Here is a 230,686-nt window from a genome sequence, read left to right as displayed (position 1 = left end):
TACCAGCCGCTCAGTACGATCCGAAGCTGTCGCCGACGCGAGACCGGGCCCTCCGCGGGAAGCTCCAGGGGAGCCGGGACGTCACGCATCAGGATGCGGTAGCGGGCTGTCGGGCTCAGGCCACGGTGGCTCTCCGAGAGGTCGCCGCTCACCGACTGGACCACCTGGCCGGTCTCCTCCCCCTCGGTCAGCCGTCGGCGGTCCCGCATCTGAAGGGCGAGACAGAGGCGCTTGGTCAGCGCGAAGGCCAGAACCGGGGCGGCGACCAGTGCGATCCTGAGGATCCAGATCATGGACTCGATCGAAATCCTGAACGAGAGGGCGACGACGTCGTTGCCGCCGGCGATTAGGAGAACGGCGTAGAAGACGATGGCCGCCACGCCGAGCCCCGTACGGGTCGGCCGGTTGCGCGGCCGGTCGCACAGATGGTGTTCCGTGCGGTCGCCCGTCACCCACTTCTCGAAAAAGGGATAGAGGAACAGCACGGTGAAGACCACGCCTGGCAGCACGATCGTCGGAATGAACACATTCCACATGATGGTGTGGCCCGCAATGTCAGTCTCCCATGGCGGCATCAACCGGAGCGCGCCCTCCAGGAAGCCGACATACCAGTCCGGCTGCGCGTTACCGGATACCTGGCTGGCGCGGTAGGGGCCGTAGTTCCATACGGGGTTGATCTGGGCAAGCGCACCCAGCAAGGTCAGTACGCCGAACACCATGAAGAAGAAACCTGCGGTCTTCGCAGTGAAGTGAGGGAACGCCGGTGAGCCGACGGCGTTCCTATTGGTCTTCCCCTGACCCGCCCAGTGGGTGTGTTTGAGATAGACCACCAGGATCAGATGAGCGGTGATCAACGCCACGATCAGACCGGGCACGAGCAGGACATGCACGGGGTACAGACGAGGGATCACGGCATCGCCCGGGAACTGTCCTCCGAAGACGAACAGCTCCAGGTACGTTCCGACGACAGGGATCGACCCCACAATGGTGGCCGCCGTCCTCAGGCCCGTACCGGACAGCAGGTCGTCGGGCAGCGAGTAACCCGCGAATCCTTCGAGGAGCGCGAGTACGAACAGTGTCACGCCCACGATCCAGTTGGCCTCCCGCGGTTTACGGAAGGCACCGGTGAAGAAGATCCGCAGCATGTGGACGGCGATCGCGGCGACGAAGACCAGGGCCGCCCAGTGGTGGATCTGACGCATCAGCAGGCCTCCGCGCACGGCGAAGCTGATGTCGATGGTGCTGGTGTAGGCCTGCGTCATCCTCTCGCCCTGAAGGGGCACAAAGGAACCGGTGTAGACACTCTCCGTCATGCTCGGGTTGAAGAACAGGGTGAGGTACACGCCGGTGAGGAGCAGGACCACAAAGGAGTAAAGGGCGATCTCGCCGAGGAGAAAAGACCAGTGGTCGGGAAAGGCCTTGCGCAGCAACGGCCTGGCCAGCTCGCTGACGGGCAGGCGCCCATCCATCGCGCCGTATCCACTGACCGCCGCCGGCCCGGACTGGGCCTTCAGCTGCGCCTTACGTCTCCGCAGGGGCATGCACCACTCTCCCGTCGATCTTCCTGTCAGCCTGCGCCCCTTATAGTGCCGGTTCGCCCTTTATGGGTAATGCATTACTCGAAGGGGCTACACAGAATCGCGGTATCGGCACCTGATCGGCCGACTTGGCCTTGACGTGCCAGGTGGGGCCGTACTGGTGCGTCGGGCCCACCCCGCGAGCGATGTACGGGCCCTGCCGCCGCAAGGGGTGATATGCGTCGCCGAGGCTCTATTGCCTGTTTCCGGCGCACTCCGGCTGCCCTCCACGTACGGACCCGCCCACGCGCGGTCCCTCACACGTTGTGCAATCGGACGAGATTGCGTCCGGATTGGTCCGGTTCACGCGCGCCTACGCGTGGAGCGGTCCAGAAAGTCCAAAAACCCCTGCCCGCCCGTTCGGAGGGGAGCTGGAGGGAGTCGACGCTCTCCCGTGCCCCGCAAAAACGTCGACGACACGGTTCTTGCACCTGGGACAGCACGCCACTTGGGACGATCCGATGATGGAGTTCTTCGCCGAGGATGGTTGGTCCGATCAGTCAGGACCTTCCTGGCGTGGCTCTGTCGCCCAGGATCAGGACGTGGTCGAGGGCCTCGCGGCGCAGGGTGTCGATTACTCGTTCGCAATGCGCGTGCATGCACGGTGCCCGGGGCGCGCTAAGCAGCCCGCGCGTCCTCGGCGGTGAAGACGGCATCGAAGGCGTCGGTGTACTCGCTGTCGCGGTCGCCCAGCAGGAACCGTGGGCCGGCGCCCCACTCGCCGAGGCCCCGGTTCACAACATCAGCCGCCGCCTGGCACCGATCCTCGGCTTCCTGCCGTTCGTGCTCTGCCCGCTGAGATTCCTCGCGTGCCTGTCGCAGCGGCTCCTCGGCCTCGGTCGCTTGCTGACGGGCCTGGTCGTGCCGGTCGCATGCCTGTTGCAGCGATGCGTCAGCGTCTGCCTGTTCAGCGCGCGGCCTGCGAAGACGCTGATCGGCCATCGCGGCGTCCTGGCGGGCCTGGGCGTGCCGTTTCTGCCGCTGGCGGCGCCGCTCGGCAAGTTCGCCCTTCGCCCGCGTCCGCGAAGACCGCGGCGCAGCCGGCGCTAGTGCTCTGACCGCATACGTTCACCGGGTTGCTGGTCGAGGCGGTTGGATGTGTGGTGACGTCCGATCCGAACCGCTGGGGGTGTGGTGGCCGAGCCTGTCCGTGTGCGCAGGTTGACCGACCAGGAGGGGCAGAAGCTGCAGGCGTAACAAGAACGCCCGTCACCCCGACGTCCTGGCAGCTCAACGCCGCGAACGTGCGCGTGTCCGCAGTGAGAAAGACATCCGCTGGGGCGGACGACCAGTCGCTGCGGCGGCGTGAACGACGCCGGGAGTGGGGACCACCGGCTCAGTCACCGGATAGCGTGTCGGCCGGAGGACGGCCCGGGGTTGCACGGCGCCACTCCCCTGTTCACATGCGCTGGAGGAACTGTTGACGGGCTGGCGGCGATTCGAGCTCCTGCAGGGGGCTAAGCCTGAATCCACCGGCTTGGATTGAAAAGGATCTTCTAACGGTTTTCTGAGCTGGTGCCGGGTCGGTGCTCGGTTTGGGGCAGGTGGTATCTGCTGGTCTGCCCAGCTTTTCCACGGGTTCGGTTCCGGTCGGGCCTTGAGGGCGGGGTGGACAGGGGTGTCAGATCAGTCCCGGTGGGCCGTGCGTGATGGCGAACATATGCGTCCAGGCTTGCTGCCAGGGCCAGTTGTGGGGCAGGTGCAGGGTGATGCGCCGTGCGGAGCGGGCGATCCGGGCCGGGACGTGGACCAGGTGGGCCCGGAGTGTGGCGGTGGTCGCCTTGGCGTGGAAGGCCGAGGTGTGTGCTCCGACGGCCCGCAGCAGGTTGTAGGCCATCGCCCACAGCGTGAGCCAGGCCGCGTTGGCGTGGAAGTGCCCGGAGGGCAGGTGGGCCAGAGCGCCGGCTTTGCTGTCCGCGATGACCTGTTCCACCACCGCGTGGTGGCGGTGTTCTCGTTCGGCCTGGAGTGTCCCGGCGGGGTTGTCGGTGAAGAAGGGGTGGTAGCGCCAGACGGGAAACAGCTCGCCCTGTTCTCCCACGACGGCGGGTTTGGCCAGGTCACGGACCCGGCGCACGATCAGCCGGGCCGTGACGCGCTCACTCTTGTTGCGGCTGGCGAACGCGGTGTATGCGGGTATCTCGGCGACCTCGGCGTCCGAGATGAGATCACCGGTGTCTGGATCTTCCACCGCGTTCGGGTAACTGATCTTCTGCCATGCCTGGTTGGGGATGCTGAGGACGGCCCGTTTGATGGACGGGTTCATGCCGGTGGTGATGGAGAAGCGGGCTCCGGCCCGGCGGCAGGCTGCGATCACACCGGCGTTGTAGAACTGTGAGTCCGCCCGCAGGATCCGCATGCCGGTGCAGCCCGCCTCGGCGGCGGTGGCCAGGGCCTCGCTCACGAATTTCGGGGCGCCTCGGGAGTCTGCTGCCTTACCGCGTCGCATCCGGACCGCGGCAATCACCGGCCGGGAGTGCGGGGTGCAGATCGTGGCAAGCAACGGGTGCAGAGTGCGGATGCCCTTGAACCGGCCGTACTCCGCGCCCTGCTTGGCCCGCCCGTAAACCCGTTTATGAGTGGAGTCGACGTCGATGAACGCCATCACACCGGCGCCCGGCAGCAGCGGCGTGTGTGCGGCCAGCGCGCCGAGGAACCTGCGGTGCACGGCGTGGAGCTGGAGAGCATGACCGTGGGTGAACGCGCGCAGGAACGTGCCCAGCGTGGACGGGGCACGGATACCGTCGAACACGGCCGGCATCGCACCGTGCCGCAGCAGGCGAAGGTCGTCGATGCTGTCCGCGCCCGCGGCCATACCGCCCACGATGCTGGTGACCTTGGCGTCCGCCGCCGCACCCGCGCCGTTGCCCGCCCCGGGCAGCTTCACCTTCTCGGCCACCAGGCGCGAAAGACCGCACCGCTCGGCCAGCCGCATCACCGGGACCAGCCCCGCATACGCGATCAGATTCCGGTCATCGAACGCAGCGGAGACCGCCGCCGGGGTGTGAGAAACTTTCATCTACGAGGTGCCTTGCTGATAGCGCGTGATGGTGGTGTGGTAACTCCCATCTTCGCAGGTCAGCAGGCACCTCTCTTCATTTCTCTATCCACAGGACCCGGGACAGCCGGTGGATTCAGGCTAAGACCAATACCGTTCAGTTAAGGGCTTCTGGGTTATTGTGGGTGGATGCCGCGTTCTGGTTGGGTGAAGCCGTCTTCTGATGTCCGCTTGTCGGATTTGGTGTCTGTGGGGTTGCTGACGCGGGTGTTTCCCGCGGATGTGGTTGACGCGGTGATCGAGGAGGCGGGGCGTACTGAGCGGCGTCACCGGTCCTTGCCCGCGCGGGTGATGGCGTACTTCTCGATGGGGATGGCGCTGTATTCGGATGGCTCCTACGAGGATGTGTTCGCGCAGCTCACGGATGGGCTGTCGTGGGCGTCGGGGTGGTCGGAGTCGTTCACGCCGCCCTCGAAGTCGGCGATCTTCCAGGCCAGGGCTCGTCTGGGGTTCGAGCCGGTGCGGGATCTCTTCGCGCGGGTCGCGCGTCCGCTGGCGGGGCCGGACACGCCGGGGTCGTGGCTGGCCGGGCGTCGTCTGGTGGCGATCGACGGGACGTGCCTGGACGTGGCAGACACGGCAGCCAACGCAGAATTCTTCGGGCGGCCGGCTTCCAGCCGGGGGGAGCAGTCCGCGTTTCCGCAGGCCCGCCTGGTGGCATTGGCGGAATGCGGCACCCATGCCGTCTTCGACGCTGCCACCGGCCCGTGCAGCGTGTCGGAGATCGAGTTGTCCCGGCAGCTCGTCGATCGGCTGGAGCTGGGCCAACTGGTCCTGGCCGACCGGGGCTTCTACGGGTTCCGTCTGTGGCAGCAGGCCGCCGCCACGGGCGCGGATCTTCTCTGGCGAGTGAAAACGAACCTGCGGCCCCGGCATCTGGAAACACTGGCCGATGGGTCCTGGCTGGCCCGGATCGTCCCGACGTCGGGCACGAACCGGGCCACGACGGAGCCGCTCACAGTCAGAGTGATCGACTACACGGTCGATGACGGCCGGGACAACCCCGAGGAATACCGGCTGCTGACCACGATCCTCGACCCGGCCGACGTCGGCGCCGAGGACCTCGCAGCCGTCTATGCCCAACGATGGGAGATCGAGACAACCTTCGACGAACTGAAGACCCATCAACGCGGGCCCCGCGCGGTACTGCGCTCGAAAGCCCCCGACCTTGTCCAGCAAGAAATCTGGGGACACCTGTGCTGCCACTACGCCATCCGCACCCTGATGGCCGACACCGCCGCGCACACCGGCCAGGACCCCGACAGAGTCTCCTTCGTCAAAGCCCTCCGCATCGCCCGCCGTTCAGTCGCGCAGGGCGCATTTTCCCCCTCCGGGCACTGACACGGCCGACGCAGCATGGCGTCACGCCATCCGATGGCTCACCCAACACCTCAACCCACCCCGCCGAAAACGCTCACACCCGCGAGTCGTCAAACGCAAGGTCCTGAAATGGGCCGCGAAACGCTCCCACCACGCACACTGGCCCCAGCCCAAACACAGCCCCCACATCACCATCCGAAACCACTAACTGAACGGTATTGAGGCTAAGACCGAGTACCGGGAGATTCGCCAGGAAGGCATCCGATGCTTCCTCCGCTGGGGCACGATAGGCACCAGCGGCAAGGCGAGCACGTCGACGCTGGACGACGAACAGCACGCCAGCCGCCACGCTTCCCGCAAGATCAACGAATGGCTCCGCAAGGGCTTCTCCGAGGTCGAGCGGCCGGTTGACGTCGCCGAACTTGACCAGCAGACGCCCGTCCTCGACGTGACCAAGTCAAGCACCCAGCCGCATGCCCCGGTCCCCGAGTATCTGCCGATCGATGGCTTTGACGAGACGTACCACCGCAGCCATGCCCCGGATCACCCGATGGGATTTCACGAGTACTTCGTGCTGCGAGACCAGGGACGCAGCGCCGTGCGCTTCACCGTGCGCGGACAGTGCCATGACCCCGCGGCCGTGTCGTCCTTCCTGGCCGTCCTCGGCGCCGGGCGCGACCTGCCCTTCGACGGGCAATCCCACCACAAGGTGCCGCTGTCAACACCGGTGGGACCCTTCAGTCACGCCTTGTTTTGCGCGCCGGCACTCGGGCAAGCCTGCATCGCGTATCCAGCCATCGCCGCTCGCGTCGCGACAGCCTTCCCAATCTTCGACTGCGAGATCGGCGACGCGGATCCGGAAGTCCTCGTCGACGCGCGAATCCGCGGCCACGGTGCACTGCCCTACAGCGACTGGAGCCGCCAGCCACAGCCGGTCGTCGATCTCAGGTTCGATGTCCAGCCGTCCAACTACCGGCGGACGCAGACCTTCAAGGTCTTCACATCCGCAGACCTCAAGGCGCTCTTGGACGTCCTCCCGACTGCGGCATCCCAGAGTTGGCTGGAGGTCCGCTCCTTCCGAGGCGAGACCAGGCGTTTCACACCCGAGACCGCCACACCATTCTCCGAAGTCACCTCCTTCCTCCACGGCTGAGCCCGCCTGGAGCCTCGTCCGCGATCGCACACGACGCAGCTCCGGCATGCCTCATCAAAGACAGGGCCGACCCGGTGAACGTATGCGGTCAGAGCACTAGATGCGGAATTCCAGAGCCTGATAGACATGCTGGCGGTGGCTCAGGCGCACCCGATTCCCGCCGATTCCTCATTGCATGAACGGGCGTGCCCTTCCTCGGCCAAGTGCTTGCCTCCGAGGCCGGCGCCGAGGCCACGGGCGATTGCCGCCGCACCCGCGTGCTCAGGCCGTCGTTGTCGTCGGAGGGGTCTGGGCTGGAAGGTGGCCGTTCAGGAGGAGGCTGACGATCTGGTCTATCACCGCCTCGCCCGGCGGTTCGCGGCGCACCGCGGCCAGGTAGACGATGGTTCCGGAGTAGATGTCGACCATCAGTGACGTATCGGTGTCGGGCTGCAACCGGCCTTCGAGTCGGGCTCGCTCCAGTATTTCCACGACCGACGCGCGGCGGGGTTCGATGAGCTCGGCGAAGGCTCCGGTACCGGTGGGATCCTCGATCACATCGGCGAGCAGGGCCGGGAGGATCAGGCACGTGGGCATGGCGGAGACGAGCTCGATGGTCAGCTGGACTGCGGTTCGCAGGTCGGCTTCCAGGTCGCCGGTCTCATGGATGGGAGGAAGTGGGACGTCCCCGCTGAGGGCTTCGATCACCAGCGCGGCCTTGTTCGGCCACCACCGATAGATCGTCGCCTTGCTGACTCCGGCTCTCCGTGCGACGCCTTCGAAGGAAAGTCGCTGATATCCGACCTCGCTGAGCAGGGCTTTCGTGGCTCGGAGCACGGCTTCGTGAGACTCCCGACGTCTCCGCCCGGAGCGAGGCACGATGCGGTTGTGCTGGGCGGCGTACTCGGGAGCCAAAGGGTCCTGACGGCCGTTCTGCTGCCTGGGAGTAACCACCGGGTGCCTCCTTTGTGAGCCACTGGTGCGCCCTTTGATTTTGCCCTAAAAGAGACCCTATCCTAGCGATACGAGGCGTTTCGTACCGTATAATCCGTTTCATACTCAATAGTAGGATCCTGAAGCCCATCGGGGAACTGGCAATTCCGATGGGCGGATCATCGTGCACCAGACCCGCGCGCAGGATCTGGTGCGGATGGGCGTCCCCTGCGAACGCCCGAGATCCCTTTCTCGACCCCCAGAAGGGGGACATCATCATGCGCGCGAATACGACCAGGATGCGGCGAATAGCCGCCGCGGTGTGCACGGCACCAATCCTCGCTATCGCGGCCAGCGCCGGAGCTGTCAGCGCGGCCGCTTCTCCCCCGTCGTCCACCGTCGCCTCCGTCGCCTCCGTCCCGTCTCAGGAAGGCGGCTCGGGTTGGGGCCACGGTTGCCAGTTCGGTGACAACTGGGACTGGGGATTCCGCTGTCACGAGGGTTTCGACCATGGCTTCGGTTTCGACCATGGCTTCCGTTTCGACCACGGCTTCGGCGGTGACCATGGCTTCGGTTTCGACCATGGCTTCGGCGGTGACCACGGCTTCGGCGGCGGTGACCACGGCTTCGGCGGTGGTGACCATGGCTTCGGCGGCGGTGACCATGGTCGATGAGGCTCCAGCGCGGTGAGTTCGCGATCAACACGCGGCAGTTTGTGAGTGCCGCCTCCGGATGCCCGAGCTACTCGGGCATCCGGACGCGTGTGGAGCGGCATGCGTCTCATCCGTTCCGTAGTCCGGATGGATGTGCTGACAGTGAGGATCGTGTGCATCGGTGCGGGGCCTGCGGGAATGCCATTCGCGCCCAGGGCTCGACGACGCCGGGCGAAAGTGTTCCGGCGGCGGGTGAGCGCGGTGTTTCCGCCGGTGGTGCGGTCGGTGAGGCGATCACCAGTGACGGGAACCAGCAGGCATGACCCCTTGGTGGCGGCGCTCGCGGCATGCCCGTGCTCCGGGTGCGGCCGAGCCCTGAGTCCATGACGTGGCAGAGGAGCTGCCGCACGCCGGTACGGCCGGCGCGCTGGGAACCCCTGCCGCGCTTGGGCATTTGAGGGCGCCTGGCGGGATCGCCGGCGGAAGCTGGCGCGGCGGACTCCGCTCCACGGACGGCCGCGCATACCCTGGCACGCATGACCACGGGGGATGAACTGCTCCTGCTCGCGATACGCCCCGGCAGGCGGCGAATACGGATACGGGCCGAGGACCGGCTCCGGTTCGCCCTGCGGGCATCGGAGTTGGCGGATCTGGGCCTGGCCGGACGGATCACCATCGGCCCCCGACGGATCGAGGTGATGGACTCCCAGCGCGTCGAGGACCGCCGCCTGAACAACGTCCTGCACAGTCTGGGCGCAACCGCTCCCCCGCCCAGTCTTAAGGACTGGCTGCGCCGCACACCACGCTCCCTCACCACCGAATATCTCTCTCGGCTGGAGGACCAGAAGGCGGTCCGGGTCCGCCGTTGGCGCGACCCCAGCGGTCGTACCCGCCACGACATTCTCTCCGTCGACCTACCGCGCCGCCAGGCGCTGCTGGCCCGTCTCGACAGCGTGGTCCGCTCCGGCTCCGCAATCTCCATCGCCGACCGCGACCTCACCCTCGCCGCCCTCGTCCAGGCTGCGGGCCTCGCACCTGCCGCCTACCCAGGCCTGCGGGGCATCACCGGCCGCCGCCGTTTGGCCACCCTCGCCGCAAACGACCGTCTCACCCCCGCAACCGCCAAAGCGGACCCGTCAGCCGACGAGGAACTCGCTGCGGCACTGACCACCGGCGCCGACGTCCTCACCCGCCAACTCCTCGGCGAGCTCAGCGACCTCTACGCCGACTTCACCACCGGCGGCCACAGCCTCGGCCACGACCTGGACCCGGGCAGTTGGTCCGAGGGCGGCGCAGGCGGCACCGGCCACCACGGCGGCGGGCACGGGGACGGCGGCCACGGCAGCTGGTGACACCGACAGCCGGGAGTCGCAGGCCCCTTGTCCGAACCCGGGCCTTTTCTGGCCGGCCACCTGCGTGGCGTGGGAAGCGACAAGACCACTGCGGTGCTCGCCCCGCGGCCCGGCTCGTGCTGCGTCGAGCTGCGGGGCGCGGATGCGGCTGGAGGCAGCCAGGGGACGACTCCCGTCTACGAGCGTTCTCGAAACGGACTTACCAAAGCCACCCGACTCGTCCGGCGCGGCGAGCCCCTCTGCGGAGGTCAACCTGTTCAGCCCGTGACAGCAGCTTCCGGTACATGTGATTCACCGGCGCCGAACGCCTTGAGGTGGCGCTCGGCATGCAGGGCCTCTCCGTGGTGAGGGGGTCAGCCGTAGGAGAGGTCGGAGCAGATGCTGCGGTTGGCTGGGCGTGCCTGTGCGGTGACGGTTGAGGGCAGTTCGGCTGGGGCGACGGGGGTTGGGGAGGTGGTGGGGGTGTTGGCGTAGTCCTGGCCGGTGATGAGGTTGATCTGGTTGCCGGGGATGGGCTGGAGCTGGGCGTGGGGGAAGAGTGCGGTGAGGGTCTGTGCCTGTGTTTTGAGGCCGGTGCCGTACTCGATGACGGTGGTGGTGTGGTTCTGGGTGCTGGCTGTTGCGGTGCCTGAGACGGTGAACTGCTGGGCGCGCAGGAGGTCGGCGGCGCGGGCGGCGAGTCCGCGGGTGGTGGTGCCGTTGTAGACGGCGACGGTGATGCCGGCGCCGCTGACTGTGCTGGCGGTGGGGGCCGGGCCGGCTTTCTTCTGCTCGGTGTGCTGTGCGGTGGGTTTGCCGTCGAGGGTGCGGTCTTCTTTGAGGGTGGTCCAGAGGTTGTCGGCGTCGGGGTGGACGAGGGCGATGCGGGCCCCGCTGTACTGCCAGGGGACGGTGAGGAACTGGATGTTGGCGAGGTCGATGTTCTTCAGCGACATGGCGAAGGACAGGAGTTTGCCCGCGGAGTCGAGGCCGGGGTCGACGGTGAGGGACTTGGTCGCCGCGTTGGCGAGGGGGAGCAGGGTGGTGGGGCTGAATCCTTCCTTCTTGACCTGGCCGATGAGGCTGGAGATGAATGCCTGCTGGCGTTTGGTGCGCCCGATGTCGGAGCCGTCGCCGATGCCGTGGCGCAGCCGGACGTAATCGAGGGCGGCCTTTCCTGAGACTTTCTGTTCGCCCTTGTGGTAGACGAGGTTGCCCTGGGTGGGGCGGTTGGGGTTGAGGTCTTTCTGGTGGATGTCTTTGGGCAGACAGACGGGGACGCCGCCGACTGCTTCGGTCATGGCGGCGAAGCCGGCGAAGTTGACGACGACGGTGTGGTCGACGCGCAGCCCGGTGAGTGCTTCGACGGTGTTCTGGGTGCAGGCGGGGTTGCCGGCCGCGGTGCTGCCGAGGGTGAAGGCGGAGTTGAACATGGCGTTGGTGCGTGTCTGTGACCAGGTGCCGTCGGGGAGCAGGCAGGGCGGTATGTCGACCAGGGAGTCGCGGGGGATGGACACGCCGACCGCGTGGCGGTGGTCGGCGTAGACGTGCAGCAGGATCGTGGTGTCGGAGCGGCCCACCGGGTCTTTGCCGCCGCCGAGTTTCGCGTTGTCGCCGGACCTGCTGTCGGATCCGATGAGCAGGATGTTCTGCGCGTCGCCCGGGGTTTCCTGCGGGCGATGGTGGCTGAGCCCCTTGCCGTCGAAGGTGTTGATGTTGCCGGACAGCCGCAGGTAGACGGCGCCCCCTGCCGCGACGGCCAGCACGATGACCGCTGCCGTGGCGGCCAGGAACAGCTTCTTGCGGCTGCGGGGCCTGCGCCGACGGCGTGCACCGGACGGGTCGGCCGGGCGCTTGCGACGCCGGCCCCGGCCCTGCGGGGACGGTGATGTGCGGTCTGGAGCAGGTGGTCGCTGGGCGGGGGCGTTGGGTATCTGGTGCTCGGCGGTCATGATCACGCATTCGTCCGGGCGCCCAGCTTTGGGCGCGAGGGAAGCCCCCGCCGTGTGCGGGGGCGCGGGTGACGCATGGGGACGCGAAGTCCGGGAAACGCCGTGGCGGCCCTCCCGGGCAGCCACGGCACGGTGAGGGCGGGCCGTCAGGCCAGGATCGGGATGAGTCCAAGGCCGAAGACGACGTAGAAGAGGGATGCCACGGCCAGTCGCCCGGGGGTGAGCTTGTGGGCGCGCATCGTTACCAGGAGGTAGACGATCGCGGCCATGGTGATCAGCCCGGCCCAGAGCAGGGCTCCGTCGAACTTCCAGCTGGTGAACAGCAGCCCCAGGCCGCTGGGGACGGTCGCCTGGATCATCATGGCGCCGGAGATGTTCGCCAGGGCGAGCTTCGTCTTGCCCTGGCGGACCCAGATGATCGCGTTCATGATCTCGGGCAGCTCCGTCGCGATCGGCGAAAGGAGCAGCGCGGTGACCGCGGCCGAGAGACCGAGCATGGGGCCGATCGCGTCGAGCTGCTTCACGAACAGCTGGGACGCGAAGAAGATCACGGCCAGCGTGGCCAGGGTCTGGACCACGACAGCCCCAGTGGCCGGGGTGGCGGCCTTGGGCTGGAGCTTGAGCGGCTCCAGCTCCTCGTCCTCCTCGCCGTCGTCGCCGCTGCGGATCTCGCGCCAGAAGTAGACGGCGTAGGCGCCGAAGAACAGCAGGCCGAGGGCGGGCTTGAAGGCGAAGGCGACCAGGCCGAGAGCAACCTTGACGATGAAGATCGGCAGGAACCACTTCTGGTCCTTGGCCAGCCGCTTCATGTCCTTCTCATCACCCAGCGCCTGGGCTCCGTCGGGGCCACTGGCCGGCATGCCGGTGGTGGCCAGGACCAGGGTGCGTTCCTTGCGGCGCTTGAGGAGCAGCATCGCGCCGGTCACGCCGTAGGCGACCGTGGCCAGCGCCAGCGGGCCGCCCATCGCCGCGCCGACGCCGATGTTCTTGGCCTCCTCGGTGGCGCCTGTGGTGACCGCGACCAGCGTCACCACCGACTCGGGCAGTGCCGTGCCGAACGCGGCCAGGATCGTGCCGACCGCCATCTTCCCGACATTGAGGCGCTGGCCCAGCCACTCGACCGCGTTGACGAACCACTCACACGAGAGATAGATCGCCACCGCACACACGATGAGCAAAACGAAATGGATCACACTGACCGCCCGGCTTTCCCGCACCGCGGGTTCCTGGGCGATACGCGGCGGGAGTCCCGGCGTACGACCTCGGCCCCGCGACGTACGTACATCGTCGACAAAGAGCCGAAGGTCTCGCCCACCCGGCAGATTCTGCACGGGCCCGGCCACCGGGAGCCACGAGGACTCCAGCATGTCGACGACCGGTTTGCGGGGCTACTCCCCTTCGCAGCCACTCACTGTACACAGACTCAGCACGCCCCGGAAAGGCCCGGCCTCCACCCAGATTCGGCAGGTCCGGCGCCGTATCCGGAAGCTTGAAGTCCGGAAGCAGCAAGAGTTGCGTGCAGGTGAGCGGGGGCAGGCTGAGCATCCGTGGAAGATCCAGCCGAAGCGGTTTGCCGACGACGGCACAACCGGGACACCGGTCGCCGAAGCACGTGCGGCTCGTCTTTTCCTGGCAGACCGTGAGCGCAGTGGGCGCGTGACCCGGCTCCGGAAGGTCATCGGCGCTCAGGTCCCCGTGTACAGGAGAGGCCGACGATGCGGCATACGGGCCCGGCTTGCTGGGAGCGCATGGGGCGGGACGGCCACGTATGTCGCGCTCTCGATGCCTGGGCGCGGCCAGCGTGTCGGCGGGCACCTGCTACGCCCCGCCCATGTGACCGTGGCCGAATCACCCGAATCACCCGAAACACCCGTCGAACCGCACACCGAGGCCGACGCAGACCGCGACTGACCTCCCGGCCCCCGCTCCCGGTACTCGGCAGGACTGTGCGGTTGCCTCCTGCTGGGGCGCGCCGCAGCAGGAGAAACTCAGGCCGACAAGAACCGCTGGCGCTCCCGGGACGCGGGCGATCGCACCCTCGTTGGTGTCGTCCGGACCCGCTCCGGTGGCCAGGCGGCAAACATGTTGAGGGGCCCTCGGTCAGAGGCGCGCGGCCCGTGCCGTGCGCTCGAATCGCATCCGGGGCGGCGCCTGGTGCAGGGCCTGCTGGATGGCGTGGAAACGGGTGGCTTCCTGGTCGGTGCAGCCTCCGCCGCTCGACCGCCCCCTGCTTCTGGAGCAAGGCGTCGAGCTCGTCGCTATCAAGGAACTCCTCGGCCACGTCAGCGTCGGCGTCTATGCCCACGTCCGGCTCCGCCTCGAACGCCAAGCCATCAACACCCTGGGCGACGTGCTCGGTCGGCCGACGACGACCCCGACGACTCACCCGCCGCAACCGTCGTCCGCTGACGATGCCGTCAGCGCTGCCGTCAAGACGGGTGAGCAATAGTCCCCGAGTTCCGCGTTCGTCCGTAGCTCCCTGGCGCCGCTGAGAGTGCCTGGACCTGGACCTGTTACCTCTTGCGGGTGGCCGTAGGCCGTTCTGACCCAATCTCGTCCGTAGTGCGCAACCCTCATCCCTGTCGGGATTCCTTCAGTCTGGGTGAAGTCGTGGAGGCGTGGGTTGGCTCTGGCCGTAGTGCGCGATCTGCGTGAGTACCGGGCGCCGGTGAGCGAGGAGGATCTCGCCGAGTTCGAGACCGATGTGCTGGCGGGGTTCGTGCTCGCGCGGGCATCGGCCGGTCTGGTCGACAGCACCATCCGCAACGACACCAACCACCTGGAGCTGATCCGCGACTGGTTCGGCCGTCCGCTGTGGGAGATGGAACCGGCCGACGCCGACGTCTATTTCGGCAAGGTGCTCCGCGACGCCAAACCGTCGACCCGCACCGGCAGGGCTGGCGCGCTGGCGGTGTTCTTCCAGTTCCTTGAGCTGCGGCACAAGGTCGAGCTGCACAACCTCACCGGCCGTGTGGTCGAGTGCCCGCTGGACGAGATGAACCGGCCCCGGGCTGCGGTGGAACCGCAACTGCGGATCCCGCCCAGCGAAGCAGAGATCGAGGAGCTGTTCGCCGGATGGCGCGAGGAGCTGGTGACCTGCCGCAAGTTCGGCCCGGCCGCTCGCAGCTACGCGGTGGCCCGGCTGGCGGCGGACGTGGGACTGCGGATCAACGAGGCACGGATGCTCGACCTGGACGACGTCCGGTGGGAACTGGGGCGGTTCGGCAAGCTCAACGTCCGCCATGGCAAGGGATCCCGGCGACGGGGCCCGAAGCCGCGACTGGTGCCGCTGATCAATGGCGCCGACCGCAACCTGCGGTGGTTCATGGAGGACGTGTGGGGCCACTTCGACGCCGACCACACCAGGCCGGGCGCCCCGCTGTTCCCCTCCGAGCGCTAGAACCGGGACGGCTCCTGCTCGCGGGCGACCGCCGACGTCTTCCGCCGGTCGCTGGCCGATGCCGCCGTCCAGCACCTGCCCACCTGGGCTGGGAAGCTCACCCCGCACGAGCTGCGCCACTTCTGCGCCTCCCAGCTCTATCTCGCCGGCATGACCTTATTCGCGATCCAGGAGCTACTCGGACATACCTGGACCGGCACCAGGGCTGGACGACCAGATCTGATGGCGCTCTTTGATTTTGGCTCTGACCGCGCTTGCGTGAATGACCTTGATCAGACACTGGCCCCGCTGGATGCGGTTCTGACGACGCGGTGCTTCTGGTTGAATCGGCGGGTTGTCCGCTCGCACTCACCAGGAGTCATCTGTGACCCCCGCAATGCCGGCGCCCCGATCGGCGCAGATAGAGGACTTCCTCGTCGCCGGCCAGGAGGCGGCCGAAGAGGAACGCTGGGTAGCCGCTGGGCTCGCCTGGATCGAGGCTGCGAAGCTGGGGAGCCTGGAGGGTGCGAACGCCACCAGCAGGGTGGCGACACCGCGCATCAAGCCACTCGCGAATGCGGGAGATCCGGACGCCCAGGCGCTGATGGCTGGGATCCTGATGGACTACTACACCGAAGATGCCCTCCCGATAGCAGTTGGCTACGCGAAGGCATCGGCCGCCGCCGGCCATGCCGCTGGCCTGCGAACCTTCGGATTCATGCTGCTACGCGGCCTGGGGGTGGAGGAGAACCGTCTTCGTGCCCTGGAGTTGTTTCGTGCGGCTGCGGGCAAGGGAGACGGATACGGGGCCTTCAACGCCGCCGTCATCCAGCTCGAAGCCGCCGACAGTTCCGATCGCGGTGAGTGCATACGGCTGCTGACTCAGGCCGCCGACAGCGGCATCGTCGGAGCCGCCGCGAAGTTGGGCGACGAACTGGCAGTTGACGGCCGCCAAGAGGAAGCCCTGGGGTGGTATCTCTGGGCTGCGGAGCGTGGCCACGACGGCGCGGCAGACGTCGCGGCAGACTGGTACCGGGACGGCGTCGGCACCGCACCTGATTTGGTGCAGGCAATGCGCTGGCTCCTGGGGCTGACCGCAAAGCTGAACGTCGACGCGGTCCACCAAGCGCACGAGCTCGGCAAGCGCATGACGGACGAATCGATCCTCGAAGCTGGCCGCCTGGCAGGTCAGCCCGCCGAGGCAGAGCTCATGATTGCCACGCTTGCGAAGAACCCTGAGCGCGAATGACGTGGCAGAGATGCCCTTTCGGACCTCTGGCCGTGCTCACCTGACGATCACGGGCGGCTGAGGATACGGATCCGCAAGAGCCGGAACGATGCCCGCCCGTACATGGCTCTCTTGATGGTTTTCACGCGGTTGACATGGCCCTCGACGATGCCGGAGCTCCATTCGAGGGTCAGTCCGGCGGTGACCGCGTCGAGGTCCTGGCGGAGGAATGCGGCGAACTTCGCCACGGGGATGAGGCCGGAGTGTTCGGCCTGGCGGATCCAGTCGGCCAGCAGGTGGCCTCGGCGGTCGCGGGCCAGGCCCGTGAAGACTCTGGCAAGGTCGCAGGTCCGTGCGATGTCGGGGCAGGCCAAGCGGACCTGGTCGAGTTGCTCGATCTCCTCGGCACTGAGGCCGTTTCGGTTCCGCATGATCCAGGCGGTGATCCGGCGCGGGCTTGGAATCTCGCCCGGGGCCGGCGGGGCCGTACCGGCCTGCAAGGTGCGCAGGTAGGCCGTGAGGGTCGAATAGCCGCCGCGGAACCCACGCTCGCGGATCCGCTGGAACAGCGTCAGGCCGCTGGTGACGCCTGCGGCGTACTGCTGCTGCAGGTACGGCTTGAAGGCGTCCAGTTGCTCGTGGCGGCGGTCGCGGGCGCTGCTGAGGAGGTGGTCGAGGCTGGTGTCGCGGTAGCGGCGGACTGTCTTTCGGTCGAGTTGGAGGCGGCGTGCGATGTCGCTGAGCGGGTGGCCGGCGGCGACCATGCGGGTGACCTCGGTGTGGCGACATGCAGGACGCGCTGCACGATGCGCGTGGGTGGCAGTGCATCCACCAGTGGCATCTGAATCGGCTGGTCGCCTCCCCATTCCGCGTGCTTCTGCACGCAGGGCCGGTGCTGATGGCAGGTCTTCTCGACCGCGGCGAACAGGTTCTGGAGCAGATGCCAACGGTCCGCGACCTCCAGGGCGCCCGCGGCCGCCTCTTCGACGGCCTTGGTGTAGGCGCTGGCGCGGTCGCGGTCGCGGCAGATGATCTCCGCGCCGGGGTGGGCGGTCAGCCACGCGGCGAAGGTCTCCGAGGTTCGGTCGGGCAGTACGTCGACGACACGGCCGCTCTCCACATCGACCAGGATCGTCCCGTAGCGGCGTCCGCGTCGGAATGCGAACTCATCCACGCCGAGCACCCTCGGCGCGCGTTCGGGTACCTCGGGCGCTTCCAGAAGTCCCAAGAGGCGGGTCCGGCCGGCCGCGAGGCTGATCTTGCGGCACAGGCGCTCACCGGCTCGGCCTCCGAGCTCGGTCGCTATCGACCGCAGCCATGGCTTCATCCGCAGGCTGGACCGCCTGCGTCGCTCGCTGAGGCCCTCTACCTGCTCGACGAAAGTCCGCCGCTCACACCGCTCGCGGTCGCAGAAGAACCGCCGGACCCGAAGCCGTACAGAGAACTTCTGCCCAGCGAGGGGCAGTTCGGCGAGCGTTCGCCAGTAGGCGGAATGGACTCGACGTCCCCGGCCTCCGCAGTCCGTGCAGCATGGCGGGCGCCCGCATGCCGCTACCTCCAGCACCACATGCTGGGGCTCCATGGCCAACCGCTCCAACTCGACGTCGACTCCGGAGAACAGCGCATCCTTGATCACGCACAGGCCCACGAACAGGAGATGCCCCAGGGAAACGATTCCGCGTGCACGTGCTGACCTGGCTCTTCACGCAAGCGCAGTCAGAGCCTTGATTTTCGCCACCTGATGCTCATGGGATGGCCAAACCTGCTCAGTTGATCTCCCCACCCCATGCGTTCCACCCCGGGCGCTGTCGCCGTGGACGCGCCGCCTAGGAGCGTGTCCCGGTAACGGGCAATCGGCTGGTGATCGTGACGGTGAGATCGGTGGTTGCTCGCTGGGTGCCTGCTGAGGCGGGTGGCCTGGTTATGTCGGCTTGGGGATCGGCCTGAAGGGGGCCGTTGACCGGGCTGGTCAGCTGATCGCCGCGGCGAGTCCTGCGGTTCCGGCGTGTCGGAAGATCTTGCGGAGGTTGTGGCAGGCGGCCAACAGTCGCCACTCGCCGCGGGCTCCGTCCTCACCGCGCAGGAGGAGTTGGCGGCCGTTCTGGCAGGTCATGATCTGGCCGAAGACGGGTTCGACGATGGCTTTGCGGCGGCTGTAGGCGGCCTTGCCGGGCTTGGTCCGCAGTTTGCGGGCCATGCGCTCCTTGAGGGTGGCGCTGGCAGGGATGCGTCCGCGGGGCGCGGGCGGGACCTGTTCGTCGTGGCCGAGTCGGCCGGTGGCCATGAACGTGTCGGTGCCGCAGGCGAGTTGGCGCTCTTGGGCGGCTTCCAGGTTGGTTTCGGAGCAGTAGCCGGCGTCGACGAGGGCCTGCTTGGGGTGGACGCCGGTGTTCTGCGCGGACTGGTCGAGCATCGGGGTGTAGTTCAGCGCGTCCGAGGCGTTGGTAGTGATGTCGGCGGCCGTGATGACCTGGTGCTTTTCATCGACGACAGCTTGGGCGTTGTAGGCCTGGATGTAGGCGCCGTCGCTGTTCTTCATGATCCGCGAGTCGGGGTCGGTGAAGTTGGCCTGGGCCTTGGGCTTGGGCCGGACCTTCGCGGCGGCCTTCTGCCCGGCGTCGGTGACGGCCCGTTCGTCGCTGGTCCCGGCGCGCTCCTGACGGCGGCGTTCCTTGTCCTCGGCGTGGCGGCGGGCCTTGTCGGCAGCCTCGGCCTCGATCTGCGCGCGGGCGGCCTGCAGCCTGGCCAGGCGCTTCTCACGCCGGTCCAGCTCGGCAGGCAGGTCGGCCTCTTTGCCGTCCACGCCGAACCGGGCATCTTCGGTGGTATCGACTGCTTCGGCGTCGTCCAGCAGGGACCGGGCCGCGGCCTCCAGGGCGGCGATCTCGGCTTCGATCTGCTCTTCCTTGCCGATCAGGCGGCCGTAGCTCATCGCCTTGTGTTTGGAGGCGCTGGCCTCCAGCTTGGTGCCGTCCAGCGCGACGCGGCCCATCTTGACCATGTCCAGCTTCCGCGCCAGGTGCAGCGACTGCAGGAACAGGCCGGCGAGCGCGTCCAGGTGGCGGCGGCGGAACCGGGCGATCGAGCGGAAGTCCGGAGTCTGGTCGGCGGCCAGGAACCGGAACGCGACGTCATCGACACACTTACGCGTGATCGCCCGCGAGGAGCGCACCCCGGTGGTGTAGCCGTAGATCAGCAGCCGCACCATCAGCCGCGGGTCGTAGGGCGGGTAGCCGCGCTTTTCGGTGTAGTCGGCCAGGATCGGCGACAGGTCGAGCACCTCGTCGACCAGGTCGGCGACGAACCGGGCCAGGTGGTCCTCCGGCAGCCAGTCCTCCAGCGACGGCGGCAGCAGCAGGACCTGGTGCGGGTCGAACGCCCGGAACGTCTTGTCCACCGCCGCGGGACGACCCTGCGGCTGCTTCTTCTCACCCGGCTCGATCTCGAACAGCCCATCCCGATCACGCATACCGTGATCATCCCGCACGAATGATCACGAACCGCAGGCGGGGTGCGGGTTACTGGGACACGCTCCTAGGGTGCGGGCATGATCTCGTCTAGCTACCTCTCCGAACTGTTCTCGCTGGACGGCCAGGTCGCCGTGGTGACGGGCGGCAGTTCCGGCATTGGCCGAGCTGTCGTCGGGGCTCTCGCGCGAGCGGGGGCGAGCGTGGTGATCGTGGCTCGCAAGGAGTCGGAACTGGCCGCCACAGTCGACGAGCTGGCGGCGGACGGCTGCCGGGCGGCCTGGGTGAGCGCCGACCTGGGCACCCGTGACGGGGTGCGCGCGGCGGCGGAGCAGGCCGCCGAGGTGTTCGGCGAGCCCGACATTCTCGTCAACAGCGCCGGGACCAACCTGCGTCCGCCGATGGGCGAGCTGGGCGAGGACGTGTGGGACGCCACGATGGCGGTGAACTTGGAGGCACCCTATTTGTTGGGCCAGCGGTTCGGGCCCGGCATGGCCGAGCGGGGCTTCGGGCGGATCATCCACATCACCTCCCAGCAGGCGCACCGGGCGTTCGTCCAGAGCGGTGCCTATGGGGTCTCCAAGGGGGCGCTGGAGTCGCTGGCCCGCTCACAGGCTGAGGCGTGGTCGCCACACGGCGTCACCTGCAACACGCTGGTGCCCGGCTTCGTCATGACCCCGCTCAATGCGCGGTTGTCGTCCGACCCGGAGAAGGTGGCGGCGCTGGCCGCGCGCACGATGGTCGGGCGCAACGGCCTGGCCCAGGACTTCGCCGGAGCGGCGGTGTTCCTGGCCAGCCGCGCCTCCGGCTACGTCACCGGGCAGGCGATCTTCGTCGACGGCGGGTTCTCCGTTCACTGAGCCCAGCTCAGAGATCGGCATCAGATCGAGCAGACCGCCGAGAGCGAATGAGTATCCTGCCGATTCAGAGGCGACGAACCCATCCCACTTTCGAGCGTGCCTGCCGAAGACGTCGTGGGTTCTCGGTGAAAGCGCCTCAGTCACGCTGAACTCACGGCCGACGTGCCGGTAAGAATGCTGTCACCGATCCTGCTGGTTAACCCTTCAGCTGGAGATCGACTGGTCCGCTGTAGTTCGGTAAAGGTGGGGTGGTGGTCGCGCTTCGGTGCTGGTGAGGGCCTTGTTGTGGTTGCGTCGGCGGTGGCAGGCGCGGGCGAGGGCCTGGTGGCAGCGGCGCCATCTTGACCAGTGCAGTGCGTGTCGGATGCGCTGGGCCGGGGCGGGATGCGGGGTCGTGATCGCCAGCAGGCGGCGGATCTCATAGGCCGTCAGGGGAATCGGGGTGAGACTGTTGCTGCTGGTGGGGCCTGGGTGGGCCCCCTCTCTGGGCCGGCGGTTCGGCGAGTCGGGCCAGGACGGTGAGCGGATCGCCGTCGGCGCCGGGGGCGCCGTCCTGTTCGTTGGCGGCGGCTGCGGCCTGGGCGGCCAGGAACGCGGCGGCGAGCTGGGCCAGGGTGATGTGCCGGTACCAGCCGTGCCAGGAACGCACCTCGTAATCGGCCATTCCCGCCGCCGACTTGGCCAGCTTGATCCCCTCCTCCACCCGCCACCTGGCCCCGGGCACCTGGACCAGTTCCTCCACGGTGGTCTGCTCCGGCCCCCAGGCCAGGTAGTAGTCACGCTTGGAGGGATCTGCCTCACCCGGGCGGCGGCGGGCGATCACCCACCGGGCCCAGTCCTGCCCGCCGGTGCCGATGAGCGCCTCGGGGTCCGGGAGACGGCGCACCCACCACTGCCACCAGCGGGAGTCCAGTTGGCTGGGGCCGGCCGACAGCTGGACCCAGTCCTCATCGTCGGCCGCCCGCTCGACCAGACGGGCCAGGTGACGCCAGCCCGGACGCGGCAGCACCGTCTGATCGGACGGCACGTTCACCACGTACGGCAGCTGCCGCTCCTCCAGGAAGGCACGGAAGGCGCCGTCACGGCCGTAGACCTCGTCGGCGGCCACCCATACCCGCTCGGCGGGCAGGTCGGGCACGATCCGGGCGATCATCTTCTCGGCCAGGCGGGGCTTGGTGGCGAAGCCGACCTCGTCGGGAATGTGGGCGGCCCGGCAGCGCGCCCGGTCCGAAGTCCATTCCTTGGGCAGGTACAACTCCCGGTCGATCAGGGCCTGTCCGCGTGAGGTCGCCCAGGCCGCCATCACCCCGATCTGGCAGGGGAAGACCCCGCCCAGCGTGCCGGTGAACTGCCGCGCGACCCCGGCCGAGGCCCGGCCCTTCTTCGCGAAGCCGGTCTCATCGACCACCAGCACCCCGGCCCCGCCCGGGCCGGGACCTGCCCCGCCGTCGTCCAGGCCGGCCACCGTATAGCGGCGCACGAAGTCCCGCAGCTCATCCGCCTCCCAGTGGGCCCGGTCCAGCAGATGCTGCTGCCCCCACGGCTCAGAGTCACCCCCGTACTCGGCCAACTGCCAGCCGTTCTTGCGCGACAGCGGCGCCAGCAGCCCTCGCACGCACACAGCGGCCCGCCGCCGCAGATCCGCCCGCGGGAAGCACCCGCCGACCTCCAGCAACAAAAGCTCCAGCTGGTCACCGACCTCCTCGGCCCACTCCAGATCCGTGACGTCCAGCGGCACATTCAGCAACTTCGCCTGCATACCGGCCAGTTACCCGCACCGACAGATCACCGAACTACAGCGGACCAGTCGATCTCCAACTGAAGGGGTTAATACTCCAGCTGTAGATCGTGATCAGGTGTCATGTGTGACTGAGCACCTCAGTTGGCGGGTGAGCGCTTGAGTTGGCGGAGGCCGGGCGTCCGAGGCAGCGGGGAAAAGTGGGACGTGCAGGCGGTAAGCGGCACACCCGACCTGGCCGACCCGATTACGATCACCTGCGTGACTGACGGGATAGTGGGAGCGATCACCGGTCTGTTCCGGGGACGCAGGCGCAAGGATGAACTCGCCCAGGTCGATGCGGAGATCACCGCGTTCGGGGAGGCGCTCGCTGGGCATTCCTTCGAACCAGGCCACCACGAGGACGTTCCCGCTCTCCTCGCTGACTACCAACGGGCGCTTGACGCGTACGAGCAGGCCAAGCAGAACTTCGTCGGCGATCGGAACCTCCGGGACGCCGCCGATGTGCTGCGCACTCTCGACGAGGGGCGTCATGCGCTGGCCTGTGTGGACGCCGCAATCGAAGGACAGCCACGCCCGCAGCGGCGTCCGCTGTGCTTCTTCGACCCCCGCCACGGGCAGTCGACCGAGGATGTCCGCTGGGCGCCTTCCGAGGGGGCCGCCCGGATGATCGCCGTGTGTGCAGCCGACGCCGTACGCCTGGCGGAGGGGATGCCGTCGATCGAGAACGGTCTGCGGGAGCGGCGGCCCGCTCCGCACCCGCGGCCCGGACCGAGCCCGAACCCGGCCTCCGCCGCAGGCGCGAAGAGACGCCCGGAGCGTCGCCCGACCGCAGCGCTTCCGCCCCCGGCTTCCCCGCTCGCGTCTCCTGACCCCTACGAGACCTGGCCCGGGAACACGGGTGCGCGGCAGCGCTGGGAGAGCCACGGCGACACGGGAGTCCAGCTGGTCCGCACCGACCCTCGGAAGCCCGCCCTGCTCGTGGTCCACCTGAAGCGGGCCGCGGACTCCTGGGTCGAGCTGACCAGCCCGCCCGACGGCAACGGGCGGCCCAGGCAGATCCTCACGCACGGCTCCCCGCTGACGCGGGCGATTGTTCCGGTCGAGGCCGACGGTCGGGACGCGATACGCCTCCAGATGAACACCAAGGGAGGGTGGCGGATCTGGTTGCATCCGCCGGAGGAGATCCCGCTCCTGGAGGGAGAGCTGGAATCGACCGGCTCCTACGTCCTGCGGCACCCCGGCGGCCAGGTGCCCCTGCGGATCACTCAGCATGACGGGACCGCCTTCTCGCTCCACGTACTTCGATCGAACTTCACGCTCGGGGCGCTCCTGTGCCAGGGGAACGGGCAGTTCACGGCAGCGGCCATCGCGCCGAGGAAGGCCGGTCTTCTGTACGTTCAGTCGCGCAGCTCCTGGAGCATCGACCCAAGTGGAGGGGTGCACAAGGCACACGCCACACCGTGAGCCTGAGCGTGATACCTGGCGAAACTCGCCAACTGGAGCGCTGAGTCACATCATGAGACGCTGCCCTTCGTGATCGCCAAGCTGCAGTGTGTGGTGTTGGACTGTGCCGATGTCGTTGAGCTGTCCCGGTTCTACCAGTCGCTTCTTGGCGGCGTGGTGAACCAGCCAGATCCGCGGTGGTCGCTTGGCGAGGGCTGGGCGACGCTCCACATCGACGGTGGTTTGGTGCTGGCCTTCCAGCGCGTGGAAGGCCATCGGCCGCCGCGGTGGCCGGAGGCTGCTCACCCCCAGCAGTTCCACCTTGACCTGGGGGTCAAGGATCTGGAACGAGCCCAGGAAGACGTCCTCAAGCGGGGCGCCACACTGCTCGACGAGGGTGATGGAAAGCGGAGTTGGCGCATCTTTGCGGATCCGGCAGGACACCCGTTCTGTCTCGTCCGGGACTGACGGGGACACCGAAAAGGTGCGGCCACCGGTGATCATCGTGAGTGGTCGACGACCCGCCGACGCCCTTCCCCGAGTACGCAGCGAGCCTGCCGCCGCGGACGCACTGGTCGTTCTGGTGGGACTGAATTGGCGGGTCAGGTGCCGGACGAACGTTCCGGAAGCCAGCGGCTGACGCGTAAATACATGCACGTCAGGAGGGTTTCGGGCAGCTCGGTGTGCCCGGCGGCCATGTGTCGGCTGTCGAGTGCGGGGCGTCCGGGTCAGGCTGTGGTGTCGAGTGGGTCGAGGGTCACACGGTAGCCGAGCTGGTTGAGCTGGGTGATCGCGCGGCGGGTGGAACGTTCGGGGTCACGCTGGGTGAAGTAGCTCCCGCCGAGTTCGTGGTAGGGCTTGTGGTCGGTGAGCACGTGCCAGATCGCGGTGATGATCGAGTGTTCGACGGCGACCAGGGCCTTCATCATGCCTCGTCGGGCGGTGAGCCGTTTGTAGCGGGCCTGGAGGTAGGTGTCCTTGGTGCGCACGGCGCCGAGGGCGGCGATGCCCAGGGCACCCTTGAGATACGGGTTGCCGGGGCGGACCTTGATGCTCTTGGCGCGGCCGGCCGAGGAGTGGTGGCCGGGGCAGACTCCGGCCCAGGAGGCGAGGTGCTTGTCGCTGGCGAAACGGCTCATGTCGCCGCCGGTCTCCGCGACGATCACTTCGGCGACCGCCCGGCTGATTCCGGGGATGGTGTCGAGGAGGTCCAGGACGGAACGAAAGGGGGACATCGCCTCCTCGATCCGCTCGTTCAACTGCCCGATGGCCTCGGTGAGCTGGTCGTACTGGTCCAGGTGCAGGCGGGCGAGGAACCCGTGATGCTCACGGAAGCGGCCCGTCAGTGCCTCGGTCAGCTCCGGGATTTTGATCCGGAGTTTACGCCGGGCGAGCTCGGCCAGGACCTGCGGGTCCCGCTCACCGGCGATCAGCGCCTCCAGCATCGCCCGCCCGGACACCCCCATGATGTCGGCGGCCACCGCGGCGAGTTTGATGCCGGAGTCCTCCAGCATCTTCTCCACCCGCTGGACGATCTGTCCCCGTGTGCGGGTCATTTGCGTACGGGTGCGCGTCAGGTCCCGCAGCTCACGCACCGGCTGCGGCGGGACGAACGAGGCCCGCACCAGGCCGTGCGCCCCGAGTTGGGCCAGCCAGGCCGCGTCCGAGACATCCGTCTTGCGTCCGGGGAGATTCTTGACCTGCGCGGCGTTGACCAGGACCACGTTCAGGCCCTCGGTGAGCACAAAGTAGAAGGGCTTCCAGTAATCACTGGTCGCCTCCATCACCACCAGCGTGACCCGCGCCTCGATCAGGTGATCCCGCAGATCCAGGATGCTGTTGGTGGTGGCACCCCAGGTGGTCGTCTCGGAGATGAACGACCCGCGGCGCTTCGCGCTCGGCACCCGGACGCATACCTTCGCGTCCCGCTTACTGATGTCCATGCCCGCGCACCGTCCATGCAGCACGTCCATGATCCTGTTCCCTTCTCCCGGCCGACAGCGCACCCACGAGCGGCCGGCCCGTCCCGGGAGGGACAGGGCAGTACAGGAGTCTGACGCTCGTGCTCACAGCAACACTCCACGGTTCCCGTGGACGTCCCTCAGCACCAAGCTGACCTACGAGCTGCAGGCATCACAGCGGCATCGGTTTCGACCGGAACGGACAACCCTCGATCATCGTCCCGACCTCGCCACCGGTCCTAATACTGCAACCGCATGTGGGGGTCATGGCCTCGGCGTTGGTAGTGGCAGCGGCGGGCTCGGGCTTGGCTGCGGCGTCGGAAGTGTGACCAGTGCAGACGGTGCTCGTTGGAATGGCAGTGGGGCGTGATGACGACGTGCCCGATCAGTCGGCGGATCTCCGGGACGCTGAGGGGTATGAGGTCTTGCTCGTCGTTTCCGCTGCCCCTTTTGCGGCTTCTGCGGCGCGGATGGCGGTCAGGTAGGCGAGGGCGGCCATTGCCAGGGTGATGTGCCGGTACCAGGCCCGGTAGAGACGGACCTGATAGTGGTCCAGACCGCACTCTCCCTTCGCGATCTGGAAGCATTCCTCCACCTGCCAACGTGCGCCAGCGGTCCTGACCAGGTCTTTCAGCCGGGAGGTGACGGGGCCGTAGCAGACGTAGTAGGCGATCTCGGTGGGGTCGCTGATGCTGCGGCGGGCCAGGACCCAGTGCCCGAAGCCGTCCTCCCATGCCGGGCGGATTGCGATCCGGGCCCAGTCGTAGAACCGCTGGCCGTGCGCGCCCGCACCAGCGGAGATCCGTTTCCATGCCTGCCGGGGCACGGCGGTGACCAGGTCGCGGACCTCGGCGTCCGTGCCGCCGGTGGTGGGCACGGTGTCGTTGACCTTGGTGGCCAGGACGTAGGCGACGTGTCGTTCCTCCAGCCAGGCCCGCATGTGTTTGACCTGGCCGTATGCCTCATCCGCGGTGACCCAGGCGAAAGGGACGCGTGCGTCGATCGCGCGTTGCAGCATCCACTTGAAGTGCTCGATCTTCGTGGCGAAGGGCACCTCGTCACCGATCCCCGCCGCCCGGCACCGTTCCCTGTCATCCGTCCAGGAGACAGGGATATACAGCTCGCGGTCGATCAAGGCCCGGCCTGCGGCGGAGGCGTAGGCCAGGAACGTGCCGATCTGGCAGTTCTCCGTGCGCCCGGCCGTTCCGGAGTACTGCCGCTGGACCCCGGCCGACTTGACGCCCTTCTTCAGGAAGCCGGTGTCGTCCCCGATCAGTACCGCGTCCTTGCTGCCGATCGTCTCGACGATGAAGTCGCGCACATCGTCGCGGACCGCGTGCTCGTCCCAGTCGGCGAAGTTCAGCAGCCGCTGGAAACCGTCCGGGCGACGCTGGCCAGCCTGCTCAGCCAGCGTCCACCCATTCTTCCTTTCCAGCGGCGCGAGCAACGTGGACAGGTAGTCCAACGCCCGCTCACGTGGCTCCGATCGGCCAAAACGTCCCGCAAACCGGGCATGAAGCCCGGCTATCCCATCGGACCAGCCCTCGATCTGCGCGACCGTCAGCGATTCATCACACAGTCAGCCCAACGACCAAAACGACGACCCGTCACGCCACATGCGGTTGCAGTACTAACAGAGCGCATACGAAGCACTCCCGCGTGCTGGAGACATTTACCACGCCCCCGGCGCGCACCGAAGGTGCGCTGGATAGCTGACCTGTGGATTCACGGAGTCGCGGTCAGAACCAAAATCAAAGAGCGCCATCAGATCTGGTCGTCGAGTAGGTTCTGGGCGATGGTCGCGTAGCGGCTCGCGGTGGTGTGGGACAGGTTGAAGACCAGGGCGAGGTGCAGTGGGTCGGAGCCGACGGTCAGCGCCTCGTGCAGTACCCGGTCGCCCCGGATGCGTTCGAGGTGGACGCCCTGGCGCAGCAGGTGCCGCTTGAGGTATTCGGCACTGACAGGCCCGGTTCCCAGGGCGGTCTTCGCGTTGATCAATACGTGCCGGTTGGGGGTCTTCGGCCAGGTGATGCCACGCTGGGCGAGCCAGGCCAGCAGGGTCTGATGAGGCAGTTCGCCGAGCCGTTGGGCGTGTCCGGCGATGGTGATCCGGCGGTTGGGTAGGTCGAGGTCGTCCAGGGTGAGGTGTCGGATGGCCGTGGCGCGGGCGGCGTGGACGGCTGCCAGGGCGACGATCATCCGTTGCGCTGGGGTGATGGCGACCCGCTGGACGGCGAGGACCTCGGTCTCGGTCATCGGCAGCAGGTTGCGCTGGATGTCTTCGCTCTTCAGGCGGACGGTGGGGTTGGCGAAGATCAGGCCGCGCTTCTTGGCGAAGCGGAACAGTGAGCGCAGCGCGGCGATGGTGTTGCGCCGCTGCCATCCGCGCAGGGGTGACAGCGCGACCGTGACGTCGGTGGCGGTTATCTCGCGCAGGTGCCCTCGGGTGGCCGCCCAGTTCTCCAGCAGGGGGCGGACGCAGCCGAAGTGGACGTAGAGGCAGGTGTGGGACCGGGGCTTGGCACGGCTGTCGCCGTCGAGCAGGACCAGTAGCCAGGCGCGGACGTCGCTGGCGAAGCCGGCGGGCAGTGCGGCGGTGCGGTCGTCGATCCAGGAGCGGATCGCCAAGGCGCTGTCGTCTTCGAGCAGGTCCAGGTCGGTGAGAACCTCGGCGACCCGGTGGCTGGAAGCGTGCCGCGGTATTCGTGTACGGACTTCGGTGAGCTTTATGGGTTTGCCGGGCGGGCGGTCCTCCAGCACCGCCGTCAGGCCGTCCATCGCGCACCGGATGAGCGATGGTGACCATCCGTTGGTCTCGCCGAGCTGCTTGGCGTGGGCTGCGGCCGACCGCAGCGCGGGGTTGTCCGAATTCAGGGCGGGATGCTGCCAGTGCAGCGGGGGCGGGATGCCTGCCTTGCGTCGGTAGGAGGAGGCCAGGCCCCGGCATTTGTGGTCGCAGTAGGCCGGGTCCCGCCGTGATCCATCGGGCAACGGCTAGCCGCAGTGCACGCAGTTCATCGAGGGGGCAGAGACCTGCCGGTGCTGGGACGCGGGGCGACGGCGCGGGGCTGGCCCACCGCGGTGGCCTGTGAGTCGGTCGCCGGCGTCGGCTCTGGTACTTGCTCCGGCTCGGGTAGGAGCAGTTCCTCGACGCCGCAGCCGAGCACGGCGCAGATGACGTCCAGCTCGTCGAGCTTGACGGTGTTCGGTCGGCCGGACCACAGGCCCGACATCTTCCCCGCGCTGATCACCACGCCGCGCTCGGCGAGCATCCGCTGGAGTTCGCTGGCCTTCCAGATGCCGCGGTTGGCAGCCGCCAGGCGAAGGTTCCACTTCACTGTGCCAGTCCTTTCCACCGGTCGGTGGCGCGCTGCTGTCCGGCGACCCAGGCGTCTTCGACATGGGTGCCATGGACGTGTAATGGTGGGATCGGGTATTGGAACTCTCGGAATGGGTGGGCTACCCGTCGAGGTATCGGTGTCTGGTGTCGGCCGGCGAGGTGAAGAGCTGGCCATCACGGACCTGCCATTCGCTCGTTCCATCGACTTCGTGGCTGACGAGGAACAGACCTTGGACGAGGTCCCCGTCGTCGTCGGAAGCGGGGATCCGAGCGATCTCCTTGATCTGATCGATGAACCAGTCCAGGGCCGACTCACGGATGTCAGCTCCGTAGAAGATGTAGTGGGTCCAGTTTGTGTGCTGGCGCGGTGAGCCCCACCCGTTGGAGTAGTGGTTGTCTTCATGAGACGAGATGACTTGGCGGACGGCGGTGAGTTGTGTCTCGTCGCACTCCAGCCATCCTCTGATCGAGACGTAAACGCCCATGTGTCGTCCTCTCTTGTCTTCAGTTCTGATCTGACAGTCTTCTGCTGGCGGCGGCTGCGTAGGTGGCCCAGTCGCCGGCGGCGGCTCGCTGCCATTTCACGGCGACGGTGATGTCGATGCCGAGGGTGCGGGCGAGGACCGCGGCGGGTAGTTCAGTCGCGAGTTGGAACAGCGCGGTTGAGCAGGTTTCCGCGAGGCGGATGCCGAACTTGCGGAGTCGTTCGCCCATGGCCCAGACGCTGATCGGGCGGCCGGGCTGGCCTCCGGGAAAGAGCCAGGGCGAATCCGTCTGGGCGAGAACGGCATGGCTGCGGCGAACCGCGACCTGCCGAAGGGCCAGTTCAGCGATAGGTCCGGGCAGGTCGACCGGCACGTCGCCGAGGCGGATGCGGACCGCTCCGTCTGTCTCTTCGATGTGGTCGACGGTGAGCCGGGCCACTGGGCATAGAGGAGCAACAACAGGCCGGCGAGGCGATCCTCAGACTTGAGCGACTCGTCATGGAGTAGGTGGCGGGCTGTGGCCCAGCGGGCCTCGTCGTCGATCGGCTGGGAGGGGCCGGCCCGCCCGGTCCGCGTCGACGGCTTGGCGTCGCGGAGCACCTTGCCGAAGTAGACGTCGGCGTCGGCCGGTTCCATCTCCCACAGCGGACGGCCGAACCAGTCGCGGATCTGCTCCAGGTGGTTGGTGTCGTTGCGGATGGTGCTGTCGACCAGACCGGCCGATGCCCGCGCGAGCACGAACCCCGCCAGCACATCGGTCTCGAACTCGGCGAGATCCTCCTCGCTCACCGGCGCCCGGTACTCACGCAGATCGCGCACTACGGCCAGAGCCAACCCACACCTCCACGACTTCACCCAGACTGAAGGAATCCCGACAGGGATGAGGGTTGCGCACTACGGACGAAGCTGGGTCAGAACGGCCTACGGCCACCCGGAAGAGGTAACAGGCCCAGGTCCAGGCACTCTCAGTCGTGCCAGGAGCTGGGGGACGAACGCGGAACTCGCGGACTATTGCTCACCCAAGACCGTAGAAGCCCCACCAGAAAATTCCGGTGGGGCTTCTACAGTGACCGATAATTCTTACGCCGCGCGCCGGCGCCGCACCGCCTGCCGGATCACCGTGGGGACGAACCCCACTCCAACGCTGATCACAACTGCTCCTGCGGCCAGCAGAGTCGACCGCCCAGGCCAGGTCGCGCCGGTCAGCTCCAGATGGGACGAGGGGTATTCGGAGAACTTCGCCGTGACCAGGGCCGTACGGACGTCGCTGTGCTCGGCGAGGTCGCGCAGGACCGGGTCGAAACCGAACTCCCCCTCACGCCGTCCTCCGCCTGGCAACTCCACGGCCAGTCCGTTGCGGCGCGCCCACGTGCGCAGCGGGGTGTCCACGGCCGAGGTGCCTGCGACGCCGGGCACTACGAAGCGGTCCACCCCGTGGGTGCCACCGCGTGCTGTCTCGGCGATCAGGACCAGGCCGTGACGGGTGGTGATGGTGTCGCGTGCCCCGAGCACCACCGTTCGCGCGGTGAAGGACACCCCGGCGTAGGCTTCAAAGGCCGCAGCCGCGTCGATCTCGCCGACGCCGTCGACCAGGCCGATGCCCACGGTGGGCCGCAGCCAGGGGAATGCGGCGTTCAGTGCGTACGGCACGTCGCCGATGGCGAGTTGGTTGGCCGGGATCGCGGTTGGCCCGTCCAGGGTCCAGCCCGGATATGACAGTCTCTTCCCGATGCGGGCGGCCTCGTCCTTGCCTGCCAGTTCCTCCATCACCCGCAGGGCGCCGACGGTGCCGGAGGTGATGCCTGCGGTGGTGGTCACCCGCCCATCCTCGACGTACCGCTGACCGCGCTTCCAGTGCACCTGGGGGTAGTGGCGCTTCAGGGAGCTGATGCTGGACCAGAACGAGGTGGCGTCGTGGCCGTCCAGCAGGCCGGAGGCGGCCAGGAGTTCCGAGCCCGCGCACACGCCGAGGACGCGCGCACCTTTGTGGTGGCGTTCGGCGATCCACTGGCGCGTCCGGGCCTCCTTGGCGTCGGCCGGGTCGGTCACCGCGGGCACGACCACCACATCGGGCTCGGGCAGCGTGCCGCGCTTGACTTCCGTCAGCGTGTGATCGGGAAGCAGGTGCGCTCCGCCGGACAACGGGGAGACTCGGCGCTCGGCCGCCACGGTGTAGATGAAGAACTTCTCCGACTCGGCGAATACCTGATATGGCGCCAGGACGTCGGTTGCCACGGAGCCCTCGTTGCTGACCACCACTGCCACCGTGATGCGGTCCTTCGGTACCGCCAGGGCGGCCGGCCAGGACCGCGTGCCGGATGCGGCAGGAGCGGGCGCGAAGCTGTCCGCCATGGACGCACTCACCCCGGCGAACGCGATCCCGGCGAACGACGCCACCGACAGCACCATGCCCGTCAGGACCCAGCCTGCACGGCGGACCGCCTTACGGCCCTTACTTATCTCGGAACGTACCTCGGACAAGACATACCTCCATAATTCGGACGCATGGTGGCAGTGCTGCGCGCCCATGGCCCAAAGCAGGGGAAACGGAAGAGGGAGGACGGGGAAGGCCGGGGAGCAGCCTCCGTCCGAAGAACGGGATGGTCAGCCGGCCAACCGCTGTGTCCGCAGCCCGGACGGTGAGGCGCCGAAGTTTTCGGTGATCAGGCGGCGCAGCTGTCGTGCGTCGCGGAAGCCGCAGCGGGCCGCGACGGCCTCCACCGTCAGGCCGGTCCCGACCAGCAGGGTGCGGGCCCGCTCCAGGCGCAGCTGCCGCTGGTAGGTGAGCGGGGTGATGCCGGTGGCCTTGGTGAAGGCCCGGGTCAGGCCGCGCGGAGACAGGTGGGCAATGGTGGCGAGTTCATCCAGGGTGTGAGGGGCGTCCAGATTCTGGGCCAGGTAGTCCTGCACACGGTGCACTGCGGGCTGCACATGGTCGCGGTAGCGCAGGAACGGGCTGATCTGCGCGGTGTCGCCGTCCCGTCGCAGATACAGCACCAGCTCACGGGCGACCGCGGCGGCCAGCTCCGGGCCGCGGTGCTGTTCGACGAGAGACAGCGAGAGGTCGATTCCGGCCGAGATGCCCGCACTGGTGCTGACTCGTCCGTCGTGGACGTACAGCGCGGCTTCGCGCACCCGAGCCGCGGGGTACCGCTCACGCATCGCCGTGGTGAGCGACCAGTGCGTCGTGCACGCCCGGCCGTCCAGCAGTCCCGCCTCCCCGAGTACGGCGGCACCGCTGCACACCGACGCCACCCGGGCCCCGGCGTCATAGGCTTCCCGTACCCAGCTCACCGCGGTATCCGGTACCAGTCGGCCGGATCCGGTCAGCCTCGGCCCGGGAACCAGTACCAGATCGCCCGGCTCGGCCTGCGTCGCTGCCAGGTGCGACAGGCCGGTCAGCTGCAGACCTTGCGCCGAGCGCACCCCGCCGGTCTCGGCGGCGTACTCCAGCCGGTAACCGCCCCCCAAATGGGCAGCGGCATCGAAGACCTGCACCGGGCCACCGAGGTCCAGCAGATTCACCTCGGGCAGCACCAGCACGATCACACGTCCGGTGCACTCGCTCGTCACATCATTCACCCGGACACAGTAAGCAGGAACCGGCAGCGTCCACGAGGACTCTCCGGGCAGTGGAGCGGACAGATCAGGCACTACCTGGGAGGTGCCCCACGATGAAGTCAGGCGTGCTCGTCGCCTTCCTGCAAGGCGCGCCGACGGTCTTTCAGTTCCTCGATCCGAGGAACCAGATGTGCGGTCACCGCTGATTGTTCGCGGCCACCAGGCCGTCCTTCGCCATGCCGCGCAGGTGCTTGCGGATGGTGTCCGTCGCCGTCGGAGTCCGCCAGGTGTGGAGTTGGTGGGGGCATGGCCACCCGGGTGTAGGCGAGCAGCGGATCCGGAGGTCGCACCGAGCGCCGCCCCTCCGTGATCCGGGAGGGGTCTCCCGCTCCGACCGGGCCGGCTCGGGCGCCGCGTGATGGGCGGTCGTCACGATGGCCTTCTCCCGCCGGTCGGCTCCGCTCCTTCGTTACTCGCGACCGGCGGCCGGGTGCACTGGTTGGGTGGGCGGGTCTTGCGAGTGGCGATCCGGTTCAGCTTGGTGCAGGCCCACTCGGAAACCATGGACAGGAGCCGGGGCACCATTGCGCAACCAGTGGTTGCACATACCTGGAGAGGTCGGCTAGGTTGATGTGCAACCAAACGTTGCAGAAGGTGGCAGGCATGGAATTCGGAACGATCGAGCGGGAGATTCACATCGACGCCTCACCCGAGGTCGTCTTCGACGTGGTGAGCAGTCCCGAGCACCTACGCGAGTGGTGGCCGGACGAGGCGGAGTTCCCGGCCGTGCCCGGGGGAGCAGGGCGGATCGGCTTCGGGGACTTCTCACAGGGCGGCACCTGGGTGCAGTTCACGGTCGTCGATGCTGTGCCGCCGCGGCACTTCTCCTTCCGATGGACCCACGACGAGGGGGAGACGGCAGCCCCGGGCAACTCGAACCTGGTCGTCTTCGAACTCAGGCCCGCCGGGACCGGGACGCTCCTACGGATGACCGAGAGCGGCTTCCGCGAGCGCGGCTGGGACGAGGCGAAGGCCGCCGCCGAGTACGCCGAGCACGTCACCGGCTGGGACTTCTACCTCCCGCGGCTCCCGGCGTACGCCGCGAAGGTCGGAGTGGGTGCATAAGCGTGATGGTGGACGACGACCTCTGGTCGGCGGTCGGTGACCCGACCCGGCGCCGGATGCTCGACCTGCTGCTGAGAGAAGGCAGCGGGACGGCGACCAGCCTGAGCGAGCACCTGCCGGTGACCCGTCAGGCGGTGGCGAAGCACCTCGTCGTCCTCGATCGGGTCGGCCTGGTGCACGCCACCACCGCCGGCCGCGAGAAGCAGTTCCGCGTCGATCAGGCCCAGCTCGCCCGCGCCGTCGCCCAACTCGCCGACGTCGGAAGTGCCTGGAGCTCCCGTCTCCAGCGCATCAAGCGCATCGCCGAGACGATCCAGCGCGGCCAGGACACGAACAACGAGACCGAGAAGAAGCAGTAGAGAGGAACACGGAGATGGCAGACATCCTTCACCGCATCGGCGTCGAGCAGTCCTCGCCGGAGCAGGTGTACGACGCGCTCACCACCCTCGACGGCTTGTCCGGCTGGTGGACAGAGAAGGCGTCGGGGCAGACCGACCTCGGCAGCGTGATCGAGTTCCGGTTCGGGCCGGGCGGGTTCGACATGAAGGTCTCCGAGCTCGATCCGGGCCGGCTCGTCCGCTGGGACGTCGTGGACGGACCGCAGGAGTGGATCGGCACCAGCGTGCAGTGGAACCTCCGTCAGGACGGCGACTACACGATCGTGCTGTTCAAGCACGAGGGCTGGCGTGAGCCGGTCGAGTTCATGCACCACTGCAGCACCAAGTGGGGCACCTTCCTGATGAGCCTCAAGCAGCTCCTTGAGACCGGAGAAGGTGCCCCCGAGCCGCGCGACGTGAAGATCAGCGACTGGCACTGACCCGGAGACGCTCGCCGAGCCGGCCGTTCGCCGACGGCCGTGAATCGCCGCCGGTACGCCGAGTACGGCGCTCCCTCTGCCTCCTCGTCGACCGGATCCAGGGCAGCGTCACCCTGTTCTCCGAACCCGGGCGGCTCGGCTGCACCACGTCGACGGCCCGCAGCCCGTCGACGTGGTGCCGCGCCTGCCGGAGCCGTTCGGCGTGGACTTGGACACCAACGGCTTGTCGCCTGCCTGACCGACACGTCTCGCGATCCGAGGCCGGCAACCAGCCACGACTGTGTCTCGCGCCTACGCTTGCCGCCATGGATCCCGTCTCGATGCATGACGTGGACGACGACGCGCTGGTCGTGCACGACACGCTGCTGAACTTCATCACCAAGCAGACCAAAAACGCAGAGCGAGGATGCGACGAACGGTGGCCGGGCGGACCCGCTGGTCCGTCGGGGCGCGTCCCGGTCATGGATCACGTGACGGCCCCTTGCGGATTCGGCTGACGGCCCCGGCCGCCGCCCGGCCGTTCTTCTCCAGTCGTACACACGCGTGACTGAGGTTCCCCCGAGACGCGGAGGACGCTGACAGAGGGTCAGATAGTTCTCATGAGGGGAACATCGACCATGGCTGCCCTCAGGAAGTACCCGCTGGAGTTGCGTGAGCGTGCGATGCGGATGTACCGCTCCTCCGACCCGAAGCCGCAGATCCCGTCCGGCGCGTCGACGGCAGCCTCGGTGGCTGCCTGAGCTTCGGCCGGCTGCCCGGTGAGCCGGGCGAGGTCCGGCTTCGGGCGCAGCATCGCGATGACGGTCCGTTGACGGCGACGGGGTGGGTGGACCCCGCTGGAGCCTGCGCCGCGGGCGGTGGAGCCCATCTCCGTGACCGGGCGCTGGAGCTCGTAGGAGGCTGCTTCCAGGCCCTTGATGGTCCAAGTTCCGCAGGGACTCCCCTGCCGTGGTGGAGCCGCCGTTCTCAGCCAGGCCGTGCCTGCGTCTCTGGCTCCTGGCCGTCGTGCTCGGGTTCGGCGTCCGGGTACGCGAGCAGTTGCTCGGGCTTCGCCGCCTGCCGGTGCGCGAAGACGTCATACGCCCGGCCGCGCTCGGCGGCGACGGTGGTGCGCAGCTTCTCGCGGACCGCGCCGGGGAGCACGGTCCTGTCGTAGCGCAGCGGGCGCGGGGGATCTCCCAGTGAGAACGGGCAGGCCGTGACGTCGCAGGATCTGGTGAGCGGTGGGGCGGCGACGCCGGCACGGGCCGCCAGCCGTAGTGGGCCGATGCGGTGTTCGCGCCGCAGACGGATGACCTGTTCCTCGACGGCGGCAGGGGTGCGGAGGGGCTGGTGGTGCAAACGGCTGGAGCGGTCCTCCATTCCTGCCAGGCCGTGCGCTCGGTAGCGGTCGGCCCACCGGGCCGCGGTGGTGTGGCTGACCTGGAAACGTTCCGCGGCCCGCCGCAGTGGCCGGCCGTCTTCCACGACGCACCGGGCCAGAAGCAGTCCGCCGGTCGGAGTCAGCAGGGCATTACGGTGGGACACGAGGGCCTCCTGCGGGTCGGTGGAGATGTCGCAATCCACACCGAACCCAGAAGGCCCACATCCGTTCAATCACCACGAAGCGCATCTCGCCCGTCACTAACATCCCGGGACAACACACCTAGCCCTCCCGCGCCCACGGCCTCAGCTTCTCCGGGTTGCGGACCGCCCAGATCCGGGTGACGCGCCCGTCGGAGACGTCGAACGCGGCTACGGTCATGACGACGCCGGCACGCTGGGCCACCAGGCCCGGCACACCGTTGACCGACCGCTCCAGGAGTTCGAGCCCCGGAGCCTTATCGGCAATGGCGACCATGTACTGGGCGATGCGCGCGCCGCCCTCGACCGGGCGCAGGACGGTGCCGACCATGCCGCCGCCGTCGGCGGTCATCACGGCGTCCGGGTTAAGGAGACCGACGAGGGCTGCAATGTCCTTGGTCTCCCATGCCTCTTTGACGTGCCTCACCACGTCGGCCTGGCCGGTCGCCGTCACCGGAGCGCGCGCGACGCTCACCCGCCGCCGGGCGGAGGCCGCCAGCTGCTTGCAGGCCGCAGAGGTCCGGCCGAGAACGTTGGCGATCTCGGCGAACGGGTACCGGAAGACGTCATGCAGGACGAACGCCACCCGCTCGGCAGGCGTCATCGACTCCAGGACGACGAGGAAGGCCATGGCCACCGACTCGTCCAGGACGATCTGGTCGGCGGGGTCTGCAAGGCCAGTGGGGTCGGCGCCGCCCGCCTGGTCCCAATCGGTGCGGTCGGGCAGCGGCTCGGGCAGCCACACGCCGACATAACGTTCACGGCGGACCCGCGCCGAGCCGAGCAAGTCCAGGCAGACGCGGCTGGTCACCGTCGTCAGCCAGGCGCCGGGGGAAAGGATCTCCTCCTGTCGGCTTCGTGGCAGTCCGTACCAGCGTGCGTAGGCATCCTGCACGACGTCCTCAGCCTCGGTCACCGAACCGAGCAACCGGTAAGCGACATTGATCAGTTGGCGTCGCTCGCCGGCAATCTCATCTGTGCTGGTCCCGACAGTCCCCATGCTTCCAGCCGCCCCCTCGCCTTACCTTTCACAGGCCCGCGTCGTCGGGCTGGTGAGACCTTATCGATCTACTGCCCGAGGGCGGAAAAAGGGGATTGTGACATGGCCACTCAGGTGACAGCGACGGCGAACGCACAGCGCAGCTCCTCGTTCCTGCAGATCGCGATCGCCCTGCAGACCCTGACCATCTTCCTTCAGGCGATCTCCGCCGGACTGCTGCTGACCTCGTCCTACGGAGAGACACTGCACAGTGTCGGAGCCCGTGTGATGTACGGGGCGTCGATGCTGTACGTGCTCGCGGCGGTGCTGGCGTGGAAGCCGGGCGGCGGCTCACCCCGGCCTGTCTGGCACGCGTCAGGTTTCCTCGTACTCGCCTCGGTCCAGGTCGTGCTCGGCATCGCTCACGTCCCGTCGGTCCATCTCCCCCTGGGTGTCTTGATGTTCGGTCTGAGTGTGCTGGCGCTGGCCCGGCGCTGAGGTCCGATACGGGGCCTGCCGGGATCATGGTGTGCTGGCCGACGGAGGGTACGGAAATGTCGACTCGATCGGCCACCGCGGCGGTGGTGGCCGGGTGGCGTAGAGCTGCCAGGACGGCTGCGGAGGTGCGGCCAAGCAGCGGGCCGCCGCTGTCCATGCAGACGGCCGGCTCCGGCGGTCGCTGGTCGCCCTGGGCGCGACCGTCGTGCTGGTCGGCGGAGCCAGCGGGGCGCGCCGAACTGCAGGCGAAGCAGAGCCGTTCGGCAACCCGCCGGGCCAAGCGCCGGGCAAAGAAGGAAGCCCGGCACGCCGCGCACATCAACCACAGGATCAGCAAGGAGATCGTGGCCGTCGCACAACGCACCGGACGCGGGATCGCCCTCGAAGAACTGAGCGGCATCCGTGACCGGGTACGGCCTTCCCGCGACCAGCGGGCCACGCTCTCCTCCTGGCCGTTCCACCAGCTCGAAGAACACTTGCGGTACAAGGCCCGGCGGGCCGGGGTACCGGTGATCGCGGTGGACGCCCGCTACACCTCGCAGATGTGTCCGCGTTGCGGACACACAGCGAGACACAACCGTCCCACCCGGGACGCCTTCTCCTGTCGTCGGTGCGGACTCGCCGGCCCCGCGCCAATCACGTCGCCGGGGTCAACGTGCGCAACCGCGCACGCTCGGCGTGGGTTCTCGTCAACGGACCCCTACCACAACGGACTTAACACCTCCTCCACTGGTAGATGCGACCCGTGACCGCCCTGTCGTAGGGGGCAGTCGGGAGCGCGACAAGGTGTAGACGACTGAGCCAACAAGCTCGGTCGTTTACGGCCGAGAAGTTGACTCATCTCAACGCCGTATACGCCGAGTTCTTCGGCTCCTGCGCTCCGCCCGCCCGGACCACCGTCGAGGTCGCGCGCCTGCCGCGTGACGCAAAGGTCGAGACTTCCGCGATCGCCGTCCGCTGAGACATCACCGAGGGGAGCCATCACCACCACGCAGCCAGCCTCATGTGCCTGCACTTGGAGCCCGGGCCCGCATCGGCCGCGCGGGCGGGAACTCCCCCAGCACCAGCGCGGCTACGCAGAGATGGCGGTCTGCGTGACCGCGATCTGGTCAGGCGGTTTTGGCGGCGAAGGGGCCGCCATCGCCGAACGCGAGCCGCGCGAAGTTCTCGCCGATGCGGCGCTGTCCCGCAGGGTCAGGGTGGACCTCGTCGGGCAGTGGCAGTTCGGCGTAGTCCTTCGCGCCGTACAGGTCACGGCCGTCGAGGTAGTGCAGGTTCGGGTCGTCGGCCGCCCGCTGGTGGACGATCCGGGCCAGTTCGTCACGGATGACGTTGAGCGTCAGACGCCCGGCGGCGCGTTCGGCCGGATCGCCCGTCGCCTTGAACCGCAAGGTCCCACCGCCGAAGTCTGGCGCGAGAGGGCCCGGGGTGTCCTCCTGGACCGGGCACAGGACAGCGGACACGACCAGCAGCGGCGTGGTCGGATGCCCCTCGCGGATGGTGTCGAGGAAGCCGTGCACCGCAGGGGTGAAGGCGCGCAGGCGCATCACGTCGGAGTTGACGACATTGATGCCGAGCTTGACGCTGATCAGGTCCGCGGGGGTGTCCCGCATCGCACGGGCGGTGAACGGGTCGAGCAGCGCGCTGCCGCCGAACCCCAGGTTGACCAGCTCCACTTGGCCCTGGGCAGCTGCCAGCGCCGGCCAGATGGCGGTCGGATGCGTGGCGTTCGAACCGTGGCTGATGGAACTGCCGTGGTGCAGCCACACCCTGCGCCCGCTGTCCGGCGCCGGCTCGATGGGGGCGTCGGTGCGCAGGGCGATCAGCTCGGTGATCTCCGTATGTGGGAGCCAGATCTCGACATCCTTGTCACCCGTCGGCAGATCGGTGAACCGGGCGGTGCCGGCAGGCCCCTCCGACAGCTCGGAGGACTGGGTGATCATGTCGATGATCGTCCGCACGTTGCCCCCGGCCACCGTGGCCTGGGCAGCGAGACGGCCATCGACCAGCAGGTCGTACACGCCGTCCGCCGGGGCCGGGAAACCTCGGTAGACCCGCTTGGTGGGCAGCGTGTCCAGTTCGATCGTGGTGGCCCGGGTGCGGAAAACCAACCGCACACCGGAGGGCTGGGCCTCGGCCACGGCCAGTTGGTCGTCGGGGATCTGCCGGCGCGCCCAGGCGGGCAGCCGGTGCGGCAACAGACCGTGCGCGGTCGTTTCCACGTCGAGGTGACCGCGCAGAATGTCCGCGGTGACAGGTGTGGTGATCGTGTCGTGCTCAGTGTTCATTGCCTCAGCCTGTTGATCAAGGATTTCGGATTGTTCATCTGCGCCGCGGCGCGGCGCGGCGGGCCGCCTCGGGCGGTGCGGCCCTCATCTGGTCAGGGTGTGGCCCGGTTCCGTAGCAGGGCGTCGAGGGAATCCACGATCCAGGCCCAGGATTCCTGCGCGTCGGGGAGGCTGTGCTCGAAGCCTCCGGCCAGCTCCAGGCTGACGTAGCCGTGGAAGACGCTGCCCAGCATCCGGACGGCGTGTGTCTGATCCGGCTCCGTCAGGTCGTAGCCGCGCAGGATCGCCCGCGTCATCTGTGCGTGCCGAACGCCGGCACTGGCGGCCGCCGTCTCGGGGTCGAGCCTGAGCCGGGCGGCGGCGTAGCGACCGGGGTGCTCCCGGGCGTAGTCGCGGTAGGCATCCGCGAAGGCTGCCAGGGCGTCCTTGCCGGCCCGTCCGGCCAGGGCCTCGGCGGCCCGGTCGGCGAGTTCCTCCAGCGCGAACAGGGCGATCCTGGTCTTGAGGTCCTGGGAGTTCTTCAGGTGCGAGTACAGACTCGCGACCTTGACGTCGAACCGCCGGGCGAGCGCCGAGACAGTCACCTGGTCGAAGCCGACCTCGTCGGCCAGTTCCGCTCCCGCCCGGGTCAGACGCTCCGTGGTCAGTCCTGCTCGAACCATAACCTTCCTCCTATCCAACGACAACCATTATGCATTCGCCTAATGGCTTTAGGCAATTTAGCGTGTCGTTCATGAAGCCGCTGACTGAGCAAGAGATCCGTACCGCGTTCGTGAACTGCACCAAGGGCGAGGCGAAGCGTCTGTCCGTCCCCCGCGACCTGGCCGAGCAGCCCTGGAACGACCTGGACTTCCTCGGCTGGCGAGACCCCCAGGCCCCCGACCGGGCCTACCTCGTGACCGAACTGGACGGCCGCCCGGTCGGCATCCAGCTGCGCTCCTCCGACGTGGGCTCCTGGCAGATGCGGCGCAGCATGTGCTCGGTGTGTGTGACCACCCACACCGGGGGCGTCTCCCTGATGGTCGCACCGAAGTCCGGGAAGGCCGGGCAGCAGGGCAACTCGGTCGGCGTCTACATGTGCAGCGACCTCGCCTGCCCGCTGTACGTGCGAGGCAAGAAGGACGCGGGCGCCGGCGCACGCCTCCACGAGTCCCTCACCCTGGAGGAGAAGATCCAGCGGACCGTCACGAACCTCGCCGCATTCATCGCCAAGATCACCACATGAAACAACCAGCCACGCACGCCACACCCGCCCACATCGGATGTGACGCGGCACCATTGGCATCTTTCGCTTACGCGATCATCGGGTGGACAGGCAGCCACGTGATAGCGCGAGGTCCAATGTGTCGATCGTGAGTACCGACGAGCCGACGCGGGCGCCTCAGGCCCTGGCGGGGTGCCGGTGACTGTTCCCGTCCGCGCTGGTCCACGAGCTGGACCCGGACGCCCGCACATCCGGCCGGCGGCCGCGGCGCACCGCGCGACTGGGTCGTCGACTTCTCCTGCTTCCTGCTGGCCGTCGCCCTCGGCCTGACGGCCGCGCACTCCATGCCCGACGAACCAGACCTGCCACACTCCCCCGCCGTCCTCGACCAGACGCTCGGCGCGCTCGCCTGCGCGGCGGCCTGGCTGCGGCGCCTGTGGCCGGTCGGCCTCGCCATCGCGATGGTCCCGGTCGGTCTGCTCTCCAACACCTCGGGCGGGGCGGTGATGGTCGCCGTGTTTGTAAGCACTTCTTTGGGCTCCGCTGCGAGAACCCGAAGTGGCCCCAATGGCCCGTTCCATGTGAGGAAGGTAGCGGGTGGGCTGCCAAGACAGCCGGGGCCGCATGAGTTCGCGGCTGGGACTCACCTTCGGTGATCGCCCGGGGCGTCTCGGCTCCTGGTTCCACCGGCTTCGACGACCAGGTGAGTGGTGGTCTTGTCGTGGTAGCCGAGGGCCCGAGCGACGACGGGAGTGGGGACTTGGAGGACCAGTTGGCGGATCGCTGAGGTCCGGCCGCGCTGGGCGGGAACTCCGGCGGCTTGGAGCTGGTCGGGCAGGCTGGTCGGGTCCATCGGATGTCCGGGCTGTCGGCCGGGGAACAGCCAGGCCGTGCTGCGGCTGCTGGCGCGGACGAGGCGGGGCTGTTCCGCCAGGTAGGCGCGTACGAGATCGGCGACGGGTGCAGGCAGCGGCGCCGACCAGCAACCCACGACCGTGCTGGAGCCCGAAAACTGCCGACTCCTGCGCACCCGCATCCTAGGCGGCGTCATCAACGAGTACCGCTACGCGGCTTGACCTGCAGCGACAACTTTCCGAGCCCCACAGGGCGGCGGTGCGGAAGATCCGGCGGTGCCGGAGTACTGCCGCTGCACCACCGTGCGCGGCGGCCAGCACCGGAAGGAGTCGCCCGGGCTGTCGGAATCCGGCATGTCAGAAACCCGACACCATCAAGGACATGACATGCACAGGTCGACAGTGGCAGGCTCTTGATCGGCCGCACGGGGCTAGACGTTCCCCACAGGGATCTCGCACCGCTGCAGTCATGTCCTCCTCACCGCACCACCAGCTCTACTCGGGCAGTACCCCCTGCCCGGGCTGTCACCGACCGCAACCCTGGTCGCCGCAGAAGGAGTTCCGCGTGAGAAAGACCCCCCGCAAGGCTGTTGCCGCGAGCGCGCTCTTAGCAACCGCCGCGATGATCGCCGTTGCACTCCCCACGTCCGCCACCGCCGGCACCCAGGCCGAAGCGCCCAAGGCGCAGCTCCGGGCCGGCGCGCTGCAGGTCCAGCTCAGCCCGAGTGAGCGCGCCACGCTGCTCGCCGACGCGCAGGCCACCGTCGCCACCACCGCAAGGACCCTGGGCCTGGGCGGCCAGGAGCAACTGCTGGTGAAGTCCGTCCTGAAGGACGCCGACGGCACGGTGCACACCCGCTACGAGCGGACCTTCGCGGGCCTGCCGGTCCTCGGCGGCGACCTCGTCGTCCACGCGGCGGCGAACGGCACCGTCAAGGGCGTCAGCAAGGCGACCAAGGCGACGGTGAAGGTCGCCTCGACCACCGCCGTGAAGAGCGCCGACTCGGTGAAGACCTTCGCACTCGGCCGCGCCAAGGCCAAGGGCACCACCACCCCGAAGGCCGGCACCGTCCGCAAGGTCGTCTGGGCCGCCTCCGGCAAGCCCGTGCTGGCCTGGGAGTCCGTGATCGGCGGCGTGCAGCACGACGGAACCCCGTCCGAGCTGCACGTCATCACCGACGCCACCACCGGTGCCAAGCTGTTCGAGTACCAGGGCATCGAGACCGGCACCGGCACGGGCCAGTACAACGGCCAGGTCACCCTCGGCACCACGCTGTCGGGCTCGACCTACGAGATGACCGACGGCACCCGCGGCGGCCACAAGACGTACGACCTGAACGGCGGCACGTCCGGCACTGGCACGCTGTTCACCGACGCGGACGACGTCTGGGGCAACGGCCTGCCGAGCGACCGTCAGACCGCCGGTGTTGACGCCGCGTTCGGGGCCCAGGCCACGTGGGACTACTACAAGGACGTCCACGCCCGCAACGGCATCAAGAACGACGGCGTCGGCGCCTACTCCCGCGTGCACTACGGCAACGCCTACGTCAACGCGTTCTGGTCCGACTCCTGCTTCTGCATGACCTACGGCGACGGTTCGGCCAACGCCAAGCCGCTGACCGCCGTCGACGTGGCCGCCCACGAGATGACCCACGGCGTCACCTCCAACACCGCCGGCCTGATCTACAGCGGCGAGTCCGGCGGCCTCAACGAGGCGACCTCGGACATCATGGCCGCGGCGGTCGAGTTCTACGTGAACTCCGAGACCGACCCGGGTGACTACCTGGTCGGCGAGAAGATCGACATCAACAGCAACGGCACCCCGCTGCGCTACATGGACCAGCCGAGCAAGGACAGCAGGTCCAAGGACGCCTGGTACTCCGGCATCGGCAGCATCGACGTCCACTACTCCTCCGGCCCGGCCAACCACTGGTTCTACCTGGCCTCCGAGGGCAGCGGCGCCAAGGTCGTCAACGGCGTGAGCTACAACAGCCCGACCTCCGACGGCCTGCCCGTCACCGCGATCGGCCGCGACGCCGCCGCGAAGATCTGGTACCGCGCGCTGTCGACCTACATGACCTCCTCCACCAACTACGCCGCCGCCCGCACCGCCACCCTGCAGGCGGCCGCCGACCTGTATGGGCTCGGCAGCGAGACCTACAACAACACCGCCAACGCCTGGGCCGCCATCAACGTCGGCAGCCGCATCGTCGAGGGCGTGACGGTCACCGACCCCGGCCTCCAGACCACGCTGGTCAAGAAGTCCGCGAGCCTGCAGATCCAGGCCACTAGCACCAACCCGGGTGCGCTGACCTACACGGCGACAGGCCTTCCGGCCGGCCTGTCGCTCAACGCCTCCACCGGCCTGATCTCCGGCACCCCCACCAAGCTGGGCACCAGCACGGTCACGGTCACGGTCACGGACTCGACCAACGCCTCCTCGACCGCGACGTTCACCTGGAACGTCGTCAGCGTGATCAAGACCTTCGAGAACACCACCGATGTCGCCATCCCGGACGGGGGCGCCGCGGTCTTCTCGGACGTCAACGTCACCGGGATCGCCGGCAAGGCACCGAGTGCCCTCAAGGTCGACGTGGACATCAAGCACACCTGGCGCGGTGACCTGGTCATCGACCTGGTGGCCCCTGACGGCACGCTGTACCGGCTGAAGGATTCCAACATCAGCGACTCGGCCGACGACGTACTCGCCACCTACACCGTGGACGCCTCCAAGAAGACCGCCAACGGCACATGGAAGCTCAAGGTCCAGGACATGTTCCGCGGCGACAGCGGCTTCATCAACAGCTGGAAGCTGACCTTCTGACCTCAGTAGCAGCACACTGAGGCGGCGGGCCCCCTCCCGCCCGGGCCCGGCCGGCCGTGACCGGTCGGGCCCGAACGCTGCTCCGGGCTCCGGACCGCGAGACCCGGGACGAATTGCAGATCCACCTGGTCCCTGTGCTGCTGGGCGGGGGAGTGCGGCTGTTCGGAGTGCGGCGGTTCAAGGAGATGGCAACCATACCCGCGAGTTCGAGACCACCAGGGTCATCGGCCGCCCCGGGGTCGCCCACCTCCGGCTACGCCCCGTCAAGTGACGACCGGCGGCCCGATGCGGGCCGCCGGTCGCCCGACTCAGTGGGCGTCGCGGATGAGGGAACGCACCAGTCGGCACGTGGTGTTGGACGGCGGGTGGCTCCCGATCCGGGCGGCGGTGGCGCATATCCGCCGGTTACGAGTCTGCTCGGCGCGGTAGACACCCGTGTCGAGCAGCGCGATGGCCAGGCGCATGTCCTTCAGGTTGCGGTTGTGGGACTCGTACCATTCGCGCGGCTGCCCGGCAGGCAGCCGCTTCTGCTTCAGCGGCTTCGTCCTGACTGCGGCTACGGCCATCAGCGACCTCCAGCCGGCCGGTGGCCGGGAAGCCCCGGAACTCACCGCGGTGCGTACCCCGGATCGTCAGCCGCACCGCGACCCGGTCGCCCGAGCCGAAGACGTCGTCGATCGGACCTCAAAGTCGAGGAAGACGGCGCGCAGCACCTCGGCGTTCCGCCGCCACGCGTCGCATCCCGCATCGGGAAGGGCATCCCCGCGATGTTGATGGCGAAGTCTTCCGTCATCAGCCGGGTGCAGGCGTCGAGGTCATGGCGGTTCAGCGCGGCGAAGGCGGCACGGACGAGCGACGCGGGGTCCTGGTCGGGCCGGGGCGCGGGCGTGGGCGTGGGGATGTGGCTGGTCATGGCGGGTCCTTCGTCCGACGGTGGGCGGGGACCGGCGCGGGCCGGCGCGCGAAGACCCGTCGGCCGGAGGCCCGCCAGGGGGACGGCGCTGGTGCACTACCTGACTTTGCTTGATCACGACCTGTCTTGGGGCCGGTTCAGGACACCCTGATGGTCTCGTCCTCGGGGCAGCGAATGTCCGTCAAGACTTTAGAATCTGGCCTTGCTGGTCGCCGGGAACCTGGGGCATGTCAGGTGGTCCGCTCGCGCGTGGCGAGCGCGGTGCTCAGCGTCCCGAAGGCGGCGGGGTCGGCCTGGGCCAGAGCGCGTCCAAGAGGCCAGCGTCCTCACGGCCTGGGCCGCAGGCGGTCTCGCGCAGCTCCAGGCCGCGCAGGTTCGCGGCGGCGACGTCATCGGTCGTCATGCGAGCCCTCGTACCCTGTTTCCCATGCCCTCTTCCCGCCTGCGTCGCGTCGCCGTCCTCGTCCTCGAGGGTGCGAAGCCGCTTGATGTCGGCATTCCCGCGCAGGTTTTCACGACCCGGGCAAGTATGCCGTACGAGGTACGGGTGTGCGGCGCGTCACCCGGGCTTGTGACCGGAGGCGATGGACTGGCCTACCACGTCGCCGACGGTCTCGACACGCTTGCATGGGCTGACATTGTCTTCATCCCGGGCTATCGGTTCCCGGACCGCGACGACCCACCACAGGCCGTCGTCGATGCCTTGATCACCGCACACGACCGAGGTGCACGGCTGGCCGCCATCTCGACGGGTGCCTTCGCGCTCGCCGCCACAGGCTTGCTCGACGGCAAGCGCGCCACGACGCACTGGCACTACACGCGGGCGCTCGCACAGAAGCATCCGCTCGTCCGGGTCGACGAGAACGTCCTGTTCGTCGACGAGGGCAGCGTGCTGACGTCGGCCGGCGCCGCCTCGGGCATCGATCTGTGTCTGCATATCCTGCGCCGCGATCTCGGGGTAGCGGCGTCGAACCACGCGGCCCGGCGCCTGGTCGCGGCCCCCTACCGCAGTGGCGGCCAGGCGCAGTACGTGCCGCGGAGCGTGCCCGAGTCGCTCGGGGAACGGTTCGCCGCCACCCGCGAATGGGCCCTGCACCGGCTCGACGAACCTCTCAGCCTCGAATCCCTCGCCCAACACGCGGCGGTCTCACCGCGCACGTTCTCGCGGCGCTTCGTCGAAGACACCGGGTATACGCCGATGCAGTGGGTCATGCGTGCCCGCATCGACCTGGCCCGTGAGCTGCTCGAGCGTTCAAAGCGCAGCGTCGAGCAGATCGCGAACGACGTGGGTCTGGGCACCGGCGCGAATCTGCGGATGCACTTCCAGCGCATTCTCGGCACCACCCCTAGCGAGTACCGGCGCACCTTCACCCGGGGCGAGTAGCCCGACGTCCGGCGCCTGGCGCGATCCTTTCGAACCATGGCGCTCTCGCCACGGCCATGGCCGGATCCCGCACGCGAGGCTGGTGATGAACACGAAGGGACACCACACATGACTCGCATCGCCATCAACGGATTCGGCCGCATCGGACGCAACGTGCTGCGCGCCCTGCTGGAACGCGACAGCAGCCTCGAGATCGTCGCCGTCAACGACCTCACCGAGCCCGCCACCCTTGCCCGGCTCCTCGCCTACGACACCACCGCCGGACGGCTCGGCCGTCCGGTGACCGTCGACGAGGACGCCCTGGTCGTCGACGGCCGGCGCATAACCGTGGTCGCCGAGCGGGAGCCGGCGCGGCTGCCGTGGGCCGACCTCGGTGTCGAGATCGTGCTGGAGGCGACAGGCCGCTTCACATCGGCCAAGGCAGCCCGCGCCCACCTGGACGCGGGAGCGAACAAGGTTCTCGTCAGTGCGCCGTCGGACGGCGCCGACGTCACGCTCGCGTACGGGGTCAACACCGAAGCGTATGACCCGGCCGTGCACACGATCGTCTCGAACGCCTCGTGCACGACCAACGCACTGGCGCCACTGGCCGCGGTACTCGATGAGCTCGCCGGCATCGAGCACGGCTTCATGACCACGGTGCACGCCTACACACAGGAGCAGAACCTGCAGGACGGTCCGCACCGCGACGCTCGCCGCGCCCGTGCTGCTGCTGTCAACATCGTGCCGACCACGACGGGCGCGGCCAAGGCGATCGGCCTCGTGCTGCCCAACCTCGACGGCAGGCTGTCGGGCGACTCGATCCGTGTGCCGGTGCCGGTCGGCTCGATCGTCGAACTCAACACCACCGTCGCCCGCGATGTGACCCGCGACGACGTGCTGACCGCGTACCGCGCCGCCGCGCAGGGTCCGCTCGCCGGCATCCTCGAGTACTCCGACGACGCGCTCGTGTCGTCCGACATCGTCGGCAACCCCGCCTCGTCGATCTTCGATGCGGCCCTTACCCGGGTCGACGGCCGCCACGTCAAGGTGGTCGCCTGGTACGACAACGAGTGGGGCTTCTCCAACCGTGTGATCGACACGCTGGAACTCCTCGCCACACGCTGAACGGTCCCCGAGCGTGACCGTGTCTCGCGTGAGCGGTCACGCTCAACTTGGCGATGACCACACCTGTTGCATGCGCTGCGGCCGGCGCTACCGGCGCTGAGCTGTGTCAACTCGTCGCACTTCGCGTCACCCAGCACTCGGCGGTACATGGCATCCGTTCAAGCGGGCTGAGGATCCATCGTGCGCTATGCCGCAGTCACGCGTATGGCCCTGGCCGGGAAACCGGCCAGGGCCACAGACGAAGACGCGGTCGTGAAGGGCGGTCGCCTACACGGCGAAAGGCACTGCAGGGCTTCAGCCGAACGATCTTCCCTCCAGGCAATAGGTGAGGCCCGGGGACACTGTTCGCTCGACACCGAACCGCGCGACCGGGCGCCGGCCCTGGAGGCCGTCGCCCGCGTCACGGCCTCGCGCGGCGCCTGCGGCTCCCACGCGCTCATAGCCGCCAGGTCGGCGCACCACGTGGCGAAGGACCTGGCCGGGCACCTTCCCCCTTCCCCCGAACCCCGGGCATCTGGTGTCGCTCGGCCGCCGGCACATTGCGGGCTCTCGCGACCAGGTGTCAGCGCTGGACCGGATTGACGGTTACCACGACGTCCGGCTCAACGCCGATCCCACGCTGCTGTGCCAGGGCAACTTCACCGAGGAGAGCGGCGCCAGCGCGATGGCCGAACTGCTCGACCGACGGCCGGACGTCAATGGCGTGTTCGTCTCCATTCTTCGAGCTGGTGACGTAACTTCAGGATTCGTGAAGCGTTCTCACTTCGTCCGATCGATCTGTGATCGGCGTGAAGGCGAAGAGGCTCTCACCCACAGCGCCGACCCACTACACCTCGCTCTCGTTTTCGGCATCGACGAGAAGACCGCCATCCGCTACGCGGACTCAGCACGCGCGCTTCTGGGAGAGGCTGCCGAGCAGGCATCGCCGTGAAACCACTCGCCCCGCTCAACCCACTGACGAGATCATGGGCAGATGCCGTCGGCCGAACCAGCAGCCCGCCAGCTTCAGGACCGTGCCGTTCTCTGGAGCATGAGCGAGGTCCGCGCAACCGACGTCGTCACTGCTGCCTGTGATGCACTCGTTGCCGGCCTCGACAGTCCAGCCCTGCGGATCTTGGCCGCGTGCACACGCGCGGAGGCGGACTACGACGTCCCCCACCTCCTTCCCCCAGCACTCGACGAACTGGGCCTCACCTACCACCCAGCGGGCAGCGTTGCCGGACAGGAAGCCGCCGCGCGAGCGCTTGCCGCCCGGATGCTGGCCGGCGAGCTGACACCACGCGAGCTGGCCTTTCGGATCCACCATCGTTTCGGGCACGAGCTGCCTCTGGTCGAACGACTCGCCAACCTGGACGACGACTACGACGTCATCGAATACGGCAACAGAACACGGGCGCAGGTCGACGCCGATGTCACGACCGAAGCTCTTCGGCTTGCACAGCATCCTCGTGTTCCAACCGAACCCACGGATGCACCGGCCTGAAGCAGGCCGATGGACCCGTGGGTTCAGGCTGAAGGACCTTCGGTTTCCTTGAACCCACGGGGATCAAGGCCCTGTTCTCATATAGCTACGACGAACGGACATGTAGCGCTGGGTAATGCTCAAGGCTGGACCCAGCGCGACGTCAGTGGTGCAGTGGTCAGGACGCCTCATGCCGTCCGTCCCTCACCGCGGCCACGCGGGCGTCACGCGTAGTTGCGCAGCTCGGGCCAGATCGCGCCCCAGGGGCGGCGGGGGCCGGTGCAGACGTAGACGTGGCCGCCCCATTCGATGTTGTGCACGCCGCCTGGGTTGGAGAGGGTGGCGGCTACGCGGACGTGCCGGAAGTACCGGCGCAGGTGAGCGGCGTACCCGGGGGCGTAGTCGGGGCCGGGGGCGACGGCCACCACGGTCGTGGCGTGCGGGTTGCCGGGGCCCCACCACCAGTCGGTGTTCTGGGCGCCCGCGGCGGTGGGCAGTCCGGCGCTGCGGCCCAGTTCGTTGATGGCGCCGGCCTCGCCGTAGTCCGCCGCGAAGATCACCGAGTTCGCGCGCTGCCCGGCCGGAAGCCCGGTCCATACCTGCCGTACGGTGCCGACCAGTTGGGGCCAACCCAGGGTCTCCCCCGATATCGGGCTGGTGCCGTATGTCCAGGCCAAGTAAGAAGGCGGCAGCACCGGCAGCACGATCACGGCGGACAGCGCGGCCGAGACGGCGGTTCCGATCATCAGGCCGCGCAGCCGGTCCGGGCGGGAGTGCAGTACCCCGTCGAGTCCCACCGCGCCGGCCGCCAGTAGGCACACGTACAGCCCGCCCAGGTAGTAGATCTGTGCTCCGGTCGTCACGGCGAACAGTACGAACAGCACGGCGTATGCGGTCACCAGGCACCGCCACAGCGGCCGCCCGGACCGCCACAGGAACCGCAGGCCCGCCACCCACAGCACCGTCATCGCCAGACAGGACATGCCGAGCTGCCCCACGATCCAGGTGAGGATGTTCCCCGCGCCTCCGTGCTCCCCGTTCAGCGCCCGCGTCATCGCGAACATGGCCCAGCCGTGCCGCGCCTGCCACCACAGGTCGGGCAGCACGAGCAGCACGGCGATCACCGCGCCCGCAAGCAGGCGGCGATCAGCTACGGTCCGGCGGGCCGAGCAGCGCCGCGGCCAGCAGCACGGTCCCGAAGATCGCCGCGAGGTGGTTGAATTCCGCGCCGAGGCCGACCAGCGCTCCCGCGGCAAGCCACCACCGCGTGTCACCGGTGCGGCCGATCCGCACAACCACGAGCGCGATCGCCGCCCACGCCAGTACTTCGTACGACGTCGTATTGGCGACGTGCCCGCTGCCCAGCAGCACGGGCATGGTGCCCGTCGCGATCGCCGCAAGCAGCTGCGCCCGCCGCGTGCCGCCGAACTCCCGCGCGGTCAGCCCGCCCACGACCACCGTGCCCGCTGCGGCCAGCGCGGCCCACAGCCGCAGGCCCACCGCCGAGACCCCGAACAGCGACAGCGAGACCCGGGCCAGCACCGGCGCCAGCGCCGGCTGGTCCACATAACTCGCCTGGAGGTGCCGGGCGGAGTCGAGGAAGTACAGCTCGTCGCGGTGGAAGCCGTAGCGCGGGGACAGCGCCATCAGCACGGCCAGGACCACCCCCGCGACGGCGAACACCCGCCGGTCCAGCGGTGCGATCCGCCCGCCGTCCTCCCCGGCCCCGTCCGCACGCCCCACGTCCGCCATCCCCGCCACCCCCGGTCCTCGGACCCTCGGTCGCGCCGTCCGCGCGGCCGGGGCGGCCCGGCGCGCACGGCTCCCGGGCCGCTCGTACCTTACGCACCCGGTCCGCGCGCGGTGAAGCCTCCGGGTCGGCGCCTGCGGGCACGGCCGGGGAGGCCGAGCAACAGCGCGGACCGAGCGGCCCGGGCGGGTGGTGGTGAGCCTCCCCGCGCCGCGCAGGGCGGATACGGCGGCACCTGTTATTGCCTGACAGCTCGTCGGAGTGAAGCGGCAGGAAACCGCGTGTTCCCGAAGCGGTCCTGGACGCCGTCCACGAGGCGGCGGCAGCAGCGCAGGACGCGCTCCTTGTGCATTTCGCCGGACACGGGGCCTGGTCTCCCCCGATGGCCACCTGTATGTGGCTCTGCCTGGGGCGAACACCACTCAGCTCTATCGAGCCGTTGTGTACGAAGAGGTTCGCCATCAAATACGCCGCCTGCGCGACCGCAGCGGATCGTGACCCACGGCGCGTACGTGACCAGGGGTGGGACCACGCGGAGGCGGCTCGCCCCGGCTCTCCGCCGCGGCGCACCCGTGATCGCCTGAACTCGAGGCGTTCCATGCCTTTTCGGGTGTGATGTCCGTATGCCGAAGTCGTCTGCCTGTAACCCTTGACGCTGCCCTTCGGCGAAAACTACGTTTTGCTTCGCGGAAATCAACTTCTGCTTTGTGGAAACTACTGAACCTCGGTCGCCGGGGCCCACGTCGCGCGCCCTCCCTGAAGCACGGCACCGACAGGCCCCGTCGCGACCCTCTAGCGAAGACTCGAGGGCTGATCGATGACTGCAGTGGAGGACCGGCCGCCCAAGACGGCCACCGGGGCGACCAGCTCCATTCTGTACACCTACGATCTGGCCCCCACGAAGAAGGCGGGGCGCCGCTGGGGTGCCTACAACGTCTTCACGCTCTGGGCCAACGACGTGCACAGTCTCGGGAACTACGCGTTCGCCATCGGCCTCTTCGCGCTCGGACTGAACGTGTGGGGCATCCTGGCCGCGTTCCTGCTCGCATCGGTTCTGCTCTTCCTCCTGCTGACGCTTTCCGGGTTCATGGGCCACAAGACGGGCGTCCCCTTCCCGGTCATGAGCCGCATCGCCTTCGGTATCAAGGGCGCGAAGATACCGGCCGCGGTCCGCGGGATCGTCGCCATCGCCTGGTTCGGTATCCAGACCTACCTGGCCTCCGCCGTCCTCAGCGCCCTGCTCATCGCGATGTTCCCCGGACTGCGCGACATAGACGCGAACTCCGTGCTGGGCCAGTCGACGCTCGGCTGGATCACCTTCCTCGCCCTGTGGGCCCTCCAGCTGCTCATCGTGAGCTACGGGATGCAAATGATCCGGAGGTACATGGCCTTCGCGGCGCCCACGACCCTCATCACCATGTGCGCCCTCGCGGTCTGGATGTTCGTACGGGCGGACGCCTCGATCTCCCTGTCCATCGACGATCCGCTCGTCGGCGGCGAGATGTGGCTCCAGATCCTGCAGGCAGCCGCGCTGTGGGTGGTGATCTACGGGACATTCGTGCTGAACTTCTGCGACTTCACCCGGTCCGCCAAGAGCCGCGGCTCCATCGTCCGCGGCAACGTGATCGGCATCCCGCTGAACATGATCTTCTTCGCCGTGATCGTGGTGGTCCTCAGCGGAGCGCAGTTCAAGCTCGACGGGCACATCATCACGAGCCCCACGGACATCGTCCGGACCATCCCGAACATGTTCCTCCTGGCGACGGCGTCGCTCGCCCTCATCGCCCTGACGGTCGCGGTGAACCTGCTGGCCAACTTCGTGGCGCCGATCTACGCGCTCATCGACCTCTTCCCGCGCCGGCTGAACTTCCGCCGGGCCGGCGTGGTGAGCGCGGTCGTCGGTCTGGCGATCCTGCCCTGGAACCTCTACAACAGCCCGATCGTGGTGAACTACTTCCTCGGCGGACTCGGAGCCCTGCTCGGACCGCTCTTCGGCGTCATCATGGCGGACTACTGGCTGCTGCGCAGGTCCCGGGTGAACGTGCCGGACCTCTACACCGACGACCCGCAGGGCGAGTACCACTACCGCCGCGGCTTCAACCCCCGCGCCGTCGGAGCCTTCGCCCCCAGCGCGGCCATCGCGGTCGTCGTCGCCCTGGTGCCCTCCTTCCACGCCGTGGCCGGATTCTCCTGGTTCGTGGGCGCCTTCCTCGCCGCCGCGCTGTACGCGCTCATCGCGGACCGCACAACGCCGGTCCGCGACGTGGACGGCGAGGCCATCGCCGTCGCCGCCGAATGAACCACCGAGCAGAAGGCCGAAGCATGCGCATCCTCGTCGTCAACGTCAACACCACGCAGTCGATCACCGACTCGATCGGCAGGCAGGCGGCCGCTGCGGCCTCACCCGGTACCGAGACAGTCCCGCTCACCCCGCTCTTCGGGGCGGAGTCCGTCGAGGGCAACTACGAGAGCTACCTCGCCGCCATCGCCGTGATGGAGACCGTCCGCGCCTACCCGGAACCGTTCGACGCCGTCATCCAGGCCGGCTACGGCGAGCACGGCCGCGAAGGGCTCCAGGAACTGCTCGACGTCCCGGTCGTCGACATCACCGAGGCCGCCGCGAGCACCGCCCAGTTCCTCGGACGCACCTACTCCGTCGTCACCAGCCTCGACCGCACCGTCCCGCTGATCGAGGAACGTCTCCACGCCGCCGGTCTGAGTGCGCGCTGCGCCTCCGTGCGCGCCAGCGGTCTTGCCGTGCTGGATCTGGAACGGGACGAGAAGGCCGCAGTCGAAGCCATCGTCGAAGAGTCCGCCCGAGCCGTGGAGGACGACCGGGCGGAAGTGATCTGCCTGGGATGCGGCGGCATGTCCGGCCTCACCGAACGCGTCGTCGAGCGTACGGGGGTGCCCGTCGTCGACGGCGTGAGTACCGCGGTGACGATCGCCGAGTCCCTCGTACGCCTCGGCCTGACCACGTCGAAAGTGCGCACCTACGCGACACCCCGGCCCAAGAAGATCGTCAACTGGCCCCCGCAGGCGCGCTGAAGCGGGTCGCGCACGACAGGTGACCGGTGCCCGGCCCCGCCCCGCCCCGCCCCGGGGCGAACGGCCCATGAAGACACAATCAACCGCGAAAGAGGAGGGGCATCCGTTGCCCGACGTACAACTTGTACTGCGCTCGACACGCGTCATCACCCCCGAGGGGACGCGTCCCGCGTCGATCGCCGTCTCCGGCGGGACGATCGCCGCGGTGCTGCCGTACGACGCCGAGGTACCGGCCGGTGCCCGTCTGGAGGACGTCGGCGACGACGTCGTACTCCCGGGGATCGTCGACACCCACGTGCATGTGAACGACCCCGGGCGCACCGAATGGGAGGGCTTCTGGACCGCCACCCGCGCGGCCGCAGCCGGTGGCATCACGACCCTCATCGACATGCCGCTCAACTCCCTCCCGCCGACCACCACCGTGGAGCACCTGCGCGTCAAGCAGGAGACCGCCCGCACCAAAGCGCACATCGACGTCGGCTTCTGGGGCGGCGCGCTGCCCGACAACGTCACGGACCTCCGGCCCCTGCACGACGCCGGCGTCTTCGGCTTCAAGTGCTTCCTGTCGCCCTCCGGCGTGGACGAGTTCCCCGAGCTGGACCAGGAGCAGCTCGCGAACTCCCTCGCCGAGATCGCCGGCTTCGGCGGCCTGATGATCGTGCACGCCGAGGATCCGCACCACCTGGCCGCGGCCCCGCAGAAGAGCGGGGAGAAGTACGTCGACTTCCTCGCGTCCCGGCCACGCGACGCCGAGAACACCGCGATCGAGAACCTGATCACCCAGGCCCGGCAACTGAAGGCCCGTGTGCACGTGCTGCACCTGTCGTCCTCGGACGCTCTGCCGCTGATCGCCGCTGCCAAGGCCGAAGGAGTCGGGATCACGGTCGAATCCTGTCCGCACTTCCTCACCCTGACGGCTGAGGAGATCCCGGACGGCGCCACCGAGTTCAAGTGCTGCCCGCCGATTCGTGAGGCCGCCAACCAGGACGCCCTGTGGGAGGGGCTCGCCAACGGGACGATCGACTGCATCGTCTCCGACCACTCACCTTCGACCGCGGACCTCAAGAGCCCCGACTTCGCCTCCGCCTGGGGAGGTATCTCCTCCCTCCAGCTCGGCCTGCCCGCCATCTGGACCGAGGCGCGCCGCCGTGGCCGCAGCCTTGAGGACGTCGTCCGCTGGATGTCGACCGCACCCGCACGGCTCGCGGGCCTGGACAGGAAGGGCGCGATCGAGGCCGGCCGGGACGCCGACTTCGCGGTCCTCGACCCCGACGCGACCTTCACCGTCGACCCGGCCGAGCTCGAGCACCGCAACCGGGTCACTGCCTACGCCGGCAAGACGCTGCATGGCGTCATCACCTCCACCTGGCTGCGCGGAGAGCGCATCGCCGACCGCGGCACTCTCTCCGAGCCCACCGGACGCCTGCTCGACAGGCTCTGAGGCCGGGGCCGGCGTGGTCGCCAGCAGGTGAGCGGGCACTGCGGCCTCCGACGGACGCGTCGGGGGCCGCAGTGCGCATGGTGCCGAGCAGTCGTGTGTTCGTGTGTCGCAGAGCGCACGGAACCGTCGGCCCGCAGCGCTGAGACGCCGCGCCGCCGAGCGCTCCGTCCGTGCGCCGCGCGGCGCCGTGCCCTCGTACGGACCCCGGGGCCCCAGGCGTCCGATACCCGACAGGAGAGCGACACGACTTCAAGATGGTGGATCTTCACTGAGGCGACACAGCCCTGAGGCCGATGGTCGGCTCGGCAAAGCGGAGCGATGGCCTTCTCAGCCTGTACGGCGGCCAGGCCGGGTTGCTACACCGCCGTGGGCGGGTCGATCGTCTGTGACAGTTCCCGGTCGATGGTGGCTGCCGCCGCGCGCAGTACCGCGACGGCCTGGTCGAGGAACGGGTTGGGGTCTCCCGATCGGCGCACGGCGAACACCCGCCGTACGTGCGTGGGGTTGGCGAGGCGGATCAGGTGTACGTCCTCCGACTTGCTCAGGGCGAGTTCGGGCACGATGGCGACGCCGAGCCCGTTCCGTACGAGTTCGAAGGGCAGGTTGTAGTCGTTCGTACGGAAGATGACCTCGGGACGGAAGCCTCCCTCGGCGCAGATGTGGAACAGCGAGCGGGCCGCGTCGGTGTCCTCGCGGTAGCAGATCCAGCGCTCGGCCGAGAGGTCGGCGACCCGGATGCGTCTGCGGCGGGCGAGGCGGTGCTTCTTGGGGACGAGGACGTACAGCGGCTCCTCAAGGATCAGTGTGCGCTCCAGGTCGGGCGGGTCGTTGCGAGGTACTGTGCCGTACTCGAAGATCACCGCCAGGTCGAGTCGGCCCTCGGTGACGGCGGGCAGTGTGACGGGCGGGTCGCCTTCCTCGTAACGGACATCGACGTGCGGACGGTCACGCAGGAAGTCGGTGAGGACCGCGGGCATCAGGCGGAAGCCGGCCGACCAGAAGCTACCGAGGTGCAGTCGTCCGCGCTCGGCCGCCGCGAAGGACCGCATCTCGTCCTCGGCCGCCTCCAAGTCTGCAAGCAACCTGACCGCCCTGCGGGCGAGTTGGGCGCCGGCGGCGGTCGGCCTGACACTGCGCGGCGAACGCTCGAAGAGGGGCACGCCCAGGACTCGCTCGACCGAGGCGATCTGCTGCGAGATCGCGGACGGTGAGTAGCCGAGGCGGCGGGCGGCGGTGCGCAGTGAGCCTGTGGCGACCACATCTCGGATCGCCTGCAACTGCGTCGGGGTCAGCATCAGGAGAACTTAACAACCGGCCCGCAGTCGCCGCCAGAGTTCGCTCCCATGAGGTTCCCTGTGAGCAGGTGGAATCGGCCGCTCCACAGATTATCCGCAGGTGAGAACGGAGTTCGCCTCCCTTACGAGCAACAGCTCAACTGAACGACGTGTGCGGCAACGTTCATTCTGCTTCATCTTGTATTGCCGTCCCCGCTGCCGCAGATTGAGCGGCATTGACCGGCCAGGACATGGCCGGCCGACCCAGGGAAGGGCATTGCCATGGAAATACGGCTCCCGAGGCCCCGAGCCCGCCGGACGAAGCGCGCCGCGTCTGCCGGCGCCGCGCTGGCCGGACTTCTTTTGCTGCTCGCCGCGTGCGGCGGCTCACCCTCGACCGACGCGGCCGACAAGGGACCCGCGGCCAAGTCCGGCCCGGCCACGCAGCGCAAGGACGCGAAACTCGCGGCGCTGCTGCCGCAGAGGGTGCGCGATTCCGGTGAGCTCGTCGTGGCCGAGGGCGACGACTATCCGCCCCTGGTGTCCCTCGGTTCCGACAACAAGACGCTGATCGGCGTGGAACCGGAGCTGATGACGGCGGTCGGCCAAGTCCTCGGCGTCAAGGTGAAGTTCTCCAAGGCGAGCTTCGACAGCATCATCGGCGGTGTGCAGTCGCGCCGCTACGACCTCGCCATCCAGGCCATGCTGGACAAGCCTGAACGCCAGCAGCACGTCACGTTCGTCGACTACTTCAAGACCAGCAGCTCCATCCTCGTCCAGCAGAAGAACGCCGAGTCCATCGGCTCGCTCGACGACCTGTGCGGGCGGACGGCTGCCGTGGAGAACGGCACGGCCCAGGTCGACGACGTCGACGCGCAGGCCGAGAAGTGCAAGGCCGCGGGCAAGCCGGCCGCCAAGCCGCTCGTCTTCCCCGACTCCGTCGGCTGCTTCCAGGCCCTGACCACCGGTCGCGCCGACGCCTTCGTCGGCGGCACCCCGACCGTCGCCTACCAGGCCGAGCAGTCCCACGGCCAGATGAAGCAGGTCGGCAAGCCGTACCGCTTCCTGCCGTACGGAATCCTGGTCAACAAGCAGGACAAGAAGCTGGTCGAGGCCGTGCGGCAGGCCCTCCAGAAGGTGATGGACAACGGCACCTACGGAAAGATCCTCAAGCGCTGGGATGTCGAATCCGGCGCCCTGGACCGCGCCACGGTGAACGGCGGCACCACCACATGAGCGAGTCCACTCTCCGCACCACCGGCATCGCAAAGACGCCCGCGGTCCGCAAGGAGATCGATGCGGTGCCGCTGCGCCGGCCGGGCCGCTGGATCGCGTCGGCCGCCCTGGCGTTCGTCCTGGTGTTCCTCCTCCAAGGGTGGGCTGCCAACCCGCGCATGCAGTGGGCAACCGTCGGCGACCACCTTTTCGCGCCCGTCGTCCTCGAGGGCCTGGGCACCACGCTCTGGCTGACGGCGGCCGCGATGGCGATCGGCACCGTCGGCGGTGTCGTCCTGGCTGTTCTGCGCAGGTCGGCCAACCCTCTCCTGTCCCGGCTGAGCTGGCTGTACATCTGGGTCTTCCGCGGCACACCGCTCCTGGTCCAGCTGCTGTTCTGGTACTTTCTCGCCGCGGTCGTGCCCCGGGTCGGATTCGGGGTGCCATGGGGGCCGACGTTTATCGAGTTCGACACGAACGGGCTGGTGACCCAGACATCGGCGGCCCTCCTCGGACTCGGACTGCACGAGGCCGCCTACATGGCGGAGATCGTCCGCTCCGGCATCGCCTCTGTGGACGACGGGCAGTCGGAGGCGGCGAACGCGCTCGGCATGACGCACCGTCAGACCCTGCGCCGGATCGTACTGCCGCAGGCCCTGCGCATCATCATCCCGCCCACCGGCAACCAAGTGATTTCCATGCTCAAGACCACGTCGCTGGTCTCGGTTATCGCCGTGCCCGAGCTGCTCACTTCCATCCAGGCCATCTACTCCCGCAACTTCCAACAGATCCCTCTGCTGACCGTGGCCTGCGCCTGGTACCTCCTGGCCGTTTCGGTCCTGAGCATCGGCCAGTACTACCTCGAGCGCCGATACGGGCGCGGGGCGAGCCGTGACCTGCCGCCAACCCCGCTCCAGCGCATGCGCGGCACCTTCGCCCAACCTCGGCCCGCACCCTTGGAGAACCGATGAAGACGAGCACCGCGCCGGTGGTGCGTGCCGAAGGTGTGCACAAGAGCTTCGGCAGGACCGAGGTGCTCAAGGGCATCGACCTGAGCGTCGCGGCCGGCGAGGTGATGTGTCTGGTCGGCCCGTCCGGCTCCGGCAAGTCCACCTTCCTGCGCTGCATCAACCGACTGGAGACCATCGACGCGGGACGTCTGTATGTACGCGACGAACTGATCGGTTACGAGGAGCGCGACGGACGTGTGCACGAGCTGACCGACTCGGCGGTCGCCCGGCAGCGGCGCGGCATCGGCATGGTCTTCCAGCGCTTCAACCTGTTCCCGCACATGACGGCGCTGCAGAACGTGATGGAGGCGCCGGTGCAGGTCAGGAAGGAATCCAGAGCCGAGGCCACAGAGCGCGCCCGGTCGCTCCTCGCCAGAGTCGGACTCGCCGACCGCGCGCACTCCTACCCCTCACAGTTGTCGGGCGGTCAGCAGCAGCGCGTGGCGATCGCCCGGGCGCTGGCGATGCGCCCCGAACTGATGCTGTTCGACGAGCCCACCTCCGCCCTCGACCCCGAGCTCGTGGGCGAGGTCCTCGATGTGATGCGCGGGCTCGCCGACGACGGCATGACGATGATCGTCGTCACGCACGAGATGGGCTTCGCCCGGGAAGTCGGCGACTCCCTCGTCTTCATGGACGGCGGTGTCGTCGTCGAGTCCGGCACGCCGACGGACGTGCTTGGCTCCCCTCGCCACGGGCGCACCCAGGCGTTCCTCGGCAAGGTCCGCTGACCGGCCCGACGCCCCACCCACCACCCTTCATCCACGCACCGCAAAGGAAGACCCATGCCCCGTGTCCTCGTCATCGGAGCCGGTGTGGTCGGCGCCTCCGTCGCGCACCATCTGGCGGCCGGCGGCGCCCATGTCACAGTGATCGAGGCAGGCGGTCCGGCCGCCGGCACATCCAGCGCCACCTTCGCGATCGACGTCACCCACCTCAAGACACCGCACACCTACTACGCGTTGAACCGGCGCAGCGCCGAACTGCATGTGCGGCTCGGCGACGAGCTGGGCGGAACCGACTGGCGTCACCCCGTGCCGCTCGTGCAGTGGGGGCACACGGAGCAGGAACAGCTCGTCATCCGGGAGCGCGCCGAACGCCTGCGCAGCTGGGGACACGCCTGCCGGTCGGCCGATCCGTCGGAACTGGCCGAGCTGGCCCCGGGTGTGAGCCCTGACGCCTGCCGGGCCGACGAACTCGTCGTCCACGAGCACGCGTCCTGGTACGACGCTCCGCTGTTCACCCGGCGACTGCTGGACCGCGCGGCACTCAACGGCGCCGACATCCGCTACGGGCTGCGGGTCACCGGCATGCTGCGCACCGGCGACCGCATCACCGGCGTGGTGGCGGAGGGCCGCCGTTTCGAGGCGGACTGGGTGGTCAACTGCACGGGCCCACAAGCGGGGCGCATCGCCGAGCTGGCCGGCGGGTCGCTGCCGCTCAACCGTGTGCCGGGGCTCGTGGGCGAGAGCACCCGGCTGCCGGATCAGGACCGCCTCGGTGCGATCCTGGCGACTCCCGGTGTCGATCTGCGGCCCGCGCCCGACGGTCGCGTCGTGTCGATCTCCTGGCCGGTGGACGCCGTACTGCCGCCGGACGTCGAGGGTGCGTCGGACCCGGCACGGCAGGCCGACGTGGCGCTGGAACAGGCACTGCACCGCCTGGGCCGTGAGGTGTACGCCCCCTTGCGCGCTGCTGAGATGGCCGGCGTACGGCTGGGAATACGCCCCGTCCCCGCAGACGGGCTGCCGCTGGTGGGCTGCTCGGCGGCAACGCCCGGTCTTTACACGGTCGTCACGCACAGCGGAGTGACCCTGGCGCCGGCGCTCGGTCTGCTCGCCGCGAAGGAACTCATCAGCGGCGCTTCCGTCCCGGACCTGGCGGACTACAGTCCGGACCGCACCCCGGCCACGGACGTACTCGACGAGAGCGTGCAGGTCATGAGCAGCGCGGGGGCGATCACAGCGGCGTGAGACGGATCCGCCGCCCCGGCGCGCGGATGGCCCCCACCGCGGTGGGGGTCATCCGCGCGTTGCGCACGTGATCGGCCCGCCCCTACGAACGCACCTTGGCCATCCGGCGGCCGGGCATCGCCTGCGTCAACCGTGAGGGTCGGCCCACGGCGCGAAACGCTCGTCCAGTAAGGCTGCGAGTCACTTCACGGCCGTTCCCGAACCGGGTGGCGCCGCCTGTGCTGGCAGTGGCCGTGCTCTTGACCGTCTCCGGCCGCATCAGCAGGCGGATTCCTACCAAGCTCGGGGGCCCAGCAGCTGCAACACCATCCGGACCGCTCCCGAGGACGCCAACTGACCCTGGCGACCCCGCAGGTCAGCTGTTCTGGCCGTAAGCGGCTGCGATCTCCTCCGACCCCGCCCACCGGCTGTAGGTCGGCGACTGCGGCCACCCCTCCGGCGAGTCCTGCCACACCTCCTGCCGCCCGTACGGCAGCAGGTCGACCAGGCCGAACAGGTTGCTCATCTGCTCCGTGCCGCGACCGTCCGTGTGCCAGGTCCGGTACACCGTGTCGCCATCGCGCAGGAATACGTTGACCGCGAATCCGGCGTTCGGCGGGGCGCCGACATCGCTGCCGAACGAGCTGTTCGCCGTCGAGTACCAGGTCATCGTGTTCCCGACCTTGCGCCGGTAGGCGAGCGCCTCGTCGATCGAGCCCTGGGTGACGATCACGAACCGGGCATCGAACTTCTCCAGGCCCAGGAGCCGGGTGAACTGCGAGGTGAAGCCGGTGCAGCCGCTGCACTGCCACTCCGCGCCTTCGTGCCACATGTGGTTGTAGACGATCAGCTGCGGGTGCTCGCCGAAGATCTCGGCGAGACGGACCGGACCGTCCTCTCCCTCCAGTACGTAGTCGGGCATCTCGACCATCGGCAGCCGACGGCGCTGGGCGGCGATGGCATCGAGCTCCCGGGTGGCGGCCTTCTCCCGGACGCGCAGCGCTGCCAGTTCCTTGTCCCAGGTGGCGGCGTCGACGACGGGCGGCAGGGGGTTCGGGGTAGTGGACATGGTGCCTCCGGACGATCGGGTGGTTGTCTGGGATTAACGACTCCCCGCCCAGCGGGAAGTCATCGGCCCTCGCCCGGCGAATTCGCGGCGCCGACGGCGACAGGGGCATTGCGTGATTGGGATTGGTCCGGTTCGCCGGTCTCGTGAGTGACGTGGCGTCATGTCCGTTGTGGGGCAAGGGGCCCGGGAGAGCAGAGCAGGCACGGTGCTGGTGATCATGTGGTTGTCGAGACCCATGAGAACCGAGCGAGACCGTGCCTGCCCGAACATCATCGCCCATCCCTTCCGCACTGGAGCAACTGGGCTCCCCGACTGATCCCCTCACCTCAAGCGATGTCGCTGACCTGCGGCGATTCCTGATCCTGGTTACCGATCCCCGCGATGCGCGAGGACTGCGATATCCGGCCCTCGCGTTGCTGTGCGCAGCCGTCTCGGCGGTGCTGACCGGCGCTCGCTCGCTCATCGCGATCAGCGAGTGGATCACGGATGCCCCGCAACATGTGCTGGGCGTCCTCGGCTTCGCTGCCGATCCACTTACCGGTCTGCGGCCGGTGCCGCACGCCGCAACCGTGCGCCGCCTGCTGCAGCGTGTGGACGGTGACGCGCTGGACGCGGCGATCAGCGCGTATCTGCAGGCCAGAACGCCGCCCCCGGTCGAGCCGGAGGCGGAGAAACGGCCGGTGCGACGGGTGATCGCGGTCGACGGCAAGGTGGTCCGCGGATCGCGAACCGCAACGGCCGCGGCGATCCAGCTGCTGGCGGCGATGGACCACCACGGCGTGGTCCTGGCCCAGCGGCAGGTCGCTTCCAAGAGCAACGAGATCCCCTCCTTCGCGCCGTTGCTGGACGGTCTCGAGCTGGAGAACACGGTGGTGACCGCCGACGCCCTGCACACCCAGCACGACCACGGGGCCTATCTGACCAGTCGCGGCGCGCACTACGTGGCCGTCGTGAAGAAGAACCATCCGGGCCTGTACGCCCAGGTCAGGAAGCTGCCCTGGCGGGACATCCCGCTCGGGCACCGCGCTCGCGACCACGCCCACCACCGCGACGAGATCCGCCGGCTCAAGGTCGCCGCGTTCAGCCACCTCGACTACCCCGGCGCCCGCCAGGCGATCCAAGTCGTACGGTGGCGACGCGACTTGAGCACCAGGAAGCTGACCATCGAGCGCGTCTACCTGATCACCAGCCTGAGCGTCTTCGACGCCACCTGCACCGAGCTCGCCACCTGGATCAGAGGCCACTGGGGTATCGAGAACCTCCTGCACCACGTGCGGGACCGCACGTTCCGCGAGGACGACTCCAAGGTCCGCACCGGCACCCTGCCCCGCGCCATGGCCTCCCTGCGCAACCTCGCCATCAGCGTCTTCCGCCAGGACGGCCAGACCAACATCGCCGCCGCCCTCCGCCACACCGGCCGCGACTACCACCGGCCCCTACGAGCCCTCGGTCTCACGTGACGAACCCAGACAGATCTCGATCATGCAATGACCCTGCCGACGGCGACCAGCCTCTTCGACGCCCGCAGGATCCGCCTTCTCTGCACTTCGCAAAGCGGAGCGCCGAGTGATACCCAGGACGTCGTTTCTTATGACGCGATCGTTCGTTGAGCAGTGCATGACGGATTTGGTTGAGCGGTTGGTGTCGGATGAGTTGTAGGTGCTGTTCCGGCGGGTGGTGTCGCCCACGGAAGTGAGGCGCCCGCAGGGCGGCGGCCGACGCCGGGCCGGTGACCGCGGGACTCTGGCCGCGATCATCTTCGTGGTCACCTCGGGTTGTACGTAGCGGCAGCTGCCACCGGTCTTCGGCCCGGCCTGGCAGACCCCGCCGCAGGCGACCGGCCAAACTGGGTCTTCGATCTTGAGCGGTGCGCCTGCGTAGGACCTCTGACGTTCCGTCACGCTCAGTGAGGGGTGGCTGCTGCCGGGGCCGAAGGCGCGCCAGGAGCCCAGGGCACCACGCAGCGGGTTCTCTCCGCGACTACGGGTACAGCTTCTCGCCCTTCGCCATCACTACGTAGTTCTCCATCCGGCGCGCCCGGGTCTCGGCCTTCTTGGCATCCTGGATCCGGTACGGGATCGCGAAGCGGTTATGCCGATCCAGCGTCTCGAAGAACGCCGCCGCGGCCGGGTCGGCGGTCAGGGCCGCCGCGAGATCCTCCAGCACTGCTGCGGTTTTCGTGCCGTCGTAGGCCGCCTCCCAGCGGCCGTCCGCCTTGGCGCGGTCGACCTCGGCCTGCCCCGGCGGATGCATCCGGCCCTGCTCGATCAGGGCGGCCAACCTGTCCCGGTTGACCTTGGACCACTTGCTGCTCGGCTTGCGCGGGCTGAACCGCTGGAGCCGCCACTGGTCGTCGAACTTGGCCTTCTGGCCGTCGATCCAGCCGTAACAGAGTGCCGCGACCTTCCGTATGGCGAAGGCGGGCTGGAATTCCGCTGGCACAAGCGCCGCTGGTGGTGCCGAGAGCCCTGCTGCCCGCGCCGGTCATTCACCGAGCAGATCCCCCACATACCGGCCAGCGCGCGGCTCACCACCCGGCTGCGCACTGTGGCCGCGCGCCGGGTACGCGACGCGGGATCCACCGCGCTCAAGGCCGCCCGCTGCACCTGTCCTGGCCGACCGTGATGGACGCCGTCCGCGCCCAGGCCCGCGAGGTCACCGCGGAGCCGCTCCCCGAGGTGAAGGTCCTGGGCATCGATGAGACCCGGCGGGGCGAGACGACGTGGGCACAAGACCCGGAGTCGGGCAAGTGGCAGCTGGTGCGCGACCGGTGGCACCCGGGTTCGTCGACGCGCTGGGCGCCGGCGGGCTGCTCCGCCAGGTCGAGGGCCGCACCGTCGCCGACGTCCTGGCCTGGCTGTCCACCACCGGCCTGGAGTGGAGAAAGAACATCCGGTACGTCGCGATCGACATGTCCACCACCTACCGGGCTGCCGTGCGCACCGGACTCCCGGGCGCCGTCGTGGTCGTGGACCACTTCCACGTCGTCCATCTCGTCAACAAGATGCTCTCTGCGTCACCACCCGCCGAGCCCGCAGTCGTCGCGCACCTCGGCGACCATGCGCACCACACGGCGACGGAGCTCAAGCGGGTAACGGGAAGGTCGTGGCATGACCCGATCTTTTTACGAAATCGAGTCTCCATTCGAACCGGGGCGGTTCACCGAAGTCGTTGATCCCGGACGGCGCGAGCTGCTGCTGGTAACTCCTCAAAGCGCCGAAGTCAGTAGGCAGCATCCTGTCCCGCCGAGGGAGTGGACCCCGACAATGCCCATGGGCAGGTCCAGGCCACTGGCCGTTCCCGCCAGCCGGAGGACATCGTCGCCGACACCGCGAACGTCACCGCGGCTGGAGATCGGGACGCCTGGCCAGACGTGGCCAGCCAGCTGCTCGGCGCACTGCAGATCGAGGGAGCTCAGTCCGCTGAGCACGACATGCGACGGCTTCCTGCCGTTCGGCAGACCGGTGGGGACGCCGGCAAGGTCCATCGCGGCGGTGGGCTGGGACGGGACGGCTGGGCTGACCAGCGAGCATGCCTGCAGGATGGGGTGGCCGCCGTCTGGCCTACCCGGTTGCAGCATCAGAGCGCTTGCTCCCCCGCGCATGTGCGGCAGGTCGTCGCAGAGCAGCAGCCCCAGGGCCTGTGCCAGGACGCCGTGGACCAGATCGACGCCGCAGACCACGACAGAGTCGACCCGGTCCAGTGCTATGAGGTCCTGGGCCAGCCCGAGGGCGGTCATGCTGCCCCCGGAGGAACCTACGAGGACGAACAGCTCGCTGAAGCCAAGCCGGCCCGCCAGTGAGCGGATGGCGCCCTCCAAGGGCGGACCGGGGTCACGGGGAGACACCTTGGCGAGCAACGCCTCGCCCGCGTCGGCGAGCATGGAACCCACGATCAGTGCGGTACGCCGGCCGCCGACCGGGGCCAGCGTTTCGATGACCTGGCTTGCCATCTCCGCGCACGACACGCCCTCGCTTTGGTGAGTCCGCTGGACATAGGCGGTCATGGTGAGGGCTGGCGCGGTGTCGACTCGCCGGCCTCCGAGCCACAATTCCGCTGTCGCGTGCGCCGTGGCACCATCGGCCGTCGCGTCGGCAGCCACCAGCACCACCTGCTCGGCACGCCCGGCCGTCAACCACACCTCAGCCAGAGTCCGAGCTCGCTCGAGGTCGGCGGGGACACTGACGACCGGCCCCCAAGCTTGCAGCTTCTCCGCGATGCTCTTCGCCACCCGACCCACCGGAAAGTAGGCGATCGCCCGGAAGAGATCGGTCGGCGCCCGCTCCCCGAGGCTCATCCGCTGCGCGACATCGGCTGTGCGCCGGGCCACCATATGTTGGTCGCCGCGCTCGGTGGCAAGGATCAGCCCGAGGTGGCCGCCCTCGGCGAGTTCCGGTGCGCTGGCACGAAGCTTGGCCACGGCACGCCTGGCCGCGCGGGTCACGTGCAAGCCACGACCGAACTGCCGGGCCCGCAGCACCGCTGTGGCAGCGTCGGAGGAAGTCCCGTCCGGAAGCGGTCCCAGATCATCCGCACTGTCCTCGGTGAATCCACACGATGCCCGCTCGACGGCCGACAATCTCATAGCCGGATCACCCTTCCCCAGCCGGTAATGACACCTGCTGCGCATGCCAGTCCGCGAAGGCTGAGGGCGGGTAGATACCCCAATACACCTCATGCTCCTGCATGCCGTCCGGTGCCGGCGCGCCGTACACCACAACGACAACGACCTGGTCTTTCTGTTGCAAACTCATGTTCATGCTCATCGTGGCGCGCCCAGTCGGCAGCAACGTCTCCAAGCTCTGACGTCCGACCATATTCCCAGACGGCGTTAGCTTGTTGTCGACTACCGATGGCGCGCCGTGGTAGAACTCGCAGGCGACATTCTGGATCTCCTTCAAGCTGTTGTTGAAGACCTCGACTTTGACGTCAACCGTGCCGTCGTCGTTGTCCTGGAATGAAATCGATCGGCTGAACCCCTGCAACACCGAATCCGTGGAATTCGGATACAGCGACTGCAGCATGACACGGGGTCGGTAATAGCTGGCCCACAGTTTGCCGGGCATGGTAATTTTATAACTTACCATCAGGCATCCCATCGTCTGATGGTAATAAATGTAGGGTGTGATCTGGTATTCGTAGCCGATGTCTTTGACGCTTCCCGACGTGACGATGATGTTCATGGTGGTGGTGTGCGACAGCATCGTCGTCTGCACGTCCGACTCCGAGTATGTCTGTCCTTCGCTCAGGTCCAGCCCGAAATCGATCGGGATGTAGTCGAGCAGGTTGGCGCTGATGGAGAAGTGCGCGCTGTCCGTCGTGGAGTTGTGGACCATGAATGACTTGCTGATGTTTTCGCTGACCATCTGGGTCCGGTCGTAGTTCAGGGTGCTTCCGCTGGGCTCGTTGGTTACCGACATGGTGGTCAAGTTGAACAGCAGTTGGGAGTCGTCGTAACCGTCCGGTTGCAGGTTGACATAGCTCAACAGGACGCCGTTTTGCGAGGGGGGTATGTAGCCCAGGCTGGGATCGCTCGCGGGGATGGTGCTCTGGACCGGCTCCGGCGCCATCGGGAAGATCACCGCCATAGTGCCGTCCGGGGCGTCCTGGCTGGCCTTGCGGTAGACCGGGTAGGTCCAGACGTAGTAGCTCATGGCGTACAGCACGATCAGGTCGTCCACGGAGATCGTTGTGGTCGACTGCACGAGCGTGCTGGTGGAGTAGTCGTCGAGCTGGTCAAAGCTGTAGCCATAGGAGCTGTTGACGTGCTGCCCCAAGGTTTGCCCGGCAATTCCGATGGAAATGCCGGTGTCCTTGCTGAACGTCCATACCTTGTTCGACGAGACATTGCATCCCGTGACCTTGGAGACGGTCTGGCCGAAGGTGAGGGTCGGGTTGCTGATCGACACATCACCGGACTCGAACGGCGGCGCCTGAATGACGGCCAGCAATTGCCCTTTGCCCACCGACTGGCTGAGCGTCGGCGGACCGAGGATCACGCTCTGCCCAGTGACATCGCTCGACAACGCGAAGAAACCGGACTGGTAGTCGATGGTCATCACGTCCGTCAGGTGCTGTGGGAGACCGGGCGAATTGTTCAACCGTGGGAACGTCTTCTCGACCGCATCAACGGGCACCAGGCCGGCCAGAATGGAAGCCTCCCCCTTCATGAGCTGGTCGAAGGTCGCGCCACCGCCGACGACCAGCACCCCCAGCACTCCTGCGGGCGCATCGGCCGATACCGCCGTCTGGTCCGGAGGCAGTGCCTCCCCGAACAGACCCACCGCCAAGTGCAGGTCGATTGAGGCGAGAGGTTGTGAACCGGTGTTCGCCGCGGCGTACTTGCTGAGTTGCTTCAGGCTCTGAGTACCGTGGGCCCCCTCCTCCAGCTCGAACAGCAACAGCGCAGCGCAGCCCTTCACGGACTGATAGGTCGCGCTGTATCCGACCACCAGCTGGTCGACGCCATTGCCGAGCAGGTCGCCGGCGGCCACCCGGAACACCGCGCCCTCGGGCGGGGCGAAGCTGAGATCAGGGGTGGCCGTCGCGACCGAAACCAGAGTCTGCTTGGTCCAGCCGAGCACAGTAACGTTCAGGACGCCCTGGGGATCGAGATGGGTCACTACAACCTGCTGGTCCGAAGTGCCTGCCGCCAGCGAGGCTGTGGTGATGTCGACGACAGCCGCATTCTGTACCGCGCCCAGCGAAATGGTGTTGACCGATGACATCGCTGGATTCGCACCGAGCACACTCGAACCGAGATCGTTGACCATCAACTGCCCGTTGTGCACGGTGCAGACGATCGCGTGCGCATCGAGTTGATTGCGTGCCAGCAGCGCGCCCACCACCCTGCCCGTGACGGTGGTCGGCAGGCACATTGGGCTGGACAGGTGCCCGGTGGAGCAATCGAGCGATTGCAGGAAGATGCTCTGTGCATCCTGGCCGAGCAGCAGGAGGTGTGGATCCTGAATCTGCTGCGGATCGAGATCCACGATGTTGCTCAGGTTGGAGACGGCCCAGGTTCGCGAAGTGGCTTTGTCGTGGTCGCTTCCGATGATCTGCACCTTGTCGGCTGTCAGCACATAGACGTTCTGCACGGCGGCGTGCATATTGGTGGCCGCCTTGACGTCCCGGATCTGATCCTGTGCTTGCAGGTCGAGCGGCTCGACCGGGCTGCCACCGTCCGCGTTGTATGTCACCCGGTTATAGCGGGGGGCGGTCGCGCTCCGGGGAGTGCCGATGACCGTGACATCCAAAATCTCATACAGCGTTTGCCCGAGTTGTAGCGGGTTCTGCGGCTGCTGTTGTTGGCTCCCGGTCATAACGTCTCTCCACAAAGCGGATCAGTCGAACGTGAGCGGGTACCGGTGTGTCGGTGCAGTGTGGCATCAGGTTGCGGTGGGCGCCCTCAGGTACTGACACGACAAAGCTCTGTCAGCGCACCTCGAATCGCACATCGGCGGAGCCGAAGCCGGACAGCAGGATCTCCTTGGTCTGCTGGCCGGCCACCTGTTCCTGGTTGAGATGGAAGGCGAGTTTGTGCTCGGCGTCTGTCTCGGTGACCTTGCTCTCCCCGATCCGGGTACCGGCCGGCACACTAGCCATCAGCTCGACGTTCAGGCCGCCGTCCGGCATGGGCGTGCAGGTGCCTCGGTAGGTGATGCCGCGGTGATCCGTTCCCGTGACCTGACCATCGTTCAGGCTGAACTGGCCGACTGACACATCCCCAGAAGGAGTCTGCAGATGCACCTCGACGGTTGAGCTCTCCGGATTCGCAGTCATGTTCGGCCACCTGTCTGCTGGTTGATCAACGCGATCAACGTTTTGCTGAAGTCAGCAGTCAGGAAGACGTTCTGTAGCGTCGAGCGCATCGCATCCGCCTCCTTGAAAGTGGAAAAGAAGTCGCCGATCGCTACCAGCCAGGAAGGCATCCCACCTGTATCGGGGGTGACGGTGACCGCCGGAGCGCCATTGACCACGACGTTACTCAGGGTCACGGCGCCTCCCAACTTGGCGACGTAGTAGAGCGAGTTGTTGCTGATGGTCTGGACGATGGCGCCGTGGCCGCTGGCGGTTGCGGAATCCGCTTTCTTCCCCAAGTCGTAGAGCGCGCAGGGCTGGCCATAGCCGTAGTTGCCGGAGATTTCTAGCTGGGAGAACGACAACGGCAGGTGCACCGTGGTGCCGTCCATTGCGGCTGCGGTCTGGATCTTCACACCGGACATACTGACGATCTTGAGAGAGGTCAGCGTAATGGTGGCGTCACCGTCACTGCCCCAGCCCACCACACCCTCCCCGGGAGTGTTGAAAGCACTGCAGGCGCCAAGGTCGCCGGCATCGTACGTTTCCACAGGCAAACTCTGCTGCTGCGCCAGTTCAGGCAGCGTGTCCTGCACCCATGTCGTGATATCCGCCCAGGCGTCGACCACATCCTGCGGGGTGGCCATGAATGCCACCTCCTTTCTGCAACGGAGTTCGGCTACTGCACGGTGAGAATGAAGGGGCAGTTCACCTGGCGATCCTGTGTCTGTCCGGTGACGCGTTGCTGGCCGGGCTGTACGGCCGCAGGAACCGTCACGCGGACCATTTCAGAGTTCAAGTGCGTCAGGCTCAGGACATTCACGACGCCGATGCGCAGGTACTTGATCTGGTCGAGGTTCTGACCACTCAGGGTCAATGGTGTCTCACCTCGAACTACTGTGCGCGGTTGCATGCCCGTGATCTGCGCCGCCCCAGGCGCTGCATTTACGGTGAAGATGGTCGAGCTCTGCGCAGTGACGGGAACCGGCTGCTTTTGAACCGTCACTTCGAAGTCGCCGCTCTGCGAATTGGCCAGAATGGTGACGTCGATCGTGCCACCGCGTGTGTCGACAGCAGTCACATTGACCGTAGGCGATCCGCTCAGCAGCACCGTGGTGTTGCTGATACTCGCATCTGACGGCATATCCGTCAGCGACAAGGTGACCCTCGTGTCGACGGGGCCGTTCGTAGGATTGAAGCCCGTGATCTGCACTGTTCTCATTCCCCTCAGTCGTTCCCCTCGATCGCGAGGGCCGTACTTACGTCTGCCGACCCTCGAATCCGATCGAAGCAGGTGGCAGAAGGATTGATTCGCGCCTCACCCCCAGCATCAGCGAGGACCTCGGGAGCCATATAGGCAATCTGCTGGATGCTGCGATCAGTCGTGATCGATTTCGATCGCAGGTCGAGTCATCTATCGACGGTCGAGTGACCTGCTGGTGCGGTACGCTGGATGGCCTTTTCGGAACCAGCACCCTGGGGAAAACAGTCCCCCATCTCAAGCCGTAGACATCACGCCAGGTCAAGTGCGCCTTTAATGTCGATGCCCTTGCCATCAGCCTACCTCGCCCTAATCCATCGGGCGAGGCGGAACTATTCCATACGGGAGACAGGCCAGCGGAACCTTTCAAAGTACAGGCGGCGCGCGCGGTTCACCCCGCTCGGCACTCAGGCAGATCCGAGTGAAACCGCCTGCAGCCGCTTGCCGAGCCAACTCGACCACCAGGGCTCGCCCCACTGAGGCGCCCCGAAGTTCTCGGACAGCGGTCCCCATAGGATCGAAGTCCAGAACGGCGGAGAGAGCACTTGGCACAGAAGCGTAGGAAGTTCAGTCCTGAATGTCGGGACGAGGCGGTCAAGATGGTGGTCGTGGAGTCCCGCCCGATCGCCGAGGTCGCCCGGGAGATACAAGTGAACGAGGGAACGCTGGGCACCTGGGTCAGCCGGTACCGGCAAGAGCACGCCGGGGGGAGCCTCCCCTGAACATCAGCGAACGCGCCCACCTGCGTGAGCTGGAACGCGAGTACCGGGAACTCCGTATGAAGACCGAGTTCCTGGGAAAAGCGGCGGCCTTCTTCGTCCAGGAATACCGGTGACGGAGAAGTACGAGTTCATCGACGGCGAGGCCGACAACTTTCCCGTGCAGCAGATGTGCACCCGGGCGGGAGTATCCACGTCGGGCTTCTACCACTGGAGATCGAGGCCATTGTCGGCCACCGCGAAGCGCCGTGCGGAACTGAGGGCCATCATCCTCCAGGTCTTCTCTGACTCGCAGGAGACCTACGGCTACCGGCGTGTCCACGCCGCGCTTCAGCGCTTGAATGTGCAGGCCGGAGCGGAACTGGTCCGCGCGCTGATGCGCGAGCTCGGCCTGGCGCCATGCCAGCCGCGGCCCTGGCGGGCGACCACAATCGCCGATGATGCGGCGCCGGCCACGCCCGACCTGCTGGCCCGTGACTTCACCGCTGACGCTCCCGGGCGCAAACTGGTGAGCGATATTGCCTACGTTCACACCTGGGCCGGGTTCCTTTATCTCGCGACCGTCATCGACTGCCACACCAAAGCTGTGTCGGCTGGGCGATGGCTGACCACATGAAGACCTCTCTCATCTCGGATGCACTCGATATGGCGGCCCCGAACATCGACCTCGCCGAAGGCTGCATATTTCATTCCGATCGCGGCAGTCAATACACGTCTCGGGAACTTCGTTGCAAGCTTCGCTCGTTGGGCCTGAGAGCGTCGGTCGGCCGCACCGGTGTCTGTTGGGACAATGCGATCGCTGAATCATTTTACGGTGCCCTCAAGAACGAACTCGTGCACCGAACTGCATTCCCAACACGCGCGCATGCCCACCGGGCGATCGTCCGCTACATCGAGATGTTCTACAATCGACAACGCCTCCACTCCGGACTCGGCTACAAGACTCCCGCAGAAGTCCAAGCCGCGTACGAGCAGTTGCAGGCAGCGGCGTAAGAAGAACCCTCAACACCGCTGTCCGAGAAGCGCAGGGCCCCTCACACCCCGCTGCCGCACACCTCGAACAAGATCCGGTTTGCCACAACGCACTCAGAAAAGCAGCGACCGGGCTCAGTTGTCAGAGAAGGTGTGCTGGGCGGCCCGCGCGATATGGCGAAGACCGGATTGATTGAAGCCCGATCTCCAGAAGATGCACGTTCCCATCCGCCGGAAACGACAGCTGAAACCGTGCGACGGGGCAAACATTGCCGGGCGCGGCACTATCCTTCGGCGCCATCGCTGCCGCTCTGATCTGCTACCGCCGTCTTGCCAGGTGGACGGCCCACCAGTTCTTCCGCATCCCATTGCAGAGAGCCGTTCTGCGAACAATCATGGCCGTCATGGAGCGACCGAGGCATATCATCGAGTGCGGAGACTTCGTCCTGCGAGGCTGGCGGGGGCAGAGCGACTTCGCTCCGGCATTCAAGTTGATCGAGGAGTCTCTGGACCACCTGCGCCCCTGGGAGCCGTGGGTCGCCCGTCACAGCGAGGAAAGCACCCGAGACTTCCTCGCGAAGTCCGAATCGAAGTGGGCAAGCGGTGACGTGTACAACTACGCCATCGCCACAGACGGCACTCTCATTGGCATGTGCCAGACCTACCGCGGGGCCGAACCTCAGGGCCGGCGCATGGGGTACTGGCTGCACCCTGCCGCCCCCGGCCACGGCATCGCCACGAGAGCAGCAGCAACCATGGTCACCGAGATGTTTACCCTGCCGGACGTGGAGTACCTGGAAATCGCGCACGACCTGGCCAACACCTCCAGCGCCGCCATACCGCGCCGGTTGGGCTTCACCGAAGTCCGGCGTGAACAGGTAACGCCGCCCGTAGCTCCCTCTGGCAGCGGGATCGGCGTGGTCTGGCGGCTGAATCGCCCTACGCCGCCCGTTAACGGCACTCGCTGCCTCTGAATATCTGAACCCGTCGAGCTCAGCTCCTGTCCCTTCGGCACCGAACGAGACGACCTCTATAAGAGGAGTTCCTGAACCTGTACGGTCCATGCGGTCTGCCCGGTCTCGGTGAACTGCCCGGCCTCAGTTTCACTCGTCGCGTCAGTCATCAACTGTCGCTTCGCTTCCAGCCCGGGAGTTACACCGGTCACCGTACAGATCCGCTGGCGGAAGCCGGTCATGACTCTGTGTGTGACATGTGCGCGGTTGTCACGGCCGCCCCCCGATGCTTGATGTTGACGGCCGAAGCCTTGGCCAGCGCCACGGGGTTCAAGAAACGCAGCGGACCGATCAGACGGGAGGCAAACAGGTACAGGTGCCGCGCCACCGACTCATCGCGCGCTGCCGCCGAAAACATCAGCCGCTCCAAGGGATTGAACGGACGGGCCTTGGCGTAGTCAACGGCCAGATACTGGTGACCGCGCAGTCGGCGCCGGTGTCTGCGTGCATACAGCACGAGCGACCTATTGAGGTCGCCCCGACCGGTTGCGGCCGAGGCGACCGCCTCTGCCAACCATTGCGCGGACTGCAGAGCCCACCCGCATCCCACTCCCCACAGGGGATCGCCGGTCAGGGCGGCGTCGCCGATCAACGCGACGCCCGGTGCGGTCGGCTCGCGGCTGAGAAGCGGGTAGTTGACAGTGCCAGTGATCTTCGTGATGCGCTCGGCGGAGTCGATGAGTGGTGCCTCGGGCAGGGCGCGGACGAATTCGAAGAAGCTGCCCTCCAGGTCTTCCCGGAAAGCCGGCAGCCGCTTCTTGTCCGGGAGCACCGCGATCACCGTAACCCCGTCGTCGTTCGGAAACGCGTACGCCATGTCGGGCTCCAGGAACCATGCGTGACCGATCCCGCCGTGGAGCGGAAGATTACGGAAGTGCGCGAGATAGCCGAACCGCGCGTTCTCGTACTGCCGAGCAGGCACCTCGGCGAACTTCGCAACGGCCGAGTCCTTGCCATCGGCGCCGACCACCAGACGGGCCCGGATCTCCCGCTCGCCCTGTGGTGTCGATGCGCGCACCCCCACGGTTCGCCCGGCTTCCCGGACCAGTCCGGTCACATGGTGACCGAGGAGCAGATCGACGCCAGGGGTCTCCGACGCGTGAGACCTGATGAGCGGGTCGAGGGTGCTGCGCCGAATGTTGTACGCGTACGGCAGCTCGGGGCCTGCCGGCGCGGCCCTCGGCTCTATCCATCCCCAGCGGGTGTACCAGCGGGCCTTGTTGCGGACGGCTCCAGCCTTCTCGAGAGCGGGGACGAGGCCGAGTTCGTCCAGCACCGGGTAGGCGCTGGCCTGGAGGGAGTGAGTGCAAAGCACCTTGTACGCATCGGGGTCCGAGCGACGTTCCAGCAGTGCGACGCGAACCCCGCGTCGAGCGAGCAAGATCGCTGCGGCGCTGCCTGCGAGGCTAGCTCCGCTGATGACGACGTCGTAGTCGTATCCCGCGCTCTCGGGCTTGGTCATGCGCTGATCGCCCCCTTCAGGGTATTCCGTTCGTGGGAGTGGCACAGAGCCACTGCTGTCAGGAGCGTGATCATTTGTCAAGAGTTATGGAGTGCCCGCCCATACCTGGGTGTGGTGGAAGACTTTCCCCACCCGGACGCAGGCGGCTCTCACGCAGAACCTGTCGACGACGCACCCGCGCCGCCGAGCGGACCGGCTTCCACCACCTGCACGCCACCGCAGTCCACCCCCCTCACCCCAAGGATCGGACCATCGGGCGGCAACCGCACACGGCCACGCCGCGCCCGAAAACCACAGGCACACACAGAGTTCTAGAGACGCTGGGTCGGCGAAGCCGAGGGCCTCGAGGTCAGCTTGGCCGCGGCAAACGCCAAACTCGCTCAGCTCGACAACCTCATCGCACGGCGCTCGACAGCCATCGACCTGGGCATGCCGACCTTTGCCGACATCGCCATCCCTGATCTTGCGTGGAGGAGTCACGCGCACCCCTTCTGCGACAAGGGAACCGCAGTAACCTTGAATATCCGTGGCGCCCGAACGGGCGGTGAGCCCTGATCATGAGTCGACGCCTGGAGCCCAACGGTTCCCCGTCCGGCAGGCTGGATGCGGTCATGCGTTCGACTGGGCAGACCCTGCCTCGGATTTGCGGGCGAGCAGGTGAATCTCCTTGAACTGCCGCCGGTCGGTGGGCTGAGGCTCGCGAACCATCCGGGCTACCTCGGCCAAACCGGCCGTGCGCAACATCGCGGCTAGGTGATCCGGCGACCACCGATAGGCCGGCGCGACCGCGTGATCGAAGACCTGCGTCGAGTGAGACGGATCATCGCTGGCCGAAAAGCCGACCAGAAAGTGGCCGCCCGGTGCCAGCACACGGTGGAACTCCGCCAAGATGACGGGGAGTTCTCGCGGCGGAGTATGGATGATGGACCAACGTGAAAGTACGCCTCCGAGCACACCGTCAGCGATGTTCAACGCGGCCATCGAGCCCACGTCGAACCGCAGGCCCGGGTAAGTCTGTCGAGCCAACTTGATCATCGCAGGAGAGGCATCAACGCCAAATGCCGCCAGCCCCAGCTCATCCAGGTAAGCGGTGATATGGCCAGGCCCACACCCCAGATCTGCGACGTGACCGTCCCCACTCGCACTTACGACTTCGGCGAAGGCACTCAAAATCGCGCGATCCAAAGGCCTGTCACGCAGCTCGTCGCGGAACAGCTGCGCGTACATGGGGGCAGCAGCGTCGTAGGCCTCGCGGGTGACACTGAGGGTATCGTGTTCGATCACGCTCACGACCGTAGTCCCTGGCGCTGAGGCGAGCCAGAGAATCACGATCTTCCCTCCCGCCCGTTCGCCTGGGCCACTCGACTTTCGACGTTTCCGTTGATCGTCGTTGGGGTCGCTCGGGTGGGTGATGGGGGCCTGATCTGGCGGTGCGGGGCGGGACAGCAGAGAAGCATCGGCGGTGCTTGCGTCGCCTGCTGAGAGGGACCCGCCGATGCTTCCGGACACGACCGTACCCGCTTCGCTGCTGGCGGTGCTGACGTTCCTGCGGGGCTGTTTCACCACACCGACCTTCACCACCTTCGCCGCGCTGGTCACGGGCTTGATCGCGCAGACCGGCCGGGGCACGGTGACCGGCATGGTGACGGGCGCGGGATTGACGCGCACCTGGTCCCACGACCGTGCCCACGCCTTCTTCTCCCGCGCGAGCTGGAACCCCGACCTGCTGGGCATCTCCCTCTCCCATCTGGTTGTGCGCCAACTCCTGCCAGCAGATGGGTTGTTGACAGTGGCGGTGGACGACACGCTGTTCAAGCGGCGCGGGAAGAAAGTCTTCGGCGCGGCCTGGCAGCACGACGGCGCGGCCCGGGGTCCGAAGCCGGTCGGGCGCGGGACCTGCTTCGTGGTGGTCGGCATCGTGGTCCAACTGCCGTTCCTGGCAAGGCCGGTGTGCCTGCCGGTGATGGCCCGGCTGTGGCGCCCGAAGCAGGAGCAGTCCAAGGTCGGCCTCGCCGCGTCCATGATCCGCCTGCTGGCCGCCTGCCACCACGGGCGGCGCATCCACGTCGTCGCGGACGCCGCCTACCACGGCAAGGCGCTCCGCGGCCTGCCCGCGACCTGCACGTTCACCACCCGCCTGCCCGCGAGCGCGGTGCTGTACGACCTGGCCCCGCCGCCCACCGGGCGCCGCGGCCGACCCGCCCTCAAGGGCGAACGCCTTGGCACACCCAAGGACCTGGCCACCACCGCCGCCTTCACCAGGACCGAGGTCAAGCGGTATCAGCGGACCGACACCGTGCACCTGGCCGAGACCACCTGCCTGTGGTACGGCTCCTTCCACACCCGCACCGTCCGCGTGATCCTCCTGCGCGACGACACCACCGACACCGGCTACGACCTGGCGCTGGTCACCACCGACCTCACCACCCGCGCGGCCGGCCTGATCGCCCGCTACGCGTCACGCTGGTCGATCGAGGTCACCTTCGCCGAGGCCCGCGACCTGCTCGGCGTCGGTCAGGCCCAAAACCGCACCCGCTCGGCCGTCGAGCGCACCGTCCCGTTCGGTCTGTACTGCTACACGATCACCGTGGCCTGGTACGCGCTGCACGGCCACCACCCCCGCGACGTCGTCGAGCGCCGCGAGCGGGCCCCGTGGTACACCACCAAGGCCGAGCCGGCCCTGTCCGACATGGCCGCCAAGCTCCGCCGGGTGATCATCGCCGCCCGATTTACGCCCACCCGCCCAGGCCGGCCCACGGATGAGGAAATCCGCGCCGTCCAACAGGCGTGGGCCGCAGCCGGCGCAGCCTGATCACCCAAACCTGTCAGAACATCGAAAGTCGAGGGGCCATCGGTAGTTCAGAAAAAGTCCCCGAAGTCGACACGCTCGCCGAGCTCAACGCGGCGATCGACCGGTGGGACCAGGATGACGACGCCCGCCGAATCTGCTCCCGTCCCCGCACCATTGGCGAATACTTCGCGGCTGAACAGCCGCTGCCGGCTCCCCTGCCGGTGAGTGGTGTGCATCGTGAAGTTGATGGTCACGGGTCTGGCGTGCGCGGGATTCTGAATGCTCGTGCTGGTTGAGGGCGGACGACTTCGCGGTCCGTCAGGACGAACAGGGTCCTGACCAGGGCGGTCGCCCACTTCGGGTCGGTGCGTACCTTGCCGAGCACGCGCCAGTTCTTGAGGTGGCCGATTGGTCTGGTGCCGGGTGCTGAACGCACCGAGCTGTGGCATGGAGTAGCCGGACGGGCCGACCCCAGCCCGCCCCGATCAGCGCCAACAGGCGTCCACGCCGACGGAAATGCGGGCGGCCCGCACGTCCCCCAGGTAGCCGCGGGGCCACAAGGTCTCGTGTGTAGCGGGCAGCAGGTCCCTGACGGCGCTGGAGGCCGACGATGTGCCGGACGACCACCATCGCTTCGGCCAGGGCCGCGGACCTGCCATTGCGCATCAGCCAGCAGGTCGGCGTCTGGAGTAGCTGCACGTCCTCGTGCCCGGCACTGCAACCAGCGCCGGGCGTCAAGAAGGCTGATACGCCTACCGCGTGGCGAGTTCGCGCACCGTCGCCATGTCGCTGAACGGCAGCAGTTCCTCGTTGACGATCTGGTAGGGCTCGCTGCCTTTGCCCGCGATCAGGATGACGTCGCCGTGCCCTGCGGCGGACAGGGCGAAGGAGATGGCGCGGCGGCGGTCGGCGAACCGCTCGAAAGTGGTGCCGCTCGCGAGCAGGCCCGGGACGATCTGATCCATGATCGCCCGGGGGTCTTCGTTCCGGGGATTGTCCGAAGTGAGAACGCACAGATCCGAGTAGGTGCCGGCGATCTCCCCCATCCGGGCGCGCTTGGTGACGTCCCGGTCCCCGCCGCAGCCGAAGACCGTGACGACCCGGCCAGAGGCGAAGCCGCGGATGGTGGTCAGCACCTTCTCCAGTGAGTCCGGGGAGTGCGCATAGTCCACGATGACGGACGTGCCGTCCGGGGTCTCGTAGCGTTCGAACCTTCCCGGGATCGGGGGCATCCGCTCGAGTGCGGCAACCAGTCCGGCCAGATTGTGCCCGATGAGGTGGCAGGCTGCGACAGTGGCCAGTGCGTTCGAGACGGAGAACCGTCCAGGCACGGGGATCGCCGCCGGATACTTGTGGCCGGCGTGGTGCAGGGTGAAGCGGGTGCCGACGGCGTCCATGGTCAGATCGGTCGCCCGGTAGTCCGCCTCCGCGTCGATGCCGTACGTGACGACCGCGCCGGGCATCATCGCCCCGATGGAGGCTCCGACCGGGTCGTCGGCATTGACCACCGCACGTCGGCACAGCCCCTGGAACAGACGCAGTTTGGCGTCCCGGTAGTTCTCCATGGTGCCGTGGTCGTCCAGGTGATCCTGCGTCAGGTTGGTGAACACCCCTACGTCGATGAACGAGTGGTCGAGACGGTGGGTCAGCAGGCCCATCGACGTGGCTTCGAACGCCACGGTGCCGACACCGCGGTCGCGCATGCACCCGAGCAGATACTGGAAGTCCGGCGACTCCGGTGTGGTCAGTACCGACCTCGGCATCGGGATCAGTTCGTCGCCGATCCGGCTGCCGCCCGTCCCGATGACCCCCACCCTGGCGTGCCCGGCGACCCTCAGCACCGACTCCACCATGGAGGAAACCGACGTCTTCCCGTTGGTGCCCGTGACGGCCACCATCTTCATCTGCCGGCCTGGCTCCCCGTAGTAGCGGGAGGCGACGACCGCGGCCGCCTTGCGCGTGTCCTCGACGGCTACGACGCATACACCAGCTGCCGACGCCCAGGGCGCGACCGGAAGTTGTGCCGTCGCGGAGCAGATGAGTATCGCCACCGCGCCGCGTGCAAGAGCCGGTCCGACGGACTCGGGGCCGCCCTCGCGATGACCAGGTACCGCGATGAACAGGGATCCCGGAGCGGCGCGGTGGGCGTCGAAGCAGGTGCCTCCGGTGATCCTCGTCTCCGGATCGCCCTCGATGACTTCATGATCGTGCCCGGCGAGCAGCTCGCTCAACTTCACAGGGGTCCTCTCGAAGATGCGCCGGCTGCCGGTCGTCCGGCGGTCGGCGCGCAGGCGGCACCAGGGCGCCAAAGGATGACAAAGCAGGAAATTATGGGGAGGACCGTCGCCGTGCGGTTACAGAGGTGGGGAGGGGCGGCCGCGCAGAAAATGGTCCACCTGCAGGGGCGGAATGATCTGGGAAATTCCGAGAATTGCCCGGAATCGCTAGCCGTGGCCGTGCAACGCGCGACAGTAGATCGCCGGCGCGTTCACCGGGTCGACGGCCGTCGCGCACGCGGCGGACGGGCACAGGGCACGGGTGGCCTGGAACAGGCACTCCCTCACTGCGCATGTGCGACCCATGTGTGCAGTGTACGCCCAGCCGCGGGGGTAATCGCCCACCGCTCGTTCGCACATCTGCGTTACTGCTGCCACGCTGTCTCCGGCACCCGCGCCGCGAGGAACGCCGTGCGGTGGCGCAGCCGTAAGCCCAGCGACTCCTACAGCCGGATGGCGTTGGTGTTGCGCGCGGAGGTGTGCAGGAAGGGCCTCGCGTCGCGGGCACGGACGCCGGGGGCCACCGCCAGGACCAGGCGGGCGGCCAGGCCCTGCCCGCGGAAGGCCGGGTCGATGCAGATCGCATTGATCTCTGTAGCTGGAGCGGATCACGGCTCGCCGCAGTGAACTGGACGCGCTCGCCGAGGAGCTGACCAAGCAGCTGCAGGAGACGCGGGCCGAGCGGGAGGAACTGTTGATCGCCGAGCGGGTCCTGGTCCGGCTGGCCGAGCAGGACCAAGCCGCGGCGGAGGCCGCCGCGGCCGCTGCCCCGGCTCCCGCCCGGGTGGCGGGGCGGGGGTGCTGTTGGTCCCGCACCGCAGCGAGACTCCCGACGAGGCCGCCCTGTCACGACAGGCTCACGCAGAGGTTGCGGGCGGCCGGGCCCGGCGCGATCGCCGATCTGGGATTCGTCGGGCTCGACGACCGTGATCCCGGCGCCGACCCGGCAGTGATCACCGGCAACAAGGCTGCCCGGAACCGGCCTCTGACGCGTGGGCAGAAGCCGTCCAACAAGGCATTGGCGGCCGTCCGGGCACCGGTCGAGCACGGGTTCGCCCACCTGAAGAACTGGCGCGTCCTCGGCAAAGTGCGCACCGACCCGACGTGGGCGACCGCGCTGGTGAGGGCTCTGCTGATCCTGACGAACCGTGAAGTCGGTCGCTGACCGACGATCTTGACCGGAGTCATCCAACCGCGACCAGCTTGAGCACCCAGAACCCCGCACACACCAGACCCGTGACCGGCAAATTCACGATGCACACCGCTCGGTGGAGCCGTTCAAGACGGTCCGGCTCTCCACCCCGCGGGTCGACCGCTACAGCCAGATGTGTGTCCGGATGAACCGCTACTCGGTGCCGGTCAGGCTGATCGGCCGCACCGTCCGCGTCTCCCAGGGGGAGACCAGCCCCCGAGTGACCCCGAGGCCGGCATCCGCCGCAACGGGCACTCCTTGACGCGGACCGGCTTCTGGTCTTCCCCTTTGAGAGACGCTCATTCCTGGGCACCGCGTCTGTCGCGGACGGGGACAACGACAGCGAAGTCGTCGGCCGCTTGGAGGCACTCGCCGCCCTCCGAGTTGCTGTGGCTGGACTTGCGCCACTGCAGTGCGGTCAGATCAGGGGTGAGGGTGGTGCGCATCGCCCGAGGTCCTCCATCGCCAAGCGGATCAACGCCGCGTGATCCCAACGCGGTCGGGGACGTGCGGGTTGTGGAAGCCCACCGGCTAGGTGTCCAAGTGCTCAGGCAGGAGCGCGGAGTATGGGTACCGCAGGGGTTCGAGCAGGCGTGATGGCAGAACAGGCACGAGCCCTGCGGTGATCGCCGAGTGTAAAGAACTCCGTGATCACCGCGGCTCGTGCCTGCTCTTCATCCGGGGGCACCTTCTGCCCGCCGGTGCGCGCCTACTGCCAGACGCTCTTAGAAGATGAGCCTCCAGCTGTCGATGTAGCCCGAGTCGCCTCGGTAAACGTCGCGGACCTGGAGCCGCCAGGTGCCGTTGGCGACCTGGCTGGAGGCGTCCACCGTGTAGGTTTCGAGCACGTTGTCGGCCGAGTCGGACAAGTTGCTCTTCTTCAGCGGGTACAGCGTGCCGTCGGGGGCGACCAGGTCGATGACCAGGTCACCGCGCCAGGTGTGCTTGATGTCCACGCCCACCTTGAGGTCGCTCGGCGCCTGGCCCGAGATCGTGGTGACGTCGATGTCCGAGAAGGCCGCGGGGCCCGCGGCGCCCATGTCCGGGATCGGCACGTCGGTGGTGTTCTCGACGATACCCCTGGCGACGTGCCAGGTGAAGGTCGCCGTGTTGAGGCCGTGCATGGAGCCTCGGACGGTGACGGTGACGTTGCTGGTGCCCGGCGTGGTGGGGGTGCCGGAGATGACGCCGGTGGTGTGGTTGATGGTCAGGCCGGCGGGGAGGCCGCTGGCGAAGTAGGTGAGGGCGCCGGGGTTGAAGCCGGTGGCCTTGATCTGGAGGCTGGCAGCGGTGTCGACCGCGCTGGTCTGGGCGTCGGGGGTGGTCAGCAGGATGCCACCGATGACGCGGGGGCCGACGTTGATGGCGGCCCAGGCGTTGGCGGTGTTGATGTAGGTGGCGCTGCCCAGCCCGTACAGGTCGGCGGCGGCCTGGAGGGTGGCGGTGCGGGCGGCGGCGTAGTTGGTGGAGGAGGTCATGTAGGTGGTGAGGGCCTTGTACCAGATCTTGGCGGCGGCGTCCCGGCCGATCGCGGTGACCGGCAGACCGTCGGAGGTCGGGGAGTCGTAATCCACGCCGTTGACGGTCTTGACGCCGCTGCCCTCGGAGGCCAGGTAGAACCAATGGTTGGCCGGGCCGGAGGAGTAGTGGACGTCGATGGAGCCGAGACCGGAGTACCAGGCGTCGGCGGACTTTCCGTCCTTGGAGGGCTTGTCCATGTAGCGCAGCGGGGTGCCGTTGCCGCGGATGTCGATCTTCTCGCCGACGAGGTAGTCGCCGACGTCGGAAGCGTTGTCGGCCCAGAACTCCACGGCGGCGGCCATGATGTCGGAGGTGGCCTCGTTGAGGCCGCCGGACTCGCCGCTGTAGATCAGGCCGGCGGTGTTGGAGGTGACGCCGTGGGTCATCTCGTGGGCGCCGACGTCGATGGAGGTGAGCGGCTTGGTGTTGCCGGCGCCGTCGCCGTAGGTCATGCAGAAGCAGGAGTCGGACCAGAAGGCGTTGACGTAGGCGTTGCCGTAGTGGACGCGGGAGTAGGCGCCGACACCGTCGTTCTTGATGCCGTTGCGGCCGTGGACGTCCTTGTAGTAGTCCCAGGTGAGTTGGGCGCCGTAGGCGGCGTCCACGCCGGCGGTCTGCCGGTTGTTGGTGGTGCCGTCGCCCCAGATGTCGTCCGCGTCGGTGAACAGCGTGCCAGTGCCGGAGCCGCCGCCGTTGAGGTCGTAGGTCTTGTGGCCGCCGCGGGTGCCGTCGGTCATCGAGTAGCTGCCGTCGACCGGTGTGGTGCCGATGGTGACCTGGCCGGAGTACTCGCTGTTGCCGACGCCGGTCTCGATGCCCTGGAACTCGAACAGCTTCTTGCCGGTCTTGGCGTCGGTGATGACGTGCAGCTCGGAGGGGGTGCCGTCGGCCTGGGTGCCGCCGACCACCGTCTCCCAGGCCAGGGTCGGGGTGCCGGACGCGGCCCAGACGACCTTGCGGGCGCTGCCGGCCGTCGCCTTCGCGACGCCCTTGGCCTTGGCGCGGCCCAGCGCAAGGGCCTTCGCGGAGCCGGCGCTCTTGGCGGCAGTGGTGGAGGCGACGGTGATGGTCGCGTTGGTGGCCTTGGTGACGCCCTCGGCGGAGCCGTTCGCGGCAGTGTGGACGACCAGGTCGCCGCCCAGGACCGGCAGTCCGGCGAAGGTCCGCTCGTAGCGGGTGTGCAGGCTGCCGTCCGCGTCCTTCAGGACGGACTTGACGATCAGCGCCTCCTGCGACCTCAGGTGCAGCGACCTGGCGGTCACCGCCCGGGACGCGTTCGCCGCGGCCAGCAACTCGCCACGCTGCGACGGCGACAACTGCACCGGCACGGCGCCGGCGCGGGCCTGGGGCTTGGCCGGGGCTTGGCTCATGGTGTCGGCGGTGGCGACACCGGAAGGCAGCGCGGCCGCGATCATCGCGGCGCCAACTACCAACGCGCTCGCGGCGACGGCCTTTCGGGAGGATCGAGTCACACGGAACTCCTTCTGCGGCGGCCGGGTTTGTATGGCCGGAGTCAGCCGGGCAGGCGGGGGTGTTGCCGCCCGGTAGAGCTGGAGGTGCGAGTGGGTCGGACGGTGTCCGACGTGATCGCCGCATCGTGTGGTGCGCGTGCGTTTGCAGGGGTGCTCTGCGGCGACTGGACAGAAGCGTGCCAGCTTTGACGGGAACCCGTCATGCACGCGGCGCCAACTTGACCGAAATCCGCCCTTGATCGATCTGTGGTGTTCGTTGGAATTCCCTGCAGTATGCGTCACTTGAGCCTTTTGGTGGTCGGGCGCCGTCCCAGCGGTAGAGATGGGTGGCACGCCGGATGACCATACGGAGCGTCACCATCGAGGCGGACAGGTAGAAGTAGAGGTCGACGAGACCTGGCTGCGCTTCCCGGTGCAGCGTCGGAGTTCGCCGAAGCCGTCCATCCACGCGTGACTGCGCTCTGCCACCCATCTCTTGTCGGCCTGGATCGGAGCGGGCACGCCCTTGCGGGCGATCTCGCCGATGAAGCCGAGTTCGGCAGCGCGGTGCGAGTCTTGCCGCAGCCGCGGTCCAGGTTGACATCGACGTGCTCGGGCAGCAGCCCGACCTGCTCCTTCGCCTTCCAGGGTGGGCACGAGCAGCGGTGTGTCGTGCCGGTTGGCCCCGGCTGACAAGCCGTTGTTTTTCCGATCGTGTGGTCGTTCTTGATCGAACAGGATCCTGGATCGGGTGGTTTGGCTGTCGTGCGCGCATAGAGGAAGGGCCTCTTGATAGCTCCCGGCTGTTGAAGCCGGCGAGAGACAAGAGGCCCTGTGTCGCAGTTCTACGTGGTCACGTCCGTGGAGTCGACCTCGTCACCCCTGGATGTGACTGTCTCGCCCACAGGTTCGGGAACGTGGCGGATCGTCCGGGCCGGGAGCTCCCCTACGGCTCGGACATGACGGACGTGGAGTGGGCGGTGGTCCGGCAGGCGTTGCCAACGTCGGCGCGGATGGAGAGCCGGGGCGGACGACCGGAGGCCTACTGTCACCGGCAGCTGTTCGGCGCGATCCCCTACCTGGTCGACAACGGCATCAAGTGGCGGGCCATGCCCGGGGACCCGTAGGCGAGCAGGTCCTCCACCGTCACGTCCAGGACATCGAACGCGGCAGTCACCGTCCTGGACAGGAAGTCCTTGCCCCGATCCACACGCCTTCTTCGGCAGACCGCCGAACGGGCCGTAGGGGTACTCGCGCAGGACCGCGGAGCGCAGCGCGGCCAGCACCGACTCCCGCGACGGATGCCCCGACGTGACCGCGGCACCGGTGATGGCGTTCGTCGCGCAGTCGGTGAACCATGTGATCCACGACCACCGCGCGGCGCCGTCGACATCGACCAGCAGTGGGGCCTGGACATGGTCGGTCTCCCAGACACCTGGTTGCGCCAGCCCCGCGGCCGGGCCAGGAACACGTCACGCTTCCGTACCGCCCGCTCCCCTCCCGCAAGCCCGGTTCACGGGGCTCAGTCCGCGTCAGTTCGACAAACTGGTCACCGCGTTGCGGCGTGAGGGCTCTGATCCGGTTGGCAAGGGCCGCCCCTGGAGCCTGCCGCTGGATGCAGCGCGTCGCCCAGCCGTTGCTCCCGTCGGTGACCCATTCGAGGGTTGTTTGAAGGCGGCACTTCCTCCATCGACGGTCGGACTGCTGTGGCGGGCTAGCGTCGCTCTACCGCCCGGGCGCAGGTAAACCTCGCGAGCCGCGGAACGGCCGTTCGAGCGCTCTGGCAGTTTTCCAGCGAGCAAGCAGAGGAAGGGCCTGACATGTCCAACCACTTCACCGGCCTCAACCTTGGGCCGCCGCTCGGCGACCAGCGCCTCGATCTGTGCGACCTGTACGCCTTCGGGGCACCCGGCGATCCGAGCAGGACCGTTCTCATCCTCAACGCCAACCCCAACGCCGATGCCCTGCACCCCGACGCCGTGTACCGGCTGAACATCGACAACGACGGCGATTACCTGACCGACGTCGCCTTCAGCTGGGTCTTCAGCCCGCCGGCAGCCGATGGCTCACAGACCTACAGCATCTTCATGGCAACCGGGGCGGAGTCCCGCAAGGCCGAGGCAGTCGGAACCGTGATCGTTTCGGACGCCGCCGTCTCCTTCGGCCCCCAGGCCAACGTGGTCAGCAGCGGCGACTACCAGGTGGCCGCCGGCAGCCGCAGTGACGCCTTCTTCTTCGACTTCGACGGCATCCAGAAGCTTTTCGACACCAGCGGCGGCCGGAATTTCACCGCCCCCCATCTGGGCGGGCAGTCCCCGTGGACCGGCATCGACTCCAACAGCACGGCAAACGTCTTCTCCATGGCGATCGAACTGCCGACCGCGAAGCTGGCGCCCAAGCCCGAGCTGCACATCTGGGGCCGGTGCAGCGTCCTGCGCGACGGCGAACTCGTCCACGTGGACCGGGCCGGCCACCCGTCGGTGAGCAGCTTCTTCAACACCGACGACACGAAGGAGGAGTACAACGCCAGCGAGCCGGTCAACGACCGGGCCAGGTGGACGGACCAGTTCGTTCACCTGCTGGGCCACACCGGCGGCTACACGCGCGAGGAGGCGATCACCGCGCTCGACCAGCACGGCATCCTGCCGGACGTGCTGCACTTCGACCCCTCAAAGCCCGCCGCGTACCCTAATGGCCGGACGTTCACGGAGGACGTCATCGACGTCCGCGTCGCGTTCCTCACTAAGAACGAGGCGCCGCCCACCGGTCTGACGCCGCACACCGACACCTTGGACAGGTTCCCGTACCTCGGCGAACCGCACCGGGCAGCGACCTCCTGACAGCCCGGCAGGAAAACACCCGGTCCTCCAACGTCCTCACCAGCGGGCGGGTCGGTGGCCAAGGGTACCGATGACCTGTTCACCGTCGAGGATTCGGTGCAGATGCTCGCCGACGACACCAGGGTGGCCCGCTCGAGGTGGAGGACCGGGTGGACCGCCTCGTGCTGGCCGCAGGCCCAGCGCAAGGCCCGGATCTCGTTCACCGTCCACAAGACCCTGGCCTCGGTCCAGGACGAGCACGAGCGGTCGGCAGCGATCCAGGACGAACCTTTCAACATGCGGTCAAGCACACGATAGTGGGCGACTCACGGGGGAAACGCCTGATCGGGCAGAAGGTTGACCGACCGGTGGCGGTGAAGGAAAGGGTCCGGGCCGTCACTGACCTGACCCGCGACGGCGAGGTCGCCGCGAAGGTCACGGCGAGCCGGCTGTCCGCAGTAAACGAGGGTTGAACTTGCGGACCCGAGCCCCGTGGACCGGACCTTGAGGTGACGCCCGGAGGTGGAGAATGCGAGTGGGGTTGCACGCGCTCGGTATCGGTGACGGTGCCCGTCCCGAGGTGATCCGTGCGGTGGCCACAGCCGCGGAGACGCACGGCTTCGCGAGGCTCTGGTGCGGCGAGCACGTGGTGCTCGTGGACGCGCCCGCCTCACGCTACCCCTACTCAGCGGACGGCCGGATCGCCGTGCCCGCGGACGCGGACTGGCTGGACCCCCTGCTTGCCCTGACCTTCGCAGCGGCGGTCACCAGCCGGATCGAGCTCGCCTCCGGCGTACTCCTGCTGCCTGAGCACAACCCGGTCCTGGTCGCCAAACAGGCCGCCACACTCGACGTGCTCTCCGCCGGGCGGTTCAGCCTCGGGGTCGGGGTCGGCTGGTCGGCCGAGGAATTCGCAGCGCTCGGAGTCCCCTTCGCCAAGCGCGGGCGGCGCACCGAAGAGTACCTCGCCGCGATGCGTGCCCTCTGGGCCGAGGACCCGGCCTCCTTCACAGGGGAGTTCACCCGCTTCGACGCGATCCGGGTCAACCCGAAACCGCTGCGCGGCGGCCAGCTCCCGGTCCTAATCGGCGGCAACAGCGACGCCGCCTTGCACCGCGCGGCCACGCTCGCCGACGGCTGGTACGGCTTCAACGTCCCGGCGGCCGACGTCCCGACACGCATCGCCGTTCTCACCGATGCATGCGCCCGCCACGGTCGCGCTTTTGACGAGCTCACGGTCGCCGTCGCACTGAGTGACGGCATCCCGGAGCACCTCCCCGCACTCCGTGCGGCGGGCGTCACCGAACTCGTCGTCGTCGGCGCACCCCCGCCCGCTCCCGACGCGGCGGCCACCTGGGTCGCGGAACTCGCCCGGACCTGGATTCGCCCGGAGGAACAAGATGACTGACCTGGGGCCCGACGGGCGCGCCACATGGTCGTACAGCAGGGAGAAGGTCCGCAGGCTCCGCCATGACGTGTGACGCCGGACAGCGGATGTCGTGGGGTGGGCCGACCTCCCGGGCCGGCCAGTCGCGTTACTGACTTCGGCTCGTCAGGGTGATCTTTGTCGATGTGCCTGATGGGGCCGGGGTGCGGGCTGCATCTCGTGCTGTATGAGATATGCGGATGGGGGCGGGCTGACCGCTGCGGGGCGGCAGCGTCGGGAGGCCGTACGGCGGCAGGCGGCCGAGCTGTTCGAGCAGAAGATCAAGCCGCTGGAGGTCGCCCAGCGCCTCCGGGTGAGCCGGAAGTCGGCCTACCGGTGGCACCAGTTGTGGCGGAACGGCGGAATCGAGGCCCTGGTCTCGCGCGGGCCGAGCGGATCACGGTGCCGTCTGTCGCCGCGCTGCCTGGAGAAGCTCGCCGCGAATCTGGAGGAGGGGCCGAATGCGCGCGGCTGGGTGAGGACCGCTGCGCGGGTGGCCACGCTGATCGGCCGGAAGTTCCACGTTTCCTACAGCGTCTCGGGCGCCACCCGGCTGATCCACCAGCTCGGGTTCTCCCGGCTCAGCGTCTTGGTCGACAGCGGCGGCTGGTGCGAGTACGGCGGGTGAGGTAGGGACACGACACAACCCTTGTTCGGTGGACGGCTGACTACGGTCGGCGCTCCGCCGCCGCGCGCCTGTTGGTGTCGATGATCGTGAAGGGCAGAAGAGCGAGCGCGGAAGGAATCGCGACCGCCAGGAAGGCGACCTTGATGAGATGGCGTGCCTCGAATTCCAGGAGAAGGATCCAGATCAGCGCGCCGGTGCCGATCGCGAACAACGTTCTGCCCAGGGCGAAGGCCTGACGTCGCGCCGCTTCGGCGGACCAGTCGATCTTGGGGTATTTATTCAGTTGCCGGAAAGCCGCGTTGCCGAGCCCCAGGGGATTGGCCATGTACAGCAGTCCGAGGCATATGGCCAGGACGGGGCCAAGGTAGATCTCCATATGTCACGCCTCGAAGAGTCGGAGGTGGGGGCAGGCGGCGGATTTTACCTGCCCCCACTGTTGTTCAGATGGCTGGTTCACCGAACCTGGTCAGTGAACTCCGGTGCAGGTGAGAGAACCTCCGACGTCGGATCCTGGAGTCGAGGCACCGAGGGAGAACGTCCCCACGGGGTTGTCGTTACAGTAAAGGTCCGGGCCAGGCGGCGGGCGGTCAGCGCGACGATGTCGCTGCTCAGGGTGCTACCCAGCTGGCCAGGTCCCTTATCAGCACTGGTGGGCAGCGGCCGAAGGAATCAGCATCGCTGCCCCGCCCGTACCGACCGACCGGCCGGGTGGCTGTCTTGTCGTGGTAGCCGAGCGCCTTCGTGATGACGGGAGCCGGGGCCTGGAGGACGAGTTGGCGACACGTCCAGTGCCGTCGTCGAGGAGGCGGGCGACCGTGTCGGCGAGGGTGCAGTGTTCGCAGAGGCGTCCGCCAAGCAGCAGGCCCTCGAAGCCGCAGCGATCGCAGAAGAAGTCGCGGACGATGCCCGCACAGTCGCGGCAGATCGGTGCGCCGTCGGTGTCCCGTCCGGGCAGTAGCCGGTCGGTGTCGCAGCAGGGGCAGCGGCCACGGACTCGCATCGCGCGGTCGTAGCAGGTTCGGCAGATCGGACCGTCCGACCACTCGGCGGACTTCGAGGCGCGACGGCCGCAGCGTGCGCAGTCGCGGATCATCCACCGCTCGTACTCCTCGGGCGTCACCGCTCACCCCTCGGGCATCAGCCGAACCCGTGTGGGTCGGCGAGCGGCCAGGTTGATCGGCGCCTCTTCGCCGGCGGCGCGGCGGGTCGGGAGGTTCTGGGCCGAGGTGGCGATCAGGTCGGTGGGCGTGCAGTCGAGGATGTCGCAGAGGGTGGCCGGCACCGGCAGGGATAGTCGTTCCGGGGTGCCGGAGACCAGACGGTGGACCTGGGAGGCGGACAGCGTGATGTCGCGTTCGGTCAGGTGCGGCATCAGTTCGGCGACGGTGAACATGCCGCGGGCGGCCATCAGCTCGCGCAGGCGCCACCGGTAGCTGATCTGGCGTGGCATCAGGAGGTCCTTCCCGGCCGCAGAGCGGCCTCGATGGTGGCGTCCAACACACGACGCAGGGAACGGGTGCGGAAGTCGGAGGAGACGCAGGTGTAGATCGCGGTGGTGGAGGCGTGGTCGTGGCCGACCTGCTCCTGGATAATCTTGAGTCCGGTCGTGCTTCGTGTCTGTGAGCTGGGTGTTTGCGTTGAGCACGTTGTCGTCGAGTCGCGGTTGGCAATTCCTGTCGCATGACACGTCACTGACTTATCGTTACCAGGGTGAGACGCGCTGTGGCGGATCATGTTGGGATCGCTCATCTCCTCGCGGGGACATGCTGGGGTTCACGAGGTTGTCGGTCCTGACGCAGTACGGCGGGTCGCCTAACTGGCTTCCTGTTCGAATTCACGAGCTGCGGCCTGCTGCAACGTGCGGTAGCGGTGGAGTGTCTGCGGATCGCCGACCTGTTCGGCAGCCGCGACTGCGGCGTTGAGGACTCCGTCCATCCAGAGCCGAGAAATCCCTTGCAGGTGCTCGTCACTCACGGCGAGCCGACGACGAGCTGTGGTGTCGTCAGGTGTGAGCGGGGCAACGAGGAAACACTCCTTGACGAAGTGCCGCCACAGTCCCGCGCGCAACCCCTGCTTGTCGGGAGGCATGACATTCTGAATCTCTTCGAGTGTTTTCCACGCGCTCGAAGCGTCGTCGGCTCGTCGTTGCAGCCGGGCAAGCGTGAGCAGGTTGAACGCTCTTGCCCCCGGCCATGACGCATCACTGACCGCGATGACTTCTCGCTGCACCGCCACTGCTTCGGTGAGGTAGCCGAGTTGGGCCAGGTGAAACTGCAGAGTGTTGAGTGTGTCCTCGGTGCGTGGCTCGCCGACTGCCCACGCGGTCATGAACAGGCGGGATGCCTCGCGCTCGCCGAGGCTCGCGGCGTGGTGGGCCCATGATTTGAGGCTCTCGTCGGCCGGGGCTGCAGGGAATTGTGCACGTTGTTCGTTGAGCCACTCGTCAACGGCGGCGTCAGTGTGGCGGTCCGACGTGATGTCGCCCAGGATGCGGCCACGATCAGGGTGGGCACTGGCTCGCACTGCTTCGACGGCAGCTGTGATACCTCCAGTGAGCAGATGGTAGAGGTGGTAGCCGAGAGCCGTGTTAAAGCTGATGTTCTTGGCGGTCCAGTGCAGCCATAGATCCTCCACCTGCCGGTGCTCGGCAACCAGGAAGCCGGCCAGCGTCAAGTCCGAGGCCAATCCCCAGGGGACGACCTCTTGGTAGAACGTGGTCTCCTGTTGGAGGAGGAAGCGCAGGAGCTGCAGGTCCTGGGGGTGGCGGTCGTATTGAAGTGCCCACAGAACTCCCAAGCGGGCGGCCTTGTTGCGGTCGATCACGTGACCTTCGTCGGTGTGCTCCGCAAAGAAGGCCAGGTCGAGCCACGTCTCCGGGTCCCGCCGAGCTCGCTCGAGGTCCCTTCTCGGCACACGCAGAAGTCGGTCTTGCTCGTCAGCGGTATTCATCATCTTCCCTTCGCTCGATCCTCGTGATTCTGTCTGCTCGTTGCTCGCCCAGTGCGCGAGCGAGCTGATCCCGAAGACCCCGGTTCTCCTCCGCCAACTGCTGGAAGCGGGCGTTGGCCGCTTCCAGGCGCCGCAGCAAGGAGGCGTCCGACGCGCGCTGACGTACAGGGAGCGTGGACGAGGGCGCTCGGCGGTGTGCTGCCCGCAGGCGCTCGACTTCAGCCCGCAGGTCCGGCTGACCATAGAGCCAGGACCGCGAGACGCCCGCTTGTTTCGCCACGCCCTCGAAGGTGACCGGCTCACCCGCTGCATCGAGAGAGCGGAGTGCCTGGACAGCTTTGGCGCGGGTGTACTGGCTGCGGCGACGGGCAGCGTTGACGATGTGCTGGCTGTTGTCAGCTCGCATCGGCGGTCGCCTCCGGCTGTCCGGGGTCGGACTTCAGGCCGGTGATGATCTTCTCCAGGTTGCTGAGGACCTGGCGGTTCATCTCGGCCACGCGTACTTGGCTGCGGGCCTCGGCGGCGGAGACGATCTGCAGCAACTGCTGGCGTTGCTCGCGGTGCTGCGGCAGGAACTCGGGGGTCGAGGCGAACATCGGGCACGTCAGACAGGCGTTGGCATGCGGACAGGTCTTCTGCACCGGCAGACCGCAGTAGCCGTTGGGCAGAGCCTGGGTCACGCGGCCGAGCCGCTGCTTGGCCCAGGTGGCCTCCGCCAGCGGGCCATCAGGGTCGACGGTGACGCTCTCGCCCTTGATATTGACCTTGCGGGCCTTCTCCCAGTGCCGGCGGACCGTGGTGTCCTGCAGCCGGGCATAGTGGGCCGTCATCTCGCCGGAAGAGTGATCGAGAAGGACGCGTACGACTTCCTGCGGGACGTCCCTGTTGATCAGCCTGGTTCCAAAAGTGTGGCGCCATTGATAGGGCGTCAGGTGCACCCCGGCCGTGCTCGTCGCGGACATCGCAGCGCTCCAGCCAGAGATCGAGCTGCCCGCGGTAGGAGTGCGTGGTCAGCGGTCGGGTGCCGTCGGGGTTCATCCGGGGGGCCGGGAACAGCCACCGGCTGCCGCCGGGCCAGCGTTCCAGGACGCGCTGCTGCTGGGCGGTGATCTCGCCCTCGACCTCCTCGTTGATGGGGACCAGTGCCTCGCGTTTCATCTTCCGGTTGAGATAACGCAGATAGGCGGCGCCGTCGGCGTCCCGGACGATGCAGTCGAAGGCCAGGTTACAAGCGTCACCGACCCGCAGCCCGCACCGCATGAGAACCAAGGTCAGCACGCGGCCCTCGGGATTGTGCCAGCGGTCGAGGTTGGCGGATTGCTCGACCTGGGCCATGACCTGCTCGGCCAGCGCCCGGGGCAACCGCTTGTCGGGACGGGGGAAGTCGTCGGGGTAGAAGGTCGCGTTGGCCGGAAGAGTCTCGTCCCAGCCGTGGCGGCGCACGGCGTGGAAGAACGCGTTCAGCGAGCCGATGCCCCGGCCGCGCGAGTGGGTCGATCGCGGATCGACGGCGAGATCGGCCAGGTAGCGTTCGAGTACCTTCCGGTCCACCGCAACCAGACCACCCGCGGCGACCCGTGGGTCGGCCAGGAAACCGGAAAACCGGTTGAGCGCGAGGATGTCGACGACGGCCTGGTTGATGCTGCGGCCGATACTGAGCCGCCAGCGCACGAACCTTTTGGCTGGCTCCCGTAGCCACGGCTGGGCGATGCGGTCGAACCGCAACCGGGCCCGGGTGCCCTCGATCCCCAGCCGACGCAGCACCCACACATCGCGTGGGAACTCGCTCTCCCAGCCGCTGCCGCAGGCGAGATCCTCCAGATGCTCATGCGCGTAGCGCAGGAACGCAAGCTGTCCGTTCTGGTCATGGCTGGCTCCGCGCATCGCGGCGAAGTGCTCACTCCACTGCTCCATCGGCCACTCCAACAAGGATCCTGCCTCGCTGGCGGCGATCAGCCGGATCACCGGCGAGACGGCCGAGCTGTGGGACATCGGATTCCTGCCCGTCCTCGTCGGGTCAGGTGCTGAACGGCCCGGCAGCCCCGGCGCGTGACCGCGCTCCCCCGCGACGGAAACCCGGCTGCGGGTGCCGCACTGCCACCACTAGGCTGCGCTCGCGGGGCGGGCGAGGCGCCGTATCGACCGTCAATGGATCGGAGATGCACGAGGTATGACCAGTCAACTGTTCGCGATCTGCTTCAATGCGACCCGGCCGTCGGGCCTAGCGCGGTTCTGGTCCGGGGTCCTGGGCTGGGAGTTGGCCGACGGTCCGGACGACGACCTCGCGATCCTGCCCCCTGATCCCGCCGGGTTCCGCATCCGTTTCCTGCCGAGCCAGGAGCCGAAGATCGGCCAGAACCGGGCGCACTTCGACCTGACGAGCACTTCCCCGGAGGATCAGCAGCAGACGGTGGCCAGGGCGCTGGAACTCGGCGGGAAGCACATCGACGTGGGCCAACTCCCGGAAGATGGGCATGTGGTGCTCGCCGATCCGGACGGCAACGAGTTCTGCGTCATCGAGGCGGGCAACAAGTTCCTCGCCGACACCGGCTTCATCGGAGCGCTGGCCTGCGACGGTACGCAGGAGGTCGGCTATTTCTGGAGCAAGGCGCTGCGGTGGCCGCTGGTCTGGGACCAGGACCAGGAGACCGCGATTCAATCGCCAAACGGCGGTACGAAGATCACGTGGGGTGGTCCTCCGGTGGCGCCGAAGACGGGAACGAACAGGCTGTACTTCGAGCTGGTGCTCCCCGCCGACGCTGACTGGGAGGCGGAGGTCGACCGCCTGATCTCGCTCGGCGCGACGCGCACCGACACCGACGAGGGCGACGGCGGCCAGGTGCTGATGCTCGACCCCGACGGCAACGAGTTTTCCGTGCAGAGGCCCCGGTACTGAACTTGATTGGGTGATGTCGGGTGGGCAGGCTGCACGGGATCCTGAGGAATGCGCTGGCCTGCCGCTGACTGGCCTGCGATCGTGAGGACGTGCCAGAACACTTGACGATGCACTCGCCGTTGCCGGATACGAAGTGGTCGGGCGGGTCGATCCGGATCACGAGCCGAACGGTCCGCGCCGAGGAGATCTCGGTTCGCCTGGGGATCGTCCCCGACGAGCAGCTCGAGCAGGGGAGCTTGATGAGTCCCCGAAACCCGAGCAGCGCCCGGCGGGAGACCAGCGTCTGGATCCGGCGGAGTGGACTGGGAAGCGACAGCCAGCTTGAGGAGCACGTTGCGGCGCTGGTCCGACTGGTCAACGGGTGTCATCAGGAGTTGACGCGCCTGTCCGTCGATTGTGATCTGGAGCTGTATCTCGGTTTCGGCAGTGAGAACGGTCAGGGAGGCTGCGTCCTGCCGGCCCACCTGCTCGCCAAGGTCGGCAGGCTGGGGCTCGACGTCGTTCTCGACCTCTATCCGCCCACGTCAGAGGTGAGTGTCGTTGGTGGTGACCGTCGCTTCCGGCAATGCGGGCTCGGCGGCTAGTCGAGGATGAGGCCGGTGCCGGCAAGGCAGCCGTCGACCAGCTCTGGACGGTACTGGATCTTCTTGAGCCGACGCTTTACGGCTCTGGTGATCTGGCTGAGGTCGGGGGCGGCGAAGTTGCCGAGGTCGCGCTTGACCAGCGACCAGATGCCCTCCTGCGGGTTGAGGTCCGGGGCGTAGGTCGGCAGCTGGAACACGGTGAGCCACTCGGCGCTCGCTGCGATGAAATCCCGCATTCCGGCGGTCGGGTGGAGGCGGACGTTGTCCCAAACCAGCACGATCGGGCCGCCGAGCTGAGCGTGCGCGCGGACGATCAGATCGCGGAAGTCCCGCCAGCCGAAGCCCTTCGGCTCGTCCTTGCGGCCCCGGTACTCGCGTATCGCGTAAATCAGCCGGGGCCGCTCGCCCGCTTTGTAGCAGGTCATACCCGCCATCGACACGCGTCCGGAGCCACGTCCTCGCACCCGGACGACGGGGGTCTGGCCGATCCGGCCCCAGGTCCTGGCACGCGGCGGAGTCATCGACTGCCCGGCTTCGTCCTCGAAGACTACCCAGGCGTCGCGTTCCGCCGCGATGCTCTTACCCGCGGCCAGGTCTCCTTCCTCCAGGCCTCGACCGCCTCGTCGTCGCGCTCGATCGCCCTTCGGGCAGGCTGCTGCCAGGACCAACCGTGCCGCTTCAGCAACCGCCAGGTGTCCTCCACGGTGTACGAGACGTGGAACAGCTGGCCGATCAATGTCTTGATCCGGGCGAGGGTCCACTGCTGATCGGCCCAGCAATGTGCCAGCGGGCCCCGTTCCAACTCCCGTTCCAGCCTGATGATCTGGGCCTCGACGAGTCGCGGTCGACCTGGCGAGCCCTTCGACAGCACCCCGTCCTCGCCCTGCTCGCGCCAGGCCCGGCGCCACCGCTCCACCGACCGCTCGCTCACCCGTAACGCGGCAGCAATCTCCCCATTCTTCTGCCCGCCTTCGAAGCGCTCCACGGCCTGCAGCCGTAACCGCTCCCGCCTACCCCTCTCGGCGTCGGTCAGCCCACCACCCTGCGCATACCTCACGTCCCAGAGCTGCCAGCACCAGCCTGCGGGTGCCAGGCGAACGGCCCCGACATCACCCAATCAAGTTCAGTAGCACGGCTGTTGCCGGGTGGGCTGTGTTTCATAGGCGAACACTCATGAAACACACCCCCCATCATGCAGGGCTTCTCGTGTTCCATGGGTTGTTTCAACCCACTGAACGTCTGAAACACTCCCATGAAACGCTTCCGGATCATGAGTGACGACTTCAAGCGCGTGGAAGCGGACGCCTGTCCGATTCCCCGGTCCAGCCCACCGGGCGCATCGGAGTGTGCTTGGAGCCGGCGCACCAAGGCGTTCACCGAGTTGTGCAAAGCGAGTACCCGACAGTGGCGGGGGCCTTCGCTGCATTGGCCTCGTGGCTCGACGGGCGGGGCTGCAACCGAGCGCCTCTTGCACGCGAGATCTGCTACCCGAACTGGGCCGATGCGGATGCGGACGAGCACGTATTGGACATCGCCGTGCCCTTCCAAGCCCTCACGAACTCCTGAAAGTGCGATGGACATTCGGAACTGGTTCCAACAAGAATGACGATTCACCGCAGGCTACAAAAGCATGACCATTTGGTTCGAGTATGCGTGTCCTGCGAGAAACGAACCGCCAGGTCACCACAAATTCACGGTTCCAAGTACCTCGTCCCGTCGCAGGTCATGCCCGTGGTGCCGAGGGCTTGCAGCTGCCAGCCGCGTCAGCAGCACCCGCCCGCCCGCCGGATGGGGCAAAACCGTTCGTGCCAGTCAGACAGGCCAGACGGAGTAGCGCAAGCGCTCATCATGCCGCCCCCACCGACGTAGCTGTCACTGGGGTGCCCCAGGCGGACGGGGATTCCGGCAGGCGCAAAGTCGTTGAACTGCACTGGTTACTGCCGAGGAACCTCAGATGTTCCGCAAAGATCTCCAAGATCCATTGCTGATGAGGCCGACTGTTGCCAAAGTGCCAGCAATCACCCTCGCCCGAGGCCCTCGGAGGCTCGATGATCGCCCGCCGTGCCCTGGTGTCTGCCGTGTCGGCGGCAGCCCTCGCTCTCCCTCTGCTCCTCCCCACCACAGCCGCCGGCTCATCCCCGGCAGGCGCTGCCGCAGCACCCTCCGGCTCAAATCTCCAGCCGCCGCCCAAACAGGCCGTCGCCACCGGCAGCGGGGGCGCAGTCTCCAGTGTGAACCCATACGCCTCGCAGGCCGGCATCGAGGTGCTGCGGCGCGGCGGCAACGCGGTCGATGCGGCGGTGGCAACCGCGGCCGCGCTCGGAGTGGTCGAGCCGTACTCGGCAGGCATAGGAGGCGGCGGCTACTTCGTGTACTACGACGCCGCCAAGAAGAAGGTGCACACCATCGACGGCCGAGAGACGGCCCCGGCCCGGATGCGCTCCGACTCCTTCATCGACCCGTCCACGGGCAATGCCATCCCCTTCCAGGAAGCGGTCAACTCCGGCCTGTCCGTGGGAGTTCCGGGCACCCCGGCAACCTGGCAGAAGGCCCTGGACGACTGGGGCACCGTCTCGCTCGGGCGCGCACTGCACCCGGCCACCCGGATCGCCGACGACGGCTTCGTGGTCAACGACGAATTCCGCGCCCAGACGGCGATGAACGAGGCCCGCTTCCGGGACATCACCTCGACCTCCGAGCTGTTCCTGCCGAACGGTGAACTCCCCGTGGTCGGCAGCCGTTTCCGCAACCCCGACCTTGCCCGTACGTACCGGGAACTGTCCCGCGAGGGCACAGATGCGCTCTATCACGGCGACATCGGGCGTGATGTGGTGCGCACCGCGCAGAACCCGCCGGTGACCGCGGGCTCCGACCGTACGTTCCGGCCCGGACTCATGGAGCGGCGCGACCTCGCGAACTACGCAGTGGTGCGCCGGGAACCGACCCGCACCATGTACCACGGGCTGGACGTCTACTCCATGGCCCCGTCCTCCTCCGGCGGCACCACCGTCGGCGAAGCGCTCAACATCCTGGAGAACTTCCCTCTGTCGTCCGCCGACCGGGTCCAGGCGCTGCACCACTACCTGGAAGCCAGCCGGATCGCCTTCGCCGACCGCAACCGCTGGGTGGGCGACCCCGCCTTCTCGGACGTGCCCACGAAGGCACTGCTGTCCAAGAAGTTCGCGAAGGACCGGGCCTGCCTGATCCGCTCCGACGCGACGCTGACCAGCCCGTTGGCCCCGGCGGACCCGCGCGGCGCGACAACCGGCTGTGCCCGGGGGAAGGGCACTCAGGAGCCTTACGAGGGGCCCTCGACGACCCATCTGGTGACCGCCGACCGTTGGGGCAACGTGGTCTCGTACACCCTGACGATCGAGCAGACCGGAGGCTCGGCCATCACCGTGCCCGGACGTGGCTTCCTGCTCAACAATGAGCTCACCGACTTCGACTTCACCCCGCTCACCCCCGGGGTACCCGACCCGAATCTGCCCGCCCCGGGCAAGCGCCCGCGCAGCAGCATGTCACCGACGATCGTGCTGCGGGACGGGAAGCCGGTGATCGCGGCCGGTTCGCCGGGTGGCGCGACCATCATCACCACGGTGCTCCAGACTCTCGTCAACCGTCTCGACCTGGGCATGTCGCTGCCCGATGCGGTCGCCGCTCCGCGGATCTCGCAGCGGAACCGGACCACGACCGACGCCGAACCCGCCTTCCTCGACTCACCCGAGCGCACCGCGCTCGAAGGCCTCGGCCAACACTTCGTCCTGGCCCCACAGACCTTCACCCCCTCCCCGGAGATCGGAGCGGTGGCCGCACTGGAGTTCCAGCGCGACGGGAAGGTCACGGCGGTCGCCGAACCCAAGCGGCGAGGTGGCGGCTCGGCCATGGTGGTGAACGAGAGCCGTTGACACGGCGAACGTTGCAGGCTTGGCCTGACAGCCCACAATCGCAACGCCTCTTTGCCTCGCGATGAGCGCTGTAGTTGACGAAATCTGTCAACTACAGCGCTCGGTGTGCGACACGAAATCGCTACACGTACGGGGCGGCGCGACGGGACAACGCTCCTCATGGGGCAACCCTGCCGGTCACCGCACTAGGATCTTGGGACGCCCCACCTCGCTGTTCGCGCTCATCCTCCGACGATGACACGCCCCGCCCTTGGGGCGTAACTCCGGGGTCGTTGCCAGGCGTAGAAGCGCGAGACGCTCTGCAGCACCGCGGCCGGCTTCGCCTCGCCATCGATCTCGATCGTGCCGTTGACCGTGATCTGCAGGCCACCGGGCACTTCCTCGACCTTGGCGAGACGGGCGGCCAGACGGATGCGCGAGCCGACCTTCACCGGGGCGCGAGAACGCACCTTGTTGAGGCCATAGTTGGCCTTGGTGGCGACGCCCTCCGATCCGATCGGTATGCCGGCGCCAGCCCTCACCCGACGCGACTCGGTAATTGGCGTCCCGACGGCGGTCGTCGTTCGTGTTGCAAGCGCAACCGGTGTGGCACTACCGCCGGTTCAGGTGATCTGCAAGGCCGGGGGCCGTATGGATCACCAGGCTGACCCGCACTGCGCGGGTCAGGTTGTGGAGGCAGGGCCGGGTGGCAGGTGAACCGTCATGATCAGGTGGCAGGTTGCGGCGCCGGAACCACGGTAGGTATGGGGGGCATCGCCGCCGAAGGTAGCGGTCTGTCCGGCTTCGACGGAGTGCTCGGTGCCGTCGACGACCAGCGTCATCCGGCCGGAGGTGACACTGACGGTTTCCACGACTCCGGCCTGGTGGGGGTGGCTGGGGTACTCCTCGCCAGGCTCCAGTTGCCAGCGCCAGACCTCGACCGGGGCCGGGCCTGAGGTCGTCAGCATGAGCCGGGCTTCGCTGCCTTGCGCTCCGGTCCACAGAGGGGCCACGGCGTCGGCGGTCACGACACGGACGCTACCTTCGGCCGGTCCTTCCATCAGCGCGGACACCGAGATGCCGAGAGTGTCGGCCAGCCGGACCAGGGTGGCGAAGTTGGGGTTGCCCTGGGCTTTCTCCAATCCCACCAATGCACCCTTGCTGACCTGGGCACGCCGGCCGAGCTCGTCCAGGGACAGACCGGCGCGGGTGCGGGCCGCCCTGACGTTGTGCGCGAGTGTCCGCAGGGCTGCGGCCGTCTCGGCCATCTGATCACCATCCTCACAAGTGGACCACTTGAATGCACCGTGCGGTCGTTCGGTTGACACACCTCGGTCGATCCGTTGTACGGTTTAGTCGTTCCATTGAATACTAAGGGATGTACCGTGATCGCTCTGCTGCTGGCCCTGGGCAGCTCACTCGCCTATGGGTGCGCCGACTTCCTCGGTGGCCTCGGAGCCCGCAAGGCTCATGTGCTGCGTACCGTGATGATCGCGGCCCCGGCCAGCCTCGCGGTCGAGCTGCTGCTGTGGCCATTCCTCGGCGCCTCTTTCAGTACTGGCGCTCTCGGCTGGGGTGCCGCATCGGGGGTCGCCTCGGCCGCCGCGTTCGCCCTGCTCTACCGCACCCTGGCGATCGGTCCGATGAACGTGCTGTCGCCCGTGACCGCCCTGGTGTCCGCGGCGCTGCCCGTCGGTGTGGGTCTTCTGCAGGGCGAGCACCTGGCCGCCGCCGGACTGGTGGGTCTGCCGCTCGCCCTGGTGGCGGTGGTACTGGTCAGCGCCGGACACGGCGCGGGCTCGGCGCGCCCCTCACGCACCGCGCTGCTGATGGCCTTCGGCGCGGGCGCCGCCATCGCCCTCCAGCTGATCTTTCTGCACCAGGCGCCGTCCGACAGCGGAGTCGCTCCACTGATCGTGGGCCGGGCGGTCTCCTCGGCCGTCACCCTGGCCGCGGCCGGGCTGATGCACCGCAAGCTCGGCTCGGCGCGGCCCGCGTACGCGATGTCAGCAGCCGCAGGTGTGCTGGACTCGCTTGCGAACCTACTGTTCCTGCTCGCCGCCCGCAGCGGGAACCTCACCGTAGTCGCTGTGATCACCGCCCTCTACCCGGCCGGCACGGTCCTGCTCGCCCGCGGCGTGCTCGCCGAACGCATCCACCGCGGCCAGCTCATCGGACTCGGCACCGCCGCCGCCGCCGTCGGCCTCCTCGCCCTCACCTGAACCACCCCCCAACCCCTCCTCCGTCTGCGCAAGGAGAGCAGCATGTTCATCCAACCCTGGGACGCCGGCCTGGACGAAGCCGAATGGCAGACCTGGATCGCCGAAGACCACGACTTCGGACAGCTGAGCGTCAACGGCCTGCCCGGCCACCCGCCCGTCGCCGTCCCCACCCACTTCACCAGCGACGGAAACCACCTCCTGGTCCACCTCGCCCGGCCCAACCCGGTCTGGAAGGCGATCGAGCACGACCCGAACGTCCTCTTCACCGTCTTCGGCGACTACGCCTTCATCCCCGGCCCCTGGCGCGCCAAGGCCGACACCCCGCCCACCAACGGCGTTCCCACCAGCTACTACACGGCCGTCCAGTTCACCTGCCGCGCCAACATCGTCGACGACCCCGAGGCCAAGGCCGAGCTGCTGCGCCGCCAGCTCGCCCTCTTCCAGCCCGACGGCGACCACGCCCCCGTCACCGTCGACCAGCCACCCTACGGCCGGATGCTGCCCGGCATCCGCGGCCTGCGCCTGGAAATCACCGAAGTAGTCGCGAAGTTCAAATACGACGACCACAAACCCGTCGCACACCGCACCGCCGTCGCCGACCACCTCAACGCACGCGGCCAGGGCCTCGACGCCCCCACCGCACTCCAGCAGCGCCGCCGACTGGACCGCATCGGCCCCTGGAAGCCCTGACCCCGCGCCCCACCCCGGCACAGAAACGGAAACCCTCACCCATGACCGCCTTCCGCCTCACCCCCGCTGTCGCAGACGACTTCCCCGACGCCCTCGTCGCCCTGGTCACCGCCACCGGCCTGCGCGGCCGTGAACCCTGGCCCGACACCACCGCCGCCCTGGAGGACCTGGAGCAACAGCTCGCCGACGGCACCTGGCAGCCTGCCGACGAGAGCGACCCCCGCATCGAGGCGTGGCATACCGCCTACCGCTCCTTCGGCACCAACCCTCGCCGCATCCGCCCCAGCGTCGACGCGCTAGGCCGCCGCCTCGCCAAGAAGGGGACCCTGCCGCGCATCAACCCGGCCGTCGACTCCTACAACGGCGTTTCCGTGCAGCACGGCCTGCCCGTCGGCGCCTTCGACCTGGACCACGTCACCGGCGATGTCGTCATCCGCCACGCGGACGGCACCGAGTCCTTCACCCCGCTCGGCGAACCCGACACCACCGAGAACCCCAAGACCGGCGAGATCATCTACGCGGACACCACCGGCGTCCTGACCCGCCACTGGAACCACCGCGACGCCCACCGCACCCGCGTCACCGTGGATTCCACACACGTGGCCTTCGTCATCGAAACCCTCCACGCCACCCGTGACGGCCACCTCGTCAAGACCGCGGCGCGGGAGCTGCAGGGCCTGCTCATCCCGCACGCCGAACAGACCGCCGTGTATGTACTCAGCCCGGCACAATCCCAGGTCACCGTCTGAGAACTCCTCACGAAATGATCTTCGAGGTGGTTGGATCACTCCGGGACTGTCGATCCGAGGTGTGATCGGTGAGCGCTCCAGTTGGCCGGTGAGCGTTCAAGTCGGCCACTTGAGCCGTAGTCGCCTGGGACAGGCCGGCTACGGGGCTCGTCAGGCATCCGGCAGGAGGAGCCAGACCTCGGAGAAGGCGAGGCCGTGCTCGTGGGTCACGACTCCGCAAGGGCAGCCCAGCGCGATCAGACGCCAGTCGCAGGTCACCGTCCACGGCCCGGCCGTACCCCCGCATCCTGGGCAGCCAACCGTCTCGGCCGTCCACACGCCGGTGGCAGGTCTGCCGTGACGACGGAACCGGCCCGTGTACTGGACCTGCCAGGGCTCGACCGGCGGCGTGAGCGGGATGACCTCGGGCGGGCTCGTCTCGGCCAGGGTGGCGAACAGTGCGATCAGATCAGGAAGCAGGGCCTCGCCCGCTTCGGTCGGCGGCACCGCCACACCGTCCGCTGCCCTCGGCGCGTCCCCGAATCTCGGGGCCGCCGCCGCAGCCGGTGGATTCGGGTGGGCGTGCCAGGGCAGGAGGGCGCGAGCGACGGCGGCCAGGAGAGCAGCGGTGGGCGGGCTGACGGCGCCCGCGTCGAGGTGATGCAGGGTGGTGCGCAGGATGCGTTGGAGCCGTCGGTCCCGGTCCGTGGCCGGCGTCCGTGCCGCCGCAGCCCGCCGGGTCGGGAGCGGGGCGGTGAGGCGGGCCAGGACGGCCGCCGCTGCCTCGGCATCCGACGAGGCGGGACGCCACTCCCCGACGGCCAGGAGCTGCCGGGCCCGCCCGGATTCTCGGGTGAGGGCGCGCGTCAGCAGCGAATGGGCGCCGGAGGCTGCCACGTGGGTGTCGTGTCCGCTCGTCATGGCGCCCCCGTCTCCCTGTCCCGCCGTGCCCGTCGCGCTGTGTCCGCGCGCCCGCCGTGCCGGTGGAGATTCCATCACACGAGCGGATTGCGCCTCGGGGAGCCACCGCGTTCGCATCGGCGCAGATCAGACGATGTGGCCATCTGGATGCTCGGACTGGCCGACTACGGCGCTCCGTCACACGGGGGTGGAGTGGGTCGCCTGAAGCCAGGGCATGTCGAGGACGAGCCGGCGCTCCTGAAGCTCGCGTGCTCGCTGATCTGTTGGCGCCGCCTTTCACAGCTGGCCTGAGGAGCCTCCGTCTTCCCGCAGTAGCCATTCCTTGACCGTCGGAACGCGGTCCAGGAGTCGGCTCACCTGCATGCCTTCTTCGCGCGAGGTCACCCTCGGCAGCGGGGTGAAGTCGTCGGGAAGCATGTCCAGCAGGCTCATCACGCGCTCTCCGGCATGCAGCGTGAGCAGCAGCTCGCACCGCAGCTGACGCGGAACGTCCGGGCGATAGTTCCACAGGGCCGGCCACAGGTAGTGGACTCCATCGGGCGCCGCGTGCTCCAGCACCCACGCCGGATCCAACCGCTGGTTGAGATTGAGCTCGCACGCCCGCTCCTCCAGCCTGAGCAGCGAGGCCGTGTCGATGACCTTCACCTCACGAGGCAGTAGCAGATCCGAGCGCATCGTCCCATGCTGACCGACAGCACTCCACGACGAGGAGCCGACCCCATCGACAGCCATCCCGGTAGGAGTTCCAAAGACCGACACCGGCCCTCGGTGTCGCGCCCGGAAAGCTCCCGCAGATCCGGTGAACTTCTCCGGGCAGCCGTGCCACACAGGCTCACGCGCGCTGGTTCAGGGCTCTTGCCAACTCGCGGTTGGCGGCGCGGGCGGCCTCAGTTCCAATGACGTCGCCCGTGTGCACGGGGCGCCCGGTGCCGTTGAGGACGTGGAGGTCGGGCGTTGCGACGGCGGCACCGGCCAGGCCGGCCTTGCAACGTTTGAACTGGGTCACCCAGAAGATCCGACGGACCGTCACAAAACGCCGAGGCCAATCACCCACCGGCAACTCGGGACAGCACTTCAGACATTTTCATTGCCCACACACCCAAAAAGAAGTCAAGGCAAGCCCGCATGCCCTTTCACACCCCTTCCCGGCAGAATTTTTTTCCTGTCCTCACACGGCTGGATTTCCTGTCAAGGGCGATCTTCACCACAACCAAACGAGACCGAACAACGGCCGTGACCAGTGATGTTGCGGTGTTACGGTTGGCGTCGGCCAGCTCTCAAACACCTGAGGTTCAAGAAGTGAGAAATCGGCTCATCGTCAAGGGCGCCCGTCAGCACAATCTCCGTGACGTGTCCGTCGAACTTCCCCGGGATACACTGATCGTATTCACTGGCGTATCCGGATCCGGAAAGTCAAGTCTGGCGTTCGACACCATATTCTCCGAGGGACAGCGGCGTTACGTCGAATCCCTTTCGGCATATGCGCGGCAGTTTCTCGGGCAGCTCGACAAGCCCGACGTCGACGCCGTCGAGGGGCTGTCGCCGGCGATCGCGATCGACCAGAAGACGTCGAGTCGCAACCCGCGCTCCACGGTCGGCACCATCACCGAGGTCTACGACCACCTGCGGCTGCTGTACGCGCGGATCGGTCACCCGCACTGCCCCGAGTGCGGCAAGCCGGTCAGCCGGCAGACCCCACAGCACATCGTCGACCTGCTGCTGGACGAGGACGAGGGGACCCGCTTCCAGGTACTGGCTCCGATCGTCCGCGACCGCAAGGGCGAACATGCCGAGGTATTGCGGCAGTTGTCCGCCGACGGGTTCAGCCGGGCCCGGGTGGATGGAACGGTACTCGCGCTGGCCGCGCCGCTCGCGCTCGACAAGCGCAAGAAGCACTCCGTCGACGTGGTCGTGGACCGGCTCGCCGTCAAACCAGGTGTCCGGCAGCGGCTGACGGAGTCCGTGGAGACCGCGTTGGGGCGCGGCGGCGGTGTCCTCCAGGTCGAGTTCGTGGATCGTGAACCAGGTGCGACAGGCCGCGAACTGGTGTTCTCAGAGACGATGTCCTGCCCACGCTCCCACGACATCGGCCTGAAGTCGTTGGAGCCCCGACTGTTCTCCTTCAACGCGCCCTGGGGCGCCTGCCCCACATGCTCGGGCCTCGGCTCCCGCATGGAAATCGACCCCGCTCTCGTCGTGCCGGACGACACCAAGTCTCTGGCGGAGGGCGCCATCGCCCCGTGGACCAACACCAGTGGCGCCGACTACTTCACCCGCCTGCTCGAAGCCCTGGCCGCCGACGCCGGCTTCAGCACCACCACCCCGTGGCGCGAACTCCCGCTGCAATACGGGACATGGTGATGCACGGGGCGGATCGCCGGTTGCACCTGGCGTACCGGAACCGGTTCGGCCGCGATCGCTCGCACCTGGCCCGCTACGAGGGAGTCCTTCCGCACATTGAGCGCCGCTACACCGAGGACCTCGAGGGCGGGACTGCTCAGAACCGGTTCACCGGGTACATGCGCGAGGTGCCGTGCGCAGCCTGCAAGGGCGCCAGGCTCGCCCCGCATGTCCTGGCGGTCACCGTCGGCGGCCGCAGCATCGCGGAGGCGGCCGCGCTGCCGCTCGGTGAACTCGCCGAGTTTGTAAAGTCATTGGAACTGACGGGCAGTGAGAGACGAATCGCCGAGGCCGTGCTCTCGGAGATCGGCGAACGGCTGCGGTTCCTGCTCGACGTCGGCCTGGACTACCTCTCGCTCGACCGGCCCGCCGCCTCCCTCTCCGGCGGGGAGGCGCAACGAATCCGGCTGGCAACCCAGCTCGGAACGGGGCTGACCGGCGTGCTGTACGTACTGGACGAGCCGTCCATCGGGCTGCACCAGCACGACAACCAGCGGCTCATCGAGACCTTGAAGCGGCTGCGCGACCGCGGCAACACGGTGATCGTGGTCGAGCACGACGAGGAGACCCTTCGGGTCGCCGACTGGGTAGTGGACATCGGCCCCGGCGCCGGCACGCACGGCGGCCGGATCGTCTTCTCGGGCACCACGCAGGAGCTGGCCGAACACCCTGAATCCGTCACCGGCGCGTACCTCTCCGGACGCCGTACGATCCCCCTGCCCGCGCAGCGCAGGAAGCCGGCTCAGGGCCGTACCCTCACCGTGCACGCGGCGTCAGAGCACAACCTGCGCGACGTGACGGTGTCCTTCCCGCTCGGCCTGTTCACCGCGGTCACCGGAGTCTCCGGCTCCGGCAAGTCGACCCTGGTCAACGACATCCTGCACACCGCCCTGGCCCAGCACATCCACCGCGCGCACAAAGTGCCGGGAAGGCACCGCACCATCACCGGCGTCGAGCACATCGACAAGGTGGTCCAGGTCGACCAGTCCCCGATCGGCCGCAGCCCCCGCTCCAACCCGGCGACGTACACGGGCGTCTTCGACCATCTGCGCAAGCTGTTCGCCCAGACGCCGGAGGCGAAGGTCCGCGGCTACCAGCCCGGCCGGTTCTCCTTCAACGTCAAGGGTAGCCGCTGCGAACACTGTTACGGCGACGGCACCATCACGGTGGAGATGAACTTCCTGCCTGACGTGTACGTCCCCTGCGAGGTCTGCAAGGGCGCCCGGTACAACCGCGAGACCCTCGACGTGCACTACAAGGGCAGGTCCATCGCCGACGTCCTCGCCATGACCGTGGCCGAAGGGTTGGACTTCTTCGACGGCCACCAGATCATCTCCCGTCACCTACGAACTCTGGACGACGTCGGGCTCGGCTATGTGAAGCTCGGCCAGCCCGCCACCACCCTGTCCGGCGGTGAGGCTCAGCGGGTCAAGCTCGCCGCCGAGCTCCAGCGTCGTACCCGATCGGGTAGGCGGGCCGGTTTGCCCGGCCCGCCCCCCACACCACCGGACATGCGGGCCCGCATCCGGCGGTTCGTCCAGCTGATCTCAGGCGAGCTTCAGGCGGGACCACGAGCCCTTGAACGACTTGTAGCCCTGCGCATCCCAATAGGCTTTATTCATAGCGATTTCCAGTGGTTTCAGGTGGGAGGCCCGCCAGTATCGCTTGCGTTGCACTGCAACGCCTTGCTCCTGGTCTCCAAATTCGTAACCGAGCTTCTGGAGCATGGAGTTCTTGCGCTGACTGGTCTTCCACTGCACCCACTGGGCCTGCCGTAGCCTGCGGCGGGTCCAGTGATCAATCTCCTCGAAAACCCGAAGGCTGTCGGAGAGACTGAAGTAGGCCACCCAGCCGACCGAGAAACGGTTGAGTTTGTCCATCCTGTGGGCCATCGATACGCCCCACGTCCGGGAGGTGACTCGCCGAACGGTGGACTTTAGCCGTCTCACGGCCTTCCGGTCCACCCGGATCTTCACCTGCCCTTTGGCGAGGTAGTACCCGAATCCCAGGAGTGACGTCCACCAGATGGGGCACGCCTTCGACTTCTCACGATTCACCCTCAGTTTCAAGGTCTTCTCAATGAAGGCCGTGACCGAGGCGAGGGTCCGCTGCGCCGCTCGCTCGGACCGGACGAAAATCATCACATCGTCCGCGTACCTCACGAACCGGTGTCCGCGTTTGAAGAGTTCGCGGTCAAGGTCGTCCAGCATGATGTTCGACAGCAACGGGGACAAAGGGAACCCTGCGGGGTCCCTTCCTCGTTCCTCACCATCACGCCGTCGCTCATAATCCCGGCTTCCAGGTACCGCCGAATCAACTTCAGGACCTTTCTGTCCCTCACCCGGCGAGCCACCCGCGCCATAAGCGCATCGTGATTCACTCGGTCGAAGAACTTGTCGAGGTCCAGGTCCACGGCCCAACGGTTTCTGTCCTGGACGGCCCGGCGACCAACCCTTACGGCTTGGTGGGCCGAACGCCCTGGTCGGAACCCGAACGACGCCCCAGAGAAGTGGGGATCGAAGACGGGCACGGGGGCCTGCGCAATTGCCTGCTGGATCAAGCGATCCAGCACCCGTGGGACACCTAGCATCCGCTCCCCACCATTCGGCTTAGGGATGGTCACCCGACGGACAGGAGCGGGCTTATATGTCCCCGCATCGAGCTCAGCCCATACCTTGGGCCAGTTCTGGGCGATCCATGGCCGGAGTTCATCCGTCGTCATCCCATCAACGCCGGGGGCACCCCGGTTTGCTTCGACGCGCCTGAGCGCCGCGAGAAGGTTCTCCTTCGAGAACACCGTCTCCCAGAGGGAGACCTCGCGGTGATTGTTGTCCGCGTGTAGCGCCGGCTGGTCACTGCGCCCCTTGGGCTGGGCGGTCGTATGCACCGACCCCGTCACCCCAGGGTCTGCCGGGGAAGATTTACGGCGGTCATCGTGACCTGCGCGAGCAGACACCCTTCTTCCAATCCGCTAAACGTTCGGCCCTTCCCGAGTCCTTGTCGGCCTACTGCCTTCCCGTCTCGGTACTATGACCTCTGCTGACTTCTGTCCGGCAAACCAGTGCCATTGCTGGCATCGGTCGTCACAATCGCGGCCGACACACCGTTACAGGTGACACCCGGGCAGACCTCCCCGAATAAGAACAGCAACTTTCCCCGGATCGCCGCCGCATATACTCTGCGTCTTTCTTGGTGAGAACGGGCTTCGATGCAGTCAGCCACCTTGCCCAAGACGCCTAGCCTCAAATGCGGTTCTTGTACATCGGTACCCGGTTTTGCCTCCGGCTTCCTTCGGACCCCACCTCGCGATGACGCCCTTGCCGTTCGGCTAGCGAGTTAGTCTCACCTCTTCTCGTCGGGACTTTCACCCTTTAGCTGCTGCCCATGTCGGGCGTACTGACTCCTCCCCGCCCTGAAGGGACGGGGCTTCTCGCTATGCCTGGTTGGCGTTGCGACGGACCAGCCCGGCCCGGAGAATATTGAGTGCTCCCACTGTGTCGGCGTGCGCGGTGTGGCCGCAGGCGACGCAGTGGAACGTCTCCTGTGTGGGCCGGTTCTCCTTCGCGGTGTGCCCGCATTCGGGACACCGCCGGGAGGTGTTGCGGGGATCCACGGCCATCACTTCCCGCCCGGCACTCTCAGCCTTTGCGTTCAAGATCGCGAGGAACACCCCCCAACCGGCATCGTTGATCGAACGGTTCAGCCCGGCCTTGGCCGTGGCCCCGTTGGGCAGGAACGCGCCCGCCCGCTCGGGGTCGGGCTTGGGTGCGGGGGCCTTGCTCATGTTGCGGATCTTGAGGTCTTCGTGCGCGATGCCATCGTGCGCGCGGACCAGGTCGAGGGCGGTCTTGTGCGCGTGGTCGAGCCGTTGACGCCGCACCTTGCCATGCAGGGCAGCGACCTTCTCCACCGCACGTTGGTGGTTGGCCGTGCGGTTCTTCGCCTTGCAGCGTGGGAACCGGGACAGGGCCAGTTGCGCGGCCTGGAGCCCTGCGGCGGCCCGGCGGCCATGGCGCGGGCTGGGCACGAACCGGCCGCCCGAGTCGGCGAGGAAGTTGGCGATGCCGAGGTCGATGCCGACCATGCTGCCCGTTGCCTCGAGCGGCTCGGGCCGGTCGTGTTCGGCGGTCAGCACGACGAACCACTTGCGGCCCTCACGCTTGACCGACACGGTCTTGACCTTGCCGGCCACGGGCCGGTGCTGGTTGACCTTGACATGCCCGACGCCCTGGAAGCGGACGCGGGTCACCCGGTCGTGCGGGGTGGAGTCCCACCGGACCCCGTCCCCGTCCTTCGGGAACTCCACCGTGTCGAACCAGTTCACCCCACGAAAACGCGGATATCCCGGCGTCCGGCCGGCTCTGATCCGGCGGAAGAACGCGGCGAAGGCCTTGTCCAGACGGCGCAGCGTGGCCTGCTGCGAGGAGAACGACCAACGCCCCTGACGCTCCGGATCGAACGCCCGGATCTCCTTGAGCTGGGCCGACTGCATCCCGTAGCGGATGCTCGTCTTCGAGGGGTGGCGGTAGGCATCGCGGCGTTCCTGCAACGCCCCGTTGTACAGCGAGCAGTAATCGCGCAGCATCTCACCGAGCGCGACCGCCTGCCGGGCGGTGGGCCGCATCAGGAACTTGTACGCACGAATCATCCGGCCCGCCCTCCTTCGATCAGTGCGGTCAACATAGCTGGCGCCACTGACAACGCAGAGAACTCCGGCACTCCGCGCCTCCGCGTTCGGGATCGCATTCCCGCCCGGCCCGAAGGCCGGGATTCCCTGCGAAGATCAGGGATGGACGCACCCTCTACGTGCTGAACGAGCCCACCACCGGTCTCCACGTCGCCGATGTCGAGCGGCTGCTGACGGCGCTCCAACGCCTGGTCGACGGCGGCAACACGGTGGTGGTCATCGAGCACAACCTCGATGTGATCAAGAGTGCCGACTGGCTGATCGACATGGGGCCGGAGGGCGGTCACGGCGGCGGACAGGTCATCGCCGAAGGAACTCCGGAACACATCACAGGCGAACTCCGTTCGCACACCGGGCGATTCCTGCGCCCCCTGTTGGAGCCGCGGTGATGACCACGGACGTGCAGGCCCCGGAGGAACTCCTGCTCGCGGTGCACGACGAGAGCGACGCACCGGCCCCCCGGCTCTCCTCCGACGCCGGCACAGTCGATCAGGTGAAGGACTACCTGCGGCTCATCGCCCGGGTCCGGCTGCTGACCGCTGAGCAGGAGGTGGAACTGGGCAGGCGCATCGAGGTCGGTCTGTATGCCGAGCACCTCCTCGCCGAGGAACCCGGCCCGGCCGCTCGGGCAGTGCCCGGGGGTTGATACTGGCCGGCTCTCGTATTCAACTGTCGAGTGTTGGCCTGCCCGGCCCTCGATTGCTACTGATCGTGACGCCTGCCGGCGGGCTACGGATGTCAGAGGCATCCGGTTGGATGAGCACGTGACTGTCTATGACGTAGCCCGCCGGCTCCCCACCATCGCCGACCTGCGAGATCTGTGCCGCTCGCTTGCGATGCTCGATGCGATCCTGAGCCCGGACTGGGAAAACCGGTACTACTCGTTCAATGCCACTTGGGCTGAAGGCGAGGAGATGGCTTCGATGCGCAACGGGTCGGGAGACGAGTACTCCCTCGTGTTCTCGGCGGCTGGGGTCTATGTCCGCGGCTTTGGTCACGAAGCACCTATGAGCCCATATGGACACGATGGCGAGCCCTGGCCGGGAGTGATCGACGATGTTCCCGAGGTCTTCAAGCCCTTCATCGAGGAGCCGGCCTTCACCGACGAGGACAGCGTGCCCGTCGTGACCGCCTGCTTGTGGCGGGAGGCGACGGACGATCAGTGGCACCACGGCACGATCGATTTCCCCTCGGACCGTGCCGACCCTGACGGGGCCACGGGGCTGTTCGCGCTTCTGGTCGACCGCTCTCCCGAAGCGTTCCAGCGCTTCGCGGAGGACTATTACGAGGTCCCTGTGGACTTGAGAACGGTGAGTGACGTGTATGCCTTGCGGCCGCTGGACCAGGAACTCGTGTCGTCGTTGAACGAAGAGGTCACCCTGGCGGACCTGGCCCAAGACATCTCCGAAATCGGTTATCCGCAGGCCCACTGAGCTTGAGATTTAAGCCTTCTCCTTGCGTCCCTTGGTCTTCTTGGTGTTCGTTTTGACGGTCTTGGTGACGACAGGGTGTCGTTGAGCTGGGGTGTTCTTGCCGCCGCGGGGGCGGCCGGGGCCAGGAGTGCTGGTTTTCGGCAGACGGCTCGGGGTGCCCAGCCGGTCGCGCAGATGTCGATATCCGCGACGTACTCGGTGCGGGCTCAGTCCACGCCCCGTTCGGGGTGGTTTCTCCCAGGGGCGGCGCAGATCGGCGACGAGGTGGCGGGCGAGGCGGAGTTGGACGTAGGCGACGGCGACGATCCAGGTCCAGCGCAGGGCCTGCGCGGGCGTGCGCAGGCGGGCGGCGGTCCAGCCGAGTTCCGACTTCAGCAGTCGGAAGGTGTGTTCCATGTCGAATCGCCGCAGGTAGGCCCGCCACAGCACATCGATGTCCGGTGGGGTCCCGGTGGGGTCGGCGTGCCAGAGCCACATCGTGCGGTGCGGGCTGCGGCCGTCGGGCAGTCGCTCGACCCGTACCTCGATCACAGTCCCCTCGACGACAGGCAGGCGGGTGTTGAGCTGCGGGTACTGGTCGGCGAAGTAGCCGTTTCGCTGGACTTTCTGGTGCATGCGGTGCCAGGCGCGGACCTCGACGCGGCCGTAGCGCCGGGTGTCGGGGACGACGAGCATCTGGTCGGGACGGCGGAGGTTGACCGATGCGGACAGCTCGAAGCGGTGGCCGTGCACGCCGTTGCGGCCGGGCCCGGGCTTGCGCGGTCCCGGACGACCGTCGTAGTAGACGCGGTCGCCGGCGATGCGGACCAGCAGTTGCACCGGTACGTCGGCCAGGGCGTGGGTGAGGCCGGAGGCGCTGTAGCCCTGATCGAGGATGAACAGCGGCGCCGGGAGGCCGTCGGATCGGAGTCTGCCCAGGTGGTCGAGGTGGTGGGTGACGCGGCGGATCTGCTCGGCGCTCGCTGCCACGGAGCAAAACGTGGCCGGGACCCGGGCCACATCGACAGGGAGCGTCCATGAGGACGAGCCCCATTCCAGGCCGGTGATCCACTGAAACTGCCAGCCCGGGACGGTCTTGCGGTCGCCATCGCAGCGGCAGGGCGCGTAGTGGTGTCCCCGGCCCGGTGAGCACTCCGCACTCGGCCGGGGATATGTCGAGGCATCGACACCGAACATCAATGGCCCGTCAGGCAGTTGGCCCGCCAATAGAGAGCGCAGTCGCTCTTCGTCGATCGCTCCGTGGGCCAGAGCGTCATACAGAGCACCGTGCCCGCGTCGGAAGTTCGACTGCAGCGACAGCTCGACAAGTGAGGTGACCGGGCCCTCAGCACAGAGCACCGCGTCGGTGAGATCGAACAGCGTGTCGGCCCGGCTGGGCAGGCACTCGTAGAAGTCGGCGCGGAATCGCGACAACACGGACAAGGACTCGACGCGGGCAGCGTCATCAACAACACTCATTGCAGCGGCCGTTCTTGTGACACCTTCGAGCTCGACACTCCGAAGGATCACGGACGGCCGCGCTTGCTGTCAGGAGAACGGTGAACCCCGTCAAGAGACGATCTTGTCGTGCTTAAATCTCAAGCTGAGAGCCAATCTGTCTGCCCACCAGCACCTTTTTGCTGGTGGGCCTTCGTATTCAACGGTCGCCGGTTCCCCGAGGGACCCAGCCCCCTGGCGATGTTGCATGATCCCCCAGGGCGTATCGGCTCCATGTCCCGCCGGCCTCGTTGCGGAGCCGTGTGGTGGTCTTGGCCTGAGGGCCGAGAGCGTCCGCGACGACGGGCGCGGGCAGTTCGAGGAGTTGCTGCCGGATGGCGGCGCCGCGGCCCGCTGCGGACGGGACCCCGACTTCGTTGAGGAGCACGCACAGGTGGTCGGGACGGGCTGGCTGTCCTGCCCGGCGGCCGGGGAAGACCCAGCGGGATGCGGGGTTGGTGGCGGCGGTCATGTTGTCGCGGTTCGCGATGTGCTCCAGCAGCAGGGCGGCGACCGGTGCGGGAACAGGTGAGGCTGGTTCCCCGAGCCGTAGCAGCACGGTGTCGCCGCCGCGGATCACGTCGTCGACGGTGAGCCGGACGATGCAGCTCACGGGCTGTGCGTAGAGGAGCACGATGACTCCCGCGACACGGAGCCGCATCGGCATCTCTGTGTCGGTCAGCAGTCGGCCAAGGGCGTCGAGGCGTTCGTCTTCGCTGAGCGCGGTCCGCCGGGAGACCTTCATCGCGGGGATGGAGAGGGAGCGTCGGCAGTGGCGGCTCTGCATGGCCCAGTTGAGGAAGGCTCGCATGCAGGTGCGGCCGTGTTCGGTGTTCTCGGCGTACCAGGCATCAACGTCGGTCTGGCTGCAGGACGCGAGGGTGCTGTTCCGTTCACCGAGCCATTACAGGAAAGCAGTCGCGTACTTGATCTGCTCGGCGGCGAACTGTCGGACGCTGGGTGTGATGTGGCTCCGCTCGGCGCGGGCCCGTAGCCGAGGGAGGACGCGCCAAGTCGCGAAGAGCCTGATCGTCTTGACGTGCTCAGGGTCGGCGATGCCGGCCAGATGCCTGGCACACTGTCAGGACCGTCATCCCACGGCTCAAGGTCCCACTCATCGCCAAGAGTCGGCCGCATGCGCCACAACCTGGCCAGGGGCGGGCCCGTGGAGACGACGAAAGACCCCGCCTCTACGATGGACCGATGGCATCGATCAAGCAGATTCAAGTCACCTTCGACTGCGCAGAACCTGAGCGCGTCGCGCGCTTCTGGTGCGAGGTGCTGGGGTACGTCGTACCGCCGCCACCGGAGGGTTTTGCTACGTGGGACGATTTCGATCGCGCACTGCCGCCTGAGCGTCAGGGTTCAGCGTTCGCATGCATGGATCCCTCAGGTGTGGGCCCGCGACTGTTCTTCCAGCGCGTTCCCGAAGGCAAGGTCGTCAAGAATCGGCTGCATCTTGACGTGCGGGTCGGCACCGGGCTCGTGGGTGAAGAGCGCCTGGCGGCACTTGAGGCCGAATGCGCACGACTGGTCGCGCTCGGCGCGGTACGCGTGCGACTACTGCTTGCCGATGACCACAACGAGTCGTGCCTCGTGATGCAGGACATCGAGGGCAACGAGTTCTGTCTCGACTGAGTGGCCGCGAACGTGGCACCTTCGCGAGTCGACTGGTGCAGTTCGCCATCACCGCCAGGCCCAGGGCCTCGTCGTAGGCCCCCGAGACCTCGGTTACCTTGGCTTGTTCGGCGACGATGGCTGCCACGGCCTGCGAATGCACGCTCTGCGGGACCAAGCGGTGTTGTGAAGGTGCTTGCCGTGGGTGCGCGGTGCCGGGAGCGAGCGGGGCGGTGGCCTTGATCACCGCGACCGGGCTTCGTACCCTCGCTCGATGGGACATGACGACCTTCCGACTCTTGAACTCGCCTTTCCCGGTCCGGAACGTGACCGTGGTGTGGCGGCGATCCTGAGCGGTGAGAAGACCGCGCTCACGGGCCTCCTGGAGATCTTCGAGCACGCCGGCGAGGCGGTACCGCAGACCGGTCAACGCTTCTCGGTGCTTGATTCCGAGGGCCGTCCGGCCGTCACGATCGAACTCGTCGACGTACGGGTCGTTCCCATGAAGGAGATCGACGACGACTTCGCGCGAGCTGAGGGGCGCGGCTACTCCGACGTGGCACAGTGGCGGGCCGCCCACGAGGAGTTCTTCCGGAGCGACGGCGTGAGCGGGTTCCTGGGTCGCACCCCAGTCGTTGACGATGACACTCTCGTCGTTGCCGAAGGCTTCCGAGTGGTCGAGCCCGGACAACAACGGTTCAAGCCGGTCCCACTGACCGTTCGTCACATCACCACGCCCCCGGGCGAGTGATCATTTCAGGACCTTGATCCACTTTCACGGCAGACCCTAACCTCGATCTTTCGCGATGGTCCGGGCAACTCCGGGAGGTCGGGGTCGTGAGGGGCCATGTGGCCGAGGACCGCCGCGCTCCTGGCGAGCGAACTCGCGTACGGCGAGGAGTTCTCACCGCGCGGCCCAGAACTGGGACTGTAAGTAGCTGCTGTAGTTCCGATGTTGAGCGAGGTCTGTCGAACGGGAGTCTCGATTGGGTGGTCGCGGGGCGCTGGGCGCATGCGAGCAGGGCCTCCTGAACAGCTCGTTGGTGTCGAATCACCGAGCAACAGGGGGCCCTGGTGCAGCAGTCTTCCGTGTCGATGGCCGGGCAGTCCAGTTCCGTCGCCCTGAAGTGTGACTGTCTGGCTCACCGGTTCGGAAACGCCGCTGACAACGGGTTTCGGCAGTCGCGCTACCCGACGGACATGACGGACGCAGAGTGAGCGGCTATCCGGCCGTTGCTGCCGGTGCCGGGCTGGATGCGCGGCCGGGAAGGGAACCGACAGCCGCGGCTACGACGACGGCAAGCAGATCAACGGCCAGCAAGCGGCATGTCGAGGTCGACACGCTCGGCCTGCTGCTGGGCGTGATGGTCACCGCAGCGGACACCGGCGACCGCACTGCCGCCCAGGTCCCGCTGCGGCAAGCGCCGACGCGCACCACCTGCTGGCCCTGGTCTGGGGGATGGCGGCTGCACCGGCAGCCTCGTCGAGTGCTGCATGGCCACGCTCGCGCTGGTCCTGGCGATCGTCAAGTGTAGCGACGACCAGAAGGGGTTCGCGGTGCTGCCCAGGCGGTGGATCGTCGAGCGGTTCTTCGCCCACCTGATGCGCACCCGCCGCCTGGCGCGGCCACGCCCGCAGCCGGCGTGAACCGGCCCGGCGGCTGCTCGGCCGGCCAGTCGCGCGCGACCAGGCGCTTCGCCTTCGACCGCAGCGCCTCCACCCGCGCCGGCACCACGTCCATGCCGAACACTGTGGCTATCTCCTTGCAGGTCATCGGCCCTTGATGGAGCCGGGCCCGGACCGCGAGCACCTGCAGGATGCGCTGGTAGTCCACCGACAGCACCGACCGGGCCAGCCCCTCACGCCACATCGGCACCTGCGACTTCGGCTTCGCCGCGGAACTTTACGACCCCGGACCACTGCTTTCCCCGAGCAACACCACGGTGGCATCCTCGCTCAACCCGTCCACCACAGGCCCTGTAACCAGGCTGAGCGCATGTCGGCGGCGACACCTGGCTCCCGGCGACGCGCGCCCGGAACTGCCCGCCGCCGATCGGACCACCCATGCGGCGGATCCGCCGTCCCGGGCCGGTATGCCAAGGGCGTCCGCCCCTTCGGCGGGCAGAGAACATCAGCTCGCGCATCGCCAATCTCAACGCCTGGCCGACGATCCGCGGCGCTCAGCTCTGGCGCACACACGACCCCTGCATTTATTTCTCTCGCGAGCGAGATATTCTGTTCCAAGGTCGGACGGCGGCGCGCAAACGCCGCATGCCCGAGCGCATCGCACGTATGGAGGATTGCCGTGACCCTGCCCGCTCCATCACCGCCCGTCCCGCCGACAACAATTCTTCCGCGGCGGCACCGCTCTCCCGGGCGCCTTGTAGTCGAGTGGTTGACCAGCACGGATCACAAGCGGATCGGGACGCTCTATCTGGTCACCTCGTTCGCGTTCTTCTGCCTCGGCGGCCTCATGGCACTGCTGATGCGCGCCGAACTGGCCCGTCCAGGCACGCAGATCATGTCGAACGAGCAGTTCAACCAGGCATTCACGATGCACGGCACCATCATGCTGTTCATGTTCGCGACGCCGATCTTCTCCGGTTTCGCGAACTGGATCATGCCGCTGCAGATCGGCGCACCCGACGTGGCGTTCCCCCGACTGAACATGCTGGCCTACTGGCTATACCTGTTCGGATCACTGATCGCCGTCGGTGGCTTTCTCACCCCGCAAGGCGCAGCGAGCTTCGGCTGGTTCGCCTACAGCCCGCTCTCGGACGCGGTCCACTCGCCGGGCGCCGGCGGCGACATGTGGATCATGGGGCTGGCGCTCCAGGGTTTCGGTACCATCCTGGGCGCCGTCAACTTCATCACGACCATCATCTGCATGCGGTCACCCGGCATGACCATGTTCCGCATGCCCATCTTCACCTGGAACGTCTTGCTGACCAGCGTGCTGGTCCTGCTGGCGTTCCCGGTCCTGGCGGCCGCACTGTTGGCGCTGGAGTTCGACCGGAAGTTCGGCGCCCACATCTTTGACCCTGTCAACGGCGGCGCTCTGCTGTGGCAGCACCTCTTCTGGTTCTTCGGCCATCCCGAGGTGTACATCCTTACCCTGCCGTTCTTCGGCATCATCAGCGAAGTCGTCCCGGTCTTCTCCCGCAAGCCCATATTCGGCTACATGGGCCTGATCAGCGCGACCATCGCGATCGCCGGCCTCTCGGTGACGGTGTGGGCGCACCACATGTACGCCACCGGCGGGGTGCTGCTGCCGTTCTTCTCCTTCATGACGATGCTGATCGCCGTCCCGACCGGTGTGAAATTCTTCAACTGGATCGGCACCATGTGGAAGGGCTCGCTCAGCTTCGAGACTCCGATGCTGTGGGCGATGGGCTTCATGATCACCTTCCTGTTCGGCGGGCTGACCGGCGTGATCCTGGCGTCGCCGCCGCTCGACTTCCACGTAACGGACTCCTACTTCGTCGTGGCGCACTTCCACTACGTCGTGTTCGGCACCGTGGTGTTCGCAATGTTCTCCGGCTTCCACTTCTGGTGGCCGAAGTTCACCGGCAAGATGCTCGATGAACGCCTCGGCAAGATCACCTTCTGGGCCCTGTTCATCGGCTTCCACAGCACCTTCCTGGTCCAGCACTGGCTGGGCTCCGAGGGCATGCCGCGCCGGTACGCGGACTACCTCGCGGCCGACGGCTTCACCGCCTTGAACACCATCTCGACCATCGGATCATTCCTGCTCGGCCTTTCGATCCTGCCGTTCTTCTACAACATCTGGAAGACGGCCAAGTACGGCAAGCCGGTCGGCGTCAACGATCCGTGGGGCTGGGGTCGTTCGCTCGAGTGGGCAACGTCCTGCCCGCCGCCGCGGCACAACTTCCTCACGCTGCCGCGCATCCGCAGCGAGTCGCCCGCCTTCGACCTTCACCACCCCGGCATCACCGTCGGCGAGGACGCCGGGGACAACCCGATAGCCTCCCGCGGCCAGGGCTGATCCGCACCAACCGCCGCCTTCATCACGTACTCAGGAGTCGTCCATGGACGCCAGTTACGAAGCGGCCCTCGGGCTGCATCAGATCGAGGGCTTTCTCAACCAGGAAGCCAACCGCCGCGAGGCACACCGCAGGGCCCGGGACTTCGCCTGGGAGCTGCCCGGCCTCACCACCGATCAGCGACTGGTGATCGAGGAGGCCTACGCGCACAAGGACGTGGAGAACGCGCGCCGAGTCGCCCAGCACATCGCGGACCGCATCGGCCAGGTCGAGGCTCAGTACGAGGCCCGTCACCGCAGTTTTGCCCGGAACACGGCTGTCGCGATGGGTGTTGTCACGATGGGGCTGATCGGCCTCTGCATCGCGGTGATCCTGGGCACGGCAGCCGGCTCTGCCTGACGCCGCACGACTGAGGTCAGCAGGCGTCCTGCTCAAGGGAGGCGAGTATTTTGCGCAGTGCGTCCGCCATCACGGTGCGTTCTTCCGGTTCGAGAACGGACAGAATGTCACGTTCCAGGCTGAAGTGCTGTTCCACCATGCGGTCGAAAGTCGCTCGCCTCTCCTCCGTCAAGCCCACCAGCGTGCTTCTGCCGTCGACGGGAGAGGCGCCACGGGCGATCCATCCCTCCCGTTCCAGCCGGTTGAGCCGCCCGGTCAGTCCGGCCGAGGACACCACCAGCGCCTGGCGCAACTGGCCGGGCGTCAGAGCGTAGGGAGGGCCGCTGCGGCGGAGCGTCTGCAAGAGGTCGAAGTCGCCCACGTTCGCGAGGGGCACGCCGGCCGAGCGGCGCAGCCGGGTCGCGAACAGCTCCTCCAGAAGCCGAGCCGCGCGCAGCAAACGCGCCACGACCTCACTGGACGTCACGTTGAGCTCGGGCCACTCGTTCTGCCACTCGGCCAGCATCGCGTCCACGCTGTCGGCGCCGTCCGCGGCCCTGATGTCGTCATCTTCGTCCATTGCGGGACCAGGATAGCGGCACGGTGGCCGAGGGCCGCCGGTGGCGGGCTTGCGAGTCCGTGCGGCGAGCAGGCGTAGGACGTGGTCGGGGGACGCCCGGCTCGGCGGTGCTGGTGGGGTGGGCGTGGGCGTGCGGCCGTCACGCGGCCGTAGCACCGGCGCCCGCGAGCATGTCGAGGGAGATCTGCCACAGGCGGGACGCGTTCTGGGGGTCTACGGAGTGGGTGGCCACTCCCCGGCGCACACCGGGCCGGTGCGGGCCGGCCTCGTTGCAGTCCTCGAAGTACCGGCCGGATACGCCCTCGACCAGCGGGGAGGCGGCGAGCAGCACCGAGGTCGCGGCACCCTGCTCGACGTTCTTCCAGGACACGTCGGTGCTGGCGGCGTCGAACGAGGCCGGACTGTTGGAGATGTCTCCGATGTGGCGGCCGAGCCGGGTGCTGGTGATGCGCCCCGGGTTGAGGGCGTTGACGGCGATCAGGTCGGGCGCCCATCGGCGGGCCGCCTCGACCGCGAACAGGACGTTGGCGGTCTTGGACTGGCTGTAGGCCGCCCACGGGTCGTATGGGTGCTGCTCAAAGTTGATGTCGTCGAAGAGTACGTCGCCGTTGACGTGGCCGACCGAGCTGACGGCGACCACGCGCGCGCCGCGGGCTGCTGCCAGGGCGCTGTGCAGACCGGTGGCGAGGGCGAAGTGGCCGAGGTGGTTGGTGGCGAACTGCATTTCCCAGCCCTCCTTCGTCCGCTCCAGCGGCGAAGCCATCACGCCGGCGTTGAGTACCAGGATGTGCAGCGGCCCCCGCCACGCCTCCACGAAGGCGCCTACCGAGGTCTGGTCGGCGAGGTCAAGCATCTCGGCGCGCACCGTTCCCGGGCCGCTTGCTGGGGCAATCTCCTCGGCGGCCTGTGAGGCCGAGGCCAGGTCGCGGACGCCGATGGTGACTTCGGCGCCGGCAGCGGCCAGGACACGTGCGGTTTCGCGTCCGATGCCGGAGGCTCCCCCGGTGACGATGACACGCCGGCCGCTGACGTCGATACCGGCCAGCACCTCGGCCGCGGTCGTCTGCGCACCGAACGGGGTCGGGACGAGGTTGTCGGTCATGAGTTTCTCCAGCAAGACGGTGGAACGGGGTGACGAGTGCGTGGCCGGTGGCGCGCAGGCAGCGGGCCGTCTTACCCTCACATCCGGAACTGGTTCCGGTTCGGGTTCGAGAGTAAGCGGAACCAGTTCCGCTTACAAGCTGACAGGAAGGGAGTCGTGAGTGACCGGCCACGAGGGGGACACGGTGCGGCAGCGCAAGCCCCTGCGCGCGGACGCGCAACGTAACGAGGACCGGCTGCTGGAGGCAGCTGCGGCCGCCTTCGCCCGCGAGGGAGCGGGTGCCTCGGTCAAGAACATCGCCCGCACGGCCGGCGTCGGCGTCGGCACGCTCTATCGCCGGTTCCCGTCCAAGGAACTGCTGATCGAGGCGATCTACCGACAAGAAGTGCAGCGCCTGTGCGAGGCGGCACCGCGCCTCACGGCCACAGAGCCACCGGTGGACGCGCTGCGGATCTGGATGGAGCGCTTCATCGACTTCATGGCCGCCAAGCAGGGCATGGCCGACGCGCTGGCCGTGGTGCTGACCGACGACAGCGAGAAGCTGCACACCCGGGCCCTGCTCGCCGACGCCATCACCCACCTACTCGCCGCCGTGGAGGGCCAGGCACCGGCGCGGCCAGGGATCAATGCCCGGGACGTGCTCATGGCCCTCGGCGGGATCAGCCTGATGGCCGCAAGCGAGGAACGGCGCGATCTGGCGACCAGACTCATCGACCTCCTCCTGCACGGCATCGTGACGAGCTGACGCGACCAGGCGGCCTCCCCGCATCGCGAGATCGCACCGTCGGCCCCATTCACGGCCACGGCCGTTGCAGTCGTTCCGCAACCGTCCACCGGGTCCTGGTGCGCAACGGTCTGTTCGATCCGGGGGTGCGCAGGCGGCACAGGTCGGATGCGGTGGTAAGGGATCCAGCAACTGGTGAGCACGTGGTGTGGGTGCACCTGTTGGACTCGGGAAACGACCTGGGCAGCCTGCTGATCCCGTACCGGTTGGCGGCCTCGTCCACGGACCTCGGTCTGTGCATGTATTCACCGCACGCGCACCAGCTGGAATGGCTGGGTGGCGCATCCGCCCTCTCAGCGCTTTGCCCCGAGGCCTCGGCATCTCTTCCGCTCTGGGTGGTGCGGCGAGTCCACCCAGATGACCGACAGGCCCTGCGACGGCTCATTCGCTGGGCGCCCCCCAGTCCCGCTGGATCAAGTTGCGGTTCTTCACCGAGCGCAATGACCGGCACGCTCTGATGTGCCAGGCCTACCGGATCCGGCTGGGCTTCGGCGGCCCCGAGCGGATCTTCGAACTGATCCGCGACGACACCGAGCCGAAGACCCGCGCGACGGATGGGCCACCGGTGCCGGCGCCGCCCACGTGCCAGTGCTGAGCGCGCGCAAGGACGGCAGCCACAGCACCGGCGAGCGGCCGGGCGGGCCGGTTCTGGGAGTCGTGCCCGGCACGGACTACGCAGAGGAGACCTTCACCCTGGACGAGGACAGCGCGCTGGTCATGGTCACCGACGGCGTGGTCGAAGGGCCGGGCCTGACGTTGGAGGAACGACTGGAGCGAGCCGGCCCACTGGTCGGCGCGGCCCTCCGCGACGGACTGAACGCCGAGGAGACAGCTGACCGCACCCTCGACGCCACGGTCGCAATAATCCACCTGGACGACGTGGCCGTGGAGGTCATCCGACGCATCGACGAGTGAAGTCGCGCAGACCGTCGGCTAGTAGTTAGCCTGAACTCATACCGTGGCATCGATGAGGCGTCTAACGCGAAGTGCGTGGTGGACCCGCCGGGCGGTGCTGTTGCGAGCGAGCGCAGCACTGGGACGCCGGCGTCACACCTGCACACTCCCCAGGACCCCGGGCCGCTCCGACCTTCACAGGTTCCGATCGAGGTCGCATTCTCGCTGACCCTTGCGGCGATGTTCGTGGCTGCTGTCTGCGTGGTGGGCATGGCACTACAGCGTCCCCGGCACCCTTCGACCTGCCGGTGGCCGTGGCATGGAGTGTGCCCGCGTGATCATCCCGGCCAAAGCGCATACGGCATTCGCACAGAGGGAGATTCTCATGACCGAGAGCCACGCGCGGACTCCGGAAACCCCCAGCGTTCTTGTAGATCCGCTACGTAACCATGGTGTGGCCTTCACCCAGGAGGAACGGGATGCCCTCGGTCTTACCGGGCGCCTGCCTTCCGGGGTGCTCACGCTCGAGCGGCAGGCTCAGCGTGCCTACCAACAGATGCAGGTTCAGGGCAACGACCTGGCCAAGAACGTGTATCTGGAACAGCTGCATGACCGCAACGAAACCCTGTACTTCAAGGTTCTCGCCGAGCACCTCGCCGAACTGCTGCCGGTTGTGTACGACCCCACGGTGGGCGAGGCGATCGAGAAGTACTCCCACGAGTACCGGCGCCCGCGCGGCATCTTCCTGTCCATCGACCGGCCTGACGACATGGAGAAGGCCTTCGCCACGCTTCACGTCGGGCCCGAGGACGTCGACCTGATCGTGTGCACCGACGCGGAGGAGATCCTGGGCATCGGCGACTGGGGTGTGGGTGGGATCCAGATCTCGGTCGGGAAGCTGGCCGTGTACACGGCGGCCGCCGGCATCGACCCGCGGCGCGTCGTTCCCGTGTCGTTGGATGTGGGCACCGACCGCAAGTCACTGCTGGACGACCCGCTGTACCTGGGCAACCGGCACCCCCGCGTCCGCGGCACCGACTACGACGCGTTCATAGAGAAGTACCTGGAGACTACATCGTCCATGTTCCCGAACGCATTGCTGCACTTCGAGGACTTCGGTCCCAGCAATGCGCGACGGATCCTGGAGCAGTACGGCGGCCGCTACCGGATCTTCAACGACGACATGCAGGGGACCGGCGCCATCACGCTTGCTGCCGCGCTGTCGGCCGTGAAAGTGAGCGGTGTGCGGATGCGGGACCAGAAGCTGGTCGTCTTCGGCGCCGGGACCGCCGGGGTGGGCATCGCCGACCAGTTGCGCGACGCCATGATCCGCGACGGCGCGGATCCGGAGCAGGCCGCCGCACAAGTGTGGCTGATCGACAAACAGGGGCTGCTCACCCGAGACATGACCGACCTGCGCGACTTCCAGCAGCGCTACGCACGTGATCCGGCCGAGGCCGCAGACTGGGCGCGACGCGATGGCGCGATCTCACTGCTGGAAACGGTTCGCCAGGTCAAGCCGACGATCCTGCTCGGCACTTCCACCGTGCATGGCGCGTTCACGCGCGAGGTCGTCGAGGCCATGTCCGAGGGTACCGAGCGGCCGATCATCTTCCCGATCTCCAACCCCACCTCCCGGATCGAGGCCATGCCCGCCGACGTCATCGCCTGGTCCAGGGGAAAGGCGCTCGTCGCGACCGGCATCCCCGTCCCACCCGTGGAATACGACGGCGTGACCTACCAGATCGGGCAGGCCAACAACGCGCTGCTGTACCCGGGCTTGGGCCTGGGCACCATCGTCTCCGGTGCATCCCAGGTGACCGCGGGCATGCTGCTCGCGGCCGCACAGGCGGTCGCGGACCAGGTCGACCCATCGGGGCCGGGCGCGTCCCTGCTGCCGCCCGTGGACAATCTTCGGGAGTCCTCGGCGATCACTGCGACTGCGGTGGTCAAGGCGGCACTCGAGGACGGCGTGGCCACCTCCAAGCCGATCGAGACCGCAGAGGCTGTCCGGGAGGCCATGTGGCAGCCGGTCCACACCGACGGAGCCGCAGCATGAACACGCGACACCCCGCCGCCGACCGGGCCGGATCGGCCGGTCAGGGCGAAGCCCCGAAGATCCTCGACATCCCCATCGGACTGCACGCGACCGGCTTCCGGCGGGAGACCGACTCCATGGGAGCCATTGGCGTCCCCGCGGACCACTACTGGGGCGCCCAGACACAACGCTCCCTGATCCACTTCTCCATCGGGGACGACCGCATGCCCAAAGCGGTCTACCACGCCTACGGATACGTCAAGAAGGCCGCCGCCGTCGTCAATGGGCGCGCCGGACGCCTGCCGGCCTGGAAGGCCGACCTGATCCAGCGTGTGGCCGACGAAGTCATCGCGGGCAAGCTGGACGAGCATTTCCCGCTGTACGTGTGGCAGACAGGCTCCGGGACCCAGTCCAACATGAACACCAACGAGGTGATCGGCAACCGCGCCATCCAACTGGTCGGCGCAGAACTGGGCAGCAAATCCCCCATCCACCCCAACGACCACGTCAACATGGGGCAGTCCTCCAACGACACCTTCCCCACCGCCATGCACATCGCCGCGGTCAAGGAGATCCACGAGCACCTGCTGCCCAGCGTCCAGGCGCTGCAGCATGCCATCGAGACCAAGGCACACCAATGGCACGACGTGGTGAAGATCGGCCGCACCCACCTGGAGGACGCCGTCCCGCTCACCGTGGGGCAGGAATGGTCCGGCTACGCCCACCAGTTGCAACAAGCCATCGACCGGGTCACCGGGTCCGCCGAGGGCCTGTACGAGCTCGCGATGGGCGGCACCGCGGTCGGGACCGGACTCAATGCTCCACCCCGATTCGGCGAGCAGGTGGCAGCTGAGATCGCTGCCATGACCGGCTACCCATTCACCACTGCCGAGAACAAGTTCGCGGCCCAGGGCGGTTTGGACGCCGTGGCCGGCGCCTCCGCCGGGTTGAGGGCGCTGGCCGTACCGTTGATGAAGATCGCCAACGACATCCGCTGGCTGGCCTCCGGACCTCGTTGCGGCCTTGACGAACTCATCCTCCCGGCGAACGAGCCCGGCTCCTCGATCATGCCAGGCAAGGTCAACCCGACCCAGTGCGAGGCGATGGTCATGGTCTGCATCCAGGTGCTGTCCGAGGACGAGGCCATCGCCTTCGCCGGCACACAGGGCAACTTCGAGCTCAACGCCATGCGCCCCGTCATCATCAACAACTTCCTGCACGCGGCGACCATCCTCGCCGACGCCTGCACCAAGATGCGCGAATACTGCATCGAGGGCGCGCAGCTCAACCGGGACCAGATCGACAGCTACGTCGACCGGTCCCTCATGCTGGTCACCGCACTCTCGCCCGTGATCGGCTACGACAAGGCCTCCGCGATCGCACACAAGGCCAACGACGAGGACACCACCCTGCGCGCAGCAGCGCTGGCCTCTGGCTACATCAGTGCCGAGGACTTCGACCGCGTCGTCCAACCCGCCGCCATGGTCGGTCAGACTTGAAGTGCTCTCCCGGCTGAAGCCAGGAAATGCCTGCTCACCTTGCGGCAGCGGGCTTGACGCGCTTCGCGCGCCTGACGACTGCCCTCCCGGCAGCCGCGACGAGCGCGAGGCCCATCCGGTACAGGTGCAAGATGTTCCGGGCCGCATTGTGGTCGGCGTTGCCCGACCAGCCGCAGTCCGGGATCTTGCACACGAACACAGCCTGGCTCTGCCGGTTGCCGGGCGTGGTGAAGCCGCACGCTGAGCAGCGTTGGGAGGTGCCGTGCTTCTCGCAGCTCCTCTCGGTGATGAAGTCGAGGTCTTCGATGCCGATCCCGGCGACCCCGGCCCGCGCCGCCCAATTGATCAGGCGGGTCAGCGCGTGGCGGAACCGTGACCGGCGGTCCCGGACAGGTCGTAGGGGAAGCGGTGCGGGTCACCGACCGGGTTACCGTGCCGGTCGAGCCGGTAGGCGGCGAAGTGGTCGGCGTTGGTGTCGACACCGACCATGCCCCGGGCGCCGGCAGTCTCCAACGGGACAGTCCGGACGGCGGGGCGCTGCCAGGATGCGGTGAGGTACCAGCGGCTACGGTTCACGTCGAGGTGGATGCGGTAGGCGACGGCCCGATTCGCGGTGATGCGGTCGGCCCACTCCACCCCCGGTACACGAACGCCACGGTAGCCGTGAGGGTGTACCGGCCATGCCGGCCCGGGCAGCGCATTCAGCGGCGCCGAGCAGATTGCCTCCGGGAGTCTGCGCGCGGGAGGGGCCAACGATGACCAGGCTTCCTCCGGGCGACCGGTGCCGGCGGAAGCGGGTGCGAACAGCAAAGTGCCTGCTCCGTCCCCCGATGCCGGTCTCCGGGCCGGGCGTGAGGACATTCCGGACGAGTCGGAGGAGGATCTATTGCTGTGAGGCCTGTACGGCGCGCTACGCCGCCGGGGGGGCAAGAGGTGGCGCACGTCGGCTGGACGCAAGGAGGAAGGCCATGATCGTCGACTGCGCACACTACCGCGACGGGCGCCGGCAGCACGAGGGTGCGATGTCGCTGGAGCAGGCGGCCGCGCACTGCGCGCAGGGCGGATTTGTCTGGCTGGGCATCTTCGAACCCGGTCCTGAGGAACTGACCAGGGTGCGCGAGAACTTCGGACTGCACGAACTCGCCGTCGAGGACGCCCGGACATTCCACCTGCGGCCGAAGGCCGAGAAGTACGAGGACGGCACCGAGCTGATCATCCTGCGCACGGCACGCTACGACGACGAGCGCGAGGAGATCGACACCGGCGAGATCAGCATCTTCCTCGCCGAACACTTCGTGATCACCGTTCGCCAGGGCATCGCGAGCGAGCTGCACGGTGCCCGAAGCCGGCTCGAACGCCGCCCCGAATTGCTACGGACCGGCAGCACCTCAACTCTGTGGGCGATCCTCGACCAGGTCGTCGACAGCTACGCGCCAGTCGTTGCGGAACTCGAACGCGACATCGAGCAGATCGAGGCCACGGTGTTCTCCGGGGCGGTCGCCCCGACCGAACGGATCTACTCCCTGCGCCGTGAGGCCACTGACTTCTACCGTGCCGTGCACCCGCTGCTCGCCGTGCTCGCCCGGCGGCTGCAGCCCGACAAGTCACCGACCGAGCTCCTGCCGTACTTCCGCGACGTGCACGACCACCTGCTGCTGGTCAACGAGGAGGTCTCCGCCCAACGCGACCTCTTGACCACCGTCCTGGAAGCAAACATCGCGGTGATCTCCGTCGAGCAGAACAAGATCAATCTTCGGCAGAGCGCCACGATGGAGCGGCTCACGATCATCGCGACCGTATTTCTCCCGCTGTCTTTCGTGGTCGGCTTCTTCGGGCAGAACTTCGAATGGCTGGTCGGGCACATCAGCAGCTTCACAGCGTTCCTCGCCCTCAGCGTCGGCGGCCTGCTGCTGCCGTGCCTCATGCTGTACGTCTGGCTGCGCCGGCGTCGCCACCCCACACCGTCGATGCCGGAGGTGAGCAACGTCGCCCCCGCACCCTACGGCAGCCTCCACGGAGTGAGGACGCACCAGTGAGCGCCGCCACCGTGGACGACCGTCGGCGGCCGCTCGCGCCCGGGCGACGCGGCCTCGCGTAGCCCGGCTGGGACATCGACAGGCCAAATTCGCACTCGTTCGCGAACCGTGCGGCCCGGGGTCCGTATGAAACGGATACGCAGTTGCCGAGTAGGGATCGCGTGCAATCTACACTCTGCCGACTGTCCGATTCGGAACGTTCCAGACCAGTCCGCGGCGGCCAACCGCCTTGCCTTGGTGTCCGACGCGCACGATCCGCATACGCAGGTGGTACGGACCGTTACCGGTCCGTATCGCGGGCGCACGGTGTAGAGGGCACGTAAACCCTGTCAAGGTGAGGGTCGTTTTTCGGACAGACGACGGAAGGCTCGGGCATGTTCACCTTGCCGTGGCGGCGAACCAGAGACATCAGCAGCGGAACAACGGCGCGCGAAGGGTTGCCACTACCCGAGGGAGCGGGCCGGGCCGAGTGCCAGGTGGTGGACCCGGTGGGACTGCCGATGCAGGCGACGGTCACCGTGCTGGACCGGGCGGGACAACCCGTGACGGAGGGCGGCACCGACGCGTACGGTCTGTTCACCGCGGCTATACCGCCCGGCGATTACCAACTGTCGGTGGTCTGCGAAGGTTTCCAGCCGCACCGGGTACCTGTCCAGGTGTTCCCAGGTGCCAGAGCCTCGGCCGGGGTGATCGGCCTGGTCGCCGCCCCACTGCCGCCGGCCCCGGCCCGGGGCCGCTGGGACATCGATCCGCATCACAGCGCGGTCCGGTTCATCGCCCGGCATATCGGACTGGCCGAGATCCACGGCCGATTCAACCGCTTCTCCGGCAGCCTGTGGATCGCCGAGCGTATGCGGGACTCCCAGATCGAGGTCTACATCGAGTCGGACAGCATTGACACCGGCGTCCGTATGCGCGACAACCACCTGCGCTCATCGGACTTCCTCGACGTCGCTGCCTACCCGTATCTGCGCTTCAGCGGCGGCGACTTCGTGCACCGCGGCAGCTCCCGCTGGAGCGTGACGGGGGTGCTGGAACTGCACGGCGTCTCCCGCACGGTGAAGCTGGACACCACCTATCTCGGACTGGGCACCGGAATGGAGGGCGAGCCGCGCGCGGCGTGCAGGGCGGTCACGGAACTGCACCGCGAGGACTTCACCCTCACCTGGCAGAAGATGCTCGCCCACGGCATCGCCGCCATCGGCGCCACCATCCGCATCGAGCTGGACATCCAGGCCGTCCAGACAGCACAAGCAGGCAGTACGCCCCAGGCCACCTGAGGACCAAGGGTGCCGAAGCGGATCACTCCGAGATCGGGCTTCCGACGGAGACCGGGAAGGCCGAGGGCACGAAGCTGAAGCGGGTGGTGGATCGGGACTTGCGGGACGAGGCGACCCCGGACTGTTCGCCCCGGCCTCGCCGAGGCCAGAAGGTCGGCTGCGGCAGCCGGCCCCGGCTACGCGCGCCCGCCCCGAGACGACGCCCGGTCGGGTGTCGCGACAGACACCCCGAGGGGGCGGGCCAGACCGATCAACCCTTCGTCCAGGCGCTGCAGATGCCGCAAGACACGGTCCGTGACACGATCGTGCCGGGGCGTGCCGGGCGTGTCCGTCTCCAGCATGGAGGCCAGGCTCGCGCCCGTCTCCACCACGCCGTCGCTGTCGTCGTCCTCGACACGCGCGACGAGGACGTCGATGTTGTGGGCGATGCGCCGACCTGCCCCCTTCAGGAGGGGATCCGCAGCAACGCTCTTGCAGTTCGGGAGGAGTTCGGCCGTCGCCGCCAGCGAACGCGCGTGGTAGGCGCACGTCTCCAGCAGCGCCACTACGTAGCGAGCGGTCTGGCGGCGGGTCCGCAGCGGAGTGATCGGGTGGGTCAACGGCTGTGTGGAGGACCGCAGATTCTCCAGTGCCGTATCGAGCTCCCGGGCCATGTCCAGCAGATCGCGCGCGGGCCCGCCGCTCAACTGCTCCACCGCGGCATCGCTGACGACACCGAGCCGGGTCAGCACCGTGCCGAGGAGTTCGTCGGTACGGCGATCAGTGTGCACCGGCAGGATCACAGCCGCCGCGATCACGCCGCAGGCGGCGCCGAGCGCGGTCTCCTCGATGCGCAGAACAAGCACCGCGGAACTGTAGGTGTTGAGCAGGGTGTACAGCAGTCCCAGTGCCGCCGTGACGAAGAAGGACATCAGCGCGTACGACAGCGGCGCGGTGAAGAACATGGCGAAGACGAACACCAGCACGAGTACGAACGCCGTCCAGGTGTGGTGGCCCACCAGGCCCGCCAGGCCTGCACCGGCGACAACGCCAAGAACCGTGCCCAGCAGCCGACGGTAGCCTTTGACCAGGATCTCCCCGGTGGACGCCGTGTTCAGGAAGACGACCCAGCAGGTCAGCACCGCCCAGTACCAGCGCTGACTGGAGAGGAACTCCCCGCCCACGATGGCCAGCGCCGAACCCACCGACACCTGGACTGCGGCACGCGTCGTGGGACGCTCCAGTCCCTTGCGGACATCCTCGACAGGCTCGGTCTCCTCGGCCCGCGCCATGGCGACGTCCTCGGCATCCAGTTCCTCACGGGAACGCGTCGTCGCAGGCGTGTCGTCGGACTCGTCCTGGGGCCCGTCGAGAGCCAGCCGCAGGCCCATGACACCGCGCGCCGCCTCCCCGATGCCGCGGAAGACGTCCTGGACGGGGACCGAGGTGCGCGGCAGATTCTCCTCGTCCCGATAGCCGAGCAGCCGGTTGCGCAGATGGGCCACCGCGGCGCCGCGATTGTTCGAGGCCGGGCGGGCCACGAGCAGGCGCAACGCGTTGAGATCACGTCGCAACGTCGCGGTGATGTCGTCCTGTGTCCGCAGTCGGTTGCCGGGCGCCGGCGCGGGCGCGTGCGGCAGATGAAGCGTGAGCGTGTCGGCGCGTTCGGAGCTGCGCGCGGTGAGGATGAGTACGCCGAGCCGCTCGGCGGCGATCTCGGCGTCGGCGACACGGCGCTGGACGAGCAAGGCGGTGGCGCTGTCGCTGGTGCCCTCCTCCAGCCGCCCCTGGATCATCATCGCGCTCTGATGGAGGCGCGCGGTGTGCTGGCGTACGTCCTCCAGCGCCTTCTCCACGTGGTCCGGCCCGGCGACGAGCAACTCGATCTGGGCGGATACCAACTGGGCGAAGCGGGCGCGGAATGCCTCGCGCAGTCGCAGCAGAATGCGTTCGGGCGTCTCAACAACCAGGCCGAACCGCACGACCGCGCTGCAGACGAACGCGACGACCAGTGTTCCGCACAGCTCCGGCAGCGCAGAGACCGCGGCCCTGACGAACAGGGACACAAAATAGATCTGAAACCCGATGAGCCCCAGGGCCGTACCGCGATCACCGAACCGACGGCTGTAGACCGCGGCAAAGATCAAGGCGAGGAAGACGAGGTCGCCCGCGACGACCTGGGTGCTCAACAGTGCTCCCAGTGACATCGCCACGAGGGCCACGGGCAGGCCGAGCGCGAGCGTGATGGCCTGTTCGCGCCGTTGCTTCTCCTTGATGGCGAAGGTCGCGACCATGGCTGAGATGGCACCGGCCACCATGTGGCTCACATCGGCCTTGAGCAGCGCCAGGACCGCGAGCGTGAGCGCGATGGCGCCGACTGTCCGCAGGCCGGCCATCAGCCGCAACAGTCCGGGGTCGGAGGCCGAGAACCGGTCCCAGATCCTAGTCCGGCTCGCCCGTGCCACTGGCCTCACCCTGCCGCTTTCCCCGCTCGCCACCATAAACCGGAAGTTCCAGCATGGCACGCGTCAACCCCCGCCCTGGCCCCGCCGTCCCGAGGGAGTGATCAAGCGGTTGTACGTACATGCCGGACCAGAACGGCTGGAGCGCGACACACGGCCCGGTCACCCTGATCACCATCGTGGTCCTTGTGATGATCACCAACCAGGTGGGGAAGCCAGGAGTGAACCGCCCGGGATTGGTATGGACTCGGTCGTGAGGTTCGGCCCTGACCTGGGCCCGGCAGCGGCTGCGCGCCAAGCCGTTGCAGATACTGTTCGAGCGGCGCTGCGGCACGCTGGTCACGACGGCGACCTCGGGCGCGTTCGCGGTCGGGCTTCGGCTGGTCGCCTGGGACGGCGCCGCGCTGGACGTCCGCGACACCCCGGCCAATGCACGTGAGTTCGGGTTCACAGGCAAAGGCGGCGTCGATCAGAGCGGACACCCGCAGGTAACGTCTGATGGCGCTGACCGAGTGCGGGACCCATGCCCTGGTCGACGAGGCCTTCGACGCCGTGGCCACGTTCAGCGAGCAGCGGCTAGCCGTCAACTACTGGCTTCTCTGCGCCCGGAAATGCTGGTGCTGGCCGACCGTAACTTCTCCGGGTACGAACCGTGCGGCCTGGCCGGGGCTACCGGCGCCCACCTGGCCTGGCGGGTCACCGGCCGTGGTGGGCGGCACACGGCCGCAGCCGCATCCCAGCGGCAACGCACCCCAGCACGAACCATGCATACATCCGACCTATCTTCGAACTTCTTCGAATGGATGCCCATACACTCCGCTCTGGGTGCTGATACTGACACCCTTGGATCCGACTCATGAAGCCGTTTCACCGCACCACTCCCTGGGCTCCACTGCCTAATTGGCGGATCGTCGGCCCGACGGGAGGAAAGTCCAAGGGGCTCCACAGCTCTGTCCATGGTCCGATGAATCGTCACATCTCAGACTGACCCTCACGCTTGGACCGCATCCCACCCGCAGGAGGGAACCGCCCCATGGACAGGCAGGAATCCACCGACCCGGGCCCCAGCCGCCGCACCGTCCTGAGAACCACCGCGGCCGCAGGCGCCGTCACCGGAATCTGGGCATCCGGGGCACTGCCCGCATGGGCGTCCGACCGCCGCGGCGAGCTGGTCTCCGAAACCCTGACGGTGACCGTCGATCCCGACTTCCCCCGAGTTGTCGGCTACCGCTGGACGGCCACCGGGGACACCCTGGGCGGCGCAGTCGAATCGGCCCGTACCGTACGCATCAACGGCAGCAACTACACCCCGGCCGTCACCTCGCAGCTCTCCGCGGACCGGGCCGCCTACCGGATCTCCGTCCCCGAACTGGACGTATCCGTGGACGTCGAACTGACCCTCAAGGGCGACGTCCTGCGCTTCAGGGCCGTACGCATCACGGAGCGCGGCGCCACCCGCATCTCCATCTTCGGACTCCCAGGCCTGGGCCTGGTCTCCGCCTCCGCCGCCCAGCAGGCCACCCTCTCGCACTGCCCTCTGACGTACGGACTCGGCGGCCCCGAGGCCGCCGACGTGTTCGTCGCGTCCGCCGACGCGACCGCCGACGCCACCTGGCGGCGCACCTCCTACGCGATGCTCGACACCGGTCGACTGGCCGCCGCCGTCGAGTCGTTCACCTGCGCCCAGGACCGGCTGATGTACCGCACCAGCGATGTCGCCGGGGTCCACCACACGGAGATCGCAAGCGGTGAATGGGTCTACCGGGGCGCGGACGGCAAGGTGTTCGGCCTGCCCGAGGCCGCGGTCGTCGTCACCGCCGACCGCAACGGCGACGGCGTCGCCGACTGGCAGGACGCCGCCATCGCCTTCCGTACGATCATGCGCAACCCGTACGCGGACGACTGGAGCCGCACCCGCGTGGTACAGGGCATCGCGATCAACATCGCCAGCAACGCGGACCAGCCGTTCCTCACCACGCTCGACGAGATCCGCCGCACCTACCTGCACACGGACGGGCTTCCGCAGGCGATCCTCCTGAAGGGCTATCAGTCCGAGGGGCACGACAGCGGTCATATGGACTACGGGGGTCACTACAACACCCGGGCCGGCGGCCTTGCGGCGCTGCGCACGCTCACCAAGGAGTCCCGCCGCTACAACGCGGCGGTGGGCGTGCACATCAACGCCTGGGAGGAGTATCCGGAGTCGCGCAGCTTCCGCTGGGACCGCAGCAACGGCGTGGCCGACCTCGGCTGGCGGTGGATGGACCAGTCGTGGCACACCGACACGGTCAAGGACCAGGCGACCGGGGCGTTCGCGAAGCGGTTCGCCGGACTCACCGACGATCTGCCGCACCTCGGCTTCGTCTACTCCGACACCTACTGGACCGGCGGCTGGGCCCCGGCCCGTCAGGGGCAGGTGATCACCGGCGCGGGACTGCCGCTCGGCGGCGAGGCGGACGCCCAGTTCGAGCGGGACAGCGTCTTCACGTACGCGGGACAGACCGGCAGTGGCCTCAAGTCGACGATCATCCGGTTCATCCGCAACCACCAGCGGGACGCCTGGAACCGCACCCCACTGCTGCGCGGGGCGGACAACACCCATTACATGGGCTGGCAGAGCCAGCAGAACCTGAAGAACTGGCTGAAGGCCACCTTCACCGTCAATCTGCCGACGAAGTTCCTCCAGCACTTCGAGATCCAGCGGATGACCGCCCATCAGGTCGACCTGACGAGCGGGGTCTCCGTCAGCGACGCGACCGGCACGGCCAAGATCACCTGGAACGGACGGCTGATAGCGGACGGCACGACCGTCTTCCTCCCCTGGGAGCCCACCGACGAGGCCGATCCGCGAAAGATCTACCACTGGAACTCATCAGGCGGCACGACCAGTTGGCAGCTTCCGGCGAAGTGGGCGCAGTGCGAGACCGTCGGCCTCTACCGGCTCGGCGAGGACGGCCGCACCCACATCGGCGACCTTCCCGTCACCCGCGGCACCGTCACCGTGACCGCCGACGCGACCACTGCGTACGTCCTCTATCGCACCGTGCCGTCCTCGCTGCGCGACCCCGACTACGGCAGGGGCGGCCTCCTCGCCAACCCCTCCTTCACGAGCCGCACCACCGACGGCTGGACGGTGCCCGAATCCGGCCAGGTCACCGTCACCGACGACGGCAACGGTCTCCCGTATCTGCGGATCGCGGCGACCGGCGCGCGCACCGCCGCCCAGCGGCTGGCCCGCCTGACTCCCGGCACCTACTCCGCCTCAGTGTGGGTACGTATCACGGGCACCCGCAAAGCCGCCCTCACCGTCAGCGGCCACGGCGGCCCGGAGACCACCGTCTGCGCCACCACCTCACCGCTGACCCACAAGGTCAATAACGCCCGCTGGTACCGCACTTCGTTCCAACGGATGAAGGTTCTGTTCACCGTTCCCGGGGACGCCAGGGGCACGGCTCTGCTCACCCTGTCCGCCGAGGCGGGCGCCGAGGGCACCCGGGTGGATTTCGCCGACGTACGGGTGGTCGCGAACGAGGGCGCCGATCCGGAGTACGGCGGCCACTGGTTCGCCGAGGACTTCGAGCATGTGGACGAGGGCTGGGGCCCATTCGTCTACACGGGCGGGGGCGAAGGCAACCGCACCCACCTCTCCGAGACCCACGAGAACTACACCCGTGACACCGTCAGCGGCCGCTTCTCCCTCAAGACCCTCTCCGACAGCACGGGGGTCGTCTACCGCACCATGCCGCAGACCCTGCGCTTCGCCCCGGGCCGCGCCTACCGTATCCGCTTCTCGTACCAGGCGGACCCCGGATCGGACTACCGCGCCGTCGTCGCCCGGGACGGCGGCTCCGCCGTCACCGAGGACCTGCTGCCGCCCACCACCACCCGCGCCCTCGACGCCGCACCGCCCAACAACCTTCCCGTTCCCGCTGGCTGGGACGACAGCCTGCCGCCCCAGCACTCGGCCACGCACCGGGTGTACGAACAGACCGTGATCACCGGCGGGGCCGGCTGCGGCGACATGTGGCTCGGCATCAAGCACAACCGGGGCGCCGCCTTCGTCCTGGACGACCTGGTCGTCGACGACCTGGGCCCGGCCGACACGGGCGCCCTCTGCCCCACCTCACCGCCCGCCCAGGTCGCCGTCGCCCCGGCCCTCTACACGCGCGGCGCCCCGGGCACAGTGAAGGTGAGCTTCACCAACAGCACCGGCGCCCCACTCTCCGGCGTGGTCCTCACCCTGGACGCCCCCGAGGGCTGGCAGGTCACCCCGGACCGGCAGCCCCTGGACACCGTAGCCGACGGGGCCACCGCCACCGCCGAGTTCACGGTCACCCCGCCCGCCGCCGACCTCAGGGAGTCCGCGGGCTCCGGACGGGCCCGGGCCGCATACCCGCTCGCCTCGGGCACCGCCGTCACCACCGCGGCCGTCCCGGCGACCCCGCCGTTGGCGCGCCTCTCCGATGCGTACAACAGCACCATGATCGCCCGCGACGCCCATCCGGCAGAGGGCTCGTTCGACAGCGGCAACAGCTACTCCGCCGAGGCACTGACGGCGGCCGGAGCCGCACCGGGCACCCAACTGATCGTCGACGGACTGTCCTTTACGCTCCCCGACTACGGTCCGGGCCGCTGGGACAACGCCGCGGGTGGCGGCGGAGAGATCGCGCTGAGCGGCCGTGCCCGCGAGATCGGCTTCCTCGGCGCCTCGGCGGGCGGCATCACCGGCCAGGTCGCCGTCCACTACACGGACGGCACCACCGACACTGCGAACCTGTATCTGCCCAACTGGCTGACGGACGCCCCCACGGCCAACGGGGCCCGCACCGCCGTCACGACCGACCACCGGGTCACCCCGTCCGGCCCCGCCAACTACGGCCTCAACTACCGCCTCTACGTCAACACCGTGCCCGTGAACCCCGACAAGGAGCTCCACTCGCTGACCCTCCCGTCCCAGTCCACACTCCACATCCTCGCCCTGACCCCACGCCGCTGACCCGACGAACGGCCGGAGGCCGGTCCCACCCGGGACCGGCCTCCACCTGCTCACAGCAGACTCCCGAGGCCCCCCGAAATTCGTGAGCGAGGCCCTGGCCACCGCCGTCGAGGCCGGCTGCACCGGGATGCGCATTCTTCGGACCGACTCGCAGTTCTACACCGCCGGGGTGATCATCGCCTGCCACCGGGCCGGAGCCCACATCTCGATCGCCACCGGCAGGAACCTCTCCATCAAGCGAGCCGTCCACAGCATTCCCGAGGACGCCTGGCAACACATCAGTTACCCGACGCCGATACCGGTGAACTCACCTCGGACGCCGAAGTCGCCGAGATACCCCAATTCACCGCCTTCACGAGCCGAAAGAAAGCGGAGCGGGTCACCGCCCGGCTATTCGTGCGACGGGTCCGTGACCTGGCCAAACCCGCCGTCATGGGTGAACAGGGCGAGTTGTTTCCCGTCTGGCGCTACCACCCCTTCTTCACCGACCAGCCCGCCGCAACCCTGCAGGCCGAGCGGGAACACCGCCACCATGCGGTGGTCGAGCAGTTCATCGCGGACACCAAAGCCAGCGCCCTGGCCCCACCTGCCCTCCGGGCACTTCCACGCCAACGCGGCCTAGCTGACTCTGTGGGCGATGACCTACAACCTGCTGCGGGCCGCCGGTGCACGGACCTCGCCCTCCATGCCAAGGCCACCACCGCCACCCTCCGCAGCCACCTGGTCCAGATCCCGGACCGGACCACCCGATCAGTGGTTGGCGACAAGACGGGTGTCAGTAGCTGGAGGTCGGTGGCTCGTCGGACTTTCGGGCCCGCTGTTCCGCTGCCCGATCGAGGGACTGCCGAAGAGCGAGTTCCTTCGTGCACGTCTTCACCGTGTCTTCAATGAACCCATCGGGCATGGCACTTCTCCCGTCCGCGGTTCCGTGACTGCCGGCTACGAGGATGGACTCTCGTCCGAGCGCGCACAAGGTCGTTGAACCATGAATCTTGTTTCATGACACCCGCCCGCGACCCGCGCGGCTGCAAAGGATTGCACATACAAGCCGCGAGCCAACATAGCTGGTTGACGCGACATCAACTCGGTCGGCGAGGTCGCAGAGGAATTTCTGAGCGAGCCATTGACACAGCCTGCAAACGGTTTCAGAGTGCAGTGCCATCAGCTCCACCTCGATCCACATCCCCGCATCCCCGAAGAGGACCGGCATGGCAGTAACCATCCGTGACGTTGCGAAGGCAGCCGGCGTCTCAGCTTCCACAGTGTCACGAGCACTGTCGCTGCCCGACATCGTCGACCCCAGCACCCGCGAGCGGGTGCTGAGGGCCGCCGACCAGCTGGGCTACCAGCCCAACCGGGCGGCACGCGGACTGATCACCGGACGCACCGGCAACCTGGGGCTGATCGTCCCCGACCTGGCCAACCCCTTCTTCCCCATGGTTATCAAGGGGATCCAGGCGCAGGCCATGGATGCCGACTACGCGGTCTTCCTCGCCGACAGCGACGAGAAGCCCGCCCTCGAAATCGGTCTGGTGCGCGCCCTGGCCGTACAGGTCGACGGCATCATCCTGTGCTCTCCCCGGATGTCCGACGCCGAGCTTCGCGAGGCTGCTGGATGCGTACCCGTCGTCCTGGCCAACCGGCGCTCCGGACTGCTGCCCGCCAGCCTGGTGGACAACGCCGGCGGCCTGCGCGAGGCGGTCGATCACCTCGTCGCGCTCGGCCACCGCCGGATCGGTTTCATCGCCGGCCCGCGTTCCAGCTGGTCGAGCAGCGAGCGGCTGCGCGCGCTGCGGGCGGCCGTCGAGGCGGTACGGGTGGAGCTGGTGGAGATCGGCAACTTCGCCCCGCAGTTCGAGGGCGGTGTCGCGGCAACCGACGCCACACTCGCCTCCGACATCACCGCCGTCATCACGTACAACGACCTGATGGCACTGGGGCTCATCCAGACCCTGGCCTCCCGCGGCATCGAGGTGCCGCGACGGTTGAGCGTCATCGGCATCGACGACATCCCCACGTCTGCAATGGTGCACCCCTCGCTCACCACCCTCTACGTTCCCAAGGAGCAAGTCGGGCGCGTGTCCGTCGATCTCATGGTGCAGCTACTGGGCGATCCCCAGGCCGACGCCCGCCCGCAGCGGGAGCTTCCCACCAGGCTGATCGTCCGCAACACCACCACCGTTCCCCCCCTTTGACCCCCAGGCCCTCGCGCCGCACACGTTGCGCAGGCGCCGAGAAGGGACCCGTCATGCACACTTCCCGCTACACAGCCGTGCTCGGATCAGCCGCGGTGGCACTCAGCCTCCTCACCGCCTGTGGCGCCCCGGCCACCTCCGGCCAGGACCGCGGCGCGACCTCCGGAGCCGTCCCCGAGACACCGTCCAAGCCGGTCGCCCTCAACGTGCTGGACGTCGCCGGCAACCTGCAGCTCACCCAGGGCATGATCGACGAATTCGTCGAAGAGAACCCCAAGGTCATCTCCAGAGTGACCTACTCCAACGCGCCCGCCCCCGACCTGGTCGGCAAGATCAAGGCCCAGCAGGGAGCCGGCCGGGTCGACATCGGCCTGGTGCTGACCGGCGTCGACGGCATGGCGGCCGGCGTGGAGCAGGGGCTGTGGGAGCAGCTGCTGCCCGAACACGCGGACCGGCTCACCAACATGAAGGAGTACCAGGAGCCCGCCGCGAAGATGCAGGACCTCGCCGGGGACCACGGCGTGACCGTGACCTACTACCCGTCGGGCCCGCTGCTGGAGTACCTGCCGGGCAAGGTGGCGAAGGCGCCGAAGACGGCGCAGGAGCTCCTGGACTACGCCAAGGCGCACCCGGGCAAGGTCGAGTACGCCCGCCCCGCCAACTCCGGCCCCGGACGCACCTTCCTGATGGGCCTCCCGTACATCCTGGGCGACAAGGACCCCAAGGACCCGGTGAACGGCTGGGAAAAGACCTGGGCGTACCTGGGCGAGCTCAACAAGTACGTGAGCACCTACCCCTCCGGCACCACGCAGACGATGAAGGACCTTGCGAACGGCACCGCCGACATCATCGTGACCACGACCGGCTGGGACATCAACCCGAGGGTGCTCGGCACCGTGCCGAAGGAAGCGAAGGTCGGCGCCCTGGAGGGCTTCCACTGGGTCACCGACGCGCACTACGCGGTGATCCCCAAGGGCGCCTCGATCGACCAGCAGTCGGCGGTGCTGAAACTGATCCAGTTCATGCTCACCAAGGAGCAGCAGGCCAAGGCGTACGACGACGGCTACTTCTACCCCGGCCCGGCGGTGAAGGGCGTCGATCTCTCCATGGCACCGCAGAAGAGCCAGGACGCGATCAAGAAGTTCGGACGGCCGGAGTACGACGCGCTGATTGCCGACAACCCCAAGGAGGCCCCGCTGGATGCGAAGTCCGTCATCGAGGCCTTCGACCGGTGGGACCGCGAGATCGGCGGAGCGAAGAAGTGACGGCTGCTCAGAATCGTTTCGCGGAACTCCGGCTCGACGGGGTCGGCCGCCGCTTCGGCGGCCAGAACGCCCTCAGCGGGTTGGACCTCAGCATCCGGGCCGGTGAGTTCATCGCCCTGCTCGGGCCGTCGGGCTGTGGCAAGTCCACCGCACTGAACTGCCTGGCCGGGCTGCTCCCGCTGACGGCGGGCAGCATCTGGCAGGACGGCCGGCGGATCGATGTGCTGCCGCCGGAGAAGCGCGGGTTCGGGATGGTGTTCCAGAACTACGCGCTGTTCCCGCACATGTCGGTGCGCGGCAACATCGCCTTCGGTCTGAGGATGCGGCGGCTGCCCAAGCCGGAGGTTCAGCGCCGCACCGACGAGGCGATCCGCCTGGTCCAGCTCGAGGAGCACGCCGGCAAACTGCCCGGTCAGCTCTCGGGCGGCCAGCAGCAACGGGTGGCGATCGCCCGTGCCGTGGTGCTGGAACCGTCACTGGTGCTGATGGACGAACCGCTCAGCAACCTCGACGCCAAGCTGCGGCTTGAGATGCGCACCGAGATCCGGCGGCTGCACCAGAGCCTGGGACTGACGACGGTGTACGTCACGCACGACCAGGAGGAGGCGCTGTCCATGGCGGACCGCCTGGTGGTACTGCGCGGTGGCCGGGTGCAGCAGGTCGGCACCCCTGAGGAACTGCACAACCGGCCGGCGAACCGGCATGTGGCGGACTTCATGGGGTTCCGCAACCTGCTGCCTCTGACCGCCGGCACCGGGGACGCGGACGGGCTGGTGGTGGAAGGGCGCGGACTGCGGCTGCGTGTCACGCCGGTCGGCCGGATACCGGCGGGGGCGCCGGTCTTGGTGGGCGTCCGTCCGGAGGACCTCACGGTGGTGGACCCGAACGCCGCGGGCGGCGCCCCTGGCACGGGTACACCGCCGGACACCCTCCAGGCAGTGGTGGAGGTGGTGGAGTACCAGGGCCACGAGCTGGCAGTGGAGGCCCGCACGGCGGAGGGACTGCGCCTGCATCTGAAGAGCCGCGAGCGGCCGGTGCCGGGCGACGTGCTGACGCTGACGGCCGACCCTTCCCGCTTGCTGGCGTTCCCGGCGGAGAGTGACGACAAGGTGCCGCCGGCCGGGGCCACCGCACCTCCTGCGGTCGCCCCGGCCGGGGCGACCGCAGGAGGTGCGTCATGACCGGCACGATGCCGCGCCCCGTCGAGACCACCCCCCGCGCGGACAGCGGTGTGGGCGGCCCCGGCCTGCGGCACCGGCTGGCGGAGCGCGGTGTGGACAGCCGGCTGCTGCTGCTGGTGCCCGCGGTGGTATTTGTACTGGGCCTGTTCGTGTACCCGTTCCTGTACGGCCTGGGGCTGTCGTTCCAGCCGACCTCCGGCGGCAGTCCTTTCACGGAATACCAGCGGTTCTTCACCGACCCCTACCAGCGGGACACGATCGGTAGGACGCTGGGGCTGGCCGTGCCGGTCTCCCTGCTGAACGTGCTGGCCTCGGTGCCGATCGCACTGCGCATGCGCGGCAGGTTCCGTGGCAAGCGACTGGTCACGACCCTGCTGGTGGTACCGATCACGCTCGGCACGGTGCTCGCCGCCGAGGGCCTGCTGAATTTCCTCGGCCCCACCGGGTGGTTCAACCGCATCCTGCAGGGCGCCGGGCTCACCGACAATCCGGTGCAGCTGGTCAACAACTACTGGGGGGTCTTCTTCTCCCTGGTGATCACCGGATTCCCGTTCGCGTTCCTGCTGATCCTCTCCTACCTGTCCGGCATCGACCCGACCCTGGAGCGCGCTGCCGCCACCCTGGGTGCGGACCGGTGGGCGCGTTTCCGCCGGATCACCCTGCCGTTGCTGGCTCCCGGTCTGGCGACGACATTCTGCCTGACCTTCGTGCTGGCGTTCAGCGTCTTCCCGTCGGCGATCCTGGTCGGCAACCCGAGCGGGGAGACCAGAGTCATCTCCATCGCCGCCTACCAGGCGGCGTACGAGCGTTACGACTACCCGTCCGCCTCGGCGATCGCCATGATCATGGGTGTCGTCGAACTCGTGGTGATCGCGGTGGTCATGCTGTGGCGCTCGCGCCTGTACACCGGATCGACGGGAGGGAAGGGCTGATGGCAGACGTACTCGGCGTACCCGCTGCCTCGGGCCCGGCGGCACGGCCCAGGATCGTGGCCGGCCCCGGGGCGTGGCTGGTATGGGGGGCGGTTGTCCTCTTCATGCTCGGCCTGCTCGGTGTCGTCGGATCGGTACTCGTCAACTCCTTCGGGACCCGGTGGTTCGACACCTGGCTGCCGCAGGGAGCGACCACCCAGTGGTACTCCCAGGCGTGGGAGGGCTTCGGGCTGCTGCAGGTGATCACCGTGACACTCGAGGTGTGTCTCACGGTGGTGGCGCTGTCGGTGCTTGTCGGCGTGCCCGCGGCGTACGTGCTGGCCCGGCGCGACTTCCCCGGCAAGCGGATCATCCACCTGGCGTTCCTGCTGCCGATCCTGATGCCGCCGATCACTTACGGCATCCCGCTGGCGACCGTGCTCTACAAGTTCGGCCTGGCCGGCCACCTCTCCGGTGTCGTGCTCGCCAACCTGGTGCCGTCGGTGCCGTTCGTGATCCTGACGATGACGCCGTTCATCGAGCAGATCGACCCGGCGATCGAGCGGGCGGCCCGTATGTCGGGGGCCCGCCTGTGGTCGGTGTTCACGCGGATCCTGGCGCCGCTGCTGGTCCCGGGCATCCTGGCTGCGGCGATCCTGGTGCTGGTGCGAACGGTCGGCATGTTCGAGCTGACCTTCCTGACGGCCGGGCCGGACTCGCAGACCCTGGTGGTCGCGCTGTTCTACTCGATGTCGGCCTCCGGCATCCGGGCGCAGCAGTCGGTCGACGCCATGGCCGTGATCTACATGACGATGATGCTGGTCCTGCTCGTGGCGGCGCTGCGCTTCGTCAACCCCACGCAACTGGTGGCCCGGGTGAAGGAGCAGCCGGAGCCCTGACACCTGGTCGGCCGACAGGCCGGGGAGGCGCCGACGGGCGCCGCCCCGGCCCGTCGGCCGTGGGGGATGTACTGCAGTCGGCGGGAAGGACGGCCCCGGGCCGCGCCACGTCCCAGGCGGATGCGTCTTCAGCATCGCCGGTGCCGTCCACGGCGAGTGAAGCCTCGCCTCCTGCGCGCCCAGTTCTGCAACGCCCACGGGGCGCGACTGTGCGGTCCTCCCGGGCGTCGCGTTCCTTCTGTACGCGACGCCCGGGAGCGCGTGCCCGGCGCTTCGAGCGTCCGCTGGATGTACTCAACCGCTCTTTGAGTACATCCGCTCGTGATCGTGTGCCGTCCGCTTACATCACCTACGACACCGACGAAGAGCTGCGCCCCGGCGGGTCACGTCCGCTGGAGTGGTGTATCGACGGCCACTGGGTGATCTCGTCTTTCGTCCGTACTCATCGGCCCGTCAAGAGGTTCGGCTGGAAGAACAGCGGTCACCTGCCGGCCGAGCGCCCGCGCCCGTCGACGGGGCGACGCGGCGCAGTCAACTGTCTGGAAGTCGGAGACCAGAACTCAGACAGCGCCACTCCCGTGAGGCGGCAACCCAACGGCTGCCCACCACGCCCCTACAGCGCCTCCAGCGCCACCGCCGTCGCGGCCGACGCCAGCCAGACCAAGCCGACGGCGAGCCACAACTGGACGTAGTCCCAGTCCTTGACACGCGGCACTTTCAAGCCTTCACGCTTGCGCAGGGTGGCCCACTTGCTCAGGCTGGGATGGCCGGTGAGATACAACGTCGCGGCCGTGCCGAGAAAGAGGCCGCCGAGAGCTGCGAGCACATCGGGCACAGGGACGTACAGCACCGCGACAACGGCGACAGCCGCGCCCCCGAGCAGCCAGTGCCCCATCACCCACAGATACAGCTTCACTACGTCCTTGCCATCCATGATCACTCGCCCATCCCCCTGAACTCATCAGGTGCCGTCAGGCCTTTCCCACCCGTTGCCGCACCGCACAGCCGACTTCCAGCAATCTCCCCTGCCGCCACGCGGGGGACGCTCACGACTGGGCCAGGATCAGGTGGGAGCCTGTACACCACTTCTCAGGACGCAACCCCCCGGCGGGAAATCGCAGGACAGCAGCGTCTCCGCGGTCGGCTCCGCACCCCTCGTCGTCCGCGCGGGCAAGTCCCTCGACGACTACGTCTCCGAATACGACCTGACGTGACTGAACCGGCAGGACTCCGCGTCCGTCCTCATACCGCCCCTCGGAGAGGGAGAGCCGCGCACCGTGCCGGTCCGTATCAAGCCCGGCAAGAATGGAATTTCGGTCACCGTGGAGGTCGCTCCGCCGGACGCCGGCTACCGCGACACGGCGTACTTCCAGCTCACTCCGAACTGACCGTGCCTTCATCCGCCCCAGCGGGGCCCCGGCCCCCAAGGGTGCGATCCCGCGGAAGGGCAGACCACCCGAAGGTGTGGCGCCAACGATCCGCCAGGCTGCCCCGTCCGCAGCGAGTGCCTTGACCACGCCCTCGACCACCCCATCGAGCACGGCATCGAACACGGCATCTGCGGCAGCATGACCAAACGCGAGCGCCGCGCCCTGCTGAAGCGCCGGCCGACCGTCACCTCCTGGCCCCCCCTGCTGGAGACAGCACGCCAAAGAGCAAGGGAGGCAGGAGCGTGGGGCAGACACCGGCCCTGCTTCCATGAGGCGCCGCGTCGGCCGACCGGCACCGGATCCCGGGCCCGGGGCCCGTGCGCGGTGCCCCCTGGAAGGCGCGCGCCGGTTCACGACGTAGGAAGTCCTCGACGCGCATGTCGCCACTCACACTCAGGACGCGCGGACGCCGACCCTTCACGACCACGCCGCACCGGCCTCGACGCGCCCGAAGATCCCGTCAACTACTCAAGAATCACGAACAGTTACGGCCATCGGCCCGATGCAGAAACCCCGGCGCCGACCCGGCCCCGGAGCGTCGAGCGCTCGCGGTGGCGGCCGGGCCGGCGACGAAGGCGGTCACCCGTCGGGCACTATCCCTGGTGGCCCCTGGGGGTGCGGATCGTGACCGTCTCGGTGAGCGGCAGGTTCGACGAGGAGTTGCCCACCTCGATGCGGTAGGCGCCGTCGGCGGTCTTCCACCCTTCGGCCCCGTCGTCCCAAACGGAGAGCGGGTGGTTCGACGCCGCGGGATCAATGGTCAGCTCGACCCGCTGCTTCTCCCCCGGCTCGAGCTGGACCTTCTGGAACGCCACGAGGCGCCGAGGCGGCTCTCCTGTGGTGGACGGCAGGCCGAGGTAGACCTGGGCGACCTCTGCGCCGGCCACCTTCCCGGTGTTCTCCACGAAGAAGCGGACCTTGACCGGCTTGGTTCCGTCGGACGTCTTCGGGGTGACCACCAGCTTCGACATCGTGAAGTCGGTGTAGGAGAGCCCGAAACCGAACGGGAACGCGGGCTTGGCGTTGTTCGCGTCGTACCAGCGGTAGCCCATCTCAAGCCGTTCGCTGTAGGTCGCCGTGATCTTGCCGTCGCCGTCCGGGTCGACCCCGGGCCACTGCTCCGCGGTGGCGTTGGCGCCCTCCCGCTGCCCGGCAGGGAAGGTCATCGGCAGTTTGCCCGACGGGTTGGTGATGCCGAACAGCAGATCGGCGACGATGTTGCCGTCCTCCTGCGCCGGGTACCACGCCTCCAGCAGCGCGGGAACCTTGTCCTGCCAGGGCAGCAGGACCGGCCCGCCGTTCTTGAGCACCACGACCGTCTTGGGGTTGGCGGCCGCCACCGCGGAGACCAGCGCGTCCTGGTCGACCCCGTTGCTGACCGGCAGCGAGAGGTCGGACCGGTCCACGCCCTCACGGGAGACGTCGCCCACCATGACCACGGCGACGTCCGACTTGGCTGCCAGGGCAGCTGCCGAAGCCAGGTCGGTCCCGTTGTTGTACGTCACGGACGCGTCCGAGCCCAGCTTGCCCAGGGCGTCCTCCAGACCCTGCTTCGGCGTCACGGTGTACGGGGAGGTGACGACGATGTTGTCCGACGGGCCCTGGGAGTTGAACTTCGCCTGCCCCGCGAACGTCTGACCACCAATCAGCGCAATGGAATTCAGCGAGCCCGCGTCCAACGGCAGTGTCTTCTTCTCGTTCTTCAGCAGCACACTGCCCTGCTCGCCCAGGTCGCGGATCCGCTGGCCGTTGGTGGCGAAGTCGATGGGCGTCAGTGAGTTGACGGGATCGTCGAACTGGCCGAGCTTGAACATCACCTTGTAGCGGCGTTCGAGCATCTGGTCGATGTCGGCCGTCACGATGTCGCCCGTGTCCAGAGCAGCATGGATCAGTTCGGGAGTGAACCATCGCGGACTGGCGAACTCCAGGTCCAGACCGGCCTTGATGGCCGGTGCGGTGCTGTGGGTGGCGCCGCGGTCGGACATCACGTAGCCGTCGAAGCCCAGGTCACCGCGGAGCCAGTCGCTCAGCAGCTGCTTGTTCTCGCACGCGTACACGCCGTTGAGGTGCGGGTAGGAGCACATGACCGAGGCCAGACCGGCGTCCCGGCTGGTCATCTCGAACGGCAGCAGGTAGAGCTCGTGCATGGTGCGGTCGTCGACGACCGTGTCCATCTGCTGCCGCTGCGTCTCCTGCTCGTTGGCTGCGTAGTGTTTGGCGACGGACTGAACGCCGTGCGCCTGCACCGCGTTGACCTGGGCAACCGCCATCCGGCCTGCGAGGTACGGGTCCTCGCCGAAGTACTCGAAGTTACGGCCCGCGTTGGCGATGCGTCCCAGGTTGATGCCGGGCGTCAGGAGCACGTTGTGAGCGCTCGCCCGGGTCTCCTCACCGAGGATGTCGCCCCATTCGGCCGAGGCGCCCGGATCCCAAGAAGAGGCCACGGAGAGCGCGCTGGTGAGGCCGGTCGAGGTCGGGGCCACCTGGCAGTCCCCGCCCCCGAACGGGCCGTTGGTCATCCGCAGTGTCGGGATCGCCAGCGCGGAGATCCCCTCGACATGGCGTCCGGACGAGGTGAAGTCACAGCCGGGGATATCGGTGTTGGCAACCGGTTTCATGGCGATCTGCTGGATCTTCTGATCGATCGTCATCGCGCCGACAAGCAGATCGGCGCGCGCCTCCGGCGTGAGCGCGGTGTTCATCCAGGGCAACTCCGCGGCCGCCGAGGTCGGCGACGCCAGACCTGCGACGACGGCGCTGAGAGCGACGCACAGCAGGCGCAGTCTGCGCAGCGTGCGCAGTCCGGTGGATCCGGGGGGTCTTGGCACTGTGAGGCCTCCAACTTTCTTGACGGTTCGTCGAGTGAGAGGTGCGGGAGTGACGCGACACGGCGCACGGAACGGGCCGCTCGAGCGGTGTGCGGCCACCGGCTTTCGCGGTGCGTGGGTAGGAGCGCCGAGTTGCGGACGATGGTGACTGCCACCGGCACACTCTGGCAACCGATTGCCATTTGTTGTCTTCGGACCGGGCCACGCCACTGTGTCGGCAGATCCTTCGTCAGAACGGTTCGGAGGCACCGGGATTCGCCGGCCGGCGGACGGACGGGAATAGGGGGCGTCAGGCGGCGGACAACTTGCCCCCACCGGAGCCGCGGTCCGCTCCGGCCTCGCGCCGGTTCCGGCATCCACCGCGCGGGCCCGGACGGCGAGCCCCGCCGCGCCGATGTCGAACAGGACGGCGATCGGCTCGCCAGGGGCGGCGGCGTCCAACGCGCGGCAGGCCACCTCAGCGCCGCCCGTCCGCCGAAATCTCCACACTGCCGAGGCCTGCCACGGGGCCCGGACGCGGTTCCCGGGGCGCAGCGGTAAGGCCGCGGTGGCGGCCAGGATCGTGGAGCCCGGTTCCAGGGTGATGCCCGCTGCGGTCGCGAGCCGCGCCGCGGCTTCCAGGGCGCGCAGCAAACGGCCGAGGATCGCGTCGGTGGAGCCGGTCTTGGCCACCTGGCCGTCGATCTCCAGCAGCACGGCCGGGTCAGTGGAGTCGACGGGCTCGTGCCAGAAGCCGGCTGCGTAGCCGGCGGCCGAGGTGTTGTCGGCGGCGGTCGAAACGGAAGGCCTCGTAGCGGGAGCCGATGACCTCCAGCGCGGGCGCTACCGCCGCGACGGCCTCGGTCGGGTCCCCCGGCCTCCTTGTCTGACATGAAACAAGATTCATCGCCCCGCGCCTTGCCAGGGCCCTGCGAACGATTTCAGAATCGGCACACCGACGATCGACAGCCGCCACCCACCCCGCACCGACCCGTGGCGGCTCAGCCGACTCAGAACCCAGCGCTGGCGCTATTCGCCGCGGCCCAAGATCCGCTACCGAACGCTGGTTCTGCATCCCCCAGGAGCGGTCCGCCCTGCCCCGCGCCGACGCAATGCCGTGCCTCGGCCCCCGCCGCTCCCCCGGTACAGACGACGGCCTCGTACAGACGACGGCCAAGAGGAGATGCCCCATGCACTCGTTCGCACCGTACGCAAGAAAGGCCACGTTGTCCCTGCTCGTGCTCGCCCTGCCGCTGTCGGTGGGCCTCGGCACGAACGCAACGGCGGTGGCACCCGCACAGGCCCCCGGGGGCGACAGCCACGCCCCGCAGATCGGGGCACTGACGAAGAACGTGCTGACCGTCCACGGGAAGCGGTTCAAGGACTCCAACGGCAACGGCCGACTCGACCGCTACGAGGACTGGCGGCTATCGGCCGAGCAACGCGCGGCGGACCTGGTCACCCGGATGACGCTGCAGGAGAAGGCCGGCCTGATGCTCGCCGACTCGCTGAACATGGGGTCGAGCCGGTCCTGCCCTGCAGGCCCGGGCAACGGGCTGCTGTGCGAGACCGGCAACGGCAAGTCGGGTGCGGAGGCGACATTCGGGACCACCAAGCGCATCCAGGACCTGGGCGAGCGCTACTTCATCATCCGCGACAACCCGACCGCGAAGGACCTGGCCACCTGGATCAACCGGGTCCAGGAGGTGGCGGAGAACACCCGACTGGGCATCCCCGCGATGATGGTCTCCAACCCGCGCAACCACGTGAACCCCGACCAGGCCTTCGGCATCAGCGAGGCGACCGGCCAGTTCTCGACCTGGCCCGGCACACTCGGCCTGGCAGCGACGGCGGACCCCGCATTGGTGAAGGAGTTCGCACAGATCGCCGCGAAGGAGTGGGTCGCCTCCGGCATCCACAAGGGCTACATGTACCAGGCAGACGTCGCCACCGAACCGCGTTGGACCCGCGTCAGCGGCACCTTCGGTGAGAGCCCGCAGTTGGTCGCGGAGATCACGAAGTCGCTGGTCGAGGGCTTCCAGGGCAAGAAGCTCGACCCGGACGGCGTGTCGATGACCGTGAAGCACTTCCCCGGCGACGGCGCCGTGGACAAGGGCCTCGACCCGCACTTCGCACCCGGCCGGTTCGCGACCTACCCCACCCCCGGAAGTCTGACGAAGTATCAACTCCCCTCTTTCGAAGCGGCGATCAAGGCTGGTACGACCTCGATCATGAGCTACTACAACGCCCCCAGCAACGCGCTCAGCGTTCCCCAGCTGAAGGGCGGCGCACCGTTCGAGGAAGTGGGAGGCGCCTACAACAAAGCAATCATCACCGACCTGCTGCGCAAGCAGCTGGGCTTCAAGGGCTACGTCAACACCGACAGCGGCATCATGACCACCACCCCGTGGGGCGTGGAGGACCTGACGGTCCCCCAGCGGTACGCCAAGGCCCTCAACGCCGGCAGCAACCTGTTCTCGGTGACCGGCGACCCGGCCCTGCTGGTCCAGGCGGTGACTTCGGGGCTAGCGCCGGAGAGCAAGCTCACCGAGTCGGCGCAGATGCTGCTGACCGAGCTCTTCCGGACGGGCGCCTTCGAGAACCCCTACGTCGACCCCGGCCGGGCCCAGGCCATTGCCACCGACCCGGCCTCGCAGGCCAAGGCCGACGACGCGAACCGCAAGTCCGTCGTGCTGCTGCGCAACGACCGCGGGCTGCTGCCGCTGACCGATGGCAAGGCGAGGAGCGGCAAGCTGTTCGTGGAGGTCGTCACCAAGACGGGCGGCGCCGCCCAGACCGAGGCGCTGAAGGCGCTGATCCGCAGGACGGACCCGTCGGTGGTCCTCACCGACAACCTGGACGAGGCGACGCACGCCCTGGTCTGGGCGAGGCCCAACACCTTCACCGTCTCCGACGCGGAGGGCCAGTCCCTGGAGCTCAATGCCGACACCGGCATCGACGTGGCCCGGATCAAGGCCATCGAGGCCGCGGCGCCGACCGCCCTGGCCGTCAACCTCACCAACCCTTGGATCATCAAGGACATCGAGGCCGGGGCCGCAGCAGTGCTGGGCACCTTCGACGTGAAGTCCGAGGCACTACTGGACGTCGTCCGCGGTCGCTTCGCCCCCACCGGGAAACTGCCCATCACCCTGCCGGCCGACAAGCACGCGGTCGACATCAGCAAGCCCGACGTCCCCGGCTACGACGAGGGTCCCGGATACGTCTACCGCGACCACAACGGCACGGCCTACGGCCTCGGCTACGGCGCGTCGTACCGCACGGTCCGCTAGCCGACCACCGCACCGACGCCGCCCGCCCCGTCCGGACCCGATCCCTCAACGGTCCGGACGGGGCGGGCGGCGTCGCGACGACCCGGACTGGTTGATGGCCCGTCACCGCAGGAGGAGCGGGCACCCGGAGATCGCGGAGATCGGCTACCACTACCGCGGCTACTTCAGCAAGGAGTGGGACCGGTTCAAGGGCCTGCACTGGGGCGTCCTGGCCCACTCCACCCACCTGCGCGGCGCCGGCACCTGGGACGAGCAGCACGGCGAACGACTCCGAGTCACCGTCACCCTGGCCACCGGCATCCCCGAGGAGGTCGTCCGCGGCGCCAACCTGAACCACCTCGCCCCGTCCAAGGTGGACATCGAGGCATTCACCGCCGACCCTGACAACCTGGTGGTTCCCCGGGCCGGCGAGGTCCTGTTCCGGCTCGGCTGAGCAGCAAGGCCCGACCAGCGGACCTTCGTCCCGCAGGCCGCAACCCACTGGTTGGCCGCGAGCGCATGGCCCCACGGGCAGGCCCTGTCACCGCGGGCCGGGGGCGGGGCCGTCCGGGGCTGCGGGACGGGCCTGCCCCCGACCGCGCGGGGCGGTCGACCCGCGCACCACCAGCCGGGTCGGCAGTATCATCGGTCGGCCGGTGCTCGCATGGGCACCGCCCAGGACCGAGAGCAGATCGCGGACCGCCGTGTACCCCTGGGCCCGCAGCGGTGCCGCCACCGTGGTCAGGCCCGGGGTGACCAGCTCCGCGCCGAAGATGTTGTCGAAGCCGACGACGCTGACGTCCTGAGGCACTCGCCGCCCCGCCGCCTGCAGGCCGCGCATCAGACCGATCGCCAGCTGGTCGTTGTAGGCGATGACGGCCGACGCCCCGTGGCGGCCGAGCTCCTCGGCAGCCATGCTCCCTCCGACGACCGTCGGCGGGTACGGCCCGATCCGGTGCACCCGGAGCTGCAGCTCTGCTGACACTTCGCGCAGTGAGCGCCACCGCATGCCGTCCGCCCACGACGCCTCCGGCCCGGAGACGTAGGTGACGGTGCGGTGCCCCAGGTCCGCCAGGTGCTGGACAGCCAGCCGCATTCCGTGGACGTTGTCGGTGACGACGCTCGGCACGTCGGCGACGTGCCGGTTGAGCACGATCATCGGCCGCTGCTTGGCGGTCATCCGGATCGCCGAGTCCGACATCCGCGAGCTGGCGAGGACGACACCCTCCACGGTCGGCAGTGCCCGCTCCAGCGCCTCCCGCTCCAGCCGGTCCGACTCCTGGGCGTCGACCAGCAGGATGACGTACCCCGCCTCGGCTGCGGCGGACTGCGCACCGCGGATGATCTCCCCGTAGAACGGGTTGGTGATGTCCAAGATCACAAAGGCGAGCATCGAGGTGCGCCCGGTGGGCAGCGCGCGGGCCAGCGGGTTGGTGCGGTAGCCGAGGTCGGCGGCGACCTGCCGGATCCGCTCGGCGGTCTCCGCGTTCACCCGGCCAGGCCTGGAGAAGGCCCGGGAGACCGTCGAGGCGGCCACCCCCGCGGCCCGTGCGACGTCATAGATCGTCGGCGGGCGCCGCCCTACGGATGGGGTTGGTTCGGCCACGGGTTGCTCCGTCCTTTGACGCGCGCGACAACAGATGGCAACCGCTTGTCGTCCACTTGTCGCATCAGCCTAGTAGGGTCGGGGACTGGCGCGGTGGCCTGTGAGGCTCCGTTTCCAGCCCCCGCCCGTCAAACCGTGCATGCGCTTCTCGCGCACACGGCTTACCGACATCGTTCACCGGCTGGCATGCACCGCCACCCTGCGCACGTTTCCAGACAGGCGAAAGGCTCCGAGCCTGGCGAACCACGCGCCGTCGTGGCGCTTGCCCCACTTTCTGCCCGGGATGCCGCGCTTGCGATTGTCGAAGATCGCGAGACGCTCGTGGACGTAGCTGTCGATCGTGGAGAACTTCCCTGCGGAATTGCCGTTGCGGAAGTACGCCGCCCAGCCTCGCAGGACCGGGTTCAAGTCGGCGACCACGGCCGACAGCGACCGTCCCACGTGACGACGGTCGGTCGCCGCCCGGATCTTGTCCCGCAGCACCCCCATCGCCCGCTGAGACGGCCATCGTTGCAGGTAGAACCTGCCACGGCGGCGCCACGATTCCACCTTCCGGTGGTGGAAGCCGAGGAAATCGAAACCCTGCCCACCCCTGGCGAGATGGACGATGCCGGTCTTCTCCGGATGCAGCTGCAACCCGAGGCCGACCAGCACCGTCCCGGCCAGTTCCCGCGCCTGCACGGCACGTTCCCTGGTCGGGCACAGAATCACGAAGTCGTCGCAATACCTCACCAACACCCCGAGCCGGTGCCCGTCTCGCTGCCATGCCACGTCCAGGACGTGCAGAGCAATATTGGCGAGCAACGGTGAGATCGGTGAGCCCTGTGGGGTCCCTGCTCCTGGTGAGCCGGTCGCCCCGTCCTCCAGGACCCCCGCCCGGAGCCACATCCGGATCAGCTTCAGCATCGGGCCGTCCACGACGCGCCGGGCCACCTGGGCCACGAGGGCGTCATGCCGAATCGATCCGAAACAGTCGCGGATGTCGGCCTCAAGCACCCACTCCCGGCCCCGGTTCGCCTCCACGCGCACGCTCTCGCACGCGTCGATCGCGGACCGCTTGGGCCGGAACCCATAGCTGACCGGCAGGAAGTCCGCTTCGAAAACCGGTTCGAGAACCAGTTTCGCGGCGGTCATCACCACCCGGTCAGCCACAGTGGGGATCGAAAGCGGCCGGAACTCTCCCGGCCGCCCCGGCTTGGGGATCAGGACCTGCCGCAGCGGTGACGGGCGATACGTATACGCCCGCAGTTGCTGCGACAAGTCGCGGAGGAACTCCTCCACCCCGGCGGCGGCCACGGCATCGACGGTCAACCCGTCCACGCCGGGAGCGCCCCGGTTCGCACACACGCCGGACCAGGCCCGCCACAAGACGTCCCTGCGGGAGACATGGCCGTACAAGGCATGGAACCGACGTTCAGGATCTCGCTTGGCACAGCGGTAGAGCGTCCACTGCAAGGCACGGACCTTGTCCAAAGGCCGGCCATCCAGTCGTGCGACGCCTTCCTCCCGGCGGGCGGAACTAGCCAATCCGGCACTCACCCGAGCCACCTCCTCACACGCGACACGCATCGATGAAGCAGGGGTCCTTCGCTCCTGACGGGTTGTGTTGTCCCGCCGATCGGCACTACTACGGCCCCCTCCGACTGCCTCTCGGCAGCCCGCCACTTCCCGGCTCCACCGGTTATAGGCGGGCCCTGCTTCCCGGGCCGCAGACCCGGGGCCGAGTAGGCCCTCTCCAGTTCCCAGGACAACCTTCCGACCGTTCCACGCCCCTTACGCCGGGAGGTTCTTCGACGCCCGCTCCAGATTCCCAGGCGTCTTCCCTGGCCTTCGCCCTCTAAGGCACGGGCTCGGCTCCTCCTTGGCCCCGCTCACGCGGGTCGGTGCTGACGACGCTGCAGGCTTCACTTGATGTTGCGGACCGGCCGGTTGCGCACCCCCAAGGGGTGATCGTCGCTCCACTTCGACACCGGCCTCTCGACCGATGCCGGGAGCCCCGCTACCGAGGACTCTGGCGTCTCCTCGGACCGGACTTGCACCGGCTGGCTGCCCTGAACTTGTCGCCCGAATTACATCGAACCTCCTTCGCGTCCGACGTTTCGGACTGCTGGACGTACGCCTTGATCCACCGAGGTGGTTTGAGAGTGGTCTTTTGATCGGTTTCGGGTCGGGTGCCGGGTGAGGGCAGGTTGTGTCCGCTGGCCTGCCCGGCTTTTCCACGGTTCGGTTCCGGTCGGGCCCTTGCGGGCGGGGCGGGCAGGGGCTGTTCGTATCAGCCGGCGGTCCGTGGGCGGTGGAGAACAGGTGTGTCCAGGCGTGCTGCCAGGGCCAGTTGTGCGGTAGGTGCAGGGTGATGCGGCGGGCGGAGCGGGCGATCCGGGCCGGAACGTGGACCAGGTGGGTGCGGATCGTGGCGGTGGTGGCCCTGGCGTGGAAGGCGGAGGCCTGTGCGCCGGTGGCCCGCAGCAGGTTGCAGGTCATCGCCCACAGGGTGAGCCATGCGGCGTTGGCGTTGAAGTGTGCGGAGGGCAGGTGGGCCAGGGCGGAGGCTTTGCTGTCGGCGATGACCTGCTCGATGACCGCGTGGTAACGGTGTTCGCGTTCGGCCTGGAGGGTTTGTGCGGGCTGGTCGGTGAAGAACGGGTGGTAACGCCAGACGGGAAACAACTCGCCGCGCCGGGCTCGACCGCCACGCAGCCGCCCTGATTCTGCGCGACCGAGCCGTACGGGTGTCCGGTGTGCAATCGGCACGGGTCGATGTCGGCCGCCGAAAGGTCAAAGCCCGGGCACAGGCACATTTCCGCGATCTCAACGAGGTCCACGCAGATCTGGACGCCGCGCTGAGCGAAGCCGCAACGAACTTGGGGCTCGCCCAGCAACCCACGCTGGACGTGCGCGTCCGGCGCCCGAAGGAGGGGTGAAGTGTCCCATGCTCAAGGCGGTGAACCGGGTGCTGCTGGGACTACTCGGCCTTGGACTGTTCGCCCTGGGTGGCGCCGTGCTGCTGGGTGGGCTGGATCTGCAGCACCACTGGGGGTTCGACGTGCCGGGCTGGTGGCCCTTCCGAGGTCCGAACGATGTCGTGCTGGGCACCGAGGGACGCACCCGGTGGCGGGAAGATGACTGGTGGTGGCCGGCCGTCATTGCGGTGCTCGCCGTGCTTCTCGCGCTGCTGCTGTGGTGGCTTCTGGCGCAACTGCGCAGACACCGGCTGGGCCAGGTCCTCATCGAGAGTGAAGACGACTCGACGGCCCGACTCAACGGCCGCGCGCTGGAGGACGCAGTCGAGGAAGAGGCGCAGGCCCTGGACGGGATCTCGCGGGCTCATGTGCGGCTGACGGGTCGGCGTGCTGCTCCGGCCGCACGAGTACGGCTGTTGCTAAAGCCTCACGCGAAACCGGCGCGAACTCTGGGGGCCAGGCGGAAGCGCAGGATGTGCCTGCCCTCGCGGCATGGCCTTTTCCCTGGTCTGGTGGACGATCGCCTCGCGCGGTCTGCATCGCCGTGTGTATGTGTGAGGCGCATACTGAAAAGACGTGGGAGAACGGAGGACGCCATGATCATCCTCGGCGTCATTCTGCTGGTCATCGGTCTGGTGGCCGGCATATCGATCCTGTGGACCATCGGTATCGTGCTCGTCGCGATCGGCATCGTTCTTTGGATCCTGGGTGCCGTCGGGCATGCGGTGGGCGGTCGACGGCATTACTGGTAGGGCTGCTTGTTCCGGCTCCCCGTGCGGCCAATGTGATGTCCAGCGGCGGCTGTGATCTCGGTGTGCTCGGGTGCCGCATGCTCGATGGAGATGTTGATGCCGGCCTGCAGATCGCTACCAGGATCGGAAGTTCAGCGTCCCGGATGGGAGCACACATGGCTGTACGTCATCAGCTCATCGCCCGGGAACCGTCCGTACTCTGGGCGGTTCTGGAGGACGAGAGCCGTTACACGGACTGGGTGGTGGGGACCTTCGACTCCGGCCCGGGCGATGGGCGTTGGCCGGAAGTCGGATCGTCGATCAAATACACGGTGCGTGTGGGGCCGAAGCAGTTCCACGGACGCACGACGGTCCGTCGCCTCGACGCGCCGCGCGCGCTGGAACTCGAAGCGCACGCAGGGCCGTTGGGTACGGCACGGATCGCCTTCGATGTCCGGCCGTGGGGCGACAAGACTCTGGTCATTCTCGACGAGCATCCGCTGCGCGGACTGGGAGGGAGGCTCCACAACACAGTTCTCGACGCCTTTGCGCAGATCCGGCACCGCAGCATGCTGCGGCGACTTGCGGAAGTCGTCGAAGGAATGCCCCAGGACACGGGGTGAGCGACAGGACGAGAGGACCAGCCCCAACAGTTCGTCTTCCCACCGATGCCCGGTGGCCGGCGGATTCGAGAGGTCGTCGCAACACTGCTGGTCAGCTGGCTGAGTCCAGTAGCTTCAGCGAGACGCTCGGCTGGGGCTTCCCAGCCGAGCCTCTTTCGTGGTCGCTGTTGAGGTCGGCGGCCACCACCTCCACGCCCTGGTCCCAGGTCAGGGAAAGCCACAGGTGCGGCGGAAGGGATTGGACGGTCGCCGCGAGAGCGTTGCGGGTGGCCAGGGCGCTGTGGCCGCGCGGCAGATGTACGAGCATCAGATAGCGGGTGGAGCGCTCGACCGCCGGGTGGCGATGAGTTCCTGGCTGCAACGTCGCGCGCCGCAGTGACACGGAGCGTCTCGCCCTTGCCCGGCGTGGACTCGCACACGCCACGACCACAGCCGTGGAACAGCCCTTCGTGAACCCGGCCAACAGCGTGACCGCACGACCGGCACCTGGACCCCGCAGCCATGAAAGGGACGGGCTCGTGCACCGTCGTCCGCTACACCGCCAAAACATCGATCACCAAAGCAGTCGCCCACCCTGGCTGGTGCGCCCGACAGCTCCTCAAGGTGCGAGGCGCCCGATACCGATCAGACTTGGATGCATGGCAGAAGAACGTCGGCCACGCGGCGGGAAAACTTCGACGACAGCCGCGTGGCGAAGACGACGACTTCCGAAGCGCGGCGAAGCGGTTGGGAAGCGCGCACCGCGAACACGTCCAGCTGCGTCTTGCGGCCCCGCTGCCCTGTTGCAACTTCGCCGCTGCTGCAGGCACTCACGTGCAGGCCGCCGGAGTCTGACATTGGGACTGATCACGGGACTACTCACGCTCCCCCAACGCACCGGTCCGCGCAGTGATCTGGGTGGCGGAGAAGCTCAACGACGCTGCCGAGCACGAACTGCACGACCCAGGAGTGTTCCGTGCCCAGCTGGCTGTATTGAACCGGGAGCTTGAAGACGGAGATATCAGCACGGAGGAGTTCGAACCGGGAAGAGGGAAGGCTGCTCGACCGACTGCATGCTGCACAGGTCGGCGCCGCACCGAACAGTCGAAGGTGACGCACTCATGGATGACACAGTCAAGGTGACCCTCGCGGCCGCAGTAGTGGGCGGCTATGTGCTGGGCCGGACGAAGAAGGGCCGGCTGGCGCTGACAATTGCGACGTATCTGGCAGGGAGACGATTCGGCCTTGAACCCCGACAGCTTGCCGCCGAAGGGATGCGCAGACTCGGAGAGATTCCCCAGTTCGCCGAGCTGCAGGAGCAGCTGAAAGGGGAAGTCTTCGAAGCAGGCCGTAAGGCCGTGGCTGCCGCCGCCGACCGGGGCATGAGTTCGCTGGCTGACGCCATCAGCGACCGCACGGCCCGGCTCGGTGAGAAGCAGGCTGAGGAGGAGGAGGAGGAGGAGGAGGAGGAGGAGGAACAGCCGGAAGAGGGAGGCGCGGAGTACGAGGAAGAGGAGGAACCGGAAGAGGAAGAGGAAGAGCCGGAGGCCGAGTACGAAGAGGGCCAGGCTGAGGAAGAGGAGGAAGAGGAGGAGGAACAGCCGGAAGAGGGATACGAGGAAGGGGAAGAGGAAGAGCCGGAAGAGAGGCTGCCGAAGCGGCGCCGCAGTCGCGCCGAGCCCAGAGGGGGCGCGGCACGCAAGAAGGCCGCTCCTGCCCACGGAGAGGAGCCTCGGACGGCCAAGAAGTCTGCCGCCCGGAAGACGGCCCCGCCAAAGAAGACGGCTGCGAAGAAAACAGCTCCGGCCAAAAAGTCCGCCGCCCGGAAGACGGCCCCGCCAAAGAAGACGGCTGCGAAGAAAACAGCTCCGGCCAAAAAGTCCGCCGCCCGGAAGACGGCCCCGCCAAAGAAGACGGCTGCGAAGAAAACAGCTCCGGCCAAGAAGTCCGCCGCCCGGAAGACGACGTCGACGAAGCAAGCAGCGTCCAAGCGCGCCGATCGTCGGAGGTAGCCAGTCATGACCAGCACGGGAACAGACCAGCCCACGGCACAAATGTCGGGTGCGGACCGGCTTCGCGAAGAGGCGTCCAAATTCCTCAGTGCACAGGTGGAGAGGCTCGCCGAGAAGGCGGGCGACAAACTGGCCGATGTCACTGGGCAGCTCACTGATGTGGCCGAGAGTGGGTCGCTTCCCGCGATCGGCTCCCGTATTCTCCAGGGCGACTCCCCGCTGAAGGCATTCGTCGGGGAGAAAGCCAAGGGCGTCAAGGACAAAGTCGTGGGGAAGGTCAAGGAAGCGTTCGGCGGCGGAAAGGGGAAACGCAAGTCGAGCGGCGGCAAGGTCATGAACATCATCGAGGTTCTCGATGTGGGAGTGCCCCTGCGTGTCGCGTACGACCACTGGACGCTGTATGACCATTTCAGCAGCTTCGCGAAGGGCGTTCGCGACGTCTCGAAGACCGATGAGATGTCCAGCAACTGGAAGGTCAAAGTCGGCCCTTCCTCGCGCAGCTTCAAAGCGACTGTCCAGGAACAGATTCCCGACGACCGCATCGTTTGGACGTCCGAGGGAGCCAAGGGAAGTACCCGTGGTGCGGTTAGCTTCCATGAGCTGGCACCTAGCCTGACTCGAATCGTCCTGGTCGTGGAGTACTACCCGTCCGGGTTCTTCGAGAAGACGGGCAACCTGTGGCGCGCCCAAGGGCGCCGAATGCGACTCGACTTCAAGCACTTTCAGCGATACGTCTCCCTCGCCCAGGAAGAGCCCGAGGGCTGGCGCGGTGAAATCCGGGACGGTGAAGTCGTCGTGTCCCACGAAGACGCCATGGAAGAAGAAGAGGCCGCCGAACGGGAGGACGCACAAGGCGAGGAGTCCGAGGACGAGGACTACAAGGAAGAGCCCGAGGACTACGAGCCCGAGGACGAAGACTACGAGGGCGAGGACGAGGGCGAGGACGAGGACGAGGGCGAGGACGAGGACGAGGACGAGGGCGAGGGCGAGGACGAACCTGAGGGCGAAGACGAAGACGAAGACTACGAGGACGAACCTGAGGACGAGGACGAAGAAGAAGGCGAATACGAGGAAGAAGAAGGGGAAGAAGGAGAGGAAGAGGACGTAACCCCCTCCAGGGAGCAAAGGCGACAGAGGTGACGCCGTGACTGACGTCGACTTCAGGCAGGGGGTCTACCCCGATTCGGGGCCGCAGACCACCAATCTTGTCGGGTCGCAGTCTGTCCAGATGGGTCGTGATCCACCGCAGGACTTTGCGCGGCTTGCGCATCGGCCGGTGCGGCGGGGGCGGGACTGCGGACTGCCGGAGCAGACGGATGTACCGGCTGACGACACTGAGATCGGCTCGAAAACCCTGGTCGCGGACTTCACGGAAGATTTGGCTGGCCGGCGTTGTGACAGCCCTCAGCGAACCGCTTGTAGACGTACGGCTTGAAGTCGTCCAGCAGCGTCCGGCGGGAGGTGACCTTGACCAGCAGATCGTCGACATCTGGCGTTCTGGCATGGCGTCGGACCGTGTAGTAGTCGAGCTGCAAATCCCGGCTGATTCCACGCAACGGGCATCCATGGGAGAGGAGTTCGTGCACGGCCTGGCGCCGTTCGCGAATACCGGCGACGATGCGGCGCGGACAGCCGTTGACGTCCTTGGTTCCGTCCGAGGCCAAAGGTGGCTCCGCTTCGGAAGAGGCGGGCCCGTATCGGCGAACGCGGACCGAACGCATTTGCAGTGTCCTGGCACGGTCTTCTCCACAGCTACTGTCCGAGGTGTTCCACAGATGCCAGGCGTCCGCGACCTGGACGGCCTGCGGTGCCGCCGCGCGTGCGGCCACGGCGTAGGTGGAACGACGGTCGTGGGAGATGACCTCCACCTCAGGATGGTCGGCAAGCCAGCGGGCTCTGGCACGGATTCCCTGCCGGGCAGTACATCGATCGATCACCGGGCTTCGAGGCCCACAAGCAACGTCACGTACGTATGTCCGCGCAGCAATGCGAATCGATCCGACGATCAGATCGCCCCGCATCTCGCCGGTGGCCGCCGCCACCTCCGCCCTGGCCCGCTCAGCCGCACCCAGCGGCTGGTCCGCTCGAACAGCCGGGCACCCAGTTCCTTCTCCAGCCGGGCCACTTGGTGGCTGAGCGCGGACTGGACGACGTGGCACCGCTCGGCGGCGTGGGTGAAGCTCGCAGTCTCCGCTACCGCGAGGACGTAGCGCATCTGCTGGAAATCTCCATTGATCCATCGTGAAACACGATGGATCAGATGACAAACATGCGTTGGACCAATGGATGCCTGCTCGGCGATGCTGAAGTTAAGGGCAGGCCACGGCAGTCAGCGAACAGCCACCGCCCCGGACCGGCGAGGCCCGGAGCCGCCGGCCCCGTCGTACCACCACTGGTGCCCCGGCCGACCCGACCCTGCGGAGACATCCATGCACGTGATTGCCTTCGACCACCTCGTCCTGAACGTCGCCGACATCGAGCGCTCGCTCGCCTTCTACACCGGCCCGCTGGGGCTGCAACCGGTGCGGGTGAAGGAGTGGCGGGCCGGCAAGGTCTCCTTCCCGTCCGTGAGGGTGAGCCCCACCACCATCATCGACCTCGTCGAGGCGCCCACCGAGCGGCCGGAGGGCTCCAACGTCGACCACATCTGCCTGGTGGTCGAGCCGCTCGACTGGCAGCAGGTCATCGATTCCGACGTCTTCACGGTGCTGGACGGTCCTGGCGAGCGCTTCGGCGCCCAGGGCACTGCGGCCTCCCTCTATGTGCAGGACCCGGACGGCAACACCGTGGAACTGCGCTGGTACCCGCAGGACGCCTGAGGTGGAGTTCGGTGACCCGGGTCCGCTCGTAGATCCGCCCCCCTGCGGCGACGACCTTCTGAGCCAGAGACAGCAGGAACTTCCGCGGGTGGAAGTGCAACCGCCCCGCCACGCGTACTGCACCGGCCACCTCGAAGGGCAGTTCCGTGTCGGTCACGAAGGACGCGTCGAGCCCTGCCAGCCGTGCGGCCTATGCCTCGTCCCTGACCTCATCGATGTGCTGCGGATCCCGTGTGTAGGTGTAGGCGGGTGCGTACTCCAGGTCGGCGTCGATGTTCAGTTCGATACAGAGAGCGGCCGTCCGGTCGAGCGCGTCCTGTTGTGATAGCGCGTACAGCCGGGCGCTGCTGGCGCCGTGCATCGGTTCCAACTGCGCGTACACCAAGGCGTGCGCAGCCGTCAGTTTGGCGGATAGCCGGTACGCGGCGTGGTGGCGATCCAGTACGACTCGTCAACAGTCCGGCGTTCTGTAGCCATGGCTCCTCGGTTTCCGCTTTGACCGGGACATTGAGTGCCCCGTTGTGAACGTCGTGGCGGGGGACGGTCAGGTCATGAATCAGTCTGCAGCCATCACGAAGCTGAGGCAGGATGCTGGTGCTGTAGAGGTCGAAGAACCCCTGCCGATCCGGTCCGATCTGGTTGACGTACACCTCGTCGAAGTCGGCCTCCATATAGGCGCGGATCGTCCGCACATGCTCATCCACGTCGTCGTCGCCGCAGACGACGTTGTCACGGACTATGCCTTCGGTGACCAGTTCGAAGGCCTGCTCGAAGTGTTTCGGAGTCGGCAGTACCTGAAAACTGCGGCGGCCTCCAACCAAAGGTCAGAAAACACCTCTACAAGTCGCTGAGTGGCGAGACTCTGCCGGGCTACCAGTAGTGCCTTCGACCAGCGACCGCGTGCCCCAGCGACCCCAAGATCCACAAGACAACCCCGATAACCGCGAGAACAATCCCGATTGTCCACAGGATGGAGATCCCGGTCACGAACCCGACGACAAGCAAAATAATTCCGAGAATGATCACGGTGTGCTCCGATCTCGCACATGCCCTCGCTTTTTTACTGTGATCCCTGTACACCGCAAGGGCAACTGCTCAGGGAATGGACACGTGCGCCTGCCATGACCTGCTTCTCCGACGGTGGGCCGTCGGAGAAGCAGGTCAACAAGAGTGAACACCGGCGTTCCACCACTTGCGAAACGCACATGACACTGATCGCCGTTTGCGTTCGTCATCAGCGCCCAGGGCCTCAGTGGAAGCGATTCCTTCCTTGCGGGCGTGCCCACCACCCCACCACTCACAGCGTCTTTTATGCGGCAGCGATGGCGCTATACAGCCAGTGGGGAGGCTACGGCACGCAGTTAGGAGGCTGTGCCCGGCGCTGAAGCAATGTGCGAGCTCCAAGATGCGGTCAGCCCAGGCCGTATATCATGGAACGGCGTCTCGTGAAGGTGACGCGGGGCATCATGTCGTCTCCGATCCCGGAGCGGGAACATGGCCGCAGGCGAAGAGGACGAGACAGGGCGCGTCCAGCGTCCGTCCAGCAAGAAGCCCGTCAAGAAGACCGCCAGAAAAACCAGCACCGGACGGGCCAGCAGCCGCACAAGCGAAACGAAGCGTGCGGCCCGTCGGGTTTCGGCCCCGCGAGCCATGCGGTATGCGGCTGAGCAGCTCCAGGAGCTTTTGGGGCGAGCACCCGAATCCGTCTCAGCGCTGAAGCCGACGGAGGGTGGTTGGCAGGCGGACGTAGAAGTCTTGGAGCTGGAGCGTATCCCCAGTACTACCAGCGTGATGGCGAGTTACCGGGTGACGCTGGACGAGGAAGGCGAACTGCTGGCGTACGAGCGCACCCGCCGCTACACCCGAGCCCAGATCGACCCGCGTGGCTAGGGCCGGAGTACCACTGCTGCACCGCTCGCCGGACGAACGGAAACGGCCTCGTCCGGAGCCACGGGTGAGCTGCTGAAAGGAGGCACCATGACTATGGTGCCGCAGGGCGGAGGAACCATTTCCAGGGCCGGCGGGGGAAGGTCGGGGAGCCTTTACGACATCCTCGAGCTGATTCTGGACCGCGGCCTGGTGATCGATGTCTTTGTACGTGTGTCCTTGGTGGGCATCGAGATTCTCAAGATCGATATCCGCATCGTCGTGGCGAGCGTGGATACATACCTGCGCTTCGCGGAAGCGTGCAACCGCCTCGACCTGGAGGAGGGCCGCAAGGCTCCGTCTCAGCTGACCGACCTGGTCGGCGAGGTGACCGAGGGCGGGGCGCATGGCAAAGCCAAGGGTGCTCTGAGTGGGGCCGCTGACGTGCTGACCGATGCCCTGAAAGGAGGACATGACGACGACGAGGCCGAGCAGTCAGAAAAGAGGCGCAAGGAGCCCGAGGAGAGGCGGGAGCGGCCGCGGCGTCGGCCTGCCGCCCGACGCCGCGAGGAGTGAACCATGGCCGTATACGTGTATTCCATTGTCAGGGCCACCCATCCGCAGCGCTTGGAAGGCCACGGGGTGGGGGACCCGCCTGCGACCCTACGCACGGTGCGCACCGAAATGCTGTCCGCGGTCGTCAGCGACGCGCCCGAGGAGCTGCGTCCCAAACGCCGAGACCTCAGCGCGCACCAGGCCGTCCAAGAACAGCTGATGGCCGACGGCACCGTTTTGCCGCTGCAGTTCGGCTTCACCGCCACGGACGACGAAGCTGTACGAGCGGTCCTGGAGGACGGTAAGGATAATTTCAGCGAACGCCTCCGGGCGCTGGAGGGCTGCGTGGAATACCACCTGAAGGCCGCCCAGGACGAGGATGCGCTGTTGCGCCAGATCCTTCAGGAGTCCGACGAGGCGCGCGAGCTCAACGAGGAAATCAGAAGCGGCCGCAGCAGCCCGGAACTGCCGCTCGCCCTCGGAGAGTTGGTCTCCCAGGAAGTGCAAGCGCGGCAGGATCGGCTCGCCGTCGGAGTCCTCGATGCGCTGCGCGGATTCGCGCGGGAAGAACGCTCGTCGCAGCCGACCGGGAACGACTTCCTGAATGTGTCCTACCTTGTGGAGCGGGACAACGAGAAGAGCTTCCTCGGCGCGGAACAGGACATCGCCAAGGAACTGGGCGAGGACTTCGACCTGCGACTGGTCGGCCCGCTGCCCGCCTACAGCTTCGTCTAAGGGGTCCTCATGGGACTGCTGACTCAACTCGCGACTCTTCCGCTGGCGCCGGTGCGCGGCGTGGCCTGGGTCATGGAGCGGGTCGTCGAGACCGCGGAGAACGAGTACTACGACCGGGCACCCGTCGAACGGGAACTCGCCGCACTTGAGCGAGCGCTCGTGGCGGGAGACATCGACGAGGAAACCTTCGACCGGCGCGAGGACGAGTTGCTGGACCGGCTGGACGAGATCAGGGCCCATGTCCAGGGCGTCGATACCTGATCGCGGCAGACGGTGGAACGGGCGCATTACCACGCGCTCCCGTCAAAGCTCCGGGACACCAGGGAATTGAGGTGCGGCGGCCGTGACCGAACCCGTCGCCAGGGGGCTGGGCGACCTCCCGTCCAAGTCCGCCCCGTATGGCCAGGGCTCCTCGGCCAATCTCGCCGACATCCTGGAGCGCGTCCTGGACAAAGGCATCGTCATCGCAGGCGATATCCAGATCAACCTCATGGACATCGAACTACTTACCATCAAGCTGCGCCTGCTGATCGCTTCGGTGGACACAGCGAAGGAAATGGGCATTGACTGGTGGGAACACGATCCCTCACTGTCGTCACGCGCCAACGACGGCTACCGCTCACTCGCCGAGGAGAACAAACGGCTGCAGGCTGAAATCACGGCGCTGCGCGAGGACCGTGAGCTGCCACGGGTCAAGGACAAGGAGAGCCGCGCTGCGGCTCCCCGGCGCACCTCACGCACCAAACGAACAGAGCCCAGCCCCCGCAGCGAGAGGCGGGACGAGCCATGACCGCCACGGTCTCCTATGCGTACGCCGTAGCACGGGACGCCGACGGATCGCTGGAAAAAGCTCTGTCCGGGCTCCCTGGAGTGGCGGAGGCGCCGGTGCATCTAGTGCGTGTACAACACAGCGACGATGTGGTGGTCGCCGTGAGTCCGGTACCCGAGCAAGACTTCCAAGAAGCCGCGCTGCGAGCGCATCTTGAGGACTTGGACTGGCTGGAGTCAGTCGCCCGCGCCCATCACCGGGTGATCGAGGCCTTGGCCGCCCGCACCGCCGTCCTGCCACTGCGTCTGGCGACGGTATACCTCGACGACGAGCGGGTGCGACTCATGCTCCGGGCCCGCCACGAGGCGTTTGCCGGCAGACTGACCGACCTGGCAGCGCAGGTGGAGTGGGGCATCAAGATCTATGTCGAAGCGGCCGCTGAGTCCGAGAGGCCAGCAGGCCCATCCACAGATGCGGGTCTGAGCCCAGGGCGGGCCTACCTCAGCCAGCGCAGAGCACAGCGACACGCCCGCGAAGACGCCTATCGGAGCGCCGAACAGGCAGCCGAGCGGGTCGAGGCCGCCGCCCGCGCTTATGCGGTTGATCGCGTCCAGCACCGGCCTCAGCAAGGCGAACTCGCCCGCGGGCCGGGAGAGAACGTCATCAACGACGCCTACCTTGTGCCGCTGCAACAGGCCGAAGACTTCCGCGCCGATGTCATGCAGGCCGCAGAAGGACTACCCGGGGTACGCGTCGAAGTCACCGGGCCGTGGGCCCCGTACTCCTTCGCCACCCTCGCCGAAGCCGAACCGCTGAAGAGGGCCACGCAGTGAGGGCGGCGGGCAGGCCGGAGGCCCCGCTGGAGGAGCCACTGCCGCAACGGCAGATCGCACTGATCGACCTGCTGGACCGGTTGCTCAGCGGAGGCGTGGTCCTCACTGGTGACGTCGTGCTCTCCATCGCCGATATCGACCTCGTACGCATATCGCTGCGCGCGCTGATCGTCTCCATCAGCGAACAAAATCCTTCCCCGTGGCATGCCATCTCAGCACCCAAAGGAGACGACCCTAACGGGTGATGACCGTCCGCCCGGAAGCCGCCTGGACGAGATCGCCGATGCCGCCGCCCGCCCCTTCCGCATGCTGCCCGCAGTGCCGCAGGACATCCTGCCCCGAGGCGGTGCGGAGGTGCGAAGGCCCCCACCGGATCACTACCGGTCCGGACACAGTGGAACGGGACCTGATCAAACTCGTACTCACACTCGTCGAGCTGCTACGACAGCTCATGGAACGCCAGGCCCTTCAGCGGGTCGACGCAGGAGACCTCACTGAGGAACAGGAGGAGCGACTCGGAGCAACTTTGATGATTCTGCGCAGTCGTATAATTGAACTCTGCTCTTGATACGACCTTTCCATGCGAGATCTCAACTTGAATCTCGGACCTCTCGGATCTCTGCTGCCACCACCTGAATGATCCCAGGGAGAACGACATGGGTATCGGAAAGAAATCAAAGAATATTGGCAAAATCGCGGAGGGGAAAACAAAGGAAACGGTCGGGCGGACCGTGGGTAACGAAAGCCTGGAGGGAAAGGGGAGGGCCCAAAAGATGAAAGGCAAAGTGAAGCAGGCAGTGGAGAAGGGCAAGGACACCTTCAGGCACTGAAAGAAAGACATGTAGCACTGGCCCGCTGCCGCACTCCCTCGCGGCCGAGGCCGCCTCCACTGTACGACGACGGGGGGTTCCTGGTGATGGCGGACCTTGAGAGCAATAAGTTCTGCATCATCCCTGAGGGCGCCTTCGAGCTCGACGACGAGGAACGCGCGAACTACCTCGGGGGCCTCTGACCCAGCCCCATAGGTTCGCCGACTGGTCTTTCGTCGATCGGGCACCCCGGGCGCCGAGTGCGCGGCCGGGCCGCACGGGGCGCGGCAGTGCTTACCTGTCGGCTCCGGCTTGGGCGTGGCGGCCAGCGGGCTGGGGCCCGTGCCAGTCCAGGCACACGATGGTGGCGTCGTCTACCGGGTGTCCGTGGCAGGCATCGGTGACCGCTTGGGTCAGGGTCCGGACGACCTCGCGGGGGTGTTCGCCAGCGGTGTTGTGGATCACGTCGGGCAGGTCGACGGATTCCGCTAGGCGTTCTTGCATGCCGTCGGTGTAGAGCACCAGGCGGTCGCCTGGGTCAAGGTCGAGGTTCTGGACCCGGTAGCGGCCGGGTGCGTGCACGCCGAAGGGCAGGTCGGCGTCCAAGCGTACTTCGTCGACTGTGCCATCGCGCAGGCGCAGTGGCCAGGGGTGGCCCGCGTTGACGAGCTGTGCGCCGGACCCGTCCAGGGCGATGCGCAGGAGCTGGCCGGTGGCGAAGGCGCCCCGGCCGTGGTCGAAAAGGGCCTGATTGGTCTGGCGGGCTTGTTCGGCAAGGTCCGCCTCGGCGCGGCGGGCGCCGCGGGAGGCGTTGACCAGGAGGGAGGCGATGAGGGAGGCGTCGACGTCGTGGCCCATGGCGTCGGTGACGGCCAGGTGCAGGGTGGCGTGGTCGAGGCTGTAGTCGTAGGTGTCCCCTGCGATGGTGTCGGCCGGAACCAGGGCGCAGGCAAGGGCGAACTCAGCGGCCTCGCAGGAGGCGGCCGAGGGCAGGAGCTGGCGCTGGATCTCGGCGGCCAGGCTGAGCGTGGTGGTGCGCTCGCCCCAGTGATAGAGGTCGGTGAAGCGGCGGTCGGTGACGATGATGTACGCCAGCGCGTGCGCGGCCTCCTCGACCTGCTCCAGCACCTCCTGCGTGGACTGAGGAAGGAACAGTTCCAGCACGCCGATCGTGTCACCCCGGTTGGTGACCGGTGCGACCACCTGCTGCACGTCGCCGTCCGGGCCCTGCACCAGCTTCTGGGTACGCAGGACCTTGTCGTAGATGCTGCCGGCCAGGGGGATCTGGTCGGCGCGTCGACCCTGCTGCGGGGCGGCCTCCTCGCTGACCCGCACCACCTGCCGGCCGACGACGTCGACGAACAGGAAGCTCACGTACTGCGCGCCGAAACGGTCCCGCAGGTTGTCCGCGACTGTGTCCAAGGACGCTACCGGCGCCGCATCCTCGGCTGCGGCCAAAAGCTCGGCCAGCCCGATCCGATTATTGGCCATCGTCGTCTCCCAGCGTTCCTTCGCACCCCCCACCTGACCACAGGCATCATCCTCACGCGACTGCGCATCGAGCCGGCTAAGCCTTGATCCACCGATGTGGTTTGAGAGTGGTCTTTTGATCGGTTTCGGGTCGGGTGGCCGGGTGAGGGCAGGTTGTGTCCGCTGGTCTGCCCAGCTTTTCCATGGTTCGGTTCCGGTCGGGCCCTTGCGGGCGGGGCGGGCAGGGGCTGTTCGTATCAGTCGGCCGGTCCGTGGGCGGTGGAGAACAGGTGTGTCCAGGCGTGCTGCCAGGGCCAGTTGTGTGGTAGGTGCAGGGTGATGCGGCGGGCGGAGCGGGCGATCCGGGTTGCTGCAACGCGCCGTTGTAGAGCGAGCAGTGGTCACGCAGCATCTCAGCGAGCACGCCCCTGCCGGCCCACGGTGGGCCGCATCAGGAACTTGTACGCACGGATCACCCGGCCCACCCCTCCCTGGCCCGCCTCGGAGACCGCCTCCACCGCCTGCGGCGCGGACATGACCTGCCCGACGCGCTGCCGGGCCAGGACCCGGTCCACCTCCTCCCGAAGCGCTTCCACGCGCTCGCGCGCAACCAGCTCCCGCTGCTCCAGCAGGCCCAACACAGACGGCATTCCGGCACTTCCACCGACGAGACGATCCAACGGCACGACTCTGCCTCGCCGAGAGCGACTTCATGCCTGAGCTGCGGAAACTCACCGCTCAAGTTCGGTAGGACAACGGCTTCTCACCGCAACCAGGTTTTCTGAAGGACGTCTTCGGCGTCGGCAGCCGCACGGCCGCCACAGCTGCGGCCGCTTTCGCGTCCCCGCCTTTCCGCTCGCCCTTCCACGTGATCACGTGGTGCTACGCTGGCGATGTTCGGCAGGCGGACAATCACCGTAGACATGGAGTCAGCGGACGGTGCCGCACAGCGCCGCCGAATTGGGGGAAATGCTTAAAATGCGCCCACTGCAGGCTCTTGGCCTCTCCGCGACAGCGGAGGCTGCCTACCTCGTGCTCGTGGAACGGGGTCCGCAGACCCTGGCCGAGCTCGCCGATCGGTCGGCGCTGGTCGGGTCGCCCCTCGAAAGCCTCCAGCACGGGGTCACCGAGCTCAGCGACATCGGTCTGGTGTCGCGCACGGACGACAGGCTGACCGCCCAGCCGCCTCGCGCGATGCTGGAGGCCGTCGCCGAACGACGCGCACGCGAAGCCCGGATCGCCTACGAGAGCGCGACGGTCCTGTCACGGTTCTGGCTCGACCACACCTCGGGATCGAGCTATGTCGAGGTCGTCGACTCCTCCGACGGACACATGGCGGTCCAGCAACGGGTCCACGAAGAGGCCGTGGCGGAGGTGCGTGGGCTGTCGATAGGGCCGGTGGGCGGGGGCGGTCGTGTGCCGGAGGTCAGCCTCGGAATCTTGGACGCGCTGGACCGCGGGATCGCCTACCGGGTGGTGTACAGCGCCAACATCCTGCAGGACCCCAAGGCACTGGCGGTGGCGCACGAGTGCGTCGACCGCGGGGAGCATGCGCGGGTCTTCCCGGACGTCGCGCTGAACGTCCTGGTCTGCGACGACCGCTTCGCCGTGGTGGGTGTCACCGCGCCGGACCGCACAGGACACCACAGCATCGTCGTCCAACCGTCGGGGCTCCTGGACGGGCTGATCGGCGTCTTCGAGTCGTACTGGCGGATAGCCGTTCCGCTCCCTCCTGCCGGCGAGTCCGTCGAGAGCGGGACCAGTCCGATGAATGGTCACCGGCAGCTCCTGAGCTACCTCAGCGCCGGACTCACCGACGAGTCGATCGCCCGTGAGCTCGGGGTGAGTGAGCGGACCGTCACCCGACGCATCGCCCGCCTGCAGGAGATGCTCGGCGCCCAGACCCGGTTCCAGCTCGGTGTCCAGGCCAGCCGCCGTGGCTGGCTCTGAACCACGGCCCTGGTCTGGCCCGTGCGATGGGCACGCGGGCCGGGCCGGTGCGTGATCCGGCCCGCCCGCGCGGGTCTTCGGCCGCTCAGACGATGACCGACCTGCGGTGGGGGCGGCGGCTGCCGTCAGCCGGCGTCCGGCTTGACCAGGTCGGGGAGCTTGGCCTCGAACAGCTCGTCGAACTTGAGCGACGGCAGGATGTGACCCTGGTTCGACGCGTCGTTGGCCACGCTCGCCGCCCAACTGGACGAGGCAAGCCGCTGGTTCGGCGTGCCGTGGTGGCCGCGGCTGGTGAAGCTGCAGTCGCCGACCTGGTAGAACGACTTCTCGGACTCGAGGAGCCGGGTGGCGTTCAGCGACTCGCCGCGGGCGTGGGTCAGGTAGTACGTCCCGAACGCGTCGGCCATGAGCTCGGTGCGGCGGGTGGCCTCCGGACCAGTCAGGTCGCTCTCGAAGAGGTTCTTCTGGAACTGCACATGGTGACCGAACTCGTGGCTCATGATGCCTTTCGGTGCGACATCGCCCAGCCCCACCGCGGCCATGCCCTGCAGGATGCCGTCACCCATGACGATCCGGTCGGAGATGCCGAGGGGCTCCGGATCGCCCTTCTCACTGTAGGCGAAGGCGTTGAAGGTGAAGATCGGGTTTGCACCGCCCTGGAGGACCGGTTCCGAGTCGACCAGTTCGATGAACGTCTCGGCCAGGCCGACCGCCCATTCGCGTGGGGTCTCCTCGATCGGGTTGCCGTACATCACGGAGAGCACGTGGGCGAGCCGCTCGGGGCTGGAGAAGACATCCGTTCCGTGCATGGGGACCAGTTGGATACCCGCGGAGTCGATGTCCCAGAAGCGCTTGAGGTTCTTCGTCTCGGCGGTGAGCTTCTGGGTGTACTCGCCGTTGACGCCGAAGGTGTTCGACTTCGACTCCGTGCCGGAAATCAGCGCGTCGTAGGCCGCCCAGTCGAAGCCACCGTAGAACTGGAGGTTGCCGAGGACACCCGGGTGTACGCCCTTGAGGAGAGAGTTGGTGTACGTCGTGAGTTCGGTCCGCTGGCACTGGTAGTCGCCGGGGTTGATCACGCTGTCGCGGATCTCGCTCCACGGCGACTCGTTCAGGCCGTACTTCGCACGGGTTGCTCTGATGCGGGACTCCCAGTCAGCGGGCAGCTTGGCCTGGATCTTGTCGACGATGGCCTTGGTCTGCGGGTCCATTCCCGAGGTGTCGATGGACGACGGCAGCGACCGACTGGTGACGGTCGTGGTCCCGGTCGCGTCGGCGGCGTGCGCGGGAAGCGTCATGCCGAGAGCACAGGTCGTGGCGATGGCCAGGCTCGCCGCCATGGACAGGGTCTTCTTCACGGGGGGGTTCCTTTCGAGAGTGCCCGGTAGGGGGAACCCCGGGCGTCGCCAGTCTGTGAGTCCGACTGCCAATTAGTGAACGGGCGATGATTGTCCGAAACTGGTCATGTCTAGAACCCGACAACTCACCATGAGCGCTGTGCGCCACGTGGAGTACTCCCCAGTTCGAGTACGGAACGGTGGACACCGAGTGGTGCGCTGTCCTTCCCGATCACCCTCGTCGGACACCAGCCGGTCACCGGATTTCAGGTGCACGTGTCGACGCCAAATCTGGAACGCGCACGCCGGCTGCGTTTGCTGTTCTCGCCAGTGGCGTAGCTTTCCCTCTTGGTTATTGATCTTGTGCGGCCCGCTGTTGCATAGAGAGACTGAGCGGCGCGTTGGTTCAGTGGGGGCCAGGCTTCGCTGCGCCGGCGCCCACAGGATCAGCCGATAACTCCCGCGCCCTTACGCGCGCCAACCACACGGCGCAAAGAGCGGACTCTCCTCAACATCACTGCGCAGCCACAGAAGGCGAGTTCACCCCGCGTACCTTCCGCGCCAACCTACGCAGCGCCGCGCACGCCTCATTGTCTTATCGATCTTGAGCGGTGCCCGTCGAACGAGAGTCTCGATCGGGTGATTGCCGCCGACCAGGGCCACGGGAACAGGGCCTCCTGGAAAGCTCGTTGGCGTAGAAACCCTCCGAGCTACCATGATCCCGGCGCCACTTGGTGAACCAGCGGTGAGCCTCGTCGAACCGCACAGCCTGTGCGGTTCCCTTCGGGCGATCATCGTGTCACCGTGGCCTCCGCGGCGGAACCGGTGTGCGGGGGCAGGACGTCCTTTCCCTCGCCGAAGGGGCGGCACGCGCCCCGAAGCGCATGCTCGGACGCAGGGGAGGCAGGTCAGGGCTGGGAAGCGTGGGAGCACCGATGCCGGGCTCGGAGGCGTGGCCGGGGTCCGAGGACATGACCGTCGTGCTGCCCGCCACCATCGGGCCGTACGTGGTGATGCGTCCGCTCGGCGGCGGCGGGATGGGCGTGGTGTCCCTGTGTCGGACCACCTCGGGACGACTCGTCGCTGTCAAGCAGGTGCGGGAGGAGTACGCCGACGATCCCGCCTTCCGTAGCCGCTTCCGCCGGGAGGTGGCGGCAGCGCGCAGGGTCAGCGGGGTGTTCACGGTGCCCGTTATGGACGCGGACACCGAACGACACCGGCCGTGGGTGGCCTCCGCGTACATCCCGGGGCCGACGCTCGATCAGGCGGTGCGGGTCTGCGGTTCGTTCCAGGAGCCCGCGCTGCGTGCGCTCGGGACCGGGCTGACCGAGGCGCTGCAGGCCATTCACGGCGCCGGGCTGGTGCACCGTGATCTCAAACCCGGCAACGTACTGCTCGCCGCCGACGGGCCGCGCGTCATCGACTTCGGGATCAGCAAGGCCCTCGGCGAGACCCGGCTGACGGGCACCGGCACCGTGATCGGCTCACCCGCCTTCATGGCCCCCGAGCAGATAGCCTCGTCCCACGACGTCGGCCCGGAGGGAGACGTCTTCTCCCTGGCCGGGCTGCTCGTGTACGCGGCCTGCGGGGAGGGCCCCTTCGGGACGGGCGACGAAGGGGCGCTGCACCGCGTCGTGACGGCGGAGCCCGACCTGTCCGGCGTACCCCACGCCCTGCACCCGGTGCTGCAGCGCTGCCTGGACAAGACACCGTCCCGGCGGCCCACCCTCGACGAGGTCCTGTCCCAGCTGGCCCCTGCCGACCCGGCGGCCCTGCTGGTTCCGGCGCTGCGGGAGGACTTGGCGGTACGTGCCCGCAAGGACAGCGCCACCAGCGGCTACTGCATGATCCGCTCCCAGTCCGCCGACGGTGCCGAGGTGGGCCGTGCCAGCTTCCGGTTCACCGAGCACCAGGACCGCATCGACAAGGTGGTCACGCTGCGCACGACTCGACGAGGCACGACCGGGGAACTGGTCGCCTGCCGCGCCGACTGTTGACTCAGGGTGCGGCGGGCAGTGCAAGGACTTGGCATCTCGGCGCCTCCCGCCTGCTACCACTCCCCCACCCGCAAAGCGATCATCGAGCGCATGTTCCGGTCGGTGAAAACGCTGTTCAGCCAGTACGTCACCGGCTACATCGGCTCCAGCCTCGCGGAACGGGGCACGAAGGTATCCGGCGAAGGACTGTGGCGCCTGGACCAGCTCAACAGGATGCTGCATCAGTGGATCGCCGTGGGCTGGCAGCAGCGGCCGTACGGGGAGCTGCGTAATCCGTTCATGCCGTCGTTGCCGCCGCGTACTGTTCCTGCTGACGATCTCTGCGTGGCGTCGCGGAAGGTTCGGACAGACCCGCAGTTCAGGGCCCATACAGCCGCGCGACATCACGCCCGGAATCTCAGGTCGGGAACGCAGTCGGCCTCGCGCAGCCGGCGGCCGACCGCCGGGGCGTCACGACGGCCGCGCGGGGCGAGAGGCCGCTCGTGGTCGGCCACGTCGTCGGGCCAGGCGGATCTGGCGTGCCGCAGCACGACCAGGCATCGGGAGTCGCCCGAAGTCATGGTGTCACCTGGTGCTGGTGGCCGACCTCGCGCGCGAGGTCCAGCCCGAGGACGCGGTCGAAATGGGCGAACGTCTCGAACTTGGCACCGGCCGCCACGTCCGCGTCCCTCTCCACGCTGCGCAACAGGTCCAGGACGGCGGGGACGCCGAGATCGTCGGCGAGCGCGGCATGAGCCTGTCGCAGCAGGTCGACAGGGATCGGCCTGGATGGCTCCTGCGCCCAGTCGGCCACCAGTTGCCGCCAGTGCCGCAGTGTCCGCCGGGCCTCGACGAGCGCGGCACCGGTGACCATGACGGGCGTGCGGTAGGCATGGCCGAGCAACAGCATCCTGACAGCCAGCGGGTCGGTTCCCTCTGGGGCGGCTGTGTCCGGGGAGCCTGGGCCGCCCTCGTCCGGGGGTGCTGTGCCGACCCGGCCCACATCGATCCGTACCCCGCCGACGCTGTCCTGCTGGTCGGTACCGTGCGCGAGCACATGCACGTCGGCAGCAGCGCTCGACGTCCCACTCGGATCGTGAGCACGGACGGTGGCGGGCGGGTGGATGCCGAGTACGGCCATGACCCGGTCGAGCGCCTGAACTTGCTCCTGTGGAAGGTCCGGCACGGTGAGCACCGTGAGGGTCTGCAGGCTGTGCAGCTCAGCGGTGCGCGCCAGTACGTCGCCGAGCAGCAGCACACGCAGGTGCACCGCGCCGATCCCGTTGTCGGCGACCGGCAGATGGACGCAGATGCGCAGGAGGTGGCGGTGCGCGGAGGGAAGCTCCACGAGGCGACCCGTGCGGGCGTCGGCGATACGCAGCATGCTGCGGAGGCTAGTCGTGGAAACCTCCGGTACACAGGAAGCTGGCAGATAAAGCCTCGGGCCGTGACTCCTCCCCGGCCTAGGGAGTGTCTTCAAAGTCCCGTCTGCCCGGCGCTGTGTGGTGCACACGCTCCCTAGGGCATTCCGGGAGGGACGGGCTCCGCGGTACCGCGACGCGCCACGAACACGAACTCCCTGCCCGGCCGATCGGGTGCGTCGCGTACGTCCTCGACGACGAAGCCGTGCTCGTCCAAGTCCCGCTCGATCTCCGTACGTTCGCGGAAGCGAAGTGTCGATTCCGAGGTCAGTACGTCCCCGTCCGCAGCGAACACGTGCGTACCCCGGAAGCTCACCAGCGGCAGGCTCACGTCCGTCAGCTCGGCCCAGGTCTCGACGTGGCCGACGCCCGGGATGTCCGTCATGCGGTACGTGGTCCCGCGCGTCCACTCCGCCCACTCCTCCCACACGCGCTGCGCCGGATCGCGCGTCTCGAAGACAAGCCGCCCGCCGGGCCGCAGCGCCTCGTACGCACCGCGCAGCGTCGTACGCCACGCCTGCGGATCGGCGATCGCCTGGGCGACGTTCCCGGTCATCGTCACCAGGTGGATCTGCATGGGCGGCAGGTCCCCCGCGTCGCCGTCGAGCCAGCGCACCCGCTCCGCGCCCGGCTTGCCACGCGCGACGTCGACGGACGCCCGCGCGGGATCGATCCCGGTGACCGTAATCCCGCGCTCTGCGAGCATCAGCGCGAACACGCCCGTACCGCACCCGATGTCCAGCACGGACCGCGCCCCGAACTCCTCCGCCATCGCGACATACGCGTCGAGATCGCTGCGGTCCGGATCGAGTCGGTCGTAGATGGCGGCAAGGCGCGGATGCCCGAAAGTTGCGTCAACCATGGAGGCGAACATATGTGGCTCCAAGCCCGCGCGGCCACTGCTTTTTCGGGTTACGGCGCCAAGCGGGCGCGGCGAAGTGCGCCGCTGATCTCGGCGCCCCTATCGGGCACGGCCGTACCGAAACGAACCTCGGCCAGGCCGCTTAGGAGTTGTCTTCAAATGTCACGCCCACATCAGGAGCGAGGCGAGGGTGACGGCCGCTTGGTAGGACTCGGCGGCCTGTCGTAGCGGGTCGCGATGCCACGCCACTGCTTGAGCCGGTTGAAGCACCGTTCCACGACGTTGCGCTGCTTGTAGAGCTGCTCGTCGAAGCGGGGCGGGCGTCCGCCTCTGCTGCCGCGACGGGCCCGGTTGCGCTTCTGGTCGGCCCGCTCGGGAATGGTGTGGGCGATGCCGCGCCGCCGCAGCCAGGTGCGTATCGCGCGGGAGCTGTAGCCCTTGTCGCCCAGCACATGAGCGGGCCGCAGCCGGGGCCGTCCCGGCCCGAGGCGGGGCGCCCGGATCGCCTCCATCACGGCGGTGAACTGCGTGCAGTCGTTCGTGTTGCCGCCCGTCAGCACGAAGCCGAGCGGGCGCCCCAGGGCATCGCAGGCCAGGTGGATCTTGCTGGTCAGGCCGCCCCGGGAGCGTCCGAGTGCGGGGATGCGGAGCCCCCTTTTTCTGGCTCCGACGGCATGCTGGTGGGCGCGTACGACGGTGGAGTCGACCGACACCACCCAGTCGATCTTGCCCGCCGCGTCCGCCCGGGCCTGGGCGGCTCGGAGCATCCGCTCGAAGGTGCCGTCCAGGGCCCACCGGCGAAAGCGGGTGTGCAGCGTGTGCCAGGAGCCGTACCGCTCCGGCACGGCCCGCCAGGCCGTGCCCGTCCGAAACTTCCACACGATCCCGTTGAGCACGGTTCGGTCGTCCAGCCGCTTCCGTCCGCGCAAGGACTGGGGCAGCAACGGACGGAGGAACTCCCACTCCGCATCGGACAGTTCATGGCGACGTATCACCCGTCCGTGATCCACTACTCAAGATCAATTGAAGACACGCCCGAAGGGGGCGACCGCGCTGGTGCGGGCCCTGTTGGTCCTGACGAACCGAGAAGTCGCCCGCTGACCGACGATCTGCACCGAAGTCATCCGCCCACAACCAGCGTGAGCACGCCGACACCGACGCACGCCAGGCCCGTGACCCGCTACGTCACGATGCACACCACTCACTCTGCGAGCCTGACTACAAGGAGGACACCGCCTCCCCGTCCCGCCGAGCGATCCGCGTCGGCATCGGGTCCCCCACCACCGAGTCCCGCAGAAACAGCGGTGTCGAGCCGGCCATGCTCAGGTAGCCGTTCACACTCTGCGTGAGGACGAGGGCGTAGCCGTCGGGGGTGTCCGCCCAACCCGTGCTCGTACGGGCAGCCCCTCCGTCCCTCGTCGCCCAGCCCCACTCGCACCACACCCCCGTCACCAGGTCGAAATACCGGTCGCAGGTGTCCGGCGTGGTTCCCAGCACCCAGTACCGGATGTCGAAGGTCGCCCAGCCGTCATCGGGATGGTTCAGGTCCTCGGACAGGACAACCCCGCGGTGCAGGCCCGCGTGGGGCAAGTCCGGATGCCGTAGCGCCAGCGACAGTTCCGGGGGCAGCGCACGGAGCGTCTCCGTGAAGTGCCGTAGCAGCTGGGTACGGGCCTCTGCTTGTGTTCTCACCGTTCTCACCCGCATAGGATGCCTGTGATCAAGCGAGAGAGGGGGCTCCAGTGGGAGAAATACCAGGTGCGCGTGAGAAGTTGGACCGGCTCGGGCGTGCCCTGCGTGCGCAGCTCGTCGAGCTGATCGACGACCTGACCCCCGGCGCCGACCTCGGCCTCCTCTTCCTCGACGAGCCGAACGTCGCCGACTGGCACGAGCCTCTGCGCTACAGCTACTCGTCCGTGTTCCGCGGGGAACGCCCCGAAGGGGTCGGCGCTGCCGACGTCGCCTCCCGGGCGGCCGGCCTGCTCAGCCCGGCCGACTGGGACATCGCGGGGCCTCAGGAGGAGATCGACGGCACGAAACGCACGTACGTCCTCACCGCCCGCCGCCCCGACGGCACACGCATCGAAGTCCGCACGGGCGACTCCAACTCGGCCGTGCTCTACAGCGGGCAGACCCCCGCCCTAGGTGCTGTCCGGCCGATCATGACGGTCCGACCGCCTGACGGCCTGACGGCCTGACGGGCGTAGGGGGATCATGGTCGCGAACCAGCCGACGGAGACACAGGGGTAGGGGAATCATGGTCGCGTTCCACGCGTCCGCGCTGGACGGAGTCGCCCGCAACCCGGCGCTGCCGACACCGTTGCTGCTGCGCTTGCTCGCCTTCGACGGCGGCGGTGACGGCCCGCCCCGTCACGCCCTCCAGCGGGCTGGACTTCCCGAGCCAGCCATCGCGGTGATCCTGGCTCACCCGAACCCTGGCGCTCGGATCGACTTCGCCATGAGCACCAGGGCCGAGCCCGCGCAGCGGGCCCGGCTCGCGGACGACCCTTCTCCCAAGGTGCGGGCCGCTCTCGCGTACGGACCCGAGTGGCGCGACCCGCGTACGACGGTCGCGCCGCTGCCGGACGACGTGTGCGCCCGCCTGCTCGACGACCCCGACCTTTCCGTACGGATGGCCCTGCTGGACTCGCCCCATCTGGTGCCGTCGTTCGTGGCCTCGCTGGCCACGCACCGCGAACCGGCAGCGCGCCGGAGCGCGGCGCGCGCATGGGAGAAGCTGCCGCCGGGCGAGCGGTCGGCGCTGCTTGCCGACCCCGACCCCGAGGTGCGACGGACCGCCGCGCTGAGGGAGTGCCGACGGGACGCACGCGTCACCGCCGAACTCCTCCGCGATCCGAAGTCCGCCGCGGAGGTGATGCGCCGTGGGCTCCTCCACCGCGCCGACGCCGAACGGTGCGTCGCCGAGCGGACGCACCTGGCCGCCCTCGCCGAGAACCCGTCGCTGCCCATCGACCTCGTGGAGCGGCTCGCCGTCGACCCCGACGAGGCCGTACGGCTCGCGGTCTCCCTGAGGCCGGAACTGGACGAGACACGACGCATGTCGATCGACTTCACAGTGGAGGCCTTCGCCAGGGGGGACGTGGAGTGGGTACGGGACGGGCTCGCCGACCCCGAGGTGCTGCGCAGGGCCGCGTCCTCCGCCCACCCGCTGCTCCGGCGCACCGTCGCCCAGAGCCCCCACCTGTCGCCCGACCTTCTGCGCCTGCTCGTACGTACCGAGGACCCGCTGGTGGAAGACCTCTTGGGCATGTACCACCCCGACACCCCGGAGGAGGTCCTGATGCGTGTGTACGCGCGGCTCGGTGGCACGTTCTCCGCCTGGATGGCGGAGACGCACCCCCGCTTTCCCCGCGAGGGTCTCGCCGCGCGCTACGCGGACCACCCGGACGGCAACTACCGTCGGCTGGCCGTCCGGGACCCGGCCGCCACACCCACGCTGATCGAACGGCTCAGCCATGACCCTGCGGTCTGGACACGCCAGGCGGCGGTTGGCGACCCGCGCCTCCCGTTCCACCGGCTCCGCGAGGCGCTTCATGTCCCTGATCTGGCCTCCAGCGCGGGTTCCAACCCGGCGCTCCCCGAGGACGAGATCGCCGCTGTCCTAGACCGGGCCGACGTTCCCGCCTGACCGCCGAGCAGAACCGCCCGGCCCTGCGCCACTCCTCTACGGCTCGTCCGCGGGCGGTCCCCAGATACGAAGGCCATAATCGACCAAACGTCACCTAATGTCCGGTCTCGGGGCGCGGCCCGACGTCGGCGAACCGGCGGATCCGGTCCTGTTCGTTGGTCTCGTCGGAAGCGTCGAAGTGCCGCACCTGGTTCCACCAGCGATCATGGTCATAGCCCTCGCAGTGGTTGAACTCGTGGGCCGTACTGCGTAGCCGCTGCCACTCGCGCACGATCGCGGCCCGCTGCCACGCCTCTGGCCGCTCCACCACGAGCAGCGTGTGCAGGAGCCCGGCCGAGTCGCAGACCAGGATGAGCAGAGACCGCATTGCGAAGGACGTCTCACCAGTCTCGCCGACCTCCTCGTACACCCGCCCCAACTGGGCGTTGAGGAACGTCTCCAGGGCGTGAACGTCCTCGGGCCTGAGGTCTTCAGCGTAGATGAGGGTGCGCTCGGACGGCGGGGTGGTCATGCGGGAGGGTCCTCCCATTCGTGCGGTGCCAGCCGGATCAGCTCCGGTGACACTGAGCAACTCTAGGAGAGGTGGCTGACACTGTCAGCCACACACAAGACCATCTCATCACGCCTGCCAAGTGCAAGAGATCCAGATAACGGCCTGCTCGTCGGTCAAGAACTCCACTGGCATGAACCTGACGCTATGAGCGTCCGCGGCTGACCAGAGATCTTCCGCCGAACCCTGCCACCAGGCCGACCGGGTGTGCTAGGCCGTCTCTTTCGGATCTTTCCGGGTCTGTGTCGTCCGGTGCCCGCCGTGCCTTCGGAGCGGTGCCGGACGACGCGCCCGTTTGCGGGTGACGGGACCACGGGCAGCCCCGCCGTCCGGGTGTCAGTGCCCGCGCCTAGGGTGCCGGGCATGATCACGTTCACCGTCGAAGAGTCCTGGGACCGCATCGAGAGCTGGCTCGCGCGGCACGCCCCCGTCACCCACGGGCTGCTGCGACCGCCGGCTGTCCTGGCGGACATCGCGGCGGCCGAACTCCGGCTGGGGGTGGCCTTCCCGCCCGACCTGAGGGAGTCGCTGCTGCGGCACGACGGTGTGGAGCTCCAGGACGGAACGCTCCGGCTCGACTACTACGGACCACCGTCCGGAGTCGGGGAGATCGTCCGGAGCGCCGAGTTCCTGCGCGAGGTCGGGGAGGACGTTGCCGATGAGGAGGCCGAGCTCGACGAGGAGGAGCGCGACGAGTACGCGTACTGGCCGCACGAACGACTGCTGATCACCCTGGGCATCGGCTGGCAGTCCTCCGACGGACTCTTCCTGGTCACCCGCCCCGGCCCGCACCACGGGCGGGTCGGCCGGTACTTCGACGAGACGGGCTCGACCTTCACCCCCTGGCGGGGACTGCGGCACGTCCTCTCCGACTTCGCCACGGCCCTGGACAACGGCCTTCCCTTCGACGGGCGGACACCCCTGGCCCACGAGGGCCGGCTGATCTGGGACGGCGGCGGGACGGTCGTCGCCGACCCGACCTCCGCCCTGGACGTCGCCGCCGGGGCCCCCGAGCCGCAGGTCTCCGCGGCCGAGCCGGCCCCGCCCGTCCCGCAGCCCGACGGGGCATACGCCGTCATCACCTTCGGGAGCGGCGGATTCTTCGGACCCGAACCCGCACCGCCCGTGCAGCCGGACGTCGTGTTCGCGGCGGGCATCGACCCCGGGGAGCTGCTGGACCGGCTGGGCTCCGTGCCCGCGACCGCCGGGCCGCGCAGCCGGGAACAGGCGAGGCTGTCCGCCGGCGCGCCCTGGGCCGCGCACCGCCCGATGGTCCGGGTCGGGTCCTGCGGCGATGGGTGGTCGTACGCCATGCAAGAGGGCGGTGACGCCCAGTTCGGCCGTCCCGAGGTGCTGAGACGGCTCTCCCGCGGAACCCGGGTGGTGCGGCTGGCCAAGCAGGGGCCCGAGGTGCGCGTGACCGTCGTCGAGGACTGCACGGAGCGGCCGGAGGCAGGCCACCGGGTCGAATCGCCGCGCGAGGACTACGTGACCGGACCCGACGGGCAGCCCGCGCTCGGACCCGGCGGACAGCAGTGGCAGCGGATCGGCGTCGATCCCTGGCCCGGCTCGACGGCCGCCTACGCGCGGCTGCTGGCAGGCCTGACGGCGGAGCACGGCATCAGCTGGGACCCGGCGGACGACGCGGCGGCGCCACTGGCCAGCGCGCTGCTGCTGCCGGTCCTCGACGAGGTGCCGGAGGCGCGGCACCCGGTCACCGTCGTACGCGACTTCGACCTTGGCGCCCTTGTGGAGCGGACCCCGCCGGAGCGGTTGCGCTCCGCGGTGGTGGCGCAGCTCGCCCGGCTGGCGTCGGAGACCGGCATCGACAGCTACCCGGAGATCGCCCGGGCGCTGGAGCAGGCCGGCCGGGGCGAGCCGGTGGACCTGACGGCTGACGGGGCCCTCGACCTGCGGATGCGGACCATCCGGGCGGAGACCCGGGCCGTCCGCGGACTGCTCGACGCGGCCCGCCACCAACCGGACCCGGCGCCCGTCACCGCGGCCGACCTCGCGGCGTGGCACGGACGGGACGCGGCGGCCGGGGCCCTGCGCCGGTTCCTGCTGCTGCCCCTGCCCGCGGCGGCGGAGACGGTCCTGAGCCTGCGCATGTCCGTGCACTGGCGCGACGAGCTGGCGGCGGACCTGGCCGACTAGTGCCGCATCAGGCAACGTTCGCCCTGTCGACCGCGGCTCGTAGCCGTTGATCGTCAGCGTGACGGTTTCGCCAGATGATGTAGCGGCGGATCATGCTGCCCTGCTCCTTGTGGCTGGCGTGGTCGGTGCCGTCGAGGGTGAAGTAGCGCAGGGCGGTGAACTGGGCCTCGATGCGGTTCAGCCAGGAGCTGTTGGTCGGCGTGTAGGCGAACTCGACGTTGTTGGCCTCGGCCCAGTCGCCGACCCGGGTGTCCTTCTTCGTGGTCAGGTGCGGGGAGAAGTTGTCGAGCACGATCGCTATGCGGATCCTCGGCGGATAAAGGCTGCGCAGGTAGCGGCAGAACTCCAGAAACCTCGTCCGGTTCTTCCTCGGTTTGATGTGCCCGTAGAGCTTGTCTTTGCCCAGGTCGTAGGCGGCGAACAGGTGCCTGACCCCGTGCGGGCGGGTGTAGGTCGCCCGCCTGCGCGGCCTGGGCTCCCGGCCGGGATCCTTGTGCCGTCCGCCGCGCTCGGCCCACTGACGGCCGGGGTGGGGCTGGAGGTTGAGCGGCCCGAACTCGTCCAGACAGAAGACGACTTCGGGTTCCCCGTTCTCGGGTATGACCTCGCCGTCGGCGATCGCGTAGAGGTGCTCGACGCGGGCCTTCTTGGCGGCATAGTCGGGATCGCGGGAGGTCTTCCAGGTCTTTATGCGTTGAAACGACACGCCCTCCTGGCGGAGCAGGACCCGAAGGCCCTCGTGGCTGATGTCGTCGACCACCCCCTCGGCGACCAGGAAGTCGGCCAGCTTGGCCAGGCTCCAGGTCGAGAACGGCAGGCCGTGCTCAGCCGGCTTGGACTTGGCGATCTTCTTGATCTCGCGGCGTTCCGGGAGGGTGAAGGTCTTTGGCCGGCCGCCCTTGTACTTCGGGTACAGCGAGGCGAACCCGTCGGCGTTGAAGTTGTGGATCACATCCCGGACCCGGTCCGCACTGGTGAACGTCACCTCGGCGATCTTCACCACGTCCATGCCCTGCGCGGACAACAGCAGCATCTGCGCTCGCCGCCAGGTCACCACCGATCCGGTGCCTCTACGGACGATCCGCAGCAGGCGCTGCCCCTCGTCGTCATCGATCTCACGGACACGCACACGTTCAGCCACCCGAGCACCCTGACACGACGCGCCGCCCGGCTCGGAACCCGGCGGCGCGTCACCTCACAACAGGACGGCCCTACCTGATCTCGCGTCATACACCAGTGGTGCCGTCGATGCGCTCCCGGAGCAGGTCGGCGTGGCCGTTGTGGCGGGCGTACTCCTCGATCATGTGGACGTAGATCCAGCGGAGGTTGACGTCCTGCTCCATGAAGCGGCCGGTGTCGGTCAGGGCGCGGTCGGCGCAGAGCTCGCGGGCGCGGGCGATCTCCGCGTGCCAGGTGGCGAGGGCGTCGTGCAGTGTGGCGTCCTCGGCCAGTTCGAAGCCGCCGTCGGGGGCGGAGGGGTCAGCCTGCGGGTCGTAGATGGGCAGGGCCTGTTCTCCGGCGAACACCCGGCGGAACCAGTTCCGCTCCACCTCCGCCATGTGCTGAACGAGGCCGGTCAAGGTGAAACCGGACGGTGGCACGGACGCGACGGCAGCCTGCTCATCGTCTAGGCCCTCGCACTTCATGGCGAGGGTGGCGCGGTGAAACTCAAGCCAGCTTTCGAGCGTGATGCGCTCGTCGGCGTTCAGGGGCGGCAAAGGGCGTTCGATATCGCTCATCGGTCGATTATCGCCAGTGGCCGAACCCGTCGACAGGCAGGACCTCCGGCAGGGCGAACGTTGCCTGATGCGGCACTAGCTAGCCGCCCAAGATCATCGGCTTAGCGTTAACCGCTGTACCGAAGTGCCCCAAGGCCGAAACAGCTCAAGTCCCTTCCCTGGAAACAGATTCCGCTGCAGGACAGGACCCGCGCGACCGGTCACGGCCGCCACAAGATCCGCAGACTGAAGGTCTGCACGGTCAACAACCTGCTCTTCCCCGGTGCCCGCCAGGCCGTCCAGATCGTTCGCCGCCGCGTCCACCGCAAGACCGGGAAGATCAGCCTCAAGACCGTCTACGCGGTCACCAGCCTTACCGCCGAACAGGCCGGCCCGGCTCAGCTCGCCCGACTGATCCGAGGGCACTGGACCGTCGAGGCCCTGCACCACGGCAGGGACGTCACGTTCGCCGAGGACGCCTCTCAGGTGCGGACCGGGAACGCACCCAGAGCAATGGCCACCTGCAGGAACCTTGCGATCGGACCCCTTCGCCTGGCCGGCGTCCGGAACATCGCCTCCGGACTCCGACGAGCAGCCCGGGACCAAACCCGTACCCACGCCCTCCTCGGCCTCACATGATCAAAACAGACGAGGCCGGACAACGCCGAAGCTCCGCCCCCCGGAACAACCGGGGGGCACTTTGGTTTCACGACCAGACGAGTCGTCCTTCGGCGACCGAGCAGGTCGGATGGCTTCCATCGGCGATTTTCGTCAGCATTTCTGCCACGGAGTCGAAATAGTGAGCCAGTGACGCGTACTCGCCCGTGGTCGTGATCTCACCCACGAACCACCTGCCGATACGGCCGTCCCGCACGTCGATGAACTTTCCCATCCAGCCGTCCTGGTCCGACAGGAACGGGATCCACTCATTGCGCCAGAACGGATTGTCCGGCTGATCCGGAGGGTTGACCCCACCGGGCATGGAGTGGTTCGCGTAGAGCGTCTCCATCGCCCGGATGCCCAGAAAGAAACTTCCCTCGTCCGGAAACCCGGCGAAACCGCAACACGCCACATCGTCGTCCACATCTTCCTCAGGAAGATCAAGATTGTTCTGCAACAGCCACGCCCGCAGTTCCCGATGAAGCTGGATGCCCATCCGTTCCTCGGCGGCCGCAAGCATCTGTTCCGTGGCTGGCCCGGGCAGATCCGCATGATCGGCCGGGGCGTGCTCCCGAAGAAGACTCATCACGCGGGACCAGCTCTCCACCACACTCATTCCCCACTACTCTCTGCGTGGACGCCCTATACGGCTGCGTCGCTTCGGCAGGCACGGCAGTCCAAGGTTACAGAGCGTAGAGAAGGGGGCTGAGGAACATCCGTGTCAGATCGTGCGTTAGGCCTTCTCCGAGCTGATTGGCGCTTTGACCTGGGGTGATTGCGCATCGGAGTCTTCGCGGGTCGTTGTTGTCGACCTTCGGAGAGCTGTGGTGGCAGTCGAGTATCTTTCGGATGAGCAGGCCCGGTATGGGGCCTTTGACGGGTCGCCGTCTCGTACGGAGTTGGAGCGGTACTTCTTCCTGGACGACGCGGACCGGGAGGCGGTGCAGGCCAAGCGGCGTGCGCACAACCGACTGGGGTTCGCGGTCCAGCTGACGAGCGTGCGGTATCTGGGGCGGTTCATGCCGGACCCGCGGCAGGTACCGACGGAGGTCGTCGAGTACCTGGCCGAGCAGTTGGAGGTCGCGGACCCGTCGTGCCTGAAGCAGTACGGCGAGCGGGACGGGACGGCCCGTACCCACGCCGGGGAGATCCAGGAGGCCGGCGGCTGGAAGGACTTCGCCGAGGTCTCGGACCAGTTGAGCGAATGACTGGACGCGCGGGCCTGGACGACCGGCGACGGGCCGAAGGCACTGTTCGACGCGGCGGGTGCTGCTGCCCGGAGCGAGCCGTCTGGCCCGGCCGGTGGGCAGCGTGCGGGAGGCGGCGAACAACCGGTTGTGGGACACCCTCTACGGGCTGCTGAACACCGGTCAGCGGGCGGTGCTCGACTCGCTGCTGACCGTGCCGTCCGGTGCGCGGGTCTCGGAGCTGGATCGGCTGCGGCGCGGTCCGGTGCGGGTGTCGGGTCCACAGATGAAGTGGTCCCTTCAGCGGGCGTAGGAGATCGCCGACTTCGGGATGGGAGAGCTGGACGGCAAGGCGACGCTGCTGCGGCGCCACGGTGACTCGCGGCGTCTGGCGACGCTGTTGGCCACCGCGGTGTACCTGACGACGCGGGCGGTGGATGACGCGCTGGACCTGCTGGAGGTGCTGATCGCCACGAAACTGCTGGCCAAGGCTGAGCGGGAGACGGTCAAGGAGAAGATCAAGACGCTGCCGAGGGTGGAGCGCGCGTCAGCGAAGCTGGCGACCGCGTTCCAGGTGGTGTTCGACACCACCAGCGAGCAGGTCGACACCGACACCGGTGAGGTCAGCGGGCCGAAGGTGGAGTCGTTCGAGGCGATGTGGGAGCAGATCGAGGCGGTGGTGCCGCGCCAGGAGCTGGCCGCCGCGATGGCCGCGCTGTTCGAGCTGACGCCGCCGCTGGACTCGGATGCGGATGAGGCGTGGCGGGCCTCTCGCCGTTCGTGCGGCACCACATCAACATGCTGGGCCGGTACTCCTTCCAGCTCCCCGACCTGCCCGGTGGCCTGCGTCCGCTACGCGACCGGGAAGCCACCAAGGAGGAGTGACCGCAGTGGCCTGTTGTCATCACGACGACGGCCTTGACCTCGACCCCAACTGAAGTTAGTTTCTAACTATAGTTAGTGGCTAACATTTGGAGTTCGAGATGTCGGATACAACTGTCGTGGTGGCCGGGGCGGGCCCGACCGGGCTCGCCCTGGCCTGCGGGTTACGGGCGGGCGGGGTGCCGGTCCGCGTGGTGGACAAGGCGGAGGGGCCCTCGGCGACTTCCAGAGCGCTCGGGTTGCAGCCGCGGGGCTCGGAAGTCCTCGACCGCCTCGGTGCCCTGGTGGACTTGCCGCAGCGGTCGGTGCATATCGGGCAGGTGATCACCCATGTCAATGGCGAGCCCATGGCGCGGCTGAAGGTCGGTCAGCGCACCAAGCTGGTGACCAGACCCGGCCTGATCATTTCCCAGGCCGAGGTGGAAGCCCGGCTCCGGCGCCGGCTCAGCGATTTGGGTGTCGAAGTGGAATGGGGGCGCGAAGTACTTGCTGCCGACCAAAACAGCCAGGGCGTGACCGTTCGGTTTGCCGACGGGCAGGTGCGTGCCGACTGGCTGGTGGGATGCGACGGCGCGCACAGCCGGGTGCGTAAAGCGGCAGGCATCGGATTCCCCGGGGTTGCTGTCATCGAGCGCTTTCTGCTTGCGGATGTGCGAGCAGATCTGCCTCTGCCCCGCGACGCGGTCTCGGTGTGGTTGCGCGGGGACCAGATGGTTGGAGCCTTTCCGCTGCCCGGCACCGACGTGTGGCGCCTGATGGCCCCTGCACCTGCGGGTACCGCAGAGGATCTTGAGCCCGACGGGTTGCTGGCCGCGCTCGCCGGAGTGCTTCAGGATCATGCAGGTCTTCCGGCCGCCGTGGCACGCGAGGCACTGTGGACCTCCACGTTCCGTATCCACCGTCGGCTGGCGTCCAGCTACCGACGCGGCCGGATCCTGCTGGGCGGGGACGCGGCGCACATCCACAGCCCGTTCGGCGGGCAGGGCATGAACACCGGCCTGGGCGACGCCGAGAACCTGGCCTGGAAGCTCGCTCTTGTCGCCACCGGCCGGGCCGGGACTGCGTTGTTGGATACGTATCAGGCCGAGCGCCGGCCCATCGCGCAGGAGGTACTGAAGTCCACCAGCGCCATGACCCGCATGATCGTCGGCGAGACGCCACTCGCTCGGGCGGTGCGCGACCGTATTTTTGTCCCGCTGATGAACCGGCCGTTGGTGCAGCGGCTGATCTGGGAGAAGTCCTCCCAGCTGAAGGTCACCTACCGCAACGGCCCGCTGGCACCCCGCTCCCTCCCCAACTGGTCCACCCGCGGCCCGCACGCCGGCGACCGGGTGCCCGACCTCGAATGCGTCCGGGACGACGGCAGCCCGACGCGTCTGCACGCGGAACTGCGATCACACTGGGCACTCCTCCTACCCACCACAAGCGAGCACCCCTGCGCAGCCATCGCCCGCCGACACCTCGGCGAAACTGGCACAGTGACCGTGCTGACTCGCGCTGACCCTCGCAGTCAGCAGATCATGCTGGTGCGGCCCGACGCTCACCTGGCCTGGCGCGGCACATCCCCGGCCGCGCTGAGCCAGTGGCTGACACGCACGCTCGGCCACGACCACACCCGGTGACCACGCCAAGCGCCCTTGCCCGCCACCATGAACCAGCAAAAGAAGGAAATACGGCCATGAACTCGCCCCCGACCGCGCCAACGGGCCTGCGTGAACGCAAGAAAGCCCAGACCCGCCGCACCATCCAGGAACAGGCACTGCGGCTCTTCCTCAGCCAGGGATACGAGAACACCACCGTCGAAGAGATCGCGACCGCCGCCGGGGTCTCCCACATGACCTTCTTCCGTCACTTCCCCACCAAGGAAGCCGTCGTCGAAAGCGACGACTACGACCCGATGATCGTCCGTCTTATTGAACAACGCCCCAAGGAGGAAGACCCGCTCACCGCCCTGCACCAGGCTCTGGCCCACGGCCTGGCTACCGTCTATGCCACCGACAAGGAAGCACTCCTGGTCCGTACCCGCCTCGTCCTCAAGACACCGGCGCTACGCGCCCGCGTCTGGGAGAACCAGTACGCCACCGAGGAGTTGTTCGCCGAGGCCCTCGCGGCCCGTCTCCAGAAAGAAGCCACGCTGAGCACCCGCGTTCTCGCCGCGGCCTCGCTGGCCGCCCTCACCACGGCGCTCACCTGCTGGGTGGAAAGCGACGGCGCCGAAGACCTGCCTTCGCTGGTGGACCAGGCATTCCTCACCCTGCGCGGGGCAGGCGCCATCTCCGGAGACCAGATGGTGAAGTGAAGCCGCCGGCCACCGGCGCTCAGCTCCTGCTGCCGCCGGGTGCGAGCAGGCTGGTGATCTCGGCGATGGACTCCGGCGAGGGCTTGAAGTAGCGACGGAGGTTCTCCGGCTTCTTGTGCCGGGACTTGGCCATCAGCATCAGCAGCGACGCGCCCTGCTCGCCGAGGTGGGTCAACGCGGAATGCCGGTACTCGTGCAGGTCCCAGCCCGTCCCGGGCCCATGCACGGCAGTGTGCTCGTCAAGCAGCGCGCAGGCCTGCCCGTCCGACAGGCGGGCCAGCCCGGTGTCCGGACACACGTCGCGGGGGTTGACGACCTTGCCCGGCCCCGGGCGGCGGTGGGTGACGAACACGGGCCCGCGGGTGCGCCCCTTGAGTAGCCGGGGCAGCAGCCTGGCGGTACCAGCGTCCCAGTAGACGGTCTCCAGCACGTACTCCTTGCGCACCTGGCCCCGGCGGCGGGACTTCGACTTCGCGCCCTTGGCCTTGACCGGGCAGCGGCGGTCGGCGAAGTCCAGGTCTTCGACGTTAACGCCGAGAATCTCCTCCGCCCGCCCTGCGGTCTCGTAGAGCATCCGCCACAGGGTCTTCTCCCGCGGGTGCGCCTCGCGCCGCGCGATCAGCCGTCGATCGCCATCTTCGAGCGGGCCGGGGTCTGGGAGTCCGGCACCGCCAGCCGCTTCGCCCAGGCCGGGACGGCGGGGCCGTCGTAGCCGCGCTCACGGCACCAGCCGAGCCAGGACAGCACCGCTGCCCGGCGTGCGTTCCAGGTGTTCACCGCCGCGGTGCCCCAGAGCAGTTCGAGGGCCTCACCGATCTCGTCGTCCGCGACCGACGCCAGCGGCCGAGCCTCGCCGAGCCGTTCGGCGGTCTTGCCCACCCCGATCCCGTAGTTCCGGATCGTGTTCGGGTTGCCGAGAGAGTCGAGGAATACGTCGGCCGCCGTCCGGACGGTCAACGCCTTCCCGGTCGGCAGCTGCACGACGGTGGGCACCACTTCCGCCTTGCCGTAGATAACAGGGCCGCTTCACGTAGCGGCCGGAGAGCGTCACCGCAGGTGACGATTCAAGCTACCGCAGATATTGGGGCGTTATCTGTGGGAGAACTTCAGAACCCTTCTGCCGCTGGCGGCTCGTCAGCCGCCCACCAGGCGTAACGAATCCTTAGTACTGCAACGACACTCCGTGATGTCCTCTGCGTTTGTAGTGGCTGATGCGAGCTCGTGCTTGGCTCTTTCTTCGCCATACGGACCAGGCGAGTGCGTACTGGACGCCATGACGGACGGGAAAGCAGATGCGATTGAAGAGACGCCGGGCCTCGTTCATGGTCACGGGTATGAGGGATCGCTCGCTATCGGTTTCGAGATCCCCCTTTTTACCTCCGCCCGCAGGATGGCGAGGAAGGCGAGGGCGGCCATGGAGAGAGTTATGTGCCGGTACCACGCGGTACAGCCGCGGACTTGGTAGTGATCAAGCCCGGTCTCGTTCTTCGCGGCCTGGAAGCATTCCTCGACCATCCACCGGGAGCCCGCGATCCGCACGAGTTCCCCAAGAGGCGTCCCGGTCGGGAAGAAGCAGATGTAATAGGCGATGTCCGTGGGGTCGGTAAGGCTGCGGCGTGCCAGTAGCCAGTGGTCCCAGCCCTCGCGGCGCCAGGGCCGGATCGGGGCTGCCGCCCAGTCGTAAACCCTCGGCCCATGAGCACCGTTGCCGCAGTTCAGAGTCTTCCACTCATCGTCGGCAAGCTGGCTGATCAGCTCGTCGGCGCGGGCCTGACCGAAGAATTCCATGGTGATGACCATCTGCGATTTCGGAACCACCAGCACGTGAGGTATCTCGTGGTCCTCCAGCCACAGCCGGATTCGGCTTGTCTGGCCGTAGACTTCATCAGCAGTCACCCAGCCAAACGGGATCCCAGCCTCCACCGCGCGTTGCAGCATGCGCAGTCCCAGGTCCGGTTTGGTGGCGAACTCGACATCGTCTTCGATACCGGCCGCCCGGCAGCGTTCACGGTCCGACGTCCAGCCCTTCGGAAGATACAGCTCACGGTCTATCAGGGCACGCCCCTTCTCGGATCCGTAGGCCAGGAAGACTCCGATCTGAGAATTCTCAATCCGGCCGGCCGTCCCCGAGTACTGTCGGGCCACACCCGCCGACCGGACGCCCTTCTTCAGGAATCCTGTCTCATCGAGGATGAGAATTCCCTGTTCGGGATCCCCGAGGAGTTCCACGACCGCGTCGCGGACATCGTCGCGCAGAGCCTCGGCGTCCCACACGTAGTGGTTCAGCACACGCTGCATGCCCTGGCAGGGTCATTGCATGATCGAGATCTGTCTGGGTTCGTCACGTGAGACCGAGGGCTCGTAGGGGCCGGTGGTAGTCGCGGCCGGTGTGGCGGAGGGCGGCGGCGATGTTGGTCTGGCCGTCCTGGCGGAAGACGCTGATGGCGAGGTTGCGCAGGGAGGCCATGGCGCGGGGCAGGGTGCCGGTGCGGACCTTGGAGTCGTCCTCGCGGAACGTGCGGTCCCGCACGTGGTGCAGGAGGTTCTCGATACCCCAGTGGCCTCTGATCCAGGTGGCGAGCTCGGTGCAGGTGGCGTCGAAGACGCTCAGGCTGGTGATCAGGTAGACGCGCTCGATGGTCAGCTTCCTGGTGCTCAAGTCGCGTCGCCACCGTACGACTTGGATCGCCTGGCGGGCGCCGGGGTAGTCGAGGTGGCTGAACGCGGCGACCTTGAGCCGGCGGATCTCGTCGCGGTGGTGGGCGTGGTCGCGAGCGCGGTGCCCGAGCGGGATGTCCCGCCAGGGCAGGTTCCTGACCTGGGCGTACAGGCCCGGATGGTTCTTCTTCACGACGGCCACGTAGTGCGCGCCGCGACTGGTCAGATAGGCCCCGTGGTCGTGCTGGGTGTGCAGGGCGTCGGCGGTCACCACCGTGTTCTCCAGCTCGAGACCGTCCAGCAACGGCGCGAAGGAGGGGATCTCGTTGCTCTTGGAAGCGACCTGCCGCTGGGCCAGGACCACGCCGTGGTGGTCCATCGCCGCCAGCAGCTGGATCGCCGCGGCCACCCGGGTTCGCGATCCGCGGACCACCTTGCCGTCGACCGCGATCACCCGTCGCACCGGCCGTTTCTCCGCCTCCGGCTCGACCGGGGGCGGCGTTCTGGCCTGCAGATACGCGCTGATCGCCGCGTCCAGCGCGTCACCGTCCACACGCTGCAGCAGGCGGCGCACGGTTGCGGCGTGCGGCACCGGCCGCAGACCGGTAAGTGGATCGGCAGCGAAGCCGAGGACGCCCAGCACATGTTGCGGGGCATCCGTGATCCACTCGCTGATCGCGATGAGCGAGCGAGCGCCGGTCAGCACCGCCGAGACGGCTGCGCACAGCAACGCGAGGGCCGGATATCGCAGTCCTCGCGCATCGCGGGGATCGGTAACCAGGATCAGGAATCGCCGCAGGTCAGCGACATCGCTTGAGGTGAGGGGATCAGTCGGGGAGCCCAGTTGCTCCAGTGCGGAAGGGATGGGCGATGATGTTCGGGCAGGCACGGTCTCGCTCGGTTCTCATGGGTCTCGACAACCACATGATCACCAGCACCGTGCCTGCTCTGCTCTCCCGGGCCCCTTGCCCCACAACGGACATGACGCCACGTCACTCACGAGACCGGCGAACCGGACCAATCCCAATCACGCAATGCCCCTGCATGCCCTGGGGGCCGTCATCGCCGACAGTCTCCGCCAGGGTCTAGCCGTTCTTGCGTTCCGTCTCACTGAGCAGTCCCCGCAGGTAGGACACCACCCGCCGCCGCGACTCCACACGCCCGAACCGACCCGCGAATCGCGCCACGAAGTCATCGAACACATCTGACCAACCGTCAGTTATCTCTTCCTGCATGCAGCGATCAACGAGGCAGCGTCCACAACGTCACGGAGTGTCGTTGCAGTACTAGAACACACCTACAGCGCTGCCGCACTGAACCTGATCCGCCTCGACGCCTGGTGGAACGGACACCCCCTCGACCGCACCCGAACCACCCACCTCGCCCGACTCGAACTGAGCCTCACCGCTTGATCAAACCGAATGACCACCAGGGTCGGGCAGAGTTCCATTGCGGGCGATGAGCCGTTCGTGCCGGGCGACTTCCTCGCGGCCGTCGTAGACCACGAGCTCGGATGCGTGGAGCATGACGCGGACGGTGCGTCCGATCAGCCGGACCGGGACCGAGTAGCGGTTCATCCGGACACAGATCTGTTCTCTGAACTTGGCGGCGAAGGGGCCCGGTGAGCTCAGCCGTTGCTCTTGATGCCGTTGCGGCCGAAGGTGCTCTTGTAGAAGTCCCAGGTGGCCTGCGCGCCGTAGGCGGCGTCCGCGGCCGCCGTCTGGTCCGTGCTGGAGCTGGAGGCCGTTCCGGTGCCGAACACGTCGGTGGTGTTGGTGACCAGCGTGCCGGTGCCGGAGGTGCCGCGGGCGAGGTTGTACGTCTTGTGGCCGCCTCGCGTGGTGTCGTACAGCTGGTACGTCGAGCCCGACAGGTACGAGCCGACGGTGACCGTGCCGGAGTAGAGGGTCTTGCCGGTGCCGGTCTCGATGCCCTGGTACTCGTGGAGCTTCTTGCCGGTGGCGGCGTCGGGGCGACCGCACGAATGGGGGGCCGTGCGGAAGATGTGAGTTGCGGTGCGGGTGATCCGTGCGGTGGAAGCGTGGCATCAAGGTCGCGTACATGTCAGGATCCCGAGGTGATGTTGGCCGAAAGTCGTCTGCCTGATCTGTGTTTCGGCGCAATGAACGGGCGCCGTTCCGGATGCGCAATCTCCGGAACGGCGCCCTGTCCTCGAGGTTCGAGTGACCTAGCGGAGGGTTTTACGGGAAGGTCAACTTCCAGCCATCGATGTACCCGGTGTCACCGGCGTACATGTCCTGGACCTTCAGCTGCCAGGTGCCGTTGGCCGGGGCGGAGGACGCGTTGACCGAGTAGGTCTGGTGCACGTCGGCCGCCGAGTCGGAGATGCTGTTGTTCTTCAAGCGGTACGACGTCCCGTTCGGGGCGACCAGGTCGATCCGGAGGTCACCTCGCCAGGTGTGCACGATGTCGACCGTGACCTGAAGGTTCGACGGGGCGTTGCCGCTCACCCCGGAGACGGTGATCGGCGAGGTGACCGCCGGGCCGGCGTCCGGGATCGACACGTTGGACTGGTTCTCGAACACGGTGCCGCCGGGGTTGCCGCCGCCACCGGAGCGCGAGCCGACCGCGACCGCCGCCCAGGCGTCCATCACCGCGTTGTACTCGGGGCTGGAGGTGCCGTACAGCTCACCCGCCGCCGCGAGCGTGCCGGTGCGGGCCGCGGCGTAGTTGGTGGAGGCGGTCCACTTGGTGGTCAGCGCCCGGTACCAGATCTGCAGCGCCTTGGCCCGGCCGATGCCGGTGACCGGAAGCCCGTCCACCGTGGGCGAGTCGTAGCTGACGCCGTCGATGACCTTGGCGCCGCTGCCCTCGCTGAGCAGGTAGAAGAAGTGGTTGGCGATACCGGACGAGTAGTGCACGTCCTTGTTTCCGGCGGTGGAGGTCCAGTAGTCGAGGGAGGCGCCGTCCTTGCTGGGCTTGTCCATGTAGCGCAGCGGGGTGCCGTTGCCGTTGATGTTGATCTTCTCGCCGATGAGGTAGTCACCGGGGTCCGAGGCGTTGTTGGCGTAGAACTCCACGCCGGTGCCGAAGATGTCGGACGTGGCCTCGTTCAACCCGCCGGACTCGCCGCTGTAGGTGAGGTTCGCGGTGGCGGAGGTGACACCGTGGCTCATCTCGTGGCCGGCGACGTCCATCGAGGTCAGCGGGTTGTTGTTGGCCGAGCCGTCGCCGTAGGTCATGCAGAAGCAGCTGTCGTCCCAGAAGGCGTTGACGTAGTTGTTGCCGTAGTGGGTGCGGGAGTAGGCGCCCACGCCGTCATTGCGGATGCCGCTGCGACCGAAGGTGTTCTTGTAGAAGTCCCAGGTCTCGGCGGCGCCGTAGTGCGCGTCCGCGCCCGCGGTGGCGGCGTTCGTGTTGGTGCCGTCGCCCCAGGTGTCGTTCGTCTGCGAGAACAGCGTGCCGGTTCCGGACGAGCCGTGGTTGAGGTTGTACGTCTTGTGGCCGCCGCGCGCGCCGTCGGTCATCGTGTACGTCGACCCCGACTGCGTGGTGGTCAGGGGGACCTGCCCGCTGTACCGGGTGTTGCCGGTGCCGGTCTGGATGCCCTGGTAGCGGTAGAGCTCCTTGCCGGTGGAGGCGTCGGTGATGACATGCAGCTGGTTGGGGGTGCCGTCGTCCTGGAGGCCGCCGACCACCGTCTCGTACGCGAGAACCGGCGTGCCGCTCGCCGCCCAGATCACCTTGCGGGGGGCGCCGTCGGCATCGGTCCGCGTCGAACCCGCGTCCTTGGCGGCGGCCAGCGCCTGCTGTTCCGCCTTCGAGGCGGCGATCGAGGGTGCGAGCGAGGCAACCTTGATGGTGGCCTTGGAGCCCCTGATGACCTGCTTGGTCTTCCCGGCCGAAGTAGTGTCGACGATCATGTCGCCGCCGAGGACGGGGAGTCCGGCGTACGTGCGCTCGTAGCGCGTGTGGACGGTCCCGTCGCCGTCCTTGACGACGTCCCTGACGACCAGCTTCTCCTGCGCGCCGAGGCCGATGTCGCGGGCGGTGTCGGCCTTCGCCGCGTCGGCGGTGCGGATCAGTTCGGCGCGCTGCGAGGGGGAGAGCTTCACGGCCGTGTGGGCGGGGTTGATCTTCGACGGGGCGGGCCCGGCCGGGGCGGCGCTCGCGGTGCCCGCCTGGACGGCGGCGGCCAGCAGGGCGGAGACGCCGACGAGGGCGACCACCGCGGCACGACGGGAGGGGGCGTGGGCGGTGGGTCTGCGAGAGGAACTGCGTCTCAACACTGTCTCCTTCTGCGTGGCCGCGGATCGCGCGGCCAAGGGGGGCCGGACGGCGGGTGACCGTCCGGGCAGAACAAGGCGGAACGCGGAACCAGATGCACGAAGGTGATGAGCCACGACACAGCGGTGGCACAGCGGGGCTGCTGTGGAGTGACCTTGGGAAGCCTGACAGGAGAACGCGTGAACTGTCAGGTGCGCATCAAGAACTTGGCTGGAATCGGTCGTTGGTCGGATGGTCATGTTCGCTGTACGAACCGTTCACCGAAGTGGGTCGGCGCCGCCGGTCCGTCATCCGTGCCACGAGCGCCACAGCGCCGCGTCCGCCCCGTCCGCCGCCACCAGGTTGTCGCGCGGCCCGACCTCGGTCAGTCGGCCGTCCTCCATCACCGCCACACGGTCAGCGTCGTGCGCGGTGTGCAGGCGGTGCGCGATGGCGATGACGGTACGGCCCTCCAGCACGGCGGTCAGTGCGCGTTCGGTGCGGCGGGCGGTAGTCGGGTCGAGGAGGGCCGTCGCCTCGTCGAGGATCAGGGTGTGCGGATCGGCCAGAACCATCCGGGCCAGGGCCGGTTGCTGGGCCTGGGAGCCGTCCGTACGGTGGCCGCCCTCGCCCAGCGCGGTGTCCAGACCCTCGGGCAGCTCGCGCACCCAGTCGTCGGCGCCGACGGCGGTGAGGGCCGCCCACGGCTCCTCGTCCGCGGCGGACGGCTCGGCGACCCACAGATTGTCGCGTACCGCGCCCAGGAAGACATGGTGCTCCTGGGTGACCAGGACGACCTGACGGCGCGGCCGCTCCGGTGCGAGACCGGCCACCGGCACCCCGCCCACGGTCACCGAACCCGAGGTCGGCGCGTCGATGCCCGCCAGCAGCCTGCTCAGCGTCGTCTTTCCGGCGCCGGAGGGGCCCACCACCGCCAGTCGCTCCCCGGGCCGCACGGTCAGGTCCACCCCGCGCAGCACCTCGCCTCCGCGGTCGTAGGCGTAGCGCACCCCGGTCACATCGATCCGGTCGTCCGCCGGAGCGGGACCCTCGCCCTCCGGCACCGAACGGGGGAGCCGGGCGAGCCCCTCCACCCGGGCGAAGGAGGCGCCGCTGCTCTGCAGTTGCTCGACCCGCACCAGGATCTCGTCGAGCGGCTGGCTGAACTGGCGCAGATACAACGCCACCAGTGGCGCGTCACCCAGACCCGGCCGCGGTAGCGCCGCCGCGCGCTGACCACGACGGCACTTCTTGCACCAGGAGAGCGTGAATGGTCTCCGCCGCTTGTGGGTACGGCCTACCAGGTTGTGGTGGTTCCGCGTCGCGTTGGCGGGTTCATGTCATGCATTTGCCACGCACGGCCCTCTTGTCGAGGACATGCCCATGATGCATTAGTTATCTCGGTGGATGAATCCATCCACTGTCGACCGAGAACCAGCGCACGGGTCGACCCCAGCTCAGCAGCATGGGAGTCACACATTGCGCACTTCTAGGTATTCCAGACCGGCCGCGCGGAAGAACTCCGCACGGTTGGCTGCGTTGACCGCGACGGCCATCGCCGTCCTGGGTTTCCCCGTCGCCCAGGCGACCAGCGCCACGGCAGTCACTCAGGGCACCGCCGCAACCGCGGCCATCGGCTCGCACGGCGAGGTTACCGGCGCCGTCACCGACAGCTCCGGTAAGGCGCTCGCCGGCGCCTCCGTCGTGGCCGGTGACTACCGGGCGACCACCGACGCCCAGGGTCACTACACCCTGACGATCCCGCCCGGCACCTATGACATGGCGGCGTACGGCTACGGGTACAAGGCCAAGAAGGTCCGCGGCGTCGTCGTCGACGCGGACGGTACCGTCACGACCAACTTCGCGCTGGACGCGGTGCCCCACCAGACCGTCACCGGTAAGGTGACCGATGGCTCCGGCCACGGCTGGCCGCTCTACACGAAGATCACCATTAACGACGTGCCTGGCGCCCCGGTCTTCACCGACCCGTTCACCGGCGAGTACAGCGTCGACCTTCCTGAGGGTAACGACTACACCCTGAACTTCACGTCCGTGTACCCCGGCTACAAGGCCGTCACCAAGCAGGTGACCGTGGACAACGCGGCGCAGACCGTGAACGTCGCGGTCCCGGCGGACGCCCAGGAGGCCAAGGCTCCCGGTTACGAGGTCAAGCGGTCCGGCTCGACCGAGCCTTTCGACTCCACCGCCGGCGCCCCCGCGGGCTGGACCATCGTCAATGCCGACGGCACCACCGGCGGCTGGGCCTTCAACGACTTCGGTAACCGGGGTAACAAGACCGGCGGTTCCGGCGCCTTCGCCATGGTCGACAGTGACAAGATCGGCGCAAGCAAGAAGCAGGACAGCTCGCTGATCACGCCGGTCTTCGACCTGACCGGTAACAACAGCCCGCAGCTGGAGTTCGACACCGACTACAAGAGCTTCAGCAACCAGACCGGCAACATCGACGTCAGCACCGACGGCGGTGCGACCTGGACCAACGTCTGGAACCGCACCACCACCCTGACCGGCCCGGCCCACGTCGAGGTTCCGCTGACCGACTACGCCGGGAAGCCCGGCGTGCAGCTGCGGTTCCACTTCACGGGTAGCTACGGCTACTGGTGGGAGCTCGACAACGTGTTCGTGGGCAAGCGGACCTACGAGCCTGTCAACGGTGGTCTGGTGGCCGGTACGGTGAAGGACGCCAACACCGGCGACGGCGTCGTCGGCGCCACTGTCGTCAACGCCGACTCCCCGCAGGACAAGGCCACCACCACGGCCACCCCGGACGACCCGGCGCTCGGCGGCAGCTTCTACTGGATGTTCACGTCCAAGACCGGCAGCCACAAGTTCACCGCCTCCAAGTCGCACTACGGCGACGTGGACAAGACGGTGGACGTGGCGGCGGACAGCACCAACAAGGCGGACTTCGGCCTGAAGGCCGGCAAGCTGGCGTTCACCTCCAACTCGGTCGACAAGACGGTCGGCTGGGGTGCGAAGGCTACCCAGGACCTGACGGTGAAGAACACTGGCGGGGCGCCTGCCAGCCTCACCCTGGGCGAGCAGCCGGGCGGTTTCACCCAGCAGGTCAAGGGCGGCGCGCCGCTCAACCTGGTGGAGGGTGACTACTCCCCGCTGGCCCTCAGCAAGGGCAAGACCGCGGATGCGGCTCCGGCGGCCAACGCGGCGGGTGACGCCTGGCAGCCGGTGGCCAACCTGCCGGGCGCGGTGCAGGACAACATCGGTGCCGTCTACGACGGCAAGGTCTACTCCGGCTTCGGCTACACCGGCAGCGCGGACAGCAACGCGCTGTACGCCCTCGACCCCGGCGCCGGCACTTGGACCAAGCTGGCCTCCGCGGCCGACACCCGTGAGGGCAATCCGGCCCACGGCTTCATCGGCGGCAAGCTGTACGTGGTCGGCGGCTGGGGTGCCGACGGCGACCCCGACGCCAAGCTGGAGGTCTACGACCCGGCGTCGAACAGCTGGTCCACCAAGGCGTCCTCGCCGAAGCCGTACGCCGGTTCGGGCAGCGCGGTGCTCGGCGGCAAGCTGTACGTCGTCGGCGGCTGCACCAGCACCTGCGGCACCACGGACGTCACGGTCTACGACCCGTCGTCCGACAGCTGGTCCCAGATCGCTTCCTACCCGGAGCCGATCGCCTGGCAGTCCTGTGGCGGTATCGGCGGCAAGCTCTACTGCGCCGGTGGCAACGGCGGCAGCAGCTCGACCAAGCACGCCTACGTCTACGATCCGGGCGCCGACAGCTGGTCGCCCATCGCCGACATGCCCGCCGACCTGTGGGGCTCGGCGTACGGCGTGGGCAGCGGCAAGCTGGTGATCTCCAGCGGTGTCGTCAACAACAGCGCCGCCATCACCAACCAGGGCTACGCCTTCGACCCGGGCACCGGCAGCTGGACCGCCCTGCCCAACGCCAACACCAGCGTCTACCGCGTGGGTGCTGCCACCGGCTTCTACAAGATCGGCGGCAACACCGGTGGCAGCGGTACGCCGCCGGTGTCCACCGTCGAGATGCTGCCCGGCTACGACCAGGGCAGCGAGTCCTCGGACGTCTCCTGGCTGTCCACGAGCAAGGACAAGGTGACGCTCCAGCCCGGGGAGAGCACCACGATCACCGTCAGCCTGGACTCCACGGTCGCCGAGGTCACCCAGCCCGGCGACTACACCGCGGTGCTGACCGCCCAGACCGACACCCCGTACTCGGTCGCCAACGTCGGCGTGAAGATGCACGTCAACCCGCCGAAGGACTGGGGCAAGTACGCCGGCACCGTGCTCGGCGAGGACGGCAAGGGTGGCACCATGCCGCTGGCCGGGGCGACCATCCAGATCAACGCCTCGACGACGAGCTACACCCTGCGGACGACCAAGGACGGCACCTACGGCCTGTGGTTCGACAGCCGCCTCAACCCGGTCAAGGTGATCGTGTCCAAGGACGGCTACCAGCCGGTGACCACCACGGTGAAGCTCGCGAAGGGGGGCACCGTCACCGGTAACTTCACGCTGAAGAAGGTCTCGTGACCCAGTTCCGGTGAAAACAGCGCGGGCCGGTCCCTCGGGACCGGCCCGCGTCGCGTTCAACGGCTGGTCGCCGTTCAGACCGCGCGCCTCTTGTACAACTCGCCGACGTTCGCGCGCGGTGCGGGACGGTGGTGTGCGGCGGGGCCCTCCGCGAAGGCGCGCAGGAGGTTTTCCGTAGTGCGGGTCACGAAGGTGCGGGTACGGGCGTCCATGCCGTGGTCGCGGCCGCCGTCGGGGGTGCCGGCCATGAGCCCCTCCACCCAGCGCATGGCGGTGAACGAGCCCTGCTTGGCGGTGCTCACCAGCACCTGCTTGAGCCGGTCGGCGGTCCAGTCCGGGTGGCGCTGCGCGAGGATCGCCGCGGCGCCGGACACATGCGGGGTGGCCATCGAGGTACCGTTGGCCGAGGTGTAGTTGCCGTCGACCAGGGTACCCATCGCGGTCTCGGCCGCACGCGCGGCGACAATGTCGACGCCCGGTCCGGTGATCTCCGGCTTGACCGCGAAGGTCTCCGTGACCGGGCCGCGGCTGGAGAAGCCTGCGAGCTGGTCCTGCTTGTTCACCGCGCCGACGGTCAGCGCGTCGGCGGCGGCGCCCGGCGAGCCCACGGTCCCCTTGCCCGGGCCCGTGTTGCCGGCTGCGATGACGAACGGCGTGCCGGAGGACTCGGTGAGTTCGTTGACGGCCTGGCTCAGCGGGTCGGTGCCGTCACTGCCGGCCAGCGAACACCAGCATGGTTGAGGACCTTGCCGATGTACAGACCGGCACCTGGCGCCACCCCCTTGTACTTGCCGCCCGAGCCGGCCATGGTCGACGCGACATGCGTGCCGTGACCGTGGTGGTCGACCGCGTCGGGGTCGTCGGTGAAGCTCTGGGTCTTCTTCACCCGCCCTGCCACATCGGGGTGGTCGGGGTCGATACCGGTGTCGAGGATGGCCACCTTGGTGCCGGTGCCGTCGTAGCCGGCCGCCCAGGCCTCCGGGGCGCCGACCTGCGGCACGCTCTGGTCCAGCGTCACATGCACCGGCTTGTCGAGCCAGAGTTTCTTGATGCCGCCGGCCAGCTTCGGTGCCTTAGCTCAGACTGGAGCGGGAGGTGGTCCGGCATGCAAGCACGGCGGGGTCAGCTGGCTGCGGTGTGGGGTGCCGTGATGGTGTTGGTCGCTCTGGCGTCGCTGGGCTGCGGGGCGAAGGCCGAGCCTGCCGTGGGCGTGGTGCGCGGTGTCGTCGTACGACCGCTGGCACAGGACCCGCGGTCCGGTGCCGGTGGCGCGAGCGGCGCGACGGTGCCCGTGAATGGTGACCCGGTCCGGGCGCGCGACGCGGCGGGCCGGACGGTGGCCGGACGCTCCCGGATGGCCGCGGCCTTCCTCACCCGCTCGGCGGCGACCGCGTCCAGGTCCGCTCCGCCGGCTCCGCCCCAGCGGACACCGTCAACCAGGCCGTGGTCGAGGCCATGCGCGAGGCCGGCATCGACATCTCCGCCGAGACCCCGAAGATCCTCACCACAGAAGCGGTTCAGGCGTCCGACGTCGTCATCACCATGGGCTGCGGCGATGCCTGCCCCGTCTTCCCAGGCAAGCGCTACCTCGACTGGAAGCTCGGCGACCCGGCAGGCCAGGGTGTCGAAGCCGTTCGCCCCATCCGCGACGAGATCGAGCGCCGCATCCGCAGCCTGCTCACCGAACTCGGCATCGAGGCCCGCGCATGACCACCCCACCGCCCGGGATCCGCGTTGCTCGCCCCCCGGGCCCGCTCTCATCAACGGCGGGCATCGCCTGCTGGGACGTCGCCGACACCACTAGTACTGCAACGACACTCCGTGACGTTGTGGACGCTGCCTCGTTGATCGCTGCATGCAGGAAGAGATAACTGACGGTTGGTCAGATGTGTTCGATGACTTCGTGGCGCGGTTCGCGGGTCGGTTCGGTCGTGTGGAGTCGCGGCGGCGGGTGGTGTCCTACCTGCGGGGACTGCTCAGTGAGACGGAACGCAAGAACGGCTGGACCCTGGCGGAGACTGTCGGCGATGACGGCCCCCAGGGCATGCAGCGTGTGCTGAACCACTACGTGTGGGACGCCGAGGCTCTGCGCGACGATGTCCGCGACGCGGTCGTGGAACTCCTCGGGGATCCCGAACAGGGAATTCTCATCCTCGATGAGACAGGATTCCTGAAGAAGGGCGTCCGGTCGGCGGGTGTGGCCCGACAGTACTCGGGGACGGCCGGCCGGATTGAGAATTCTCAGATCGGAGTCTTCCTGGCCTACGGATCCGAGAAGGGGCGTGCCCTGATAGACCGTGAGCTGTATCTTCCGAAGGGCTGGACGTCGGACCGTGAACGCTGCCGGGCGGCCGGTATCGAAGACGATGTCGAGTTCGCCACCAAACCGGACCTGGGACTGCGCATGCTGCAACGCGCGGTGGAGGCTGGGATCCCGTTTGGCTGGGTGACTGCTGATGAAGTCTACGGCCAGACAAGCCGAATCCGGCTGTGGCTGGAGGACCACGAGATACCTCACGTGTTGGCGGTTCCGAAATCGCAGATGGTCATCACCATGGAATTCTTCGGTCAGGCCCGCGCCGACGAGCTGATCAGCCAGCCTGCCGACGATGAGTGGAAGTCTCTGAACTGCGGCAACGGTGCTCATGGGCCGAGGGTTTACGACTGGGCGGCAGCCGCGATCCGGCCCTGGCGCCGCGAGGGCTGGGACCACTGGTTACTGGCACGCCGCAGCCTTACCGACCCCACGGACATCGCCTATTACATCTGCTTTTCCCCGACCGGGACGCCTCTTGGGGAACTCGTGCGGATCGCGGGGTCCCGGTGGATGGTCGAGGAATGCTTCCAGGCCGCGAAGAACGAGACCGGACTTGATCACTACCAAGTCCGCGGCTATACCGCGTGGTACCGGCACATAACTCTCTCCATGGCCGCCCTCGCCTTCCTCGCCATCCTGCGGGCGGAGGCAAAAAAGGGGGTCCCGAAACCGATACCGAGGGATCCCTCATACCCGTGACCATGAACGAGGCCCGGCGTCTCTTCAATCGCATCTGCTTTCCCGTCCGCCATGGCTTCCAGTACGTACTCGCCTGGTCCGTATGGCGAAGAAAGAGCCAAGCACGAGCTCGCATCAGCCACTACAAACGCAGAGGACATCACGGAGTGTCGTTGCAGTACTAGCGCCGATTTTCGTTCCGATGTTCCTCGACCCCCGTGAGCCCCGTGAGTTCGCGAAAACTGAAGGGTTCTCGGTAGGAACCCACGGGTCCGACAGCCGATTCTCAGGCGAGGAGGCCCGGGTTCACGACGAACCCGGGGTGCGGGACCGCTTACAAGGGTCGGTAGGTGCCGTAGTTCCCGGCAAGGGAGCTCGTGGCGGCTTCGGCGACATCGGATCGGGGGCTGGAGACGCATGAGGTGAGGAAGTCGTGCGCTCGCTGCCCCGGCCAGCCGGCCGCGGCAACAGCGGGCCAGAAGTAGATCCCATCCTGTGGGGACCTAGCTTCGATGAAGTCGAGGACGTCGGTCACGGTTTCCTGATCCAGGGCAAGCCGGAGCATGGCCACGGCCTGCAACGCTCCACCCACAAGAGTCTCGTTACCGGTACTCATGCACCAGCGAATCGCCTCAGTGTGGGAGTGCTCCATGTAGCTCAGCCGGACAATGGCGTCGCCCCCGGCAGTGTGAACCGCATGGAGAGTGTCGCGCTGAAGGACGAGATCTCGGAGGTAGGGAAGGTCGGACGGGGAGCCGCAAGTACCGAGCGCCATCGTTATCTGGTACTGGGTTTCCCAGGTCCGCGAATCCCTCACCTCATTCTCCAGGGCTTCGAGCAGGGCAGGACCGGCATCTGAGTCGCCCAGTTTTCGAAGTCGCTTCGCGGCCGAGCGGCGCTTGGCGGAACTCCGGTCTTGAAGCTGGCGGATCGCTTCAACGGCGTCGAGAGCCACGGTCTCTCCTACTGGATACGGACGTCACTGGACTTTATTCGGCCTCTCTGACAGTTCCGCCGGGGGGCTCACCAGGCGAGGCCAGAAGCAGCTGACGGGCCGAGTCGGCGTAACGCATCGCGGTCTTCTCATCGAGTCCGAACACCTCGGCAAGGTGGAGTGGATCGGGCCCGTGGGTCAGGGCCTCTTCGAGTTGCCGGTCAACCCGGAGCCGCTCCAGTGTCGCGTCCTGCCCGCGCATCGCGGCGCTGATCCAGTGGTTGCTGGCGCGGCTGGTCTTGGTAGCAGTCTGGTTGTTGATCAGTAGGTGAAGGTTCGCGGTGTTCGGCCACCGGCGGCACCGGTGCTCCAGCCAGTCCAGCAGCAGCTTCCGGGTGAGGTCATCGAGCGGGCGGACGCGTCCGGTGATGGTCAGCCGGTGGTTGCCGAGGTCGACGTCGTCGAGCATGAGGGTGGCGATCTGGGCGACCCGGGCGGCGTGGACCGCTGCGAGGGCGAGGATGAGCCGCGTCGCCGGGGTGGTGGCCGCCGCGACGGAGCGGTCGACCTGCTCGGGACGAGCGGTTGCAGCACGGCGTACTCGTATTGCCCGACCTTGATCCGGCTGGTGGGGTTGCGGAAGATCAGCCCGTTCCGCTTGGCCCAGGTGAACAGTGAGCGCAGGGCGACGAGTTGGTCGTGGCGCTGGTGGCCGTGCAGTGTCCTGATGTAGGTGAGGACGTCGTCGCGGGTCACTTCCCGCAGGTGGTCGTAGAGGTTCGACCATTCCAGTAGGGCCGGGCGGACTCGGTTGAGGTAGAGCCAGACCGTGCCTTCCCGTCGCGGGAGGCTGCGGGGGCCGCCGTCGCGCAGGACGCGGGTCCAGCGCTCGGCCTCCGAGCGGATGCCGGGTGCGAGACCTTCCAGCCTCTCGGCGAGCCAGCGTTCGAAGGAGGGTTCGCTGTCGTCCTCGAAGATCCCCATCTCGTCCAGGACCGTGACGGTGTGGCCAACCGGCAGGTCCAGGGCCCGCAGCAGGGCGAAGATCTCCGTGTGCCGGATGACGTCGCCCTCGACGTAGCCGGTGAGGACGAGGGTCAGGGCGCGGTTGACTGCGAAGCGGATGTTGCGGCCCCAGCCGCGGGTCTCGGCGAGCCGGTGGGGCGAGGTACTTTGCCCAGGCCAGCCACGGGCTGGCCAGGTCGGCGTCGGCCAGGCCGAGCCGGCTGTAGTCACGGGGGATCTGTGCGAACAGCGGTAGCTGCCGCCAGCCGGGATCCGGGCGCCAGGCCGGTGCAGGAGGCGGCTTGCGCGGGGCTCCCCGCCGTCCTCCGCGCGTCCGAGCCCTCTCTGTCAGCCTCGGGTGAGACGTCCCGTTCTGCGGGGTTAGCCTGAGAGGGCACGACAGGAGAACCGCCCCTTATGCCCAGCACTGAGCCCGTCGGGTCCGACCCGGCACCGAGGCCGAAGCGCCGTACCTTCACCTCGGAGTACAAACTGCGGATCGTCGCCGAGTACGACGCCGCGCCCAGGAACGAGAAGGGCGCGGTCCTGCGCCGGGAACGCCTCTACCACTCGCATGTCAAGGAGTGGCGGGCCGCCCGGGATGCCGGGGCCCTGGAAAACCTGGTCGACCGCCGGACCAGCCCCGCCCGCACGAAGAAGTCCGCCGCGGAGGTGGAGAACGAGAAGCTGCGACAGCAGGTGGAGCGGCTGCAGAAGGACCTGGCCCGGAACAAGGCCGCACTCGAGGTGATGGGAAAAGCCTCCGCGCTCTTGGAAATGATCTCCGAGAGCGCGGACTGAAACACGCCACCGACCCCGTGGTGGACACCGCGTTCACCGGCGTTCAGGGCCAGCTGGGCATCACGGCCGCGTGCCGGCTGACCGGCCGCTCCCGGGCCACCCACTACCGCAGGCTCAAGCCCCCGACCGACCGCACGCCCCGCTCCCACGTCCAGGCCCAGCCCTCGGCGCTGACGGATCAAGAGCGTGCGGCAGTACTGGAGTTGATGAACAGCGCCGAGTACGTGGAGCTGCCGCCCGCGCAGATCTGGGCCCGTGAGCTGGACGCGGGCCGCTATCACTGCTCGGTCTCCACGATGTACCGGATCCTGCGTGACAAGGGCCAGTCCGGCGAGCGTCGCCGTCAGGCCACCCACCCGGCCAAGACCGTGCCCGAACTGGTCGCCACCGCCCCATCCCAGGTCTTCACCTGGGACATCACCAAGCTCGCCGGACCGGCCAAGGGCACCTGGTACCACGCCTACGTCGTCATCGACATCTTCAGCCGCTACATCGTCGGCCACACCGTCGAACGCGCCGAATCAGCAGAGCGTGCCGAGGAGTTGATCCGGGACACCATCGAGCGCAACGGCATCGTGCCCGAGACCGTCCACGCCGACCGGGGCACCTCAATGACCTCCAAGAAGGTCTCTCAGCTGCTGATCGACCTCGGCGTCACCCGCAGCCATTCCCGGCCGAAAGTCTCCAATGACAACCCCTACAGCGAGGCCCATTTCAAGACCACCAAGTACATGTCCGACTACCCCGAGCGGTTCGATTCCCTGGCCCACGCCCGTGATTGGTTCGACGCGTTCATCGCGTACTACAACCACGAGCACCGGCACTCGGGCATTGGATGGCACACGCCCGCCAGCGTCCACTTCGGCACCGCCGAGGAGGTCCGCGACCAGAGAGCCGTCACGCTCGCCGAAGCGTTCGCCCGCCACCCCGAACGCTTCGGTCGCCGCCCCACACCGCCCGAGATACCCCAGCAAGCGTGGATCAACGACCCCGCCAAGCGCAGGGAAACCACACCACAGATCTCATAGCCACACAAATGTCTCACTGGACTTGAAATCCACCGGAGCCGCGGGGGTCGGTCTCCTGCGGTAGTGCATCCCGACGAAGAACAGCTGGTGATGCCGGACGGCGGCGAGCCGGTCCCGCACGTCCGTCTCGTCCGCGGACTGGCCGACGACGGCCTTCGTACTGAGGCGGGCCTGGCACCAGCACAGGCGGCAGTAGTTCCACTTCAGCGGCTGGACGCGCCGGCAGCCAGTGCATGCGGCCGCGTCGTGGCCGCGGCCGAACATGTAGCAGGTGGAGCAGAGGCGGCCGCTGAAGTTTCCCCAGGCCAGGCAGCTGTCGCAGGAGTCGGTGGGCTTGACGTAGCCCTTCGGGAACCGTGCCACCGGATCACTTCGGCGGCAGCGACCGGCCGTCCCGGCGCTTGGAGATCACCTTCGGCGCGGCGGGTCCCGCGCCGACCGCGGTTCGTTCCGTCTCCTCTGCCTGGCCAGGGCGGCGGACCTTTTGCGGTTCGGGGATCAGCAGGTCTCCGATCTCGCAGCCGAGGACCACGCAGATGACGTCCAGGTCCTCCAGCTTGAGCGAGACCGGCTGACCGGACCACAGCCCAGACATCTTGCCGGCCGAGATCACCAGGCCGTGCTCGGCCAGGCTCCGCTGGAGCTCGGACGCCTTCCAGATACCCTTGTTCGCGGCGGTCAGCCGCAGGTTCCACCTCATCGGGCCAGTCCTTCCAGCCGCTTCGCGGCCCGTTCCATCCCGGCGACCCAGGCGTCCTCGACCCGGGTCTGCTGCACGTGGATATACCGCATGGTCGTAGCGATCCAGGAATGTCCGAGAACCTCCTGGATTGCGAGCAAATCCAGGCCGTTTCCGTAGAGTTGGGACGCGCAGAAATGCCGCAGGACGTGCGGTGTCAACCTGTCCGTCCAGCTCGGCAGATGAGCCGCGACCGCGTTGTCGAGCCCGTTGCGCAGGGCGTCATCGCCGACCCGGCGGGCGGAGCCGTCGGTGTTCTTGCGCTCGGAGGGAAACAACGGGGCACCCGGGCGAGTGTGATCGTCGTCGAACTGGCCCCACACGTCCTCGATGAACCACCGCAGTGTCCGGTCGGCACCATTGATCAGCGGAACCATCCGCTCGCGGGGCCCCGAGCCGCGGGCCCCCTTGCCGTGGCGGACGTGGAGCTTGCCGAAGCGGCCCAGGTCCCACTTGATGTCGTCCAGGTCGAGCCCACACGCCTCGCTCACCCGCAGGCCGACCTGGGACATCACCTTCGAGGCGGTGTAGTTCCGGGCGGTCGGAGCGAACTTCCGGCAGGTGGCCAGCTCGCCGCCCCAGCCGGTGAACAACGTCCCGATCTCCGGCTCACTCGGCGGGATCCGCAGCTGGGCGTCTCTGGCCCCGCGCGGCCGGTTCATCTCGTCGATCGGGCACTCGACCACCCGGCCGGTCATCCGATGGATTTCGACCTTGTGCCGCAGCTCCAAGAACATGAAATACGTGCTCAACGCCTGCGACCGGCCCGGCCGGGTGCCGCTGGGCGAGTGCCGCAACACCTTCCCGAAGTACACGTCCGCGTCAGCGGGCTCCATGTCCCACAAGGGCCGGCCGAACCAGGTCCTGATCTGATCCAGGTGACCGACGTCCCCGCGGATGGTGCCGTCCGCCAGCCCTGCTGAGGCCCGTCCCAGGACAAACCCGGACAGCACATCGGTCTCGAACCGCTCCAGCTCCCCAGCCGACGCGGGCGCCCAGTGCTCACGCAGGTCCCGTACGACTGCCAGCGCCGCCAACCCGAGCCTCCTCACCTTCGACCCGACTGCGGATCGGTCGGACAAGATGAGAACGCTTGAAGCTCCCCCTTTGACCTGGACAGCCTGATACTGGGACGGAAGGTCCCGGAGGAAGTAGTCACAGGTAGTGAGCAAGAAGAGCAATACGAGCAAGCGGTACACGGCGGAGTTCAAGCGGGATGCCGTCGCGCTGGCGCTGTCGTCGGAAAAGACGGTCACCGAGGTCGCCCGGGACCTGGGGGTGAGCCCGGAGGGTCTGCGTGGCTGGGTGAAGCAGGCCGCGGTCGACCGGGGCGAGGGGCCTGTGGGGGCTCTGACCAGCGCCGAGCGGGAAGAGCTCGCCCAGCTGCGGCGCAAGGTCCGCGAGCTGGAGAAGACGGTCGACATCCTGGGAAAAGCGACCGCCTTCTTCGCGCAGGACAAGATGAGGTAGACACCGCCACGCGGTGCCGCTTCATCGACGCGCAGAAGGCATCGGACGACAATCTCGCAGGGCACAGCGTTGCGCTGCTGTGCCGTGCACTGGGAGTGCCGCGCTCTACCTACTACGCGCACCAGGCGGCCGCGTCGGCGCGCCGGGCCGCGCGGCGCGAGGAGGAACGCCTGGTGGACGAGATCCGAGTGCTCCACGCCGGATCGCGTGGTGCCTACGGGGCCCCGCGGATCCACGCCGCTCTGCGGCGGGCGGGGCGGGCGGTGAACTCGAAGAGGGTCGAGCGGCTGATGCGCAAGCACCGGATCGTCGGGATCACCCGCCGCCGGCGTCGGGGCCTGACCCGGCAGGCGAAGCGGGCGGTGTTCGCCGCCGACCTGATCGGCCGGGACTTCACCGCACCCCGTCCCGGGATGCGGCTGGTCGGCGACATGACCGAACTCGTCACGCTGGAAGGGAAGTTGTATCTGGCGACCTGCATCGATCTCGCGACGCGGGAGATGATCGGCTGGGCGATGGCCGACCACCACCGTGCTGAGCTGCCGGTTGCCGCCCTGCTGATGGCGGCCGGACGCGGCGGCCTGGAGAAGGGTTGCATCATGCATACCGACCGCGGCAGCGAATATACGAGTGACGAATTCCGCACCGAGATACGCAAGTTGCACATGAGGCAATCGATGGGACGTGTCGGCTCTTGCTACGATAACGCTGCTGCAGAAAGCTGGTTCGCCGTCCTCAAAGCGGAGATCGGAACCACCGTCTGGGAGACCCGCGAGGCCGCCCGGGCCGATGTCTTCCGCTACATCGAGATCGAGTACAACCGCAGCCGACTCCGCAGGCATCCCGAGTACGGGTACGTCACCCCGCTCGAAACGAGAACCTTGCTCAGGCAGGACCTCACCCCCGCAGCGTAAACACCCGCTGTCCAGGACCCGGGGGGAACTTCAGCTTCAAGAATCCCGAAGTTACGTCACAAGCCAGCAGAGCACACGAAGGAGGAAGAACCCCCTGGCCACGGGCGCAGGAACTCAGCGGGGCTCAGGGGAACTCACGGGATGTCGCACAGTCCATCTGCACCGGCGCCTTCCTGCTTGCGGCCGCCGGCCTCCTGGATGAGCGCCCGGCTACCACCCACTGGGCGTGGACCGACCCCGTCCAGAAGCTGTTCCCCTGGGTCGAGCTTGACGCCGGAGTGCTCTCCGTCGGCCACTGTGACGTGCTGCCCTCCGCGGGGGCGGCAAGCGGTGCCGACGCCTCCAACACAGCTGCGGGATGGAGACTTACAAGGTCAACTGCTCACGTGCGTGGTGACCAGAACCCGGGCTACTGATGTCGGCGTACACCTGAAAGTGCACAGGCGAGTACAGCCGAACGTGCACAGCGGTGGTGCCCGAGTTCCGTTGGTGGTGCGGCTTTGCCGGTCAGTTCTGCTCGGGGGCGAGGCGTGCCGCGCGGGTTGTGAGGTGGCGCCGTTCCGGTGTGCTGGTGGCGCGTTGGGCTGCCTCGCGATAGGCGTGGGCCGCTGCGTCGAGGTCGCCGAGCTGTTCCAGGAAGTGGGCGCGGGCGGCGAGCAGGCGGTGGTGGCGGGCCGTCCGTTTGTCGGATTCCAGTACCGCCAGCAGATCGAGCCCGGCAGCGGGTCCGTGCACCATGGCGACGGCTACCGCGCGGTTGAGGGTGACCATCGGGTTCGGTGCGAGGTGCTCCAGCAGGTCGTAGAGGGTGAGGATCTGCGGCCAGTCGGTGGCGTCGACGTGCTCGGCCTCGTCGTGGACGGCGGCGATGGCCGCCTGCAGCTGGTACGGGCCCACCTGTCCGCGGGGCAGGGTGCGGCTGATCAGGTCGAGGCCCTCCGCGACAAGTCGGCGGTTCCAACGGGTGCGGTCCTGCTCGGCCAGCGGCACCAGGTCGCCGTCGGGTCCGGTGCGGGCGGGGCGGCGCGCGTCGGTGAGCAGCATCAGGGCAAGCAGCCCGGCCGTTTCGGTGTGGTCGGGCAGCAGGCGGTGCAGCAGGCGGGTGAGCCGGATCGCCTCGGCCGACAGGGCCGGCGCGGTCAGGTCGGCGCCGTCGGTGGCGGTGTAGCCCTCGTTGAAGATCAGGTACAGCACGTGGAGCACCGCCTCCAGCCGTTCGGCCCGGTCGGCTGCCCTCGGCATGCACAGCGGGGTGGCGGAGGTCTTGACGGTTTGTTTGGCGCGGCTGATGCGCTGGGCCATGGTCGCCTCGGGGACGAGGAAGGCCGCGGCGATCTGGGCGGTGGTCAGGCCGCCGATCGCGCGCAGTGTCAGGGCGATCCGGCTGGGCTCGGACAGTGCCGGGTGGCAGCACAGGAATAGCAGCGCCAGGGAGTCGTCCCGGTCAGCGTCCGGTTCGGCGTCGGCGGCGCGGCTCAGCAGCTCGGCCTGCGGAGTGGCCAGGGCGATCCGGTCCTCGCGGCGCCGGCGCGCCTGCTCACTGCGGACCTGGTCGACCAGCCGGCGGGAAGCGACGGTGACCAGCCATCCCCGGGGATTGTCCGGAGTTCCCTCGGCGGGCCACTGGAGGGCGGCGGCCAGCAGCGCCTCCTGGACGGCGTCCTCGCATGTGTCGAAGACGCCGTACCGGCGGATGAGCGCGCCGAGGACCTGCGGCGCCAGTTCGCGCAGCAGGTCCTCGACGCCGGGCCTCTCGGTCACAGGTCCGTCGCGGCGTCGTGCAGCACCGGCCACAGCTCGACCGGCTCGATGTCCGCGAAGGGCATGTCGGCGGCGATCTCCTGCGCGCGCTCCAGGGACTCGCAGTCCAGCATGTAGAAGCTGGCGATGTACTCCTTGGTCTCCAGGTACGGCCCGTCGGTGACCGCCGGGACGCCGTCCTTTCGGCGCACCAGCTGCGCGTTGGCCGAGTCCGCCAGGCCGTAGGCGCCCAGCAGTTCACCGCTGTCGCGGTACTTCTTGTTGAACGCGTCCTGCTTGGCGATCGCCTCGGGCCAGGCATCGGCCGGGAAGGAGTCCCACTTGGCCTGGTTGCCGTAGATCATCGCAACGTACTTCATCAGGTGTCCCCTTGTGTCCCGCGCGCCCACTCGGCGCGCTTGCACCCCTCAGTCGGAGCCGGGCACAGGTCCTCGACATCCGGCACGAAACAATTCCTTCGGCTGTTCTTCCGAACCGTGGTGGCGGGCTGAACCGCCCGAACGGCACAAACGATCAACCTACCCGGCGCCCTCCGCCCAGGGACAGCCACCCGCACCGGTGCACGTTCGCGCGTACCCGACTGTGCAGATTGACCCGTACGCCGACAACTGAGCTTGTAGCCGTGGTGTCGTAGGGGCTGACGCACCGTGATCGTTGCGGTAAGCCGGAGGTATGAGGCATCCGCAGGGTGGGGGTCTGACCGCGGAGAGACAGGTTTTCCGCGAGCGGATCCGGATGGAAGCAGCCGGCATGTTCGCCGACGATCTCGGCAATGCCGTGATCGCGAAGGAGTTACGTGTCAGCGTCCGTTCGGTTCAGCGATGGCGGCGCTCCTGGCAGGACAGCGGACAGCAGGCCCTGCGCTCACGTGGCCCCGCCTCCCGGCCGAAGCTGAGCGAGGACTTGTTTGCCGTACTGGAGGAAGAGCTGGGAAAGGGGCCGGTCGCGCACGGATGGCCGGACCAGCGGTGGACCCTGGCACGGATCAAGACGCTCATCGGCCGATGATTCCACAAAACCATGACCCTGTCGGGCATCTCGCAGATGCTGCGACGGAACGCCTGGAGCCATCAGGTTCCCGCCCGGCGTGCTCGCGAGCGTGACGAGGACGCGGTGGCAGGCTGGGTGACGGAGACCTGGCCACAGGCGGAACCACCGCGGCAGCGCTCGGGGCCTGGATCATCTTCGAAGACGAAGCAGGATTCTCGATGACGCCGCCGACCTCACGGACATGGGCCAAACGCGGGCACACACCCGTCATCAAGGTCCGCGGCCGCTCCCAACGCCGCTACTCCATCGCTGCCCTGACCTGCTACAAACCCGGCGAACGCTCTCGCCTGATCTACCGGCCCAAACGGCACACCGACCACAAGCAAGGCGGCCGGCGCAGCTTCACCTGGACCGAGTACCGCGACCTTCTCATCGCCGCCCACCAGCAGCTCGGCGGCCCGATCGTCCTCATCTGGAACAACTTGAACGTCCACAAAGACCACCGGATGCGGGCCTTCATCGACGCCACGAACTGGATCACCGTCTACTACCCACCGCCCTACGCTCCCGACCTCAACCCGGTCGAGGGCATCTGGTCCCTGCTCCGCCGCAGCAGCCAGGCCAACACCGCCTTCACCGACCCCGACCACCTCATCCGCCCGCTACGACACGGCCTCCGCCAGATCCAATACCGCAGCGACATCATCGACGGCTGCCTCGCCGAGACCAGACTCAAGCTGACGACACCACGGCTACAAGCTCAGTAACGCCACGTTGGGCTGGCTGACCTCGGCCCACACCGCATCGAGGGAGAGGCCGAGGACATCGGCGATCGCCGCGATGGTCGGGAAAGCAGGGGTGGCCACGCGGCCCAACTCGATCTGCCGGAGGGTCTCCGGTGAGACCCGTGCGTCGAGCGCGACATCGAGCATCGAGCTCTCTCTCCCATGGCCCGACGCAGGAGGGCGCCGAGGCGCTGTCCGCGTTCGACCTCTGCGGGAGTGAGCGGCAACCCGACCATGACCCCAATTCTAATACCGGTATAGTAAGGCCGGTATAGTTATTGCTTGCATGAGAAGGGCGCCGCATGATCGAGATCCTTAACTCCACCCTGCTGGTCCGGGCAAAAACCACCGGCGCCCTGGTCGGTGACATCCTGCAGACGCTGAAGAGCCGTAGCACGATCGGCACGAACCTTCTGGACATCGACCGGTGGGCCGAGAAAATGATCGTCGCGGCGGGAGCGTCGTCCTGCTACGTCGACTATGAGCCCTCCTTCGGACGCGGCCCGTTCGGCCACTACATCTGCACGGCCGTCAACGACGCCGTGCTCCATGGACGGCCGTACGACTACACGCTTGCCGACGGCGATCTACTGACACTCGACCTCGCCGTCTCCAAGGGCGGAGTCGCTGCAGACGCCGCCATCAGCTTCATCGTGGGCGACGCACAGCCCCCAGAGAGCGTCGCGATGATCAGTGCAACCGAACGCGCGCTGGCCGCAGGGATCGCCGCTGCCGGGCCCGGGGCCCGCATCGGCGACATCTCGCATGCTATCGGCACAGTCCTCGGCGAGGCCGGGTACCCGATCAACACCGAGTTCGGAGGGCATGGCATCGGATCAACGATGCACCAGGACCCACACGTTGCGAACACCGGACGGCCTGGCCGTGGATACAAACTGCGCCCTGGGCTGCTGCTGGCACTGGAGCCGTGGGTCATGGCGGACACCGCTGAACTGGTCACTGATGCCGACGGGTGGACGCTCCGAAGTGCGACAGGCTGCCGGACAGCACACAGTGAGCATACGATCGCTATCACCGACGATGGAGCCGAAATCCTTACCTTGCCGAAGCAAGCGCAGCCATGAGGAACGACCCCGCAGGCCTGCTGACACCCCGCGACGTTCAAGAAACCATCGGTTCCCGAACGCCGCCCGTAGGACTCTCGCGGTGCTGCTGCGGGCGTCCAGGAAGGGTGTCCAGTGGGTGGTGGACTGGTCAGGCCAGTCAGTGAGGGCTGAGTAGGGTCGGGGACTGGCGCGGTGGCCTGTGAGGCTCCGTTTCCAGCCCCCGCCCGTCAAACCGTGCATGCGCTTCTCGCGCACACGGCTTACCGACATCGTTCACCGGCTGGCATGCACCGCCACCCTGCGCACGTTTCCAGACAGGCGAAAGGCTCCGAGCCTGGCGAACCACGCGCCGTCGTGGCGCTTGCCCCACTTTCTGCCCGGGATGCCGCGCTTGCGATTGTCGAAGATCGCGAGACGCTCGTGGACGTAGCTGTCGATCGTGGAGAACTTCCCTGCGGAATTGCCGTTGCGGAAGTACGCCGCCCAGCCTCGCAGGACCGGGTTCAAGTCGGCGACCACGGCCGACAGCGACCGTCCCACGTGACGACGGTCGGTCGCCGCCCGGATCTTGTCCCGCAGCACCCCCATCGCCCGCTGAGACGGCCATCGTTGCAGGTGGAACCTGCCACGGCGGCGCCACGATTCCACCTTCCGGTGGTGGAAGCCGAGGAAATCGAAACCCTGCCCACCCCTGGCGAGGTGGACGATGCCGGTCTTCTCCGGATGCAGCTGCAACCCGAGGCCGACCAGCACCGTCCCGGCCAGTTCCCGCGCCTGCACGGCACGTTCCCTGGTCGGGCACAGGATCACGAAGTCGTCGCAGTACCTCACCAGCACCCCGTACCGGTGCCCGTCTCGCTGCCATGCCACGTCCAGGACGTGCAGAGCAATATTGGCGAGCAACGGTGAGATCGGTGAGCCCTGTGGGGTCCCTGCTCCTGGTGAGCCGGTCGCCCCGTCCTCCAGGACCCCCGCCCGGAGCCACATCCGGATCAGCTTCAGCATCGGGCCGTCCACGACGCGCCGGGCCACCTGGGCCACGAGGGCGTCATGCCGAATCGATCCGAAACAGTCGCGGATGTCGGCCTCAAGCACCCACTCCCGGCCCCGGTTCGCCTCCACGCGCACGCTCTCGCACGCGTCGATCGCGGACCGCTTGGGCCGGAACCCATAGCTGACCGGCAGGAAGTCCGCTTCGAAGACCGGTTCGAGAACCAGTTTCGCGGCGGTCATCACCACCCGGTCAGCCACAGTGGGGATCGAAAGCGGCCGGAACTCTCCCGGCCGCCCCGGCTTGGGGATCAGGACCTGCCGCAGCGGTGACGGGCGATACGTATACGCCCGCAGTTGCTGCGACAAGTCGCGGAGGAACTCCTCCACCCCGGCGGCGGCCACGGCATCGACGGTCAACCCGTCCACGCCGGGAGCGCCCCGGTTCGCACACACGCCGGACCAGGCCCGCCACAAGACGTCCCTGCGGGAGACATGGCCGTACAAGGCATGGAACCGACGTTCAGGATCTTGCTTGGCACAGCGGTAGAGCGTCCACTGCAAGGCACGGACCTTGTCCAAAGGCCGGCCATCCAGTCGTGCGACGCCTTCCTCCCGGCGGGCGGAACTAGCCAATCCGGCACTCACCCGAGCCTCCTCCTCACACGCGACACGCATCGATGAAGCAGGGGTCCTTCGCTCCTGACGGGTTGTGTTGTCCCGCCGATCGGCACTACTACGGCCCCCTCCGACTGCCTCTCGGCAGCCCGCCACTTCCCGGCTCCACCGGTTATAGGCAGGCCCTGCTTCCCGGGCCGCAGACCCGGGGCCGAGTAGGCCCTCTCCAGTTCCCAGGACAACCTTCCGACCGTTCCACGCCCCTTACGCCGGGAGGTTCTTCGACGCCCGCTCCAGATTCCCAGGCGTCTTCCCTGGCCTTCGCCCTCTAAGGCACGGGCTCGGCTCCTCCTTGGCCCCGCTCACGCGGGTCGGTGCTGACGACGCTGCAGGCTTCACTTGATGTTGCGGACCGGCCGGTTGCGCACCCCCAAGGGGTGATCGTCGCTCCACTTCGACACCGGCCTCTCGACCGATGCCGGGAGCCCCGCTACCGAGGACTCTGGCGTCTCCTCGGACCGGACTTGCACCGGCTGGCTGCCCTGAACTTGTCGCCCGAATTACATCGAACCTCCTTCGCGTCCGACGTTTCGGACTGCTGGACGTACGCCTCGATCCACCGAGGGACTCGCGTGCCGTGGATGAGCATTCAAGAAGAGGTGCCTGCTGCCGAGTAGCCGGGAGGGATCTCACCTCCCGGCTCTCACAGAACCGTGCGTAACAGTCGCCCGTTACACGGCTCTTGTCGCTCTGATCGTCAGGTCTGTACGGCGTTCACGGTGTAGCGCCAGTGCGCAAACATGCGGGGGTATCGCTGGGCGATCTCCTGCATCTTCGCGATGGCCTTCCGTCTGGCCGCGAGCCGCTTGTACTTTCGGCGGATCCAACGCACCAAGTAGGCGTTGATGCGCATCAAGATGGGGTCCAGCTCCCACGGACGAAAACGCCCGTAGTAGTTAATCCAGCCCGCCACCACAGGGTTGATCCTGCGGGCGAGCTCCTGGAAGGACAGTTCCGAGCGGGTGTGCAGGTGCCAGGACCGCAACTCCCGCCCCATCTTCTTCAGGGCAGCCTTGCTGGCCGCCGGGTCGATCGCCAGGAACTGGTTCCCGTGCCGACTCCGGTTCTTCCTGGCACGGAACGTGTACCCGAGGAAGGTGAAGTCCGTGTGCTCGTAAGCGCCACGGCGGCGACCGTCCTTGCAGTAGATGATCCGGGTCTTGTCCGGGTGCAGCTGCAACCCGACTTCGACCATCCTGTCCGTGAGCGTGGCCAGCACATAGCGGGCCTGGCGCTCGGAGACGCAGTGCAGCACCGCGTCGTCCGCGTAGCGTTCGAACCAGACGGACGGGAACTTCTGATCCATCCATGTGTCGAACGCGTAGTGCAGGAACAGGTTCGCCAGGACAGGAGAAACCGGGGCGCCTTGTGGGGTCCCCCGCTCCCGCTCCAGCAGGGAGCCGTCGGGCATGACGAGCGGGGCGGCAAGCCACCGCCGCACATACAATTTCACCCAGACGGCGTCGGTATGCGCTTCCACCGCCTTGACCAGCAGATCCCAGGGCACACTGTCGAAGAACTTGGCGATGTCGAACTCCACCACCCAGTCCGTTTTCCAACAGCGTTCCCGGCATTTCCCTACCGCGTCCAAGGCGGACCGTCCGGGCCGGTATCCGAAGCTGTCCGGATGGAAAATTGGTTCCACCCTTCGCATCAGATGCCGGGCCACCACGGTCTGAGCCACACGATCAATGACAGCGGGAATCCCGAGGATTCTCTCACCGCCTCCATGCGGCTTTTGAATGGCCACCGCACGCACCGGGGGTGGAAAGTAGGAGCCCGACGACATCCGATTCCAGACCTTGTAGAGATTACTCTTCAGGTCCTTCTCGAATTCGGCGACACTCTGCCCGTCCACACCGGGTGCACCCTTGTTAGACCTGACTTCCTCCCACGCCTCCTTGACTTCCCACTTCGAAATCTCAAACGGCTTGACCGATGATTTCAACTGGCCCATCGGACTCCTCCCGGACACAGTCCGGTTGATGCGATCAACTCAGTCATGAACGACCCGGCCCCTTCGCTCCACCCCCATTACAGGGGCTTCATCACTACTACAAGCCGGTCCGCCAGCAGGCCCCGCGTCGGTACTCGACCCCTTGCAGTGTCTGCTGCTTGGGGCTCTCCCTCTCGCCCGCCTGCCGGCGGGCAGTATCGGGACCTGCCTTCTCCTGTTCCATGCGGAAGCCGCAGACCGGACTCACGTCGCCTATATGCCGGACACCGCCTGGCCAATAAGCGGACACCCGCCAGGCTCATCCCGGAGTTCAGGTCACACTCCGGTTTCGATGCCGTCTGTTCATTTTTCGACACGTCAGCAGCGATTCACTTGCGTTCGTCTTCCCGATCCCCATCTGACGCCTCTTGGACGCCTTTTCCTCATCGCTCACCTCGACGGTCTTCAACCCAACGCAGCATGAGGTGATTTGAAGCCTCCCCCCGCAGGGCGACTTCGAAGGGCCACTAATCCTTCATCTTCCACACAACATCACTTCCGGAAGTTGCCTACGATCAACTCCCTTTCATGTTCAGGACACAAGACCCAGGGCTGCCGCAAAGTCCTGCGTGTACGCGTTTCCGCTGGTGAGAGGCCCGTGCCTGGAAAGACCGAAGCTCCGTTGGGGTGGGTGACCTCGCAAGTCGCCCTGACCCAACGGAGCTTCGGTGAAACGTCAGTCTGTCACGTCCGTGCCCAGGGTCATTGCATGATCGAGATCTGTCTGGGTTCGTCACGTGAGACCGAGGGCTCGTAGGGGCCGGTGGTAGTCGCGGCCGGTGTGGCGGAGGGCGGCGGCGATGTTGGTCTGGCCGTCCTGGCGGAAGACGCTGATGGCGAGGTTGCGCAGGGAGGCCATGGCGCGGGGCAGGGTGCCGGTGCGGACCTTGGAGTCGTCCTCGCGGAACGTGCGGTCCCGCACGTGGTGCAGGAGGTTCTCGATACCCCAGTGGCCTCTGATCCAGGTGGCGAGCTCGGTGCAGGTGGCGTCGAAGACGCTCAGGCTGGTGATCAGGTAGACGCGCTCGATGGTCAGCTTCCTGGTGCTCAAGTCGCGTCGCCACCGTACGACTTGGATCGCCTGGCGGGCGCCGGGGTAGTCGAGGTGGCTGAACGCGGCGACCTTGAGCCGGCGGATCTCGTCGCGGTGGTGGGCGTGGTCGCGAGCGCGGTGCCCGAGCGGGATGTCCCGCCAGGGCAGCTTCCTGACCTGGGCGTACAGGCCCGGATGGTTCTTCTTCACGACGGCCACGTAGTGCGCGCCGCGACTGGTCAGATAGGCCCCGTGGTCGTGCTGGGTGTGCAGGGCGTCGGCGGTCACCACCGTGTTCTCCAGCTCGAGACCGTCCAGCAACGGCGCGAAGGAGGGGATCTCGTTGCTCTTGGAAGCGACCTGCCGCTGGGCCAGGACCACGCCGTGGTGGTCCATCGCCGCCAGCAGCTGGATCGCCGCGGCCGTTGCGGTTCGCGATCCGCGGACCACCTTGCCGTCGACCGCGATCACCCGTCGCACCGGCCGTTTCTCCGCCTCCGGCTCGACCGGGGGCGGCGTTCTGGCCTGCAGATACGCGCTGATCGCCGCGTCCAGCGCGTCACCGTCCACACGCTGCAGCAGGCGGCGCACGGTTGCGGCGTGCGGCACCGGCCGCAGACCGGTAAGTGGATCGGCAGCGAAGCCGAGGACGCCCAGCACATGTTGCGGGGCATCCGTGATCCACTCGCTGATCGCGATGAGCGAGCGAGCGCCGGTCAGCACCGCCGAGACGGCTGCGCACAGCAACGCGAGGGCCGGATATCGCAGTCCTCGCGCATCGCGGGGATCGGTAACCAGGATCAGGAATCGCCGCAGGTCAGCGACATCGCTTGAGGTGAGGGGATCAGTCGGGGAGCCCAGTTGCTCCAGTGCGGAAGGGATGGGCGATGATGTTCGGGCAGGCACGGTCTCGCTCGGTTCTCATGGGTCTCGACAACCACATGATCACCAGCACCGTGCCTGCTCTGCTCTCCCGGGCCCCTTGCCCCACAACGGACATGACGCCACGTCACTCACGAGACCGGCGAACCGGACCAATCCCAATCACGCAATGCCCCTGCGTCCGTGCCCCGGTCGGAGTCGCTGTCGCTGGTGTCGGCGCAGGTGGCGTTGTGGCAGCGGCTCGGCGAGGTGAGCGATCCGCGCAAGGCACGGGGGCGTCGTTTCCCGTTGTCGGTCCTGCTCGTGATCGCGTTGTGCGCGACGGCGGCGGGTTTCGGGTCCTGGCGGGCAATGGCGCAGTGGGCCGCTGCCGCGGAGCCGCAGGAGAAGTTGCGGCTGGGGCTGGTGCCCGTCGGCGCGTTCGGGCTGGTGAGGGCGCCGGGGGCGGACACGTTGCGGAGGGTGCTGTCGGCGGTGAGGCCGGGTGAGCTGGAGGTTCTCTTGCGGGTGCGGGAGGTGGCCCTGGAAACGGTGGCGGCGGACGGCAAGGCCCTGCGGGGATCACGTCGGGGAACGGAGAGCGCGGTGATGCTGATCGGCGCGATGGCTCAGGACGGCACGCTGGTTGCTCAGCAGCGAGTCGCGGACAAAAGCAACGAGATCCCGGCCCTGACCCCGCTGCTCAGCGTCCTGGACCTGCGGGGTGTGGTGGTCACGGCCGATGCCCTGCACACCCAGGCGGAGACCGCGAAGGTGCTGGTGGAAGAGATGGGCGCGCACTTCGTTCTTACCGTGAAGCGGAACCAGCCGACCTTGTGGGAGACGTGCCGCTCGATCCCGTGGCACGAGGTGACGGCCGTGCACAAGGAGAGCGGGCGAGGGCATGGCCGGCTGGAGACTCGGGTGACCAAGGTGGTGACCTGGGGCGATCTGGCCTTCCCTTATGTGCGGCAGGTCGCCCGTGTCGTCCGACACCGCACCGTGGAGGCGTCGGGGAAACGGACCCGCGAGATCGTCTACCTGATCACCGACCTCACCTCGCAACGGGCGGCTCCCGAGGTCGTCGCGCGGTACGCGAGGGGCCACTGGGGAGTGGAAAACAAGATCCACTATGTGCGGGATGTGACCTTCGGCGAGGACGCCGCGCGGATCCGCACTGGCCACGGCCCGCAAAACGTCTCCACGTTGAGATCGATCACCATCAACTTCCTGCGCTGGACCGGTAGTTCCATCGCCGACGCGCAACGACGCCTCGCACTGGCACCGCACAAGGCCCCACTCGACCTCTTCGGAGTGCCCGCTGACCAGCAGCTTTCCTCATGAAATGCGACTTTGCGGCAGCCCTGGTTCTGACGCTTTCAGCACGCACAATCAGCAAGGCACCTCGTAGATGCAAGTTTCCCATACTCCGGCAGCGGTCTTCGCTGCGTTCGATGACCCGAGCCTGATCGCGTGTGCCGGGCTGCTGCCGGTGCTGCGGCTGGCCGAGCGGTGCGGGCCCGAGGGCCCTGCAGACAGCTGGGGTCACGAACGGCTAATCGGATGCTGGGCCATCGAGCCCTTCCATTAGGGAGAGGGGTGATCCTGCGCGGCTGCGACCAGCAGCAGGACGCGGTCTGGGACTGCACCCAGGCCAGCAACAAACTCCGCTCCCACCTGCACGAATACTTCCCCGCCGCGCTGGACGCGTTCAGTACCCGAGACGGCCTGTGCACCCCCGCGGCGCTGGTCATCCTGGCTTCCGCCCCCACCCCGGGGCAGGCCGCCAAGCTCACCCGCGCCCAGCTGCGGGCGCTGCTGAAGAAGGCCGACCGCCAGCTCGGCATCGACGCAGAGACCGAACGGCTGCACGAGGTCTTCCGGCTGCCGCACATACGGCAACTTCCGCTGGAGAAAGACGCGATGGGCCGCCAGACCATCACGCTGGTACGGAAACTGGAGATCGCCCGCTCCAGCGCGGACGACCTCGCGCAGGCGGCCGTGGAGTCTTTTGAGCAGCACCCGGACGCGCGGATCATCACCAGCTTTCCAGGGCTCGGGTCACTCACCGGTGCCCGGGTGCTCGCCGAGATCGGTGACGACCGATCCCGTTTCACCGACGCCAAGGGCCTCAAAGCCTTCGCCGGGGCCGCACCGGTCACCCGGGCGTCCGGCAAGAGCGTGGCGGTCATGGCCCGCCGGGCCAAGAACCAGCGCTTGGCCGACGTCGGCTACGTCTGGGCCTTCGCCGCCCCGACCGCCTCACCCGACGCCCGCACCCACTACGACCGTCGCAGAGAGGCTGGCGACCGGCACACCCCAGCCCAAGGAAACCTCTTCAACCGCATGCTCGGCTGCCTCCACCACTGCCTCGCCGGCCGCACCGACTACGACGAGGCAATCGCCTTCCCCGCCCCCAAGACACCCGACCTCGCTGAGGCCGCTTGGCAGACCAACCGCATCAGATATCTGGCGAAACCGTCACGCTGCCGACGAACGGCTACGAGCCGTGGCCGACAGGGCGAACGTTGCCTGATGCGGCTTCGCCGGCAGGTAATTGATGCGCCGTGGTGTGTCGGCGCCTGAGAGGATGACTGGGTCTCACACGCACCGAAGGGAACTGCTGTGGCTCGTGCTATTACCCTGATTCGTTCCAGCTCGCTGTCCGACGTCGCCGAGTACGCGTATGCGGCCACCGCGCCAGCCGAATCACGTTTGATCTTCCTCGCCGGGGCATGCCCACTGAACGAAGACGGGTCCACGGCAGCTATCGGGGACTACGCAGGGCAGGCGGCGAAAGCCGTTGAGAACATGCGGATTGCCCTGACCGACGCTGGTGCATCGGTCGAGGACGTCATCAGCACCCGAGTGCTCGTCGCGTCAACCAGCCAGGCAGATCTGGTGGCCGCCTGGGAGGTAGTCCGGGAATCGTTCGGAGACCACGACGTCCCCAGCACCCTGATCGGAGTCACCGTGCTCGGCTACGACGACCAGCTCGTAGAGATCGAAGCCGTCGCTGCCGTGCTCGACTAGTAGCCAGAACTTGGTGTGCTTCAGGCAACGTTCGCCCCCGACAGGCATCGGGACAGACAGAGGCGCCTCCGAAAACAAGTGGCCCGAAAACGGGGGCACGGCTAACGTCGCTGCCGTGGATATCAGGGAACTGGACCGCCGTGCCCTCGCCACCTTGGGAGCGGTGATCGCGCAGATTGGCCCGGACCAGCTTCGTCTTCCAACGCCCTGCGCCGACTGGACACTGCACGGCCTACTCCGCCACCAAGTGAGCGAGAACCTCGGCTTCGCAGCCGCCGCAGCAGGCGTCACTGGTGACCTCCGAGCCTGGGACCAGGGCAACCTGGGTGGGGATCCTTACCAGGCGTACCTCGACTCGGCCGACGCCATGACGAGGGCGTTCGTCGAGGATGTCCTGGACCATTCGCTCCAGATCAGGGAGTTCGGGTTCTTTCCCGGCCGGGTCGCGCTCGGTATGCATGTGCTCGACTGCGTAGTCCACGGTTGGGACGTCGCTCAGACCATCGGCGTTGCCTACGATCCGGGCGCCGACCTCGTCCGCTACTCACTCAAGGTCGCGGCGCGGATCCCGACCGGAGCACCATCCGACGACCGGGCAAGGACTCCGTTCGCCCCGGCGGTCGAGATCTCCGCGGGCTCTCCCGCCCTGGAGCGGCTGCTCGGACTCGTCGGCCGTCGTCCAGCGGCAAGCTGAGCGACGGCTCACCAACGGGTCGTGCACTGACTTCTACACCGTAGAAACGCCGTCTGGTGTCGCCCGGTGCAGGAATCGACCAGCACGATGCAACGAAGCGAACGTTGCCTGATGCGCTAGGAGCGTGTCCCGGTAACGGGCAATCGGCTGGTGATCGTGACGGTGAGATCGGTGGTTGCTCGCTGGGTGCCTGCTGAGGCGGGTGGCCTGGTTATGTCGGCTTGGGGATCGGCCTGAAGGGGGCCGTTGACCGGGCTGGTCAGCTGATCGCCGCGGCGAGTCCTGCGGTTCCGGCGTGTCGGAAGATCTTGCGGAGGTTGTGGCAGGCGGCCAACAGTCGCCACTCGCCGCGGGCTCCGTCCTCACCGCGCAGGAGGAGTTGGCGGCCGTTCTGGCAGGTCATGATCTGGCCGAAGACGGGTTCGACGATGGCTTTGCGGCGGCTGTAGGCGGCCTTGCCGGGCTTGGTCCGCAGTTTGCGGGCCATGCGCTCCTTGAGGGTGGCGCTGGCAGGGATGCGTCCGCGGGGCGCGGGCGGGACCTGTTCGTCGTGGCCGAGTCGGCCGGTGGCCATGAACGTGTCGGTGCCGCAGGCGAGTTGGCGCTCTTGGGCGGCTTCCAGGTTGGTTTCGGAGCAGTAGCCGGCGTCGACGAGGGCCTGCTTGGGGTGGACGCCGGTGTTCTGCGCGGACTGGTCGAGCATCGGGGTGTAGTTCAGCGCGTCCGAGGCGTTGGTAGTGATGTCGGCGGCCGTGATGACCTGGTGCTTTTCATCGACGACAGCTTGGGCGTTGTAGGCCTGGATGTAGGCGCCGTCGCTGTTCTTCATGATCCGCGAGTCGGGGTCGGTGAAGTTGGCCTGGGCCTTGGGCTTGGGCCGGACCTTCGCGGCGGCCTTCTGCCCGGCGTCGGTGACGGCCCGTTCGTCGCTGGTCCCGGCGCGCTCCTGACGGCGGCGTTCCTTGTCCTCGGCGTGGCGGCGGGCCTTGTCGGCAGCCTCGGCCTCGATCTGCGCGCGGGCGGCCTGCAGCCTGGCCAGGCGCTTCTCACGCCGGTCCAGCTCGGCAGGCAGGTCGGCCTCTTTGCCGTCCACGCCGAACCGGGCATCTTCGGTGGTATCGACTGCTTCGGCGTCGTCCAGCAGGGACCGGGCCGCGGCCTCCAGGGCGGCGATCTCGGCTTCGATCTGCTCTTCCTTGCCGATCAGGCGGCCGTAGCTCATCGCCTTGTGTTTGGAGGCGCTGGCCTCCAGCTTGGTGCCGTCCAGCGCGACGCGGCCCATCTTGACCATGTCCAGCTTCCGCGCCAGGTGCAGCGACTGCAGGAACAGGCCGGCGAGCGCGTCCAGGTGGCGGCGGCGGAACCGGGCGATCGAGCGGAAGTCCGGAGTCTGGTCGGCGGCCAGGAACCGGAACGCGACGTCATCGACACACTTACGCGTGATCGCCCGCGAGGAGCGCACCCCGGTGGTGTAGCCGTAGATCAGCAGCCGCACCATCAGCCGCGGGTCGTAGGGCGGGTAGCCGCGCTTTTCGGTGTAGTCGGCCAGGATCGGCGACAGGTCGAGCACCTCGTCGACCAGGTCGGCGACGAACCGGGCCAGGTGGTCCTCCGGCAGCCAGTCCTCCAGCGACGGCGGCAGCAGCAGGACCTGGTGCGGGTCGAACGCCCGGAACGTCTTGTCCACCGCCGCGGGACGACCCTGCGGCTGCTTCTTCTCACCCGGCTCGATCTCGAACAGCCCATCCCGATCACGCATACCGTGATCATCCCGCACGAATGATCACGAACCGCAGGCGGGGTGCGGGTTACTGGGACACGCTCCTAGCTAGTACGAAGAGGTTCACCGTCTCGATGTAGTGGCGGAACGACGCCCAGGGGATCCGGTTCTCCGCGACCGCCGTAGCGCCCTATACGCCGTCGCCGTCCGCCCGCATGGTGTACCTGCCCTGGGCGCGCGCGTACCTGGTCATCTGTCGCACTCGGTACTGATGTGGTTCACCCACCCGCCCGCGAGGCTCCCCAGAACTGCCCCCAGGCCTGGCATGGCCGCCACTACCGTCACGCCCTTGGGCACCTCGAGCATCAGGAGAAGAACGAGAACGGGCCACCGTGATCAACCCGGCGATCAATGGAAGACGCCACGGTACGGGGGGACTGGTCCGCGTCCGCGCACGCAATGCCTCGGCCATCTCGGCCCGGATCGGCAGATAGGCCAGCTCAACCCAGGCCGGCCCCGCACCCGCGGGGATGGTCCCAGGGTGGCTTCGTTCACTTCAACCGACAGCGTTTGTTCGTGGGTTCCGCGGCGTTCAGTGATCACCGGCACTCTGGATGTTCAAGGGAAATAGCGGCAGCGTCTTGGTCTTCGCGCTCGTCGACCTGCTTCGCAGATCGACGTGATCATTCAGCGAAAAGGAGCCGTGCTGTCTGCGGCAGAGGTGACACCATGCGGTGTCATGGCAGATGACAGCACCAGCACGTTTCAGGCGGGCCAGACGGGGCTCATCGTCCGGATCCCGGAGGCAGAGCCGGCCGTCCGCGGGTGGCGTAAACGGCTCGACCCCTCAGCCCAGGCCGGGGTTCCAGCCCACGTCACCGTACTCTTCCCGTTTCTCGATGAGAGCCGAATAGATGCGCTCGTCTACTCCGCTCTCGCGGACGTGCTGGGCGGCCACCAGGCCTTTGACCTGCGGTTCGAGAGGTGTGGACGGCTCCCGGAAGTGCTGTACCTCGTCCCCGAGCCTGACACGCAGTTGCGGCAGCTCACGGAGGCGATCGCTGATCGTTGGCCTGAGGCTCCGCCGTATGGCGGCCGGTTTGCCGAGATCGTGCCGCACCTGACCGCCGCTCAAGGTCAGGAAGACGCCGTCCTGGAGGAGATCGAGGCCGACCTCGCAGGCAGGCTCCCGTTTACCTCTCACGTCGCGTCGGTTGAACTCATAGTGCACGACGGCGTGAAGTGGCAAGAACGGGCGTCGTTCGCACTCGGAGAATGCACCAGGTCATGAGGCTTGGGCTGGTCCGCTGCCCCTTGGCACCATTTGATCCGCAGCGTCTCAGTTGGTGAAGAACTCCTGCAGCATGTCGTCGAGGCAGTCGAGGGTGTCTTCCTGGCTGCTGATGTTGAGTGCGTTCAGCATGTCGATGCACGAAGCGGCGTATCTGCCGAGGTCGACGACTAGGTCGTAGTACTTCTCTTCGTCCTCGTGGAATTTGGTCACCATGAAGTCGGCGACCTGAGCCATTCCGGGTGGCCCGGTCAGCAGCGTCTTGAGCATCCCCACCACGGGACTCAGCGGGCCGCCGCCGTTCTGGGCGACCGACTGCTCAAGCTCACTTATCACCGCTTCTGTCTCCAGGTGACGCTCCTGCGCGAGCCATGACGTCAGACCGGCTGCCGCCACGCCTGTACCGATGGCGAGCCGGTTGACGTGGTCGAGCCCGCCTGCCTTCAAGTCGGCGTCCGCCGCCCGGATGACCACCTGGCATGCGCGGTCGTCGCCACGTGACCGCGCCGGCGGTACAAGGGGGTTCAGGGATGCGCGCACCAGTTCCATCACTGGTTCGTGTAACGAAGTCATGACGTCATCCTCCCCGCCTGCTGACCGGACTCGACGGGTTTTTCCCGAACTCATGCTCTATCGGCCAGTGATGGTTGTTCGGCCCAGCGCGGTGCAGAGCTGGCCCCGTCCTCGAGGGTTTCGACCATGGCTTCGGCGAGAGCTGAGCTGCGGGTCAGCGGCGGGTGACGGTGTAGCCGCTGTCGTTGACAGCGGCGGTCCACACGTCGCGGTCGAACCACTTGGTGATATTGGGCTGCATGTCGGTGATGGTGCGCATCCGGGCCTGCCAGTCGTGCTCGACATCGCCGCGGCTGCCGTCGCACCCGGTGTAGCCGTCCTCACCGTGGATGTGGCCCGCCATCCAGATCCAGGCGTTGACCGCCACGTTGATGATGGCCGCATACAGGTCACCGCCGGTTTGGGCGAGGGAGTCCGGCACCCCAGCAAGGACCAAGGCGAGTTCGGGGTTGTCGATCGGCGGCATCGGGGCCTGCCCGACGCC

195 protein-coding genes and 40 pseudogenes (1 of these 235 running past the window's edge) are annotated in these 230,686 nt (G+C 67.7%); 120 read left to right on the top strand and 115 right to left on the bottom strand.

Annotated features, from left to right (window positions below; genetic code table 11):
• A protein-coding gene (qcrB, locus tag OG395_RS50645; RefSeq protein WP_327248929.1) for a cytochrome bc1 complex cytochrome b subunit crosses the window boundary here: on the bottom strand, nt 1-1,541 show its 5' portion. Its footprint begins 100 nt before the window's first position; 1,541 of the gene's 1,641 nt are visible here — the first part of the coding sequence; its start codon is at nt 1,539-1,541; its stop codon lies beyond the left edge, outside the window.
• A gap of 633 nt (nt 1,542-2,174) precedes the next feature.
• On the opposite strand from qcrB, the gene OG395_RS50640 reads away from it, so the two are divergent.
• Nucleotides 2,175-2,627, top strand: coding sequence for a hypothetical protein (locus OG395_RS50640; RefSeq protein WP_327248928.1), 453 nt, complete (start codon nt 2,175-2,177; stop codon nt 2,625-2,627).
• A 142-nt stretch (nt 2,628-2,769) separates the two neighbouring features.
• A pseudogene (locus OG395_RS50635) lies at nt 2,770-2,886 on the top strand (IS630 family transposase); the annotation flags it as partial.
• 312 nt (nt 2,887-3,198) lie between these two features.
• On the opposite strand, the gene OG395_RS50630 reads toward OG395_RS50635, so the two are convergent.
• On the bottom strand, nt 3,199-4,596 hold the full coding sequence (locus tag OG395_RS50630; protein ID WP_327248927.1) for an IS1380 family transposase: 1,398 nt from the start codon (nt 4,594-4,596) through the stop codon (nt 3,199-3,201).
• Between the two features lie 168 nt (nt 4,597-4,764).
• On the opposite strand from OG395_RS50630, the gene OG395_RS50625 reads away from it, so the two are divergent.
• The 3 genes and pseudogenes from OG395_RS50625 to OG395_RS50615 all read left to right on the top strand — a co-directional run bounded on the left by OG395_RS50625 (nt 4,765) and on the right by OG395_RS50615 (nt 7,108).
• The gene (locus OG395_RS50625) at nt 4,765-5,976 is read left to right on the top strand and encodes an IS4 family transposase (protein ID WP_266992912.1); all 1,212 of its coding nucleotides are present in this window, start codon (nt 4,765-4,767) and stop codon (nt 5,974-5,976) included.
• A 187-nt stretch (nt 5,977-6,163) separates the two neighbouring features.
• Nucleotides 6,164-6,343, top strand: a pseudogene (locus tag OG395_RS50620) (WGR domain-containing protein); the annotation flags it as partial.
• A gap of 60 nt (nt 6,344-6,403) precedes the next feature.
• Nucleotides 6,404-7,108: a hypothetical protein gene (locus OG395_RS50615; RefSeq protein ID WP_327248926.1), complete on the top strand. Its 705-nt coding sequence runs from the start codon at nt 6,404-6,406 to the stop codon at nt 7,106-7,108.
• Between the two features lie 261 nt (nt 7,109-7,369).
• Here OG395_RS50615 and OG395_RS50610 read toward each other — a convergent pair whose 3' ends face one another.
• Both OG395_RS50610 and OG395_RS50605 read right to left on the bottom strand, forming a co-directional pair.
• The gene (locus OG395_RS50610; RefSeq protein WP_327248925.1) at nt 7,370-7,924 is read right to left on the bottom strand and encodes a TetR/AcrR family transcriptional regulator; all 555 of its coding nucleotides are present in this window, start codon (nt 7,922-7,924) and stop codon (nt 7,370-7,372) included.
• A gap of 275 nt (nt 7,925-8,199) precedes the next feature.
• Complete coding sequence (locus OG395_RS50605; protein WP_327248924.1) at nt 8,200-8,685, bottom strand: hypothetical protein; 486 nt, start codon at nt 8,683-8,685, stop codon at nt 8,200-8,202.
• A 524-nt stretch (nt 8,686-9,209) separates the two neighbouring features.
• Here OG395_RS50605 and OG395_RS50600 point away from each other — a divergent pair.
• Nucleotides 9,210-10,025: a GOLPH3/VPS74 family protein gene (locus tag OG395_RS50600; RefSeq protein WP_327248923.1), complete on the top strand. Its 816-nt coding sequence runs from the start codon at nt 9,210-9,212 to the stop codon at nt 10,023-10,025.
• Between the two features lie 353 nt (nt 10,026-10,378).
• Here OG395_RS50600 and OG395_RS50595 read toward each other — a convergent pair whose 3' ends face one another.
• Together OG395_RS50595 and OG395_RS50590 are read right to left on the bottom strand one after the other, a co-directional pair.
• On the bottom strand, nt 10,379-11,956 hold the full coding sequence (locus OG395_RS50595) for an LCP family protein (RefSeq protein ID WP_327248922.1): 1,578 nt from the start codon (nt 11,954-11,956) through the stop codon (nt 10,379-10,381).
• Between the two features lie 146 nt (nt 11,957-12,102).
• Nucleotides 12,103-13,116: a sodium:calcium antiporter gene (locus tag OG395_RS50590; RefSeq protein ID WP_442818706.1), complete on the bottom strand. Its 1,014-nt coding sequence runs from the start codon at nt 13,114-13,116 to the stop codon at nt 12,103-12,105.
• A gap of 1,010 nt (nt 13,117-14,126) precedes the next feature.
• Between OG395_RS50590 and OG395_RS50585 the strand changes: the two genes are divergently transcribed.
• The 4 genes and pseudogenes from OG395_RS50585 to OG395_RS50570 all read left to right on the top strand — a co-directional run bounded on the left by OG395_RS50585 (nt 14,127) and on the right by OG395_RS50570 (nt 16,584).
• On the top strand, nt 14,127-14,405 hold the full coding sequence (locus tag OG395_RS50585; protein ID WP_442818705.1) for a hypothetical protein: 279 nt from the start codon (nt 14,127-14,129) through the stop codon (nt 14,403-14,405).
• A 174-nt stretch (nt 14,406-14,579) separates the two neighbouring features.
• The gene (locus OG395_RS50580; protein WP_327248921.1) at nt 14,580-15,356 is read left to right on the top strand and encodes a site-specific integrase; all 777 of its coding nucleotides are present in this window, start codon (nt 14,580-14,582) and stop codon (nt 15,354-15,356) included.
• 51 nt (nt 15,357-15,407) lie between these two features.
• Nucleotides 15,408-15,533 (top strand): annotated as a pseudogene (locus OG395_RS50575) (site-specific integrase); the annotation flags it as partial.
• A gap of 187 nt (nt 15,534-15,720) precedes the next feature.
• A complete protein-coding gene (locus OG395_RS50570; protein ID WP_327248920.1) occupies nt 15,721-16,584 on the top strand; it encodes a tetratricopeptide repeat protein in 864 nt (287 codons plus the stop codon).
• A gap of 47 nt (nt 16,585-16,631) precedes the next feature.
• Here OG395_RS50570 and OG395_RS50565 read toward each other — a convergent pair whose 3' ends face one another.
• The 3 genes and pseudogenes from OG395_RS50565 to OG395_RS50555 form a co-directional block, all read right to left on the bottom strand.
• On the bottom strand, nt 16,632-17,327 hold the full coding sequence (locus tag OG395_RS50565) for a transposase (protein ID WP_327248919.1): 696 nt from the start codon (nt 17,325-17,327) through the stop codon (nt 16,632-16,634).
• A gap of 164 nt (nt 17,328-17,491) precedes the next feature.
• Nucleotides 17,492-18,145 (bottom strand): annotated as a pseudogene (locus OG395_RS58790) (ISL3 family transposase); the annotation flags it as partial.
• A 387-nt stretch (nt 18,146-18,532) separates the two neighbouring features.
• A complete protein-coding gene (locus tag OG395_RS50555; protein WP_442818744.1) occupies nt 18,533-19,960 on the bottom strand; it encodes an IS1182 family transposase in 1,428 nt (475 codons plus the stop codon).
• A 150-nt stretch (nt 19,961-20,110) separates the two neighbouring features.
• Between OG395_RS50555 and OG395_RS50550 the strand changes: the two genes are divergently transcribed.
• Complete coding sequence (locus tag OG395_RS50550) at nt 20,111-20,890, top strand: SDR family NAD(P)-dependent oxidoreductase (protein WP_327248917.1); 780 nt, start codon at nt 20,111-20,113, stop codon at nt 20,888-20,890.
• 418 nt (nt 20,891-21,308) lie between these two features.
• On the opposite strand, the gene OG395_RS50545 is transcribed toward OG395_RS50550, so the two are convergent.
• Nucleotides 21,309-22,649, bottom strand: coding sequence for an IS701 family transposase (locus OG395_RS50545; protein ID WP_327248916.1), 1,341 nt, complete (start codon nt 22,647-22,649; stop codon nt 21,309-21,311).
• A 240-nt stretch (nt 22,650-22,889) separates the two neighbouring features.
• Here OG395_RS50545 and OG395_RS50540 point away from each other — a divergent pair, with 240 nt between their 5' ends.
• Together OG395_RS50540 and OG395_RS50535 are read left to right on the top strand one after the other, a co-directional pair.
• The gene (locus tag OG395_RS50540) at nt 22,890-24,095 is read left to right on the top strand and encodes a hypothetical protein (RefSeq protein ID WP_327248915.1); all 1,206 of its coding nucleotides are present in this window, start codon (nt 22,890-22,892) and stop codon (nt 24,093-24,095) included.
• Between the two features lie 69 nt (nt 24,096-24,164).
• Nucleotides 24,165-24,542, top strand: coding sequence for a VOC family protein (locus OG395_RS50535; RefSeq protein ID WP_327248914.1), 378 nt, complete (start codon nt 24,165-24,167; stop codon nt 24,540-24,542).
• A 260-nt stretch (nt 24,543-24,802) separates the two neighbouring features.
• On the opposite strand, the gene OG395_RS50530 is transcribed toward OG395_RS50535, so the two are convergent.
• The 8 genes from OG395_RS50530 to OG395_RS50495 form a co-directional block, all read right to left on the bottom strand.
• Nucleotides 24,803-26,047: an IS110 family transposase gene (locus OG395_RS50530; RefSeq protein WP_327248913.1), complete on the bottom strand. Its 1,245-nt coding sequence runs from the start codon at nt 26,045-26,047 to the stop codon at nt 24,803-24,805.
• 373 nt (nt 26,048-26,420) lie between these two features.
• The gene (locus OG395_RS50525; protein ID WP_327249570.1) at nt 26,421-27,584 is read right to left on the bottom strand and encodes an IS701 family transposase; all 1,164 of its coding nucleotides are present in this window, start codon (nt 27,582-27,584) and stop codon (nt 26,421-26,423) included.
• Between the two features lie 215 nt (nt 27,585-27,799).
• A complete protein-coding gene (locus OG395_RS50520; protein WP_327248912.1) occupies nt 27,800-29,026 on the bottom strand; it encodes a hypothetical protein in 1,227 nt (408 codons plus the stop codon).
• Nucleotides 29,027-29,049: 23 nt separating this feature from the next.
• A complete protein-coding gene (locus OG395_RS50515) occupies nt 29,050-29,373 on the bottom strand; it encodes a helix-turn-helix domain-containing protein (RefSeq protein WP_327248911.1) in 324 nt (107 codons plus the stop codon).
• Nucleotides 29,374-29,494: 121 nt separating this feature from the next.
• Complete coding sequence (locus tag OG395_RS50510; protein WP_327248910.1) at nt 29,495-29,860, bottom strand: hypothetical protein; 366 nt, start codon at nt 29,858-29,860, stop codon at nt 29,495-29,497.
• 19 nt (nt 29,861-29,879) lie between these two features.
• Nucleotides 29,880-30,299 carry a hypothetical protein gene (locus OG395_RS50505; RefSeq protein WP_327248909.1) on the bottom strand — a complete coding sequence of 140 codons (420 nt, stop codon included), beginning with the start codon at nt 30,297-30,299 and terminating at the stop codon, nt 29,880-29,882.
• 641 nt (nt 30,300-30,940) lie between these two features.
• Complete coding sequence (locus OG395_RS50500) at nt 30,941-32,341, bottom strand: DJ-1/PfpI family protein (protein ID WP_327248908.1); 1,401 nt, start codon at nt 32,339-32,341, stop codon at nt 30,941-30,943.
• A 123-nt stretch (nt 32,342-32,464) separates the two neighbouring features.
• The gene (locus OG395_RS50495; RefSeq protein WP_327248907.1) at nt 32,465-33,442 is read right to left on the bottom strand and encodes a GlxA family transcriptional regulator; all 978 of its coding nucleotides are present in this window, start codon (nt 33,440-33,442) and stop codon (nt 32,465-32,467) included.
• 642 nt (nt 33,443-34,084) lie between these two features.
• Here OG395_RS50495 and OG395_RS50490 point away from each other — a divergent pair.
• From OG395_RS50490 to OG395_RS50475, 4 genes are all read left to right on the top strand, one after another.
• Complete coding sequence (locus tag OG395_RS50490; protein WP_327248906.1) at nt 34,085-34,546, top strand: SRPBCC domain-containing protein; 462 nt, start codon at nt 34,085-34,087, stop codon at nt 34,544-34,546.
• Nucleotides 34,547-34,551: 5 nt separating this feature from the next.
• Nucleotides 34,552-34,905 (top strand): ArsR/SmtB family transcription factor, encoded by a 354-nt coding sequence (locus OG395_RS50485; RefSeq protein ID WP_376341555.1) that lies wholly within the window; start codon nt 34,552-34,554, stop codon nt 34,903-34,905.
• Between the two features lie 14 nt (nt 34,906-34,919).
• Nucleotides 34,920-35,363 carry an SRPBCC family protein gene (locus tag OG395_RS50480; RefSeq protein WP_327248905.1) on the top strand — a complete coding sequence of 148 codons (444 nt, stop codon included), beginning with the start codon at nt 34,920-34,922 and terminating at the stop codon, nt 35,361-35,363.
• A gap of 305 nt (nt 35,364-35,668) precedes the next feature.
• Complete coding sequence (locus OG395_RS50475) at nt 35,669-35,860, top strand: hypothetical protein (protein WP_327248904.1); 192 nt, start codon at nt 35,669-35,671, stop codon at nt 35,858-35,860.
• An 89-nt stretch (nt 35,861-35,949) separates the two neighbouring features.
• On the opposite strand, the gene OG395_RS50470 is transcribed toward OG395_RS50475, so the two are convergent.
• The 3 genes and pseudogenes from OG395_RS50470 to sigJ form a co-directional block, all read right to left on the bottom strand.
• The gene (locus OG395_RS50470) at nt 35,950-36,156 is read right to left on the bottom strand and encodes a hypothetical protein (RefSeq protein ID WP_327248903.1); all 207 of its coding nucleotides are present in this window, start codon (nt 36,154-36,156) and stop codon (nt 35,950-35,952) included.
• A 165-nt stretch (nt 36,157-36,321) separates the two neighbouring features.
• Nucleotides 36,322-36,890: pseudogene (locus OG395_RS58785) on the bottom strand (helix-turn-helix domain-containing protein); the annotation flags it as partial.
• A 118-nt stretch (nt 36,891-37,008) separates the two neighbouring features.
• On the bottom strand, nt 37,009-37,926 hold the full coding sequence (sigJ, locus tag OG395_RS50460; RefSeq protein ID WP_327248902.1) for an RNA polymerase sigma factor SigJ: 918 nt from the start codon (nt 37,924-37,926) through the stop codon (nt 37,009-37,011).
• 102 nt (nt 37,927-38,028) lie between these two features.
• Between sigJ and OG395_RS50455 the strand changes: the two genes are divergently transcribed.
• From OG395_RS50455 to OG395_RS50445, 3 genes are all read left to right on the top strand, one after another.
• The gene (locus tag OG395_RS50455; protein ID WP_327248901.1) at nt 38,029-38,403 is read left to right on the top strand and encodes a hypothetical protein; all 375 of its coding nucleotides are present in this window, start codon (nt 38,029-38,031) and stop codon (nt 38,401-38,403) included.
• Nucleotides 38,404-38,429: 26 nt separating this feature from the next.
• Nucleotides 38,430-39,152, top strand: coding sequence for a transposase (locus tag OG395_RS50450; RefSeq protein WP_327248900.1), 723 nt, complete (start codon nt 38,430-38,432; stop codon nt 39,150-39,152).
• 83 nt (nt 39,153-39,235) lie between these two features.
• Nucleotides 39,236-39,364, top strand: coding sequence for a Rid family hydrolase (locus OG395_RS50445; RefSeq protein ID WP_327248899.1), 129 nt, complete (start codon nt 39,236-39,238; stop codon nt 39,362-39,364).
• 148 nt (nt 39,365-39,512) lie between these two features.
• On the opposite strand, the gene OG395_RS50440 is transcribed toward OG395_RS50445, so the two are convergent.
• On the bottom strand, nt 39,513-40,691 hold the full coding sequence (locus OG395_RS50440; protein ID WP_327248898.1) for a GDSL-type esterase/lipase family protein: 1,179 nt from the start codon (nt 40,689-40,691) through the stop codon (nt 39,513-39,515).
• A 92-nt stretch (nt 40,692-40,783) separates the two neighbouring features.
• Nucleotides 40,784-41,353 (bottom strand): TetR/AcrR family transcriptional regulator, encoded by a 570-nt coding sequence (locus OG395_RS50435; protein ID WP_327248897.1) that lies wholly within the window; start codon nt 41,351-41,353, stop codon nt 40,784-40,786.
• Between the two features lie 71 nt (nt 41,354-41,424).
• On the opposite strand from OG395_RS50435, the gene OG395_RS50430 reads away from it, so the two are divergent.
• Nucleotides 41,425-41,916, top strand: coding sequence for an FBP domain-containing protein (locus OG395_RS50430; protein ID WP_327248896.1), 492 nt, complete (start codon nt 41,425-41,427; stop codon nt 41,914-41,916).
• Nucleotides 41,917-42,097: 181 nt separating this feature from the next.
• Nucleotides 42,098-42,416: pseudogene (locus OG395_RS50425) on the top strand (sensor histidine kinase); the annotation flags it as partial.
• A 122-nt stretch (nt 42,417-42,538) separates the two neighbouring features.
• On the opposite strand, the gene OG395_RS50420 reads toward OG395_RS50425, so the two are convergent.
• Nucleotides 42,539-42,931, bottom strand: coding sequence for a hypothetical protein (locus OG395_RS50420; protein ID WP_327248895.1), 393 nt, complete (start codon nt 42,929-42,931; stop codon nt 42,539-42,541).
• A gap of 383 nt (nt 42,932-43,314) precedes the next feature.
• Here OG395_RS50420 and OG395_RS50415 point away from each other — a divergent pair, with 383 nt between their 5' ends.
• Nucleotides 43,315-45,573: a M4 family metallopeptidase gene (locus tag OG395_RS50415; RefSeq protein ID WP_327248894.1), complete on the top strand. Its 2,259-nt coding sequence runs from the start codon at nt 43,315-43,317 to the stop codon at nt 45,571-45,573.
• A gap of 308 nt (nt 45,574-45,881) precedes the next feature.
• On the opposite strand, the gene OG395_RS50410 is transcribed toward OG395_RS50415, so the two are convergent.
• Both OG395_RS50410 and OG395_RS50405 read right to left on the bottom strand, forming a co-directional pair.
• Nucleotides 45,882-46,139 carry a hypothetical protein gene (locus OG395_RS50410; protein WP_327248893.1) on the bottom strand — a complete coding sequence of 86 codons (258 nt, stop codon included), beginning with the start codon at nt 46,137-46,139 and terminating at the stop codon, nt 45,882-45,884.
• A gap of 612 nt (nt 46,140-46,751) precedes the next feature.
• On the bottom strand, nt 46,752-46,889 hold the full coding sequence (locus OG395_RS50405; RefSeq protein ID WP_327248892.1) for a hypothetical protein: 138 nt from the start codon (nt 46,887-46,889) through the stop codon (nt 46,752-46,754).
• Between the two features lie 24 nt (nt 46,890-46,913).
• Here OG395_RS50405 and OG395_RS50400 point away from each other — a divergent pair, with 24 nt between their 5' ends.
• The 4 genes and pseudogenes from OG395_RS50400 (at nt 46,914) to OG395_RS50385 (ending at nt 50,460) form a co-directional block, all read left to right on the top strand.
• Nucleotides 46,914-47,870, top strand: coding sequence for a GlxA family transcriptional regulator (locus OG395_RS50400; RefSeq protein ID WP_327248891.1), 957 nt, complete (start codon nt 46,914-46,916; stop codon nt 47,868-47,870).
• Between the two features lie 108 nt (nt 47,871-47,978).
• Nucleotides 47,979-48,977: a type I glyceraldehyde-3-phosphate dehydrogenase gene (gap, locus tag OG395_RS50395; protein ID WP_327248890.1), complete on the top strand. Its 999-nt coding sequence runs from the start codon at nt 47,979-47,981 to the stop codon at nt 48,975-48,977.
• A gap of 511 nt (nt 48,978-49,488) precedes the next feature.
• Nucleotides 49,489-49,692: pseudogene (locus tag OG395_RS50390) on the top strand (LacI family transcriptional regulator); the annotation flags it as partial.
• 258 nt (nt 49,693-49,950) lie between these two features.
• The gene (locus tag OG395_RS50385) at nt 49,951-50,460 is read left to right on the top strand and encodes a hypothetical protein (RefSeq protein ID WP_327248889.1); all 510 of its coding nucleotides are present in this window, start codon (nt 49,951-49,953) and stop codon (nt 50,458-50,460) included.
• A gap of 203 nt (nt 50,461-50,663) precedes the next feature.
• Here the strand turns inward: OG395_RS50385 and OG395_RS50380 are convergent, their stop codons facing one another.
• Nucleotides 50,664-51,554 carry a hypothetical protein gene (locus OG395_RS50380; RefSeq protein ID WP_327248888.1) on the bottom strand — a complete coding sequence of 297 codons (891 nt, stop codon included), beginning with the start codon at nt 51,552-51,554 and terminating at the stop codon, nt 50,664-50,666.
• Between the two features lie 31 nt (nt 51,555-51,585).
• Nucleotides 51,586-52,191, bottom strand: coding sequence for an ArnT family glycosyltransferase (locus OG395_RS50375; protein ID WP_327248887.1), 606 nt, complete (start codon nt 52,189-52,191; stop codon nt 51,586-51,588).
• Nucleotides 52,192-53,006: 815 nt separating this feature from the next.
• On the opposite strand from OG395_RS50375, the gene OG395_RS50370 reads away from it, so the two are divergent.
• The 3 genes from OG395_RS50370 to allB all read left to right on the top strand — a co-directional run bounded on the left by OG395_RS50370 (nt 53,007) and on the right by allB (nt 56,678).
• Nucleotides 53,007-54,488 (top strand): NCS1 family nucleobase:cation symporter-1, encoded by a 1,482-nt coding sequence (locus OG395_RS50370; RefSeq protein ID WP_327248886.1) that lies wholly within the window; start codon nt 53,007-53,009, stop codon nt 54,486-54,488.
• Between the two features lie 23 nt (nt 54,489-54,511).
• Entirely contained in the window at nt 54,512-55,237 is a 726-nt protein-coding gene (locus tag OG395_RS50365; RefSeq protein ID WP_327248885.1) for an aspartate/glutamate racemase family protein, read from the top strand.
• A gap of 67 nt (nt 55,238-55,304) precedes the next feature.
• Nucleotides 55,305-56,678: an allantoinase AllB gene (allB, locus tag OG395_RS50360; RefSeq protein ID WP_327248884.1), complete on the top strand. Its 1,374-nt coding sequence runs from the start codon at nt 55,305-55,307 to the stop codon at nt 56,676-56,678.
• A gap of 356 nt (nt 56,679-57,034) precedes the next feature.
• On the opposite strand, the gene OG395_RS50355 is transcribed toward allB, so the two are convergent.
• Nucleotides 57,035-57,973, bottom strand: coding sequence for a LysR family transcriptional regulator (locus OG395_RS50355; RefSeq protein WP_327248883.1), 939 nt, complete (start codon nt 57,971-57,973; stop codon nt 57,035-57,037).
• A 261-nt stretch (nt 57,974-58,234) separates the two neighbouring features.
• Here OG395_RS50355 and OG395_RS50350 point away from each other — a divergent pair, with 261 nt between their 5' ends.
• Genes OG395_RS50350 through OG395_RS50335 form a run of 4 tightly spaced genes read left to right on the top strand, consistent with a single transcriptional unit; the run spans nt 58,235 to nt 62,150 of the window.
• Nucleotides 58,235-59,188, top strand: coding sequence for an ABC transporter substrate-binding protein (locus OG395_RS50350; protein ID WP_327248882.1), 954 nt, complete (start codon nt 58,235-58,237; stop codon nt 59,186-59,188).
• Complete coding sequence (locus OG395_RS50345) at nt 59,185-60,138, top strand: amino acid ABC transporter permease (protein WP_327248881.1); 954 nt, start codon at nt 59,185-59,187, stop codon at nt 60,136-60,138. The genes OG395_RS50350 and OG395_RS50345 overlap by 4 nt, the downstream gene beginning before the upstream one ends.
• Entirely contained in the window at nt 60,135-60,908 is a 774-nt protein-coding gene (locus tag OG395_RS50340) for an amino acid ABC transporter ATP-binding protein (RefSeq protein WP_327248880.1), read from the top strand. Before OG395_RS50345 ends, OG395_RS50340 begins: the two co-directional genes overlap by 4 nt.
• A gap of 54 nt (nt 60,909-60,962) precedes the next feature.
• On the top strand, nt 60,963-62,150 hold the full coding sequence (locus tag OG395_RS50335; protein WP_327248879.1) for an NAD(P)/FAD-dependent oxidoreductase: 1,188 nt from the start codon (nt 60,963-60,965) through the stop codon (nt 62,148-62,150).
• 355 nt (nt 62,151-62,505) lie between these two features.
• Here the strand turns inward: OG395_RS50335 and OG395_RS50330 are convergent, their stop codons facing one another.
• On the bottom strand, nt 62,506-63,198 hold the full coding sequence (locus OG395_RS50330; protein ID WP_327248878.1) for a DUF899 family protein: 693 nt from the start codon (nt 63,196-63,198) through the stop codon (nt 62,506-62,508).
• 254 nt (nt 63,199-63,452) lie between these two features.
• Between OG395_RS50330 and OG395_RS50325 the strand changes: the two genes are divergently transcribed.
• A complete protein-coding gene (locus tag OG395_RS50325; protein WP_442818522.1) occupies nt 63,453-64,658 on the top strand; it encodes an ISAs1 family transposase in 1,206 nt (401 codons plus the stop codon).
• A gap of 199 nt (nt 64,659-64,857) precedes the next feature.
• Nucleotides 64,858-64,980: pseudogene (locus OG395_RS50320) on the top strand (IS5/IS1182 family transposase); the annotation flags it as partial.
• A gap of 198 nt (nt 64,981-65,178) precedes the next feature.
• Here the strand turns inward: OG395_RS50320 and OG395_RS50315 are convergent.
• Nucleotides 65,179-65,640 (bottom strand): YdeI/OmpD-associated family protein, encoded by a 462-nt coding sequence (locus OG395_RS50315; RefSeq protein ID WP_327248877.1) that lies wholly within the window; start codon nt 65,638-65,640, stop codon nt 65,179-65,181.
• 328 nt (nt 65,641-65,968) lie between these two features.
• Between OG395_RS50315 and OG395_RS50310 the strand changes: the two genes are divergently transcribed.
• Nucleotides 65,969-66,373 carry a transposase gene (locus tag OG395_RS50310; protein WP_327248876.1) on the top strand — a complete coding sequence of 135 codons (405 nt, stop codon included), beginning with the start codon at nt 65,969-65,971 and terminating at the stop codon, nt 66,371-66,373.
• A gap of 33 nt (nt 66,374-66,406) precedes the next feature.
• Here OG395_RS50310 and OG395_RS50305 read toward each other — a convergent pair whose 3' ends face one another.
• The 5 genes from OG395_RS50305 to OG395_RS50285 form a co-directional block, all read right to left on the bottom strand.
• On the bottom strand, nt 66,407-67,618 hold the full coding sequence (locus OG395_RS50305) for a hypothetical protein (RefSeq protein ID WP_327248875.1): 1,212 nt from the start codon (nt 67,616-67,618) through the stop codon (nt 66,407-66,409).
• Nucleotides 67,619-67,790: 172 nt separating this feature from the next.
• On the bottom strand, nt 67,791-70,520 hold the full coding sequence (locus OG395_RS50300; RefSeq protein ID WP_327248874.1) for a hypothetical protein: 2,730 nt from the start codon (nt 70,518-70,520) through the stop codon (nt 67,791-67,793).
• A 112-nt stretch (nt 70,521-70,632) separates the two neighbouring features.
• A complete protein-coding gene (locus OG395_RS50295; protein WP_327248873.1) occupies nt 70,633-70,980 on the bottom strand; it encodes a hypothetical protein in 348 nt (115 codons plus the stop codon).
• Nucleotides 70,977-71,645 (bottom strand): hypothetical protein, encoded by a 669-nt coding sequence (locus tag OG395_RS50290; protein ID WP_327248872.1) that lies wholly within the window; start codon nt 71,643-71,645, stop codon nt 70,977-70,979. The genes OG395_RS50295 and OG395_RS50290 overlap by 4 nt, the downstream gene beginning before the upstream one ends.
• A 32-nt stretch (nt 71,646-71,677) precedes the next feature.
• The gene (locus tag OG395_RS50285; RefSeq protein WP_327248871.1) at nt 71,678-72,211 is read right to left on the bottom strand and encodes an IPT/TIG domain-containing protein; all 534 of its coding nucleotides are present in this window, start codon (nt 72,209-72,211) and stop codon (nt 71,678-71,680) included.
• 593 nt (nt 72,212-72,804) lie between these two features.
• On the opposite strand from OG395_RS50285, the pseudogene OG395_RS50280 reads away from it, so the two are divergent.
• Both OG395_RS50280 and OG395_RS50275 read left to right on the top strand, forming a co-directional pair.
• Nucleotides 72,805-73,971 (top strand): annotated as a pseudogene (locus tag OG395_RS50280) (IS3 family transposase).
• A gap of 383 nt (nt 73,972-74,354) precedes the next feature.
• Complete coding sequence (locus OG395_RS50275) at nt 74,355-74,924, top strand: GNAT family N-acetyltransferase (protein WP_327248870.1); 570 nt, start codon at nt 74,355-74,357, stop codon at nt 74,922-74,924.
• Between the two features lie 217 nt (nt 74,925-75,141).
• Here OG395_RS50275 and OG395_RS50270 read toward each other — a convergent pair whose 3' ends face one another.
• Both OG395_RS50270 and OG395_RS50265 read right to left on the bottom strand, forming a co-directional pair.
• Nucleotides 75,142-76,425: an NAD(P)/FAD-dependent oxidoreductase gene (locus OG395_RS50270; protein WP_327248869.1), complete on the bottom strand. Its 1,284-nt coding sequence runs from the start codon at nt 76,423-76,425 to the stop codon at nt 75,142-75,144.
• A gap of 609 nt (nt 76,426-77,034) precedes the next feature.
• The gene (locus OG395_RS50265) at nt 77,035-77,709 is read right to left on the bottom strand and encodes a class I SAM-dependent methyltransferase (protein WP_327249714.1); all 675 of its coding nucleotides are present in this window, start codon (nt 77,707-77,709) and stop codon (nt 77,035-77,037) included.
• Between the two features lie 211 nt (nt 77,710-77,920).
• On the opposite strand from OG395_RS50265, the gene OG395_RS50260 reads away from it, so the two are divergent.
• Nucleotides 77,921-79,237: an IS701 family transposase gene (locus tag OG395_RS50260; RefSeq protein WP_327248868.1), complete on the top strand. Its 1,317-nt coding sequence runs from the start codon at nt 77,921-77,923 to the stop codon at nt 79,235-79,237.
• Between the two features lie 47 nt (nt 79,238-79,284).
• On the opposite strand, the gene OG395_RS50255 is transcribed toward OG395_RS50260, so the two are convergent.
• The 3 genes and pseudogenes from OG395_RS50255 to OG395_RS50245 form a co-directional block, all read right to left on the bottom strand.
• Entirely contained in the window at nt 79,285-79,470 is a 186-nt protein-coding gene (locus OG395_RS50255) for a hypothetical protein (protein WP_327248867.1), read from the bottom strand.
• A 498-nt stretch (nt 79,471-79,968) separates the two neighbouring features.
• Complete coding sequence (locus OG395_RS50250) at nt 79,969-81,453, bottom strand: UDP-N-acetylmuramoyl-L-alanyl-D-glutamate--2,6-diaminopimelate ligase (protein ID WP_327248866.1); 1,485 nt, start codon at nt 81,451-81,453, stop codon at nt 79,969-79,971.
• Between the two features lie 404 nt (nt 81,454-81,857).
• Nucleotides 81,858-82,088, bottom strand: a pseudogene (locus OG395_RS50245) (GNAT family N-acetyltransferase); the annotation flags it as partial.
• Between the two features lie 251 nt (nt 82,089-82,339).
• Here OG395_RS50245 and OG395_RS50240 point away from each other — a divergent pair.
• A pseudogene (locus tag OG395_RS50240) lies at nt 82,340-82,657 on the top strand (transposase family protein); the annotation flags it as partial.
• A 103-nt stretch (nt 82,658-82,760) separates the two neighbouring features.
• Nucleotides 82,761-82,946: a Mu transposase domain-containing protein gene (locus tag OG395_RS50235; RefSeq protein ID WP_327249789.1), complete on the top strand. Its 186-nt coding sequence runs from the start codon at nt 82,761-82,763 to the stop codon at nt 82,944-82,946.
• Between the two features lie 37 nt (nt 82,947-82,983).
• Here the strand turns inward: OG395_RS50235 and OG395_RS50230 are convergent, their stop codons facing one another.
• From OG395_RS50230 to OG395_RS50220, 3 genes and pseudogenes are all read right to left on the bottom strand, one after another.
• The gene (locus OG395_RS50230; RefSeq protein ID WP_327248865.1) at nt 82,984-83,130 is read right to left on the bottom strand and encodes a DUF397 domain-containing protein; all 147 of its coding nucleotides are present in this window, start codon (nt 83,128-83,130) and stop codon (nt 82,984-82,986) included.
• 279 nt (nt 83,131-83,409) lie between these two features.
• The gene (locus tag OG395_RS50225; RefSeq protein ID WP_327249713.1) at nt 83,410-85,620 is read right to left on the bottom strand and encodes a M4 family metallopeptidase; all 2,211 of its coding nucleotides are present in this window, start codon (nt 85,618-85,620) and stop codon (nt 83,410-83,412) included.
• 335 nt (nt 85,621-85,955) lie between these two features.
• Nucleotides 85,956-86,352 (bottom strand): annotated as a pseudogene (locus OG395_RS50220) (IS5/IS1182 family transposase); the annotation flags it as partial.
• 221 nt (nt 86,353-86,573) lie between these two features.
• Between OG395_RS50220 and OG395_RS50215 the strand changes: the two are divergent.
• The 7 genes and pseudogenes from OG395_RS50215 to OG395_RS50190 form a co-directional block, all read left to right on the top strand.
• Complete coding sequence (locus OG395_RS50215; protein ID WP_327248864.1) at nt 86,574-86,783, top strand: transposase; 210 nt, start codon at nt 86,574-86,576, stop codon at nt 86,781-86,783.
• 379 nt (nt 86,784-87,162) lie between these two features.
• Nucleotides 87,163-87,273, top strand: a pseudogene (locus OG395_RS50210) (IS5/IS1182 family transposase); the annotation flags it as partial.
• Between the two features lie 203 nt (nt 87,274-87,476).
• Nucleotides 87,477-88,496, top strand: coding sequence for a DUF4331 family protein (locus tag OG395_RS50205; protein WP_327248863.1), 1,020 nt, complete (start codon nt 87,477-87,479; stop codon nt 88,494-88,496).
• Nucleotides 88,497-88,550: 54 nt separating this feature from the next.
• Complete coding sequence (locus OG395_RS50200; protein WP_327248862.1) at nt 88,551-88,793, top strand: DUF6192 family protein; 243 nt, start codon at nt 88,551-88,553, stop codon at nt 88,791-88,793.
• 50 nt (nt 88,794-88,843) lie between these two features.
• Entirely contained in the window at nt 88,844-88,948 is a 105-nt protein-coding gene (locus OG395_RS58780) for a hypothetical protein (RefSeq protein WP_376341504.1), read from the top strand.
• 56 nt (nt 88,949-89,004) lie between these two features.
• On the top strand, nt 89,005-89,883 hold the full coding sequence (locus tag OG395_RS50195) for an LLM class F420-dependent oxidoreductase (RefSeq protein WP_327248861.1): 879 nt from the start codon (nt 89,005-89,007) through the stop codon (nt 89,881-89,883).
• A gap of 205 nt (nt 89,884-90,088) precedes the next feature.
• Nucleotides 90,089-90,478, top strand: a pseudogene (locus OG395_RS50190) (helix-turn-helix domain-containing protein); the annotation flags it as partial.
• 91 nt (nt 90,479-90,569) lie between these two features.
• Here the strand turns inward: OG395_RS50190 and OG395_RS50185 are convergent.
• From OG395_RS50185 to OG395_RS50155, 7 genes and pseudogenes are all read right to left on the bottom strand, one after another.
• The gene (locus OG395_RS50185; RefSeq protein WP_327248859.1) at nt 90,570-90,905 is read right to left on the bottom strand and encodes a hypothetical protein; all 336 of its coding nucleotides are present in this window, start codon (nt 90,903-90,905) and stop codon (nt 90,570-90,572) included.
• Between the two features lie 264 nt (nt 90,906-91,169).
• Entirely contained in the window at nt 91,170-91,649 is a 480-nt protein-coding gene (locus OG395_RS50180) for a hypothetical protein (RefSeq protein ID WP_327248858.1), read from the bottom strand.
• A gap of 3 nt (nt 91,650-91,652) precedes the next feature.
• On the bottom strand, nt 91,653-91,979 hold the full coding sequence (locus OG395_RS50175) for a helix-turn-helix domain-containing protein (protein ID WP_327248857.1): 327 nt from the start codon (nt 91,977-91,979) through the stop codon (nt 91,653-91,655).
• Between the two features lie 362 nt (nt 91,980-92,341).
• On the bottom strand, nt 92,342-93,481 hold the full coding sequence (locus OG395_RS50170) for a hypothetical protein (RefSeq protein WP_327248856.1): 1,140 nt from the start codon (nt 93,479-93,481) through the stop codon (nt 92,342-92,344).
• Nucleotides 93,465-93,884, bottom strand: a complete 420-nt coding sequence (locus OG395_RS50165) for a DUF6262 family protein (RefSeq protein WP_327248855.1) — start codon at nt 93,882-93,884, stop codon at nt 93,465-93,467. The genes OG395_RS50170 and OG395_RS50165 overlap by 17 nt, the downstream gene beginning before the upstream one ends.
• On the bottom strand, nt 93,874-94,308 hold the full coding sequence (locus tag OG395_RS50160; protein ID WP_327249788.1) for a hypothetical protein: 435 nt from the start codon (nt 94,306-94,308) through the stop codon (nt 93,874-93,876). Before OG395_RS50160 ends, OG395_RS50165 begins: the two co-directional genes overlap by 11 nt.
• 30 nt (nt 94,309-94,338) lie before the next feature.
• Nucleotides 94,339-94,440 (bottom strand): annotated as a pseudogene (locus tag OG395_RS50155) (hypothetical protein); the annotation flags it as partial.
• Here OG395_RS50155 and OG395_RS50150 point away from each other — a divergent pair.
• From OG395_RS50150 to OG395_RS50140, 3 genes are all read left to right on the top strand, one after another.
• Nucleotides 94,424-95,173 carry a hypothetical protein gene (locus OG395_RS50150; RefSeq protein WP_327248854.1) on the top strand — a complete coding sequence of 250 codons (750 nt, stop codon included), beginning with the start codon at nt 94,424-94,426 and terminating at the stop codon, nt 95,171-95,173. The pseudogene OG395_RS50155 and the gene OG395_RS50150 overlap by 17 nt on opposite strands.
• A 475-nt stretch (nt 95,174-95,648) precedes the next feature.
• A complete protein-coding gene (locus OG395_RS50145; protein ID WP_327248853.1) occupies nt 95,649-96,374 on the top strand; it encodes a VOC family protein in 726 nt (241 codons plus the stop codon).
• Nucleotides 96,375-96,463: 89 nt separating this feature from the next.
• Nucleotides 96,464-96,958 (top strand): DUF4279 domain-containing protein, encoded by a 495-nt coding sequence (locus tag OG395_RS50140; protein ID WP_327248852.1) that lies wholly within the window; start codon nt 96,464-96,466, stop codon nt 96,956-96,958.
• Here the strand turns inward: OG395_RS50140 and OG395_RS58775 are convergent.
• Nucleotides 96,955-98,015 (bottom strand): IS630 family transposase gene (locus tag OG395_RS58775; protein WP_442818704.1). Its coding sequence is split into 2 segments (ribosomal slippage): nt 96,955-97,568 and nt 97,568-98,015, totalling 1,062 coding nucleotides; the frame shifts between segments, so codons are not numbered across the junction. The genes OG395_RS50140 and OG395_RS58775 overlap by 4 nt on opposite strands.
• Nucleotides 98,016-99,006: 991 nt before the next feature.
• On the opposite strand from OG395_RS58775, the gene ggt reads away from it, so the two are divergent.
• Nucleotides 99,007-100,866 (top strand): gamma-glutamyltransferase, encoded by a 1,860-nt coding sequence (ggt, locus tag OG395_RS50125; RefSeq protein ID WP_327248849.1) that lies wholly within the window; start codon nt 99,007-99,009, stop codon nt 100,864-100,866.
• 221 nt (nt 100,867-101,087) lie between these two features.
• Here ggt and OG395_RS50120 read toward each other — a convergent pair.
• Both OG395_RS50120 and OG395_RS50115 read right to left on the bottom strand, forming a co-directional pair.
• Nucleotides 101,088-101,354: pseudogene (locus tag OG395_RS50120) on the bottom strand (hypothetical protein); the annotation flags it as partial.
• A 174-nt stretch (nt 101,355-101,528) separates the two neighbouring features.
• On the bottom strand, nt 101,529-102,113 hold the full coding sequence (locus OG395_RS50115) for a helix-turn-helix domain-containing protein (protein ID WP_327248848.1): 585 nt from the start codon (nt 102,111-102,113) through the stop codon (nt 101,529-101,531).
• Nucleotides 102,114-102,230: 117 nt separating this feature from the next.
• On the opposite strand from OG395_RS50115, the gene OG395_RS50110 reads away from it, so the two are divergent.
• Genes OG395_RS50110 through OG395_RS50100 form a run of 3 tightly spaced genes read left to right on the top strand, consistent with a single transcriptional unit; the run spans nt 102,231 to nt 104,506 of the window.
• Nucleotides 102,231-103,067 carry an EamA family transporter gene (locus tag OG395_RS50110; protein ID WP_327248847.1) on the top strand — a complete coding sequence of 279 codons (837 nt, stop codon included), beginning with the start codon at nt 102,231-102,233 and terminating at the stop codon, nt 103,065-103,067.
• Nucleotides 103,068-103,109: 42 nt separating this feature from the next.
• Nucleotides 103,110-103,757 carry an FMN-binding negative transcriptional regulator gene (locus tag OG395_RS50105; protein ID WP_327248846.1) on the top strand — a complete coding sequence of 216 codons (648 nt, stop codon included), beginning with the start codon at nt 103,110-103,112 and terminating at the stop codon, nt 103,755-103,757.
• Nucleotides 103,758-103,798: 41 nt separating this feature from the next.
• On the top strand, nt 103,799-104,506 hold the full coding sequence (locus OG395_RS50100) for a B3/B4 domain-containing protein (RefSeq protein WP_327248845.1): 708 nt from the start codon (nt 103,799-103,801) through the stop codon (nt 104,504-104,506).
• 150 nt (nt 104,507-104,656) lie between these two features.
• Here OG395_RS50100 and OG395_RS50095 read toward each other — a convergent pair whose 3' ends face one another.
• The 3 genes from OG395_RS50095 to OG395_RS58770 all read right to left on the bottom strand — a co-directional run bounded on the left by OG395_RS50095 (nt 104,657) and on the right by OG395_RS58770 (nt 106,412).
• Nucleotides 104,657-105,406, bottom strand: coding sequence for a hypothetical protein (locus tag OG395_RS50095; RefSeq protein WP_327248844.1), 750 nt, complete (start codon nt 105,404-105,406; stop codon nt 104,657-104,659).
• A gap of 276 nt (nt 105,407-105,682) precedes the next feature.
• Nucleotides 105,683-106,081, bottom strand: a complete 399-nt coding sequence (locus OG395_RS50090; RefSeq protein ID WP_327248843.1) for a hypothetical protein — start codon at nt 106,079-106,081, stop codon at nt 105,683-105,685.
• 157 nt (nt 106,082-106,238) lie between these two features.
• Nucleotides 106,239-106,412, bottom strand: coding sequence for a hypothetical protein (locus OG395_RS58770; protein WP_442818703.1), 174 nt, complete (start codon nt 106,410-106,412; stop codon nt 106,239-106,241).
• Between the two features lie 293 nt (nt 106,413-106,705).
• On the opposite strand from OG395_RS58770, the pseudogene uvrA reads away from it, so the two are divergent.
• Nucleotides 106,706-109,308: pseudogene (gene uvrA, locus OG395_RS50080) on the top strand (excinuclease ABC subunit UvrA); the annotation flags it as partial.
• 45 nt (nt 109,309-109,353) lie between these two features.
• Here the strand turns inward: uvrA and OG395_RS58765 are convergent.
• The 3 genes and pseudogenes from OG395_RS58765 to OG395_RS50070 form a co-directional block, all read right to left on the bottom strand.
• Nucleotides 109,354-109,698 (bottom strand): group II intron maturase-specific domain-containing protein, encoded by a 345-nt coding sequence (locus tag OG395_RS58765; RefSeq protein ID WP_442818808.1) that lies wholly within the window; start codon nt 109,696-109,698, stop codon nt 109,354-109,356.
• A 198-nt stretch (nt 109,699-109,896) separates the two neighbouring features.
• Nucleotides 109,897-110,396 (bottom strand): annotated as a pseudogene (locus OG395_RS58760) (reverse transcriptase domain-containing protein); the annotation flags it as partial.
• A gap of 843 nt (nt 110,397-111,239) precedes the next feature.
• Nucleotides 111,240-112,454 carry an RNA-guided endonuclease InsQ/TnpB family protein gene (locus tag OG395_RS50070; RefSeq protein WP_327248841.1) on the bottom strand — a complete coding sequence of 405 codons (1,215 nt, stop codon included), beginning with the start codon at nt 112,452-112,454 and terminating at the stop codon, nt 111,240-111,242.
• A 158-nt stretch (nt 112,455-112,612) separates the two neighbouring features.
• On the opposite strand from OG395_RS50070, the gene OG395_RS50065 reads away from it, so the two are divergent.
• The 3 genes from OG395_RS50065 to OG395_RS50055 all read left to right on the top strand — a co-directional run bounded on the left by OG395_RS50065 (nt 112,613) and on the right by OG395_RS50055 (nt 113,926).
• The gene (locus OG395_RS50065) at nt 112,613-112,882 is read left to right on the top strand and encodes a hypothetical protein (RefSeq protein ID WP_442818702.1); all 270 of its coding nucleotides are present in this window, start codon (nt 112,613-112,615) and stop codon (nt 112,880-112,882) included.
• The gene (locus OG395_RS50060; RefSeq protein WP_327248840.1) at nt 112,882-113,139 is read left to right on the top strand and encodes a sigma-70 factor domain-containing protein; all 258 of its coding nucleotides are present in this window, start codon (nt 112,882-112,884) and stop codon (nt 113,137-113,139) included. The genes OG395_RS50065 and OG395_RS50060 overlap by 1 nt, the downstream gene beginning before the upstream one ends.
• Before the next feature lie 118 nt (nt 113,140-113,257).
• A complete protein-coding gene (locus OG395_RS50055; protein WP_327248839.1) occupies nt 113,258-113,926 on the top strand; it encodes a hypothetical protein in 669 nt (222 codons plus the stop codon).
• A gap of 9 nt (nt 113,927-113,935) precedes the next feature.
• Here the strand turns inward: OG395_RS50055 and OG395_RS50050 are convergent, their stop codons facing one another.
• Complete coding sequence (locus OG395_RS50050; protein ID WP_327248838.1) at nt 113,936-115,384, bottom strand: NF041680 family putative transposase; 1,449 nt, start codon at nt 115,382-115,384, stop codon at nt 113,936-113,938.
• Nucleotides 115,385-115,562: 178 nt separating this feature from the next.
• The gene (locus tag OG395_RS50045; protein ID WP_327248837.1) at nt 115,563-116,213 is read right to left on the bottom strand and encodes a hypothetical protein; all 651 of its coding nucleotides are present in this window, start codon (nt 116,211-116,213) and stop codon (nt 115,563-115,565) included.
• Nucleotides 116,214-116,605: 392 nt separating this feature from the next.
• Here OG395_RS50045 and OG395_RS50040 point away from each other — a divergent pair, with 392 nt between their 5' ends.
• The 3 genes from OG395_RS50040 to OG395_RS50030 all read left to right on the top strand — a co-directional run bounded on the left by OG395_RS50040 (nt 116,606) and on the right by OG395_RS50030 (nt 118,666).
• Nucleotides 116,606-117,040 (top strand): VOC family protein, encoded by a 435-nt coding sequence (locus OG395_RS50040; protein ID WP_327248836.1) that lies wholly within the window; start codon nt 116,606-116,608, stop codon nt 117,038-117,040.
• Between the two features lie 253 nt (nt 117,041-117,293).
• Nucleotides 117,294-117,770, top strand: coding sequence for an ASCH domain-containing protein (locus OG395_RS50035; RefSeq protein WP_327248835.1), 477 nt, complete (start codon nt 117,294-117,296; stop codon nt 117,768-117,770).
• 743 nt (nt 117,771-118,513) lie between these two features.
• Entirely contained in the window at nt 118,514-118,666 is a 153-nt protein-coding gene (locus OG395_RS50030; RefSeq protein ID WP_376344783.1) for a hypothetical protein, read from the top strand.
• On the opposite strand, the pseudogene OG395_RS50025 reads toward OG395_RS50030, so the two are convergent.
• Nucleotides 118,629-118,916 (bottom strand): annotated as a pseudogene (locus tag OG395_RS50025) (hypothetical protein); the annotation flags it as partial. The gene OG395_RS50030 and the pseudogene OG395_RS50025 overlap by 38 nt on opposite strands.
• A 450-nt stretch (nt 118,917-119,366) precedes the next feature.
• Here OG395_RS50025 and ctaD point away from each other — a divergent pair.
• The gene (gene ctaD / locus OG395_RS50020; protein WP_442818807.1) at nt 119,367-121,025 is read left to right on the top strand and encodes an aa3-type cytochrome oxidase subunit I; all 1,659 of its coding nucleotides are present in this window, start codon (nt 119,367-119,369) and stop codon (nt 121,023-121,025) included.
• 43 nt (nt 121,026-121,068) lie between these two features.
• Nucleotides 121,069-121,422 (top strand): hypothetical protein, encoded by a 354-nt coding sequence (locus OG395_RS50015; protein ID WP_327248833.1) that lies wholly within the window; start codon nt 121,069-121,071, stop codon nt 121,420-121,422.
• A 16-nt stretch (nt 121,423-121,438) separates the two neighbouring features.
• On the opposite strand, the gene OG395_RS50010 is transcribed toward OG395_RS50015, so the two are convergent.
• Nucleotides 121,439-121,981, bottom strand: coding sequence for a MarR family winged helix-turn-helix transcriptional regulator (locus tag OG395_RS50010; protein WP_327248832.1), 543 nt, complete (start codon nt 121,979-121,981; stop codon nt 121,439-121,441).
• Nucleotides 121,982-122,120: 139 nt separating this feature from the next.
• A complete protein-coding gene (locus OG395_RS50005) occupies nt 122,121-123,083 on the bottom strand; it encodes an SDR family NAD(P)-dependent oxidoreductase (protein ID WP_327248831.1) in 963 nt (320 codons plus the stop codon).
• A 160-nt stretch (nt 123,084-123,243) separates the two neighbouring features.
• Between OG395_RS50005 and OG395_RS50000 the strand changes: the two genes are divergently transcribed.
• The 5 genes from OG395_RS50000 to fumC all read left to right on the top strand — a co-directional run bounded on the left by OG395_RS50000 (nt 123,244) and on the right by fumC (nt 128,298).
• Nucleotides 123,244-123,828, top strand: coding sequence for a TetR/AcrR family transcriptional regulator (locus OG395_RS50000; protein WP_327248830.1), 585 nt, complete (start codon nt 123,244-123,246; stop codon nt 123,826-123,828).
• A 457-nt stretch (nt 123,829-124,285) separates the two neighbouring features.
• Nucleotides 124,286-124,462: a hypothetical protein gene (locus OG395_RS49995; protein ID WP_327248829.1), complete on the top strand. Its 177-nt coding sequence runs from the start codon at nt 124,286-124,288 to the stop codon at nt 124,460-124,462.
• Nucleotides 124,450-124,782, top strand: coding sequence for a SpoIIE family protein phosphatase (locus OG395_RS49990; protein WP_327248828.1), 333 nt, complete (start codon nt 124,450-124,452; stop codon nt 124,780-124,782). The genes OG395_RS49995 and OG395_RS49990 overlap by 13 nt, the downstream gene beginning before the upstream one ends.
• A 364-nt stretch (nt 124,783-125,146) precedes the next feature.
• Nucleotides 125,147-126,820, top strand: coding sequence for an NAD-dependent malic enzyme (locus tag OG395_RS49985; protein WP_327248827.1), 1,674 nt, complete (start codon nt 125,147-125,149; stop codon nt 126,818-126,820).
• Nucleotides 126,817-128,298 (top strand): class II fumarate hydratase, encoded by a 1,482-nt coding sequence (gene fumC / locus OG395_RS49980; protein ID WP_327248826.1) that lies wholly within the window; start codon nt 126,817-126,819, stop codon nt 128,296-128,298. Before OG395_RS49985 ends, fumC begins: the two co-directional genes overlap by 4 nt.
• 34 nt (nt 128,299-128,332) lie before the next feature.
• Here the strand turns inward: fumC and OG395_RS58755 are convergent.
• Nucleotides 128,333-128,981, bottom strand: a pseudogene (locus OG395_RS58755) (zinc ribbon domain-containing protein); the annotation flags it as partial.
• A 285-nt stretch (nt 128,982-129,266) separates the two neighbouring features.
• Between OG395_RS58755 and OG395_RS49965 the strand changes: the two are divergent.
• Nucleotides 129,267-130,334 carry a magnesium and cobalt transport protein CorA gene (locus tag OG395_RS49965; RefSeq protein WP_327248824.1) on the top strand — a complete coding sequence of 356 codons (1,068 nt, stop codon included), beginning with the start codon at nt 129,267-129,269 and terminating at the stop codon, nt 130,332-130,334.
• Between the two features lie 374 nt (nt 130,335-130,708).
• The gene (locus tag OG395_RS49960) at nt 130,709-131,614 is read left to right on the top strand and encodes a YceI family protein (RefSeq protein WP_327248823.1); all 906 of its coding nucleotides are present in this window, start codon (nt 130,709-130,711) and stop codon (nt 131,612-131,614) included.
• Nucleotides 131,615-131,790: 176 nt separating this feature from the next.
• On the opposite strand, the gene OG395_RS49955 is transcribed toward OG395_RS49960, so the two are convergent.
• Entirely contained in the window at nt 131,791-134,094 is a 2,304-nt protein-coding gene (locus OG395_RS49955; RefSeq protein ID WP_327248822.1) for an FUSC family protein, read from the bottom strand.
• 994 nt (nt 134,095-135,088) lie between these two features.
• Here OG395_RS49955 and OG395_RS49950 point away from each other — a divergent pair.
• The 6 genes from OG395_RS49950 (at nt 135,089) to OG395_RS49925 (ending at nt 145,502) form a co-directional block, all read left to right on the top strand.
• Nucleotides 135,089-139,051: an endo-alpha-N-acetylgalactosaminidase family protein gene (locus OG395_RS49950; RefSeq protein ID WP_327248821.1), complete on the top strand. Its 3,963-nt coding sequence runs from the start codon at nt 135,089-135,091 to the stop codon at nt 139,049-139,051.
• 1,208 nt (nt 139,052-140,259) lie between these two features.
• The gene (locus tag OG395_RS49945; RefSeq protein ID WP_327248820.1) at nt 140,260-141,246 is read left to right on the top strand and encodes a LacI family DNA-binding transcriptional regulator; all 987 of its coding nucleotides are present in this window, start codon (nt 140,260-140,262) and stop codon (nt 141,244-141,246) included.
• A 53-nt stretch (nt 141,247-141,299) separates the two neighbouring features.
• Complete coding sequence (locus OG395_RS49940) at nt 141,300-142,511, top strand: extracellular solute-binding protein (RefSeq protein ID WP_327248819.1); 1,212 nt, start codon at nt 141,300-141,302, stop codon at nt 142,509-142,511.
• Nucleotides 142,508-143,692, top strand: a complete 1,185-nt coding sequence (locus tag OG395_RS49935; RefSeq protein WP_327248818.1) for an ABC transporter ATP-binding protein — start codon at nt 142,508-142,510, stop codon at nt 143,690-143,692. The genes OG395_RS49940 and OG395_RS49935 overlap by 4 nt, the downstream gene beginning before the upstream one ends.
• Nucleotides 143,689-144,624, top strand: coding sequence for an ABC transporter permease (locus OG395_RS49930; RefSeq protein ID WP_327248817.1), 936 nt, complete (start codon nt 143,689-143,691; stop codon nt 144,622-144,624). The genes OG395_RS49935 and OG395_RS49930 overlap by 4 nt, the downstream gene beginning before the upstream one ends.
• Entirely contained in the window at nt 144,624-145,502 is an 879-nt protein-coding gene (locus OG395_RS49925) for an ABC transporter permease (RefSeq protein ID WP_327248816.1), read from the top strand. Before OG395_RS49930 ends, OG395_RS49925 begins: the two co-directional genes overlap by 1 nt.
• 613 nt (nt 145,503-146,115) lie before the next feature.
• Here OG395_RS49925 and OG395_RS49920 read toward each other — a convergent pair.
• Nucleotides 146,116-146,418, bottom strand: coding sequence for a hypothetical protein (locus OG395_RS49920; protein ID WP_327248815.1), 303 nt, complete (start codon nt 146,416-146,418; stop codon nt 146,116-146,118).
• A gap of 151 nt (nt 146,419-146,569) precedes the next feature.
• On the opposite strand from OG395_RS49920, the gene OG395_RS49915 reads away from it, so the two are divergent.
• Both OG395_RS49915 and OG395_RS49910 read left to right on the top strand, forming a co-directional pair.
• A complete protein-coding gene (locus OG395_RS49915; RefSeq protein ID WP_327248814.1) occupies nt 146,570-146,716 on the top strand; it encodes a hypothetical protein in 147 nt (48 codons plus the stop codon).
• Between the two features lie 270 nt (nt 146,717-146,986).
• A pseudogene (locus OG395_RS49910) lies at nt 146,987-147,172 on the top strand (WhiB family transcriptional regulator); the annotation flags it as partial.
• A 353-nt stretch (nt 147,173-147,525) separates the two neighbouring features.
• Here the strand turns inward: OG395_RS49910 and OG395_RS49905 are convergent.
• The gene (locus OG395_RS49905; protein WP_327248813.1) at nt 147,526-149,760 is read right to left on the bottom strand and encodes a glycoside hydrolase family 3 C-terminal domain-containing protein; all 2,235 of its coding nucleotides are present in this window, start codon (nt 149,758-149,760) and stop codon (nt 147,526-147,528) included.
• Between the two features lie 1,169 nt (nt 149,761-150,929).
• Between OG395_RS49905 and OG395_RS49900 the strand changes: the two genes are divergently transcribed.
• Together OG395_RS49900 and OG395_RS49895 are read left to right on the top strand one after the other, a co-directional pair.
• Entirely contained in the window at nt 150,930-153,029 is a 2,100-nt protein-coding gene (locus OG395_RS49900) for a glycoside hydrolase family 3 protein (protein ID WP_327248812.1), read from the top strand.
• Between the two features lie 94 nt (nt 153,030-153,123).
• On the top strand, nt 153,124-153,462 hold the full coding sequence (locus OG395_RS49895; RefSeq protein WP_327248811.1) for a hypothetical protein: 339 nt from the start codon (nt 153,124-153,126) through the stop codon (nt 153,460-153,462).
• Between the two features lie 87 nt (nt 153,463-153,549).
• Here OG395_RS49895 and OG395_RS49890 read toward each other — a convergent pair whose 3' ends face one another.
• The 3 genes from OG395_RS49890 to OG395_RS58750 form a co-directional block, all read right to left on the bottom strand.
• Nucleotides 153,550-154,614, bottom strand: coding sequence for a LacI family DNA-binding transcriptional regulator (locus OG395_RS49890; protein ID WP_327248810.1), 1,065 nt, complete (start codon nt 154,612-154,614; stop codon nt 153,550-153,552).
• A 174-nt stretch (nt 154,615-154,788) separates the two neighbouring features.
• Complete coding sequence (ltrA, locus tag OG395_RS49885) at nt 154,789-156,183, bottom strand: group II intron reverse transcriptase/maturase (RefSeq protein WP_327248809.1); 1,395 nt, start codon at nt 156,181-156,183, stop codon at nt 154,789-154,791.
• A gap of 204 nt (nt 156,184-156,387) precedes the next feature.
• A complete protein-coding gene (locus OG395_RS58750; RefSeq protein WP_442818701.1) occupies nt 156,388-157,365 on the bottom strand; it encodes a transposase in 978 nt (325 codons plus the stop codon).
• Here OG395_RS58750 and OG395_RS49870 point away from each other — a divergent pair.
• The 3 genes and pseudogenes from OG395_RS49870 to OG395_RS49860 all read left to right on the top strand — a co-directional run.
• A pseudogene (locus tag OG395_RS49870) lies at nt 157,287-157,535 on the top strand (DUF6286 domain-containing protein); the annotation flags it as partial. The gene OG395_RS58750 and the pseudogene OG395_RS49870 overlap by 79 nt on opposite strands.
• An 8-nt stretch (nt 157,536-157,543) precedes the next feature.
• Nucleotides 157,544-158,029: pseudogene (gene amaP / locus OG395_RS49865) on the top strand (alkaline shock response membrane anchor protein AmaP); the annotation flags it as partial.
• A gap of 452 nt (nt 158,030-158,481) precedes the next feature.
• A complete protein-coding gene (locus OG395_RS49860; RefSeq protein ID WP_327248808.1) occupies nt 158,482-158,928 on the top strand; it encodes an SRPBCC family protein in 447 nt (148 codons plus the stop codon).
• 113 nt (nt 158,929-159,041) lie between these two features.
• Here OG395_RS49860 and OG395_RS49855 read toward each other — a convergent pair.
• A pseudogene (locus OG395_RS49855) lies at nt 159,042-159,259 on the bottom strand (IS30 family transposase); the annotation flags it as partial.
• Nucleotides 159,260-159,816: 557 nt separating this feature from the next.
• On the opposite strand from OG395_RS49855, the gene OG395_RS49850 reads away from it, so the two are divergent.
• The 3 genes from OG395_RS49850 to OG395_RS49840 are packed head-to-tail and all read left to right on the top strand — an operon-like array spanning nt 159,817 to nt 162,059.
• Entirely contained in the window at nt 159,817-160,050 is a 234-nt protein-coding gene (locus OG395_RS49850) for a gas vesicle protein GvpG (RefSeq protein ID WP_442818700.1), read from the top strand.
• Complete coding sequence (locus OG395_RS49845) at nt 160,029-160,919, top strand: histone protein (protein WP_327248807.1); 891 nt, start codon at nt 160,029-160,031, stop codon at nt 160,917-160,919. The genes OG395_RS49850 and OG395_RS49845 overlap by 22 nt, the downstream gene beginning before the upstream one ends.
• Before the next feature lie 6 nt (nt 160,920-160,925).
• Nucleotides 160,926-162,059: an SRPBCC family protein gene (locus tag OG395_RS49840; protein WP_327248806.1), complete on the top strand. Its 1,134-nt coding sequence runs from the start codon at nt 160,926-160,928 to the stop codon at nt 162,057-162,059.
• Between the two features lie 227 nt (nt 162,060-162,286).
• On the opposite strand, the gene OG395_RS49835 is transcribed toward OG395_RS49840, so the two are convergent.
• The gene (locus OG395_RS49835) at nt 162,287-162,787 is read right to left on the bottom strand and encodes a hypothetical protein (protein ID WP_327249786.1); all 501 of its coding nucleotides are present in this window, start codon (nt 162,785-162,787) and stop codon (nt 162,287-162,289) included.
• A gap of 111 nt (nt 162,788-162,898) precedes the next feature.
• A pseudogene (locus OG395_RS49830) lies at nt 162,899-163,151 on the bottom strand (LysR family transcriptional regulator); the annotation flags it as partial.
• A 197-nt stretch (nt 163,152-163,348) separates the two neighbouring features.
• On the opposite strand from OG395_RS49830, the gene OG395_RS49825 reads away from it, so the two are divergent.
• Nucleotides 163,349-163,738 (top strand): VOC family protein, encoded by a 390-nt coding sequence (locus tag OG395_RS49825; RefSeq protein ID WP_327248805.1) that lies wholly within the window; start codon nt 163,349-163,351, stop codon nt 163,736-163,738.
• Here the strand turns inward: OG395_RS49825 and OG395_RS49820 are convergent.
• The 4 genes and pseudogenes from OG395_RS49820 to OG395_RS49805 all read right to left on the bottom strand — a co-directional run bounded on the left by OG395_RS49820 (nt 163,620) and on the right by OG395_RS49805 (nt 164,764).
• Entirely contained in the window at nt 163,620-163,868 is a 249-nt protein-coding gene (locus OG395_RS49820; protein WP_327249712.1) for an FAD-dependent oxidoreductase, read from the bottom strand. The two genes, OG395_RS49825 and OG395_RS49820, sit on opposite strands and share 119 nt — an antisense overlap.
• Nucleotides 163,869-163,928: 60 nt before the next feature.
• On the bottom strand, nt 163,929-164,099 hold the full coding sequence (locus tag OG395_RS49815; protein ID WP_327249785.1) for a hypothetical protein: 171 nt from the start codon (nt 164,097-164,099) through the stop codon (nt 163,929-163,931).
• Between the two features lie 205 nt (nt 164,100-164,304).
• Nucleotides 164,305-164,535 (bottom strand): annotated as a pseudogene (locus tag OG395_RS49810) (LLM class F420-dependent oxidoreductase); the annotation flags it as partial.
• Nucleotides 164,536-164,608: 73 nt separating this feature from the next.
• Nucleotides 164,609-164,764: a DUF6131 family protein gene (locus tag OG395_RS49805; RefSeq protein ID WP_229846355.1), complete on the bottom strand. Its 156-nt coding sequence runs from the start codon at nt 164,762-164,764 to the stop codon at nt 164,609-164,611.
• A 468-nt stretch (nt 164,765-165,232) separates the two neighbouring features.
• Here OG395_RS49805 and OG395_RS49800 point away from each other — a divergent pair, with 468 nt between their 5' ends.
• The 9 genes and pseudogenes from OG395_RS49800 to OG395_RS49760 all read left to right on the top strand — a co-directional run bounded on the left by OG395_RS49800 (nt 165,233) and on the right by OG395_RS49760 (nt 169,326).
• A complete protein-coding gene (locus OG395_RS49800) occupies nt 165,233-165,628 on the top strand; it encodes a gas vesicle protein GvpO (protein ID WP_327248804.1) in 396 nt (131 codons plus the stop codon).
• A gap of 87 nt (nt 165,629-165,715) precedes the next feature.
• Nucleotides 165,716-166,180, top strand: coding sequence for a gas vesicle structural protein GvpA (locus tag OG395_RS49795; RefSeq protein ID WP_327248803.1), 465 nt, complete (start codon nt 165,716-165,718; stop codon nt 166,178-166,180).
• A 3-nt stretch (nt 166,181-166,183) separates the two neighbouring features.
• Nucleotides 166,184-166,894, top strand: a complete 711-nt coding sequence (locus tag OG395_RS49790) for a GvpL/GvpF family gas vesicle protein (protein ID WP_327248802.1) — start codon at nt 166,184-166,186, stop codon at nt 166,892-166,894.
• Between the two features lie 9 nt (nt 166,895-166,903).
• Complete coding sequence (locus OG395_RS49785) at nt 166,904-167,155, top strand: gas vesicle protein GvpG (protein WP_326791297.1); 252 nt, start codon at nt 166,904-166,906, stop codon at nt 167,153-167,155.
• An 82-nt stretch (nt 167,156-167,237) separates the two neighbouring features.
• Nucleotides 167,238-167,684 carry a gas vesicle protein gene (locus OG395_RS49780; protein ID WP_327248801.1) on the top strand — a complete coding sequence of 149 codons (447 nt, stop codon included), beginning with the start codon at nt 167,238-167,240 and terminating at the stop codon, nt 167,682-167,684.
• On the top strand, nt 167,681-168,496 hold the full coding sequence (locus tag OG395_RS49775) for a GvpL/GvpF family gas vesicle protein (RefSeq protein WP_327248800.1): 816 nt from the start codon (nt 167,681-167,683) through the stop codon (nt 168,494-168,496). Before OG395_RS49780 ends, OG395_RS49775 begins: the two co-directional genes overlap by 4 nt.
• Nucleotides 168,493-168,741, top strand: a complete 249-nt coding sequence (locus OG395_RS49770; protein WP_327248799.1) for a gas vesicle protein — start codon at nt 168,493-168,495, stop codon at nt 168,739-168,741. Before OG395_RS49775 ends, OG395_RS49770 begins: the two co-directional genes overlap by 4 nt.
• Nucleotides 168,701-169,136 (top strand): annotated as a pseudogene (locus OG395_RS49765) (gas vesicle protein K). The gene OG395_RS49770 and the pseudogene OG395_RS49765 overlap by 41 nt, the downstream one beginning before the upstream one ends.
• Before the next feature lie 16 nt (nt 169,137-169,152).
• Complete coding sequence (locus OG395_RS49760; protein ID WP_326791301.1) at nt 169,153-169,326, top strand: CsbD family protein; 174 nt, start codon at nt 169,153-169,155, stop codon at nt 169,324-169,326.
• A 273-nt stretch (nt 169,327-169,599) separates the two neighbouring features.
• Here the strand turns inward: OG395_RS49760 and OG395_RS49755 are convergent, their stop codons facing one another.
• Nucleotides 169,600-170,796, bottom strand: coding sequence for a PP2C family protein-serine/threonine phosphatase (locus OG395_RS49755; protein WP_327248798.1), 1,197 nt, complete (start codon nt 170,794-170,796; stop codon nt 169,600-169,602).
• A 392-nt stretch (nt 170,797-171,188) separates the two neighbouring features.
• Complete coding sequence (locus OG395_RS49750) at nt 171,189-171,425, bottom strand: hypothetical protein (RefSeq protein WP_327248797.1); 237 nt, start codon at nt 171,423-171,425, stop codon at nt 171,189-171,191.
• Nucleotides 171,426-171,753: 328 nt separating this feature from the next.
• Between OG395_RS49750 and OG395_RS49745 the strand changes: the two genes are divergently transcribed.
• Entirely contained in the window at nt 171,754-172,725 is a 972-nt protein-coding gene (locus OG395_RS49745) for a helix-turn-helix transcriptional regulator (protein WP_327248796.1), read from the top strand.
• Between the two features lie 125 nt (nt 172,726-172,850).
• Here the strand turns inward: OG395_RS49745 and OG395_RS49740 are convergent, their stop codons facing one another.
• On the bottom strand, nt 172,851-174,083 hold the full coding sequence (locus tag OG395_RS49740) for a hypothetical protein (protein WP_327248795.1): 1,233 nt from the start codon (nt 174,081-174,083) through the stop codon (nt 172,851-172,853).
• A gap of 914 nt (nt 174,084-174,997) precedes the next feature.
• On the opposite strand from OG395_RS49740, the gene OG395_RS49735 reads away from it, so the two are divergent.
• A complete protein-coding gene (locus tag OG395_RS49735; RefSeq protein WP_327248794.1) occupies nt 174,998-176,059 on the top strand; it encodes a DUF4307 domain-containing protein in 1,062 nt (353 codons plus the stop codon).
• A 398-nt stretch (nt 176,060-176,457) separates the two neighbouring features.
• On the opposite strand, the pseudogene OG395_RS49730 reads toward OG395_RS49735, so the two are convergent.
• The 5 genes and pseudogenes from OG395_RS49730 to OG395_RS49710 form a co-directional block, all read right to left on the bottom strand.
• Nucleotides 176,458-176,619 (bottom strand): annotated as a pseudogene (locus OG395_RS49730) (histidine phosphatase family protein); the annotation flags it as partial.
• A complete protein-coding gene (locus OG395_RS49725; RefSeq protein ID WP_327248793.1) occupies nt 176,616-177,422 on the bottom strand; it encodes a hypothetical protein in 807 nt (268 codons plus the stop codon). The pseudogene OG395_RS49730 and the gene OG395_RS49725, both read right to left, overlap by 4 nt.
• 134 nt (nt 177,423-177,556) lie before the next feature.
• Nucleotides 177,557-178,321: a class I SAM-dependent methyltransferase gene (locus tag OG395_RS49720; protein ID WP_327248792.1), complete on the bottom strand. Its 765-nt coding sequence runs from the start codon at nt 178,319-178,321 to the stop codon at nt 177,557-177,559.
• A gap of 162 nt (nt 178,322-178,483) precedes the next feature.
• Nucleotides 178,484-179,313, bottom strand: a protein-coding gene (locus OG395_RS49715) for an IS5 family transposase (RefSeq protein ID WP_327249711.1) whose coding sequence is annotated in 2 segments (ribosomal slippage) — nt 178,484-178,539 and nt 178,539-179,313 — 831 coding nt in all. Because the reading frame shifts where the segments join, the coding sequence is not laid out codon by codon here.
• A gap of 226 nt (nt 179,314-179,539) precedes the next feature.
• On the bottom strand, nt 179,540-180,013 hold the full coding sequence (locus tag OG395_RS49710) for a hypothetical protein (protein ID WP_327248791.1): 474 nt from the start codon (nt 180,011-180,013) through the stop codon (nt 179,540-179,542).
• 50 nt (nt 180,014-180,063) lie between these two features.
• Between OG395_RS49710 and OG395_RS49705 the strand changes: the two genes are divergently transcribed.
• Nucleotides 180,064-180,519: a hypothetical protein gene (locus tag OG395_RS49705; protein WP_327248790.1), complete on the top strand. Its 456-nt coding sequence runs from the start codon at nt 180,064-180,066 to the stop codon at nt 180,517-180,519.
• 59 nt (nt 180,520-180,578) lie between these two features.
• The gene (locus OG395_RS49700; RefSeq protein WP_327248789.1) at nt 180,579-181,970 is read left to right on the top strand and encodes a Mucin-2; all 1,392 of its coding nucleotides are present in this window, start codon (nt 180,579-180,581) and stop codon (nt 181,968-181,970) included.
• Nucleotides 181,971-182,064: 94 nt separating this feature from the next.
• On the opposite strand, the gene OG395_RS49695 is transcribed toward OG395_RS49700, so the two are convergent.
• Nucleotides 182,065-182,481 carry a hypothetical protein gene (locus tag OG395_RS49695; protein WP_327248788.1) on the bottom strand — a complete coding sequence of 139 codons (417 nt, stop codon included), beginning with the start codon at nt 182,479-182,481 and terminating at the stop codon, nt 182,065-182,067.
• 402 nt (nt 182,482-182,883) lie between these two features.
• Here OG395_RS49695 and OG395_RS49690 point away from each other — a divergent pair, with 402 nt between their 5' ends.
• Nucleotides 182,884-184,677 carry an SMI1/KNR4 family protein gene (locus tag OG395_RS49690; RefSeq protein ID WP_327248787.1) on the top strand — a complete coding sequence of 598 codons (1,794 nt, stop codon included), beginning with the start codon at nt 182,884-182,886 and terminating at the stop codon, nt 184,675-184,677.
• 7 nt (nt 184,678-184,684) lie between these two features.
• Here OG395_RS49690 and OG395_RS49685 read toward each other — a convergent pair whose 3' ends face one another.
• The 3 genes from OG395_RS49685 to OG395_RS49675 all read right to left on the bottom strand — a co-directional run bounded on the left by OG395_RS49685 (nt 184,685) and on the right by OG395_RS49675 (nt 187,671).
• Nucleotides 184,685-185,818, bottom strand: coding sequence for an IS630 family transposase (locus tag OG395_RS49685; RefSeq protein WP_327248786.1), 1,134 nt, complete (start codon nt 185,816-185,818; stop codon nt 184,685-184,687).
• A gap of 85 nt (nt 185,819-185,903) precedes the next feature.
• Entirely contained in the window at nt 185,904-186,416 is a 513-nt protein-coding gene (locus OG395_RS49680; RefSeq protein WP_327248785.1) for a DinB family protein, read from the bottom strand.
• 685 nt (nt 186,417-187,101) lie between these two features.
• Nucleotides 187,102-187,671: an SMI1/KNR4 family protein gene (locus OG395_RS49675; protein ID WP_327248784.1), complete on the bottom strand. Its 570-nt coding sequence runs from the start codon at nt 187,669-187,671 to the stop codon at nt 187,102-187,104.
• A gap of 211 nt (nt 187,672-187,882) precedes the next feature.
• Between OG395_RS49675 and OG395_RS58745 the strand changes: the two are divergent.
• From OG395_RS58745 to OG395_RS49650, 3 genes and pseudogenes are all read left to right on the top strand, one after another.
• Nucleotides 187,883-189,011 (top strand): annotated as a pseudogene (locus OG395_RS58745) (DUF4158 domain-containing protein); the annotation flags it as partial.
• 214 nt (nt 189,012-189,225) lie between these two features.
• Nucleotides 189,226-190,746: an FAD-dependent monooxygenase gene (locus OG395_RS49655; protein WP_327248780.1), complete on the top strand. Its 1,521-nt coding sequence runs from the start codon at nt 189,226-189,228 to the stop codon at nt 190,744-190,746.
• A gap of 56 nt (nt 190,747-190,802) precedes the next feature.
• A complete protein-coding gene (locus OG395_RS49650; protein ID WP_266753332.1) occupies nt 190,803-191,423 on the top strand; it encodes a TetR/AcrR family transcriptional regulator in 621 nt (206 codons plus the stop codon).
• 19 nt (nt 191,424-191,442) lie between these two features.
• On the opposite strand, the pseudogene OG395_RS49645 reads toward OG395_RS49650, so the two are convergent.
• The 8 genes and pseudogenes from OG395_RS49645 to OG395_RS49610 form a co-directional block, all read right to left on the bottom strand.
• A pseudogene (locus tag OG395_RS49645) lies at nt 191,443-192,416 on the bottom strand (tyrosine-type recombinase/integrase).
• 333 nt (nt 192,417-192,749) lie between these two features.
• A pseudogene (locus OG395_RS49640) lies at nt 192,750-193,724 on the bottom strand (IS701 family transposase); the annotation flags it as partial.
• Between the two features lie 40 nt (nt 193,725-193,764).
• Nucleotides 193,765-194,970, bottom strand: coding sequence for an ISAs1 family transposase (locus tag OG395_RS49635; protein ID WP_442818529.1), 1,206 nt, complete (start codon nt 194,968-194,970; stop codon nt 193,765-193,767).
• Between the two features lie 199 nt (nt 194,971-195,169).
• Nucleotides 195,170-195,316 (bottom strand): annotated as a pseudogene (locus OG395_RS49630) (IS701 family transposase); the annotation flags it as partial.
• A gap of 210 nt (nt 195,317-195,526) precedes the next feature.
• Nucleotides 195,527-195,670, bottom strand: a pseudogene (locus OG395_RS49625) (Mu transposase domain-containing protein); the annotation flags it as partial.
• A 41-nt stretch (nt 195,671-195,711) separates the two neighbouring features.
• Nucleotides 195,712-196,050, bottom strand: a pseudogene (locus OG395_RS49620) (M4 family metallopeptidase); the annotation flags it as partial.
• A gap of 232 nt (nt 196,051-196,282) precedes the next feature.
• Entirely contained in the window at nt 196,283-198,328 is a 2,046-nt protein-coding gene (locus OG395_RS49615) for a M4 family metallopeptidase (protein WP_327248779.1), read from the bottom strand.
• A gap of 288 nt (nt 198,329-198,616) precedes the next feature.
• Nucleotides 198,617-199,495: pseudogene (locus OG395_RS49610) on the bottom strand (ABC transporter ATP-binding protein); the annotation flags it as partial.
• A 352-nt stretch (nt 199,496-199,847) separates the two neighbouring features.
• Here OG395_RS49610 and OG395_RS49605 point away from each other — a divergent pair.
• Nucleotides 199,848-202,844, top strand: coding sequence for a carboxypeptidase regulatory-like domain-containing protein (locus OG395_RS49605; protein ID WP_327248778.1), 2,997 nt, complete (start codon nt 199,848-199,850; stop codon nt 202,842-202,844).
• A gap of 284 nt (nt 202,845-203,128) precedes the next feature.
• Here the strand turns inward: OG395_RS49605 and OG395_RS49600 are convergent.
• Nucleotides 203,129-203,919, bottom strand: a pseudogene (locus OG395_RS49600) (S8 family serine peptidase); the annotation flags it as partial.
• A 279-nt stretch (nt 203,920-204,198) separates the two neighbouring features.
• Here OG395_RS49600 and OG395_RS49595 point away from each other — a divergent pair.
• Together OG395_RS49595 and OG395_RS49590 are read left to right on the top strand one after the other, a co-directional pair.
• Nucleotides 204,199-204,554, top strand: a pseudogene (locus tag OG395_RS49595) (arsenate reductase ArsC).
• A 145-nt stretch (nt 204,555-204,699) separates the two neighbouring features.
• A complete protein-coding gene (locus OG395_RS49590) occupies nt 204,700-205,860 on the top strand; it encodes an IS701 family transposase (RefSeq protein WP_327248777.1) in 1,161 nt (386 codons plus the stop codon).
• Nucleotides 205,861-206,173: 313 nt separating this feature from the next.
• Here the strand turns inward: OG395_RS49590 and OG395_RS49585 are convergent, their stop codons facing one another.
• Genes OG395_RS49585 through OG395_RS49575 form a run of 3 tightly spaced genes read right to left on the bottom strand, consistent with a single transcriptional unit; the run spans nt 206,174 to nt 208,009 of the window.
• Complete coding sequence (locus OG395_RS49585; RefSeq protein ID WP_327248776.1) at nt 206,174-206,794, bottom strand: HEAT repeat domain-containing protein; 621 nt, start codon at nt 206,792-206,794, stop codon at nt 206,174-206,176.
• Between the two features lie 34 nt (nt 206,795-206,828).
• A complete protein-coding gene (locus OG395_RS49580; protein ID WP_327248775.1) occupies nt 206,829-207,242 on the bottom strand; it encodes a hypothetical protein in 414 nt (137 codons plus the stop codon).
• The gene (locus OG395_RS49575) at nt 207,206-208,009 is read right to left on the bottom strand and encodes a hypothetical protein (RefSeq protein WP_327248774.1); all 804 of its coding nucleotides are present in this window, start codon (nt 208,007-208,009) and stop codon (nt 207,206-207,208) included. The genes OG395_RS49580 and OG395_RS49575 overlap by 37 nt, the downstream gene beginning before the upstream one ends.
• 186 nt (nt 208,010-208,195) lie before the next feature.
• Between OG395_RS49575 and OG395_RS49570 the strand changes: the two genes are divergently transcribed.
• Both OG395_RS49570 and OG395_RS49565 read left to right on the top strand, forming a co-directional pair.
• Nucleotides 208,196-208,579, top strand: coding sequence for a hypothetical protein (locus OG395_RS49570; protein WP_327241097.1), 384 nt, complete (start codon nt 208,196-208,198; stop codon nt 208,577-208,579).
• 20 nt (nt 208,580-208,599) lie between these two features.
• On the top strand, nt 208,600-209,607 hold the full coding sequence (locus OG395_RS49565) for an IS3 family transposase (protein WP_327241096.1): 1,008 nt from the start codon (nt 208,600-208,602) through the stop codon (nt 209,605-209,607).
• On the opposite strand, the gene OG395_RS49560 is transcribed toward OG395_RS49565, so the two are convergent.
• Genes OG395_RS49560 through OG395_RS49550 form a run of 3 tightly spaced genes read right to left on the bottom strand, consistent with a single transcriptional unit; the run spans nt 209,602 to nt 211,383 of the window.
• Complete coding sequence (locus tag OG395_RS49560; protein WP_327248773.1) at nt 209,602-209,970, bottom strand: hypothetical protein; 369 nt, start codon at nt 209,968-209,970, stop codon at nt 209,602-209,604. The two genes, OG395_RS49565 and OG395_RS49560, sit on opposite strands and share 6 nt — an antisense overlap.
• Before the next feature lie 4 nt (nt 209,971-209,974).
• Nucleotides 209,975-210,307, bottom strand: a complete 333-nt coding sequence (locus tag OG395_RS49555; RefSeq protein ID WP_327248772.1) for a helix-turn-helix domain-containing protein — start codon at nt 210,305-210,307, stop codon at nt 209,975-209,977.
• The gene (locus OG395_RS49550) at nt 210,304-211,383 is read right to left on the bottom strand and encodes a tyrosine-type recombinase/integrase (RefSeq protein WP_327248771.1); all 1,080 of its coding nucleotides are present in this window, start codon (nt 211,381-211,383) and stop codon (nt 210,304-210,306) included. Before OG395_RS49550 ends, OG395_RS49555 begins: the two co-directional genes overlap by 4 nt.
• Nucleotides 211,384-211,510: 127 nt before the next feature.
• Here OG395_RS49550 and OG395_RS49545 point away from each other — a divergent pair, with 127 nt between their 5' ends.
• Entirely contained in the window at nt 211,511-211,816 is a 306-nt protein-coding gene (locus tag OG395_RS49545) for a transposase (protein WP_327248770.1), read from the top strand.
• Between the two features lie 23 nt (nt 211,817-211,839).
• Entirely contained in the window at nt 211,840-212,730 is an 891-nt protein-coding gene (locus tag OG395_RS49540) for an IS3 family transposase (protein ID WP_327249710.1), read from the top strand.
• A gap of 507 nt (nt 212,731-213,237) precedes the next feature.
• Here OG395_RS49540 and OG395_RS49530 read toward each other — a convergent pair.
• A complete protein-coding gene (locus tag OG395_RS49530; protein WP_327248769.1) occupies nt 213,238-214,491 on the bottom strand; it encodes an RNA polymerase sigma factor in 1,254 nt (417 codons plus the stop codon).
• Nucleotides 214,488-214,850 carry a YciI family protein gene (locus OG395_RS49525; protein WP_327248768.1) on the bottom strand — a complete coding sequence of 121 codons (363 nt, stop codon included), beginning with the start codon at nt 214,848-214,850 and terminating at the stop codon, nt 214,488-214,490. The genes OG395_RS49530 and OG395_RS49525 overlap by 4 nt, the downstream gene beginning before the upstream one ends.
• A gap of 313 nt (nt 214,851-215,163) precedes the next feature.
• On the opposite strand from OG395_RS49525, the pseudogene OG395_RS58740 reads away from it, so the two are divergent.
• Nucleotides 215,164-216,248 (top strand): annotated as a pseudogene (locus tag OG395_RS58740) (IS630 family transposase).
• On the opposite strand, the pseudogene OG395_RS49510 reads toward OG395_RS58740, so the two are convergent.
• A pseudogene (locus OG395_RS49510) lies at nt 216,234-216,502 on the bottom strand (helix-turn-helix domain-containing protein). The pseudogenes OG395_RS58740 and OG395_RS49510 sit on opposite strands and share 15 nt — an antisense overlap.
• A 66-nt stretch (nt 216,503-216,568) precedes the next feature.
• On the opposite strand from OG395_RS49510, the gene map reads away from it, so the two are divergent.
• A complete protein-coding gene (map, locus tag OG395_RS49505) occupies nt 216,569-217,351 on the top strand; it encodes a type I methionyl aminopeptidase (protein ID WP_327248766.1) in 783 nt (260 codons plus the stop codon).
• Nucleotides 217,352-217,606: 255 nt separating this feature from the next.
• Here map and ltrA (OG395_RS49500) read toward each other — a convergent pair whose 3' ends face one another.
• The 3 genes from ltrA (OG395_RS49500) to OG395_RS49490 all read right to left on the bottom strand — a co-directional run bounded on the left by ltrA (OG395_RS49500) (nt 217,607) and on the right by OG395_RS49490 (nt 222,936).
• A complete protein-coding gene (gene ltrA / locus OG395_RS49500) occupies nt 217,607-219,001 on the bottom strand; it encodes a group II intron reverse transcriptase/maturase (RefSeq protein WP_327248765.1) in 1,395 nt (464 codons plus the stop codon).
• 697 nt (nt 219,002-219,698) lie between these two features.
• Complete coding sequence (gene ltrA, locus OG395_RS49495; RefSeq protein WP_327248764.1) at nt 219,699-220,958, bottom strand: group II intron reverse transcriptase/maturase; 1,260 nt, start codon at nt 220,956-220,958, stop codon at nt 219,699-219,701.
• 772 nt (nt 220,959-221,730) lie between these two features.
• Nucleotides 221,731-222,936 carry an ISAs1 family transposase gene (locus OG395_RS49490; protein WP_442818522.1) on the bottom strand — a complete coding sequence of 402 codons (1,206 nt, stop codon included), beginning with the start codon at nt 222,934-222,936 and terminating at the stop codon, nt 221,731-221,733.
• A gap of 159 nt (nt 222,937-223,095) precedes the next feature.
• On the opposite strand from OG395_RS49490, the gene OG395_RS49485 reads away from it, so the two are divergent.
• The 4 genes and pseudogenes from OG395_RS49485 to OG395_RS49470 all read left to right on the top strand — a co-directional run bounded on the left by OG395_RS49485 (nt 223,096) and on the right by OG395_RS49470 (nt 226,618).
• Entirely contained in the window at nt 223,096-224,235 is a 1,140-nt protein-coding gene (locus OG395_RS49485) for an ISAs1 family transposase (RefSeq protein WP_327248763.1), read from the top strand.
• A gap of 279 nt (nt 224,236-224,514) precedes the next feature.
• A pseudogene (locus OG395_RS49480) lies at nt 224,515-225,309 on the top strand (transposase); the annotation flags it as partial.
• Nucleotides 225,310-225,516: 207 nt separating this feature from the next.
• Entirely contained in the window at nt 225,517-225,924 is a 408-nt protein-coding gene (locus OG395_RS49475) for a RidA family protein (RefSeq protein WP_327248761.1), read from the top strand.
• A gap of 115 nt (nt 225,925-226,039) precedes the next feature.
• Nucleotides 226,040-226,618: a TIGR03086 family metal-binding protein gene (locus OG395_RS49470; protein ID WP_327248760.1), complete on the top strand. Its 579-nt coding sequence runs from the start codon at nt 226,040-226,042 to the stop codon at nt 226,616-226,618.
• A 259-nt stretch (nt 226,619-226,877) separates the two neighbouring features.
• Here OG395_RS49470 and OG395_RS49465 read toward each other — a convergent pair whose 3' ends face one another.
• Nucleotides 226,878-228,305, bottom strand: a complete 1,428-nt coding sequence (locus OG395_RS49465) for an IS1182 family transposase (RefSeq protein WP_442818744.1) — start codon at nt 228,303-228,305, stop codon at nt 226,878-226,880.
• Nucleotides 228,306-229,077: 772 nt separating this feature from the next.
• On the opposite strand from OG395_RS49465, the gene OG395_RS49460 reads away from it, so the two are divergent.
• Nucleotides 229,078-229,629: a 2'-5' RNA ligase family protein gene (locus OG395_RS49460; RefSeq protein ID WP_327248759.1), complete on the top strand. Its 552-nt coding sequence runs from the start codon at nt 229,078-229,080 to the stop codon at nt 229,627-229,629.
• 48 nt (nt 229,630-229,677) lie between these two features.
• Here OG395_RS49460 and OG395_RS49455 read toward each other — a convergent pair whose 3' ends face one another.
• Nucleotides 229,678-230,202 carry a hypothetical protein gene (locus tag OG395_RS49455; protein WP_327248758.1) on the bottom strand — a complete coding sequence of 175 codons (525 nt, stop codon included), beginning with the start codon at nt 230,200-230,202 and terminating at the stop codon, nt 229,678-229,680.
• A 154-nt stretch (nt 230,203-230,356) separates the two neighbouring features.
• Nucleotides 230,357-230,668: a hypothetical protein gene (locus OG395_RS49450; RefSeq protein WP_327248757.1), complete on the bottom strand. Its 312-nt coding sequence runs from the start codon at nt 230,666-230,668 to the stop codon at nt 230,357-230,359.
• Between the last annotated feature and the right edge of the window lie 18 nt (nt 230,669-230,686).

The sequence above is a fragment of the Streptomyces sp. NBC_01320 genome (genome assembly GCF_035974375.1).
GTDB classification, from domain to species: Bacteria; Actinomycetota; Actinomycetes; order Streptomycetales; family Streptomycetaceae; genus Streptomyces; species Streptomyces yanii.
This window is presented reverse-complemented; position numbering and strand designations above follow the sequence as displayed.

Coding starts and splice junctions, on each gene's coding strand:
- OG395_RS50640 (WP_327248928.1), top strand. CDS start 2,175: ATGCACGGTGCCCGGGGCGCGCTAAGCAGCCCGCGCGTCCTCGGCGGT.
- OG395_RS50630 (WP_327248927.1), bottom strand. CDS start 4,596: ATGAAAGTTTCTCACACCCCGGCGGCGGTCTCCGCTGCGTTCGATGAC.
- OG395_RS50625 (WP_266992912.1), top strand. CDS start 4,765: ATGCCGCGTTCTGGTTGGGTGAAGCCGTCTTCTGATGTCCGCTTGTCG.
- OG395_RS50605 (WP_327248924.1), bottom strand. CDS start 8,685: ATGGTCACCGCCGCCGAAGCCATGGTCACCACCGCCGAAGCCGTGGTC.
- OG395_RS50600 (WP_327248923.1), top strand. CDS start 9,210: ATGACCACGGGGGATGAACTGCTCCTGCTCGCGATACGCCCCGGCAGG.
- OG395_RS50595 (WP_327248922.1), bottom strand. CDS start 11,956: ATGACCGCCGAGCACCAGATACCCAACGCCCCCGCCCAGCGACCACCT.
- OG395_RS50585 (WP_442818705.1), top strand. CDS start 14,127: ATGGCGTGGAAACGGGTGGCTTCCTGGTCGGTGCAGCCTCCGCCGCTC.
- OG395_RS50565 (WP_327248919.1), bottom strand. CDS start 17,327: ATGGTCGCCGCCGGCCACCCGCTCAGCGACATCGCACGCCGCCTCCAA.
- OG395_RS50550 (WP_327248917.1), top strand. CDS start 20,111: ATGATCTCGTCTAGCTACCTCTCCGAACTGTTCTCGCTGGACGGCCAG.
- OG395_RS50545 (WP_327248916.1), bottom strand. CDS start 22,649: ATGCAGGCGAAGTTGCTGAATGTGCCGCTGGACGTCACGGATCTGGAG.
- OG395_RS50530 (WP_327248913.1), bottom strand. CDS start 26,047: ATGGACGTGCTGCATGGACGGTGCGCGGGCATGGACATCAGTAAGCGG.
- OG395_RS50510 (WP_327248910.1), bottom strand. CDS start 29,860: ATGGGCGTTTACGTCTCGATCAGAGGATGGCTGGAGTGCGACGAGACA.
- OG395_RS50490 (WP_327248906.1), top strand. CDS start 34,085: ATGGAATTCGGAACGATCGAGCGGGAGATTCACATCGACGCCTCACCC.
- OG395_RS50485 (WP_376341555.1), top strand. CDS start 34,552: ATGGTGGACGACGACCTCTGGTCGGCGGTCGGTGACCCGACCCGGCGC.
- OG395_RS50480 (WP_327248905.1), top strand. CDS start 34,920: ATGGCAGACATCCTTCACCGCATCGGCGTCGAGCAGTCCTCGCCGGAG.
- OG395_RS50475 (WP_327248904.1), top strand. CDS start 35,669: ATGGATCCCGTCTCGATGCATGACGTGGACGACGACGCGCTGGTCGTG.
- OG395_RS50470 (WP_327248903.1), bottom strand. CDS start 36,156: ATGCTGCGCCCGAAGCCGGACCTCGCCCGGCTCACCGGGCAGCCGGCC.
- sigJ (WP_327248902.1), bottom strand. CDS start 37,926: ATGGGGACTGTCGGGACCAGCACAGATGAGATTGCCGGCGAGCGACGC.
- OG395_RS50455 (WP_327248901.1), top strand. CDS start 38,029: ATGGCCACTCAGGTGACAGCGACGGCGAACGCACAGCGCAGCTCCTCG.
- OG395_RS50450 (WP_327248900.1), top strand. CDS start 38,430: ATGGTGTGCTGGCCGACGGAGGGTACGGAAATGTCGACTCGATCGGCC.
- OG395_RS50440 (WP_327248898.1), bottom strand. CDS start 40,691: ATGAACACTGAGCACGACACGATCACCACACCTGTCACCGCGGACATT.
- OG395_RS50435 (WP_327248897.1), bottom strand. CDS start 41,353: ATGGTTCGAGCAGGACTGACCACGGAGCGTCTGACCCGGGCGGGAGCG.
- OG395_RS50430 (WP_327248896.1), top strand. CDS start 41,425: ATGAAGCCGCTGACTGAGCAAGAGATCCGTACCGCGTTCGTGAACTGC.
- OG395_RS50420 (WP_327248895.1), bottom strand. CDS start 42,931: ATGCGGGTGCGCAGGAGTCGGCAGTTTTCGGGCTCCAGCACGGTCGTG.
- OG395_RS50410 (WP_327248893.1), bottom strand. CDS start 46,139: ATGGCCGTAGCCGCAGTCAGGACGAAGCCGCTGAAGCAGAAGCGGCTG.
- OG395_RS50405 (WP_327248892.1), bottom strand. CDS start 46,889: ATGACGACCGATGACGTCGCCGCCGCGAACCTGCGCGGCCTGGAGCTG.
- OG395_RS50400 (WP_327248891.1), top strand. CDS start 46,914: ATGCCCTCTTCCCGCCTGCGTCGCGTCGCCGTCCTCGTCCTCGAGGGT.
- gap (WP_327248890.1), top strand. CDS start 47,979: ATGACTCGCATCGCCATCAACGGATTCGGCCGCATCGGACGCAACGTG.
- OG395_RS50385 (WP_327248889.1), top strand. CDS start 49,951: ATGCCGTCGGCCGAACCAGCAGCCCGCCAGCTTCAGGACCGTGCCGTT.
- OG395_RS50375 (WP_327248887.1), bottom strand. CDS start 52,191: ATGGCGGACGTGGGGCGTGCGGACGGGGCCGGGGAGGACGGCGGGCGG.
- OG395_RS50370 (WP_327248886.1), top strand. CDS start 53,007: ATGACTGCAGTGGAGGACCGGCCGCCCAAGACGGCCACCGGGGCGACC.
- OG395_RS50365 (WP_327248885.1), top strand. CDS start 54,512: ATGCGCATCCTCGTCGTCAACGTCAACACCACGCAGTCGATCACCGAC.
- allB (WP_327248884.1), top strand. CDS start 55,305: ATGAAGACACAATCAACCGCGAAAGAGGAGGGGCATCCGTTGCCCGAC.
- OG395_RS50355 (WP_327248883.1), bottom strand. CDS start 57,973: ATGCTGACCCCGACGCAGTTGCAGGCGATCCGAGATGTGGTCGCCACA.
- OG395_RS50350 (WP_327248882.1), top strand. CDS start 58,235: ATGGAAATACGGCTCCCGAGGCCCCGAGCCCGCCGGACGAAGCGCGCC.
- OG395_RS50345 (WP_327248881.1), top strand. CDS start 59,185: ATGAGCGAGTCCACTCTCCGCACCACCGGCATCGCAAAGACGCCCGCG.
- OG395_RS50340 (WP_327248880.1), top strand. CDS start 60,135: ATGAAGACGAGCACCGCGCCGGTGGTGCGTGCCGAAGGTGTGCACAAG.
- OG395_RS50335 (WP_327248879.1), top strand. CDS start 60,963: ATGCCCCGTGTCCTCGTCATCGGAGCCGGTGTGGTCGGCGCCTCCGTC.
- OG395_RS50330 (WP_327248878.1), bottom strand. CDS start 63,198: ATGTCCACTACCCCGAACCCCCTGCCGCCCGTCGTCGACGCCGCCACC.
- OG395_RS50300 (WP_327248874.1), bottom strand. CDS start 70,520: ATGACCGGGAGCCAACAACAGCAGCCGCAGAACCCGCTACAACTCGGG.
- OG395_RS50295 (WP_327248873.1), bottom strand. CDS start 70,980: ATGACTGCGAATCCGGAGAGCTCAACCGTCGAGGTGCATCTGCAGACT.
- OG395_RS50290 (WP_327248872.1), bottom strand. CDS start 71,645: ATGGCCACCCCGCAGGATGTGGTCGACGCCTGGGCGGATATCACGACA.
- OG395_RS50275 (WP_327248870.1), top strand. CDS start 74,355: ATGGAGCGACCGAGGCATATCATCGAGTGCGGAGACTTCGTCCTGCGA.
- OG395_RS50270 (WP_327248869.1), bottom strand. CDS start 76,425: ATGACCAAGCCCGAGAGCGCGGGATACGACTACGACGTCGTCATCAGC.
- OG395_RS50260 (WP_327248868.1), top strand. CDS start 77,921: ATGCTTCCGGACACGACCGTACCCGCTTCGCTGCTGGCGGTGCTGACG.
- OG395_RS50230 (WP_327248865.1), bottom strand. CDS start 83,130: ATGCGCACCACCCTCACCCCTGATCTGACCGCACTGCAGTGGCGCAAG.
- OG395_RS50225 (WP_327249713.1), bottom strand. CDS start 85,620: ATGATCGCGGCCGCGCTGCCTTCCGGTGTCGCCACCGCCGACACCATG.
- OG395_RS50205 (WP_327248863.1), top strand. CDS start 87,477: ATGTCCAACCACTTCACCGGCCTCAACCTTGGGCCGCCGCTCGGCGAC.
- OG395_RS50195 (WP_327248861.1), top strand. CDS start 89,005: ATGCGAGTGGGGTTGCACGCGCTCGGTATCGGTGACGGTGCCCGTCCC.
- OG395_RS50185 (WP_327248859.1), bottom strand. CDS start 90,905: ATGGAGATCTACCTTGGCCCCGTCCTGGCCATATGCCTCGGACTGCTG.
- OG395_RS50175 (WP_327248857.1), bottom strand. CDS start 91,979: ATGCCACGCCAGATCAGCTACCGGTGGCGCCTGCGCGAGCTGATGGCC.
- OG395_RS50170 (WP_327248856.1), bottom strand. CDS start 93,481: ATGATGAATACCGCTGACGAGCAAGACCGACTTCTGCGTGTGCCGAGA.
- OG395_RS50165 (WP_327248855.1), bottom strand. CDS start 93,884: ATGCGAGCTGACAACAGCCAGCACATCGTCAACGCTGCCCGTCGCCGC.
- OG395_RS50160 (WP_327249788.1), bottom strand. CDS start 94,308: ATGACGGCCCACTATGCCCGGCTGCAGGACACCACGGTCCGCCGGCAC.
- OG395_RS50145 (WP_327248853.1), top strand. CDS start 95,649: ATGACCAGTCAACTGTTCGCGATCTGCTTCAATGCGACCCGGCCGTCG.
- ggt (WP_327248849.1), top strand. CDS start 99,007: ATGATCGCCCGCCGTGCCCTGGTGTCTGCCGTGTCGGCGGCAGCCCTC.
- OG395_RS50115 (WP_327248848.1), bottom strand. CDS start 102,113: ATGGCCGAGACGGCCGCAGCCCTGCGGACACTCGCGCACAACGTCAGG.
- OG395_RS50105 (WP_327248846.1), top strand. CDS start 103,110: ATGTTCATCCAACCCTGGGACGCCGGCCTGGACGAAGCCGAATGGCAG.
- OG395_RS50100 (WP_327248845.1), top strand. CDS start 103,799: ATGACCGCCTTCCGCCTCACCCCCGCTGTCGCAGACGACTTCCCCGAC.
- OG395_RS50095 (WP_327248844.1), bottom strand. CDS start 105,406: ATGACGAGCGGACACGACACCCACGTGGCAGCCTCCGGCGCCCATTCG.
- OG395_RS50090 (WP_327248843.1), bottom strand. CDS start 106,081: ATGCGCTCGGATCTGCTACTGCCTCGTGAGGTGAAGGTCATCGACACG.
- OG395_RS58765 (WP_442818808.1), bottom strand. CDS start 109,698: ATGGCCCACAGGATGGACAAACTCAACCGTTTCTCGGTCGGCTGGGTG.
- OG395_RS50070 (WP_327248841.1), bottom strand. CDS start 112,454: ATGATTCGTGCGTACAAGTTCCTGATGCGGCCCACCGCCCGGCAGGCG.
- OG395_RS50060 (WP_327248840.1), top strand. CDS start 112,882: ATGACCACGGACGTGCAGGCCCCGGAGGAACTCCTGCTCGCGGTGCAC.
- OG395_RS50050 (WP_327248838.1), bottom strand. CDS start 115,384: ATGAGTGTTGTTGATGACGCTGCCCGCGTCGAGTCCTTGTCCGTGTTG.
- OG395_RS50045 (WP_327248837.1), bottom strand. CDS start 116,213: ATGCGAGCCTTCCTCAACTGGGCCATGCAGAGCCGCCACTGCCGACGC.
- OG395_RS50040 (WP_327248836.1), top strand. CDS start 116,606: ATGGCATCGATCAAGCAGATTCAAGTCACCTTCGACTGCGCAGAACCT.
- OG395_RS50035 (WP_327248835.1), top strand. CDS start 117,294: ATGGGACATGACGACCTTCCGACTCTTGAACTCGCCTTTCCCGGTCCG.
- OG395_RS50030 (WP_376344783.1), top strand. CDS start 118,514: ATGGCCACGCTCGCGCTGGTCCTGGCGATCGTCAAGTGTAGCGACGAC.
- OG395_RS50015 (WP_327248833.1), top strand. CDS start 121,069: ATGGACGCCAGTTACGAAGCGGCCCTCGGGCTGCATCAGATCGAGGGC.
- OG395_RS50010 (WP_327248832.1), bottom strand. CDS start 121,981: ATGGACGAAGATGACGACATCAGGGCCGCGGACGGCGCCGACAGCGTG.
- OG395_RS50005 (WP_327248831.1), bottom strand. CDS start 123,083: ATGACCGACAACCTCGTCCCGACCCCGTTCGGTGCGCAGACGACCGCG.
- OG395_RS49985 (WP_327248827.1), top strand. CDS start 125,147: ATGACCGAGAGCCACGCGCGGACTCCGGAAACCCCCAGCGTTCTTGTA.
- fumC (WP_327248826.1), top strand. CDS start 126,817: ATGAACACGCGACACCCCGCCGCCGACCGGGCCGGATCGGCCGGTCAG.
- OG395_RS49965 (WP_327248824.1), top strand. CDS start 129,267: ATGATCGTCGACTGCGCACACTACCGCGACGGGCGCCGGCAGCACGAG.
- OG395_RS49960 (WP_327248823.1), top strand. CDS start 130,709: ATGTTCACCTTGCCGTGGCGGCGAACCAGAGACATCAGCAGCGGAACA.
- OG395_RS49955 (WP_327248822.1), bottom strand. CDS start 134,094: ATGGTGGCGAGCGGGGAAAGCGGCAGGGTGAGGCCAGTGGCACGGGCG.
- OG395_RS49950 (WP_327248821.1), top strand. CDS start 135,089: ATGGACAGGCAGGAATCCACCGACCCGGGCCCCAGCCGCCGCACCGTC.
- OG395_RS49945 (WP_327248820.1), top strand. CDS start 140,260: ATGGCAGTAACCATCCGTGACGTTGCGAAGGCAGCCGGCGTCTCAGCT.
- OG395_RS49940 (WP_327248819.1), top strand. CDS start 141,300: ATGCACACTTCCCGCTACACAGCCGTGCTCGGATCAGCCGCGGTGGCA.
- OG395_RS49930 (WP_327248817.1), top strand. CDS start 143,689: ATGACCGGCACGATGCCGCGCCCCGTCGAGACCACCCCCCGCGCGGAC.
- OG395_RS49925 (WP_327248816.1), top strand. CDS start 144,624: ATGGCAGACGTACTCGGCGTACCCGCTGCCTCGGGCCCGGCGGCACGG.
- OG395_RS49900 (WP_327248812.1), top strand. CDS start 150,930: ATGCACTCGTTCGCACCGTACGCAAGAAAGGCCACGTTGTCCCTGCTC.
- OG395_RS49895 (WP_327248811.1), top strand. CDS start 153,124: ATGGCCCGTCACCGCAGGAGGAGCGGGCACCCGGAGATCGCGGAGATC.
- ltrA (WP_327248809.1), bottom strand. CDS start 156,183: ATGCGTGTCGCGTGTGAGGAGGTGGCTCGGGTGAGTGCCGGATTGGCT.
- OG395_RS49860 (WP_327248808.1), top strand. CDS start 158,482: ATGGCTGTACGTCATCAGCTCATCGCCCGGGAACCGTCCGTACTCTGG.
- OG395_RS49845 (WP_327248807.1), top strand. CDS start 160,029: ATGGATGACACAGTCAAGGTGACCCTCGCGGCCGCAGTAGTGGGCGGC.
- OG395_RS49840 (WP_327248806.1), top strand. CDS start 160,926: ATGACCAGCACGGGAACAGACCAGCCCACGGCACAAATGTCGGGTGCG.
- OG395_RS49825 (WP_327248805.1), top strand. CDS start 163,349: ATGCACGTGATTGCCTTCGACCACCTCGTCCTGAACGTCGCCGACATC.
- OG395_RS49815 (WP_327249785.1), bottom strand. CDS start 164,099: ATGCACGGCGCCAGCAGCGCCCGGCTGTACGCGCTATCACAACAGGAC.
- OG395_RS49800 (WP_327248804.1), top strand. CDS start 165,233: ATGGCCGCAGGCGAAGAGGACGAGACAGGGCGCGTCCAGCGTCCGTCC.
- OG395_RS49795 (WP_327248803.1), top strand. CDS start 165,716: ATGACTATGGTGCCGCAGGGCGGAGGAACCATTTCCAGGGCCGGCGGG.
- OG395_RS49790 (WP_327248802.1), top strand. CDS start 166,184: ATGGCCGTATACGTGTATTCCATTGTCAGGGCCACCCATCCGCAGCGC.
- OG395_RS49785 (WP_326791297.1), top strand. CDS start 166,904: ATGGGACTGCTGACTCAACTCGCGACTCTTCCGCTGGCGCCGGTGCGC.
- OG395_RS49775 (WP_327248800.1), top strand. CDS start 167,681: ATGACCGCCACGGTCTCCTATGCGTACGCCGTAGCACGGGACGCCGAC.
- OG395_RS49760 (WP_326791301.1), top strand. CDS start 169,153: ATGGGTATCGGAAAGAAATCAAAGAATATTGGCAAAATCGCGGAGGGG.
- OG395_RS49755 (WP_327248798.1), bottom strand. CDS start 170,796: ATGGCCAATAATCGGATCGGGCTGGCCGAGCTTTTGGCCGCAGCCGAG.
- OG395_RS49750 (WP_327248797.1), bottom strand. CDS start 171,425: ATGCCGTCTGTGTTGGGCCTGCTGGAGCAGCGGGAGCTGGTTGCGCGC.
- OG395_RS49745 (WP_327248796.1), top strand. CDS start 171,754: ATGCGCCCACTGCAGGCTCTTGGCCTCTCCGCGACAGCGGAGGCTGCC.
- OG395_RS49735 (WP_327248794.1), top strand. CDS start 174,998: ATGCCGGGCTCGGAGGCGTGGCCGGGGTCCGAGGACATGACCGTCGTG.
- OG395_RS49725 (WP_327248793.1), bottom strand. CDS start 177,422: ATGCTGCGTATCGCCGACGCCCGCACGGGTCGCCTCGTGGAGCTTCCC.
- OG395_RS49720 (WP_327248792.1), bottom strand. CDS start 178,321: ATGGTTGACGCAACTTTCGGGCATCCGCGCCTTGCCGCCATCTACGAC.
- OG395_RS49700 (WP_327248789.1), top strand. CDS start 180,579: ATGGTCGCGTTCCACGCGTCCGCGCTGGACGGAGTCGCCCGCAACCCG.
- OG395_RS49695 (WP_327248788.1), bottom strand. CDS start 182,481: ATGACCACCCCGCCGTCCGAGCGCACCCTCATCTACGCTGAAGACCTC.
- OG395_RS49690 (WP_327248787.1), top strand. CDS start 182,884: ATGATCACGTTCACCGTCGAAGAGTCCTGGGACCGCATCGAGAGCTGG.
- OG395_RS49680 (WP_327248785.1), bottom strand. CDS start 186,416: ATGAGCGATATCGAACGCCCTTTGCCGCCCCTGAACGCCGACGAGCGC.
- OG395_RS49675 (WP_327248784.1), bottom strand. CDS start 187,671: ATGAGTGTGGTGGAGAGCTGGTCCCGCGTGATGAGTCTTCTTCGGGAG.
- OG395_RS49655 (WP_327248780.1), top strand. CDS start 189,226: ATGTCGGATACAACTGTCGTGGTGGCCGGGGCGGGCCCGACCGGGCTC.
- OG395_RS49650 (WP_266753332.1), top strand. CDS start 190,803: ATGAACTCGCCCCCGACCGCGCCAACGGGCCTGCGTGAACGCAAGAAA.
- OG395_RS49590 (WP_327248777.1), top strand. CDS start 204,700: ATGCAGGAAGAGATAACTGACGGTTGGTCAGATGTGTTCGATGACTTC.
- OG395_RS49580 (WP_327248775.1), bottom strand. CDS start 207,242: ATGCTCGACGACGTCGACCTCGGCAACCACCGGCTGACCATCACCGGA.
- OG395_RS49570 (WP_327241097.1), top strand. CDS start 208,196: ATGCCCAGCACTGAGCCCGTCGGGTCCGACCCGGCACCGAGGCCGAAG.
- OG395_RS49555 (WP_327248772.1), bottom strand. CDS start 210,307: ATGAGGTGGAACCTGCGGCTGACCGCCGCGAACAAGGGTATCTGGAAG.
- OG395_RS49525 (WP_327248768.1), bottom strand. CDS start 214,850: ATGAAGTACGTTGCGATGATCTACGGCAACCAGGCCAAGTGGGACTCC.
- map (WP_327248766.1), top strand. CDS start 216,569: ATGATCGAGATCCTTAACTCCACCCTGCTGGTCCGGGCAAAAACCACC.
- ltrA (WP_327248765.1), bottom strand. CDS start 219,001: ATGCGTGTCGCGTGTGAGGAGGAGGCTCGGGTGAGTGCCGGATTGGCT.
- ltrA (WP_327248764.1), bottom strand. CDS start 220,958: ATGGGCCAGTTGAAATCATCGGTCAAGCCGTTTGAGATTTCGAAGTGG.
- OG395_RS49460 (WP_327248759.1), top strand. CDS start 229,078: ATGGCAGATGACAGCACCAGCACGTTTCAGGCGGGCCAGACGGGGCTC.
- OG395_RS49455 (WP_327248758.1), bottom strand. CDS start 230,202: ATGACTTCGTTACACGAACCAGTGATGGAACTGGTGCGCGCATCCCTG.
- OG395_RS49450 (WP_327248757.1), bottom strand. CDS start 230,668: ATGCCGCCGATCGACAACCCCGAACTCGCCTTGGTCCTTGCTGGGGTG.